General features: G+C 53.1%; 196 protein-coding genes, 4 tRNA genes and 1 pseudogene (1 of these 201 cut by a window edge). 76 read left to right on the plus strand and 125 right to left on the minus strand.

What is annotated here, in order from left to right; all coding sequences use genetic code 11:
- The 5 genes from HCX89_RS03030 to HCX89_RS03050 all read left to right on the plus strand — a co-directional run.
- Nucleotides 1-84 carry the end of an L-lactate permease gene (locus tag HCX89_RS03030; protein ID WP_044734016.1) on the plus strand. The gene continues 1,563 nt to the left of window position 1, outside the view, so the window shows 84 of its 1,647 coding nt (coding positions 1,564-1,647); its start codon lies beyond the left edge, outside the window; the stop codon is at nucleotides 82-84.
- Between the two features lie 80 nt (nucleotides 85-164).
- Entirely contained in the window at nucleotides 165-2,969 is a 2,805-nt protein-coding gene (locus tag HCX89_RS03035; protein ID WP_167715023.1) for an FAD-binding and (Fe-S)-binding domain-containing protein, read from the plus strand.
- A gap of 312 nt (nucleotides 2,970-3,281) precedes the next feature.
- Complete coding sequence (locus tag HCX89_RS03040; RefSeq protein WP_045282525.1) at nucleotides 3,282-4,025, plus strand: (Fe-S)-binding protein; 744 nt, start codon at nucleotides 3,282-3,284, stop codon at nucleotides 4,023-4,025.
- A gap of 10 nt (nucleotides 4,026-4,035) precedes the next feature.
- Entirely contained in the window at nucleotides 4,036-5,412 is a 1,377-nt protein-coding gene (locus HCX89_RS03045; protein ID WP_167715025.1) for a lactate utilization protein B, read from the plus strand.
- Between the two features lie 4 nt (nucleotides 5,413-5,416).
- A complete protein-coding gene (locus HCX89_RS03050) occupies nucleotides 5,417-5,986 on the plus strand; it encodes an LUD domain-containing protein (RefSeq protein WP_167715027.1) in 570 nt (189 codons plus the stop codon).
- Nucleotides 5,987-6,057: 71 nt separating this feature from the next.
- Here HCX89_RS03050 and HCX89_RS03055 read toward each other — a convergent pair whose 3' ends face one another.
- The 12 genes from HCX89_RS03055 to glyA form a co-directional block, all read right to left on the minus strand.
- Nucleotides 6,058-7,170 carry an energy transducer TonB gene (locus HCX89_RS03055; protein ID WP_167715029.1) on the minus strand — a complete coding sequence of 371 codons (1,113 nt, stop codon included), beginning with the start codon at nucleotides 7,168-7,170 and terminating at the stop codon, nucleotides 6,058-6,060.
- Between the two features lie 176 nt (nucleotides 7,171-7,346).
- Nucleotides 7,347-8,141 (minus strand): slipin family protein, encoded by a 795-nt coding sequence (locus HCX89_RS03060; protein WP_028779058.1) that lies wholly within the window; start codon nucleotides 8,139-8,141, stop codon nucleotides 7,347-7,349.
- Nucleotide 8,142: 1 nt separating this feature from the next.
- Nucleotides 8,143-9,588, minus strand: a complete 1,446-nt coding sequence (locus HCX89_RS03065; RefSeq protein ID WP_107352701.1) for a nodulation protein NfeD — start codon at nucleotides 9,586-9,588, stop codon at nucleotides 8,143-8,145.
- A gap of 286 nt (nucleotides 9,589-9,874) precedes the next feature.
- Nucleotides 9,875-10,369 carry a phosphatidylglycerophosphatase A gene (locus tag HCX89_RS03070; RefSeq protein WP_025887610.1) on the minus strand — a complete coding sequence of 165 codons (495 nt, stop codon included), beginning with the start codon at nucleotides 10,367-10,369 and terminating at the stop codon, nucleotides 9,875-9,877.
- Entirely contained in the window at nucleotides 10,370-11,326 is a 957-nt protein-coding gene (gene thiL, locus HCX89_RS03075) for a thiamine-phosphate kinase (RefSeq protein WP_044735717.1), read from the minus strand. It lies immediately after the preceding gene.
- Between the two features lie 88 nt (nucleotides 11,327-11,414).
- On the minus strand, nucleotides 11,415-11,822 hold the full coding sequence (nusB, locus tag HCX89_RS03080) for a transcription antitermination factor NusB (RefSeq protein WP_025009430.1): 408 nt from the start codon (nucleotides 11,820-11,822) through the stop codon (nucleotides 11,415-11,417).
- Nucleotides 11,823-11,835: 13 nt separating this feature from the next.
- Nucleotides 11,836-12,312 carry a 6,7-dimethyl-8-ribityllumazine synthase gene (gene ribE, locus HCX89_RS03085; protein ID WP_025009431.1) on the minus strand — a complete coding sequence of 159 codons (477 nt, stop codon included), beginning with the start codon at nucleotides 12,310-12,312 and terminating at the stop codon, nucleotides 11,836-11,838.
- Between the two features lie 119 nt (nucleotides 12,313-12,431).
- Nucleotides 12,432-13,538, minus strand: a complete 1,107-nt coding sequence (ribBA, locus tag HCX89_RS03090) for a bifunctional 3,4-dihydroxy-2-butanone-4-phosphate synthase/GTP cyclohydrolase II (protein WP_028779054.1) — start codon at nucleotides 13,536-13,538, stop codon at nucleotides 12,432-12,434.
- Nucleotides 13,539-13,619: 81 nt separating this feature from the next.
- A complete protein-coding gene (locus HCX89_RS03095; RefSeq protein WP_045282527.1) occupies nucleotides 13,620-14,276 on the minus strand; it encodes a riboflavin synthase in 657 nt (218 codons plus the stop codon).
- Nucleotides 14,277-15,401 carry a bifunctional diaminohydroxyphosphoribosylaminopyrimidine deaminase/5-amino-6-(5-phosphoribosylamino)uracil reductase RibD gene (gene ribD / locus HCX89_RS03100; protein ID WP_167715031.1) on the minus strand — a complete coding sequence of 375 codons (1,125 nt, stop codon included), beginning with the start codon at nucleotides 15,399-15,401 and terminating at the stop codon, nucleotides 14,277-14,279. It abuts the gene before it with no gap.
- Nucleotides 15,402-15,441: 40 nt separating this feature from the next.
- Nucleotides 15,442-15,894 (minus strand): transcriptional regulator NrdR, encoded by a 453-nt coding sequence (gene nrdR / locus HCX89_RS03105; protein WP_025009434.1) that lies wholly within the window; start codon nucleotides 15,892-15,894, stop codon nucleotides 15,442-15,444.
- Between the two features lie 109 nt (nucleotides 15,895-16,003).
- Nucleotides 16,004-17,257, minus strand: coding sequence for a serine hydroxymethyltransferase (glyA, locus tag HCX89_RS03110; RefSeq protein ID WP_025009435.1), 1,254 nt, complete (start codon nucleotides 17,255-17,257; stop codon nucleotides 16,004-16,006).
- 228 nt (nucleotides 17,258-17,485) lie between these two features.
- Here glyA and ettA point away from each other — a divergent pair, with 228 nt between their 5' ends.
- On the plus strand, nucleotides 17,486-19,153 hold the full coding sequence (gene ettA / locus HCX89_RS03115; protein WP_025887609.1) for an energy-dependent translational throttle protein EttA: 1,668 nt from the start codon (nucleotides 17,486-17,488) through the stop codon (nucleotides 19,151-19,153).
- Between the two features lie 50 nt (nucleotides 19,154-19,203).
- Here ettA and HCX89_RS03120 read toward each other — a convergent pair whose 3' ends face one another.
- From HCX89_RS03120 to HCX89_RS03135, 4 genes are all read right to left on the minus strand, one after another.
- On the minus strand, nucleotides 19,204-19,518 hold the full coding sequence (locus HCX89_RS03120; RefSeq protein ID WP_109248317.1) for a TapY2 family type IVa secretion system protein: 315 nt from the start codon (nucleotides 19,516-19,518) through the stop codon (nucleotides 19,204-19,206).
- Nucleotides 19,519-19,528: 10 nt separating this feature from the next.
- Entirely contained in the window at nucleotides 19,529-23,047 is a 3,519-nt protein-coding gene (locus HCX89_RS03125) for a PilC/PilY family type IV pilus protein (RefSeq protein ID WP_337587086.1), read from the minus strand.
- A gap of 592 nt (nucleotides 23,048-23,639) precedes the next feature.
- Complete coding sequence (locus HCX89_RS03130) at nucleotides 23,640-23,996, minus strand: TapY2 family type IVa secretion system protein (protein WP_167715035.1); 357 nt, start codon at nucleotides 23,994-23,996, stop codon at nucleotides 23,640-23,642.
- A 16-nt stretch (nucleotides 23,997-24,012) separates the two neighbouring features.
- Entirely contained in the window at nucleotides 24,013-27,585 is a 3,573-nt protein-coding gene (locus tag HCX89_RS03135) for a pilus assembly protein (RefSeq protein ID WP_174839994.1), read from the minus strand.
- A gap of 435 nt (nucleotides 27,586-28,020) precedes the next feature.
- Here HCX89_RS03135 and HCX89_RS03140 point away from each other — a divergent pair, with 435 nt between their 5' ends.
- Nucleotides 28,021-29,112, plus strand: a complete 1,092-nt coding sequence (locus HCX89_RS03140) for an efflux RND transporter periplasmic adaptor subunit (protein ID WP_107352704.1) — start codon at nucleotides 28,021-28,023, stop codon at nucleotides 29,110-29,112.
- On the plus strand, nucleotides 29,112-32,231 hold the full coding sequence (locus tag HCX89_RS03145) for a multidrug efflux RND transporter permease subunit (protein WP_044734006.1): 3,120 nt from the start codon (nucleotides 29,112-29,114) through the stop codon (nucleotides 32,229-32,231). Before HCX89_RS03140 ends, HCX89_RS03145 begins: the two co-directional genes overlap by 1 nt.
- Before the next feature lie 70 nt (nucleotides 32,232-32,301).
- Here the strand turns inward: HCX89_RS03145 and HCX89_RS03150 are convergent, their stop codons facing one another.
- Nucleotides 32,302-32,655 (minus strand): DUF1428 domain-containing protein, encoded by a 354-nt coding sequence (locus tag HCX89_RS03150; RefSeq protein WP_025887599.1) that lies wholly within the window; start codon nucleotides 32,653-32,655, stop codon nucleotides 32,302-32,304.
- Between the two features lie 217 nt (nucleotides 32,656-32,872).
- The gene (locus tag HCX89_RS03155) at nucleotides 32,873-33,298 is read right to left on the minus strand and encodes an OsmC family protein (RefSeq protein ID WP_045282530.1); all 426 of its coding nucleotides are present in this window, start codon (nucleotides 33,296-33,298) and stop codon (nucleotides 32,873-32,875) included.
- Nucleotides 33,299-33,647: 349 nt separating this feature from the next.
- Between HCX89_RS03155 and HCX89_RS03160 the strand changes: the two genes are divergently transcribed.
- Together HCX89_RS03160 and HCX89_RS03165 are read left to right on the plus strand one after the other, a co-directional pair.
- On the plus strand, nucleotides 33,648-34,352 hold the full coding sequence (locus tag HCX89_RS03160; protein WP_025009440.1) for an ABC transporter substrate-binding protein: 705 nt from the start codon (nucleotides 33,648-33,650) through the stop codon (nucleotides 34,350-34,352).
- Between the two features lie 60 nt (nucleotides 34,353-34,412).
- A complete protein-coding gene (locus HCX89_RS03165; RefSeq protein WP_093983558.1) occupies nucleotides 34,413-34,835 on the plus strand; it encodes a thioesterase family protein in 423 nt (140 codons plus the stop codon).
- A gap of 31 nt (nucleotides 34,836-34,866) precedes the next feature.
- Here the strand turns inward: HCX89_RS03165 and HCX89_RS03170 are convergent, their stop codons facing one another.
- Both HCX89_RS03170 and HCX89_RS03175 read right to left on the minus strand, forming a co-directional pair.
- Nucleotides 34,867-36,360: a bifunctional diguanylate cyclase/phosphodiesterase gene (locus tag HCX89_RS03170; RefSeq protein WP_025887593.1), complete on the minus strand. Its 1,494-nt coding sequence runs from the start codon at nucleotides 36,358-36,360 to the stop codon at nucleotides 34,867-34,869.
- Nucleotides 36,361-36,407: 47 nt separating this feature from the next.
- Complete coding sequence (locus tag HCX89_RS03175; protein ID WP_025887591.1) at nucleotides 36,408-37,250, minus strand: HDOD domain-containing protein; 843 nt, start codon at nucleotides 37,248-37,250, stop codon at nucleotides 36,408-36,410.
- Between the two features lie 332 nt (nucleotides 37,251-37,582).
- Here HCX89_RS03175 and yegQ point away from each other — a divergent pair, with 332 nt between their 5' ends.
- A complete protein-coding gene (yegQ, locus tag HCX89_RS03180) occupies nucleotides 37,583-38,971 on the plus strand; it encodes a tRNA 5-hydroxyuridine modification protein YegQ (protein ID WP_025009443.1) in 1,389 nt (462 codons plus the stop codon).
- Between the two features lie 129 nt (nucleotides 38,972-39,100).
- Here yegQ and HCX89_RS03185 read toward each other — a convergent pair whose 3' ends face one another.
- Both HCX89_RS03185 and HCX89_RS03190 read right to left on the minus strand, forming a co-directional pair.
- Nucleotides 39,101-40,282 (minus strand): MFS transporter, encoded by a 1,182-nt coding sequence (locus HCX89_RS03185; RefSeq protein ID WP_167715037.1) that lies wholly within the window; start codon nucleotides 40,280-40,282, stop codon nucleotides 39,101-39,103.
- Nucleotides 40,283-40,367: 85 nt separating this feature from the next.
- The gene (locus HCX89_RS03190; protein ID WP_093983560.1) at nucleotides 40,368-41,036 is read right to left on the minus strand and encodes an SDR family oxidoreductase; all 669 of its coding nucleotides are present in this window, start codon (nucleotides 41,034-41,036) and stop codon (nucleotides 40,368-40,370) included.
- 112 nt (nucleotides 41,037-41,148) lie between these two features.
- Between HCX89_RS03190 and HCX89_RS03195 the strand changes: the two genes are divergently transcribed.
- The 3 genes from HCX89_RS03195 (at nucleotide 41,149) to HCX89_RS03205 (ending at nucleotide 42,746) form a co-directional block, all read left to right on the plus strand.
- Nucleotides 41,149-42,087, plus strand: coding sequence for a LysR family transcriptional regulator (locus HCX89_RS03195; RefSeq protein WP_167715039.1), 939 nt, complete (start codon nucleotides 41,149-41,151; stop codon nucleotides 42,085-42,087).
- A gap of 199 nt (nucleotides 42,088-42,286) precedes the next feature.
- A complete protein-coding gene (locus HCX89_RS03200) occupies nucleotides 42,287-42,538 on the plus strand; it encodes a YfhL family 4Fe-4S dicluster ferredoxin (RefSeq protein WP_025009446.1) in 252 nt (83 codons plus the stop codon).
- Between the two features lie 7 nt (nucleotides 42,539-42,545).
- Entirely contained in the window at nucleotides 42,546-42,746 is a 201-nt protein-coding gene (locus tag HCX89_RS03205) for a hypothetical protein (RefSeq protein WP_025009447.1), read from the plus strand.
- 62 nt (nucleotides 42,747-42,808) lie between these two features.
- Here the strand turns inward: HCX89_RS03205 and HCX89_RS03210 are convergent, their stop codons facing one another.
- Together HCX89_RS03210 and ltaE are read right to left on the minus strand one after the other, a co-directional pair.
- The gene (locus tag HCX89_RS03210) at nucleotides 42,809-43,177 is read right to left on the minus strand and encodes an acyl-CoA thioesterase (RefSeq protein WP_025009448.1); all 369 of its coding nucleotides are present in this window, start codon (nucleotides 43,175-43,177) and stop codon (nucleotides 42,809-42,811) included.
- 166 nt (nucleotides 43,178-43,343) lie between these two features.
- Nucleotides 43,344-44,360 carry a low-specificity L-threonine aldolase gene (gene ltaE, locus HCX89_RS03215; protein WP_167715041.1) on the minus strand — a complete coding sequence of 339 codons (1,017 nt, stop codon included), beginning with the start codon at nucleotides 44,358-44,360 and terminating at the stop codon, nucleotides 43,344-43,346.
- 362 nt (nucleotides 44,361-44,722) lie between these two features.
- Here ltaE and HCX89_RS03220 point away from each other — a divergent pair, with 362 nt between their 5' ends.
- Complete coding sequence (locus HCX89_RS03220; RefSeq protein ID WP_025887582.1) at nucleotides 44,723-45,364, plus strand: trimeric intracellular cation channel family protein; 642 nt, start codon at nucleotides 44,723-44,725, stop codon at nucleotides 45,362-45,364.
- Nucleotides 45,365-45,422: 58 nt separating this feature from the next.
- Here the strand turns inward: HCX89_RS03220 and tpx are convergent, their stop codons facing one another.
- The 4 genes from tpx to HCX89_RS03240 form a co-directional block, all read right to left on the minus strand.
- The gene (gene tpx, locus HCX89_RS03225) at nucleotides 45,423-46,013 is read right to left on the minus strand and encodes a thiol peroxidase (RefSeq protein WP_096141497.1); all 591 of its coding nucleotides are present in this window, start codon (nucleotides 46,011-46,013) and stop codon (nucleotides 45,423-45,425) included.
- 108 nt (nucleotides 46,014-46,121) lie between these two features.
- On the minus strand, nucleotides 46,122-46,946 hold the full coding sequence (locus tag HCX89_RS03230) for a mechanosensitive ion channel family protein (RefSeq protein WP_025009451.1): 825 nt from the start codon (nucleotides 46,944-46,946) through the stop codon (nucleotides 46,122-46,124).
- Nucleotides 46,947-46,976: 30 nt separating this feature from the next.
- Nucleotides 46,977-47,552: an OmpA family protein gene (locus HCX89_RS23065; RefSeq protein WP_083390265.1), complete on the minus strand. Its 576-nt coding sequence runs from the start codon at nucleotides 47,550-47,552 to the stop codon at nucleotides 46,977-46,979.
- 213 nt (nucleotides 47,553-47,765) lie between these two features.
- Nucleotides 47,766-48,191 carry a PACE efflux transporter gene (locus HCX89_RS03240; RefSeq protein ID WP_025009453.1) on the minus strand — a complete coding sequence of 142 codons (426 nt, stop codon included), beginning with the start codon at nucleotides 48,189-48,191 and terminating at the stop codon, nucleotides 47,766-47,768.
- 85 nt (nucleotides 48,192-48,276) lie between these two features.
- Between HCX89_RS03240 and HCX89_RS03245 the strand changes: the two genes are divergently transcribed.
- The gene (locus HCX89_RS03245; protein WP_107005683.1) at nucleotides 48,277-49,161 is read left to right on the plus strand and encodes a LysR family transcriptional regulator; all 885 of its coding nucleotides are present in this window, start codon (nucleotides 48,277-48,279) and stop codon (nucleotides 49,159-49,161) included.
- 63 nt (nucleotides 49,162-49,224) lie between these two features.
- Here HCX89_RS03245 and HCX89_RS03250 read toward each other — a convergent pair whose 3' ends face one another.
- Nucleotides 49,225-49,782: a DUF4136 domain-containing protein gene (locus HCX89_RS03250; RefSeq protein WP_025009455.1), complete on the minus strand. Its 558-nt coding sequence runs from the start codon at nucleotides 49,780-49,782 to the stop codon at nucleotides 49,225-49,227.
- 178 nt (nucleotides 49,783-49,960) lie between these two features.
- On the opposite strand from HCX89_RS03250, the gene HCX89_RS03255 reads away from it, so the two are divergent.
- From HCX89_RS03255 to ruvX, 4 genes are all read left to right on the plus strand, one after another.
- Nucleotides 49,961-50,275: a hypothetical protein gene (locus tag HCX89_RS03255; RefSeq protein WP_025009456.1), complete on the plus strand. Its 315-nt coding sequence runs from the start codon at nucleotides 49,961-49,963 to the stop codon at nucleotides 50,273-50,275.
- 181 nt (nucleotides 50,276-50,456) lie between these two features.
- Complete coding sequence (gene yciH, locus HCX89_RS03260) at nucleotides 50,457-50,786, plus strand: stress response translation initiation inhibitor YciH (RefSeq protein WP_107005682.1); 330 nt, start codon at nucleotides 50,457-50,459, stop codon at nucleotides 50,784-50,786.
- A 27-nt stretch (nucleotides 50,787-50,813) separates the two neighbouring features.
- Nucleotides 50,814-51,374 (plus strand): YqgE/AlgH family protein, encoded by a 561-nt coding sequence (locus HCX89_RS03265; RefSeq protein ID WP_062793315.1) that lies wholly within the window; start codon nucleotides 50,814-50,816, stop codon nucleotides 51,372-51,374.
- Nucleotides 51,375-51,387: 13 nt separating this feature from the next.
- The gene (gene ruvX / locus HCX89_RS03270; protein WP_025009458.1) at nucleotides 51,388-51,807 is read left to right on the plus strand and encodes a Holliday junction resolvase RuvX; all 420 of its coding nucleotides are present in this window, start codon (nucleotides 51,388-51,390) and stop codon (nucleotides 51,805-51,807) included.
- A gap of 118 nt (nucleotides 51,808-51,925) precedes the next feature.
- On the opposite strand, the gene HCX89_RS03275 is transcribed toward ruvX, so the two are convergent.
- From HCX89_RS03275 to HCX89_RS03305, 7 genes are all read right to left on the minus strand, one after another.
- A complete protein-coding gene (locus HCX89_RS03275) occupies nucleotides 51,926-53,056 on the minus strand; it encodes an aminotransferase class V-fold PLP-dependent enzyme (protein WP_107005681.1) in 1,131 nt (376 codons plus the stop codon).
- A 10-nt stretch (nucleotides 53,057-53,066) separates the two neighbouring features.
- Nucleotides 53,067-53,801 carry a tryptophan 2,3-dioxygenase family protein gene (locus tag HCX89_RS03280; RefSeq protein WP_071237900.1) on the minus strand — a complete coding sequence of 245 codons (735 nt, stop codon included), beginning with the start codon at nucleotides 53,799-53,801 and terminating at the stop codon, nucleotides 53,067-53,069.
- A gap of 175 nt (nucleotides 53,802-53,976) precedes the next feature.
- Nucleotides 53,977-54,990: a ferrochelatase gene (hemH, locus tag HCX89_RS03285; protein WP_025009459.1), complete on the minus strand. Its 1,014-nt coding sequence runs from the start codon at nucleotides 54,988-54,990 to the stop codon at nucleotides 53,977-53,979.
- A gap of 34 nt (nucleotides 54,991-55,024) precedes the next feature.
- On the minus strand, nucleotides 55,025-55,606 hold the full coding sequence (locus HCX89_RS03290) for a glutathione peroxidase (RefSeq protein ID WP_096141504.1): 582 nt from the start codon (nucleotides 55,604-55,606) through the stop codon (nucleotides 55,025-55,027).
- Nucleotides 55,607-55,645: 39 nt separating this feature from the next.
- Complete coding sequence (locus HCX89_RS03295) at nucleotides 55,646-56,755, minus strand: hypothetical protein (protein WP_167715043.1); 1,110 nt, start codon at nucleotides 56,753-56,755, stop codon at nucleotides 55,646-55,648.
- A 124-nt stretch (nucleotides 56,756-56,879) separates the two neighbouring features.
- Entirely contained in the window at nucleotides 56,880-57,992 is a 1,113-nt protein-coding gene (locus HCX89_RS03300) for a PilT/PilU family type 4a pilus ATPase (RefSeq protein WP_025887558.1), read from the minus strand.
- Between the two features lie 9 nt (nucleotides 57,993-58,001).
- Nucleotides 58,002-59,039 (minus strand): type IV pilus twitching motility protein PilT, encoded by a 1,038-nt coding sequence (locus tag HCX89_RS03305; RefSeq protein ID WP_025009461.1) that lies wholly within the window; start codon nucleotides 59,037-59,039, stop codon nucleotides 58,002-58,004.
- A 36-nt stretch (nucleotides 59,040-59,075) separates the two neighbouring features.
- Here HCX89_RS03305 and HCX89_RS03310 point away from each other — a divergent pair, with 36 nt between their 5' ends.
- From HCX89_RS03310 to HCX89_RS03345, 8 genes are all read left to right on the plus strand, one after another.
- On the plus strand, nucleotides 59,076-59,771 hold the full coding sequence (locus HCX89_RS03310) for a YggS family pyridoxal phosphate-dependent enzyme (protein WP_144220311.1): 696 nt from the start codon (nucleotides 59,076-59,078) through the stop codon (nucleotides 59,769-59,771).
- Nucleotides 59,772-59,903: 132 nt separating this feature from the next.
- On the plus strand, nucleotides 59,904-60,722 hold the full coding sequence (gene proC, locus HCX89_RS03315; protein WP_144159109.1) for a pyrroline-5-carboxylate reductase: 819 nt from the start codon (nucleotides 59,904-59,906) through the stop codon (nucleotides 60,720-60,722).
- A 23-nt stretch (nucleotides 60,723-60,745) separates the two neighbouring features.
- Entirely contained in the window at nucleotides 60,746-61,297 is a 552-nt protein-coding gene (locus HCX89_RS03320; RefSeq protein ID WP_044733985.1) for a YggT family protein, read from the plus strand.
- A complete protein-coding gene (gene yggU / locus HCX89_RS03325) occupies nucleotides 61,297-61,584 on the plus strand; it encodes a DUF167 family protein YggU (protein WP_037467122.1) in 288 nt (95 codons plus the stop codon). Before HCX89_RS03320 ends, yggU begins: the two co-directional genes overlap by 1 nt.
- Nucleotides 61,585-61,646: 62 nt before the next feature.
- On the plus strand, nucleotides 61,647-62,081 hold the full coding sequence (locus HCX89_RS03330) for a DUF4426 domain-containing protein (RefSeq protein WP_167715045.1): 435 nt from the start codon (nucleotides 61,647-61,649) through the stop codon (nucleotides 62,079-62,081).
- 219 nt (nucleotides 62,082-62,300) lie between these two features.
- Nucleotides 62,301-62,903 carry an RdgB/HAM1 family non-canonical purine NTP pyrophosphatase gene (gene rdgB, locus HCX89_RS03335; RefSeq protein ID WP_025009467.1) on the plus strand — a complete coding sequence of 201 codons (603 nt, stop codon included), beginning with the start codon at nucleotides 62,301-62,303 and terminating at the stop codon, nucleotides 62,901-62,903.
- Nucleotides 62,903-64,039 carry a radical SAM family heme chaperone HemW gene (gene hemW, locus HCX89_RS03340; protein ID WP_096141507.1) on the plus strand — a complete coding sequence of 379 codons (1,137 nt, stop codon included), beginning with the start codon at nucleotides 62,903-62,905 and terminating at the stop codon, nucleotides 64,037-64,039. The genes rdgB and hemW overlap by 1 nt, the downstream gene beginning before the upstream one ends.
- A 477-nt stretch (nucleotides 64,040-64,516) precedes the next feature.
- A complete protein-coding gene (locus HCX89_RS03345; protein ID WP_167715047.1) occupies nucleotides 64,517-66,376 on the plus strand; it encodes a DUF885 family protein in 1,860 nt (619 codons plus the stop codon).
- 441 nt (nucleotides 66,377-66,817) lie between these two features.
- On the opposite strand, the gene HCX89_RS03350 is transcribed toward HCX89_RS03345, so the two are convergent.
- The 5 genes from HCX89_RS03350 to trmB form a co-directional block, all read right to left on the minus strand.
- Entirely contained in the window at nucleotides 66,818-67,765 is a 948-nt protein-coding gene (locus tag HCX89_RS03350) for a LysR family transcriptional regulator (RefSeq protein ID WP_025009469.1), read from the minus strand.
- A gap of 315 nt (nucleotides 67,766-68,080) precedes the next feature.
- Nucleotides 68,081-68,884: a YggN family protein gene (locus HCX89_RS03355; RefSeq protein ID WP_054745445.1), complete on the minus strand. Its 804-nt coding sequence runs from the start codon at nucleotides 68,882-68,884 to the stop codon at nucleotides 68,081-68,083.
- 1,393 nt (nucleotides 68,885-70,277) lie between these two features.
- Nucleotides 70,278-71,192: a glutaminase B gene (gene glsB / locus HCX89_RS03360; RefSeq protein ID WP_025009471.1), complete on the minus strand. Its 915-nt coding sequence runs from the start codon at nucleotides 71,190-71,192 to the stop codon at nucleotides 70,278-70,280.
- On the minus strand, nucleotides 71,192-71,515 hold the full coding sequence (locus HCX89_RS03365) for a YggL family protein (protein ID WP_025009472.1): 324 nt from the start codon (nucleotides 71,513-71,515) through the stop codon (nucleotides 71,192-71,194). The genes glsB and HCX89_RS03365 overlap by 1 nt, the downstream gene beginning before the upstream one ends.
- Nucleotides 71,516-71,537: 22 nt before the next feature.
- The gene (trmB, locus tag HCX89_RS03370; protein ID WP_025009473.1) at nucleotides 71,538-72,254 is read right to left on the minus strand and encodes a tRNA (guanosine(46)-N7)-methyltransferase TrmB; all 717 of its coding nucleotides are present in this window, start codon (nucleotides 72,252-72,254) and stop codon (nucleotides 71,538-71,540) included.
- Nucleotides 72,255-72,425: 171 nt separating this feature from the next.
- On the opposite strand from trmB, the gene mutY reads away from it, so the two are divergent.
- From mutY to HCX89_RS03390, 4 genes are all read left to right on the plus strand, one after another.
- Nucleotides 72,426-73,532, plus strand: coding sequence for an A/G-specific adenine glycosylase (gene mutY, locus HCX89_RS03375; RefSeq protein WP_167715049.1), 1,107 nt, complete (start codon nucleotides 72,426-72,428; stop codon nucleotides 73,530-73,532).
- 2 nt (nucleotides 73,533-73,534) lie between these two features.
- Nucleotides 73,535-73,813: an oxidative damage protection protein gene (locus HCX89_RS03380; RefSeq protein WP_044733978.1), complete on the plus strand. Its 279-nt coding sequence runs from the start codon at nucleotides 73,535-73,537 to the stop codon at nucleotides 73,811-73,813.
- Nucleotides 73,814-74,352: 539 nt separating this feature from the next.
- Nucleotides 74,353-75,417, plus strand: a complete 1,065-nt coding sequence (locus HCX89_RS03385; protein WP_167715051.1) for an HlyD family secretion protein — start codon at nucleotides 74,353-74,355, stop codon at nucleotides 75,415-75,417.
- A complete protein-coding gene (locus HCX89_RS03390) occupies nucleotides 75,407-76,402 on the plus strand; it encodes a DUF2955 domain-containing protein (RefSeq protein ID WP_167715052.1) in 996 nt (331 codons plus the stop codon). Before HCX89_RS03385 ends, HCX89_RS03390 begins: the two co-directional genes overlap by 11 nt.
- 88 nt (nucleotides 76,403-76,490) lie before the next feature.
- On the opposite strand, the gene HCX89_RS03395 is transcribed toward HCX89_RS03390, so the two are convergent.
- From HCX89_RS03395 to HCX89_RS03420, 6 genes are all read right to left on the minus strand, one after another.
- Nucleotides 76,491-77,681, minus strand: a complete 1,191-nt coding sequence (locus HCX89_RS03395; protein ID WP_167715055.1) for a multidrug effflux MFS transporter — start codon at nucleotides 77,679-77,681, stop codon at nucleotides 76,491-76,493.
- A 219-nt stretch (nucleotides 77,682-77,900) separates the two neighbouring features.
- Nucleotides 77,901-78,392 (minus strand): ATP-binding protein, encoded by a 492-nt coding sequence (locus HCX89_RS03400; protein WP_167715057.1) that lies wholly within the window; start codon nucleotides 78,390-78,392, stop codon nucleotides 77,901-77,903.
- Nucleotides 78,389-78,931 carry a dihydrofolate reductase family protein gene (locus HCX89_RS03405; RefSeq protein ID WP_167715060.1) on the minus strand — a complete coding sequence of 181 codons (543 nt, stop codon included), beginning with the start codon at nucleotides 78,929-78,931 and terminating at the stop codon, nucleotides 78,389-78,391. The genes HCX89_RS03400 and HCX89_RS03405 overlap by 4 nt, the downstream gene beginning before the upstream one ends.
- A 56-nt stretch (nucleotides 78,932-78,987) precedes the next feature.
- Nucleotides 78,988-79,323: a co-chaperone YbbN gene (locus tag HCX89_RS03410; protein WP_054745432.1), complete on the minus strand. Its 336-nt coding sequence runs from the start codon at nucleotides 79,321-79,323 to the stop codon at nucleotides 78,988-78,990.
- Between the two features lie 172 nt (nucleotides 79,324-79,495).
- Nucleotides 79,496-80,071 carry a YceI family protein gene (locus HCX89_RS03415; RefSeq protein WP_025009480.1) on the minus strand — a complete coding sequence of 192 codons (576 nt, stop codon included), beginning with the start codon at nucleotides 80,069-80,071 and terminating at the stop codon, nucleotides 79,496-79,498.
- Nucleotides 80,072-80,075: 4 nt separating this feature from the next.
- Nucleotides 80,076-80,624 carry a cytochrome b gene (locus HCX89_RS03420; RefSeq protein WP_071237992.1) on the minus strand — a complete coding sequence of 183 codons (549 nt, stop codon included), beginning with the start codon at nucleotides 80,622-80,624 and terminating at the stop codon, nucleotides 80,076-80,078.
- 373 nt (nucleotides 80,625-80,997) lie between these two features.
- Here HCX89_RS03420 and HCX89_RS03425 point away from each other — a divergent pair.
- From HCX89_RS03425 to HCX89_RS03440, 4 genes are all read left to right on the plus strand, one after another.
- Nucleotides 80,998-81,073 (plus strand) — tRNA-Phe (locus HCX89_RS03425).
- Between the two features lie 7 nt (nucleotides 81,074-81,080).
- Nucleotides 81,081-81,156 (plus strand) — tRNA-Thr (locus HCX89_RS03430).
- Between the two features lie 204 nt (nucleotides 81,157-81,360).
- Entirely contained in the window at nucleotides 81,361-82,128 is a 768-nt protein-coding gene (locus HCX89_RS03435) for an EAL domain-containing protein (RefSeq protein WP_167715062.1), read from the plus strand.
- A gap of 203 nt (nucleotides 82,129-82,331) precedes the next feature.
- Nucleotides 82,332-82,520, plus strand: coding sequence for a hypothetical protein (locus tag HCX89_RS03440; RefSeq protein ID WP_167715064.1), 189 nt, complete (start codon nucleotides 82,332-82,334; stop codon nucleotides 82,518-82,520).
- 181 nt (nucleotides 82,521-82,701) lie between these two features.
- Here the strand turns inward: HCX89_RS03440 and HCX89_RS03445 are convergent, their stop codons facing one another.
- The 6 genes from HCX89_RS03445 to HCX89_RS03470 form a co-directional block, all read right to left on the minus strand.
- A complete protein-coding gene (locus HCX89_RS03445; RefSeq protein ID WP_096141634.1) occupies nucleotides 82,702-84,018 on the minus strand; it encodes a sugar MFS transporter in 1,317 nt (438 codons plus the stop codon).
- Between the two features lie 417 nt (nucleotides 84,019-84,435).
- Nucleotides 84,436-85,581 (minus strand): transmembrane glucosamine N-acetyltransferase NagX, encoded by a 1,146-nt coding sequence (gene nagX, locus HCX89_RS03450; protein WP_167715066.1) that lies wholly within the window; start codon nucleotides 85,579-85,581, stop codon nucleotides 84,436-84,438.
- Nucleotides 85,582-85,673: 92 nt separating this feature from the next.
- A complete protein-coding gene (gene nagA / locus HCX89_RS03455) occupies nucleotides 85,674-86,819 on the minus strand; it encodes an N-acetylglucosamine-6-phosphate deacetylase (protein ID WP_167715068.1) in 1,146 nt (381 codons plus the stop codon).
- 49 nt (nucleotides 86,820-86,868) lie between these two features.
- Complete coding sequence (gene nagB-II, locus HCX89_RS03460) at nucleotides 86,869-87,867, minus strand: glucosamine-6-phosphate deaminase NagB-II (protein ID WP_167715070.1); 999 nt, start codon at nucleotides 87,865-87,867, stop codon at nucleotides 86,869-86,871.
- The gene (gene nagK / locus HCX89_RS03465; RefSeq protein ID WP_167715072.1) at nucleotides 87,864-88,817 is read right to left on the minus strand and encodes an N-acetylglucosamine kinase; all 954 of its coding nucleotides are present in this window, start codon (nucleotides 88,815-88,817) and stop codon (nucleotides 87,864-87,866) included. The genes nagB-II and nagK overlap by 4 nt, the downstream gene beginning before the upstream one ends.
- Nucleotides 88,818-89,232: 415 nt before the next feature.
- Nucleotides 89,233-91,929, minus strand: a complete 2,697-nt coding sequence (locus tag HCX89_RS03470; protein WP_167715074.1) for a family 20 glycosylhydrolase — start codon at nucleotides 91,927-91,929, stop codon at nucleotides 89,233-89,235.
- A 624-nt stretch (nucleotides 91,930-92,553) separates the two neighbouring features.
- On the opposite strand from HCX89_RS03470, the gene HCX89_RS03475 reads away from it, so the two are divergent.
- Entirely contained in the window at nucleotides 92,554-93,240 is a 687-nt protein-coding gene (locus HCX89_RS03475; RefSeq protein ID WP_025009486.1) for a SapC family protein, read from the plus strand.
- A gap of 1,010 nt (nucleotides 93,241-94,250) precedes the next feature.
- On the opposite strand, the gene HCX89_RS03480 is transcribed toward HCX89_RS03475, so the two are convergent.
- Nucleotides 94,251-96,884: a TonB-dependent receptor gene (locus tag HCX89_RS03480; RefSeq protein WP_144167529.1), complete on the minus strand. Its 2,634-nt coding sequence runs from the start codon at nucleotides 96,882-96,884 to the stop codon at nucleotides 94,251-94,253.
- 483 nt (nucleotides 96,885-97,367) lie between these two features.
- On the opposite strand from HCX89_RS03480, the gene HCX89_RS03485 reads away from it, so the two are divergent.
- Nucleotides 97,368-98,384 carry a LacI family DNA-binding transcriptional regulator gene (locus HCX89_RS03485; protein WP_144135681.1) on the plus strand — a complete coding sequence of 339 codons (1,017 nt, stop codon included), beginning with the start codon at nucleotides 97,368-97,370 and terminating at the stop codon, nucleotides 98,382-98,384.
- 63 nt (nucleotides 98,385-98,447) lie between these two features.
- Here the strand turns inward: HCX89_RS03485 and HCX89_RS03490 are convergent, their stop codons facing one another.
- From HCX89_RS03490 to HCX89_RS03550, 13 genes are all read right to left on the minus strand, one after another.
- Nucleotides 98,448-99,737 (minus strand): NAD(P)/FAD-dependent oxidoreductase, encoded by a 1,290-nt coding sequence (locus tag HCX89_RS03490; RefSeq protein ID WP_101059094.1) that lies wholly within the window; start codon nucleotides 99,735-99,737, stop codon nucleotides 98,448-98,450.
- Nucleotides 99,738-99,874: 137 nt separating this feature from the next.
- Entirely contained in the window at nucleotides 99,875-101,236 is a 1,362-nt protein-coding gene (locus HCX89_RS03495; RefSeq protein WP_096141524.1) for an MATE family efflux transporter, read from the minus strand.
- Between the two features lie 176 nt (nucleotides 101,237-101,412).
- A complete protein-coding gene (locus HCX89_RS03500; protein ID WP_144377546.1) occupies nucleotides 101,413-102,546 on the minus strand; it encodes a GTP-binding protein in 1,134 nt (377 codons plus the stop codon).
- Nucleotides 102,547-102,669: 123 nt separating this feature from the next.
- Nucleotides 102,670-103,017 carry a hypothetical protein gene (locus HCX89_RS03505; protein WP_083390278.1) on the minus strand — a complete coding sequence of 116 codons (348 nt, stop codon included), beginning with the start codon at nucleotides 103,015-103,017 and terminating at the stop codon, nucleotides 102,670-102,672.
- 98 nt (nucleotides 103,018-103,115) lie between these two features.
- Nucleotides 103,116-104,384 carry a DEAD/DEAH box helicase gene (locus HCX89_RS03510; protein ID WP_144377548.1) on the minus strand — a complete coding sequence of 423 codons (1,269 nt, stop codon included), beginning with the start codon at nucleotides 104,382-104,384 and terminating at the stop codon, nucleotides 103,116-103,118.
- A 53-nt stretch (nucleotides 104,385-104,437) separates the two neighbouring features.
- Nucleotides 104,438-107,491: an EAL domain-containing protein gene (locus tag HCX89_RS03515; protein WP_167715076.1), complete on the minus strand. Its 3,054-nt coding sequence runs from the start codon at nucleotides 107,489-107,491 to the stop codon at nucleotides 104,438-104,440.
- A 73-nt stretch (nucleotides 107,492-107,564) separates the two neighbouring features.
- On the minus strand, nucleotides 107,565-109,217 hold the full coding sequence (locus HCX89_RS03520) for a glycogen synthase (RefSeq protein WP_243892112.1): 1,653 nt from the start codon (nucleotides 109,215-109,217) through the stop codon (nucleotides 107,565-107,567).
- The gene (gene glgC, locus HCX89_RS03525; protein WP_025011424.1) at nucleotides 109,217-110,485 is read right to left on the minus strand and encodes a glucose-1-phosphate adenylyltransferase; all 1,269 of its coding nucleotides are present in this window, start codon (nucleotides 110,483-110,485) and stop codon (nucleotides 109,217-109,219) included. Before glgC ends, HCX89_RS03520 begins: the two co-directional genes overlap by 1 nt.
- Nucleotides 110,486-110,518: 33 nt before the next feature.
- Nucleotides 110,519-113,059 (minus strand): glycogen/starch/alpha-glucan phosphorylase, encoded by a 2,541-nt coding sequence (locus HCX89_RS03530; protein WP_167715078.1) that lies wholly within the window; start codon nucleotides 113,057-113,059, stop codon nucleotides 110,519-110,521.
- The gene (gene glgX, locus HCX89_RS03535) at nucleotides 113,052-115,397 is read right to left on the minus strand and encodes a glycogen debranching protein GlgX (protein ID WP_167715080.1); all 2,346 of its coding nucleotides are present in this window, start codon (nucleotides 115,395-115,397) and stop codon (nucleotides 113,052-113,054) included. The genes HCX89_RS03530 and glgX overlap by 8 nt, the downstream gene beginning before the upstream one ends.
- Nucleotides 115,397-117,616 carry a 1,4-alpha-glucan branching protein GlgB gene (gene glgB, locus HCX89_RS03540; RefSeq protein ID WP_167715166.1) on the minus strand — a complete coding sequence of 740 codons (2,220 nt, stop codon included), beginning with the start codon at nucleotides 117,614-117,616 and terminating at the stop codon, nucleotides 115,397-115,399. Before glgB ends, glgX begins: the two co-directional genes overlap by 1 nt.
- Before the next feature lie 25 nt (nucleotides 117,617-117,641).
- Nucleotides 117,642-119,906, minus strand: a complete 2,265-nt coding sequence (gene malQ, locus HCX89_RS03545) for a 4-alpha-glucanotransferase (RefSeq protein ID WP_144380103.1) — start codon at nucleotides 119,904-119,906, stop codon at nucleotides 117,642-117,644.
- Between the two features lie 341 nt (nucleotides 119,907-120,247).
- The gene (locus HCX89_RS03550; RefSeq protein WP_025011422.1) at nucleotides 120,248-120,760 is read right to left on the minus strand and encodes a MarR family winged helix-turn-helix transcriptional regulator; all 513 of its coding nucleotides are present in this window, start codon (nucleotides 120,758-120,760) and stop codon (nucleotides 120,248-120,250) included.
- Nucleotides 120,761-121,031: 271 nt separating this feature from the next.
- Between HCX89_RS03550 and HCX89_RS03555 the strand changes: the two genes are divergently transcribed.
- The 8 genes from HCX89_RS03555 (at nucleotide 121,032) to HCX89_RS03590 (ending at nucleotide 129,026) form a co-directional block, all read left to right on the plus strand.
- Entirely contained in the window at nucleotides 121,032-122,219 is a 1,188-nt protein-coding gene (locus HCX89_RS03555) for a KamA family radical SAM protein (RefSeq protein ID WP_025011421.1), read from the plus strand.
- A 3-nt stretch (nucleotides 122,220-122,222) separates the two neighbouring features.
- Nucleotides 122,223-123,677, plus strand: coding sequence for a sodium:solute symporter (locus HCX89_RS03560; protein ID WP_144217299.1), 1,455 nt, complete (start codon nucleotides 122,223-122,225; stop codon nucleotides 123,675-123,677).
- On the plus strand, nucleotides 123,674-124,504 hold the full coding sequence (gene ablB / locus HCX89_RS03565) for a putative beta-lysine N-acetyltransferase (protein ID WP_144217296.1): 831 nt from the start codon (nucleotides 123,674-123,676) through the stop codon (nucleotides 124,502-124,504). The genes HCX89_RS03560 and ablB overlap by 4 nt, the downstream gene beginning before the upstream one ends.
- A 359-nt stretch (nucleotides 124,505-124,863) precedes the next feature.
- Nucleotides 124,864-126,012, plus strand: coding sequence for an L-threonine dehydrogenase (gene yiaY / locus HCX89_RS03570; RefSeq protein ID WP_025011418.1), 1,149 nt, complete (start codon nucleotides 124,864-124,866; stop codon nucleotides 126,010-126,012).
- A gap of 326 nt (nucleotides 126,013-126,338) precedes the next feature.
- Nucleotides 126,339-126,704, plus strand: a complete 366-nt coding sequence (locus HCX89_RS03575) for a hypothetical protein (RefSeq protein WP_025011417.1) — start codon at nucleotides 126,339-126,341, stop codon at nucleotides 126,702-126,704.
- 435 nt (nucleotides 126,705-127,139) lie between these two features.
- Nucleotides 127,140-128,441 carry an NAD(P)/FAD-dependent oxidoreductase gene (locus HCX89_RS03580; protein WP_045282927.1) on the plus strand — a complete coding sequence of 434 codons (1,302 nt, stop codon included), beginning with the start codon at nucleotides 127,140-127,142 and terminating at the stop codon, nucleotides 128,439-128,441.
- Nucleotides 128,442-128,541: 100 nt separating this feature from the next.
- Nucleotides 128,542-128,778, plus strand: a complete 237-nt coding sequence (locus HCX89_RS03585; protein WP_025011415.1) for a hypothetical protein — start codon at nucleotides 128,542-128,544, stop codon at nucleotides 128,776-128,778.
- Entirely contained in the window at nucleotides 128,775-129,026 is a 252-nt protein-coding gene (locus HCX89_RS03590; protein ID WP_028778989.1) for a hypothetical protein, read from the plus strand. Before HCX89_RS03585 ends, HCX89_RS03590 begins: the two co-directional genes overlap by 4 nt.
- Here the strand turns inward: HCX89_RS03590 and HCX89_RS03595 are convergent.
- From HCX89_RS03595 to HCX89_RS03605, 3 genes are read right to left on the minus strand one after another with little or no spacing between them, the layout of a single operon-like run.
- Nucleotides 129,023-129,541 (minus strand): YgjV family protein, encoded by a 519-nt coding sequence (locus tag HCX89_RS03595; protein WP_107005648.1) that lies wholly within the window; start codon nucleotides 129,539-129,541, stop codon nucleotides 129,023-129,025. The genes HCX89_RS03590 and HCX89_RS03595 overlap by 4 nt on opposite strands.
- A gap of 60 nt (nucleotides 129,542-129,601) precedes the next feature.
- On the minus strand, nucleotides 129,602-130,192 hold the full coding sequence (locus tag HCX89_RS03600; RefSeq protein ID WP_107005647.1) for a Crp/Fnr family transcriptional regulator: 591 nt from the start codon (nucleotides 130,190-130,192) through the stop codon (nucleotides 129,602-129,604).
- Between the two features lie 12 nt (nucleotides 130,193-130,204).
- Nucleotides 130,205-130,867 carry a hypothetical protein gene (locus HCX89_RS03605; RefSeq protein WP_044733953.1) on the minus strand — a complete coding sequence of 221 codons (663 nt, stop codon included), beginning with the start codon at nucleotides 130,865-130,867 and terminating at the stop codon, nucleotides 130,205-130,207.
- Between the two features lie 236 nt (nucleotides 130,868-131,103).
- Here HCX89_RS03605 and HCX89_RS03610 point away from each other — a divergent pair, with 236 nt between their 5' ends.
- The 5 genes from HCX89_RS03610 to HCX89_RS03630 are packed head-to-tail and all read left to right on the plus strand — an operon-like array spanning nucleotide 131,104 to nucleotide 134,669.
- Nucleotides 131,104-131,664, plus strand: coding sequence for a YbhB/YbcL family Raf kinase inhibitor-like protein (locus tag HCX89_RS03610; RefSeq protein ID WP_025890065.1), 561 nt, complete (start codon nucleotides 131,104-131,106; stop codon nucleotides 131,662-131,664).
- Nucleotides 131,661-132,809 carry an L-dopachrome tautomerase-related protein gene (locus HCX89_RS03615; RefSeq protein ID WP_167715082.1) on the plus strand — a complete coding sequence of 383 codons (1,149 nt, stop codon included), beginning with the start codon at nucleotides 131,661-131,663 and terminating at the stop codon, nucleotides 132,807-132,809. The genes HCX89_RS03610 and HCX89_RS03615 overlap by 4 nt, the downstream gene beginning before the upstream one ends.
- Before the next feature lie 16 nt (nucleotides 132,810-132,825).
- Nucleotides 132,826-133,275 carry a VOC family protein gene (locus HCX89_RS03620; RefSeq protein WP_071238036.1) on the plus strand — a complete coding sequence of 150 codons (450 nt, stop codon included), beginning with the start codon at nucleotides 132,826-132,828 and terminating at the stop codon, nucleotides 133,273-133,275.
- 34 nt (nucleotides 133,276-133,309) lie between these two features.
- Nucleotides 133,310-134,200 carry a glycine betaine ABC transporter substrate-binding protein gene (locus HCX89_RS03625; RefSeq protein WP_144437937.1) on the plus strand — a complete coding sequence of 297 codons (891 nt, stop codon included), beginning with the start codon at nucleotides 133,310-133,312 and terminating at the stop codon, nucleotides 134,198-134,200.
- Nucleotides 134,190-134,669 carry an Atu1372/SO_1960 family protein gene (locus HCX89_RS03630; RefSeq protein ID WP_252347977.1) on the plus strand — a complete coding sequence of 160 codons (480 nt, stop codon included), beginning with the start codon at nucleotides 134,190-134,192 and terminating at the stop codon, nucleotides 134,667-134,669. The genes HCX89_RS03625 and HCX89_RS03630 overlap by 11 nt, the downstream gene beginning before the upstream one ends.
- 84 nt (nucleotides 134,670-134,753) lie before the next feature.
- Here HCX89_RS03630 and HCX89_RS03635 read toward each other — a convergent pair whose 3' ends face one another.
- The 3 genes from HCX89_RS03635 to HCX89_RS03645 form a co-directional block, all read right to left on the minus strand.
- A complete protein-coding gene (locus tag HCX89_RS03635; RefSeq protein ID WP_044733949.1) occupies nucleotides 134,754-135,293 on the minus strand; it encodes a MarR family winged helix-turn-helix transcriptional regulator in 540 nt (179 codons plus the stop codon).
- A 145-nt stretch (nucleotides 135,294-135,438) separates the two neighbouring features.
- Nucleotides 135,439-136,011 carry an alkylphosphonate utilization protein gene (locus HCX89_RS03640; RefSeq protein ID WP_025011406.1) on the minus strand — a complete coding sequence of 191 codons (573 nt, stop codon included), beginning with the start codon at nucleotides 136,009-136,011 and terminating at the stop codon, nucleotides 135,439-135,441.
- 99 nt (nucleotides 136,012-136,110) lie between these two features.
- Nucleotides 136,111-138,354 (minus strand): TonB-dependent receptor, encoded by a 2,244-nt coding sequence (locus HCX89_RS03645; RefSeq protein ID WP_243891313.1) that lies wholly within the window; start codon nucleotides 138,352-138,354, stop codon nucleotides 136,111-136,113.
- A gap of 180 nt (nucleotides 138,355-138,534) precedes the next feature.
- On the opposite strand from HCX89_RS03645, the gene HCX89_RS03650 reads away from it, so the two are divergent.
- Nucleotides 138,535-139,209, plus strand: coding sequence for a DUF2461 domain-containing protein (locus tag HCX89_RS03650; protein ID WP_144135653.1), 675 nt, complete (start codon nucleotides 138,535-138,537; stop codon nucleotides 139,207-139,209).
- A 61-nt stretch (nucleotides 139,210-139,270) separates the two neighbouring features.
- Here the strand turns inward: HCX89_RS03650 and HCX89_RS03655 are convergent, their stop codons facing one another.
- A complete protein-coding gene (locus HCX89_RS03655) occupies nucleotides 139,271-139,843 on the minus strand; it encodes a TetR/AcrR family transcriptional regulator (protein ID WP_037468223.1) in 573 nt (190 codons plus the stop codon).
- Nucleotides 139,844-140,309: 466 nt separating this feature from the next.
- Here HCX89_RS03655 and HCX89_RS03660 point away from each other — a divergent pair, with 466 nt between their 5' ends.
- The 4 genes from HCX89_RS03660 (at nucleotide 140,310) to HCX89_RS03675 (ending at nucleotide 143,377) form a co-directional block, all read left to right on the plus strand.
- Nucleotides 140,310-140,930: a glutathione S-transferase family protein gene (locus HCX89_RS03660; protein WP_146508571.1), complete on the plus strand. Its 621-nt coding sequence runs from the start codon at nucleotides 140,310-140,312 to the stop codon at nucleotides 140,928-140,930.
- A gap of 28 nt (nucleotides 140,931-140,958) precedes the next feature.
- Nucleotides 140,959-141,630, plus strand: a complete 672-nt coding sequence (locus HCX89_RS03665) for a glutathione S-transferase family protein (RefSeq protein ID WP_167715084.1) — start codon at nucleotides 140,959-140,961, stop codon at nucleotides 141,628-141,630.
- A 118-nt stretch (nucleotides 141,631-141,748) separates the two neighbouring features.
- Nucleotides 141,749-143,065 carry an RsmB/NOP family class I SAM-dependent RNA methyltransferase gene (locus HCX89_RS03670; RefSeq protein ID WP_243888464.1) on the plus strand — a complete coding sequence of 439 codons (1,317 nt, stop codon included), beginning with the start codon at nucleotides 141,749-141,751 and terminating at the stop codon, nucleotides 143,063-143,065.
- Nucleotides 143,066-143,215: 150 nt separating this feature from the next.
- Complete coding sequence (locus tag HCX89_RS03675) at nucleotides 143,216-143,377, plus strand: hypothetical protein (protein ID WP_037437387.1); 162 nt, start codon at nucleotides 143,216-143,218, stop codon at nucleotides 143,375-143,377.
- A gap of 814 nt (nucleotides 143,378-144,191) precedes the next feature.
- On the opposite strand, the gene HCX89_RS03680 is transcribed toward HCX89_RS03675, so the two are convergent.
- Nucleotides 144,192-145,166 (minus strand): transposase, encoded by a 975-nt coding sequence (locus tag HCX89_RS03680; RefSeq protein ID WP_167715085.1) that lies wholly within the window; start codon nucleotides 145,164-145,166, stop codon nucleotides 144,192-144,194.
- A 141-nt stretch (nucleotides 145,167-145,307) separates the two neighbouring features.
- Between HCX89_RS03680 and HCX89_RS22805 the strand changes: the two are divergent.
- Both HCX89_RS22805 and HCX89_RS03685 read left to right on the plus strand, forming a co-directional pair.
- A pseudogene (locus HCX89_RS22805) lies at nucleotides 145,308-145,439 on the plus strand (transposase); the annotation flags it as partial.
- Nucleotides 145,440-145,707: 268 nt separating this feature from the next.
- A complete protein-coding gene (locus tag HCX89_RS03685) occupies nucleotides 145,708-146,205 on the plus strand; it encodes a hypothetical protein (RefSeq protein ID WP_025887940.1) in 498 nt (165 codons plus the stop codon).
- 264 nt (nucleotides 146,206-146,469) lie between these two features.
- Here the strand turns inward: HCX89_RS03685 and glnB are convergent, their stop codons facing one another.
- On the minus strand, nucleotides 146,470-146,808 hold the full coding sequence (gene glnB, locus HCX89_RS03690; protein ID WP_025009956.1) for a nitrogen regulatory protein P-II: 339 nt from the start codon (nucleotides 146,806-146,808) through the stop codon (nucleotides 146,470-146,472).
- A gap of 343 nt (nucleotides 146,809-147,151) precedes the next feature.
- Here glnB and HCX89_RS03695 point away from each other — a divergent pair, with 343 nt between their 5' ends.
- Together HCX89_RS03695 and HCX89_RS03700 are read left to right on the plus strand one after the other, a co-directional pair.
- Nucleotides 147,152-147,682 carry a GspH/FimT family pseudopilin gene (locus tag HCX89_RS03695; protein ID WP_167715087.1) on the plus strand — a complete coding sequence of 177 codons (531 nt, stop codon included), beginning with the start codon at nucleotides 147,152-147,154 and terminating at the stop codon, nucleotides 147,680-147,682.
- A 94-nt stretch (nucleotides 147,683-147,776) separates the two neighbouring features.
- A complete protein-coding gene (locus tag HCX89_RS03700) occupies nucleotides 147,777-148,283 on the plus strand; it encodes a GspH/FimT family pseudopilin (RefSeq protein ID WP_025009954.1) in 507 nt (168 codons plus the stop codon).
- Nucleotides 148,284-148,470: 187 nt separating this feature from the next.
- Here HCX89_RS03700 and HCX89_RS03705 read toward each other — a convergent pair whose 3' ends face one another.
- Nucleotides 148,471-149,826: an NCS2 family permease gene (locus HCX89_RS03705; protein WP_045283637.1), complete on the minus strand. Its 1,356-nt coding sequence runs from the start codon at nucleotides 149,824-149,826 to the stop codon at nucleotides 148,471-148,473.
- Between the two features lie 351 nt (nucleotides 149,827-150,177).
- Between HCX89_RS03705 and HCX89_RS03710 the strand changes: the two genes are divergently transcribed.
- The 4 genes from HCX89_RS03710 (at nucleotide 150,178) to torD (ending at nucleotide 154,732) form a co-directional block, all read left to right on the plus strand.
- The gene (locus tag HCX89_RS03710; protein ID WP_025009952.1) at nucleotides 150,178-150,330 is read left to right on the plus strand and encodes a nitrate reductase; all 153 of its coding nucleotides are present in this window, start codon (nucleotides 150,178-150,180) and stop codon (nucleotides 150,328-150,330) included.
- A 20-nt stretch (nucleotides 150,331-150,350) separates the two neighbouring features.
- Nucleotides 150,351-151,529 (plus strand): pentaheme c-type cytochrome TorC, encoded by a 1,179-nt coding sequence (torC, locus tag HCX89_RS03715; RefSeq protein WP_167715089.1) that lies wholly within the window; start codon nucleotides 150,351-150,353, stop codon nucleotides 151,527-151,529.
- A 12-nt stretch (nucleotides 151,530-151,541) separates the two neighbouring features.
- On the plus strand, nucleotides 151,542-154,031 hold the full coding sequence (gene torA, locus HCX89_RS03720) for a trimethylamine-N-oxide reductase TorA (protein ID WP_123115874.1): 2,490 nt from the start codon (nucleotides 151,542-151,544) through the stop codon (nucleotides 154,029-154,031).
- A gap of 71 nt (nucleotides 154,032-154,102) precedes the next feature.
- On the plus strand, nucleotides 154,103-154,732 hold the full coding sequence (gene torD, locus HCX89_RS03725) for a molecular chaperone TorD (RefSeq protein WP_146508501.1): 630 nt from the start codon (nucleotides 154,103-154,105) through the stop codon (nucleotides 154,730-154,732).
- A gap of 182 nt (nucleotides 154,733-154,914) precedes the next feature.
- Here torD and torS read toward each other — a convergent pair whose 3' ends face one another.
- Nucleotides 154,915-157,791 (minus strand): TMAO reductase system sensor histidine kinase/response regulator TorS, encoded by a 2,877-nt coding sequence (torS, locus tag HCX89_RS03730; RefSeq protein ID WP_159352359.1) that lies wholly within the window; start codon nucleotides 157,789-157,791, stop codon nucleotides 154,915-154,917.
- Nucleotides 157,792-157,975: 184 nt separating this feature from the next.
- Between torS and torT the strand changes: the two genes are divergently transcribed.
- A complete protein-coding gene (gene torT, locus HCX89_RS03735) occupies nucleotides 157,976-159,001 on the plus strand; it encodes a TMAO reductase system periplasmic protein TorT (protein ID WP_117200979.1) in 1,026 nt (341 codons plus the stop codon).
- On the opposite strand, the gene torR is transcribed toward torT, so the two are convergent.
- Nucleotides 158,991-159,701, minus strand: a complete 711-nt coding sequence (gene torR / locus HCX89_RS03740; RefSeq protein ID WP_045283639.1) for a two-component system response regulator TorR — start codon at nucleotides 159,699-159,701, stop codon at nucleotides 158,991-158,993. The genes torT and torR overlap by 11 nt on opposite strands.
- A 147-nt stretch (nucleotides 159,702-159,848) precedes the next feature.
- On the opposite strand from torR, the gene HCX89_RS03745 reads away from it, so the two are divergent.
- Nucleotides 159,849-160,217 (plus strand): PilZ domain-containing protein, encoded by a 369-nt coding sequence (locus tag HCX89_RS03745; RefSeq protein WP_045283640.1) that lies wholly within the window; start codon nucleotides 159,849-159,851, stop codon nucleotides 160,215-160,217.
- A 91-nt stretch (nucleotides 160,218-160,308) separates the two neighbouring features.
- Here the strand turns inward: HCX89_RS03745 and radA are convergent, their stop codons facing one another.
- Complete coding sequence (gene radA / locus HCX89_RS03750) at nucleotides 160,309-161,673, minus strand: DNA repair protein RadA (protein WP_039033655.1); 1,365 nt, start codon at nucleotides 161,671-161,673, stop codon at nucleotides 160,309-160,311.
- Nucleotides 161,674-161,840: 167 nt separating this feature from the next.
- Between radA and HCX89_RS03755 the strand changes: the two genes are divergently transcribed.
- Entirely contained in the window at nucleotides 161,841-164,255 is a 2,415-nt protein-coding gene (locus tag HCX89_RS03755; RefSeq protein ID WP_167715091.1) for a PilZ domain-containing protein, read from the plus strand.
- Here the strand turns inward: HCX89_RS03755 and HCX89_RS03760 are convergent.
- Both HCX89_RS03760 and serB read right to left on the minus strand, forming a co-directional pair.
- Entirely contained in the window at nucleotides 164,222-165,142 is a 921-nt protein-coding gene (locus HCX89_RS03760) for an alpha/beta hydrolase (RefSeq protein ID WP_167715094.1), read from the minus strand. The two genes, HCX89_RS03755 and HCX89_RS03760, sit on opposite strands and share 34 nt — an antisense overlap.
- Before the next feature lie 91 nt (nucleotides 165,143-165,233).
- The gene (serB, locus tag HCX89_RS03765) at nucleotides 165,234-166,211 is read right to left on the minus strand and encodes a phosphoserine phosphatase SerB (protein ID WP_167715096.1); all 978 of its coding nucleotides are present in this window, start codon (nucleotides 166,209-166,211) and stop codon (nucleotides 165,234-165,236) included.
- An 81-nt stretch (nucleotides 166,212-166,292) separates the two neighbouring features.
- Between serB and HCX89_RS03770 the strand changes: the two genes are divergently transcribed.
- Entirely contained in the window at nucleotides 166,293-167,360 is a 1,068-nt protein-coding gene (locus HCX89_RS03770) for a YtjB family periplasmic protein (RefSeq protein WP_167715098.1), read from the plus strand.
- A 108-nt stretch (nucleotides 167,361-167,468) separates the two neighbouring features.
- Here the strand turns inward: HCX89_RS03770 and deoD are convergent, their stop codons facing one another.
- The 10 genes from deoD to pnp all read right to left on the minus strand — a co-directional run bounded on the left by deoD (nucleotide 167,469) and on the right by pnp (nucleotide 180,593).
- The gene (gene deoD, locus HCX89_RS03775) at nucleotides 167,469-168,179 is read right to left on the minus strand and encodes a purine-nucleoside phosphorylase (RefSeq protein WP_025009945.1); all 711 of its coding nucleotides are present in this window, start codon (nucleotides 168,177-168,179) and stop codon (nucleotides 167,469-167,471) included.
- Nucleotides 168,180-168,255: 76 nt separating this feature from the next.
- Nucleotides 168,256-169,473 (minus strand): phosphopentomutase, encoded by a 1,218-nt coding sequence (locus tag HCX89_RS03780; RefSeq protein ID WP_025009944.1) that lies wholly within the window; start codon nucleotides 169,471-169,473, stop codon nucleotides 168,256-168,258.
- A 1-nt stretch (nucleotide 169,474) separates the two neighbouring features.
- Nucleotides 169,475-170,815 carry a thymidine phosphorylase gene (gene deoA / locus HCX89_RS03785; RefSeq protein WP_167715101.1) on the minus strand — a complete coding sequence of 447 codons (1,341 nt, stop codon included), beginning with the start codon at nucleotides 170,813-170,815 and terminating at the stop codon, nucleotides 169,475-169,477.
- 144 nt (nucleotides 170,816-170,959) lie between these two features.
- Nucleotides 170,960-171,733, minus strand: a complete 774-nt coding sequence (gene deoC / locus HCX89_RS03790; RefSeq protein ID WP_025887927.1) for a deoxyribose-phosphate aldolase — start codon at nucleotides 171,731-171,733, stop codon at nucleotides 170,960-170,962.
- 390 nt (nucleotides 171,734-172,123) lie between these two features.
- Nucleotides 172,124-172,963 (minus strand): outer membrane protein OmpK, encoded by an 840-nt coding sequence (locus HCX89_RS03795; protein WP_025887926.1) that lies wholly within the window; start codon nucleotides 172,961-172,963, stop codon nucleotides 172,124-172,126.
- 293 nt (nucleotides 172,964-173,256) lie between these two features.
- On the minus strand, nucleotides 173,257-174,552 hold the full coding sequence (locus HCX89_RS03800; RefSeq protein WP_025009940.1) for a NupC/NupG family nucleoside CNT transporter: 1,296 nt from the start codon (nucleotides 174,550-174,552) through the stop codon (nucleotides 173,257-173,259).
- 176 nt (nucleotides 174,553-174,728) lie between these two features.
- Nucleotides 174,729-175,526, minus strand: a complete 798-nt coding sequence (locus HCX89_RS03805) for a TatD family hydrolase (protein ID WP_044735698.1) — start codon at nucleotides 175,524-175,526, stop codon at nucleotides 174,729-174,731.
- A 228-nt stretch (nucleotides 175,527-175,754) separates the two neighbouring features.
- Nucleotides 175,755-177,338, minus strand: coding sequence for a peptide chain release factor 3 (gene prfC, locus HCX89_RS03810; RefSeq protein WP_025009938.1), 1,584 nt, complete (start codon nucleotides 177,336-177,338; stop codon nucleotides 175,755-175,757).
- A 99-nt stretch (nucleotides 177,339-177,437) separates the two neighbouring features.
- Nucleotides 177,438-178,337, minus strand: coding sequence for a lipoprotein NlpI (nlpI, locus tag HCX89_RS03815; protein ID WP_028780654.1), 900 nt, complete (start codon nucleotides 178,335-178,337; stop codon nucleotides 177,438-177,440).
- Between the two features lie 153 nt (nucleotides 178,338-178,490).
- Nucleotides 178,491-180,593 (minus strand): polyribonucleotide nucleotidyltransferase, encoded by a 2,103-nt coding sequence (gene pnp / locus HCX89_RS03820; RefSeq protein ID WP_025009937.1) that lies wholly within the window; start codon nucleotides 180,591-180,593, stop codon nucleotides 178,491-178,493.
- Between the two features lie 200 nt (nucleotides 180,594-180,793).
- On the opposite strand from pnp, the gene HCX89_RS03825 reads away from it, so the two are divergent.
- Entirely contained in the window at nucleotides 180,794-182,848 is a 2,055-nt protein-coding gene (locus HCX89_RS03825; protein ID WP_044733930.1) for an EAL domain-containing protein, read from the plus strand.
- Nucleotides 182,849-183,043: 195 nt separating this feature from the next.
- Here HCX89_RS03825 and rpsO read toward each other — a convergent pair whose 3' ends face one another.
- The 14 genes from rpsO to rlmE all read right to left on the minus strand — a co-directional run bounded on the left by rpsO (nucleotide 183,044) and on the right by rlmE (nucleotide 196,222).
- Complete coding sequence (gene rpsO / locus HCX89_RS03830) at nucleotides 183,044-183,313, minus strand: 30S ribosomal protein S15 (protein ID WP_025009936.1); 270 nt, start codon at nucleotides 183,311-183,313, stop codon at nucleotides 183,044-183,046.
- A 100-nt stretch (nucleotides 183,314-183,413) separates the two neighbouring features.
- On the minus strand, nucleotides 183,414-184,361 hold the full coding sequence (gene truB / locus HCX89_RS03835) for a tRNA pseudouridine(55) synthase TruB (RefSeq protein WP_144218558.1): 948 nt from the start codon (nucleotides 184,359-184,361) through the stop codon (nucleotides 183,414-183,416).
- A complete protein-coding gene (gene rbfA / locus HCX89_RS03840) occupies nucleotides 184,361-184,774 on the minus strand; it encodes a 30S ribosome-binding factor RbfA (RefSeq protein WP_025009934.1) in 414 nt (137 codons plus the stop codon). Before rbfA ends, truB begins: the two co-directional genes overlap by 1 nt.
- Before the next feature lie 57 nt (nucleotides 184,775-184,831).
- On the minus strand, nucleotides 184,832-187,489 hold the full coding sequence (infB, locus tag HCX89_RS03845; RefSeq protein WP_025887923.1) for a translation initiation factor IF-2: 2,658 nt from the start codon (nucleotides 187,487-187,489) through the stop codon (nucleotides 184,832-184,834).
- 24 nt (nucleotides 187,490-187,513) lie between these two features.
- Nucleotides 187,514-189,013 (minus strand): transcription termination factor NusA, encoded by a 1,500-nt coding sequence (nusA, locus tag HCX89_RS03850; RefSeq protein ID WP_028780659.1) that lies wholly within the window; start codon nucleotides 189,011-189,013, stop codon nucleotides 187,514-187,516.
- A gap of 27 nt (nucleotides 189,014-189,040) precedes the next feature.
- On the minus strand, nucleotides 189,041-189,496 hold the full coding sequence (gene rimP / locus HCX89_RS03855; protein WP_025887922.1) for a ribosome maturation factor RimP: 456 nt from the start codon (nucleotides 189,494-189,496) through the stop codon (nucleotides 189,041-189,043).
- A 174-nt stretch (nucleotides 189,497-189,670) separates the two neighbouring features.
- A tRNA-Met gene (locus tag HCX89_RS03860) sits at nucleotides 189,671-189,747 on the minus strand.
- Nucleotides 189,748-189,828: 81 nt separating this feature from the next.
- Nucleotides 189,829-189,915 (minus strand) — tRNA-Leu (locus HCX89_RS03865).
- A 10-nt stretch (nucleotides 189,916-189,925) separates the two neighbouring features.
- Nucleotides 189,926-190,231, minus strand: a complete 306-nt coding sequence (gene secG / locus HCX89_RS03870) for a preprotein translocase subunit SecG (RefSeq protein WP_025009932.1) — start codon at nucleotides 190,229-190,231, stop codon at nucleotides 189,926-189,928.
- A gap of 1 nt (nucleotide 190,232) precedes the next feature.
- On the minus strand, nucleotides 190,233-191,015 hold the full coding sequence (tpiA, locus tag HCX89_RS03875; protein WP_025009931.1) for a triose-phosphate isomerase: 783 nt from the start codon (nucleotides 191,013-191,015) through the stop codon (nucleotides 190,233-190,235).
- A 182-nt stretch (nucleotides 191,016-191,197) separates the two neighbouring features.
- Complete coding sequence (gene glmM / locus HCX89_RS03880) at nucleotides 191,198-192,535, minus strand: phosphoglucosamine mutase (RefSeq protein WP_167715103.1); 1,338 nt, start codon at nucleotides 192,533-192,535, stop codon at nucleotides 191,198-191,200.
- Between the two features lie 98 nt (nucleotides 192,536-192,633).
- Complete coding sequence (folP, locus tag HCX89_RS03885) at nucleotides 192,634-193,470, minus strand: dihydropteroate synthase (RefSeq protein ID WP_167715105.1); 837 nt, start codon at nucleotides 193,468-193,470, stop codon at nucleotides 192,634-192,636.
- A 113-nt stretch (nucleotides 193,471-193,583) separates the two neighbouring features.
- Complete coding sequence (gene ftsH / locus HCX89_RS03890; protein ID WP_025009928.1) at nucleotides 193,584-195,548, minus strand: ATP-dependent zinc metalloprotease FtsH; 1,965 nt, start codon at nucleotides 195,546-195,548, stop codon at nucleotides 193,584-193,586.
- 44 nt (nucleotides 195,549-195,592) lie between these two features.
- Complete coding sequence (rlmE, locus tag HCX89_RS03895; RefSeq protein WP_025009927.1) at nucleotides 195,593-196,222, minus strand: 23S rRNA (uridine(2552)-2'-O)-methyltransferase RlmE; 630 nt, start codon at nucleotides 196,220-196,222, stop codon at nucleotides 195,593-195,595.
- Nucleotides 196,223-196,312: 90 nt separating this feature from the next.
- On the opposite strand from rlmE, the gene yhbY reads away from it, so the two are divergent.
- Complete coding sequence (gene yhbY / locus HCX89_RS03900; RefSeq protein ID WP_025009926.1) at nucleotides 196,313-196,612, plus strand: ribosome assembly RNA-binding protein YhbY; 300 nt, start codon at nucleotides 196,313-196,315, stop codon at nucleotides 196,610-196,612.
- 115 nt (nucleotides 196,613-196,727) lie between these two features.
- On the opposite strand, the gene secF is transcribed toward yhbY, so the two are convergent.
- The 10 genes from secF to HCX89_RS03950 all read right to left on the minus strand — a co-directional run bounded on the left by secF (nucleotide 196,728) and on the right by HCX89_RS03950 (nucleotide 211,120).
- Nucleotides 196,728-197,615 carry a protein translocase subunit SecF gene (gene secF, locus HCX89_RS03905; protein WP_025887911.1) on the minus strand — a complete coding sequence of 296 codons (888 nt, stop codon included), beginning with the start codon at nucleotides 197,613-197,615 and terminating at the stop codon, nucleotides 196,728-196,730.
- A 13-nt stretch (nucleotides 197,616-197,628) separates the two neighbouring features.
- Nucleotides 197,629-199,464, minus strand: a complete 1,836-nt coding sequence (gene secD / locus HCX89_RS03910; RefSeq protein WP_167715107.1) for a protein translocase subunit SecD — start codon at nucleotides 199,462-199,464, stop codon at nucleotides 197,629-197,631.
- Between the two features lie 119 nt (nucleotides 199,465-199,583).
- Complete coding sequence (locus HCX89_RS03915; protein WP_148823150.1) at nucleotides 199,584-200,153, minus strand: hypothetical protein; 570 nt, start codon at nucleotides 200,151-200,153, stop codon at nucleotides 199,584-199,586.
- A gap of 106 nt (nucleotides 200,154-200,259) precedes the next feature.
- Nucleotides 200,260-200,736: a transcription elongation factor GreA gene (greA, locus tag HCX89_RS03920; RefSeq protein ID WP_025887902.1), complete on the minus strand. Its 477-nt coding sequence runs from the start codon at nucleotides 200,734-200,736 to the stop codon at nucleotides 200,260-200,262.
- A 244-nt stretch (nucleotides 200,737-200,980) separates the two neighbouring features.
- Nucleotides 200,981-203,926 (minus strand): alkaline phosphatase family protein, encoded by a 2,946-nt coding sequence (locus tag HCX89_RS03925; protein ID WP_254428341.1) that lies wholly within the window; start codon nucleotides 203,924-203,926, stop codon nucleotides 200,981-200,983.
- A 163-nt stretch (nucleotides 203,927-204,089) separates the two neighbouring features.
- Nucleotides 204,090-207,311, minus strand: coding sequence for a carbamoyl-phosphate synthase large subunit (gene carB, locus HCX89_RS03930; protein WP_167715109.1), 3,222 nt, complete (start codon nucleotides 207,309-207,311; stop codon nucleotides 204,090-204,092).
- Nucleotides 207,312-207,334: 23 nt separating this feature from the next.
- On the minus strand, nucleotides 207,335-208,483 hold the full coding sequence (carA, locus tag HCX89_RS03935; protein WP_028780665.1) for a glutamine-hydrolyzing carbamoyl-phosphate synthase small subunit: 1,149 nt from the start codon (nucleotides 208,481-208,483) through the stop codon (nucleotides 207,335-207,337).
- A 188-nt stretch (nucleotides 208,484-208,671) separates the two neighbouring features.
- Nucleotides 208,672-209,490: a 4-hydroxy-tetrahydrodipicolinate reductase gene (gene dapB / locus HCX89_RS03940; protein ID WP_025009921.1), complete on the minus strand. Its 819-nt coding sequence runs from the start codon at nucleotides 209,488-209,490 to the stop codon at nucleotides 208,672-208,674.
- 59 nt (nucleotides 209,491-209,549) lie between these two features.
- Complete coding sequence (locus tag HCX89_RS03945) at nucleotides 209,550-210,167, minus strand: FKBP-type peptidyl-prolyl cis-trans isomerase (protein WP_044733924.1); 618 nt, start codon at nucleotides 210,165-210,167, stop codon at nucleotides 209,550-209,552.
- A gap of 158 nt (nucleotides 210,168-210,325) precedes the next feature.
- Nucleotides 210,326-211,120, minus strand: coding sequence for a M48 family metallopeptidase (locus HCX89_RS03950; RefSeq protein ID WP_096141565.1), 795 nt, complete (start codon nucleotides 211,118-211,120; stop codon nucleotides 210,326-210,328).
- Between the two features lie 248 nt (nucleotides 211,121-211,368).
- On the opposite strand from HCX89_RS03950, the gene HCX89_RS03955 reads away from it, so the two are divergent.
- The 4 genes from HCX89_RS03955 to HCX89_RS03970 all read left to right on the plus strand — a co-directional run bounded on the left by HCX89_RS03955 (nucleotide 211,369) and on the right by HCX89_RS03970 (nucleotide 215,141).
- On the plus strand, nucleotides 211,369-211,569 hold the full coding sequence (locus HCX89_RS03955; RefSeq protein WP_025009920.1) for a DUF1656 domain-containing protein: 201 nt from the start codon (nucleotides 211,369-211,371) through the stop codon (nucleotides 211,567-211,569).
- Nucleotides 211,570-211,577: 8 nt separating this feature from the next.
- Nucleotides 211,578-212,441, plus strand: a complete 864-nt coding sequence (locus tag HCX89_RS03960; protein WP_025009919.1) for an HlyD family secretion protein — start codon at nucleotides 211,578-211,580, stop codon at nucleotides 212,439-212,441.
- A gap of 1 nt (nucleotide 212,442) precedes the next feature.
- Nucleotides 212,443-214,566, plus strand: a complete 2,124-nt coding sequence (locus HCX89_RS03965; protein ID WP_167715110.1) for an FUSC family protein — start codon at nucleotides 212,443-212,445, stop codon at nucleotides 214,564-214,566.
- Between the two features lie 152 nt (nucleotides 214,567-214,718).
- Complete coding sequence (locus HCX89_RS03970) at nucleotides 214,719-215,141, plus strand: MarR family winged helix-turn-helix transcriptional regulator (RefSeq protein ID WP_028780668.1); 423 nt, start codon at nucleotides 214,719-214,721, stop codon at nucleotides 215,139-215,141.
- Nucleotides 215,142-215,338: 197 nt separating this feature from the next.
- On the opposite strand, the gene dnaJ is transcribed toward HCX89_RS03970, so the two are convergent.
- On the minus strand, nucleotides 215,339-216,469 hold the full coding sequence (gene dnaJ, locus HCX89_RS03975) for a molecular chaperone DnaJ (protein WP_025009916.1): 1,131 nt from the start codon (nucleotides 216,467-216,469) through the stop codon (nucleotides 215,339-215,341).
- A gap of 90 nt (nucleotides 216,470-216,559) precedes the next feature.
- Nucleotides 216,560-218,473 (minus strand): molecular chaperone DnaK, encoded by a 1,914-nt coding sequence (gene dnaK, locus HCX89_RS03980; RefSeq protein WP_101058999.1) that lies wholly within the window; start codon nucleotides 218,471-218,473, stop codon nucleotides 216,560-216,562.
- A 300-nt stretch (nucleotides 218,474-218,773) separates the two neighbouring features.
- Between dnaK and HCX89_RS03985 the strand changes: the two genes are divergently transcribed.
- A complete protein-coding gene (locus HCX89_RS03985) occupies nucleotides 218,774-219,676 on the plus strand; it encodes a DMT family transporter (protein ID WP_071238066.1) in 903 nt (300 codons plus the stop codon).
- Between the two features lie 255 nt (nucleotides 219,677-219,931).
- Here the strand turns inward: HCX89_RS03985 and HCX89_RS03990 are convergent, their stop codons facing one another.
- The 7 genes from HCX89_RS03990 to HCX89_RS04020 all read right to left on the minus strand — a co-directional run bounded on the left by HCX89_RS03990 (nucleotide 219,932) and on the right by HCX89_RS04020 (nucleotide 226,120).
- Nucleotides 219,932-220,444: a lipocalin family protein gene (locus HCX89_RS03990; protein WP_167715112.1), complete on the minus strand. Its 513-nt coding sequence runs from the start codon at nucleotides 220,442-220,444 to the stop codon at nucleotides 219,932-219,934.
- A 33-nt stretch (nucleotides 220,445-220,477) separates the two neighbouring features.
- Nucleotides 220,478-221,386, minus strand: a complete 909-nt coding sequence (locus tag HCX89_RS03995; RefSeq protein WP_167715113.1) for a hypothetical protein — start codon at nucleotides 221,384-221,386, stop codon at nucleotides 220,478-220,480.
- Between the two features lie 166 nt (nucleotides 221,387-221,552).
- Nucleotides 221,553-222,584, minus strand: a complete 1,032-nt coding sequence (locus HCX89_RS04000; protein WP_167715115.1) for a DUF4272 domain-containing protein — start codon at nucleotides 222,582-222,584, stop codon at nucleotides 221,553-221,555.
- Between the two features lie 467 nt (nucleotides 222,585-223,051).
- On the minus strand, nucleotides 223,052-223,426 hold the full coding sequence (locus HCX89_RS04005) for a hypothetical protein (RefSeq protein ID WP_044733916.1): 375 nt from the start codon (nucleotides 223,424-223,426) through the stop codon (nucleotides 223,052-223,054).
- A 138-nt stretch (nucleotides 223,427-223,564) separates the two neighbouring features.
- A complete protein-coding gene (locus tag HCX89_RS04010; protein WP_145839274.1) occupies nucleotides 223,565-223,963 on the minus strand; it encodes an SMI1/KNR4 family protein in 399 nt (132 codons plus the stop codon).
- Nucleotides 223,964-224,041: 78 nt separating this feature from the next.
- Nucleotides 224,042-224,284 (minus strand): hypothetical protein, encoded by a 243-nt coding sequence (locus HCX89_RS04015; RefSeq protein ID WP_167715117.1) that lies wholly within the window; start codon nucleotides 224,282-224,284, stop codon nucleotides 224,042-224,044.
- A 1,041-nt stretch (nucleotides 224,285-225,325) separates the two neighbouring features.
- Nucleotides 225,326-226,120, minus strand: a complete 795-nt coding sequence (locus tag HCX89_RS04020) for a hypothetical protein (protein ID WP_025009907.1) — start codon at nucleotides 226,118-226,120, stop codon at nucleotides 225,326-225,328.
- 871 nt (nucleotides 226,121-226,991) lie between these two features.
- Between HCX89_RS04020 and HCX89_RS04025 the strand changes: the two genes are divergently transcribed.
- Nucleotides 226,992-227,285, plus strand: a complete 294-nt coding sequence (locus tag HCX89_RS04025) for a DUF3144 domain-containing protein (protein ID WP_096141568.1) — start codon at nucleotides 226,992-226,994, stop codon at nucleotides 227,283-227,285.
- Nucleotides 227,286-227,322: the final 37 nt, after the last annotated feature.

A 227,322-nucleotide genomic window follows, 5' to 3' on the forward strand; every position in this document is an offset into this window, starting at 1 on the left:
GAAATCATCCGCAAGACTATGCCCGTGGCGCTTGGCTATGCTTTACTGGCCGGTACCCTGGCGGTGATCTGGGGCGGATTCTAAAAACGATAATAATCCTTCGATAAGGCAGCCGCCTTTAGCGCTGCCTTTATTATCAAATTTAATGTGTAGAGAAATGTCTTATGTCTATCAACTATGAAGCCGTGATCCGCGACCTGCGTAAACAGTTGGGAGAAGCCGCCGTCAGTGATGATCCTGTGCGCCGCTTTGCCTGGTCAACCGATGCCAGCTATTTCCGAATAGTGCCCGAGGTGGTGGTACATGCCGAAGAGCTGGAGCAGGTAAAACGTACTCTGGCGGTGGCCAGAAGCTACGGCGCTCCGGTAACTTTCCGCGCCGCAGGTACCAGTTTGTCGGGTCAGGCCATAGGTGAAGGCATCTTGCTTATCCTGGGATTCGATGGTTTCCGCACTCTGGATATCAGTAAAGACAGCAACAAGGTCACCCTGGGTGCGGCTGTTATTGGCGCCGACGCCAACGCCGCCCTCAAACCTTTGAATAAGAAAATCGGCCCGGATCCGGCAACTCTGGCTTCGGCCATGGTAGGTGGTATCGTCTCCAACAACGCTTCCGGTATGTGCTGCGGCACGGCCCAAAACAGCTACCAAACCATCTCCTCAGTAAAACTGCTGCTGGCCGATGGCACAGAGCTGGATACCGGCAGCGAAGAGTCCAAAGAAGCCTTCCGTCAGTCACACCCCGAACTGCTCAAGGCACTGGCAGATTTGGGTGCCATGGCTCGCGGTAATGAGACACTGGCAGCGCGAATTCGTAAAAAGTTCGCCATTAAAAACACTACAGGCTACAGCCTCAACGCCCTGGTGGATTTTGAAGATCCCTTCGATATCATCAACCACATCATAGTTGGCGCCGAAGGCACCCTGGCGTTTGTTAACGAAGTCACCTATCACACAGTGGATGAAGCTAAATTCAAGGCCTCGGCCATGGCGGTATTCTTCAATATGGAAGATGCAGCCCGGGCAATCCCCCCTATTCAGGGCGAAAGCGTGGCTGCGGCCGAGCTGCTGGACTGGGCCTCCATCAAGGCGGTAACAGGCAAAAAGGGTATGCCGGATTGGCTGGCCGAACTGCCGGAAGGCGCTGCGATTTTGCTGATAGAATCCCGCGCCAATGATGATGAGACTCTGGAACGTTATACCCAGGACGTTATCGCCAAGCTGGCGCATATTGAAACCGAGCGCCCCATCAGCTTCAGCCGTGACCCGGCCGTTTACGGTAAATATTGGGCCATGCGCTCCGGCCTATTCCCCATTATCGGTGGTGAGCGTCCCAAGGGCACTTCGGTAATCATCGAAGACGTGGCCTTCCGAGTTGAAAACCTGGCCAGTGCCGCTCACGATCTGACCGAGCTGTTCCATAAGCACGGCTATCCTGAAGGGGTGATCTACGGCCACGCCCTGGCCGGTAACTTCCACTTTATCATTACCCCTAAATTCGGCTCCCAGGCCGATATCGAACAGTTCCATCAATTTATGGAAGCGGTCGCCGATATGGTGATCAACAAGTACGACGGTTCGATGAAAGCCGAGCACGGCACAGGCCGCGCCGTGGCACCTTTTGTGGAAATGGAATGGGGTAGTGACGCCTACACCCTGATGAAAAACATCAAGCAGATCTTCGATCCCGAAGGACTGCTGAACCCTGGGGTGATCCTCAACGACGACAAGCAGGTACACATCAAGAATATCAAGCCCTGTCCCGAAGTGGACGACCTGGTAGATAAGTGTATCGAGTGCGGTTTCTGTGAAAAGACCTGCCCCACCTCGGCGCTGAACCTGTCACCCAGACAGCGGATAGCCACCTTGCGTGAAATCGAGCGTCTGGAACAGAGCGGCGACAAGGAAGCGGCCGAGAAGATGCGTGCCGCCGCCAAGTATGATGTGGTGGATACCTGCGCCGCCTGTCAGCTCTGTACCATTGCCTGCCCGGTAGACAACAGCATGGGCCAACTGGTCCGCAAGCTGCGTGCTCCCTACATAACCACCACAGAGCAGAAGGTTCTTGACTTCCAGGCCAAGCACTGGGGCGCCGTCAACCAGGTGCTGAGCACAGGCTTTGATGCCCTGGGCACAATACACAAACTCACGGGCACGGGTATCACCTCAGGGCTGATGAACATGGGCCGGGCGATTTCCAAAGAAGTGCCTTACTGGAACCCTGACTTCCCCAAAGGCGGTAAGCTGCCCAAGCCTTCGGCGCCCAAAGCCAACCAGGAAACCGTGGTCTACTTCGCTGCTTGCGGCGGCCGCACCTTCGGCCCAACACCGCTGGATCCCGATGACCGCACCCTACCTGAAGTGGTAGTGACCTTACTGGAGCGTGCCGGCTATAACGTGATTACGCCGGCCAAGACCCGCAATCTGTGCTGCGGCCAGATGTGGGAATCCAAAGGGGATTTCAAAAATGCCGACATGAAGCGTGATGAGCTTATCGATACACTTAGTGCCATGACAGAAGGCGGCAAGCTGCCCGTAGTTGTCGATGCCCTCTCCTGTACCTACCGTGCCCTTTCCGGTAATCCCAAGGTTGAACTACTGGATCTGGTCGAATTCCTGCACGACAAGGTATTGCCGAAACTCACCCTCACCAAGAAGGTCAATGTGGCACTGCACCTGGGGTGCTCTGCTCGCAAAATGAAGCTGGAACCCAAAATGCAAGCCATTGCCGATGCCTGCTCCGACAAGGTACTGCGCCCTGCCGGCGTCGATTGTTGTGGTTATGCCGGTGAGAAAGGTCTCTACAAACCTGAGATCAACGCCTCGGCACTGCGGAACATCAAGAAACTCATCCCCACTGACTTCAAGGAAGGCTACTATGCCAACCGTATGTGTGAGGTGGGCCTGAGCCACCACAGTGGCATCTCATACCGCCACCTGGCCTATCTGCTGGAGGAATGCAGCCGCTGATAACCGAGAGAGGGAGCACTAAGCTCCCTCTTTTTTCATCTGTGTCAAATAATGGATTTCCGTTCGGATTACAAAACAAAAACCAAGATATTTAATCAATAATAATCAGCTATTTACAATATTCTCATTTTTGCAAAAAAGATTTTGCTCATTTACTGAATTAGCACTATTTATTGTGTGGTTATAGGCTTATATTCAAGCATATTTACCCTATGTCAGGTGATGTTCAAATACAGAGTCAGAAAGCATCTGGCCACACCGGACATAGATGATGTCGGTTAACGCAAGCAACATCCAATTAGGAAACACCAAATGAAGATAGCCTTGTTTATTCCCTGTCTGGTCAACCAGATGCTGCCGGATGTGGCCATCGCCACCTTGGAACTGCTGGAGAAACTGGGGCACCAGGTGATCCTGCCTGAAGGCCAAACCTGTTGTGGTCAGCCCATGACCAACTCGGGTTGTTTTAACGAAGCCCGCAACACCACTTTGAAGCTGCTCAACGCCTTCAAGGGAGTCGAATGCGACGCTATCGTCTGTCCTGCCGCCTCTTGCCTGGTGGCAGCCAAGGAAAACTTCCATGAGTTTGACGACAGCCCGGAAGCCGCAGCCGTTATCGCCAAGCTGTACGAACTGACCGAGTTCCTGCACGATGTCGCCCCGGTAGAGAGCTTCCCCAAGGCCTTCCCTCACAAGGTAAGCCTGCAGTTGAGCTGTCACGGTATCCGTATGCTGGATCTCGCCAGCCCCAGCGAATATATGGGCCCACGTTACAACAAGATGGAAGCCCTGCTGGAACGCATTCCCGGCATAGAGATCACCTATCCGGATCGCCGCGACGAATGCTGTGGCTTCGGCGGTACCTTTGCGGTGGATGAAGGTGCGGTGTCGGCCAAGATGGGTAAAGACAAGGCTCAGGCCCATGCGGCTACGGGAGCAGACTTTGCCGTCGGTTTCGACCCATCCTGTCTGATGCATCTGGATGGCATGATCCGCCGCCAGAAGCTGCCGATTGAAACCCGCCATCTGGCGCAGATCCTCAACGCTGCCATTTAGGGAGATAGCCATGTCACAGACACAAGGGGCCAACGCCCACGCCAGCCAGGCAGAGATCTTCTGCCGTGATGAGTCCAGAGTCGATTGGCATTCCAAAGCCCTGTGGGTGTTGCGGGAAAAACGCGACCGCGCCGCCGGCAGCCTGCCCGAGTGGGAACAGCTGAGGGATCTGGGTTCGGCTATCAAGCTGCATACCCTAACCAATCTGGCCAAGTATCTGGAAGAGTTCGAAGCCAACTGTATCCAGAACGGCATTCAAGTGCATTGGGCCAAAGACGGCGCCGAGCATAACCGTATAGTGCATGAGATTCTGGCCCGCCATCAGGTGAAGAAACTGGTGAAGTCCAAGTCCATGCTCACCGAAGAGTGCCACCTCAATCCCTTCCTCGAGAGCAAGGGCATAGAGGTTATAGACACTGACCTGGGTGAACGTATCATTCAGCTGAAAAAGCAGCCACCTTCACATATTGTGGTTCCCGCCATTCACCTCAAGAAAGAGGAAGTGGGCGAGTTGTTCCATGAAAAACTGGGCACAGAAGCCGGCGCCAGCGACCCAACTTACCTGACCCGTGCCGCCCGAGCCCATCTGCGTGAGCAATTCCTCAGTGCCGATGCCGCCATGACAGGGGTGAACATGGCTATCGCCGACAAAGGTGCGGTAGTGGTCTGCACCAACGAAGGCAACGCCGACATGGGCTGTAACCTGCCCAAGCTGCAACTCCACTCCATGGGGATAGACAAGCTGGTACCTTCAGTGGAAAGTGCCTCGGTTTATCTGCGCACCCTGGCCCGTAACGCAACGGGGCAACCGGTAACCACCTACTCCAGCTTCTACCGCGGTCCACAGGCCGGTGGCGAGATGCATGTCATCATAGTGGACAACGGCCGCTCCGAGATGCTCAAGGACAAGATCCTGGCCGAGTCGCTCAAGTGTATTCGCTGCGGTGGCTGTCTGAACACCTGCCCTGTATATCGTCGCAGTGGTGGCTACAGCTACAACTACACCATCCCGGGCCCGATTGGCATCGCCGTAGGCGCCCAGCACGATGACACCAACTCCATCGCCTGGGCTTGTACCCTATGCGGCTCTTGCTCCTATGTGTGCCCCACCAAGGTGCCATTGGACAAGATCATCTTCCGTCAGCGTCGCCTCAAGGCCGAGTCGGGTCAACTGCCATATGGCAAAGGCAGTTATATGCCTTTGGTCGGTAAGTTTATGGCCAGCACCACTATGCTGAACTGCTCCATGAGTATGGCAAGACTGGGTTTGAGAATACTGCCCGGCAGCCTGCTCAAGCCGTTCTCCGGCGCCTGGGGTAAATATCGTGAACTGCCCAAGGCACCCGCCTCCAGTTTCGAGGCCTGGTTCAAGAAAAACAGGAGCTAATCAGATGTCCAGCAAATCTCTTATTTTGGATGCCCTCAAGTCCTGTGCACTTGAAGGACACAATATGCCGACCATAGATGTGGCCCCCCGACTGGATGACCTGATTAGTCAGTTTGAAACCAATCTGGGAACCGTTGCCGGCAAGCTGCATAAGCGTGGTGGTTTTACTGAGCTGCAGCAGCAGGTCGATGCCTTGATTGCCGAAGGCAAGCAAGTGATTTCTCAGGTGGAAGGGGTAACAGGTAACCGTGAAGTGCCCGCTGACAGTCATGATCTGCGTGATATCGATTATGCCGTGATCAAGGGTCAAGTGGGTGTTGCCGAAAATGGTGCCATCTGGGTCAGTCAGAAATCTCTGTCCCACAGGATCACGCCCTTTATCTGTGAGAACCTGTTTCTGGTACTGGAAGCCGATGCCATTGTCGCCAACATGCATGAAGCGGCCGACAAGATAATCTTGGGCTCGGGTGAATTTGGGGTGTTTATTGCCGGCCCATCCAAGACGGCTGACATTGAGCAGGCCCTGGTGGTTGGTGCCCACGGCGCCTGTAGCCTGAATGTCTTCCTTATCTAACTCAGGATGAGGATGACAAAAACGCCGGCAACTGCCGGCGTTTTTATTGGGCTACAATCCGCTCTGCAGCCTTAAAGCGTGAAGGAAATCTTTGACCATGTCTTGGCACTAACGGGCTTACCATCGACAAACTTGGGTGCATAGCGCCACTTTGACACGGCTTTGACGGTTTCAGTTTCAAACTGCTTGCCACCCTTGGAATCCAGCACTTCCACATGGCTGACAAAGCCCTGTTCGTTTACAGTCACTTCCACGTTGACCCAACCTTCTCGGCTCATCCTGGCATACTGAATTGGATAACCGGGCACGGCACGAAACAAGGGCCGCTGCTCCTGATCCACACTCCAGGGGCGCATATTGCCTATCGCCTGACAGTGTTGAGTCGCTTTGTCTTCTTCTCCATTGCGGGAATAGAGTTCGACCAGATAGGCATGAGCCGACAGCGCGACAGGCGCATCAAAGGGTAATACATTGAGCTGCTCTATCACTTCCAGCAACAGAGGTTCGGCCTTGGCGTACTTTTGCTCCGCCAGATAGATGGCGGCCACAGCTGTATCGGCATTGACCCTCTGCAATGAATCCTTTGGTGCAAGTTCGTGGTAAATCTTCTGGGCATCGAGGGCATAGGCCCGAGCCTCGCGGTCATAAACCTCAGTCACAACGAGATCGTTAAAAGCTTCGAGACGCACTGCGGCGGACAGCAGCCGGTCATTTTTGCCATCAGCCAAGGCTATGGCCTGCTGGTAAAGCTTAGCCGCCTCTTTGGGATTGCTGCTGTGCGCAAGCCCCATCAGAGGGTCGAGCACTTCCAAGGCCTGTTCGCCATACAGCGCTTGATAGCTTTGCAACGCTTGCTGATATAAGACTTTGCTCCTTTGCTGATTGGCAATTCCCTGCTCATCCAACATCAGATTACGCGGCTGTTGCAGCGCCTTGGCCAGATTCATCGACAACGCCAAAGTCGTCCTATCGGTTGCACCCAATTTGGCTTTTCCGTCGGCATAGGCCTGCTCGGCAGCACTAATTATCTGAGCCTTGTCACCCTTTTCCAACGCTTGTTGATAGGCCTGATAACTTTCATCCAACCCGGCTTGGGCAGTACCGAATATAAGAGGCAGGAGCAACAGCGACAGTTTGGATACTGAAACAGGGATAGATTTAGTAGATTGCGAGAAGTTGAACATGGCGCGTCTTCCTTAACACTGAGTATCTAGCACTTTTATGGATAATCGGCGCTTGGTAACTTCAAGTCACTGACTCGGCGGGCCTGCTGCCGAGCAAATCACAAACGCCAATAACTGCTCAAAGTAACAATATATAAACCTATTGTAAATAGCTGGTATTTTAAACAGCTCTCGGGCTAGTTTTTTGATTTTTCGGTTAAATCTTTAAATGCACCATTTAATTTGCTCAGTAACTCAAGCGGCAGCGGAAACAGGATAGTCGAGTTGTTTTCCGCCGCCACTTCCGTCAGGGTATGCAGATAGCGCAGCATGATGGCATTGGGTTCTTTCCCCAGCGTCTGCGCCGCTTCCACCAGTTTTTCCGAGGCTTCCATCTCCCCCAGAGCATGGATCACCTTGGCCCGACGCTCACGCTCGGCCTCGGCCTGACGGGCAATAGCGCGGATCATACTTTCATTGAGATCCACGTGCTTGATTTCCACATTGGCCACCTTGATGCCCCAGGCATCTGTGTGGGAGTCGAGGATCCTTTGAATGTCGGCATTGAGCATCTCTCTGTTGGCCAACATCTCGTCCAGCTCATGCTGACCGAGCACGGATCTCAGGGTGGTCTGTGCCAGTTGACTGGTGGCAGCGAGGAAGTTCTCCACATTGATAATCGCCTTTTGCGGGTCGACTACCCGAAAATAGAGCACTGCATTGACCCGCACCGAGACATTATCACGGCTGATCACATCCTGAGAGGGCACATCCATCACTATGGTTCGAAGATCCACCCGCACCATCTGCTGCACCACAGGGATCAGTATGATAAGCCCAGGCCCCTTGACCCGGTAAAAACGCCCAAGAAAGAAAATCACCCCACGTTCATACTCCCTGAGGATGCGGAACATACTGATAAGCAAGGCCGCAAACAGCACCAATAACACCCCAAAGGAAATATTCAAACTACTGCTGATAGCTTCGCCCATGTCAGTCTCCTCTGCGTTGATTTTCAGTCGGCTCGATATCACCGCTTTTCACCTCAGCCAGCTTGAGTACCAGCCCCTTAAGCCCCAAAACCCGCACCCGTTGCCCGGGGTTCAAGGCCTGTTCGCAATCACCTTGCCAATCTTCCCCCATAAAGTGCACCCGGCCGCGCCCGGGAAAGCCGTCTATCACCCTGGCATATTTCCCTACCATCCCCTCGGCGCCGGCCACTCCGGACAATTTGCGAGTTTTGAACACAAAGCTGATCAGTAGCAGGAAAAACAGCAGGCTCACGACGCTGACCAGGGCTATCACAGGCCAGGCGATACGAAAGGCTTCAACTTCACTGTCCACCAAAAATACCGACCCCAGCACAAAGGCTACCAGGCCGCCGAAACCTAAAATCCCAAAGCTCGGCAACATGGCCTCGGCGAGCAGCAAAGTAATTCCCAAGAGCAATAAACCACCACCGGCATAGCTGATGGGGAGCAGCTGGAAGGCATACAAGGCCAACAGCAGACAGATCCCCCCTACTACGCCAGGCAACATGGCGCCAGGACTGTAAAACTCCAGCAGCAAACCGTAGATCCCCAATAACATCAGTATGTAAGCGATATTGGGGTTGGTGAGCAGATTGATGAAACGGGCACGCCAATCCGGGCTGCGATCCAGCACTATGGCGTTTTCGGTTTTGAGTATCCGAGCACCACCTTGCATGGCTACCGACTTGCCATCAAGTATGGCCAGGAGTTGCTGCGGCGTATCGGCGATATAGTCGATAACATTGGCCTCCAGCGCTTCCGAGGCCGTCAGGGTTGCCGCATCACGTACCGCCTTCTCGGCCCACTCGACATTACGCTGACGCAGCTCCGCCAGTGCCCGAATATAAGCAATGGCATCATTGAGCTGCTTGCGCTCAAGTTTTTGACTGTTGCTGTCACCCACAGGTTTTTCGGCTTCATTATCGGACGGCTTGGGCTCCGGTGGTTCATTTCCCATGGGACTCAGTTGCACAGGGGTGGCCGCCCCAAGACTGGTGGCACTCGCCATGGCGGCGATATGACAGGCATATAAGATGTAAGTCCCGGCGCTGGCTGCGCGGGCACCGGATGGATAGACCAGGCAGGCAACCGGCACCCTGGAGCCGAGAATCGCTTGATTGATATCCCGCAGGCTGGATACCAGGCCTCCGGGGGTATCCAGAGTGATCAACACCAACTGACTGCCTGGGGTTGCAGCTGCACTCTCTATCCCCCGGATCAGATAGTCGCTGACACCGGGCCCTATGGCTCCTTTGACACTGAGCAGGGTAATGGTCGGCGCTGCGGCCGGGGAGTAAGGCTTTGGCCGGACGTGGTCTGCACCTAAGCCAGGCAAGATCCACAACAGAGCCAAGAGTCCTACACAGCCGCAGCGCCGGAACAAAGTATTGGCCGGCCAGCCTTTCATAACGCCCCCGGGTGGGTTTCCCCATACCTTAAGGATAGTCGGCTTTGGGGATTAGGCATAAAGCACTCATGTGACGGCCTTAAACCGAGCCGGTAGATATGAGCAGAAGGAGAGACCAATGAAAAAGGCGCCGAATCAACGGCGCCAGGTATTCAATGAGGGTTAGCGGACTATGCTGAGTCAACGGCAGGAATCAAGAGATTGAAACCCGCCACAAGGCTTATATATTTCAGCTCAAGGCTATACATTTCGGCTCAAGGCTTATACGTTTCAGCTTAAGGCTGTTTCAGCCTACCGCCCAAACAATCGCCTGCAGTGATAGCATTGAGAAGATACCGGCCAGAATATCATCGGCCATAATGCCAAGACCGCCATGTACCTTGGCATCCAGCACCCGAATGGGCCAGGGCTTGAAGATATCGAAAATGCGGAACAACACAAAGCCCAGCAGCAACCAGAGTACACCGGCGGGCGCTGCAATCATGGTGATCAGTAACCCTGCTACTTCATCCCAAACTATGGCGCCGTGATCGTGCACCCCCATATCTTTGGAAGTCTTGCCGCACAGATAGATGCCACCAATACAGGCCAGCAGTGTCACGGCAATATACACCCCCAAACTGAACTGGGACAGCAACAGATATACAGGCAGGGCTGCCAAGGTTCCAAAGGTCCCTGGCGCCTTGGCCGCGAGGCCGGAGCCAAAACCGAGTGCCAGAAAATGCACCGGGTTCTTGAGGCTGACCCTTGCGAGCGCCTCGTCATGAGCAAACCACTTCATCTAAAAATGCTCAAATCCTGTCTGTTGCGGCTCGAATACCTCGCCGTGATATTGTAGCCTGAGTTGATTACCGGCAAGTATCTGGCCGACTTGATAGAACTTGACTCCGGCATGGCCCAAGGCGGTTTCCAGCGCGCCGCGCTGCGCTTCCGGCACAGTGAACAGCAGCTCATAGTCTTCGCCGCCACAAAGGGCATAGTCGAGTGCCGCATCCGCTGTGACAGTATCTTTCATCGCCTGGGACAGCGGCAGCTTATCCACTTCGATAACCGCACCGACGGCCGATGCCTTGAGGATATGCTTGATATCCGACAGTAAGCCATCTGAGAGATCTATGGCGCTCGATGCCAAGCCTCTGAGGGATTGACCGGCCAGAACTCTGGGGGAAGGATGATAATGGCGGTTAACCAGGTATTCCTTGTGCTCTGCCCTCGCCTTCAATTCACCGCGGATAATATCCAGCCCCAGGGCTGAATCCCCCAGGGAACCTGTGACATAAATCCAATCACCGGCGCGGGCACCGCTACGGGTGAGCGCCTTGCCCTCCGGCACTTGGCCATGAACCGTGATATTGATGGCTCTCGGGCCGCGGGTGGTATCGCCTCCGACCAGAGAAATACCATAGTAATCAGCCGCTTCAAATAAACCTGCACTGAATTGCTCCAGCCAGGTTTCATCGACACTGGGCATGGTCAGTGCCAGCGTCATCCATGCGGGCTCGGCCCCCATGGCAGCAAGATCGGACAGGTTGACCGCCAACGCCTTGTAGCCCAATGCCTGGGCCGGCATGTCCGGCAAGAAGTGGACATTTTCCACCAAGGTATCGCAGGAGATGGCAATGGATTTGTGTTCGGCGGGGTGCACCAGGGCACAATCGTCACCTATGCCGAGGCGGACATCTTTGCGCGCTTGGCCACGACCATGAAAATAGCGCTCGATAAGTTGAAATTCTTTCACTGTTGACTTGGCCACTGGTTCGCAGCCTCCCGGTTTTCCAATGAAAAAACGGTATCTTACGATACCGTTTGTCTAATTTCTTTCTGGTTCAGCGACGAGCTACCAGCTTGTCCAATATGCCATTGACAAACTTGTGGCTGTCCTCGGCGCCGAACGCCTTGGCCAACTCGATAGCCTCGTTGATTACCACTTTGTAAGGCGTATCCTTGCGGAAAGTCAGCTCGTAAGCCGCCAAACGCAAAATGGCCTTCTCCACAGGATCGACCTCCTCCATGGGACGCTGATCCAGATGGGGGGCAATTAACTCGTCCAGTTGAGCCTTTTTGGTTGCCGCTCCGGTGAACAGTTCACGGAAGTAGGCGACATCCACGCCGTCTATGTTTTGCTCGGTCAGAAACTCGTGCTCCACATCGGCAATATTGTTCCCGCTCAGTTGCCATGAATAGATGGCTTGAACCGCTAAACGGCGGGCTCTGCGGCGCTCTGAAGGCTTCATGCTTTTTCCTGTATTACAGCTGTTGCTCAAGTTGTTGCAGCACGTTCACCATTTCCAGCAGACCCAGGGCAGCTTCGCCGCCTTTGTTGCCAGCCTTGGTGCCGGAACGCTCAATGGCCTGTTCGATAGTGTCTGTGGTCAGTACCCCGAAAGAGACCGGGATGTCGAATTCCAGACCCACTTGAGCCAGACCCTTGTTGCATTCACCTGCAACGAAATCAAAGTGTGGTGTACCACCACGGATCACAGCCCCCAGGGCGATGATACCGTCGAACTTGCCACTGGCGGCAACACGACGGGCGGCCAAAGGCAGCTCGAAAGCACCAGGTACGCGTACCACAGTGATGTTGTCTTCACTTACCTGACCGAAACGCTTAAGAGTGTCTACGGCACCCTCCAGCAGACTTTCAACCACAAAGCTGTTGAAACGGGATACAACGATCGCGACTTTGGCGTTTTTTGCTTCGATATTACCTTGAACTATGTTCATTATCTTACCTAACTTAGCTAAAGCACCCGGCCGGGGGCAAAAAGTGGCGCTATGATAGCACGCAATTTACCCCTCCGCCCTATGCAATTATTCGGAAATGGTTAATTAATTCTGTCGGCTCATTCGCCGGGAATATACTCAGTGACTTCCAGGCCAAAGCCCCCCAGAGAGTGATAACGCTTGGGCGAGCTGAGCAGGCGCATTTTGTTGACGCCAAGCGTCGCCAGAATCTGTGAGCCTACGCCAACCCTTTGGGAGGTTCCCTGCCATTTGGCGGTCACCGGCACTTCGCCCTTGTCTTCTGCTTCGAAAGCCTTGACCTTGGCGATAATGCTCTCGTTAGGCTCCTGGTTACCCAGCAGCAACAGCACACCACCATCGGCGGCAATCCTCGCCATGGCTTGCTCAAGCGGCCAGCTGCGCACTTCATCGCGCTCAGAGAACAGCAGGTCATTAATGGTGTTTTGCAGGTGTACCCGCACCAGAATATTGTCGACAATCTCGCCCTTGACCATGGCAAAGTGCAGTTGATTGTCTATGGTGTCGCGGAAGGTGTGCAGTTCAAACTCGCCGAAACGGGTAGGCAGCTTGCACTTGGCCTCACGCACCACTGTGGTTTCAGTGTTATTACGGTAGTTGATCAGATCGGCAATGGTGCCCATCTTAACGCCGTGCTCCTTGGCGAACACTTCCAGATCCGGACGGCGTGCCATGGTGCCATCCTCATTGAGGATCTCCACGATCACTGCCGAAGGTTCCAAACCAGCCAAACGCGCCAGATCGCAACCGGCTTCGGTATGACCGGCGCGCACCAGCACCCCGCCATCCTGTGCCATCAAAGGGAAAATATGCCCCGGCTGAACTATGTCGGACGGCTTGGCATTTTTAGCCACAGCCGCCTGCACTGTCACGGCGCGGTCATGGGCGCTAATACCTGTGGTCACCCCTTCAGCGGCCTCGATGGAGACGGTGAAGTTGGTCGAAAACTGGGCGTTGTTATTGCTGACCATCAGCGGCAGATTCAGCTGCTGGCAGCGAGCCTTGGTCATGGTTTGGCAGATAAGACCACGGCCGAAGCGAGCCATGAAGTTGATCGCTTCCGGGGTGACTTTCTCCGCCGCCATGATGAGGTCGCCCTCATTTTCTCTGTCCTCATCGTCCATCAGGATAACCATTTTGCCCTGACGAATATCCTCGATGATCTCTTCGATACTGTGTAGCGCCATTGTAAGACCTTTATCTCTTGTTCTGTGTAATCAATGAATTCTAACCTGTTAGCGCGCGATAACCAGTGGGCTGGCGCACATCTAGCGCATGAAGCCAGCCTTGGCGAGCATAGCCAGGGTGACACCTTCGCTCGGCTGCGCTTCCTCTTGGTGCTGCATCAGACGCTCAAGATAGCGGGCTATCTGATCCACCTCCAGGTTGACCTTATCGCCGGGGCGCAGCTCAAGCAGAGTGGTTTCACTGGCGGTATGCGGCACTATGGTGAGGCGGAAATTGCGGCCATCCACTTCGTTAACCGTGAGGCTGACGCCATCGACGGTAATGGAGCCTTTATGGGCAATGTAACGGGCCAGCTCAGCGGGTGCCTCGAGCCAAAACTCCAGCGCCTTGCCCCTTGGAGTCACACTGATGACCCGCGCCATACCATCCACATGACCACTGACCAAGTGCCCGCCCAAGCGGGTGTTTGGCGTGACCGCCTTTTCCAGGTTGACTTTGGTGCCGACGCTGTAGCGGTCAAAGCCGGTGAGGCTGACAGTTTCGGCCGAAACATCGGCCACATAACCCTCCGCCAGGCGTTCAACCACGGTCAGACACACGCCGTTGGTGGCAATGCTATCGCCCAGACGCACATCACTGAGATCCAACTTGCCGCTGGCCACAGTCAGACGAATATCATCACCACGGCGCTCCAGTGCCCGTATTGTACCGACAGCTTCAATTATTCCGGTAAACATTCAATCACCTATCTTGAGAGTAAGCCGGGTATCATTGCCAAGCTTACGTTGATCTGTTACCCGTATCGCCGGGGTATCGGCTATCTGCTGATAGTTTGGCAAGGCCAGCAGGTTTCGGCCAGCGGCGCCAAGCAGTTTCGGGGCTTGATAAAGCAGCAGTTCATCGGCCAACCCGGCACTAATAAAGGCGCCGCAAAGCGTTGCCCCGGCCTCGACCAACACCGCATTACAGCTCTGGCTCAGGTGTTGCAGCAACGCCGCGATATCTACTCTGTTGTCTTCACCGGCCAGCACCAAAGTAGTGACATAAGGCGGCAAAGCGGCTAGGAATTCATCCTCATAGGGACGGCAGCTGACCAAGAGCACCGGGCTGGCAATTTGCAACAGCCTGGCATCGAGCGGCATACGGCAGTTACTGTCGAGTATCACCCGCAGCGGTTGAATAAGCTCCTGCTCGCTGAGGGTTTCACCCAGGCTGCCAAGCTCAGCGTGCCGGACATTCAGGGAAGGGTCATCGGCCAATACGGTTTCAATGCCGGTGAGCAGAGCGCAGCTGCGGGCTCTGAGCCTTTGCACGTCGCGGCGCGCCTCGGGGCCGGTTATCCATTTGGACTCACCGTTGGCCAGTGCCGTCTTGCCATCGAGACTCGCCGCCAGCTTGAGGGTGACCCAGGGGCGATTTCGCTCCATCCGCGATAAAAAGCCCGGATTCAACTCTCTGGCCTGTTCGGCCAAGAGACCGCTCTGCACCTGAACCCCGGCCTCCTCCAGCATGCCGATACCTCGGCCGGCCACCTGAGGGTTGGGATCTGTCATTGCCACCACCACCCGCTTGAGGCCATGTTTAATTAAGGCTTCGGCACAGGGCGGCGTGCGACCATAGTGACTGCAAGGTTCGAGGGTGACATAGGCAGTAGCACCGCGGGCCTTGTCAGCGGCCATTTTCAGGGCATGTACTTCGGCATGGGGCTCGCCGGCACGCTGATGCCAGCCTTCGCCGACAATCTTGCCATCGGCATCTATGATGACGCAGCCGACATTGGGGTTGGGGCGGGTTGTATAACGGCCACGGCGAGCCAGCATTATGGCGCGGCTCATCATGGCGATATCAGTATTGGACCACATGGGGGTTTCCGTGACTTAACAGTTGGCTGTGACTGACAGCCTATTTTTTCTCCAGCTTGGCAATCGCTTCACCAAACTCTGACACATCTTCAAAGGCACGATACACAGAGGCAAAGCGAATATAGGCCACCTTATCCAGCTCGATAAGATGATCCATCATCAGATTGCCGATCATTTCCGAGGTCACTTCCCGCTCGCCTGTGGCTCTGAGGGTGGACTTGATCTTGCTGATCGCCTCTTCAATCTTATCCATGGAAACCGGACGTTTCTCGGCGGCACGCAGCATACCGCCGCGCAGCTTGTCCTCATCGAACGGTTGCCTGCTGCCATCGCGCTTGATCACTCTGGGCATGACAAGCTCGGCACCTTCAAAGGTGGTAAAGCGTTCATGACACAGAGTACATTCCCGGCGACGGCGCACCTGATGACCGTCTGCCACCAGCCTGGAATCTATCACCTTGGTATCCGTCGCACTGCAAAATGGACAATGCATTATGCCTCCTGGTGCTCAGTTGCCGGCAGCGGATGCTGCTAAATGGCAGAAACAAAAATGGCCGCTGAATTCAGCGGCCATCGAAGTTTATCCTATTCCCTTGAAAAGGTTAACCGTAAACAGGGAAGCGAGCGCACAGTTCCAGCACCTGGCCCTTAACACGCTCGATAACGGCGTCATCGTGAGCATTGTCGAGCACATCACAGATCCAGCCGGTCAGTTCACGGGCTTCGGCTTCCTTGAAACCGCGGCGAGTGATGGCCGGTGTACCGATACGCACCCCGGAGGTCACAAAGGGTGAGCGGGGGTCGTTGGGCACTGAGTTCTTGTTGACTGTGATGTTGGCGCGGCCCAGAGCGGCGTCGGCTTCTTTACCGGTCAGCTCACGGCCAATCAGGTCCACCAGCATCAGATGGTTGCTGGTACCGCCGGAAACTATCTTGTAACCGCGCTCGAGGAACACCTCAACCATGGCCTTGGCGTTATTAACCACCTGCTGCTGATAGGTTTTGAATTCCGGCTCCAGTGCTTCTTTGAAGGCCACGGCTTTACCGGCGATAACGTGCATCAGAGGACCACCCTGACCGCCCGGGAATACCGCGGAGTTCAGCTTCTTGTACAGATCTTCATCGTCGGCAGCCGACAGAATCACACCGCCGCGGGGACCGGCCAGTGTCTTGTGAGTGGTCGAAGTCACCACGTGGGCGTGCGGCACAGGGTTAGGATAAACACCGGCAGCGATAAGACCGGCAACGTGTGCCATATCGACAAACAGGTAAGCGCCAATTTTGTCGGCGATTTCGCGCAGCTTGGCCCAGTCAACTATGCCTGAGTAGGCCGAGAAGCCGCCGATGATCATCTTGGGCTTGTGTTCCAGCGCCAGCGTTTCGAGTTCGCTGTAGTCAATCTTGCCGGACTCATCGATACCGTAAGGAATGATGTTGTACAGCTTGCCGGAAAAGTTAACCGGAGAGCCGTGGGTCAAGTGACCACCGTGAGCCAGGTTCATCCCCAGTACGGTATCGCCGGGTTGCAGCAACGCCATATAAACCGCGCTGTTGGCCTGTGAACCTGAGTGTGGCTGAACGTTGGCGTAAGTAGCGCCAAACAGCTGCTTGGCACGCTCAATTGCCAGAGTCTCCACCACATCGACATACTCACAACCACCGTAGTAACGCTTGCCTGGATAACCTTCGGCATACTTGTTGGTCAGTTGTGAGCCCTGGGCTTCCATGACTCTGGGGCTGGTGTAGTTTTCGGAGGCGATCAGCTCAATGTGCTCTTCCTGACGACGGGTTTCATCCTCAATCGCCTTGAACAGCTCAGGATCATAGTCGGCAATGTTCATACTTTTCTTCAGCATCTGTCACTCCAGCTGGCAAATCTTATTGGTAGGGTTGCGCGGTATTCTACTCTGAGTGTGACAAATATCCCAGTCGCAGGATGATGAAAATCCTTGTGTCAGCAGATGACTATGTTTCATTTGCTGAACAATGGTGTCGCTATCTGGCCGCATCTGGCAGGAGCCCTGTCAAATTGGTAAACTGCCGCCAGTTTAGGAAAACTCAGTTCAGGACAACAGAGAAACAATATGGCTCAGTTTGTATACAGCATGCTGAGGGTCGGCAAAATAGTGCCGCCCAAAAAGCAGATCCTCAAAGATATTTCATTGAGTTTCTTCCCCGGCGCCAAAATTGGTGTCCTGGGTCTCAACGGCTCGGGTAAATCCACCCTGTTGAAAATCATGGCAGGTCTGGACACAGAAATTGAAGGTGAAGCCCGTCCCATGCCGGGACTCAAGATAGGTTACCTGCCCCAGGAGCCCCAGCTTGATCCCAACAAGACAGTACGGGAAACCATAGAAGAAGCCGTCAGCGAAGCCAAAAACGCCCTCAAGCGTCTGGATGAAGTCTATGCGGCCTATGCTGAGCCGGATGCCGACTTCGACGCCCTGGCCAAGGAGCAAGGCGAACTGGAAGCCATCATTCAGGCCCAGGATGCCCACAATCTGGACAATATTCTCGAGCGCGCCGCCAACGCCCTGCGTCTGCCGGAATGGGACGCCAAGGTGGAGGTGCTCTCCGGGGGTGAACGTCGCCGGGTGGCCATCTGTCGTCTGCTGCTGGAAAAGCCGGAGATGCTGCTGCTGGACGAACCGACCAACCACCTGGATGCCGAATCCGTTGCCTGGCTGGAGCACTTCCTGCAGGAATACTCAGGTACTGTGGTTGCCATTACCCACGACCGTTACTTCCTCGACAATGCCGCCGGCTGGATCCTGGAACTCGACCGGGGTGAAGGTATCCCATGGCAGGGCAACTACTCCTCCTGGCTGGAGCAGAAAGATGCCCGTCTGAAGCAGGAAGCCGCCAGCGAAAGCGCCCGCCAGAAGACGATTGCCAAGGAATTGGAGTGGGTGCGTCAGGGTGCCAAGGGACGTCAGTCCAAGGGCAAGGCCCGTATGGCCCGCTTCGAAGAGTTGAACAGCTCAGATTATCAGCGCCGCAACGAGACCAATGAGCTGTTTATTCCGCCCGGTCCTCGCCTGGGTGACAAGGTGATTGAGGTGCGCAATCTCACCAAGAGCTATGGTGACCGCATTCTGATAGACAACTTAAGCTTCAGCGTTCCCAAGGGCGCCATCGTCGGTATTATCGGTGCCAACGGTGCCGGTAAGTCGACCCTGTTCAGAATGCTCAGCGGCGCCGAGCAGCCGGACAGCGGTGAAATCGAGATAGGTGATACAGTCCAAATCGCCTCTGTGGAACAGTTCCGTGACTCGATGAACGACAAGAACACGGTTTGGGAAGAGATTTCCGGCGGTCAGGACATCATGCGGATCAACAATCTGGAGATCCCGAGCCGCGCCTATGTCGGTCGCTTCAACTTCCGTGGTGGCGATCAGCAGAAGATCATCGGCTCACTTTCCGGCGGTGAACGTAACCGGGTGCATCTGGCCAAGCTGCTGCAGGCCGGCGGCAACGTGTTGCTGCTCGACGAACCGACCAACGATCTGGACGTGGAAACTCTGCGGGCACTGGAAGAAGCGCTGTTGGAATTCCCCGGCTGCGCCATGGTGATCTCGCACGACCGTTGGTTCCTCGACCGTATCTGTACTCACATCCTCGACTACCGAGACGAGGGTCAGGTTAATTTCTACGAAGGTAACTACACAGAATACTCGGCCTGGCTGAAAAACCAATTCGGTGCCGATGTGATTGAGCCACACAGACTCAAGTACAAGCGGATGACCAAGTAATAGAAAAACCGTACAAAAACGGAGGCAAACGCCTCCGTTTTTTATTTCCTTTAACCCAGGCCCGCTTCAGAATCGTCCAACTGCCTGCCACTGTCCGAGCGAAACGCCTGCTCTCTGGGCACACACTCAAACACTTCACGCACATAATGGCGTTTGCCGCGGTTACCTATCCGCTCCAGCTTCATTCCCGGCATCTGCCGCTGGTAGAGCTCGGCCTTGGCAGGATCCCAAGAGACCCGAATAATCTCCTGCGCCGCTCTTGTTGTTTCCACCAGGCACTTATAGTCCTGACGTTGCCCCTTGGGCTGTGCGGCAGCCAGGGGCAGACTCAAGAGTATGGCCAAAGACAATATCAGCTTGTGCATCATCCGCTCCTCAGTTGGCCTGATAGTAATAAATCTTGTTGGTAGACGGGCCGCCGCCGACACACTTGTGATCGCCGGATGGGCAGCCTGGATCCGGCTTCACCTTCTCCATATCTTCGCCGGCATTGCCAATGCCTATCAAATACATATAGCTATCGGCCACAGTGCCATCACTCCTGATATTGGGCGGCACAACCAACTGCGGTGTATCCGGGACACTCTCTCCCATCTCCAGATAGGTTTTTGTGTAACTGCGGGTGCCCTTGTGCAGATCAAAGCCATAGAGGTAGCCCTGCCCGGCAACCAAACACTGGTTGGTGGAGGTCTGCGAGCCGGGCACATAGGAGGTAAAGAAAACCCGCCCTTTGATGATACTGGCATCGGAAAGGCTTTTTTCACCATTGCGGGTAAAGTCGTAATACCAACCGCGCTTACGGCCAAAAGCAATATGTTCTTTCTCTGAAGTCGGCGACTTGGCAGTCACATCGTAAAGATCCGCCAACGTCAGTGCCTGAGGCACTGCCTTGCCCTTGAAACTCTGACTGAGGGTATTTCTGTCCTGCAGAACAAAGAACATGTCCGAGCGACTGGTGTTCGATGGAGATGGCCTGAGTCCGGAGCCGACCACCACGGCATCGTAAGGGATCTGCTGCGCCGAAATCACCGTCTTTGACTGGCCGTTGACCGTGACACGGTTCTCGCTCAGATTGCCAAACATGGTTTGCGCCACCACAGGGGCGGCAAAGAAGCGCCTGTCGGTATTCTCTGTGCTGCCGCCAAGAGACGCAAACTTGAAGGCACTCCATTGTTTGGTGTCGGCTCCAGCCATATCCAGCCGCCAAACATTGGCCCCGGTATCCGTGGCATAGATACGGTCAGTAACGCCATCACCATTGCTGTCAAGAATCGCGACCGAATTGGGAATGCTGTCCCTCAGCCCCGGCATTGGAGTATCACCGCCGGGGCCAAATCTGTGCAGTAACTTGCCGGTTTCGGCATCCAGAATGAACACCCCGCGGCCCTGGCTATCGGCGCCACCGACCTCCAGAGTATCCTTGGCCGGAGAGTACCCTGCCCCAAAGATGAGTACCGGCTTATCACCCTGACCTGGAATGGTGGTCACCACAGGCTTGGCCCAGCTTTGCCCCAACTCACTCATGCCGGCCGAGTCTGCGCTGATATGCCACATCAGGCTAGGCTTATCCGGATTGGTCACATTCATGGCGTAGTAACCACGGCCACCACGCCGCAGCCCCATAAATACCCAGGCCTTCTCCATCTTGTTGCCGCTGCGCTTGATATAAGCCACGGGTGAGCCATCAAAACCATAAACCGAATGCACGCCGGAAGGTACGTTGGCTCTGAGCGTTGCCAGATTGGGCAAAAATTCCCAAGGCATAAAGGCCCAGCTCTCATTGACCGAGTCCCCTTTGTCCTGAAACATATGCAGCATGCCGTGGTTACTGCCCACCAGAATACGGATATCCGGGTTCTTTGCGGACGAACCGAAATCTATGGCCAAAGGTTTGGAATGCAAGGGGTCGCCTAGAAGGTCATGGCGCTTATCGCTGCGGCTGTTGTTTTGGTTGTCATCGTCAATATCCTTGCCGATAACCCAGTCGAACAGATCCTGCAGTTGGCTTTGGTCTACTCCCATATGCTGCGCCAGCTTGGCCTCGCCACCGGCGTAACTGCTGGCCGCGGCCTTGGTCAGGGGTGACAAACCGCCTTTGGAAGCAAAATTGCCGTAGAAAGTGCGCTGCTTTTGGTTATAGAGGGCCTCGGCCACCCCACCTTTGGTGACATCGTCGCCATCACCACCGGCGTTGCAAGCCGCCTGAGAGCTCCAGAAGGAGCAGGCAGAGGTATTGATATTGCCATTGTCGGCAATGGCCGGATTGCCGTTTTTGTCTACCACATCCCCTGTGCCTGTCACCCTGAATTTCTTGATATTGCCACGCCAACGGGGGCCCTTGTTGGGCAGAAACATGGAGTAGTACACAGAGTCAAAGGTCTGCACCTTGTTAAAGTTGTTGCTGGCCACTGAGGGCGAGGTGAAACTGGCATTCTTCTCCAGAATTTGATTGACCACCAACTGGATTGCCGACTGCAGCTTGCTGGCATTCTGGGCATCAAAGTAACGGCCGCCGCCTTTTTCGGCAGTCTTTCTCAGCAAGGCTTCCGCCCTGGCCGCTCCCTCACTGAAACCTATGGTAAAAGTATTGACCGTCTGTTTGCCGGCCATATTGGGATTGACATCATTGCTGGCCATCCAACTGCTCAGGGCACTGAGATAACTGTTGCCATTACGGCTCACATAGGCATCCTTGCCCCCGGTCATCCCCTGCACCAAGCCGTCAGCGGCGCTATCCAGCGTCGGCTCACCGTCTGTGATATAGATTATATAGGCTTGGTTCTGACATTTTTTAAACGGTGAATCATAGATGCCATTCTTGATAATGCTCGGATCCGCTTGCGGCGTGTTTTCCGTAAGGTAGGTGCGGGTGACTATGGGGCGGCCCCATCGATCAGTGACAACCCGCCCCCAATAGTCCCTCTTGTAGAAAGTGTAATCGCTGTCATCGTCTCCAAAATACACCCCTTGACCACTAAAGTAACGATAGGCCTCGTAGAGGGTTTCACACAAGGGTGTATTCTGGGCGTAAGCGATTTCCTTGACACTCTCGATAAGCGCTATCTTACTGGCAGCACTCTGCTGTTTTATCCCGGAGATGATCCGCCCGCCGTCACGCACTCCTTCCCTGTCATGGTTGAGGTTGAATATGGCCAGTCCCAAATCCACCCCGGGAGTCGTCACAATCACGTTCTGAATCGCTTCCTGGGCGAGTTGCAGGCGAGTCTTGGTGACCTTTTTCTTGTCGCTGTGGTACCAGCGTAGATAATCTTCTGTGTAGAGGGTCACCACACGACCTGTGCCAAAACCTGTGCGCTCGGCCGCGTCCTTAGCCGCCTTCTTCTGCGCCTCGGTCGAGCCATTGCTGACCTGGGTGTAGCTGATCACCTGATTGCGGTTACCGGCACTATCCAGCGGCAAACCATCGGGTATCCCTTCGGCATTGCCATAACGCTCATCCTGAATATCCTCGAAACAATCTATCAGGGTAACATTGGCACCATTGTTTTCGGGCAACTCTTTCCAGGTGCCATTTTGTCCGGAGAAACTGTATTCACGGACAAAGCCGGTATAAATCCCATACTTGTTCAGATACTCCCAGGACGTTTGGCAGCCGTTATTGCTGCGCAAAAAACGCCAGGTCTTATCCTGCTTGCCCGGAACCGGCATATTGTCTGAATCAGGAGCACCTTTGGTGAAGTAAATAAATTCTTTCTTGGGCTCAAGAGCGCCACCACCTGCGCCGGGAGAATAACTCTCATCCACATCGTATACATAATTACCCATACTGGCTGAGTTATCGAAAATGATCAGCATTTGCGGCCGGGCACCGCTGCGCGATGAGGACTCATAAACATAGAGTTCAGTGTCATCGGCCAATAATGGGCTGGCCAATATAAAACTGCCAATACAGGAGAGCAACAAGGCTAGGAATCGCCTGCTGATTTGCCGCCAACAAGGGCCGATACATCCGTGATTTGTCATGGTAGTTACGTCGTGTTTTACCGGTGTTTATTCCACTGTTTTGATAGAGATAAACAAAACACCGGACTGTAAAATAAGGCTTTTATCTCTTCGAGCCTCTATTTACCACGACAGGAACACCCAAACAACAAATTAATCAAATTATTTACATTAATATCAAAATGTGTCGATTTGGCCTCAGGTTAATCAAACAGATTTGACCTTAGCCAAATATCTGACTCGACTTCAACATTTAACCGAACACCCGCACAATATCAGCCAGTTCATTTTAGAAGATCCGGTATTCACTACTATTATGGTGTTTTTAAAATGATCTTTATTCAAAACAGGAGTGGCACACCTCTTGGCTGCGCCGAATCAAATGTAAAATATATGTATAAAACACCTCAATTATAATTAACATGGCATTTGCTGATATCCTAAAAATTCGGAATAAGGCACCGGAGTGGAAAGTTATCAATAGGAGAGACTTGGCCACGAAAGAAACCTCTTGTTCGGGCATTTACCTATTTGATGCAAACAGAGCGATGAAGCCAATCCTGGGTTTCTCAGTCCAGATTTTGCCGGCCTGATCGATTTTTCTTCCTGTGGCAGAGTAAAATTCCTCATTCCTTGATACGCACTCAAACACTTCGCGTATGTAATGGCGCTGCCCACGATTGCCAATCCGCTCCAGCACCATTCCCGGCATCTGTCGCTGATAGAGTTCCGCCTTGGACGGATCCCAGGAGACCCGGATGATCTCCTGCAACGCTCTTGTTGTTTCCACCAGGCACTTATAATCCTGTCGCGTTTGCCCCTCACTCGCCATCAGGGGGAGATATACGCTCAAAGACAAGCTAAGGATCACCTTGTTCACTGTACACCTCTGCGCTTCAATCGGCCTGGAAGTAATAGAGTTTGTGAGTCGCCGGGCCTTCACCGACACACTGTTCGTCCCCAGCAGGGCAGCCTTTATCATCAACCAGCTTGTCCATGAGTGCCGCAGCATTCCCAATACCAATCAGATAGAGATAGCTGTCCCCGGCAGTTCCGTCGGCATTGGTGCCTGGCTGCACCACCAACTGCGGGGTGTCGGGGAGACTTTCCCCCGTCTCCAGATAAGTCTGGGTATAGCTGCGCGCCCCCTTATGCAGATCAAAGCCGTAGAGATACCCCTTGCCCGAGACCAGACATTGCTCCGCCGAGGCTTTACTGCCCGGGACATAGGAAGTGAAAAACACCCGCCCTTTGATAATACTGGCATCGGACAGACTCTTTTCACCACTGCGGGTAAAGTCATAATACCAGCCGAGTTTGCGGCCAAAATCGATATGTTCCTGGGCGGAATTCGGCGCCTTGGCCGTCACATCGTAGAGTTCGGCCAGGGTCAGTGGTTGTGGGGGATCTATTTCATTGAAATTTTGGCTGGCAGTGTTTCTGTCCTGCAACACAAAGAACATGTCCGAACGACTGGTATCCGAAGGCGATGGCCTGAGTCCAGAGCCAACCACTACGGCATCATAGGGGATCTCCATGGATGAATTGACTGTCTTTGACTCGCCGTTGGTCGTGACCCGGTTCTCGGACTTATTACTTAACATGGTTTGCGCCACTACAGGCGCGGCAAAGAAGCGCCTGTCCGTACTCTCAGTGCTGCCGCCAAGAGAAGCAAACTTGAAGGCGCTCCAATTATTGCGGTCGGCATCGGGCAGGTCCAGACGCCAGATATTGGCCCCTGTGTCTGTAGCATAGATGCGGTCGCTGACACCATCACTATTGTCATCAAGCACGGCCACCGTATTGGGGATACTGTCTCTGAGTTCAGGCATTTCGGTATCACCGCCGGGGCCGAACCTGTGCAGCAACTTACCGGTTTCAGCATCCAGGATAAATACCCCGCGCCCCTGGCTGTCGGCGCTGCCCACCCTCAGAGTATCCTTGGCCGGAGAGTACCCTGCCCCAAAGATGAGTACCGGCTTATCCCCATAACCAGGAATACTGGTCACCACAGGTTTGGCCCAGCTTTGCCCCAACTCGCTCATCCCGGCCGTATCGGCATTAACATGCCACATCAGCTTGGGATTATCCGGGTTGGTAACATCCAGAGCATAGTAACCACGGCCGCCGCGCCGCAGCCCCATAAACACCCAGGCTTTCTCAAGCCTGTTGCCCACACGTTTGGTAAAGGCCACAGGTGAACCATCGAAACCATAAACCGAATGCACGCCCGACGGTGCATTGGCTTTAAGTTCAGCCAGATTGGGGAGAAATTCCCAGGGCATAAAGGCCCAACTCTCACTGACCGAAGCCCCCTTGTCCTGAAACATATGCAGCATGCCATGATTGCTGCCCACCAGGATACGGATATCCGGGTCGGTTGCGGACGAACCAAAATCTATCGCCAGAGGCTTGGAATGCAGGGGGTCACCCAAAAGATCGCGACGCTTATCGCTGCGATTGCCGTTGCGGTTGTCGTCATCGACATCCTCGCCGCGTGCCCAATCAAACAGCCCCTGCAACTGGCTGTTGTCTACCCCCATATGCTGCGCCAGCTTGGCTTCACCTCCGGCATAACCGCTGGCGGCATCTAAGGTCAGCGGTGACAAGTCGCCCCCGGCGGCAAAATTGCCATACAAAGTGCGCTGCTTTTGGTTATAGAGGGCTTCGGCCACCCCACCCTTGGTCACATCATCGCCGTCGCCTCCTTGACTGCAAGCCCCGCTGGAACTCCAGAAAGAACAGCTCTTGGCACTGATATTGCCATTCTCGGCAATGGCCTGCTCACCTTTGCTGTCGACCACTTTGCCTTTATCTGTCACTTGGAATTTCTTGATATTGCCACGCCAGCGAGGCCCCTTGTTGGGCAAAAACATCGAGTAATACACTGAATCCAAGGTTTGTAGCTTGTTGAAATTATTGCTGGCCACCGAAGGCGAGGTGAAGCTGGCGTTCTTCTCCAGAATTTGATTAACCACAGATTGAATTGCCGACTGCAACTTGCTGGCATCCTGGGCATCGAAGTAGCGGCCGCCCCCCTTTTCGGCGGTTTTTCTCAATAAGGCTTCGGCCTTGGCCGCCCCCTCGCTGAAGCCTATGGTAAAAGTGGTCACTGTCTGTTTGCCTGCCAGATTGGAGTTAAGGTCATTCCGACTCATCCAACTGCTCAGGGCACTGAGATAACTCCGGCTTCTTTGGGTGATATAGGCATCCTCATCCCCCGTCATCTCTTGGATCAGATCATCGGCAGAGGCATCCTGAGTGGGTTCACCGTCGGTAATATAAACAACATAAACCTGGCTCTGGCATGGCTTGAACGGCGAAACATAGCTGCCACCCTTGATAATGCTCATATCCCTTTGCGGGGTATCTTTAACCAGATACTGATCGACAACCTTGCCATCGCTGTTTGTAAAAAAATAATCACTGTCTTTATCGGCGAAGTGCACTCCCTTGCCGCTAAAATAGCGAAAAGTCTCATAAAAGGTCTCACACAGTGGCGTGGCCTGGGCGTAGGAAATATCATTAATCCTGTTAATGAGCTCTATCTTGCTGGCAGCGGTCTTGGACTTGATCCCCGAGATGATCCGTCCACCATCACGCTCCCCTTCCAGCTTGAAGTTCAAGTTGAAGATTGCCAGCCCCAAATCAACCCCAGGAGTGGTCACTATCACATTTTGAATCGCGTCCTTGGCGACCTGCAACCGGGTCTTGGTTACTTTCTTTTTGTCGCTGTGATACCAGCGCAGATAATCTTCCGTGTAGAAAGTAACCGGCCGACCCGTGCCGAAACCGGTTCGCTCTGCGGCTTCCTTGGCGGCTTTTTTCTGCTCAGCGCTGGAGCCGTCATTCACCTCTGTGTAACCAACCACTTCTTTGCGATTGCCGGCGCCATCGAGCGGCAAGCCATCTACAATTCCTGAGGCGTTACCATAGCGTTCATCCTGAATATCTTCGAAACAATCAATCAAAGTAAGATTGGCACCGGCATTCTCAGGTAATTCTTTCCAGGTACCATTCTGCCCCGATAAGCTATATTCCCGAATAAACCCGGTATAAGTTCCATACTTATTTAAATACTCCCAGGAAGTTTGACAACCGTTATTCTCCCTCTTGAACCTCCTGCTTCCTTTCTGTTCATCCAACACAGGAATATTAACTGAATCTGGAGTGCCCTTGGTAAAATACAGGAACCCGCTTTCGGTATTTTGACTGCCGGAGCCCTCTACTCCCGAGTAACTTTCATCGACATCATAGACGTACTCTTCCATGCTGCGGGAATTATCAAAAATGATCAGGATTTGCGGCCTATCGCCGGTTCGCGAGGAGGATTCGTAAACATAAAGCTCAGTATCATCGGCTGGTACCGGCCGCGCCATCATAAAGAAAATAGCCAGCAGAATTAAATTACGAGCTTGCTTTCCGCCATAACAATAACTTGAAAGCTTTATACCCCTGTAAATATTCATTGTGTTTCACCATATTTATACAGGCACCAATACAGTATTCCATGAATAAACAGAACACCAAACCAAATAACAACACCAATATAAACAACTCAGTTAGCACATATAAAAACAGGCGCACAAGCGCCAAAGGAAATAATTTAATATGACTTATGAATATGATGACCAAGTCTCATTAAAACCAAAGTAAAATGACTCCTGACAAATATCTGACTCGGCAAAAATTTACAACTACACATCTTACAACTCATTTTATTAAAAACTGTTGCAGGCAAGGAACAGTTTGAGAGAACAGATTCAGACATTCGCCATCGGTCACATTTTCACACTGGAATTTGCGCTTTTTTACACTCATTTACCAGCTTTATGCTTGAGGCTCCCGTAAAATAGGTAACCTTCAGATCCTAGCGGATCTCTACCGGCATCAGATGGGACACAATGAAAAAACCTTATATCGGACTCCTGGTCCTTGGCCTTTGTGTGGCCGCCTATCTCCTCTTGACTCCGACGGCAGATAAAGCCGGCAACAAACCTGGCTCAGGCATGGGGATGGGCAAAGCCGCCGTTCCCGTAATTACCGCCACAGTCACAGAGCAATCCCTGGCGCAATCCCTGACTCTGATAGGCAAGCTGGAAGCAGAACGCTCGGTCACTATAGCGCCTCAAGTCGCCGGCAAGATAGACGCTATCGCAGTGCGCTCCAACCAGGAGGTGAAGGCGGGGGAACTCTTGCTGGTTTTGGAAGAGTCCAAGGCCAAAGCGGCGGTGATGGAAGCTGAATCTTATCTGGCCGATGAGCGGCGTAAGTTGGGCGAGTATGAAAAACTGATCGGCCGCAACGCCATTACCCAGACAGAAATTGATGCCCAACGCGCCAGCGTCAGTATCGCCGAAGCCAGGCTGGCCTCGGCCAGGGCCGAACTTTCCTACCATCATCTGCGGGCTCCCTTTTCCGGTACAGTGGGCCTGGTGGATTTCAGCAAGGGTAAGCTGGTGAGCCAGGGAACCGAACTCTTGAGTCTCGATGATCTGAGCTTGTTGCGGCTCGATCTGCAGGTGCCCGAATCTTATCTGTCGCAACTGAGTGTCGGCATGCAGGTACAAGGCAGCAGCAGTGCCTGGAACGGCCAACTGTTTCAGGGCAAGGTGGTTGCCATAGATCCCAGAGTCAACCCGGATACTCTCAATGTCAGGGTGCGGGTAGAATTCAAAAATAAAAACAAATACTTGAGACCTGGCATGATGTTATCGGCCACCCTGACCTTCCCACCAATTCATCAGGCGGTAGTACCTGTACAGGCGTTGGAGTATTCCGGCACCAAGCGTTATGTCTATCGCATAGATGAAAACAGCATAGCCCACCGCACCGAAGTGCATCTGGGCGCCCGGGTCGACAATCTGGTGCTTATCACAGATGGCGTCAGCCTGGGGGATCGCATTGTGGTGCAGGGGCTGGTGAATATTCGTGATGGCGCCAGCGTCAAGCCCTTGACCGCCGAAGCAGTACAGCAGACCGGGGAGCTTCACTGATGTTGTTATCCGATGTCTCGGTCAAACGGCCGATCAGCGCCATAGTGCTGAGCCTGCTTTTGTGTGTCTTTGGTCTGGTGTCTTTCAGCAAGCTGTCGGTGCGGGAAATGCCGGATGTGGAGAGCCCGGTCGTCACTGTGATGACCACCTATGAAGGGGCCAGCGCCTCTATCATGGAGAGTCAGGTCACCAAAAACCTTGAGGATGAGCTGACAGGCATCAGCGGTATCGATGAAATCACCTCGGTGAGCCGCAACGGCATGTCGCGGATCACTGTGACCTTCAAATTGGGCTGGAACCTCACCGAAGGGGTGAGTGATGTCCGTGATGCCGTGGCCAGGGCGCAGCGCAGGCTGCCGGAAGAAGCCAACGACCCGATAGTCTCCAAAGACAACGGCTCGGGCGAGCCCTCCATCTATGTCAACTTGAGCTCCAGCGAGATGGATCGTACCCAGCTCACTGACTATTCCCGCCGGGTACTGGAAGATAAGTTCAACCTGATCACAGGGGTCAGCTCGGTGGATATCTCAGGTGGCCTCTACAAGGTGATGTATGTGCGCCTCAAGCCTGAGCAGATGGCCGGCCGCAATGTCACTGTGCAGGATATCCTTGCAGCTCTCAAGGCGGAGAATATGGAATCCCCCGGTGGTGAGCTGCGTAACGACACCACTGTGATGACAGTGCGCACCGCCCGCCTCTATCTGAGCCCTGAGCAATTCGACTATCTGCAGGTCAGCAGCGCAAACGGCTCGCCGGTTTATCTCAAGGATGTGGCCGAGGTGTTTGTCGGCGCCGAGAATGAGAACTCCACCTTCAAGAGCAACGGCATAGTCAACCTCAGCCTGGGGATAGTGCCGCAATCGGATGCCAACCCGCTGGATGTCGCCAAAGATGTCTACAAGCAGGTGGACGCGCTGCAAAAGTTTCTGCCGGCCGGTACCCAGCTATATGTGGACTACGACTCGACCGTGTTTATCGATCAGGCCATAGACGAGGTGTATTACACCCTCTATATCACGGCGGCGCTGGTACTGCTGGTGCTGTATATTTTCATCGGCCAGCTGCGGGCAACGCTTATTCCTGCTGTGACTGTGCCGGTATCGCTGATCTCGGCCTTTATGGCCGCCTACTTCTTGGGCTTTTCCATCAACCTGCTGACCCTGATGGCACTGATCCTGGCCATAGGCCTGGTGGTGGATGACGCCATTGTGGTGGTAGAGAATATCTTTCACCACATAGAGCGCGGGGAAGACCCGCTGCTGGCCGCCTACAAGGGCACCCGCGAAGTGGGCTTTGCCGTTATTGCCACCACGGCGGTATTGGTGATGGTATTTCTGCCCATCTCCTTTATGGAAGGCATGGTCGGCTTGCTGTTCACCGAGTTTTCCGTGCTGCTGGCGGTGTCTGTACTGTTCTCATCCCTGGTCGCGCTGACACTGACACCTGTGCTCAGCAGCCAGTTGCTCAAGGCCAATGTCAAACCCAACGCCTTCAACCGCGCCTTGAATCGCTTCTTTGCGGCGCTCGAGCTTAAGTATCGCGCCATGGTGGCCATTGCCATACGTCACAAGGTTGCGGCACCCTTGGTTATCCTCGCCTGTATCGGCGGCAGCGCCTTGCTGGTAAACCATATTCCCGCACAGCTGGCACCGCAGGAAGACCGCGGGGTGATCTTCGCCTTTATCAAGGGCGCCGAAGGAACCAGCTACAACCGCATGACAGCCAACATGGACATAGTACAGGACAGACTGATGCCGCTGCTGGGCCAGGGCGTGCTCAAGTCCTTCAGTGTGCAGGCGCCGGCCTTTGGTGGCCGCGCCGGTGATCAGACAGGTTTTGTGATCATGCAGCTCGAGGATTGGGAGGACAGGGATATCAACGCCGATCAGGCGCTGGTGATGATAGCCCAGGTATTGAAAGATATTCCCGATGTGATGGTGCGGCCCATGTTACCCGGCTTCCGTGGCCGCTCCAGTGAGCCGGTGCAGTTTGTTATCGGCGGATCCGACTATAAAGAGCTGTTCAAATGGGCACAGCTGCTGCAACAGGAGGCCAACAGCAGTGGCCTGATGCGCGGCGCCGATCTGGATTATGCCGAAACCACCCCTGAGCTTCTGGTCACGGTTGACAGACAAAGGGCGGCAGAGCTTGGTGTCAGTGTTGCCGATGTTTCGGAAACCCTGGAAGTGATGCTCGGCGGCCGCAAACAAACCACCTATGTGGACAGGGGTGAAGAGTATGATGTCTATGTGCGCGGGGATGAAAAACAGTTCAGCAGCATGAGCGACCTCAGCCAGATCTATATGCGGACCACCAAGGGCGAGCTGGTTACCCTCGACAGCCTGGCGCATATCGAAGAAGTGGCCTCGCCGCAGCGACTGAGCCATACCAATAAGCAAAAATCCATCACCATCAAGGCTAACCTCATGGATGGCGCCACTCTGGGGGAAGCACTGGATTTCCTCGACGCCAAAGCGATTGAATCCCTGCCCGGTGATATCAGTATCAGCTACACTGGTGAGTCGAAAGACTTCAAGGAAAACCAGAGCAGCATGCTGCTGGTATTCGGTTTGGCCCTCTTGGTGGTTTATCTGGTGCTGGCGGCTCAGTTCGAAAGCTTTATCAACCCACTGGTGGTGATGTTGACCGTCCCCATGGGGGTATTCGGCGGCTTCCTTGGCCTGTGGCTGACACAACAAGGGCTCAACCTCTACAGCCAGATAGGGATGATCATGTTGATAGGCATGGTGACCAAGAACGGTATTCTGATAGTCGAATTTGCCAACCAACTGCGAGACAAGGGGCTGGCCTTCGAACAGGCGGTTATCGATGCCTCGGCGCGGCGTTTGCGGCCTATCCTGATGACCTCCTTCACCGCGATTGTCGGCGCGATTCCGCTGATCTTCTCCACCGGTGCCGGCTCTGAGAGCCGTATTGCCGTGGGAACCGTAGTGTTCTTCGGTATGGCGTTTGCGACCTTTGTCACCCTGTTGGTGATCCCGGCCATGTATCGACTCTTGTCCTATAACACCAAGTCGCCCGGCCATGTCAAAGACAGGCTCAATGCCGCTATCGCCCGGCAGCAGGCGCAGATAAACATAGGCTCAGGTTCAGATTGATTCTGCCGGGCTCAATAAAACACGGGATGCCAAGCGGCATCCCGTGTTTTATTGAGGAGTCAAAGAAAGGCTACTCCTTGAGCAGCATCTCAAAGCCACCCCAGATCATCCTCTTGCCATCGAACGGCATATCGCCGAGAGTCTCGGGAACGGAAGGATCTGTCATGATAAACTGCATACCTTTATCACGCGTGGCCTTGTCCGGCCAAACGATCCAGGAAACCACCACAGTCTCATCGTCCTGGCGCTTTATCGCCATAGGCATGGAAGTAAGCTTACCTTCCGGGACATCATCCCCCCAGCATTCTACCAGCTCCAAAGCCCCCTGAGACTTGAACAGACCCGCCGCCCGGCGTGCATGCTCAAGATACTGCTGTTTCTTGGCGCTGGGAACCGGAGCGACCATCACATCGATATAACTCATTCTCGCCTCCTTTGCTATGTTATCCCTGAACTTGCATCTTCCCTTGCAAGTGTAGGAGGCGAAACGGCATTTTGCCGTCTGATCCAATGGTTATCTGTCAGCCTGTCAGTATTCACAACGGCAGGCCTGGTTCAACGCTTTACTTTATTTAGCCAAGGTTTGGCAAGGACTGACAGCGCTCAAGCCAAGAGCATTTGAAGCTTCAGGCATCAGATACTCAGATACTTTGATGCTCTACTCTGGAGGCGCTCAACAGGTTGTCATGCACGGGACAACGATGGCAGACAGTATCGAGAAACTGCTGCTTTTGTTCTGCAGTCATGTCGGCGTCAATATCGGCATCCAGGGTAATACGGCGAAACCCGACAGGATCCTCGCTGGCTTTCCCCAGCAAACCGTCGGAATTCATCTCGCCACGCACCTTGATGTTCATCCCCCTGAGATCGATTTTCTGCTCTCTGGCCACCATTCTGGCAATGGCAGAAATACAGCCCCCCAGAGAAAACAGGAAGGTCTCAAGCGGATTGGCTCCTTCGTTACCGGCCGTCGGTTGGTCAATGACCAAGGTATGCTCACGCACCTGCGCTGTCACTTTCCAGCCTTTACCCATTTTGGTTTCAAGTTCAATAATCTTTTCTGGCATGGTACACCTCTATCCATTAGAAAAATTTCATTGAGAATAATCTAATGATATATAGAATGCAAACCACCACAATAATAAACGCCAACTGGTTCACAATCGAAAACCCGGGCTTAGCGGCACTCGCTATGAGGGGATGCAATTTAAGCAAAAACACACACCCTTTGCGGAAGGTGTGGCCCGGGTATTTGCTGATTTCAGAGGCCTGTGATTCGACTCAGGGCACAGATGGGACTTGCTCGCATCTTCCCTAAGACTCAGGTACTATTTTTAACCTTTCCAAACCAGGCGACTCAATCAAAGGATGAGAATGAGATCTGGAATAATAGCTGTATTAACTTGTTTTATTTACATGTTTTCTTCAACACTGGCTTGGGCCGAAGCAGAGACAAAAGTCTTACTCGCCGCCGAAGACAGCTGGCCACCTTTTGCCGACAGAACCGGGCAAGGCTTATCCCACCAACTGATAACCGCCGCTTTCTCTATTGAGCATATTCAAGTGGAAAGCTTGGTAGTGCCCTATTCCAGAGCCTTGATGATGGCCCGTAAGGGACAGGTGCAAGGGGTGTTCAATGTGACCCGTGAGCGCAGTACCGAGCCGGATTTTCTGTTTGGTGAAGAGCCGCTGTTTGTTGCCAATGCCTCCTTCTACTACAACAGAAATCGGCCACTGAATGCCCAAAACAAATGGCAGCTACCCAAGGGCAGCGTCGTTGGGATAATCAAGGGTTACGAATACGGCGATGAATTTGCCAAACTGAGCCAACAGTTACAGTTGGTACCGGTAGCCAGCCAGGAGCAATTACTCAACCTCTTGCTGCTTAACCGCATAGATGCAGCCATTATGTTCGACAAGGTGGCCGAAGGCTTTATCAAACGTATGGGGGTTGAAGAGGAGATCCTACCGGCATTTTCCAATCACCAGAGCCGAATATTTCTGGCTTTTTCGCTGCAAAATGCCTCTTCTCCAAAGCTGGCCAAGGCACTGGATGAAGGACTGAGACAGATGAAACAAAGCGGTCAATACCAGCAGATCATCAGTAGCAGCCGCCTCTGAGCTGACCTTTGCCGGCGCGAGTGCTAAACTGCCGGGCGCGACTCAATTACAGGTATTTGCATGCAACTCAGCTTCAGCCCTTGGTTTCATTTTCAATTGCAGATCTACTACGAAGATACGGACTTTTCCGGCGTGGTGTATCACCCCAATTTTCTGAAGTACTTCGAGCGCGCCCGTGAACAGGTTATAGGTGCCAACGAACTGAAACGCCTGTGGCATTCGGATGGAATAGGTTTTGCTGTCTATCGCTCCGAGCTCACCTGTCAGGAAGGGGTCGAGTTTGCCGATATCCTGGATGTCCGTACCCGCTTTGCCTTCGAAAGCAAATACCGCACAGTTTGGGAACAAGAGATCTGGCGTGAAAACGCCGCCAGGGCGGCAGTCAGTGGCCGGGTTGAAATGGTGTGCATGAATAGTCAGCGCCAGCTTTGCCCTATGCCGGCGACACTACTCGAACAGTTGGGGACACAGTTAAGGGCATAGCAGCAGCAAGATTAGACCTATAGCCAATAGTTCAGCTCACCGTCTTGGTTTGCATGCTGTGCTTGGCGTACCAGTATTCAAGCTCAGGCGCCGTCTTGGGTTTGGCAACAATATCACCCTGCAGCTGATCGGCCCCCAGGGAGATCAGCATCTGTTTCAGCGCCATAGATTCGACCCCCTCGACAGTGACCTCAAAACCCAGTGACTTGGCCATCTGGATGCTGGCACGCATAATATGCTTGGCATTGCTGTTGCTGAGCAACTCTTCATTGAACGCCTTATCTATTTTGACTTCATCTACCGGCAGATTTTTCAAATAGGCCAGCGACGAGTGCCCGGTACCAAAATCATCTATCGCCAGACGAATGTCCAGTTGCCGCAGCCGCTCCAGGATTTTTATCGCCTGCTCAAGATCGGCCATCAGGCTGCTCTCGGTGATCTCTATCGCCAGTACCTCACCCGGCAACTGATACTCCTGCAGTTGGCGTTCAATCTCCTGCAGCATGCAGCCGTTGTTGAGATCCTGCGCCGAAAGGTTAAGCGCTATCCGCACCTTGAAGCCACCGCTGCGCCACTTGCGCTGCTGCATCATCACCTGCTCCAGCGCCCACTGACTCACCAGGCCTATCATGCCGGAATACTCGGCCAGTGGAATAAACTCGGCCGGAGAAATGGTGCCGAATTTGGGATGTTCCCAACGGATGAGCGCTTCAACCTGGCGACAAAGGCCACTGCTCACCTCTTCTTTGGCCTGATAAACCAGATACAACTGCCCTGTCTTCAACGCCTTGGGCAGGCTGTTGATGATCTCCAGCTCGCGCATTTGGATACTGTCTTCACCCGTCTGATAACCGGCCAGCAGATCACGGCTATTGCGGGCTTTTTTCAGCGCCAGATCCAGGCGGCGCAACATCAGGCTGAGATCGGTATGATGGGCATGCAAATCCAGATAGCCCATCTGAATGCGGATACTCACAGGCGTACCTTCAATATCAAAAGGCACCTGTAACCTGCCCCGCAGCCGATGCAGATCCTCTTCTGTCTGTTGCTGCTCAAAGTACAGCAGAAACTCATCTTCATTCATCCGCGCCAGTAATCTGGGCGCCTGCTGCAATCCCAGCAGGCGGTCTGCCATCTGCTTGAGCAGCTGATCGCCAAAGGCAAAGCCAAACAGGTCATTGACGTAACGGAAACGGTAGATGTCCAGCAGCACCATGGTGCCCTGTTGCAGCGGCATCAAGGCGGTAACGCTGCGCTTGAGCCCTACCCTATTGGCAAGACCTGTGAGTTTATCTTTCCCCACAGGTGGCGGAAGGGCCTGCAGCAACTTCTCCAGGCTATTGACCAGCTCATAGAAGGCGACCGGCACCCAAGGCAGTTCAAGTGGTGCGCGCGCTTTTATCTGATTGTCGAGTTGTTTTCCGAGCAGCTTGATAAAACGCCGCTCTTTTTGACGCTGGCGGCGCCACAAAAGGAGAATAAACACTGTGATTAACGCGATAGAAAGCAACCATGGGCCTATCATCAAAGCGGTATTCTCCCGTGAACGACAAAGATGGGTTAATTCAATACTTACTCATAGCTTTGCTTGATTGAATGGTACTTGTCCAGAAACTCATCACTGCCTAGCAGTTCGGCACTGACGGGCAAGCCCCTATCGACAAACACTTCCAGACGCTGTTCAAGCTCGGCGCCGGCTCGCAACTCCCCGGCATAGAAGGCCGCCGAGCGAATGAAGTCCAGGTAAGTCACATGATCCGGCAGATAGGGCAAATCAGCCCAGCGCTCGACCACTTCCATCACATCCGGGGCAAAGTCCCAGCTCTTGAGTACCGCCCGCCCTATGGGCCCTTGCATCTTGCGCACCAAGGCTCTTAGCTGATCTATGCTGCCAAAGAGCTCCGGATGAGCCTCGGCCTCGGTCAGTACCGGCAAGGCACCGATATTATGCACCAGCCCCGCCAGGGTTAAAGTATCATAATTCAGGCCGCTGCCCGGGTGGGTCTTGTTATAGATAAGCAGCATGGCGCCGGCCGCGGCGGTTACATCTATGGAAGTGCGCCACACCTCATCCATGACTTCCCACACCATCTCGTTGGTGGAGATGAACAACTGCTCCATGGCAATAGAGGTGGCGATGGATTTGATCTGCGCCAAGCCTATACGGGTTACGGCACTGTTGATGTTTTCCGCAGGAATACCCCGGCTGTAGAAAGCACTGTTGGCTACCTTGATCAAACGCGCCGATATGGCGGCATCCTGACCTATGATATCGGCAACTTCCCTCAGGCTTGAGTCGGGACGACTGACCACCTCCTGCACCCGCATGGCCACTTCCGGCAAGGTTGGCAGCACCAGGGTATCGTTCTTGAGTTTCCGCAACAAACCAACCAAGAGTTGATGTTCGGTAGACATGCACTCTCCAATGTAAAAAAACTGTTCAGATACTGTGACTCAGTATATCAGCAACCCCGGCAGCCGTGAGCGTAAAAAAACGCCAAGTGATATCAAGTTGCCGTAGTTGGCTACTGAAATCGACTGCCGGTCACTGTTTAATCGCCACCTTGTCCCAAATGGTACCAGAAGTCGCACCTTCCTTTGATAAGGCAAGGTTTCTTGTTGTTATGCCCATTGTGATTGACAGCCTATGTTTGGGATATTTGCATACCCCTACTTTAATTAAGTAAAATGCCGCCCCTGCTGCCAAGTCGTGCAACCGCCGGACTGCCGTTAATTGAGAGTAAATTATGTTTAAACCAGAGCTTCTGTCTCCCGCCGGGACCCTGAAAAATATGCGTTATGCCTTTGCCTATGGTGCAGATGCCGTATATGCGGGCCAACCCAGATACAGCTTAAGGGTACGTAACAACGACTTTAAGATGGAAAACCTGGCTACGGGTATTCAGGAAGCCCATGCTCTGGGCAAGAAACTCTATGTGGTCAGCAATATCGCTCCCCACAATGCCAAGCTCAAGACCTATATCAAAGACATGGAGCCTGTGGTCGCCATGCAGCCGGATGCCCTTATCATGTCAGATCCCGGTCTTATCATGATGGTTCGTGAAGCCTTTCCCGAGCAGGTTGTGCACCTGTCGGTACAGGCCAACGCCATCAACTGGGCCTCGGTCAAATTCTGGCAGTCCCAGGGGATCAAGCGCGTAATCCTCTCCCGCGAGCTGTCACTGGATGAAATCGAAGAGATCCGCCAGCGTTGTCCGGACATAGAGCTGGAGGTGTTTGTTCACGGCGCACTGTGCATGGCCTATTCCGGCCGTTGCCTGTTGTCCGGCTATATCAATAAACGCGATCCCAACCAAGGCACCTGCACCAACGCCTGCCGCTGGAAGTATGATGCTCACGAGGCCAAGGAAAATGAAACCGGCGACATAGTCGCAGTCAATCCGGTGCAGATAGAGCAGCCGACTTTGGGCCAGGGCCCAAGCAGCGATCAGATTTTCCTGCTGCAAGAAGCCAACCGTCCCGGCGAATATATGCCGGCCTTTGAAGACGAGCACGGCACCTACATAATGAATTCCAAAGATCTGCGCGCCATTCAGCACGTAGAACGCCTGAGCCGTATCGGCGTGGATTCATTGAAGATTGAAGGCCGCACCAAGTCATTCTACTACGTGGCCCGCACGGCGCAGCTTTACCGTCAGGCCATAGATGATGCCGCAGCCGGAAAGGACTTCGACCGTAGCCTGATGAACCGCCTGGAAGGCTTGGCCCACAGAGGCTACACCGAAGGCTTCCTGCGGCGTCATGTTCACGATGAGTACCAGAACTATGAATACGGCCACTCTATCAGTGACAACCAGCAGTTTGTCGGTGAGTTTACCGGTCAGCGTAACGCCGAAGGCCTGGCCGAAATCGAAGTGAAGAACAAGTTTTTGCTGGGCGACAGCCTGGAGATGATGACACCGCAGGGCAACATCAACCTGACATTGGAAAGCCTGCAAAACCGTAAGGGTGAAGCCATTGAGGCCGGTTTAGGTTCGGGCCATACCGTCTATATGCCGGTACCGGCCGATTTGGAACTGGACTCAGCCATCTTGCTGCGTAACTTGCCGGAGGGGACGGACACCCGCAATCCCCATGCCGAAACAAAAGCCGAAACCAAAGCCGCAACAAAATAAACCAGGCTTGATTGAAAACAGAGAAAGGCTGCCTTGGCAGCCTTTTTTATATGCTTTTTGCACACATTCACATTACCGAATACCACTGTGTTCTATATCGAATAGTCTCCTGCTACGGGGCGAGACTTATCAGGAGATCTCGGCAGCCGGTATACGGGCATTTTCACGGCGATTGGTCGCTGTGATAAACAGCAGGCCAATCACGGGAACCAGAATGGCAGCGAATGGGATCATATCGGCACCCACTTGGCTATCGAGCACCATGCCGCCGAGAAATCCGCCAAAGGCATTGGCCAAATTAAATGCCGAGATATTGGCGGTCGCCGCAAGCTCCTGACCATCGCCACCGTGATTCATGACCCTTAGCTGCATGGCGGGCACGTTGGCAAAAGAGGCGATACCGAAGATGAAAGTCGTCACGATAAACATCAGTTTGCTCTCAACCGTCAGGCCAACCAGCAGCAGAGAAACTATCATCGCCAAGGTCCAGAACACAGATGCCTTCTGCAGATCCTTGTCAGAGGAGCGCCCCCCCAAGGTATTGCCCACAATCAAGCCGACACCCACCACAACCAGGATCCAGGTCACCGCGCTTTCACCAAAACCGGTAACATGCATGGCAATGGGAGCCAGATAGCCGTAGAGGGTCATGAATCCGGACCAGGCAAAGACGGTTATCGCCAGGCTGAGCAGCAGCATGGGATTTTCAAAAGCCGCCAGTTGCGCCCTGACATCTTTGGCCTGACTGCTGCCTGTGGACTGGATCACTGTCAGGATGAAAAACAAGGCAACCAGACCCAATGCGGCAACGGTCAGGAAAGTGGTATGCCAACCAAATTGTAAACCAATCCAGGTTCCTCCTGGGACGCCAAGCACATTGGCCAGGGTCAGGCCGGCGAACATCTGCCCCACGGCTCGGCCGGCCATTTTTTCGGACACCAGATTAGTGGCCACCACGGCCCCTATGCCGTAAAAAGGACCTTGCACCAGGCCGCTGACAATGCGGCTTATCATCAAGACTTGATAGTCAGGGGCAAATGCCGACAACAGGTTGCCGGCAATGAACAACACCATCAAACCGGCCAGAACTTTCTTTTTGTTGAAACGTGCCAGGTAGATGGTGAGTATCGGCCCACCAAATACTATGGCCAGGGCATAAGCACTGATGAGATAGCCTGCCTGCCCTTCGGTAATTGACAATGAGGCGGCCACTTGGGGAAGTATACCGGCGATAACAAACTCGGCTGTGCCTATGGCAAATGCTGCAAGTGTCAAGATCCAGACCTGCAGCGGCATTTTTTGCTTGTTCATAATGAAATTTCCTGAGCTTTGAACGATGTCGGCTTGGCGCAGACACCGCACTATTGTTGTTGGGAATCGCTTTGGTAAAAGACGCTTAGTTGAGCAGCGCCCCGCCGTCGACATCGATAACCACGCCCGTCATATAGGGGTTTTGCAGCAATAACAGGTAGGCCATGGCGATATCAGCAGTCTGGCCAATCCTCTTTACCGGCAAGGCCGCTTCGGCGCGCTGATACATGGTGTTTCTGGCTTCGTCTGACATGCCATGGTGCGCTTGTGTGTCAGTCAACCCGGGACTGACGGCATTGACACGAATCGGAGCCAACTCCTTGGCAAGCACTCGGGTTACGGCTTCTAAAGCGGCATTGATTGCCGTTTTCACATAAGTCGCGGCAACCACTTTGCGCGCCAACATTCCGGAAGTCAGAGTGATGGAACCACCGTGTTTGATGTAACGTGCAGCCTGTTTGGCAGCATTTATTGCGCCCCAAAACTTGGTATCGAAGGCGGCTTTGGCCTGAGCCAGCTCAACATCAACCACCCTGCCTGCCGGAGCGAAGGAACCTGCGGTAATGATCAGGTGATCGAAGGCACCTACTGATTCAAAGAAGTGATAAACAGATTGCTCATCGCTGATATCCAGCCCGGTTCTACGACTCGCAACATGAACCTGTGCCCCTTCGGCCCTCAATTGCCCTGCGAGTTCTGCGCCTATGCCGGATGTTCCGCCTATAACCACATAAATTTGGTTGTCTGTTTGCATTGTGTCTGTCTCCAATTACTAAGATGGAGCCAGTATATTTGTTGGATAAATTTTGATAATTGGTTAGCATTTGAATTAATTATTCAGCTCAACCAAATAATAAGCGGGACAAGTGGACAAATTTGCAGACATGACCTTGTTTGTCAGTATCGTCAAGAATCAGGGCCTGGCCGCCGCCGGTCGGGAATTGGGCTTGTCGCCGGCGACAGTCACCGCCAGATTGCAATCCCTTGAGGAGCGCTATGGTGTCAAGCTGCTGAATCGCAGCACTCGTCATATCTCCCTCACAGATGCCGGCGCCCTCTATCACCAGGCCAGCCTTGAAATAATCAACAGTGTCAAAGAGACGGAAAACCTGTTGCAAACCGGTACCAAAGAAGTACGGGGGCCATTGAAAATCTCGGCGCCGCGGGACATAGGCAAACAATATGTGTCGCCGATACTGACGGCCTTTACTGAGCTTTACCCGGATGTCATCCCCTACCTCTATCTGAACGACAATCTCACCAACCTGGCCGAATCCGGATTGGATATAGTGATACGTTATGGTGAACTGGCCGACAGCAATCTGATTTCCCGCAAGCTGGCTTCCAGCAGAAGGGTTTTGTGCGCCTCGCCCGACTATCTGGCCAAAAAAGGCACACCCATTACGCCGCAGGATTTGGTCGGCCATGATTGCCTGGCCATGATCCGCAGTAATGAAGAGCTGAAAACCTGGCATTTTCAGGATGATGAAGGCTACAAGGCCATCACAGTTGTGCCCAAACGCTTCTCGGACGATGGTGAAGTGATCCGCCAGTGGGCGCTGCAAGGTGCCGGCATTGCCCTGAAATCAATTCTCGATGTACAGAAAGACATCAAGCAGCAACGTCTGGTTACTGTGCTGAATGGCTATATGAAAAACTTCAGCGCTTCCTCCTCGGCAACTGGGGCTGATTTGAATGTTATTTACTTGAGTCGACAATACCAACCCAAGCGCATTCGCCTGTTTGTGGATTTTTTGATTGAAAGATTTCGCACCCAAACCCAAGAAAGTTCGCTGTCGAATTGAGACTTCAGGCAGGCAAAGCCTCAAACCTATCTTTGCGGTGCCGCCCGGCTCACACTAATAGTGTTGCTCACAGGCACAGGCCCTGTGATAAAATCTGTGCTATGACTTAGTTTGGGCTGCACTTGCTACTGTTTTGTGCGCCAAGCGTTGACCGAAAACCTGCAAGACAGGATAAGTAATTCCGAGGTAATACAAGGCAATGGCCTTAATCATTGATGACAGCTGCATTAACTGTGACATGTGTGAGCCCGAGTGTCCCAACCAAGCCATCACTATGGGTGAAGAGATCTATGAAATAGATCCGACGCGCTGCACCGAATGTGTTGGCCACTATGACAATCCAACCTGTGTTTCTGTCTGCCCTATAGACTGTATCGACAAGGATCCCGAACATCAGGAAACCCAAGACGAATTGCTGGTAAAATACGCTCAACTGACCGGCAAGCTATAAGGATAAAATGATGAAAACATTACTGCTTCTTGCTGCATTACTCAGTCTTGGCGCCTGTGCCGAGCTCAAGGAAACCGGCCGTACCATAGGCCATACCACCAGAGACGTGACCAAGGAGATAGGCCACACCACCCGGGATGTGACCCGTGAAATCGGCCACGCCTCCCGTGATGCCGCCAAATCGGTCAAGGAAGAATTGAAAGACTGAGCACGCCAGCCAACCGGGCAAAGCTCAGCCTGGTTGGCAAGCGCATTCAAACATCAGAGTTATCAGGCGGCATTGGCCCGCATACCGTGAGGCACGGGCAAGCCGGCTTCATTCACATTGACGAAGACCATCTTGTCAATGCTGACAATAGGCGCCAAATTCAGTTTATTGCGCACTTCGCAGCGAATGGTGATGGAAGTATGCCCCAGGCTGATAAGCTCAAGGCCAAATTCAATCACATCCCCAAGCTTGGCCGGGGTCATAAAGTTGATTTCCGAGATAAGCTTGGTCACATGGCTGACACTCTTCATCTGGCATGCGGCGAAGATGGCCGCTTCCTCATCGATCCAGCTCATCAACTGTCCACCGAACAAGGCTCCCGCCGGGTTGAGATGTTCGTGTTTAACCAAACGCCGACTGTAGTATTTCATGTTTGCGTCCTCGCATTCGCCTGTGATTGGAATTCTCACTTGAACTAAAGCAAATTGGACGCCAAACATTCAATCAATATAATTCAATAAGTTACACCACACTTGTGTTCATAAATGCCATTGCGATGCACCAGGATCACTCCTGCTGCACCGTAATGGACCGTGCTCAAACCTGGCTGAGCACCCGCTTGAAGGCCTGTAGAGTCTTATCGATATCGGCAGCGCTGATATCTTTGTGAGTCACCAGGCGTAGTTGCCGAGCGCCGCTGATACGTACTCCTTCCTGCAACAAGCCTTTGACCAGAGCTTCAATATCCACTGCATCGGCCAAAGTGGCAAACACCATATTGGTTTGTACCTGGCTCATATCCAGTGCCAGCTCATCCAACTGACTCAAACCTTCGGCCAAAACCTTGGCATTGGCGTGATCTTCCGCCAAACGCGCCACCTGCTCAGTCAAGGCCAACTCAGCTGCAGCAGCCAGGATCCCGGCCTGGCGCATCCCGCCACCCAGCATCTTCCGCCAGCGACGCGCCTTATGAATAAGCCGCTCATCCCCGAGTAATAAAGAGCCAACCGGCGCCACCAACCCCTTGGAGAGACAGATGGATACCGAGTCGAAATATTGGGTTATATCGGCTATCTCCAGTCCTTGCGCCACGGCGGCATTGGCCACCCGGGCACCATCGAGATGGATTTTCAAACCGTGATTGAAGGCCAGCTGCTGCGCCCTGGCCAGATATTCCTGCGGCAATATCTTTCCACCTATGGTGTTTTCCAGGCTTAATAGACGAGTGCGGGCAAAGTGAAAATCATCGGGTTTGATGGCAGCACGAATATCTTCGAGCGCTATGCTACCGTCGGCCTGATTATTCAGTGGTTGAGGCTGAATACTGCCTAACACGGCCGCGCCACCGCCTTCAAACTTGTAATTGTGGGCTTGTTGGCCACACAGGTATTCATCGCCCCGCTCGCAGTGGGACATGAGTGCCAACAGGTTGGCCTGAGTGCCCGAGCTGGTAAACAAGGCACTGTCAAAGCCGAACATCTCGGCGGCCATGGCTTCCAGGCGGTTAACCGTCGGGTCATCTCCGTAGACGTCATCGCCTACCTGCGCGGCCGCCATGGCCTGGCGCATTGCGGCAGTAGGTTGGGTCACGGTATCGCTTCTGAAATCTATCATCTCTCCCCCATATCACATCCAGTTGCCCCGCATTAAGATACATGGGGCCAAAACACTCTAGCGCCGCTCGGCTTGACTGTACAGCACCAGGAGAGCAAAGCTAAATAACTGGACTTTTTACCAAATTGACACCCCCAAACAGCCCAAACAAAACGAGAGAAAGACAAGTGTACACATTAATCAGTAATCCTCATACCAGATAAAAAATAAAACCATTTAAAATCATAAAAATACACAAACAATAAACAACAAAAAATAATCAACCATAAATAAAACTAATCCAAAAATTTAAATAAAATCACTGTTAAACTGCGGTATTTTCCGGCAGAATTCTGATCCTTTGTTATTTTGATGCGAATATTATGCAAGAAGCTCAGTTTATCGCCATACTTTGGCTGATTGGTGTACTGGCCGAAGCAATGACCGGCGCATTGGCGGCGGGTAAAAAACAGATGGATCTCTTTGGCGTGGTAATTGTGGGGTGCGCTACCGCCATAGGCGGCGGCACGCTCAGAGACATGCTATTGGGTAACTACCCGCTGATCTGGGTAGAAAACTGGCATTATCTGGTGGCTATCGGCTTTGCTTCACTGTTGACTGTGATAATTGCCCCTGTAATGCGTTACCTGTCAAAGCTGTTTCTGGCAATCGATGCCCTTGGCCTGGCTGTGTTTTCCATTGTCGGAGCCCAAAAGACCCTGCTGCTGGGTTTCAGTCCCGTAGTGGCTGTGGTAATGGGGGTGGTTACCGGGGTTTTCGGCGGTATTATTCGCGACATTCTCTGTAATCAGATGCCGCTGATCTTTCGCAAGGAGCTGTACGCAGTGATCTCCATCATCACTGCCGGGCTCTATGTATTTTTGTCGCAGTGGCAACTGGCCGAATGGATCAATCTCAGCCTGTGTCTCACTCTGGGTTTCAGTTTGCGGATGCTGGCCATCAAGTATCACTGGGCCATGCCAACCTTCGACTACCAAACCGGCTCAGATCCACATCTGGACTAAGTGAGCAGGTAGCCCTCTAAAACTGAAAACGCCTGCACACAAGCCGGCGTTTTTACATTCAGCCCTTGCTGATTTCGCTCAAGGCCTTGAGCGCCGCGTCATAATCAGGATGGTGAGACACATCTGCCACCAGCTCACGGTACTTGAGCTGGCCATTGGCATCTATAATAAATATCGCTCTGGCCAGCAAGCCTCGGTTAGGGATCAATAGACCATATTTATTACCAAAATCACGCCAGACTGAGTCTGATAATACCTTGATTTTATCGACATTCTCCACCTTGCAGAAACGTTTCTGGGCAAAGGGTAAGTCCTCACTGACAGTCAACATGACCACAGAATCATCAAACTTGCTGAACTCCTTATTGAATCTCTTGGTCTGCAGGGCACAGACGCCGGTATCCAGACTGGGAACCGCACTGATAAGTACTGTCTTACCCTTGAAGTCACTTAAAGTCACTGGGGCAAACTTGTCATCCACCACCTTAAACCCTGGTGCAAGCTGGTTAAGCTCGGGCAACTTACCCATCAAGGTGACACTCTGGCCGCCCATTTTGACTTCGGCTGCCACTTTCCCTTCTGCCGCCATAGCCGAGGCGCTCGCCAAGGCCAATACACACACGGCGCTCCACTTTGTCAGTTTCAACATAGTTTTCTCCCTCAATCCCGGTTCAAATTCATCCTGGCTAATATAACGCATTGTCAGAATACAGGTAAAAAAAGACCGGCATCTGCCGGTCTTTGTCCAAAGCTGAACTTACTTGGAAGGCAGCTCTTTGACATGCAGATCCATCTGAGGATATGGAATGCCAATGCCGTTTTCGTCCAGAGACTGTTTAATCTGCTCCATCAGTTCGAAGTAGACCCCCCAGTAATCAGCGGACTTCACCCAAGGGCGAACCACATAGTTAACCGAAGAGTCAGCCAGTGTGTGCAGACCCACAGTATAGCCAGGCTCTTTCAGTACTTTCTCGTGGTTATCGAGAATGCTTGTCAGTATTTGCTTGGTATGACGGATATCGGCATCGTAAGAAACCCCAATCACCAGATCGATACGGCGCTTGTCCATAGCAGAGTAGTTGGTGATGCTACCATTCATGATAGTGGAGTTGGGCACTATGATGACCTTGTTGTCCGGCGTTTTCAGGCGGGTAGAGAAGATGGTGATTTCATCTACAGTACCGGCAACACCTGCGGCTTCAACATAGTCACCCACACGACAAGGGCGGAACAGTACCATCAAGACACCGGCGGCAAAGTTGGACAGTGAGCCCTGCAGCGCCAAGCCCACGGCCAAACCGGCGGCACCGAGAACTGCAACCAGAGAAGCAGTCTGAATGCCTAGCTGCCCCAAGGTAGCGATAACGGTAAATACAAACACCACGGCCCAAGCCATGTTGGCGACGAAGGAAACCACTGTCTGATCTATCTTGCGCTTGCCCAACATTTTAGCCGTGACTTTCTTGGCCACATTGGACAGATACTTACCGACAAAGAAAATGACAATGGCAAGCAGTATCTTGATGCCATAGGCCGCGATTAACTCGGGCGCTTGTTTGAACAGCCCTTCGAGATTTTCCATTGAAATACTCCCTTAAAAACCTTATTTAACTTACTTTTTTAAATCGACCACAAACTCAACCCTACGGTTAAGGCTGCGACCCGAGACACTGGTATTATCGGCGGCAGGCTGCTTACTGCCATATCCGCGGGTTCTGAATTGCGCCCCCGGAAAACCATAATCTTCAATCAGTACCATTTTGGCACTTTCGGCCCTGGCTTCAGACAAAGGTTGATTTATGGCATCTGAACCGCTGATGTCGGCATGTCCTTCAATGCACAAGTTTACCTTATATTGATGAAGAAAAGCTTTCATTCTGGCAAGTTGCGGCCACTGAGCCAAGGGGATCTGCGCCGAACCCAAGTCAAAATACAGCCTTACTGGATTGGCTGTACCGCATTTGGGGGGATAGACACCACCTGACGTTGTCGGTAAACAGATATCCGTCAGGGAGACGGCCTTGTCCAAGACACAACCATTGGCGCTCACAGCTACCTGTGCCGGGGTATCGGGACAGGCATCTTTAGCGTCAGGGACACCATCACTGTCAGAATCTTCCCAGGCAAGTACAGCGCTGCTCAGCAACAGCAGAGGAATAAACCCCGCCAAGCCCAAATAACGGTTCACTCAGGCCTCCCTAACTATCAATCCTTCATCTGTATAGATGAGTTCCAGGCAGAACACAATCCGCCGCCGGTTCACTTGGCTTTAGTGCGCCAAGTCACAGGTCACTTGCTAACGCATTGTATAATCGTCTGTAATTTTAGCCAAGATAAACCAGTATCTGCGGCAAAGAGTCGCTACTACAGCAGAAATCTCCTACATATAGTTGCCTTTTTATTAAACACCTTGCTGATATGGGCCGACATACTTGAGCCGCAAACTGTCATAGAACCAGTTAAACAAGGGGTTGTAGCAAAAGAAGAACACCAGAATACCGGCCTCGATAAAGAAAGCGTTGAGCAAGCTGGTTTCCAGCGCCCAAGCAATAGCGGGAACCGTCACCAGAATGAGTCCGCCTTCAAACCCCAGGGTATGCAATAACCTGAGCCCAATACCACGGGCATCACGGTTATTGCCATAAAGCCGGTCAAACCCCAGGTTGTACAAGTAGTTCCACACAATGGCACACAAACTTAAGAAAACACTCACGCCTGCCATGGTGCCCACTGCGCTGCCTGTGGCCCAGGAGGCAACCGGGATTAATAGAATAAGGGCTATGGCTTCGAATAGCAGCGCCTGAAAAATACGTTCTTGAGTAGTCATGCTTATTTCCATTCTGATTAACAGGCCGCGGATTATCATCTATCATCAAGATACCTAAAAGTTAGATACCATCACCAATAGTGATATGTTAACCACAGAACAATTGGAAGCTTTTGTCGCCAGTGTCGAGACGGGCTCCTTTTCAGCCGCCGCCAGACAACTGGGTAAAGTGCAATCCGGTATTAGCCAGCAGATAATGAATCTGGAGCTGGATACCGGGCTACAACTCTTTGACCGCAGCGGTCGTTATCCCCAATTGACCGCGGCTGGGTATCACCTGTTGCCCTACGCCAAAGCCGTGTTGGCTCAGCACCGCAGATTGGCTCAACAGGTATCCGGTTTGGGCAGTGACACATCAATGGAAGTGATTCTGGCGGTTGATGAAGGGATCCCCTACAACCGCCTCGGCGATCTGCTCAGGCAACTGGAGCTAGAGTTTCCGCAAATTTGCCTGAGTTTGCTGTGCGCCTCGAGCAAAGATGTGATTGCTCTGGTCAAGGAAGGCAAAGCCACTTTGGGCCTGCTGTTTAGTGAACCGGTTTACCCCGAAACTCTGGACTTTGAAACCATAGGCACTGTGACTTTTGAGTTACTGGTCAGCCCCAAACACCCCTTGGCCGAGATACGTGCCATGCATACGGATATTCTCAAACTGCACAGACAACTGGTCATAGGCAGCAAATACTCGAGTAATTTCTGGTTCGATCAGGTGCACTCGCCGGATGTTTGGTTTGCCGACAACTATTACGTCCTGTTGGAGCTGGCCAAACAAGGGTTTGGTTGGGCACTGCTGCCAAGGCCTTTGGCTCAGGAAGCAATGAGTAAGGGGGAATTACAGGCCGTAAAGCTGGATTTTGAAGTAGGCGGCTGGCAGGCCAATGTGGATGTACTCCAGTCATCGGCCAGTCAGGTGTCCAGAGTCAATGTCAGAATGCGGCAACTACTGCGTGAACTTCTTAAAAAACAATAAAGCGGCTTTATGCCGCTTTATTCCAATATTGAATTCCTACAATGTGCCCGCGTGGATCAGAGGTTATTTTTCCACCTTGGGCGGGAAGTTGCTCATTACACTGGCTACCGCCTCGTTAACCTTGGCAATTCGCTTTTGCGGAGTATCGCTATCACGAATGGTGTCAGCCACTGAGCCACGCCAGATGAGCTTGCCGGACTTGGCGTCGACCAGATCCACAATCAAGGTACCGACTTCATATTCGCGTACTGTGGTTTGGGTCTGCATATTGCCGCCCCAGCCCCAACCCGGCCCCCAATATGGGTTGTAACCATAGTTGGTGTTGAAAGTGTCGACATTGATTTTCTTGTCTACCTTGGTCAGATAGTTAACCAGGATATCGGCGTTTTCCTTGGTAGCAATCTGCAGGCCCTTTTGTGCCAACTGCCGATCCAAGGCATCACGTACTCGCTGATCCATCAAACCATCCAGATGATAGCTGGTGTCTTCGGATTGCTTTTCCACCCAGGCATAACTCTTGTACTGGCTAAAGTTCACACCCGGGTCATAATCCCAGCCAGTATTCAGTGTACTACAAGCACTTAGCATCAGTGCCATTGCGGCTGTTATCAGATACTTCATCGAAATTTCCTCGTTTACCCAGGCCAGGAAACGGCCATAAAAACCCATGAAATCAGCTTACATTTCAATCTTCTGCTCTACAACCGAATTTAACAAAATTTAGTTTACCGATTCAGCTTGACTTCAGCATGGCACCAAATGATAATGATTATCATGTAGATTAGATAGTGAATGACTCATGCTTTGGTATCTCGCATTCTTTATTATTGCCAGTGGCGTTTTGCTGACTCGAAATTCTCTGCTGCAACAGGCGCAGGAACTGGCCGGAATAGGCAGCATCAATCAAGCCAGGCGTTTGCTTATCCTGCCGCTGCTCATTCTCGGTTGGCTCGGTGCCAGATTGGTCGAGCAACAGATTTCACCTTTTGATCTGGCCGCTTTCGGCTTCGTCCTGACGACACTGACACTATTGGTGCCCAAGCTAAGAATACTGATGCTGCCCTGCGCCTTTTTATCTGTGGTGGCAGTGCTTGGCGGAATACTGCTTTCCTGACATCTTCTTGTGATTGCCGGCGTCCAAGCCGGTGGCTGATATTGTTCCCTGCACAATTTCAGTTTTTTACCAGCCACCTCAATGGTGGCTTTTTTTTGATTTCAGCGGCTTGGAGCAAGCCATTGGGCGCTTAGGCTAAATCTGCTAGACTGCGCCCATAAGCCATAGATCAGCATCAACAATGAAAACAGATCCCAATGTCAGTTTGGTATACAGTACCGACAAAGGCCGTATTAGCCAGCCCAAGGAACAAGCCACCATCCCGACATCCGATGGTATCGTCCGGATCCACAAGGACAGCAAGGGCCGCAAAGGCAAAGGTGTTTCAGTAATCAAGGGGCTGGAACTGGATGCCAAGGCGCTGAAAGATCTGGCGCAAAAACTCAAGAAGCAATGCGGTTGCGGCGGCACAGTAAAAGCGTTCGACATCGAGATCCAGACCGACAATCGTGAGCAACTCCAGGGCCTGCTGGAGAAGCTGGGCTACAAGGTGAAGCTGGCCGGCGGCTGACAGGCAACAAGTACCAGGAGCAGTATGATGGACAGTTTGCAAAATCATTTTCTTATCGCCATGCCTTCGCTCGATGATACTTTCTTCGAGCGTTCGCTCATCTATGTGTGCGAGCACGACAGCAAGGGCGCCATGGGACTCATGGTCAATCGTCCCATAGGCATTGAGGTTGATGAGTTACTGCTGCAGATGGAGCTGGCAGAAGAGGTATCTCTCAAGCCTTCAATAGACAACAGCGTACTGGTAGGCGGTCCGGTGAACCCGGAGCGGGGCTTTGTACTGCACAGCAGTCAACCCTATTGGGCCAACAGCACTGCCATCAATGACGAGATAATGTTGACCAGCTCACGGGATATTCTCACCTCTCTTGGCACCTCAAAGGCGCCGGAGCATTTTCTGGTGGCGCTGGGATACGCGGGTTGGAGCCGCCACCAGCTGGAACAGGAACTGGCGGAAAACAGCTGGCTGACCATTCCCGCCACACCCGAGATACTGTTCAATACTCCCCATGAGCATCGCTGGCTCAAGGCCACCCAATCACTGGGATTCGATATCTGGCAAATGTCCAGCCAGATGGGACACGCTTGATTACAGAGGCAAAATGACTGCAAAAACCGTACTGGGCTTCGATTTCGGCACCAAAAGCATAGGCATAGCCATAGGTCAGCAGTTGACCGGCAGTGCCAGCCCACTGACATCCATCAAGGCAGTGGATGGTATTCCCGATTGGCAGCAGATAGCGGCTTTAATCGAAGAATGGCAACCGGATCTCGTGGTGGTGGGGCTGCCACTCAATATGGATGGCACAGAGCAGGAGATGACCCAGAGAGCCCGTAAGTTTGCCAACCGTATTGCCGGGCGCTTCGGTGTCAAGGTGGCCACCCAGGATGAACGTCTGACCACGGCCGATGCCAAGGCCAGATTATTTGAACTCGGTGGCTTCAAGGCGCTGACCAAGGGCCAGATCGATGCCGTCTCTGCTGTGCTGATCATCGAAAGCTATTTCGAGAACCAGTACTGAAACCTCTGCGGCTTAAAGCCCCCCGGGGAGTTCAAGCCGCAGCTGGCCCAATCTTATTTCGGCTTCCTCAGGAATGAGTCTCATCTGGATCGGCCCTAGATCCTGCCCCCACAAGTTATCAGGGCCTTTTGCCGGCCAACTGTCTGAGCCCCTGCAGCAAAACCTCCATATCCTCACCATCGGTATAGATATGCGGCGAAAAGCGAAAGCCAAATCTTGGGCGCAAGTCTGTCTTGATCCCCAATCTGTTGAACACTTGCTGCGCCGCCTGCCTATCGGCGAAATCGACTACCACAGTGCCACTGCGCTCGCCGCTGATATTGGGCGTCACCACCTTGAGTTCATGACTCAGGGCACAATCCAGGATCCCCTGCCCCAGGCGCTGATTGTGTTGATAAATTTGACTATCGCCGAAAGCGCGCAGCTGCTGCAGTGACGCCGCTGCCAGCATGTAAGGCAATACGGAAGGCGTGCCCCCCCAAAACCTTTTTGCTCCCTTGGCATAGCGAAAATCATGGATATCGAACTCAAACGGCGCCTCATGGGAGAACCATCCCAGATCCACAGGCTCCAGCGTCTGGGCCAACTTATCGCTGAGCCATAAAAAGGCCGCTCCCGGGCCAGCACAACACCATTTAACGCAGGACCCCAAGACAGCATCAGCCTGCCACTGCCCCAAATCTATCGGTATGACTCCGAGAGACTGGGCAATGTCCACCACAGTCATTACTCCTAAGCTTCGGGCCAGAGCGCAAATTTCACTCACAGACTGCAACTGACCGGTTTCGGAAATGGCATGGGTGATAAAGGCCAGCGCCACATCCTCTCCCAAAGCCTGTTGCCACTGACTCAAAGACACCAGCCCGGCTTGCGGCTCAAGCAGCTGCAGGCGGTAGCCCTTCTTCTCGGCCTGTTGCAGTACAAACCCCATGGAGGGGAAATCCAGTTCAGTGGCCAAGATCCGCTGACCGGGCTTGGCATTCGGCAGGGCGCCGACCAGCTTGGATAAAGCCGAAGAGAGATTCAGCTGCGGGCAAAAGCCACTGGTGGGAACTCGGGTCAAAGCCGCAAGTTGCTGCAAAAACTGCTCAACCCCCTCGAGCCACACAGGCCAGGCGTCACCGCCTTGATGCTTCCAGGCGCCGAGAAACTCGCTGGCCGCAGCTTCGCAGCCCTTTGGCATGGCGCCCACAGAGTGGGACAAAAAATAGTGCCCTTCGGGCAGATGAAAACGCGATTTCAACGACATTCCAGGCTCCTCAGTCGGCAATCGAGTCGCGTTTGACACCGTAAACACCGCCCCAGATATCTGTCATCTGACCGCGAATTTGCCACAGTTTAGGGAAAAACTGCATCTTCATACCTGAGTTAAGGATTTCAGTGCTGCGCCCCTTCAGCGACATGCTGTCTATGCCTATGCTTCTGTGGATGAGTTTGATGTGATGGTAACGGAAGTGCTGAAACAGCTGGTCGTACTCTATCATGGCCTCGGCCACCATATAGCTTTCATCATGACGGTATTCACTGTTGTATATCTGCTCGACCGTCAGCCCCTTTTGCTCAAGGTAGACTCGCTCAAAGGTGAGCCACAGCGGCTTATAAAGCTGCAACAGGGTTCTGAATCCCGGTGATTCCTGACCGCTGCCGTTGCCCAGTTGCAGTCGAATGGCCTGATAATCCTTGATAGACATAGTGTCGAGAATACTCAGTTGCTCGATAAGAAACCCCATCGCCTTATGTACCCTGGCAAACAGGGTCAACACCTTGAAGGTCTCCCCTGCGGCCATACGCTCATCAATCTCCAGCAGGGTGTAGCAGATGAGCTTCATCCACAGCTCCTCCGACTGATGCACTATTTGAAACTGCAGCTCATCGGCGTTACACAGCTGCTCATAGGGCTTCTGACAGCTGAGCAATTTGGGAGTATTGAGGTACTTTTCATAATCCAGTCGACCCTCTCCGGCCATGCTGGCATATATCTGCTCGCGATCCATGATGCCTTATCCTTATTCTTGTGTTGTTAACCATAAATTAACATTCAACTTGCCAAGCTAAGGCATAGCGTGGCAGGCAACAAGGGCAGCGAAGCGATCCGCAAAGAACAGCAGTGTCAAATATTGTTGGCAGGGCTGCCGGACTGCAGCCCTGATTAGGGGGGAGGAAGAATGCTTACAGATAGGGACGAACCAACTCCGCCATCATCTCTATATGGCGCGGTCTGTCGTTGAGCGCCGCTATATAGCGGAATGACTTACCACCGGCCTGTTCGAAAAACTCACGGTTCTGCCCGGCAATCTCCTCCAGAGTTTCCAGGCAGTCGGCGCTGAATGCAGGACAGGCAACGGCTACATCTGTGATCCCCTGCTTTGGCAGAGCCATCATGGTTTCATCCGTGTAAGGGCCCAGCCATTTGGCCTTGCCGAAACGGGACTGGAAGCTACTGATCACATCATCCTCTGCCAGCCCAAGACGCTCGACCAACAATCTTGAGGTCTTGATACAGAAGCAGTAGTAAGGGTCGCCCAGCTTGAGATTCCGCTCCGGCATACCATGGTACGACAGCACCAATTTCTGCGGTTTACCGTGTTGGGCAAAGTCTACTTCGATGGACTCGGCCAGCGCCTCGATAAACAGCGGATTATCGTGGTAGGTATGGATAAAGTGCAGCGACGGCAGGTAACGCCATTGAGTCAACTCTTTGGCTATGGCATCAAATGCAGAGCCCGTGGTAGGGCCGGCATATTGAGGATAGAGCGGCAGCACAACCAGTTTATCGACCCCTTGATTGTGCAGGCGTTTGAGCACATCGCCCACCGCCGGGTTGCCGTAACGCATCGCCAAGGCAACTTCGGCTTCAACGCCTTCGGCCTTGAGTTTTTCTGCCAAGGCCTGGGTCTGGCGCTCACTGATATCCATCAGTGGCGAGCCCTTATCAGTCCACACCTCACGGTAAAGGGCCGCCGATTTGGCCGGCCTGACCCTGAGAATAATGCCATGGAGAATAAGCTTCCACAGCGCCTTGGGGATCTCCACCACCCTGGGATCGGAGAGAAATTCGGCCAGATAACGCCGCACCGCCGCGGGTGTCGGTGCGTCCGGCGTCCCCAGATTCAACAGCAATATCCCGGTTTTACCACGCCCGGCGTGGCCCTTGTCTTTATCAAGACCGATAAACTTAGCCAAAATCACCTCAGATAGAAAACGAATAAGTCAGATATTAAAGCACAGATTCAATCGCTTTGATCAATTCATCACTATCGGGTTTGACTCTGGAGTTAAAGCTCTGCACCTGTTTACCGTCGCCACTGACCAGGTACTTATAGAAGTTCCACTTGGGCGCGCCGGCCTGCTGCCCCAGATAGGCAAATACCGGGTTCACATCACTGCCGCGAACCGCAGAGGTGGCCACCATAGTAAAGGTCACTCCATAGTTGATGTAGCACACCTTGGCGGTATCTTTCTCTTGGTTTTCTTCCTGGAAGAAGTCATCGGATGGGAAACCTATCACCACCAGCCCGCGCTCGCGGTAGTCCTTATGCAGGGCTTCAAGCGCTTTGAATTGAGGCGTAAAACCACAATTGCTGGCGGTATTGACCAGAAGCACAGGTTTACCTTGGGTGAGTTCACATAGGTCGACAGACTCCTGGGAATGGAGCTTTCTCAACTTGATATTGAGGTAATCGGGGCACTGACCGGCAAAAGCCGCCGTGGGCGCTAAAGCCAATGCTGTAAAAGCCAGCCTCTTCAATGCAGGCCCGGTTAAATTCAATCTTGCCAAGGGCTTGAACACCTTCACCATAACACCTCCATTTGTTTTTATTCTTACCAGCTTCAGCCGTTAAAAGTAGAAGCCAACATTGATATTCAGCCTTGAATGCCAGCTGCTGTCGCCTTCGGCAATACCTATGCCGGGGCCGTTGACAAACCACATGTTTTTACCGGCGATCCAGTCCACGTAGGAGTAAAACTTACCGGCGCTGATGGCGCATCCTGTGACATTCTGCACCGAATCATCCAACCCGGTACCCGAGGCAAATACCTGGCTGTAGTCGTTATAACAGTTGAGCTGAGTGATAGGGCCCCAATCAACATCTATGGTGCGCGAAAGGTTAAATGTGAGCACATCGGCCTCGGCCGCTATCTCAAACGGGTAGGCAAAGGCCGACAGTGCCAAACGCTCGCCTGGCATGTCATAGTCATAATGCAGATACTGCACCTGAGTCTGCCAGGCGTGCCAATCCATTTGCCAATGGACTGCTACCGCCAAGCCATCTGTGTCTTCACCGGCAACGGCGCCGGCCATTGGCTTGTAGTCCAAACGGCTATATTGCACAGAAGCGCCCAGTTTATGGGCAAACTCGCCATACTTCAGGCTGCGCTCGACTCTGACGTTAAACTGCCCTGCCTCTTCATAGGGGGCGTTTTCTGTGGTGGCGACATCGAAGGAATAGCGCTTGAAGCGGCTACCGTCGCCATATTCATCATTGGCAAACCAGGCGAGATCGTAGCGCCAGCCGTCCTTGTTGTACTGCCAGTGAATACCGGCATCATAGTCGTCTTCAAAGCCGAGATAATAAGTCGCGCCGAACCAGAAGGAATGAGCCGCATAGGGCAGCAAACCGAAAGGCACCTGGGTGACCCCGAGGCGAATGTCCGAGTTTTCTGAAAAGCGATAGCCAAAGAAGGCATGCTGGATCACATCCTGATCCTGATACCAGCGGTACTGAGCCGACGCGAACAGTTCTCCGTTATCGTATTTGACATCGGCGCGAAACAGCTCGAACTCCAACTTGGCATCGTCATCATAGTCTTTCCAGCCATAGTTGACTCGTACCGCCCCGCCGATATCCAGCTCGTCGGAAACCGGCACGGCTGCGGCCGGCAGAGTGAAACAACCGGCCAGAGCCAGACCCAAAGCTGAAAATAAAGTGGTTTGCTGCAATTGCATTCCCCTTCCATCCTTTTCACAAAACAGGCGCAACACAATAACAAAAAGATAGCTCTTTTTCGAACAATCCACTCAATACAAACAAAAAAGGCGTCATTCCGACGCCTTTTGCAGTGCTTTCCCACTAATCCATATCCAGGGTGACTCCCTCCATGAAACCTGAATTGCCGGTGTCATTGCTGTGGAGTTTAATCATGAGTCGCAGGTCGTTAGGCGAGTCGGCATGATGCAGTGCATCGGCGTAACTGATCTCCCCTTCACAATAGAGCTTGAACAGCGCCTGGTCGAAGGTTTGCATCCCCTGCTCGTTGGACTTGGCCATGGTGTCCTTGAGCACGTGCAGCTCGTTCTTTTGAATAAGACTGGCCACCCTGGGGGTGTTGATCAGCACTTCGATGGCTGCGCGACGACCACTGCCGTCCACCTTGGGCACCAACTGCTGGGCCACAATACCGCGCAAGTTAAGCGACAGGTCAAATAGCAGTTGTTGGTGCTTACTCTCTGGCACCAGGTGCATGATGCGATCCAGCGCCTGGTTGGCGTTGTTGGCGTGCAGGGTTGCCATACACAAGTGGCCGGTTTCTGCGAACGACAGGGCAAACTCCATGGTTTCCTGGGTACGGATCTCACCGATAAGGATAACGTCCGGCGCCTGGCGCAATGAGCTCTTGAGCGCCGCATCAAACGACTCAGTATCTATGCCCACTTCCCGCTGGGTGATAATGCTCTTGCCGTGTTGGTGAACAAATTCCACCGGATCTTCGATGGTGAGTATGTGTCCCCTGGCATTGGCATTACGGTAACCGATAAGTGCCGCCAGCGAGGTGGACTTACCCGTACCGGTTCCCCCTACCATGATCACCAATCCGCGCTTGCTCATTACCAAGTCTTTGAGAATGGGCGGCAGGTACAGCTGCTCCACAGTAGGGATCTTGGTTTCGATGCGCCGCATCACGCAGCCCGCCGACTCCCGTTGCCAGAAGGCACTGACCCGGAAACGCCCCAGCTCTTTGGCGCCCACGGCAAAGTTACATTCGCGGGTCTCGTGAAACTCCTTTTTCTGCTCCGGCGTCATCAAAGACTCAACAAACTCCAGCGACTGCGCCGGGGTAAAGGCGTTTTCCGCCAGCGGTCTGAGTTCACCGTCCACCTTGGCACTGGGAGGAAAGGCCGCGGTAATAAAGAGATCCGAGGCCTTGCGATCCACCATAGCCTTGAGAAAAGGTCTGACTTCCATGGGAACTCCTTAGAAATTCGCTTGTTTGTTGGAGCTCTTGGCCATGGCATCTTCCCGACTGATCAAGCCGCGATTCACCAGGTTCTGCAGGCTCTGCTCCAAAGTTTGCATGCCATGGGCCATACCGGTTTGGATAGCAGAATACATCTGTGCCACCTTGTCCTCACGGATAAGGTTTCGGATAGCCGGGGTTCCCATCATGATCTCATGGGCCGCCACCCGGCCGCCGCCAACTTTCTTGATCAGGGTCTGGGAGATAACCGCCTGCAACGACTCAGACAACATGGTACGCACCATGTCCTTCTCGCCTGCGGGGAATACGTCAACCACACGGTCAATGGTCTTGGCCGCCGAGGTGGTGTGCAAGGTACCGAACACCAAGTGGCCGGTTTCTGCCGCGGTCATCGCCAGGCGTATGGTTTCCAAATCCCGCATCTCACCGACCAGGATGACATCCGGGTCTTCACGCAGGGCGCTTCTGAGGGCGGCGTTAAAGCTGTGGGTATGGCGATGCACTTCCCGCTGGTTGATAAGGCATTGCTTGTTTTGGTGCACGAATTCGATAGGGTCTTCAATGGTGAGAATATGATCGTGACGGTTCTCATTGACGTAATCTATCATCGCCGCCAGGGTGGTACTCTTACCCGAACCTGTGGGGCCGGTTACCAGCACCAGGCCGCGAGGATATGAAGCGATTTTCTTGAAGATTTCCGGCGCGCCCAGTTGTTCCAAAGTCAAAATGTCGCTGGGAATAGTACGAAAAACCGCGGCGGCGCCGCGGGACTGATTGAAGGCATTGACACGAAAACGCGCCAGATTGGGAACTTCAAAGGAAAAGTCGATTTCCAGAAACTCTTCATAATCCTTACGCTGCTTGTCATTCATTATGTCGTAGACAAGTCTGTGAACCCCTTGGTGATCAAGCGCAGGGACATTAATCTTTCTGACCTCGCCGTCGACGCGTATCATGGGAGGCACACCGGCCGACAGGTGCAGATCCGAAGCGTTATGCTTTACACTAAAGGCCAATAATTCAGTGATTTCCATAGTTTGGGATATCCGTTCAACCAAAAAGTTTACATCATGACAACAATAGCAGACAGACTGGCGCTAGCCCAGCGCAGGATAGCTCAAGCGGCGCAAATTTCGTCCCGAAATGCAAGCGAGATCAAGCTGCTGGCTGTCAGCAAGACCAAGCCGGTCGCCGACATTGAACAAGCTTATGCCGCCGGGCAACGTTGCTTTGGCGAAAACTATGTCCAGGAGGGGCAACAGAAAGCCATGGAACTGGCGCAGCGCTGTCCCGATATAGAATGGCACTTTATCGGCCCGCTGCAATCCAATAAATCAAGAATTGTCGCCGAGCACTTCCATTGGATGCACACCCTGGAGCGGGAAAAAATTGCCCGCCGCCTGTCGGAGCAGCGCCCAGAAGGCATGCCACCACTGGAAATCTGCATCCAAATCAATGTTTCGGGTGAAGATTCCAAAGCAGGAATAGCAACACAGAGCGAGATGTTTCAGTTGGCAAGCCTGGTGGACTCATTGCCCAACCTCAAACTCAGGGGACTGATGACAATTCCCAGTGCCGGTGAAGGCCCAAGGCTTGAGGCGGAGCTGTCGCACATGCAGCAACTGTTTGCCGAGCTGAAGCTCAAGTTTCCACAGGTGGATACCCTGTCCATGGGTATGAGTCAGGATCTTGAGCTCGCCATAGCCAAGGGCTCTACCATGGTCAGAGTCGGTAGCGCTATTTTCGGCGAGCGGAACTACGGCTGATAAACCAGTCAATAAGATCTGAGATTGGCCGCTGAGACCTTGTTTTTGATAGTATTGGCCCAAATACTAATATCTCCCGCACGGTCAAACCCGATGCGGGATACACTCCAATCACAAGTGACAGGGGACAGCATGGCTCAAAAGAAAATCTGTTTTATCGGCGCCGGCAATATGAGCCGCAGTATCATCAGCGGGCTGGTGGGCAGCGGTTATCCGGCTGAATTGATCCAGGCCAGCAACCCAAGCACAGGTAAACTCGATGCCCTCAAGCGCGATTTCGGCATCCTCACCACCACAGACAACCAAGCCGCCTGTGACTGGGCCGATATCATAGTGCTGTCGGTCAAACCGCAACTGATGCAGCAGGTGTGTGAGCAACTGGCAACACTGCCGCTGGCCGACAAACTGTTTATTACCATAGCGGCAGGGATCCCGGCCGCCAGATACAATGACTACTTCGGCCAGCAGATTAAGCTTATCCGCACCATGCCCAACACCCCAACCCAACTTGGCTATGGCATGACAGGCCTTTATGCCGCAAGTGGGGTTGAGCAGGCGGATAAAGATCTTTGCCAGCAGATTATGGCCAGTGGCGGCGAGACCCTGTGGGTAGACAAAGAAGCGGATCTCAATTTGGTGATCGCCTTGGCGGGCAGCTCTCCGGCCTATTTTTTCCTGTTTATGGAAGGCATGATGGATGCGGCCAAAGAGCTGGGGCTGGATGAATCCAAGGCTCGGTTACTGGTGCAGCAGGCGGCTCTGGGGGCCTCACAGATGGTGATTCAAAATCCTCAGCTGAGCGCCGGCCAACTGCGGCAGAATGTCACCTCCAAGGGCGGTACCACCCATGAGGCGGTGGAAACCTTCCAGCGAAGTGATCTCAAGGGACTGATCAAGCAAGCAATGAATAACTGTATTGCCAGGGCTGAAGCCATGGCCAAAGAATTCTAAACGACCCAAGGGCGAAACTTTTCATGAATGAAGCATTGATTTACCTGATTACAGTCGTATTCGACCTCTATTTTATGGTAGTCATACTGAGGATCTGGCTGCAGCTGGTGCGGGCAGATTTTTATAACCCCTTCAGCCAGTTTATCGTCAAGGCCACCCATCCTATTGTGGCGCCCATGCGGCGGATACTGCCCTCCATAGGCAGTCTGGATACGGCCTCTGTGGTGCTGGCACTGCTGGTGGTAGTCGCCAAAATACTCTTGCTGACTCTGATGGCGGGCGAGGACTTCAACCTGGTTGCAACCTTGATTTTTGCCCTGGTGTCCTTGTTCAAAAAGGCCGGGGTATTGCTGTTCTGGATCCTGATCATTCGCGCTATCCTCAGTTGGGTCAGCCAGGGACGCAACCCGATTGAATATGTGATGATGCAGTTGACCGAGCCACTGCTGGCGCCCATTCGCCGCTTCCTGCCGCCCATGGGTGGGCTGGACTTGTCGCTGCTGGTGCTGATGGTATTGATGAATTTCGTCAACATACTGTTGGCCAAGACGATTCCTTTCTGGGCCATCGCTTGATGAAAGCCGTTAGCTGGGAGCAGCAGGATCTGCTGCTCAATCTCTATATCCAGCCCAAGGCCAGCCGGGATCAACTGGTTGGCCTGCATGGTGAAGAGTTCAAGGTGGCCATTACCGCGCCACCTGTGGACGGCAAGGCCAACGCCCACCTGACCAAGTATCTGTCCAAGGCCTTCAAGGTGCCCAAGGGGCAGATAGCCATAGTCAAGGGAGAACTGGGCCGCCACAAGCAGGTGCGTATTGAAGCGCCCAAGATACTGCCCGCTGAAATCGAGGCCTTGCTCTGATGCCATGGCAGCAGACAAGGGACTATAATCAATTCAACACACTTAACCTCAGGTAAAGCATTATGTTGCGCAAATTTTTGACTCTGCTTTTGTGTCTCGGCTCTCTGGCCGGTGTCGCCCAAGCCGAACAGAAGCAGACCGTCGGCCAGTTCGATATTCACTATATGGCGCTGGGCAGCACCTTTTTGACGCCATCCATCGCCAAGAGCTACGGCATAGAACGCAGCCGTTACACGGGTATCATCAATATCGCCGTATTGGATACCAGTGAAGAGAGCAATCCGGCAGTACCGGTCGAGATATCCGGCCTGGCCAACAATCTTATCGATGCCAGAATGCAATTGAAATTCCGCGAAATTCGCGAGGGTGATGCCATCTACTATATTGCCGAGGTGCCCTATCGCGACGATCAAGAGATTAACTTTCAAATCCTGATAAAACACGGCAACAAGCTCAACACCACTCTGGCGTTCAAACAGAAATTCTACGTCGATTGAGCAGCACATTCCGTCAATAGAGCGCCGCCGAATGAGCGGCGTTTTTTATGGCCGCCCCGAGTGGGTATTGACCGCCGACTTAGAGAAACGACAACAGCCATTAGGGCTCAAACCTTCCACGGCTCTACTTGTTTTCGCACCTTTTCATTGTCGCTGAGTGAGTAAACTCTTTTGCAAAATGGTACTATTGCCGGCATTGCGAAATAAGGAAAATCCAAGATGAAACAGATAGTGCTTGCCAGTGGCAACAAGGGAAAACTCAAAGAATTCGCCGAGATGTTCAACGCCTTCAATATTGAGGTGTTGCCACAAAACCAATTCGATGTGCCTGAAGTGGCGGAAACCGGCACCACTTTTGTTGAAAATGCCATTATCAAGGCGCGTCATGCCGCCGAAATCACCGGCCTGCCCGCTATTGCCGATGACTCAGGCCTCGAAGTTGATGCTCTGGACGGCGCTCCCGGCATCTACTCCGCCCGTTACAGTGGCGCCAACGCCACGGCCGAAGGCAACTACAACAAGCTGCTTGGCGCCATAGAGGCAACGCCTGCCCCCCGAACTGCCCGTTTCCAGTGTGTACTTGTGTATATGCGTCATGCCAAGGATCCGACTCCCATCATCTGCCAGGCCGCCTGGGAAGGGGAAATAGGTTTTGAACCCAAGGGCGACAATGGCCATGGTTATGATCCCGTATTCATTCCCTGTGGTTACCAGCAAACTGCCGCCGAGCTCAGCAGTGATGAAAAGAACCATCTCAGCCACAGAGGCAAGGCACTGAAATTGCTGCTTGAAGCCTTCAAACAACAGGGGATCCTCGGCTGATGCTGACGCTGCCACCGCTGAGTCTCTATATTCATATTCCCTGGTGTGTGCAGAAATGCCCTTACTGTGATTTCAACTCTCACGGAAAACAGGGTGAGCTACCGCAGCAGGAATATGTCGATGCCCTGCTTGGCGATCTCGACGCTGACCTGCACTATGTTCAAGGCCGGCAACTGCACAGCATCTTTATCGGTGGCGGCACCCCCTCCCTGTTCGATGCTGCCCAGATAGGCAGGCTGCTGCAAGGCGTGAACCGGCGCATTGCTTTTGCCGATGACATAGAGATCACCATGGAGGCCAACCCAGGCACCTTGGAACATGATGACTTCAGCGCTTACCGCGCCGCAGGTGTCACTCGCCTCTCCATAGGTGTGCAGAGCTTTGCCAAAGACAAGCTCAACCTGCTGGGGCGAATTCACGGCAAGGATGAAGCCGTCAACGCCGCCAAAGGCGTTGCTGCAGCCGGATACCAGAGCTTTAACCTGGATCTGATGCACGGTCTGCCGAACCAGAGCTTTGAAGAAGCCATGGCCGATATCGACACGGCGGCGGCGCTCAATCCTCCGCACCTGTCCTGGTATCAGCTCACCATAGAGCCCAATACCCTGTTTCATTCACGCCCGCCGCAACTGCCGGACGATGAAGCGCTTTGGCACATCTATGAACAGGGCCAGCAAAGACTTGCAGCCCTTGGCTACCAGCAGTATGAAATATCCGCCTACGCCAAACCCGGTTTTCAGTGCCGCCATAACCTCAACTATTGGGAGTTCGGTGATTATCTGGGAATTGGTTGCGGCGCCCACGGCAAGCTGACGCTACCGGAGCAGGACCGCATAGTACGCACGGTAAAGATAAAACATCCAAAGGGTTATTTGGCCACAGAGGATTATCTATTTGAGGTAAGTGACGTGCTGCCGGAAGACAGGGCGCTGGAGTACCTGATGAACAGGCTGCGACTGATGAGCCCCATCCCCTGGAGCGAATTTGAAGCGCGCACCGGCGTTGCGGCCAACACCCTGGATAAAGGCATGCAGCAGGCCGCCGAGCGCGGGCTGGTGGAGATCACTCCCGGTTACTGGAAGCTCACCAACAAGGGGCATATGTTCGTCAACGATCTGCTGTCGCAGTTCTGTTAACTCCATCTCTTATTAGCCTCCTCTTGCTACTGCCAAAGCGAAAGCAGCAAGAGGAAATATTTTCTAACATTTACGCCAAAGGAAGGTGTATATAAGCCCTCGTGGCACTCTGGCTTCCACAGCAATTGGCATTCAAGGCATCTGACTGAAGGCATGCCGGGGCCTGCCAAAGTCGGATAACGCCGAAAGCCTGTTGCTGTGGAAGCCCCAAAGGGCGTGTCTTACAGACCTGTCTGCTGTGTTGTGACTCTTGCAAAGGGCTTGCCATTCGCTGCGAATCACGCCTTGCATCCAAGCCTGTAAGCCAACGCAGAGCACACATGGGGCTTGTACACACCTTCCTTACGTTACCGTATTCCATTAGGATAAACTTCTTTAGACGCAAATGAGCCATAGCAGTCGCGGTTTCTGTGCGTCTTTCCTAACTCGGGCCATCGTCATCCGGCCTGCCATTGCCAAGCAAAAAGGAAGTTGTCCATGCCTATAACCATAAGAAAAAGTCTGTTGACGCTGGCCCTTGGCGCCGTTTTAAGCAGCAGTTATCCCCTTCTCGCCCAAGCCTCTGTCTCCGGGCAGAGTAACCAAGCATCAAACCTGGCTCCAGAGGTCATCAAGGCCGAATCCGCCAAAGCCAACGCCCTGTTTGAAGCCATCTTCAACGAAGATGTTGCCGCCAGCCCGGTGCGGCAGACCTTTCTTGGTATCAAGACAGATTACGGCAAATGGGACTCACTGGGAGATGCGGCCGATGATGCCGCGCTTGCTCGCGCCAAGCAGCAGCTTGAGCGCTTGTCGCTACTGGATCCGACAAAGTTGGACTCACAGAGCAAGTTGAGCCTGGAGCTGTTGACCGCCAAGCTGCAACGCCAGATCCGCGATGATAAGTTTCGCCACTACAACTACCCGGTCAACCAGATGTACGGCATTCACTCGCTGGTACCTTCATTGTTGATAAACCAACACTCGATAGCCGACGAAGCCGATGCCCGCGCCTATATCAGCCGTATAGCCGGGGTTCCTGAGCTGTTTGAGCAGCTGATCACCGCCCTCGAGGTTCGCGCCGAGGAAGGCATAATCGCCCCCAAGTTCGTATTCCCCCACGTGCTTTCAGACAGTCGCAATATTATTCATGGCGCGCCGTTTGATGGTGAGCCGGACAGCGCCATCTGGGCCGACTTCAAGGGCAAGTTGGCAAAACTCAAGCTGGATGAAGACACCCGAGACAAACTGCTGGATCAAGCCACCATCGCCCTCAAAGAACAATTGAGGCCAGCTTACCAAAAGCTGATTGCCTATCTCGAAACCCTGGAAAAACGGGCCGACAGCAGAGATGGTGTCTGGAAATTCCCGAGCGGCAGCGCCTTCTACAACAATGCCCTGGCCAATACCACCACCACAGAGATGAGCGCCGATACCATTCATCAATTAGGGCTGGACGAAGTCGCCAGGATCCACGGCGAAATGCGCGCCATCATGGACAAAGTTGGCTTCAAGGGCGATCTCAAAGCCTTCTTCGAGTTTATGCGCCAGAATGAGGGCTTCTACTTCCCGGACAATGACGCCGGCCGCCGGGCCTACCTGAGAGAGGCCACCGCCCTTATCGATAACATGAACTCGCGCCTGGATGAAGTGTTCAAGGTAAAGCCCAAAGCGCCTTTGATAGTCAAACAGGTGGAAGCCTTCAGGGAGAAGTCTGCCGGCAAGGCTTTCTACAACCAGCCCTCGGCCGATGGCAGTCGCCCGGGAACTTACTATGCCAACCTCTATGACATAATGGCTATGCCCAAATACCAGATGGAGGCACTGGCCTACCATGAAGGGATCCCCGGGCATCACATGCAGATAGCCATAGCCCAGGAACTGGAAGGACTTCCCAGCTTCCGTCGCTTCGGCTCTTACACGGCTTATATCGAGGGCTGGGGCCTTTACAGTGAGTACTTCCCCAAGGAGATGGGGCTTTACAGCGATCCTTACTCAGATTTTGGCAGATTGGCGATGGAGCTATGGCGCTCCTGCCGTTTGGTGGTGGATACCGGGATCCATGCCAAGAAATGGACTCGAGAGCAAGCCATAGCCTATTACATGGATAACACTCCCAATGCCGAATCTGACGCAGTAAAAATGGTTGAGCGGCACATAGTTATGCCCTCGCAGGCAACCGCTTACAAGGTGGGGATGAACAAGATACTTGCGCTTAGAGCCTACGCCAAGGAGGCGCTGGGTGAGCGTTTCGACATTCGCGCCTTCCACACCCTGGTATTGCAAAACGGCCCGTTGCCGCTGGATGTACTTGAGCAGGAAGTAAAAGACTGGGTAGCCGCGCAAAGCCAGGCTTGAAACTGAATCAACTGCCGCTCTCTTAAGCGGCTTTTTTATACGCTTGATTCCGTTCTGAAAACAGGCATAAAAATACCCCGGCCACCTGGGCCGGGGTAAACCAAAATCAGGATGATGGTTTTAAGGCCGACATTGTTTTAGTTCGAAAACCTGGGTCGGCATTGATAAGGGCTTAACACTCTGTGTTGAACCAAGCAGTCTACAGCAGGAGGGGTCAGTCCCACGGCACACCCGTATGTTGGTTCCACCCGAATCAACTGCAACCATTGTATTGATTTCAGAACAGACTGCAACAAGATTATTAAAAACCTTTAGGATTCACTAAACAATAAAGCGATAAAAAAACCAACAAAATCTCAATATCTATATGATATAAAAACAAAAAACACCCAAGCGGAACTTGAGTGTTTTTCATTGTTCTATTATAAGAACGATATTTCTTTATTTTTCCTGGCGCAGGGCAAACAGATCTGCGTATTTTTTGTCCCAATAGGGTGGTGTACCTATGTGATCCTTAATGAACTCGATAAAGGCACTCACCTTGGGAGCCAAGTGTTTACGTCTTGGATAAACCGCCTGCAGCGGCAGATGGTGGGTCAGTTGCCAATCGGGAAGTAGAGGAACCAGAGTGCCTTTTTCTATTTCATCTTCCAGCAGATAACTGGCGAGATAAACCACCCCAAGCCCACTGACAGCGGCAGACTTGAGCGCCGGCGCATTGTCGACTCTGAAATTACCCGAAACCCCTATCTCACAGTAGTCATCGCCCTTCTTGAATTGCCAGACGCTGTGCTCATGCCATTCACCGTGGTAAACCAAACAGTTGTGCTCCACCAGCTGCTCCGGCCGGGCCGGCATACCGTGGGCCGCAACATACCCGGGGGAAGCCACCAGCAGGAACTGACACTTCATCAACGGGCGGGCCACCATACCCAGAGGCAGTTGCTCTGACATGGTCAGCAGCAGATCCAGGCCTTCACTGACCACATCAACCTTATGGTCTAACAGGCTCACCTGCAGCTCGAGATCCGGGTGACGGGTCATAAACTCGGGCAGTGCCGGAATAATATGCATGGTGCCGAATGACTGGGAGATCCCTACCTTGAGCACGCCTCGGGTGGCATCATTGAGGTTGTGCACACTGGCCACCGCCTGATCCGCATCCCGGAGCAGTTCTTCCCCCTGCACATACAGCAGATTACCGGCTTCGGTGAGGCTTAAGCTACGGGTTGTTCGCTGGATCAACTGGATCCCGAGTTTATGTTCAAGATCGGCAACCTGGGTACTGACCTTGGATTTGGATATTCCAAGCCTGCGCGCCGCGGCACTGAAGCTGCCGGCACGGGCGACATGAGTGAAAATAGCGATAGGTTCTAACAGTTCTAACATGAAAGTCGCCTTAAGCCGTTTACAACACTGGTAAAAGCTTTCCTGGAAAAGCGACGGGCCTCACCGTCAAGACCCCAAAATGGGGTGTGGGCTGCCGGGTTTTGGAAAGCGCACTGGGTAGAGTCACTGAGTCCTGACTTGGGTGTCAGTTTTATTATTTTTGCGAAGTATACCAATTCTTTCTTATTGACTCTAACCCAAGGATAGCCTTGAGCCAAAAAAACCGCCGCAGTGATGGCATAATCAACAGACAACCAATAAAAAACCCCTGTATCAAGGGAGGGGAAGATACAGGGGGAATCACCAGCTTAAATCTTATTGCTGCAGTTCAACCTTGCCGGACAGTACCTGGAATTCGCCCAGCTCAGGGATCTGTTTGCGTAACTTGTCTTCCAGCACCACCAAACGTTGGAAGTTGTCGCAAAGCGCGTCGGCTCTCTGCTCCATCTCCTGGGCGCGGGACTCCATTTGTACTTCAATATCCTTGCCCATCTTTTCCATTTTCTGGCTGAAGGCATTGATCTTCTCATCAAAGGTTTCGCCCTCACCTGACATCATGGCGCTGCCCATGGCCATCATCAAACTGCCTAGCGACTGCTGTACCAGTTGCTCTATTTCTTTGGAAAACTCATCACCAAAGGCGTTTTCCAGCGACTCTTCAGTGGCCCCCAGGAAGTACTGGTCACCATTGCGATGAGCCACTTCATAGACTCGCTGTTGCAGACTGTCCATGGTTTCATCCAACTTGGCACCGGCGGCATCACCCAAGAGTGGTGTTAGAGCCATACTCACGGCCTCACTCGCCATGGTGACGGCATCTTCCACCAAAGAGATAACTTCGGGTAACTGCTGAGCCATGGCATCCGAGTACTCGTTGACAAGCTTGCTCTGCTCGGCATTCAAGGCCACTTCTTCACCTTCCACGTAGAGGCGGCCCGGCTCAATTCGATAGTGTTCTTTCCCTTGATTACTGACACTCAGCTTCTTGGGTTCCAGTGAGATGTCGTAGTTGAGTGACATCTCGCATTGCTCATCTCTTGGCTCAAAGTTGATCGCCATAGCAGGCGCCGCCGCAAACAATGCACACAACAAAGATATTCCACCAATCGCTTGTTTCATTCTGTCTTCCCTCTCGTTTTAATCTGCCGAGTAAACTTGGTTACCGCTTATGGCTCAGAATAAAGCAGACTTTGTGCCAAAGTTATAATCAACTGATACTAAAAGAATTAATATCAAGTAAGGCAGCAGAATATGAAAATCCACCATCTGCGAGTGGCAAATTTTGCCAACTTGTAGCCGTTATGATGAATAAGACACAAGAAACCAAAGAAAGGTTTAACAGGGAATACTCTGGATGGCCTAGACTATTCCTTTTCTTCACTGCATTCGGGATTAAAAGCCATAATAGCCGCTGTGCCAGCAGCCTAAAGTCGTGGTGTTCCACACCACACCGAGCAAGAGGCTTTGCTTGTCCAAAGCCCCTTGCATCCCCAAGGACACCCCGACGTAGCCGAAATCCCCGCTGGCTTATGAAACAAATTGGCTACACTCAGGACTCGCATCCTTGCTCGACCTTCGAGCCTCGACATCCCTGTCTCGGCTACGCCAATTTGCAACAACGCCAGCGGCGGCTCCGAAGGGGGAATTGGTGCAACTCTTCCCACACAGAGTTGTTTTGAGCTGCAGATATACGCCTAATTCCAGGCACAGGCGGGACAGTGACCGTCGAAAACAGGGCCGAATTTTGTTCCAGACAAATTCGGCATTTCCTACGTCCCTGTAGGTCAGATGTTTTCGTCGAGGCTGCAAGGACGTATTAACGCCGAGTCACAGGATCGCCTGTGCATAAGCCTGCGGCAGGCAATGAGAAACATCCGTCGCCGGAGGTCCTGCCAATACTAATTAGTAACTTTTAGCTGGCAGCCATGATAGCCGCTGTACCAGCGGCCTAAAGTCGTGGAGCTTCGCCCCACACCCGACCAAGAAGGGATCAACAGCAATCCCCTCTTGGATCTCCCTTGCCGCCCCACACGGTGTCGAAAGCCCCTCGGCCTAATGGCGCAAATAACTACCGCTTCAGACGCTCATCCCTGATTCGACTGGCGCTGCTTCGGCATCCATGCCTCAGCCACGTTATTTGCGCCAACGGCTTTCGGCGACACCGAGGGGAATTTGGTGCAATTCTGCAATCATAGCGTTGCTTGAAATTGCTTATATACCCACTAACATACGCCTATTTCCCTGGCACAGGCGGAACTGTGACCGTCGAAAACAAGGCCGAATTCTGTTCCCGACAAATTCGGCATTTCCTACGTCCATGTAGGTCAGATGTTTTCGTCGAGGCTACAAGGACGTATTAACGCCGAGTCACAGGATCGCCTGTGCATAAGCCTGCGGCAGGCAATGAGAAACATCCGTCGCCGGAAACCCGGCAAGCGCTTAATATGCAACTTTAGGCTGAAAGCTATGGTATGGCGTAAAAAACAAAGGCAGCGGAATGCTGCCTTTGGGATCAGAAGATTGAGCGGCCAACGGCCAGCCTGAGTTGCTCCAGCGCTGCCGTTCCGGCGAGTGAGTTGCCGCTGCGGTCAAGCTCCGGCGACCAGACACAGATGGACATGTCACCGGGGATCACGGCGATTATACCACCACCGACACCACTCTTGCCCGGCATGCCGACCCGGTAGGCAAACTCACCGGCGCCGTCATAAAGCCCGGATGTAGCCAGGAGCGCATTGAGTCTGCGGCTCTGCAGCGGTGATATCAGCTCTTTGCCATCCAATGCCTTACCACCTTGGACCAGATACATCATGGCCCGGGAAAGATCGGCGCAGCTCATTTTCAAGGCGCAGTAATGGAAATAGCTTCGCAGCACAGTATCCACATCATTGTTGAAGTTACCGAAGGACTTCATCAGATAGGCAATCGCGGCATTGCGGGCACTATGCTGATACTCGGAATCGGCCACCACCTTGTCGTAGCAGATATGCGGATTACCCGCCAAACGGCGAACCACTTCCAGCATTCTGTGCTTGGGCGCTCCGAGGCGGCTCTGCAGCAAGTCGGCTATGACCAGCGCACCGGCATTGATAAAGGGATTACGGGGAATACCGCGCTCCAACTCCACCTGCACCAGAGAATTAAATGAGTGGCCCGACGGCTCTTTGCCTACCCGGCTCCAGATTTCGCTTTCTTCATAGAGTGTCAGCGCCAGTGTCAGGCTGAACACTTTGGAAATACTTTGAATGGAAAAAGGCTCTAAATAATCCCCTGCCCCCACTGTGGTGCCGTCGGCCATGGTGACGGCAATCCCCAGCTTGTTGGCATTGACCCGGGCAAGGGCCGGAATATAATCCGCCACCTTACCCTGGCCAATCAGAGGGCGAACCCTGTCGAGCACCTGCTCAAGCAAGGCCTCGTCCGGGATTAACTCCACCAAATGTCGTACAGCTCAGTAACTTCCAACTCGCTGATTGGCTGAGCTTCCCAGAATGCCTTGACTGCACTTCTGTCATCTTCGGTGCACTTGCCAATTCTTTGGGTGGCAATAATGCCTTCCCACTCTCTGTGGCCGCCACCGTGGAAGCCCAAGCCTCTAGGTTCTATGACTTCATCAATAAAACGGTCGACCAGGGGATCTATCTGTTCCTCCGATACAGAGTCGGCAAAACGCCAACTAACGTCAAATCCCAACTCCTGGAATTCATCAACACGCAACTTCTTGCGCAAACGACGACTGCGAATAGCCATACTGCTTCTCCCTCAGGTGTAATTACTCTGTACGTTCGAACATCAGATCCCAAACACCGTGACCCAGGCGCTGGCCGCGGGCCTCGAACTTGGTCAACGGACGGTAATCCGGGCGTGGCACTACAGTGCCATCGCTGGAAAGGTTGCGATAGCCGGGGGCGGCATTCATCACTTCCAGCATATGCTCGCTGTAGTTTTCCCAATCGGTAGCCATGTGGAACACACCACCGATTTTCAGTTTACGGCGCACCAACTCGGCAAAGGCCGGCTGCACTATGCGGCGCTTGTGGTGGCGTTTCTTATGCCATGGGTCGGGGAAAAACAGCTGCAGCCGCGCCAGAGAATTATCGGCAATGGCATGCTCCAGCACTTCCATGGCATCGTGATGGAATACTCTCAGGTTGGTGACTCCGGCTTCGCCGGCATCGGCAAGACAGGCGCCCACACCAGGCTTGTGCACTTCGATACCGATAAAGTTAAGCTCGGGGGCTTCCTTGGCCATGGTCACCAGTGAGGCACCCATACCAAAACCTATCTCCAGCACTGTGTCTGCCTCACGGGCAAAAACGGCGTTCAAATCCAGTGGCTCGGGGGAATAATCCAGCCCCATGCTGCCCCAATGCGCTTCTATGGCCTGGGCCTGGCCCTTGGTGAGGCGCCCCTCACGCAGCACAAAGCTTCTTACTTTGCGCAGATACTTGCCTTCTTCGTTAAACTCGGCCGTTGTGACTTCGCTCATTTTTGCCCCTAGAGAGGTGTGAAAAAAGAAGGGCATTATCCAAAGTTCACCATACAGTGCAAGCCCTGATGCTGAAAAAGTATACCAACAATCCACAAGAACGAAATAAGTCAATCATTTGGGGGGATCAATCTCCTTGTTTCGCCCCTTGGCTGCGGCTACACTGCGCCGATGAACAAAACAGCCTCTTTCGCAGAACGTATCGTAAAATGGTACGACTTGAATGGTCGCAAGACTCTGCCATGGCAACAGCAAAAGACCCCATACAAAGTATGGATTTCTGAAATCATGTTGCAGCAGACCCAGGTCGCGACTGTTATCCCCTACTTCCAAAAATTCATTGCCCGTTTCCCCGATGTCGTCAGCCTGGCCAATGCCGACACGGACGAAGTGCTGCATCTGTGGACAGGTTTGGGCTATTACGCCCGCGCCCGTAACCTGCACAAGGCCGCCATCAAGGTGCGTGATGAGTTCCAAGGCGAGTTTCCAACCGACTTTGACTCGGTACTGGCACTGCCGGGCATTGGCCGCTCAACCGCAGGTGCGGTACTGTCGCTGTCTTTGGGGCAACATCACCCCATATTGGATGGCAACGTCAAACGGGTACTCGCCCGCCACGGCGCCATAGAAGGTTGGCCCGGGCAAAAGGATGTGGAAAACCAACTCTGGCAGCTGACCGAAGCGCTCACGCCCAAGGCCGAGATCCAAAAATACAACCAGGCGATGATGGATATAGGTGCCACCATTTGCACCCGCTCCCGCCCCGCTTGTGACCAGTGCCCGGTCGCCCGCGATTGCAAGGCGCAGCTAATGGGGCGCCAGGGCGAATTCCCCGGTAAGAAGCCGAAGAAGGCGATTCCGGCCAAAGAAGCCTGGCTACTGGTGCTGGAACACAATGGCGAGATCTTGCTGCAGCAAAGGCCACCCGCCGGGATCTGGGGCGGCCTCTGGTGTTTCCCCGAGTTCAGCAACAGACAAAACCTGCTGCAAGCCGCCAAAGCGTTGGGGCTTGCAGAACACAGCATCACTGAGCTACCCGGTTTTCGTCACACCTTCAGCCACTTTCACCTGGACGCCCAGCCTATGCTGCTGCGGCTAAAGAGCAAAGTAGCCACAGACATGCTGCTGGACCAAGGTCACAGCGCCCAGAGTAAAGACAGGGTAATGGAACCCAAACCCTGTCTCTGGTATAACTTAAACCAACCTTCCCGGGTGGGACTGGCCGCTGCAACAGAGCGGGTATTGGCCAGCCTGGAACCGAGTCTGACCAAGGAGTAAACATGGCACGCACAGTTAACTGCGTCTATCTCAAGAAAGAAGCCGATGGCCTGGATTTCCAACTGTATCCCGGCGAACTCGGCAAGCGCATTTTCGACAGCATCAGCAAAGAGGCCTGGAGCCTGTGGCAGAAAAAACAGACCATGCTGATCAACGAAAAGAAACTGAACATGATGAATGTCGATGATCGCAAACTGCTGGAAGAGCAGATGGTCGCCTTCCTGTTCGAAGGTCAGGAAGTACAGATTGAAGGCTATGTGCCACCGGCAGAAGATGAATAAGCCGCTATAGCTGTAGCTAGCGAAATGAGAAAAGGCCCTTATGGGCCTTTATCTTTACTGTTAACCAGTTTTAAGAATCAATTCTCGTTGTTCACTAATCCAGCCAACCAAAATGCAGAGTTAGGTTTTATTGACCACTAATATTTCTCAGAGCTAAAAGAACAGACTCAAGACGAGCCGATAAGTTACTCCTGCCAACAAAATTATCAACGTACTTACGCTAAGTACTTACACTAATAGTCTTACCAGCATAGCCGCACAATATGCAGCCAATAGAATGGTACTTTGCTACGTTATAGTCTTTTCCCCCAACAGACCTTATATATCGTCCGTAAAGTCCCATTGCTGTACCAGTGTGTTCAACAAGCTATCTGAGACTTCCTCAAGTCAATCCAACACACTGTAATCAGAAAAACTTATCCAAATGAGTACCCAATCAAACTATCATCCCCCAAAAAACTATCAAACATTTATTAACAAACATATAATTTCAGACACAAATGCCACATGCTATAGCAGATCGTCAAGAGAGTTATCCTATGTCCCAAGCAGAGTCCTCTTCCAGAAAGCTGAGTTTTTTCATCATTGGCATCGTCTTTTTCATTTGGCTCTATAGCTTGTGGGCTGATCGTGTAACCCCAATGACAGGGATGGCCAGAATCCACTCTTATCTGGTTAGAGTCGCTCCCGAAGTTTCAGGCAATATTACCGAGGTCAAGGTCAGAAATAACCAAGTGGTGGAATCCGGCCAGACTTTATTTGAAATTGATTCCAGAGATTATCAAATCAACTTGCGCACGGCTCAAGCCAACCTGGCTATTGCAGGGCAAAATATCGGCGCCAGTACTGCAGCCGTTGAAGTCGCGCAAGCCAAAGTGATTGAGTCATTGGCGGCGCGCGATAATACCAGAGAGCAAGCGGCCCGAATCACTGAATTGGCAGCAAAAGGCGTATTGAGTAAAGCTGAGCTGGATAATGCGATTGAAGCCAGGGATCGAGCCCAAGCCGCCTTAAATGCAGCAGAAGCCTCTCTGGTACAAGCAAAACAAAACCTTGGTCCTGAAGGGCAAGACAACCCGCAGATCCTCGCCGCAATAGCCAGCCTGGAAAAAGCAGAGTTAGACTTACAACGCACTAAAGTTATTGCCCCTTCCAAAGGTATTGTGACCAACCTACAACTCACTGTTGGGCAAAAAGCCAGTGTAGGCTCTCCGCTACTTACTTTTATCGACCCAAGAGGTGTCTGGGTATCGGCGCTGGTAAGAGAAAATTCTCTGGAGCATATCCGTGTCAATCAAAAAGTAAAAATTGTCATGGACGCTTTACCGGGTCGAGTGCTCGAAGGAAGAGTCGAAAGCATAGGCTGGGGCACGGGAGGGAGTAATGAAACGGATCAGGCTACCGGCTTTTTAGTCGCAAACAATAACTCCCTAAACGCGCAACGGTATCCGGTTAACATTATCTTTGAGAACGGTAATGTGCCCGGTAATGTTCGTTATGGTTCTAAAGCAACGGTTGCATTCTTAACCGAGCAAAGTAGCTTTGGTGATTGGTTGGCGTCCATCTGGATGAACATTCTGAGCGTTTTGACTTATGTTTCATAGTGCAGCAAATTCAGTCATCAGGCTGGTTTTCACGCCAGTGCTGCTCCTGTTCTATCTCATATATTCAGGCGCCGCCATACCTGTTATCGCCCCTGTATTTGTAGTGATATTTTTTACCCTGATGCCATCCAGGCCACAGCTTAAGGTGCTATTAAAGCTACTGGTAGTACTCCTGTTTATCTGTTTTGGCATAGTAACACTGGGAAATCTGTTGATAGGTACGCCCACTGGATTTTTACTGTTTACTTGGTCACTGATGTTTCTGAGCTATTACCGTGGTCATCAAGATCCCAAAGATATTATTGCCAATTTAACTTTAGTTATCGTCATTTTCATGGTGGTAATGAAGCAACAGATGTCCATACCATTAAGCGCCTTACCATTGACATTGTTCGAAAGCTTTATCATTGCGGTGTTGGCAACCTACCTTGGTTTTTGGCTATTTCCTAGTGACGAGACAAATATCCCGCCCGATGAAGCCAGAATTGAAGGTGCTGATAAAAACATGGGGAAAATCGTCTTTAAAGCAACCGCTACAAGCATTGTGCTTTATGCATTAATCTGGGCTGGCAGCTCACAAGCCTTGTTGATAGCCATAACTTTTGGCAGCATGATAAAATCGCCTATTACCAAAGACAGCCACACGTTTGGCTACCATAGACTTATCACAACTTCTGTCGGCATACTATTTACCATACCATGCATGCTGTTAACCTCTGTAAATGCACCAACTTTCGTGATCATAGGGGTAACTATTTTTTCTGGATTACAATTAGCCTGTTTCGCAATACGCCGTAAAACCCACCTGACTATCTACCAGTTACTGTTTACCAACTTTATCGTATTGACTTATCAAATAGTCAATAATCCAAGTGTATTATCGCTCTCTTCTCAAATGGTTAGACTGGCATCCATTGTTGCCGCAATCTCAATTGGGGTTCTGACCATAAACTTACTCAAGAGTGAGCCGAAAAACACCCATTAACCACAATAGCCTCCTCAAATAAGTGCCCTATCAGCAGCGAAGGCCACACCTGAACAAGCTCAAGTGTGGCCTGCAAGCTTATAAGAAGCTATTTACTCTGCTGCCGACCCAGCAGGATAAAGCCCGCAGCCAACAGGGAAGAGATAAAGATATACACGGCTATGGTGGCCGAGGTTCCGGGCGGGATCAGCTTTATCAGCACACTGACCATAAGGCTTAAGTACAGGCTTTCCAGCGCATAATAAAGCGCCGTTGCCAAACCCGCCGAAGCGGAGAAGGCGTGCAGAGCGCCGTTGGCCGAGACTGCACAAGTCAAGGCAATATTGACTCCAATCAGGTACATGGGAAGCATAAAGCCCAGCAGGGTAACGCCAAAGAGCCACTCGCACAGATAGAGGATAAGCCCACTGACAAATAGCCCCGCCAGCCCCCGAAACACTGTGCCGCTTATTCCCCAACGCCCAACCAAAGGCTTGACGAACCTGGTAGTCAGTATCATCACAATCGCCACCGAGCCGAACCAGAGGCTGAACTCGACTTTACTCAGGCTCAAGGTATCCATCAGCACCGAGGGCGAGGTGGAAAAGTAGGCGAAGAAGGTCCCCATAGCCGTTGCATAAGCCAAGGTATAACCGATAAAAGTCTTGGACCCCAGGATGGTGAACAAGCTATTGAAACGAAACGGTTGGGTTTGGGCCGGTCGGGTTTCTGGCCATTTAAACACTGTGTGCACGGCAACCACGGCAGCAAATATTCCCAGGAAGTAAAATATGCCCTGCCAATGCCACTGCTTTTCTATCAAGGCACCCAGAAACGGTGCCACTGCCGGTACACAAGCCAACACTGAACCCATGATGGCGTAAACGACTACGCCTTCTTCCCTTTCTGCAAATACATCTCTGACCGTGGCAAACGCCGCAACCAATAGTGCAGACGCGCTCAGCGACTGTAACAATCTCAGTCCCAGAAAGTAATCGAAGTTCGGACTTAAGGGAATAGCCAGGCTGGACAATGAGTACAAGACAGCGCCAATAACGACTATCGGCCTTCTGCCAAACTTGTCCGAGAGGGGGCCAAACAGCAATTGCCCAAGGCCTAGGAGTGCCATATACATGGTCAGCGTCAGCTGAACCTGCTCCCTTCCTACCTTGAAACTTGTGCCGATGTCATTCACTGCCGGAAGGTATAAGTCCATCCCCAGTGAAGCAAGCAGATCGAAAGGTACCAGAAGTACCAAAGAGTATAAGAATGAGTAATTCCAGATATTGTTTCTATTCATTTTCGCGTCCAATTATTGCTAAGAATCTATTCAAGCGATAATTGGACTGCCTTCACTGCTCTCTTCATAATCTAACCTCTATTTTGCGGCGCCTTCGCGCCCGCATGACTATAGCGCCATGTTTGAACTCTGCCAAAGAGCAGTAAACCGGCCGGCGCATATTGGCACAAATAATCTTGGTCTGCCACAGCCAAATAGCGAACGCCATGTCGGCTGTTTTCAGGCCGGGCGCACCTCTATCGATAGCGCTTCCTCGGCCGTTGGCGCCTCAAAATAGGCACTCACCTGCCGAAAGACGGTTTCATTGTCGAACGCTGCCCGCTCCGGGCATTGAACTCTTCTGAGTGCCAGACGCTCGAGACACAACTCATCATCTGCCTCTAAATAGACCAGCAGATGCTGCGCTCCAGCCGCCTCGGCCAGGGCCTTGAATCCATGACGCTGCACTGCGGTATTGGCCGGGAAGTCCAGCACCACATCGACACCGCAACCGAGTAAGGCCTGAATATGTGCGCTCATAACAGGTTTGAGCCGGGCCGAAAACTTGAGATAGTCGCCAAAGTTTTGGATCTCTTTCGGGAAAAGAGCGGCAAGCCACTGATCTTCACTGATACAGACGGCGCGCCGCTCTGAAGCCAACTCTTGCGACAGAGTCGACTTGCCCGCTCCCATCTTGCCGCAGAAAAAGATTAAGGTACCCACTTGATTCATGCCTGTGTCTCCCTTTGAAACTGATAACGATTCTTTACCAATTGCCCCAGCAGCAGCTGTGATGACACCAGCTTCAAGTTCACAGAACCAGGCAAGGTATCAAATAGCCGGATCCCGCCTCCCAGCAACACAGGCACTGTGGTAATGATCAGCTCATCGACCAGAGCGGCGGCAATAAAGGAGCGAATAAGAGCGCCGCCATCGAGATAGATGTTGTGGTACCCCTTTACATGCAAGGCGCTGAGCATTTCAGTTGCCGAGCCGCAAATTAACTCGGCTTTGCCGGCAAACCCCTCCGGTAATTGCTTGAGACTATTGCTGGCAACAAATACAGGTTTATCGTAGGGCCAGGCATCGAAGGCGGCCACCACTTCAAAAGTGTTGCGCCCCATGAGCAGAGCATCGACCGAAGCCATAAACTCGGCAAATCCCAGATCGCTGCCCTCCGGGTTATCTATTGCCGCCAACCAATCAAGCTCACCATTAGATCCGGCAATAAAACCATCCAGACTCTGGGCCATATACACCCTATTTTTCATCTAACTACTCCTTTAGCTCCGAACTCAATAACAGAAAGCCCTGTCGATTATTTTCCCTAAGACTCAAAACTGAGCCGATAGGGCCTGTCGATTGCCTCTCGCAGATCCGCCAGAGAAAACACCCGCTGCAACTCGGCAAACTTTTCGCCGTCAAAATAGACCTGCACCACGGGTAGACTGAAGATACTCATCTGGGCGGATAGCTGCTGGCCAGGGCCCTGACAATCGATATAGGCCGCCTGCAATAGTGGATACTCGTCGGCCAACATGGCGCTTATTCTGGGCTTCAACGCCTGGCACACGCCGCAATGCTCGCCGCCGAACAGCAGTAATACCGCGGGTTGGCTTTCGAGCAGTTGTTTAAGCTGCTCAAGGGTTTCGATATTCAACATGGTTTCAGCTCACAACGATGCGGCGGCCCAAGTACCCGGGCTCTATTGTTTGTATTGGCGCTCATTGTGCCATATCGGCGCTAACTTTCGGTGACTTTCGGTAACTTTCGCTGCCCGTTTGTGGGCCAAAGAAAAAGGCGCCGACGGCGCCTTCTGTAAAAACTATTGTGGGTTACTGCTTGACCCCTTCAACCACCAGGTCGAGTTTGACGTGAGTGGAAGCCGGGCCCAGATCGGTAGTAATCTTGTAATCCTTGAGGGCAAACTCGGTAGAGCCGATAAACCCGGCGCGGTAACCACCCCAAGGGTCCTGCCCTTCACCGATAGCCTTGGCATCTATGGTCAGCGGCTTGGTGACCCCATTGAGGGTAAAGTCACCGGTGATCGCCAATTCGCCATTCCCTTTGTCCTCCACCTTGGTGGACTTGAAGCTGGCCTTGGGATACTTGCCGGCATTGATGAAGTCGGCCGAACGTAGGTGCTTGTCCCGCTCGGCATGGTTTGAATCCAGGCTTTGGGTGTTGATGGTCACATTCACCTTGGCATCTGCCGGGTTGGCCTTGTCAAAACTGAAGCTGCCTTCAAATTCGTTAAAACGCCCGACCACAAAGCTGTAACCAAGATGGTTGACTCTAAAGTTGATAGAGGCATGGGCGCCCTGGGTATCAATCACATAGTCGGCGGCATTCACGGCGCAAGGCAATAACAGGGCGCTGCCAAGCAAACCGGCAAACAGGGTCTTTTTCATTTTGCTATCCTCTCTTGAGTTTAATCATCCTGACGAGTGTCTGATCTTTATCGATAAAATGGTGTTTCAGCGCCGCCAAGGCATGCAGCACCACCAGGGCTATCAAGCTATAGGCGGCGTATTTATGTATCGCCCCGGCGATATCGGCCTGATTGTTAAACAGCTCACCGACACCCGGCAGCTCAAACCAGTCAAATACCGCGATACCCCGGCCATCGGCGGTGGAGATCAATATGCCGCTCAACATAATCAGCAGCAGCAACAGGTAGAGTCCCCAATGCGTCAAACGGGCCGCCTTCTGCAGTAAAGGCTTGTCCGGTATTGCCTGTGGCGACGGGCTCAGCAGTTTCCACAACAATCTGACCAGGGTAAGCGCCAACAACAAAATGCCGATACTCTTGTGCAGATGCGGCCCCTTCTGATACCAGGCACTGTAATAGGTCAAATCAACCATCCAGTAGCCGAGCCCAAACAGGCCTATCACGGCAATGGCCGATAACCAGTGGCTCAAAATGCTGACAAGGCCGTAGCCCTGACGAGTGTTGGCAAGCATTTTCTATCCTTAAGCTATGTCTTAAGCACATCATATGGAGGCTAAATGAAAACTAAAATCATTAAATATTGGCCATTTCTTTCGAAATTTTAGAAAGTAGGACAAAAGGTGGGCTTAAAGAGCCACTGTGATGCGGGTACGGCAGATTACGGCGAAGATAGTTTGATGCAATAGGCGGCCTGCTGGCTTTTCAAGCGATATCAGTTTGATTTCAGCTCAAAAAGCCCAATTCTGAGCATTAACTGAGCGAACACAGGATTTATGCCGAAAAAGCACTTGCAGGAAAAATTTCAGAACTATATTATACGCGCACTCCGAACGACACGGGCCTTAACTCCCGGTTCGAAGTAGATGACTGACGCTCAGTTCAGTTGCCCGAATAGCTCAGTTGGTAGAGCAGCGGATTGAAAATCCGCGTGTCCCTGGTTCGATTCCGGGTTCGGGCACCACAATTTAGCCGGCATAGCTCAGTTGGTAGAGCAACTGACTTGTAATCAGTAGGTCCCGAGTTCGACTCTTGGTGCCGGCACCATGAAACAACAAAAACGCCACTCAGTGAGTGGCGTTTTTGTTTATATCATTCCCGCAGACTTCAGCCATGGTTTGACCCGATTTCTGCGGCAGACCGTCCTTTCCCTCTCCCTTTGCGCTAACTCATGGCTTAACCCAAAGCCGCTTTGCTTAAGCATAAAAAGCCAGCTAACCTTAAGGATAAACACTCGAAAAGGTCATTTTAATGCTTGAAGGAACAGCAAGTTATGAAATTCACTCCTGCAGTAATTGCCTAAACAAAAAGGAGTTGGGGTTTGATTTCTCAATGGCTTTTCAACCCATAATAAACATCAAAAATAACAGCGTGTTTGGCTATGAAGCACTGGTTAGGGGATTAAACAATGAGGCGGCAGGCCAGATATTTTCCAAGGTCAATGACCACAACCGCTATATCTTTGATCAGATGTGCCGGATAAAAGCCATCTCGCTGGCCTCGCGGCTTGGCATAGACTCCATGTTGAGTATCAACTTTCTCCCCAATGCCGTATATAAACCCGAGCGCTGCATTCGAACCACTCTGGAAGCGGCCAAAAAGTACAACTTCCCTACCGAGAGGATCATGTTTGAATTCACTGAAGTGGAGAAGATTGAAGACAGCAATCACGTTAAACGTATTGTGGAATGCTATCGAGCCCAGGGCTTCATAACCGCCATAGATGACTTTGGTTCCGGGTATTCAGGGCTGGATCTACTGGCAAATTTTCAGACCAATATCATAAAGCTTGATATGGCGTTAATCCGGAATATAGATACAGACAAAGTTCGCCAATCGATAGTGACACATTGCCTGAGCATGTTTCAGGATTTGGGCATCATCCCTTTGGCCGAGGGAATAGAAACCCAAGGAGAATGTTTTTGGCTCAAAACAGCAGGAATCGAACTGATGCAGGGCTACCTTTTTGCCCACCCGGGTTTTGAGAGCTTGCCCCAGGTCGATTTCTCCAATCTCTAAGCCACAGGTTTGTAGTGCCCTTTGTTCATACCCTCTGTTAGTCACCTACGAGCCCCCTATTCATGGGGACTTGTGCCTCTATCAAAAACCAAACACAAACTACATCTATACGCGCCTTTCAGCCTGAGTAATTTTTGCTACCGTAAATTTCAATAGAAAGATCATTGCCTTATGATTCTTGCCAATTTTTCAGGGCGAAGACAATGGGTCGCGTAATAACACTTGATGGTTATGCTCAAAGATTTAAGTGGGTAAATGCCATAGCTCACTTCCTGGATGATGGGTTTAAAAACCAGCTTATCACCAGTACCTCAAGCTGTAACCGGGTTAACCCCAATCCCTATTTCGCGACCTCGATATTGATAGTGGTCAACGCCTTTCGACTGCGGTGAAAACGCCATTCGGGCTTGAGGCAGCCGTCATTGACTTCTTTATGACACAAGAGCTGTTTGGGTTCGTGGCTGAGACATCAGCTATAACGAGATCCCCGAGCCAAAAGGCTCGGGGAATTGAAGCAAACGGCTATTGCCGACCAGATTAGTTAAGTCACCAAGGAGGGCTAAACTCTCGCAGTTACCAACTGCGCATCTTATGGCCTTTCAGCGCATAGAAGAGGATAAACAGATAACAGGGCAAGCCTATCCAGTAACCCAACTGCACATTGTCACTGAAGTGGGCAATCTTGCCGAATATCAGCGGCAGTATGGCGCCACCTGAAATACCCATGATCAGCAGCGCCGAGCCCTGAGCCGTGTACTTGCCCAGCCCTTCCAGCGCCAGCGGCCACACAGAGGGCCAAACCAGAGCGTGAGCCAGGCCCATCATGGCGACGAAGGTGACTGTATCCGGAATAGTTGGAATACCGCTCCACCCCCACAGCAGCGACGAGATAGCATGGCTCTCGGCCGATGAGAAGATGATGCCAAAGATGCAAGCAATACCCGCCAAGGCCGAGGCGAGCAAAGCCTTTTCCTGGCTGATAAAACGTGGAATACAGCTAACCCCCAAAAGGTAGCCGATAACCATAAACACCATGGTGTAGGAGGTCAGGGATGCGAAATTATTGACGTCGAGGCTGGCACCATAAAGACCTATGGTATCGCCGGCAATCACTTCAACCCCCACATAGGCAAAGATGGCTATGGCGCCCAGGATCACCTGAGGGAAATGCACTATACCGCTCTTGTCGGCGTGCTCTTCCTCTTCCCCCTCGAAGGCTATTTCCGGCAAAGCAGAAAACTTCACCAGTGCGATCAGTACCACAAGCGCCAGCGTCATATAGATATAGGGCATCACCAGACGTGAAGACAGTTCGCTTATTTGGGCTTCTCGCTCGGCCGGGGCCATGGCAGCCAGATGCCCGGCGGTGAACCCTTCCAGATCAGCCAGTACCAAAGCGGTAAAAAGAATAGGCACTATCACACCGGCGCCCTTGTTAATCAGCCCCATGATGGAGATCCGCATGGCGGCGCTCTCCTTCGGACCAATATGCACCACATAGGGGTTGGATGCCGTCTGCAAAATGGTCAGGCCGGTTCCCAGTACAAAAAGCGCCAGCAGAAACATTAAAAAGTTGGCGCTGAAGGCGGCTGGAATAAACAGCACAGAGCCGACTGCCATGATCCCCAGCCCCACCGCCATGCCATTGCGATAGCCGGTGCGACGCAGGATCGACGACATGGGCAGCGCCATCACGGTATAGGCGATGTAGAAGGCAAAGGTGACAAACAGTGCCTGAAACTCATTGAGCTCACAGATGATTTGCAGAAAAGGGATCAATGAACCATTCAACCAGGTCACAAATCCAAAGATGAAAAACAGCGCACCTACGATAGTCATAGGCAGAAAACTGCTTCTTGAGGCTGCGTCAGCCGGGGTAGCAACTGTCATGTTCATAAACCTGCTTCTTATAGTAATTTATTGTTTGGCAACCAAATTTATCGGCGCCCCATCCATCTTGAGTGGTGTTTAACGCTTGAAACCTTGATGCCGCGGCAGCTTTATACACGGCTTTGTTTCAATAAAGTTACGTCATAATAACAAAAAAGACAACGCTGTCATTAATTTTAAACCAGGCATATGGCCGCTTGTTCGCCTCACTTAGGCAAGCTAAGGAAGGTGCGAATAAGTCCTCGTGGCACTCTGGCTTGCACAGCAATTGGCGTTCAAGGCATCTGACTGAAGGCATGCCGGGGCATGTCGAAGTCGGATAACGCAGAGAGCCGGTTGCTGCGAACCACGCCTTGCATCCAAGCCCGTAAGCCGACGCAGAGCACACATGGGGCTTGTTCGAACCTTCCCTAAGCCTCAAACCCGAATAAACAACTGCCTGCGATACATCCACCAGAGCAGCAACCATTGCACCCCGAGCATGGCCAATACCCCAAGCAGTGGCTGCCAGTTCTCAGGGGCGCTATTGATAAAACCGCCAAACAGACTTTCGCTGCTATAGCGCCACTGAACCAGACTGGAAGCGAGATAGATGATGATGGCGTTGCAACCAATCACCACAAAGGGGAAACCCAACCAACGCAGCCCAAGCACATCGATAACGGCGTAGAACAGTGCCAGCAGCAACAGGCTCCAGCCGCTGCTCACCAGCACAAAACTGCTGGTCCAGAGATCTTTATTAACCGGGATCAGAGGATTAAGCAGCCAGCCAAGCCCCAAACAAACAAGCCCGGCCAGACACAGCAAACCCACCCTGCCCCAGGCTGAAAAACTTTGCTGCTGCAAAAAGCGGCCCACAAACACACCGGCCAAAGCATTGACCACTGCGGGAAGGGTCGATAACAGGCCTTCCGGATCATAAGGCTTATGTTGGTAGCTGATCCCGGGCAGGAAATGACTGTCTACCCAGGCATTGATGGAACCGGCGGCGCTAAAGTCCCCGGCACTGCCGCCCGGGACCGGCAGCCACAGCTGCACCATGGCGTATCCCAGCAAGATAGCGACTGCAACATAGATCTGGGTTCTGAGCCCTGTGTGCCACACCAGCATGGCGGCAAAAAACCAGGCGAAGGCGATACGCCCCAAGACGCTGGCATAGCGTATCTCATCCAGGGCCGCCGGCATGCCCGTCCCCCAGCCGTGATTGTAGAGCACGCCAAAAAACAGCAGTAAAGCCAAACGCTTAACTGCGTGCTTATATTTTGGGAGTCGCTCGGCCAACGCCAACTTGTCCAGACGCTTGGGAGACAAACCCAGGGCAACGCCGGAGAGGAAGATAAACAGCGGGAAGATAAGATCGTAGAAGGTAAAACCATGCCAACTGCTGTGGTGCATCTGGCCATCGAACCAACGCCAGCCACTCCAAGTAGTCAGCAGCAAGAGGGCGGCAAACAGCGCTTCACCGCCAAGGATCCAGAACATGTCAAAGCCCCGCAGCGCATCGAGCGACATCAGCCTGGGCTTGTTGGCGGTCTCAGTTACCGCCGCTATCTTTTCAGTCATAGGGCTTCCCTGTTGTTATTATCTTTATCCGGGTAAAAGCTGCACTGCTTATGTGAAGAGGGTTAATCGCGTTCTTGGCGCAACGGCTTATTTCAGCACACTCTTTCCTCGGCGGCGTAAACCAATTGACCGCCGATATAGGTGTTTTGCACCTTGAGTTCATTATCGAGCACCAGAAAATCGGCACGTTTGCCCGCAACCAAGTGGCCTTGCTGCTCGAGTCCAAGAAATGCCGCCGGATACTCGCTCGCCATCCGCATGGATTCTTCAACGCTGAGCCCCAGCAGAGAGACAGCGTTTCGCACCGCGGTATTCATATCCAGCACACATCCGGCCAGCTCTCCTGTGATGGCGTTGAGTCTATCGCCCTGGCGTAGCACCTGCTGGCCAAAGAGCTCAAAACTGGCATCTTGATCCAACCCCACAGGTGGCATGGCGTCCGTCACCAAGAGCATCTTGCCTTTGGCCTTGGCGCGGATGGCCACCTTGGCTGCAGCCGGATGCACATGGTGACCATCGACGATAAGGCCACACCAACTGGCCTCGTCCTCTATGGCGGCGCCCACCATACCCGGTGCTCTGGAGCCCAAGGGCGACATGGCGTTGTAGAGGTGAGTAAAACCGCTGGCACCGGCCGCCAGGGCCGAACGCACGGTATCATAGTCGGCATTGGAGTGACCTAGACAAACACGGACACCAGCCTCGACCAAGGCTCTGATAACCTCTGGCGCCACATTTTCCGGCGCCAGGGTCACCAAGCGAACCCCCAAGTCCTGACGGCTGAACAATGCCAGCTCGGCATCGGAAATTCGGCGGATATACTGCTGTAGATGCACACCTTTCTTCGGCACAGACAAGTGCGGCCCCTCAAAATGTATCCCCAACACCCCTGTGCTTTGCCTGGCTATCGCCTCGGCCACCGCATCGGCCGCGCGGTTCATCACTTCGATTCTGTCGCTGATCAGGGTCGGCAAAAAGCCTGTGGTGCCGAACCTGGCGTGGGCCCGGCCTATGGTTGCGATACACTCGAGTGTAGGCTCGCCGTTAAACAGCGCGCCGCCACCGCCATTGACCTGCACATCGATAAACCCGGGTACGACCAGGCCTTGCAGGCGGATAGCATCTGAACCTGCCGCAGAGCCCAAGGCCTGCAGATTGCCGTTCTCCACGGCAAAGCTCAGATTGTGATGATATTGCCTGCCATCGAACAAGCGCTCGGCGATAAAGGTTTGCGTCATTCTCTGCTCTCCACTGCGTTGTCCCGTTTAGGCACGTCGGCCACTTTAATCAAAGGGTTTGGGTGACTTTCTTAAGCCCGGCCGGTTGATCCGGATCTATGCCTCTGGCTATGGCCACAGCGGCCACATCGATATAAAAACGCTGCAGCAATGCCAGAGGCGCGACTCTGGGATGAACCTCATTGGCGGTTTGCTTGAGGTGAACCAACTCAGCGCCGCGGCGCCCGACTTCGGCTATCTGCTCAAGATGGCTGGCATAGGATTCATCGGCCACACAGACATCGACTATTTTGAGGTGGTTCTCCACCAGGGTCACAGGGCCGTGAAGAAATTCGGCGCTGGAGAAGGCCTCGGCATGGATAGCACAAACCTCCTTGAGTTTGAGCGCTATCTCTTTACTGATGGCATAACCCAGTCCTCGTCCCAGCACTACCAGATTGTTGCTGCCCTGCAAAGATTCGGCAGTCAGTTGAGGTTCTGAATCCACAGCCGCCTGCAGCGCCTGGGGCAATTCATCTATGGAGCGGGCCAACTCAGGGCTCTGGGTCCAGGCAGCGGCCAGTTGCAGCAGCGCCGACAGGGTAGCCAAATAGCTCTTGGTGGCGGCCACCGCCTGCTCCTCTCCGGCGCGAAGCGGCAATACAAGATCGACTATGTCCTTAATGGGGGCGGTTTCATCATTGACCAGCGCCACGCAAAAGGCACCGGCTTCGCGGGCCATCTTGGCCTGGGCCAGAATATCCGGGCTGCGTCCCGACTGAGAGATAACTATCACCAGGCCACCGGCCAACTGCAAGCGCTTGCCATAGACACTGGCCACCGAAGGCGCGGCGGCAAAGGTAGGCACACCGGCCTCTATTTCAAACAGATACTTGGCAAATACCCCGGCGTGATCAGAAGAACCGCGCCCCACAATCATCACAAACTTGGGAGCAAACTCGCGCAGCCGCTGCCCCAGTTCTCGGGCTAACCGGTCATTGGCCTGCAACTGGTTGGCAATCTTCTCGGGAGCACTGCGAGCCTCGCGCTCCATTATGGTATGGGTCATGGTTTCACCTTTGCTAAGTCGTATGCGCCGGCATCGGCCGGACGGGCTGAAAATTGCGAGTCTTGATGTTGGTGCATGGCAAAGTGCACGGCACCGATTTCCGGTGGCGCCAACACGGGGGCGATTCGTTCGACCACATCGTCGGCCAGCCAAGGCCTGAGCGGCTCGGCCAGGCCGCCTATCATGGCAAATCGCGGCGGATTGAGTTCAAACAGGCGCCGCGCCAACCGGCTGATATAGTCGGCACCTTCGCTGACAATAGCGGTAGCGGTATCATCGCCCTCGGCCGCACAGGACAGCACTATTCTCGCCAGGGCGGCATAACAACTGGAGGAGCGTCCGGCGAGGTTTTCCACTATCCCCAGGGCACCTGTCACCCCGAAATGGGCCAGCAGTTTGGCGCCAAGGGCTGTTTGCGGCGCAAAACCATCGAGCGACAACAACACCTGCTCCGCGGCTTTCAAGCCCATCCAGGCACCGCTGCCCTTATCGCCCAGAGCAAAGCCATGACCACCGAGAGACAATTGCTGTTCGCCCACATGGGCATAGCCACAGGAGCCTGTACCTGTGATGATGACGGCACCATCTTCCCCCTGGTGGGCGCCAATGCAGGCGGTATGCAGATCTGTGGTCAGGTACATGGCGGCAAAGGGATGCCTCCAATCGAGGATCTCCTGATAAAGCCTGGGAATATTGACACCGGCAAGCCCGAGACCGGCCACCATATTGGCGCAATCGGCTTGCCGCAGACCGGCATCGGCCAGGGCCAAACCTGTAGCACTGATGATGGAGTCGAAAGTTTGGCTCAGACCGTGCAAAGGATTGGCCCGACCGGCAACTCCGGTTCCCAGCACACCCTTTTGCCGGCAGTAGACGGTTGCCCGGCACTTACTGCCGCCGCCGTCTATCCCTATATACACTTGTGCATCCGGTGTCGGGTTTTCCCCCATGGCAGACCTCTTTCTGTTTCTTTTATGGTCACGGCGCAATCTGGCGCGGCGGAACACTGACAAATCGCTGCAGTAAGGCGCCTTTCAGGATTAACCCGGTGACATTCCACTGAGCGGACTCAAGTTAAAGCAATCGTTAACCATGTGGTTAAACTAATGTTACACCAAAAATGACAGCGTTGTCATTTATTTTTAATCAGCAGAAATCAATAGACTCATGGCTAGGACTTTGACTTGATTAATATATTGAAAATTAAACAATAAATACTCAGTAAGCCGCTATATTTGAGCGACTCAGACTTCCTTAACCACTTTTAAACGCCACTCAAGTATTAAAACCAGGCATTAAAATAAGTCAGGCAGCGTGGCTGGCGTTATCTGTTAACGCCAGCCCACATCAGTACCTGCTTAAAGACTAATTCAGTGGCTGAACCCGGCTATAGCGGCGGCCATCGGGTGAGACAGTGCGAAGCTCAAGCGGCGCTGCAATTGCCACAGGGCCGCGATACTCCTGCCACTCAGCTCCTGGTAGGCGATATTGGATCTTGAGCCCGGGAAAGATGATATTGGCCTCAAGCTTGCCATCCTTGATTCTGCCGCCCGGCAGCGGCAAACGGTAATGCACCCCGGCCTTATCCAGCTTGGCCAGCTCCTTATGCCCCAGGATGTTGGCCAGTCGATGCCAATCCTCTGCCTGCGCCTGTCGCTGCTCGGCAACGAAGTAACCGGAATCCTGGCTGTAACTTGCCCCCTGATGCCGGTAAGCCAGTTCCCAGTCCGGCTTATGCCAGGCCTTTTCCGCCAAAACCAAGAGGCGAGGGAAAATCATATAGGCTGCGGTCGTGTCGCTGCGAATCGTCTCGCTCCAGAGTTGCCCCTGCAGGCCAATAAAGCCCCTGCCCGGCGCCATTGGGCCGCTGAGACGCTTTCCTTGTGGGCTGAGTTGCTCTGTGTCATCGGCAATAAAAGGCCTGGCCTCAATATCGCCCCACTGCTCGGCATTGGCCGGCAGGTTATCCGGCATAAAGCTGTGCAACTTGCGACTGTTGCTGCTGCGGCTGGCCCAGTAATAGCCGGGCTCTTTCGGATCGGCCGCCGGCGGCATATCGAAATAGAGTACTTCCGGGTTGGACAGCACAGTATCCCAGCCGAGATTGGCCTGGGCATGCGCCCGTTTGAAGCCGCCGTGGGCGACTATGTCCCAGATATTGCTTTGCACCGGGCTCGGCATATTGGCCGGGTTGACGTGACTCATGCCATCGCTCCAACCGGCCGCCTCTATGCCGCGCTCGGCCAGCATCTGCGATACCCGCTCAATAAAGTAGGCGCCGAGGGCCGATTTGTCGGCCACCCGCTGCGAATTGGCCGCAATAAAGCGTTCACAGGCCGGCGAGTCGAGCCAGGCACCGGCGGTCTCATCGGCACCTATGTGGTAGCGCTTAAGCGGTACTCCGGCGGCCTGATGCAGCTTGGCAATTTCATCTATCACCTTGGCGACAAAGGTGTAACTGGACTCCATACAGACATTGAGCGTGTTGTCGTTGTAATACTGAATGGAGCTGTAGACAGTGGCATCCTCGGGATCCGCCAGCAGATATTGGTTGGCGGCCTGACTGTCGCCCTGAGCCAATAGCTTGCGGCTACGGGCCTGCATCGATTTGATAGCGGCGCGGGAGTGCCCCGGCATATCCATCGACGGGATCACCTGGATCTGTCTTGCGGCGGCAAACTTGAGAATGTCTATATAGTCCTGGGTCGTGTAGTACCCGTTGACCTGAGTCTCAGGATTGGGGCCACTGCCCAGTTGCGGCAGCAAACAGCGGTTTTCGTCGAGATCATGGCAGCGCTTGCTGCCAATCTCGGTCAGCTCCGGCAGACCGGGGATCTGCAGGCGCCAGCCTTCATCGTCGGCCATGTGCAAATGCAATACGTTGAGTTTATAGGCCGCCATCTGCTCCAGCAGGCTCAACACAAACGCCTTGGAATGGAAGTTGCGGCCAACATCCAGATGCATGCCGCGAAACGAGTATCTGGGGCTATCTTGAATGCGCAGCTGTGGCAGTGCTATTGATTGAGTATCATCGGCAGGCAACTGCAGCAAGGCGGCAAGACTCGCCAAGCCATAGGAGTAACCCGCGGCGTCTGCGGCGGCCAGGTTAATTCCGCCGACCTCAATCTCGAGTCGATAGTGCTCGCTTTGCCCGCCCTCAAGTGGCAGCAAGTTAAGCGCCAATCCTTGCTCGCTCTGGCTGACACCCAACCTTTGTAGGCGCAAGAGCGCCGCCTCGAGTGATTGCAGATCGACTCCGTTAGCTATGTGGCTCGGGTTAAGCTTAATCCCGGCATTGAGGGTGACAGGTGTTTGTTCAAGCCAAGTCACTGAATCCGGCTTAGGAATAAGACTTGCCGCCGCAAGGCCGGCATCATCTGGAGTATCGGCATTTTGGCCGAAGACGACATTGGCGGTATCCCAGGGCAGCCTATCCTGTGAGCTGCGGCGATATTGTTTCTCGGCATCCGTGTAAGGCTGCACATAGGGAAGCAACTCAAGCCCGGTATCCGGGTCTTGCTTAACTTCAGTGCTGGCGATGATCTCCGGCTTGAGCCCCTCAACCACCATGTAATAGTTGGGCATGGCATCAATTTCCGACAGCTGCCACAGCTCACCGCGAAAATTGATGATTTCGCTGACACCCTTTTTGAAACCGCCGAAGGCGGCGGTTGGCGTCAGACGATGCAGATCGCCCTGAATATGCTCTATATGAAACTCAGGCGAGGCAACCGAGAGTACTGGACGCATCTGGCTAAAATAGATGGCCCAATCAGAAGCGCTGAGATCTTCGCTCGGAGTCAGGCGAATTTGCGCCTGGAAACAGCGGCCTTCGGCACGGCTCGGGTCGCAGTTGTCATCCGGCACATTGGACAGCACGGCATATTTCAATTGCAAACTCTGGGCAAAGCTATGCAGCTTATTCTGAGTCAGGTCTTCGTTCGAGGCTTTTGACGAAGAACCGGCTTGCCCTGGTTCAGTCCCGGTTGCCGGCGGCTTGTCAGAACAAGCCGTCAGCCCCAAGCTCAAGGCAATGGCTAACGCCGCGATAGTTAACTTCATTCCGTTACTCTCCTGTCCTTATTATTGTTTTCACCATGATGCCATATTCCCTGTCGACTCAAGCAGTGGCTGTCACCTCAACAAGCTATGTTGAGTGACAACCGGGATAAAAAAATGGCCAGGTACTGAAATCAGCACCCAGCCCACTCTAGTTTCCGGGGAGAGACTACAGTATTGAAAACACAGTTGCGCAGCCGCCCGACAGATACTCAACTGTGGAAGGCATGTAAAGGAGACCTCATCCTCGACATGCAGACCTTACAAGACAACATGGCCATAGACACAATAGTCACACAAGCAATGACAACGCTGTCATCGATAAACATACACAAGTACAAACCTTATTTCTACATTTTTTTGACAATTTTTATTTTCCCAAGCCCCCTTGAAAACAGCGCTTGAGAACATATTTTTAACAATGACATCCAGTTTGACCACTGTTAACATCCGCAGCATGCTTGGGGTCACAAGCCAATAAGTCTCAAGCTGAACTTTTTACTGGTTTGCGGTACTAATACAACCGAAGAAGCGGTTCTGGCGCCGATATTTCAGTGACGATTTATTTTCCGGTGCGTCAGTTGATTGGCTGACGGAACCTCAAATAACAACAAGGATAAAAAGACAATGACAGCACAATACGTCCCGCTCAACAACGGCGCACACAAGGCTCTGAAAGTCACTCCAGGCATAGATTTCAGCGAATTTGAGAAGCACCATATGTTGCCCTTGCTGGTGCAGGAATTTTTGCCTGCCGCCACCAGCTTCCCGATCATTTTCGCCAAGAACAGCCAAAGTGGAGAATTCCAGCCGGTTGCCATCACCTCTCTGAAACCTGAGAGCAACTGCTTTATCAAGGACAACACCTGGACCCGACGTTACCTGCCAATGCAGTGCCGGATGCAACCTTTTGCCGCCGGAGACTCCAGCCAGGAAAATGTACTTATCGGTATCGATGTCAACAGCAAGCATGTCAGCGAAGACAAGGGCGAAGCCCTATTTACCGAAACCGGTGAGCAGACCGAATTCCTGAAAAACCGCATCGAATTTATCGGCAACCTGATTGAGTACCGTGAAATCACCAAGCAGTTCGTCAAGACCCTGACCAGCCATGAATTACTGCAACCCAAGACTCTGACAGTAACCAACAAACAAGGTGAAAAGAGCAATATAGATGGCCTCTATATCGTCGATGAGCAAAAGCTCAACGCCCTGAGCGATGAGGTTAAACTGGAATTTGCCAAGCGCGGCGTCTACTCACCGGTTTATGCTCACCTGTGCTCGCTGAACCAAATCGACTTGCTGCTGGATTAATCCCAGCACAGAGATAAAAAGGCTGCCTTGGCAGCCTTTTTATTGGTTCACTATTATCTGTGCAAGGGACCGCACTAGAAAGGGGAGTAGGTACAATTCTTCCCAAACAGAGTCATTTGAAGCTACAGATATACACATATATTTCTGGCACAGGCGGAACTGTGACAGTCGAAAACAGGGACGTATTCACGCCGTGTCACAGGATCGCCTGTGCGAGAGCAAACCGCAGGTGATGGGCTACATCATGGTCGGAAGCCCGGCAAGCGCTAATGGGCGATTTTAAGTTGAAAGCCAAGCCGCTGTGCCAGCGGCCTAACGTCGTGGAGTTTCACCCCACACCCGAGGAAAGGGGGCTGTATCGACTCGCCCCCTTTCCAAACCCCCAGCGACCCGCGACGCAGCGGAAAACCCCTTGTGCTTATGATGCCAATTCGCTATCGCGCCAGACGCTCATCCCTGATTCGACTGGCGCTGCTTCGGCATCCATGCCTCGCTACGCGATTGTCATCAACGCCCTGCGGCCGCTTCGAGCGGGAATCGGTGCATTCTGTGAGAATGGAGTAGCTTGAAATATCTGGAGAGTTTACAGACATACGCCTATTTTCCAGGCACAGGCGGAACTGTGACCGTCGAAAACAGGGATGTTTTCGTCGAGGCTACAGGGACGTATTCACGCCGTGTCACAGTATCGCCTGTGCATAAGCCTGCGGCAGGCAATGAGAAACATCCATCGCCGGAGACCCAACCAATGCTATTTGGCTATTTTGAGCTGAAAGCTATGCTAGCCGCTGTACCAGCGGCCTAACATCGTGGAGCTGGTGCAATTCTGCAAGAATCACGTTACTTGAAGTTTCTGAAATGTCAGCAAACATACACTTAATTCCCTGGCACAGGCGAAACTGTGACTTGCCGAGGAAGATTTTTATAAAGATACAGGGAAAGCGCTCAGGGAGCTTATGCAAAAAGCCGACCCTGGGGTCGGCTTTGGTATTGAAGATAAAGACCTGTACTTAGAAGCGCAGGGCTACACCAACTTTATATCTGGCTTCGCCTTCAAAGCTCCACACTGGGTAATCGGCCTTGAACTCGCTGATCACATCCTCTGCACTAATTGGGGAAACACCCGTCTGTATGCTGTCTTCTTCAGTGATGTTGACCGCTTCAAAGGTGATATCCAAATAGTCGGTTACCGAGTAGCTGGCACTGAGGTCCAAGGTCCCGTAAGACTCGTGCTGACGGTTACCGTAGAAGCCAGGCAGCTCGCGCATCATATACTCGGAGCGCCAGTTATAGGCCAGACGAGCGCTAAAGTCGTCCATCTCATAGTAACCTACCAGGTTGACGGTATGCTTGGATGAGTCAGAGAACACGCCCACACGATCAGGATAGTTTTCTGCCGGAGAGGATGCATCGGCAAAGGTGTAGTTCACCGAGTAACCCAAACCATTGTCGAAGGAGTCCTGCAGCTGCAGCTCGATACCATCTATGCTGCCGCCGTCGGCATTGTACTTCTCGCTCACAGTCCAGCAGTCATAGATACCTACGCCACAAGAACTTTCACCTTCGGTTACCAGGTTGGGATCTTCAATACCTATCTGCTGATTCAGCTTCTGTTTGGTGGTGATAAAAGAGCTGACATCCTTGATAAAGTAAGTGGCGGCAAACAGGCCCGAATCACTGAAGTACCACTCCAGACTCAAGTCGGCCTGGGTCGCCTTGAATGGTTCCAGCGCCACGCTGCCACGCACCAGCTTTTCATTAAAAGGTGTACCGTCGTTGTAACCCGGCAGGGTCGAGGTAGCAAACAGCTCGGCGTAGTTGGGGCGGGAGATCACCTGAGCGGCTGAGGCGCGCAGTATCACATCCTCACTCAAGTCGAAGGCGATGTTAACGCTCGGCAGTACATCGTTATAGCTGGACTTGTCTGTGCTCAGATCATCGGCAAACTGGCCCTGAGCGTTCAGCGCGTAATAGTCAGACTCAATGTCGGTAGAGATGTAACGGAAACCGAAGTTACCGCGGAATCCTTCCCCGGCAAAAGTAGCCATGGCGTACAGAGCCAGGTTCTCTTCCTGGATAGTGCCGTAACCAGACTTGTCGACGGTAAAGCCATCGATGGCGGCATAAGCATCGGCAATCATGGCATCAAATATCGGCTCAGGCAGAGTGAAACCGGCGCCGGATGACATGGTGCCATTGTAGTAGGCAGAAGCGTCCTTGGTCAGTACCTTGGCGTCATTGACTATCGCCGCATCTGTCATCTGGGTGACTTCATGATCGGCATAGCTCACACCTGTCTTGATGGCACTGATAGCGCCCCAGGCTACCGGGAAGTTGAAGTCCAACTGAGCGAAAGTTTCTTCATCCGTGTTGGGCTGCTTCTTCAGCGCCCAGCCGGCAGTGGCCAATGGGTCGTTAAAGTCACCGGCCTCAAAATACTTGTTGGCGATGTCGATGTTGATCTTGTCGCCGGTGGCGTCATAGATACCGGCAAAGTCAGCCGGGACACCGATTGAGTTGCCATAGTTGGCAGTCAAGTCGGTACCGCCCTCGGCTTCGGTGCGGCCTATACGGCCTTCAACAGTGAAGTTATCCGCTTCATAGTTAAAGTTGAAATCCACTGTATCCGAGCTCATGCTCGCCTTACGGGCCCAGGTTTGTGCCCAGGCAAAACCGCCCTGATCGCTGTGATTTATCTTGGTACAAACGCCGGCGGCATTGACCTGCTCACAGGTGTAGTCGCCTTGTTGTGTGGGAAACAGGAAGATGGAGGTGTTGGCGTTGTTGGCGTCCAGCTCCAGATTCATGTAGTTGAGCCCCAATTCCAGTCTGTCGGTGGGACGATACTGCAACACCAGGTTGATTGCGGTGCGCTCACGATCCTGTTGGAAGGTGGTTGGCACTATCTCACCCCAGCCAAGCAGGGTTTCAATGCCATTGCGCTGATAGTCCGTCTGGCTCCAGGAACCTGCCAGCAATACACCGAAGTTTTCATCTTCGTTTTTCCAGCTGTAGAGACCGGAGGCTTCAGGATCTATCTCTTCCGAGACGCTACCATAGTCCCCTTTGGCGCTCAGGAAAACTGAGTTGGCATCCAAATCCAGCGGTTTGCGGGTGTTGATGATGACAGTACCGCCTATGCCCCCTTCGGCAATATCGGCCTGGGAAGATTTGTAGACTTCAATCGAGCCCACCATCTCTGGCGGCAGCAAGGTGTAGTTGAAACTGCGGTCGATGGCCTGCTGATCGAACCAACCGGTAGAAGCTACCGAGTGGCCATTAAGCTGGGTACTGGTCAGCTGCGCCGAGGCGCCGCGGATAGAAACCTGTTGCCCCTGACCGAACTGGCGGTTAACGGCAACCCCAGGAATACGTCCCAGAGATTCCCCCACATCACTGTCGGGGAATTTACCTATATCTTCTGAAGTTACCGCATCGACTACGGCATCTGAAAAACGCTTGGTATTGACCGAAGCCTTCATCGAGGCACGCATACCACGGACTTCAATTTTTTCAATATTGGCAGTTTCGTTGCTGTTGTTATCTGCTGCCTCGGCAGCCAGCGCGCCAACAGATACCGCTCCCCCAAGGAGGATAGCGATATTTGCAGCGAGGGCAGTTTTCTTAAAGGTAGATGTTCGCATCTCGTTTCCCTTCCATCACTTTATTATCTTTTTTGTTGCCATAACCATTCCCTTCAAGAGAATGACAACGCTGTCATGTCTGGAGATAAACATTACACAATAATTAACAGTCTTGCCACAACAAAATAACGCCAGAGTGAATAAAAACTGTCATATTGCTGTGTTAATGGGAGAAAACAGATTTTTATTCTGGTCAAAAACTGTCCAGGCAGAAGTTTGTGTAACCAAGCGCGTTAACAATAGCGGGAAACGAATTTATATAATGACCTAATCACTAAGGAAGTCGGATAACGCCGAAAGCTAATTGCTGTGCAAGCCACTCTCTACAAAAGAGAAGGCCACGAGGACTTATTCGCACCTTCCCTAAATTCTGCGTTGCCAAACTGGCTAAAAGTCAGCAGTATAAGATGCTCGACAAGCGGCCATGCCGCTTCCGGCCCCCGCTGGCTGTGAGTATTCGCCTGACATCTCGGACTAAGTTGAATGAAAGTAACCATCAATGACGTGGCTAAATATGCCGGCGTTTCCATCAAGACAGTATCCCGGGTCACCAATAATGAGCCTTCGGTTAAGCAGGCCACTATCGACAAGGTCAATGCTGCAATCAAGGCATTGAATTACCAGCCGAATTTAGCTGCCCGCAACCTGGCTGCCACCAGTTCTTATGTCATAGGCTTCGTCTATGACAACCCCAATGCCTACTACATTATCGATATGCAGAACGGTATTCTTTCCGCCTGTCGGGACAAGGGCTATGAGCTGCTGATCCACCCCTGTGATGCCAAGACCGATGGTATTTGTGAACAACTGACCACTATGGTGAAACATGCCCGCCTGGCCGGACTGGTACTGACGCCGCCGCTGTCGGAAGATCCCAAGGTACTCTCCGCCCTGGATGCCATAGGCGCCAACTATGTTCGCATCATGGCAGGTGACAGAGTAAAGGCCGATACCGGGCTGGCGGTATTGGTTAACGACAGATCCGGCGCCGTGGCCATTACCCAACATCTTATCGATCTCGGGCATCGGAAAATCGCTTTTCTCAGCGGCGACTATCATCACCAATCCACCAAGGAGCGTCTCGAAGGTTATCGTCAGGCCTTGAGGGATAACGGCCTGGACCAGTCTCCCGAGCTGATTGTCGAAGGTGAATACTCGTTTGAATCCGGAGTTGAAGGTGCCAAGAAGCTGCTCAAAGGGGCTAACCGGCCCAGCGCCATAGTGGCCTGTAACGACGAAATCGCCGCCGGAGCCCTGTTTGCCGCCAGGCTGGAAGGGGTGGATATTCCCACCGAGCTCTCGATTGTCGGCTTTGAGGACAGTCCCTTCTCACGCCAAACCTGGCCCAAGTTGACCACAGTGCATCAGCCCAACGGCAAGATTGCCCAGATAGCTACCGAGCTGTTGATCGCCAATCGCCGTGAGCAGAGCGCTCGCAGCGAGATCTTCACCCCAGAGCCGGTTATCAGAGACTCGAGCGCCAGGGTGCAAGCAAGCTGAAATTCCAGCCACTAAAAAGGCGCTCTACTGAGCGCCTTTGCGATAAGATTCAAAATCACTTTATCAATGCAGCTTGAGTTTGGGCCTGTGCCACTTCAGCAGCCGCTGCGCCAGACGATACACCAACGCCGAAAACCAACCGTACAAACTCGCCAGATGGCGTTGATACAAGGACATGTACATCATCCGCGCCACGTAACCCTCAATAAACAGGGAGCCGGATCTCAGGTTGCCCATCAGATTGCCCACCGCCGAGAAACGGCTCAGTGACACCAATGAACCATAGTCGCGGTAGACAAAAGGATTTTCTGCCTTGCCCTTCAAGCGGTTGAGAATATTCTTATACAGGGTTTCCGCCATCTGCGATGCAGCTTGTGCCCGGGGAGGCACAGGCTTGCCGTTGTCCTGCACCAAAAAGGCGCAGTCGCCCAAGGCGTAGATATCCTTATGGCCCTTGACCCGCATACAGGCATCGACCTCGATAAGGTTACGGTTATTGACCGGCAACTTATCAAACTGCTGCAGTACATCCGGCCCCTTGACGCCGGCAGCCCAAACCTTAAGCCCGGCAGGGATCAGCACATCTTCTTGGGTAATAAAGCCTTGCTTGGTCACTTCTTTGACCTGCACTCCTATGTGCAAGCGTACTCCGATATGATCCAGTACAGACTGGGCTCTGGAGCTCACCTTGTCCGGCAGAGCCGGCAATATCTTGGGCGCCGCCTCAATCAGGTGAATTTCCAGATGATGCTTGTCGACATTGAGGTAACCGTATTCTTTGACCGAGTCCAGCACATGATGCAACTCGGCGGCCAGCTCAACCCCGGTCGCGCCGGCGCCCACTATGCCGATACTGAGCTTTTCGCTGGTTTCATCCAGCAGCAACAGGTTGTCCAGCAACTTGTGGTGAAATTGATTGGCGCTGTCGAGGCTGTCGAGGAAGATACAGTGCTCTTTGGCACCCGGGGTGTTGAAGCTGTTGGCCACCCCGCCGATGGCAATCACCAGATAGTCATAGGGCAACTCACGCTCGGCGATAATCTGCTCGCCGTCATCATTACTGACTCCGGCCAGGGTAATGGTCTTGGCCTCGGGATCGCATTGCAGCATTTCACCGCGCAGGAAGCGATAGCCATTTTTCAGGCCATGGTCGCGATACAGCAAGCCTTCTACCGATTGATCTATCACCCCAACGGCCACTTCGTGCAGTTTGGGCTTCCAGATATGTACCGGACTCTTGTCTATCAGGGTTATTTCAGCCTCTTCCTTCAGGCCCAATTTGCGTCCCAGCTTGGAAGCCAGCGCCAATCCTCCAGCGCCGCCGCCCACAATTAAAATCCGCTTACCGGTCACAAATTCCCCCAAGAGTATGAACTAATGCAAGATAGTCTTTTATAACATGATCCTGCTCAAAAATAACCTGAGTTCTAAATTAATATTTCTTTATATATCACTGATGCAGGTGAATATTTGCCATCATTTCCTGTCGCTCAAGGCTGGTGTAATGCCACCTTGGTGCGCTTCAAACTGTAGAACATCCACAGACACAATAGGCTGCTGCAGGATGCCAAGGAGATCCACACGCCCGGCACGCCAAAGGCCCAGGCAAACACCCAGAGGAACAGGCCTATCAGCAACAACTTGCTGCCCGTGAGTATCGAGGCCTCGGCCGGACGATTGATGGCCTGGAAGAAACTGGCTCCCACCAAAATCAAGCCTTCCATCGGCAAGCCCCAGAAATAGAGATACATGCCCTCAATGGCAACCGGGGCCAGGGTCGGGTTGTCACCGGCAAACAGATACACCATCCATTCCGGGCGGCTGTAGATAAGCACCAAGCCCAGCAAGGCGCAGATTAAGGTGACGGAAAATGCCATTTTGGCGGTCTGCTTGACCCTGTCATATCGGCCGGCACCGGCATTGAAGCTGAGAATGGGTTGTGTGCCGAGGGCTATGCCTTCAAACACAAAATAAAACAGGGCTTCGGTATAACTCACCACGCCATAGGCGGCCACATGCAGCGATGTGCCTGTCCAGAGCAGCGCCATGTTATGCATGGTCAATACAATCGACAGGTAGAGATTCATCAGGAAACTGGGCATCCCCAGCTTGACGATTTCCCAAACCAGCTCCAGGCTCAGTTTCATCTGTTGCCAGTCGATATTGAGCCGAGTGCGCTTGCCAAAGAAATGTTGCAGACACAGGCCGCCGGTAACCGCCTGGGACAACATGGTAGCAATGGCGGCACCGGCAAGGCCGAATGGAAAGACCACAATAAACAGCCAATCCAGCAGGGTGTTAAGCACGCCTCCAAACACCAGGATCCAGGTGACGAAACTGGGGCGACCGTCGTTACGCAAAAGCGCCGAGAAGGCCATGGAGATGATGGGGAAAATGCCCAAGGCAAAGTACCAGAACAGGTATTGGTAGGCGCCTTCATAGACCTCACCTTCGGCTTTCAGCCAGCGCAGAATGTCGTCGGTTAGCATGGTTCCGGCAAGCGACACCACCAATGCACTCAACAGACAAAGACTGAAGGTATTGCCGAGAATTTTTCTGGCCCTGGCAACATCACCGCGGCCAAGATTGATGGAGATAAGCGCGGCGCCGCCCATGCCCAAAAGCGCACCGAGCGCATAGAGAATGGCGCCCACAGGGTAAGCCAGCATAATACCCGCCAGACCCGTTTCCCCCAGGTAGTGGCCGATGAACATCCCGTCTATGGTGACGTAAATTCCGGTCACCAACATGGACATCACAGTGGGGACTGTGTAACGCCAAAAGAGTTTACTGACAGGTTGCTGCAGTAAGGCGAGATCCTGCTCAGTCTGGGGGACGCTGTTTGGGGTCATGACGCTTTCTCAACATCAAAGGTGTTAAACCATAAGTTCGATATCAGAGGCCATATTAGGAGGCGCCAGCTCGGCCTCCATTCAAATTGGCACTCCGAAATCAATCACCTCGGAAAAAGTGGATGGCGGATTGTACCCGAGTTATCAGCCTGGATGCCACAGCCTTGAATAGGGCGTTATTCGGCGACTTTCATGGCGAGCAGTTGCTGCTCCAAAGATTCAGGCTGCAAAGGGGCGCGACTGATGATCTCCAGCCTGGAGTCCATGGCATCATCGAGCTCTTCAACGCTCAATTCACCGTCGAGCATATTGAGCGCCGCTATGCCGTCTTTGGTGATCATCACAGCTTTTAGTCGCACCACATCGAGTGCCTTGGCCCAGCGATAGAGGCGCTCGAGATCGAACAGCCAATCCGGAGTAAAGATCCAGCCATAGCTGTAACAGCCCTCGCCTTTATTACTCTTGAACACTATGCCGCGAGCGTCCCACTCGGGTGCTTCCGGGCTCTGCGGCTCGGCGCCGAGTGGCTTGATGGCAAACACACCGGCATTTTGCCGCAGCAGCCCGGTGCCTAAGGGAGTGGCTTTAGTGTTCAAATTGGCCTTTGCCGGCCGAGCCAGCGCCCGCAACAATTCATCATTGAGCTTCTGCTCTTTGGACCAGTAAAACAGCTCCCCTTCCAGTTGCTGAGCGGCAATAAAGGCGGCTATTTGTTCCCTCAAGTGTGCAGCTAGCCGCTTACTCTCCTGATCACTTTCCAGCTCATTACCTTTTGCACTTTGCGGCTCCCCCCCAGGCAGAACCATTGGCTCTTGCTGTTGCCAAAGGTCCTGCTTGCCGGCCAGTAAGATATCGGCTATCTGCAGCTGGGAGAGAAAATTCTCATGTTCGGTATAGCGCTTGTCACTGAGTTTGCGCGGGTCAAACAGACAGATGCTGGCCTTGATGCTGAGCACTTCGGCAAACTGTTTCGAGCTTAGGGTTTTCAAAATCTCTTTGGGATGACCAAGGCCGGTGGGCTCTATCAGCAATCTGTCGGGTTTGGCCCGGGCCAGCAGCTGAGTCACCGCCACTTGAGTCGGCACCCCGGCGGCGCAGCACAAACAGCCGCCGGGCACTTCTCGTATGACAACGCCGGAGTCACTCTGGCCCATCAGGCCGGCATCTATTCCAATTTCACCGAACTCATTGACCAATACCGCCCAGGTCTCGCCAGCTGGCTTATTGGCCAGCAGCGCCTTAATAAAGGTGGTTTTGCCTGAGCCGAGAAAGCCGGTGATCAGATTGGTGGCGACGGGTTTGAGGATCATCTGTGACTCCATTCTTTACAGCATTGAGGCAGCAGAGTGTAACCCAAGCAGGGAAAGAGTTAGCTCGAAATTGTAAACAGATGCAAAATGGGCGCTATTCGCGCCCATTTCTGTATACCTTGCCTAAGGCTTGAGTTCGTGATCCACTATCGGTGTCAGCCCCTTGGCACGATTTTTCATGGCATCGTCCAAGTCAAAGCCGCCGGCACGCCAGCCTTTGGCCTCAACCGGGGTGAAGTTTTGCTTGCTCCATGCCTTGGCATCTTGGAGTTTAAAGCCTGCATCCTGCCAGGCGCCTGCGCTTGAGGCATCAAATCCGGCAACATGCCACTGCTGGGCGCTTCGGGAGTCAAAGCCGGCCTCTTTCCAGGAGGCTATCTCGGTTGAACTCATACCGGACCAGTCTTTGGGAATGGAACTGCAAGCCACAAGCATACTCAACCACAGCAAGATCACTAATTTTCGCAACATACTCATCTCCTGATACCTTTACTATTCCTTAAGCTAAGGGGGCTGCGCTGCCGACGGCTTATTGAGGCAACGCATTGAGTATAGCAGGGCAGATTGCATTATCTGCGTCTTGGGCCTTTGGGAGCCTGGCCCTTGCGACCGGGTTTATAGCCCCTGTGAGTCTTGGCATGTCGGGGTTTCTCTATTGGCTGCGAGTAACGCTCCGGCAACGGCGCGCCCTTCTCGTAACCCGGCAGTACTTCTCTTGGCAGCTTGTAACCGAGCAGGGCTTCTATTTCAGCCAGTTTTTGCTCTTCGGCCGGGCTCACCAAAGAGATGGCTTCGCCGCTGCGCCCTGCTCTGCCGGTACGGCCAATGCGATGAATATAGTCATCAGCCTGCGATGGCAGCTCGAGATTGATAACCCTTGGCAAGGCAGGAATATCCAGGCCTCGGGCCGCGACATCGGTTGCCACCAATACCCTAACTTCTCCATCAATGAACTGCGCCAGAGCGCGGCTGCGGGCGCCCTGAGTCTTGTCACCGTGAAAACAGGCGCTCTTGATGCCGTCGAGTTTCAGCTCTTGCTGCAACTGCTCGGCACTCTCCTTGGTACTGACAAAGGCCAACACCTGTTGCCAGTTGTTGCGACCAATAAGCTCAGCAAGCAACTCGGCTTTACGGCGATAGTCCACCGGATACACCTTTTGCTGGATCTGCGCCTGAGTGCGGCTCTCTTTATCTACTTCAAACCATTCTGGCTTATCGAGCAGCTTGTGCCCGAGGCGCTTGACCGTCTCGGGGAAGGTCGCCGAAAACAGCATGGTCTGATGCCCATCTGGCAGATAGCGCCCCAGACGCTCAATATCCGGCAAGAATCCCAGGTCCAACATGCGGTCGGCCTCATCCAGCACCAGGGCCTTAACCTTATCCAGCCTGAGATGATCTTGGCTCAGGTGATCGAACAGCCGCCCCGGCGTCGCCACCAGCACCTCAATACCGGCCGCTATCGCCTTGCGTTGAGGGTTGAAGTTGGCGCCGCCGAAAATGGCCAAAATGCGAAATGGAGTATGGGCGGCGTATTTACCCAACTGAGTCGCCACTTGCTGCGCCAGCTCGCGGGTTGGTGTCAGGATAAGCACTCTGGGAGCGGCGCCATACTCAGGCTCAGCGAGCCCCTGTTGCTGCCACTCGTCAATCAATGTGGCCAAAAGCGGCAAGCCAAAGGCCGCGGTTTTACCTGTGCCTGTCTGAGCCGAAGCCATAATATCCCGTCCGGCCAGCGCCGCCGGCAATACCTGCTGCTGCACCGCCGTCAACTCACGATAGCCGCACTGGGCAACGGCTTCGAGCAGCGCTCCCGGCAGCTGGGTTTCAGAAAACTGCATCTTCAACACCTGAAACATAAAAAGGTCGGCGAGTATACCGCAAACACAAGTTATCAGCTGGCATTTCCACCACCTATGACCTGATGCTTGCCAAGATATTTTTGCTCAAAGCCTTCGATATCCAACGCCTGGGAGTAGAGGTAACCCTGGGCATAGTCGCAGCCTATGCGGGTCAAGATCTCGGCCTGACCGGCTGTCTCCACCCCTTCGGCTATCACCTTCATCCCCAACTTGTGTGCCATGACTATGATGGCTTCACATAGGGTCAGGTCACTCTCATCCGTTTCCAAATTACGGGTAAAGGATTGATCTATCTTGAGATAGTCGATATCAAACCGTTTCAGATAAGCCAGGGAGGAATAGCCGGTGCCAAAGTCATCCAGAGACACCTGAATACCGGCATCCCTATAGGCCAACAGCTTTTCGGTCACTCCCATATTGGCATCCAGCAACAGGCCTTCGGTTATCTCTATACAGATCCCCGAGCCAGAGACACCCAGACTTGTCAGCAGCTCCAGCCACTCGGCAAAGCGGTTGCCTTCGTCGCGAAACTGGATTGGCGACTTGTTGATACTGATCTGCACCTCGCTCCCATAAGCCTCGCGCCAGGCGGCACTCTGACGCGCCGCCTGCTCAAACACCCAGTTACCGATTTCAAAGATAAGCCCTGTGTCTTCTGCCACCGGAATAAACTCAGCCGGCGAGACACTGCCGCGCTCACTGTGATTCCAGCGCAGCAAGGCTTCGGCCTTGAACACCTTACCGCTGCCCAGCTCGACTATGGGTTGGAACCTGAGTTCGAATTCGTGCCGCTCCAATGCCTGACGCAAATCCTGAATAAGCCGCATCCTGTATTTTGCGTATTCCTGCATAGAGGCGGTGAAATAGTTGAAACGGTTGCGGCCCTGATCTTTGGCGGCATACATGGCCTGATCCGCATGTTTAAGCAACAACTCCACCGTCTGGCCATCATCGGGATACAGGGTAATGCCGATACTGGCGCTGATAAAGGCAGTTTCATCGCCCAACTTGAAGGGCTCGGCCAGACTGCTGAGAATATGGTTGGCAACCCGCTCGACCCCGTTATGATCCTGCACATCCGAGAGCAGCAAGGTGAACTCATCGCCGCCGAGTCTGGCCACCACGTCGGACTCACGCACACAGGCCTGCAGCCGCTCCGAGGTTTCCACCAGCAGTAAGTCACCCATGTCATGGCCGAGGGTATCATTGACCTCTTTGAAGAAATCCAGATCCAGAAACAGCAGCGCAAAACCATGGCCATGGCGCTTGGCCTTACGGATTTCATTGCCAAGATGCTCGGTGAACATGCGCCGGTTCGGCAAACCTGTCAGGGCATCATAGTTGGCCTGACGCCAGATAAGACGTTCATTCTGCTTCTTGTCGGTGATATCGGAAAACAACGCCACCCTTCTCAGTGGGGTATCATCCGTGCTGTGAATGGTATTGATGCTGAGCCAAATCATTATCTTGCGGCCATCACTGCAGCGCAGCCACATCTCTCCCTGCCAGCGCCCCTTGTGGCTGAGATCATGATTCAGCTCACGGTAAAACCTCTCATCGTGGTCGTCGCACTTGAGCATATCTATGTTACTGCCCAGCACATCTTGTGGCTGATACCCTGTGATGGCGCTGAACGCCGAATTGACCGTCATTATGGTGCCGACATCATCCAGCACGCTCATCGCCTCGCTGGAGTTTTCATAGACGGAAGCCGCCAGCTTGAGTGAGGCTTCCAGCTGTTTTTGCTCGGTAATATCCACATGCACACCGCAAACTCTAAGCGGCCTGCCCTTCTCGTCACGACTGACCACCTTGCCGGTATCCTGCACCCAGCGCAGTTCGCCGTCCGGACGGATCAGCCGGTACTGCACCTTGTGTTGCTCGGTTTTGCCCGCCAGATGCTCATCCAAAGAGCGCAGTACCCAGGCCCTATCCTTGGGATGAATACCATCGAGCCACAGGCGTTTGTTGTCGTTGAGATTGTTAAGGGAACAGCCAAGAATTTCGGCGCTGCGTTTGTTGCGCACTACGGTATCCTTGACGGGGTCCCAGTCCCAGAAGCCGAGTTGACCGCTTTGCAGCACCAGCTCCAACTGATCGCGACTGGCGGCAATCGCCTGCTCGGCCAACTTGGCCGAGGTAATATCGATATAGCCGGCTATCACCAACTGTACCTGCTGATGATGGCGCTGACAGGCCACTGTCATATGGGTATAGACATACTGCCCCTGCTTGGAGACGAAGCGTTTTTCCATCTCATATTCGTCGATTTCACCATCCAGCATCCGCCTGAATTGCGCCATATCGGCGGGCAGATCATCCGGGTGGGTCAGCTCAGACCAGGTCAGTTGCGACAACTCCTGCTCTGTGTAACCCAACATCCGGCACATGTGGGGGTTTATCTTGAGCCAGCGTTGATCCGGCGAGGTGATGGAAATCCCTATGTTGCCAACATGGAACTGGGAGCGAAACAGAAAGTCATCCTGCAGCCGAATGCGGTTGTCGCGCTCAAATTCAAGCCGCCGCGACAGCAAGCGCCCCAGCAACACATTGGTGAGTGGGAACAAGGTCAGCACTGGCAAACTGATACTGGCAAGCACCCCTTTGGCGGTTTCCCAGGGCAGCAGTAACATCCAGGCCAGCATCACCAGATGTACCAACAGGGAAAAGCCGGCCAGCTCCGGGTAGCCTATATCGGCGAGGGATTGCTTGCGCCGTTTGCGCCACAACAGGCCTATCAAGCCGCTGGAGAAGATCACTCCAACACCAACCCAAACAGCACCGCCACCGAGGTAGATGCGAAAAGCGGCGGTAATCACGCAGGCGATTATGGTCGGCAGGCCGCCGAAAAACAGGCCTGAGATACTTAAAAGTACGGAGCGACTATCGAAGAAGATCCCCGGCTCATAGCTCCAGGGGGTAAGCATCACCGCAATACAGATGCCACCGATAATGACGCCAATCAACAAACGCCACAGCAGGAAGTATTCCCGCTGCTGCTGTCTGGGAATAGCATCATAAATAAACACCAATGCCAGCAAAAATGCGGCATTTTGTGCCAAAGGAAGGAAAATGCTCTGCTCCATCTGCCCCCAAGCCTGTGAATAACAAAGAAGAAATCTACAGGTCTAGTGTAGCAGAGCACCTTCAGAAACCTGACTAATTTATGGCGCTTTCCACTGGGCGCCGCTCATCCTTGCTGGAATTTTCCACCTGGTAGAGTTGCATCAGATAAAGCCTTGCGCTGTCTTGCCATGAAAAGCGGCTGGCGGAAGCCCTTTTTCTAAGGGCGTTCCAGTTGGCAGTGGAATAGAGCTCAAAGGCCCGGGACAGGGCGTCGAGCAGCGCCTTGGCCTGTTCATCCAGCCCCGTCCCCGAGAATACCAAGCCATTGTCACCGTCGCTGATGGTATCGGCCAGTCCGCCTGTGGCATGCACCAAGCAGGGTTGGCCTGCTCTCAAAGCCAGCATCTGGCTAATACCGCAAGGCTCGAAGGAGCTTGGCATCACAAACAGATCGCCGCATTGATAGAGGGCATCGGCCAGCTCCTGATGATAACCATTGATAAAGCGAAAATTGCTGTTGCTCGCGGCGATGCGGCCAAAGAGTGCCGCTATCTGCTCATCGCCGCTGCCGAGCAGCCAAAAACAGGCGCTGTCGCTAAACTGCGCCAGCCTTAGCAGCAGCTCTTCCAGCACTGTCTTGCCCTGCCAGGGATGACACAGCAAGAGTAACTTCTGTTCAGTGAGCCTGCCAACCGAGGTCAGCAGCATTCCCGGTGAGTCCGATATCTGGCCCAAGCGGATTTGAGCAATCATATCTGCCGGCGTCACTGCATCGCTGCGCCCGAGTTTACTCAACAATGCCTCAGTGGCTATCTTGGGCAGTTGCAACTTGAGTTGCCGCCGCTTGCCGGCAGCGAGCGGTAATCCTTTTTGATAGTCACAGCCGTTGAGAATACCGAACACCTGGCCAAGCTTGGCTTTGGCCTGCAGGTCAGCCTCCAATCCCTCGCCGCCAAAGAAGCCCAGTTCAGGCTGTGACGGACGCAGAACTTCCTTGGCGTAAGTCGCCGAGACCAGATGGATAACATCACTGAATTGAATCGCCGCCCGCAGCGGATTGATGCACCCGGGGTAGCGGGTATCCAGCGCCAGTTGCAGTTTGGAGTTTACCCCTTCGGCCAACAGCCAGGGATACCAGGCCGCCAGGGAAGATGCCTCGCCGGCAAGCGGCCGCACACCCTGCATCGCCAGGTTGTGAATACTGAGGACACAGGGCACTTTTGATAGGCCACGATAGGCAGGATCCAGTGCTCTTAACATGGCAAAACCGCCGCAGTGCCAGTCGTGCAGGTGAAACCTGTCCGGCAGCGGCAATAATCCCTGTTTCAGCGCCGCCGCCACTGCAGCGCCGAAGAGGGCAAACTTGCCTGCATCTGTGGCAAAGGGGCGCTCAGGGCCATCTAGGCTGTAGACTTCACGCTTAACGCCGCAAAAGCCTTCATGGGCCAGAAGATAGATCCACAACCCCTGGGAGCCTGGCTGAACCGCCGGATTGGCGATACGATACAGCCGCGCCCGGGTGGTGCCTGCGCCGAAAGCAAATTCAAACTCGCACAGAAAATCGGCCCCCTGCTCCTTGGCCAAAAAGCCATAGTCCGGCATTATGATATGCGCCGCCACGCCTTGGCTTTGCAGCGCCGGAGGCAACTCGGCCAACACATCTGCCATACCGCCGACTTTGGCACCGGCCAGGGCAGCGTTTTCCGCTGCCAACATCAACACCTGCAGTTTTGCTTTCGCCGCCATTATTCGTACCCCACAGGCAGTCCCAACATGTCACGGGTTACCAGCACTACGCCGTTTTCCGAGACCCGAAAGCCCTTGGCCCTGTCGTGGTCATGGTTAAAGCCTATCTCCATCCCCTCGGGGATAATGCAGCCCCGATCTATGATAGCCTTGCGAATCCGGCAATGACGCAACACCACCACATCGGGCAGGATCACTGAGTCTTCCACCTCTGAGTAAGAACAAACCCTGACCTCATTGAAGAGGACGCAGTGGCGCACAGTGGCACCTGAGATAATGCAGCCGCTGGAAACCACAGAGTCCAGCGCCATACCGCGCCTGTCATCATCGTCAAATACAAACTTGGCCGGCGGCAGTTGTTCCTGATAGGTCCAGATGGGCCATTTGGCATCATAGAGATTGAGTGCCGGCGTCGGCGACAGCAGTTCCATATTGGCTTGCCAGAAAGAATCCAGAGTTCCCACATCGCGCCAGTAGGCCTGCTCGTTGGGAAAGGCGCTGCGAAACGGATAGGCATAGACCCGGTGCTTTTCTATGATGGCCGGGATAATGTCCTTACCGAAATCCCGGTTGGAATCGGCGTTCTGGGCATCTTTTTTCAGCTGTTCAAACAGAAACTCTGTGTTGAACACATAGTTGCCCATGGATGCCAGGCAGGATTCGGGGTTATCCGGCAAGGGCTTGGGTTCGACAGGTTTCTCTTCAAACCCCAGAATACGGTTGCTGCTGTCCACCTCCATCACCCCAAAGGCGTTGGCCGCTTCGGCCACCGGCACCTCCATACAGGAAACCGTCATATCGGCGCCGGACTCGGCATGAGCGGCCAGCAGACCGGCGTAATCCATGCGGTAGATATGATCGCCCGAAAGCACCATCACATAGCGCGGCAGCTCGTGACGTATGATGTCTATGTTCTGAAACACAGCATCGGCCGTGCCCTGATACCAGTTGTCCGAATAACGTTGGGACGCCGGCAATATCTCCACCGACTCCCCCAACTCCTTTTTGAAATGCCCCCAGCCGCGGGTCACGTGGCGGATAAGCGAATGGGACTTGTACTGGGTCACCACCCCTACCCGGCGGATCCCCGAGTTGATGCAGTTGGACAGCGGAAAGTCGATGATCCTGAACTTGCCGCCAAAATAGAGCGCCGGCTTGGCCCGCCAATCGGTCAGCTCATGGAGGCGGGAACCCCGGCCTCCGGCCAGGATCAGGGCATAGGTTTCACGGGTAAGGTTACTGATATAACGCGGACTCGGATTCGGCATAAAAGCGTGCTCCCAATTAACAGAAAAAGGCGCTCACTGCGCGCCCCAGATATGGTCGCGATAACCGGCTATGGTGACATCGCTGGAGAAGCGGCCACTGACCGCGGTGTTGCGAATACTCATGGCGGTCCAGCGCTGAGGATCCTGATAAGCCTTGGCGGCTTGCAGCTGAGCCAGACGGTAGGTTTCAAAGTCGGCCGCCAGCATCCAGGGATCCTTTGGCGACTCAATGGCGGCTATGATGGGGTCGAAGATCCCGGGCTCCTGCAGATTAAAGTGACCACTTTTGAGCAGCGCCATTACGCCGCCGAGCGCCGCCGAAGACGCTATATATTGCGCCGGGCAGTAGTGCGCCTTGAGTTCCTCCACCGCCAGGGCATTGAGGCCAAACAGAAAGAAGTTGTCTTCACCTACCTCTTCGAGCATCTCGATATTGGCACCATCCAGAGTGCCTATGGTCAGGGCGCCATTCATCATGAACTTCATATTGCCTGTGCCCGAGGCTTCCTTGCCGGCGGTGGATATCTGCTCTGACAAATCCGTACCCGGGCAGATCACCTCCATGGCGCTGACGTTATAGTCGGGCAAAAAGGCAAACCTTAACCAGGGACTGACTCTGGGATCCTCATTGACCATATGAGCCACGTTGTTGGCCAGTTTGATCACCAGTTTCGCCATGGCATAACCGGGCGCCGCCTTGCCGCCAATCAAGACGCAGCGTGGCTGCATCCCCTGGGTATCGCCACTGACAATCCGCTGATAGAGATGGATCACATGCATGATATTCAGCAGTTGCCGCTTATATTCGTGGATCCTCTTAACCTGCACATCAAACATCATGGAGGGGTCGAAGTTCACCTGGCAGCGCTGCGCCACCAGCTCGGCCAATGCCTGTTTATTGGCCTGCTTCACCTCGCGCCAGGCGGCAATAAATGGCTTGTCCGAGGTAAAGGCGTTGAGGGCAGTCAGGCATCTTAGGTCGCTCAGCCAATCCTGCCCCAGGCGGCTGCTGATGAGCGCAGCCAAACGGGGGTTACAGTGAGCCAGCCAGCGCCTGGGAGTCACGCCATTGGTACGGTTGTTGAACTTATGCGGCCAGAGCTCGTAAAAGTCCCGAAACAGCCCTGTGGTCAACAGCCTTGAGTGCAGCGCCGCCACGCCATTGACCGAAAAGCTGGCCACTATTGCCAGATAAGCCATACGGATATGGGGCTCATCCCCCTCTTCTATGATAGACATCTGCCGCAGACGTGACACATCGCCGGGCCAGTGATGCGCCACCAACTCCAGGTATCTGGCGTTGATTTCATAGATGATCTCCAGAATACGTGGCAGCATCTGGGCGAACATGCGCACCGGCCAGCGCTCCAGCGCCTCCGGCAACAAGGTATGGTTGGTGTAGGCCATGCAGTGGCTGACTATGTCCCAGGCGGCTTGCCACTCCAGCTGATATTCATCGATAAGCAGGCGCATCAACTCGGGAACCGCAATCGCCGGATGGGTATCATTGAGCTGCAGCACATGAAACTTGGCAAACTCACTGAAGTCCCGGCCTTTGTTGGCAACCCAGGTCGTCAACAGATCCTGCAAACTGGCAGAGGACAGGAAATACTGCTGCCGCAGCCGCAACTCTTTGCCGTTTTCACTGCTGTCATTGGGGTACAACACCATGGTTATCTGCTCGGCCAGATTCTTCGCCGCCACGGCTTCGGTGTAATCACCCTGGTTGAACTCGGCAAGGTCAAACTCATCCGTGGCCTCGGCCTTCCAAAGCCTCAGGGTGTTGACCCGGCCGTTGCGATAACCCGGCACCGGCATATCATAGGCAACCGCCAGTACATCCTGGGTATCCATCCAGGCCCTGTGCCGGCGGCCATCGCGGTCGACATGGCTCTGCACATGACCGAAGAAAGGCACGGTCACATTGTGCTGTGAGGCCCGCACTTCCCAGGGATTGCCATCCCTGAGCCAGCGGTCCGGCTGCTCCTGCTGGTAACCATCGACTATCTGCTGGGCAAACATGCCGTACTCATAACGAATGCCATAGCCAGTGACCGCCAGTCCGAGACTGGCGCAGCTGTCCATAAAGCAAGCCGCCAGCCGCCCGAGACCGCCATTTCCCAGACCGGCGTCATGCTCTTGCTGTTGCAGGGTTTCAAGCGCTACCGCATAGCCTTGCAGCATCTCCCGGCATTCGTCGGTCAGGTCCAGATTGAGCAAGGCGTTGCCCAGGCTTCGGCCCATCAAAAACTCCAGCGACAGATAAGCCACCTGTTTGCGCTGGTACAAAGCGTCCTGGCTGCGACTGGCGCACCAATCGTCCAACAGCTGCTCTTTGACGCTCAGGGCCAACGCCTGATAGAGCTCCTGTGGCCTGCGCTCATTGCGGTTAAGATCGTATCTCAGCTGTCTGGCAAAGGCCGCCGGCAGTGAATCACAGGGCTCGCAGTCTTGGTGCGCCAGATGGCCTGGGGCTTGTTGAGTAGCGGGCGCTATTGGCGATGCGGCTTTTGATGCTGTTGTCGATTGGCTCTTACTGCGGCTCTTGACTCTATTCCTTGAAGTATCAGTCATGGCTGGCTCCTTTGGCTGAGGACGACAGATAACGGCCACCTGAAGCCAGCAGCTGAAAGCTGAAGGCGGCAACGGCGAAAGATGAAGCTGTGGGATAGCAGGATTGCAGTTCATCCCGTCCGGCTTCGCTGGAAAGCAGCAGCTGCCACTGCTCACCGGCTCCGGGCGGCGGAGCTGGCAGACAAAAATGGCTGTTGCTGTCACCGGCATGCAGCAGGATCAGCAGGGCTTCGGTCTGAAGTTTGTTTTCTCCTTGAGGGCTCATATCTAACTGACGGCTCTTATTGAGCTGATGGCTCTCGCTCAGCTGATGGCTCTTGTTCAGCTGAAGGCTCTCTGCCCGCTGAAGGCTCCTATTGAGCTGACGGCTCTGCATCAACTGCAAGCTGCGGCACTGGACTTCGCCCCAATGGCCGGGGGTCATGGCCTCGCCGGAGGCGGCAAACCAAGCCAGGGCTCTGGGAGCCTGGAGGACATCGGTGTGAACATAGTCATCGCTGTCATAAAAACCGCAATCCCGGCGGATATGGATAAGCCGGCGAACAAAGGCGCCAAGCGCAGTATCGTCCCTGTGCCAATCGAGCCAGCCCAATGGGTTGTCCTGACAATAGGCGTTGTTGTTGCCGCTCTGGGAGTTGCCGAACTCATCGCCGGCCAGCAACATAGGCGTGCCCTGGGAGAGCAGTAAACTCGCCAGCAGATTGCGGCTCTGGCGCGCCCTCAAGGCCTTTATGGCGGCATCTTTGCTCTCGCCTTCCACGCCATGGTTGGCACTGAAGTTTTCATGGTGACCGTCGCGGTTATTTTCGCCGTTGGCCTGATTGTGCCGCTCGCGATAACTCACCAGGTCCCTCAGGGTGAAACCATCATGGCTGCAGATAAAGTTGATTGAACTTTGTGGGCCGCGCCCCGAGTGTTCAAACAGATCGCCGGAGCCGGAAAGGCGCCTGGCAAGCTCGGGCAAGAGCCCGGCATCACCGCGCCAGAAACGCCGCAGGGTATCGCGATATCTGTCGTTCCATTCGGCAAAGCGATTGGGGAACTGCCCCAACTGATAACCGCCCGGGCCTATGTCCCAGGGCTCGGCTATCAGCACACATTGCTGCAGTTCAGGGTCCTGCAGCAAGGCATCGAACAATCCGGCGCGATTGCTGAACCCCTGCGTCTCACGGCCAAGGCTGGTGGCCAGATCGAAACGAAAGCCATCCACCCCCATGATATCGACCCAGTAACGCAGCGAGTCCATCAGCAGCTGTACGACTCTTGGATGACTGATATCCAGGCAGTTGCCACAGCCAGAGTCATTGATATAAAAACGCTTATCTGCCGGATGCAAACGGTAGTAGCTGAGATTGTCCAAGCCGCGAAAACTGACGGTCGGCCCCTGACGATTACCCTCGGCGCTGTGATTGAAGACCACATCCAGCACGAGTTTGATACCGGCATCATGCAGGGCAGAGACCATCTGCTTGAATTCGCCAATGGCATCGTCAGAGGCCGAATATGCCCCATGGGGAGCGAAGAAACCTATGCTGTTATAACCCCAGTAGTTACTGCGACCGCTATCCAGCAGAAAAGGCTCGGACAGAAAGGCGTGCACCGGCAGCAGTTCGACACAGGTGATCCCGAGCGACTTGAGATAAGCTATCGCCACCGGGTGCGCCAAACCGGCAAAGGTGCCGCGAAGCTCAGGGGGGATCCCGGCCATGGCGGCGGTGAAGCCCTTGAGGTGCATCTCGTAGATCACTTCATTACGCCATTGGCCGCCCGGTAAGCGCTTGCCGGTAAAGCGGGTATCGGCTACCACTTGGCATTTGGGCATGGCCCAGGCGTTGTCACAGGGATCGGCCCATAAGTCATCACCTATTCCGGCACTGCCGGACTCCCGCTCCGGGGACCCTGGTACTGGGGATTCAGCCCCCCCCGGATGGCAAACAGCGGCCAATGGCCGGCCCTGCTCATCGACTCTGGCATAGCCAAGTTGCCAGGGCCCATACTGCCAGCGACCACAAAAGGCTCTGGCGTAAGGGTCCAGCAGCAGCTTGGCCGAATTGAATCTGTGCCCGTCCTGAGGCTGATAAGGGCCATGCACCCGATAGCCATAGCAGAGTCCTTCACCGGCCCCCAGCAGCAAACCATGGAACACCTGTTGCGAGGACGGCATAAGCTCGAAACGGCCCGACTCCTGCCATTGGCCATTTTTGAATTCAAACAGGCACAGCTCTACCCGGGTTGCATGAGCCGAAAACAGCGCAAAATTCACCCCTTCCGGCTCGCCATTGGCTGCATGCACCAGAGTCGAGCCCAGAGGCCAGGGTTTGCCTGCAAGCATCTGCATCAGCCACGCTCCAAGGCGAAATAGACGCTCGCCAGTGGTGGCACCCGGATCAGCGCGCTATATGGCATGCCCTGCCAGGGGATCTCCTCGGCTTCCATGCCTCCGGCGTTGCCTTGATTACTGCCGCCGTAGAATGCGCTGTCGCTGTTGAGCAGCTCGCGGTAACGTCCGGGCTCTGGCAATCCCAGTCGATAGCCTTCCCTGACACAAGAGGTAAAGTTACAGATAACCAGCACCATGTTGCCGTCAGAATCGATACGCGTAAACGCCAGCAGGCTGTGCTGACTGTCGTTGCAGTCGAGCCAGCGAAACCCTTGCGGCTCGCCGTCACACTGCCACAATGACGACTGCCGGCGGTAACAGAGGTTAAGATCCCGCACCCAATCGCTGAGCCCTTGGTGAGATGGATACTGCAGCAGATGCCAGTCGAGGCTGAAGTCATGTTGCCATTCGCGCCGCTGGCCAAACTCGCCGCCCATAAACAGCAGCTTTTTCCCCGGGTGAGCCCACATAAAACCGTAAAATGCCCGCAGCGTGGCAAACTTCTGCCAGTCATCGCCGGGGATCTTCTCCAACAAGGCGCGCTTGCCATGCACCACTTCGTCGTGACTCAGCGACAAAATAAACTGCTCGGTATAGGCATAGATGAGGGAAAAAGTCAGTTGCCCGTGGTGATAGCTGCGATGTACCGGCTCCTTGGTGAGATAATCCAAGGTGTCGTGCATCCAGCCCATATTCCATTTGAAGCCGAACCCCAGGCCGCCGGCAGCGACATCCCGGCTGACGCCATCCCAGGCGGTGGACTCTTCGGCTATCATGATGATCCCCGGGTACTCATGGTAGAGACGCGTATTGAGCTGCTGCAAAAAGGCTATCGCTTCCAAATTCTCACGGCCGCCATATTCGTTGGCCTGCCACTGGCCCTCTTCGCGGCTGTAATCCAGATAGAGCATGGAAGACACTGCATCGAGACGCAGGCCATCGAAGTGAAACTCCTCCAGCCAATAACAGGCATTGCTGAGCAGAAAACTCTGCACCTCTTTGCGGCCATAGTTGTAGATCAAGGTGTCCCAGTCGGGATGACGGCCACGGCGGGGATCTTCATGTTCGTACAAGCAAGTGCCATCAAAATGCGCCAGGCCGTGGGGGTCGGAAGGAAAGTGCGCCGCCACCCAGTCGAGCAGCACACCAATACCCGCCCTGTGGCAGGCATCCACCAGCAGTTTAAGCCCCTCGGGATCACCAAACCTGTGACTGGGAGCATACAGCCCCACGGGTTGATAGCCCCAGGAACCGTCGAAGGGGTATTCACTCAGCGGCATAAATTCCACATGGGTAAAGCCGTGAGATTGCAGGTAAGGCACCAAGAGTTCGGCCACCTCTGCGTAGCTGAGAAAACCGCCTTCGCCGTTACGCCGCCAGGACCCCAGATGCAGCTCATAGATACTGACCGCCTGTCGGTGCCAGGCGCTTTGCGCCCTGGCGGCCATCCAATCACTGTCCTGCCATTGCCAATCACTGTCCGCCATCGGCACTATCGAGGCGTTGTGGGGCGCACCTTGCATCTGTCTGGCGCAGGGATCGGCCTTTTCCAGCCAGCTGCCATCCTGGGTTTGCAGCAAAAATTTATAGTGCTCACCGCCCTGGACTTGCGGCAAAAACAGCTCCCAAAGGCCTGAGGCCGGGTGGCGGCGCATGCTGTGGCGGCGCCTGTCCCAATGATTAAAATCCCCCAGCAAAGACACGCTTTTGGCATTGGGAGCCCAAACACAAAAACGTACACCTTTTACGCCCTGGCACTCGAGCCAATTGGCACCAAGCAACTGCCAGCCTTTCAGCAGACTGCCTTCATTGAAGAGAAAGCATGCCTGTTCATCGAGCGAAGCATCAAAGCGGTAAGGGTCGTCCAGCACCAGCTCCGCCTGGGGATAGCTGATGCGGAGCCTATATTCGAAGGGTTTGACCCTGCGCCCCATAAAGCCACTGAACAGGGGCTCGGCGCCAACGACAGGGGTAAGCTCAGCCACCTTACGGCCGGTTTTCGCGTCCAGCACCTCGACGGCGGCGGCGCCGGGCAGCACGGCGCGCAGTAGCAAGCGGCTGCGGCCATTTTGCTCGACCAGATGCATTCCGAGCCAGGCGAAGGGATCGCCATGGCGCCCTTCGGCCAAAGCGCAGGCAGCGGCAAAGTCCAGTTCAGGGACCAGGCTTTCCTGCATTGGCTCACTAAAGTGCGGCGCGGGTTCATTGGCGACGATTTGCTGTTTCATCTGCATCTCCTGTTGATTGAGCTCGCAGCCGCTCCGGCTCAGCGCTGCAACTTTGCTCGCGCACCCGGCGGATATCCCTGAGCAGGTTTTGCAGCAGCTCGGAATCATTGAGCCTTTCCACGGCCAATGAATAACGTCGGCGCCAGTTGGGATACTCAGCGCTGGTGCCCGGGATATTGACCGCCACCTTATCGCCGAGCAGATCTGTCAGCGGCAGGCTGAAAAGCGCACTGCGCCCCGAGGCGACTGTGACGGCGAAGTTATGGATCAAGTTGTGGGTATAGGTGACAGATTCCGGCGCAAGTGCAGCTTTTATCTTGTTATCAAAGGGATAAAAGCGCGATAGCCAAACTTCAAGAGCCTGAATATCCCTGCGGCGGTCATCGCTTTCCCTTGCGTATTGTTCAGCGCCCAGCAGGCCAAGTTCCCGCCTGAGCCTGAGATCTTCTTCTTCCAGCCAGGCTTTGAGCGGCGCTACATCATGGTTGCTCAGCATCATGATGGCGTTTGGCTTGTAGTCATTTGGCGGCCGAAATCCACCAAACTCAGGGAAATCCTGCTGCTCACGGCAAAAATAGAACAGCTCATTGGAGTACAGCCCGCCAAGCTTAAGTGGCGCTACGATTTGGGGTGGCACCAGCCCAAGGTCTTCGCCAATCACCAGGCAACGGGCACGCTGGCTCTCCAGCAATAGAATCGCCAGCAGGGTATCGAAGGGGTAATAGACATAGGCGCCTTCAGGCTCGCCAGACTCAGTTTCGACTGCAGTTTCAATCTGGTTTTCGGCCTCGGCCGGCCACCACCAGAGACGAAACAGCGACATCACGTGATCTATCCGAATGGCACCGCTGTGGCGCATGTTGGTGCGCAGCAACTCAATAAAATGGCTAAAATCCGCTTGCTTGAGACCGACGGGATCCAGAGGCGTCAGCCCCCAGTTCTGCCCCTGGGGCGCAAAGGCATCCGGCGGCGCCCCTATGCTGGCACCTTGGCAAAACTGACTCTGATGCTGACTCACCTCAGTGCCGCTGCCAACTGTGCCGACAGCCAGATCCCGGATAAGGCCGATACTCATGCCGGCTTCTATGGCGCGGGATTGACACAAAGCCAACTGCTCTTCGGCAACAAACTGCAGATAGAGATAAAAGCCGGCATCTGCGGGCCAGTCTCCGGTGGCGAAACTTGCCTGCTCCCGGGCATAGTGCTGCAGCGCCAGTCCTTCCAGGCGCACAAAGCCTTCGTAGCCCTGGCGCCTGGGAGCATCTTTGGGCAAAGCGTTGAAACGCAGCCACATTGCTTTGAGGCGGGCACACTTATCACGGCTGACAGCGGCATAGTCCAGCCAGGGGCTGAAGGCCGTTTGCTCGGCAAAAGATTCAGCATCACAGATTGGTGCAGTCCCTTCGGCGCAGAGCGGCGGCGAGATATACAAGGGGTGCAGGCGGCGTCTGTCTATTGGGCTGTAGGGACTTGGGGAGGCATCCTCAGTGAGCGCCAGCGCATGCAGGGGGTTGAGCAAGATAAAGTCCAGCCCCTTGGGGGCCAGTTGGGTTATCAGCTTCAACAGGGCTCCAAAATCGCCCATTGCCTCAGGGCCGGGAGTATCCTCCTGCCAGAGCGAAAACAGCTGCACGCTGACGCCCCAGGGCCTGCGATGAGGCTCGTTTTGCCGCGCCGTATTTTTTTGCAGTACGCCTTGGAAGGCCTGCCTTGGCGCCACCATCAAGGTGCCCGCAGCAAGCAGCCTCTCATCGCCCTCACGCTCGATGATGGACAAAGACACCCTGTGGTAGCCAAGTCCGGGGGCGATGCCACCGTTGCCGGAAACCTCGTCCAGTTTAAGCTCGTGCTCAAGATAGCAGCGCTCACCGATACGATAATCGCCGCGCACCGGGCAATCTGCCGCCGAAAAGCTGACAACAAACTCCTCACCCAGTTCACTCGTCAGCGTCAGCAGCAGCGCCTTGGATGGCAAAGACTGCGACTCGAGTCTGAACCTCAGACCGAGACTGTCGAGATAGCACCACTGAAATGAAGGCAACAGCTGTTGCCAGGGTTCGGCATCGAGCTGATAGACCCGCCGCTCAATCCAGAGCTCGCTCGCCTCTTCGGGTATAGGGCCACACATGGCGCTGAGGATCTGTTTGCGTGTGCCGGCCGATGTAGAGCAAAAACGCCCATAGCTGTCGCTGAAGCCGTCCCCTATCCCTTGCAGATACAGCAACTTCTCCAGTCCCATCTCAGCACTCCACGCCAATCACCTTAAGTTCCCTGTGAGCAGATAGCATGCCAGGGCAAAATAACAGCAATAAGACAGAGGTGTGTCAGCCAAGTGACAAGTATTTAATATTTTAATTCAGTAGCTTGTGAAAATTCGCCCTGATGTTGAGCGAGCGTCTCGCAAAAGGCACCAAAGGTAAATGAGTTGCACCAATGACTCAAGACTGTGCAATCTTTCACCAATTGAGTGCAAGACATCGCCGACAAAAGCCGGGATTGGCAACCAGGGGTTGAAAACGGGGGTCAGACAGAAATCAATCTTGGGGTCGCTGACGGCGACCCGCTTGTAAAGAGGAAAACTCAGCTCTTGGTTTGCTTTGGAGTCACAGCTTCCGGCTCATCGCTCGGCTGAATTTGTCCCACCAACAGCATGGGGGCGGCATCCAGCTCTTCGGCATCCATCATGGTGGCAATCCGCTCCACGGCCGACAAGAGCTGGCTCTGCTCCCAGGCCTCCAGCGCTTGATAGCGCTTGATAAAGTGCTCCTGCAGCGGTTTGGGCGCCTGTGCCAGCAAGGCAGCACCGGACTCGCTCAGCAGCAGGTGTACCTTGCGCTTATCGGTTTGGCTGCGCTGACGTATAACCAAGCCCTTGGCTTCAAGACGGTCGATGATAGTGGTGACTGTGGCAGGACTCAGATTGATCTCGGTCGCCACCTGTTTGGCGAGCGGCGATCCCATGGAAGCGATTTTCTGCATCACCATAAGCTGCGGTCCGGTGAGGCCCGAATGCTTACTGAGCTGCCTGGAATGCAGGTCGATGGCGCGGATCACTTTGCGCAGCGAGATTAATAACTGCTCATACTTTTCCATGAATACTTCCCACTCACACTGGTTCGAAAAGGGCTACTGAAATCACCAATAGCCGAAAGGCGCCAGCTTATCAGAAAAGCTCTGCAAACTCATAGCCCATCGACTCAATAGCTGAGTTTTCAAAAATATCACCGCCGACAAATGCAACTTCAGATCAACAAATTGCTCATCTTTTGTTGATACAAAAACCTCATAGTGCAATCATTAGATAACTAACGATTAGAGCTCAAATTAATTGTTGAGTGTTAATTATCAGAAAAGGACTATCCCCATGTCGGCCACCAGCCTGAAGTACAAGAGCGAAGAAAATCCTATTCCACTGAAAGTCATCACAGAGAAGCGGCCATTTTCCAGCCATCAGGCACTGATGCAGTTTGATGTTGCCAATCACTCCTGGCGGGAAACCTTGTCACTGAGCTTTAAGAATGACAAACAACTATCCCAGGTATTCAACAATATTCGCACGGTCGATGACCAAGTTTATGAAGTGATTGCCGCCAGGATCACCCCCTATATAGCCCAGCTGATGGACAAAGATGATCCCAACTGCCCGATTCGGTTGCAGTATGTTCCTGAGCAGGATGAGTTGGAGGTCGCCCCCCATGAAATGGGCGATCAATTGGCGGAAGATGACATGATGCCAGAAGGCACCTCGATAGTGCACAGGTATCCCAATCGGGTGTTGTTCCTGGTGCATAACATCTGTGGCTCCTATTGCCGTCACTGCACCCGCAAACGCATGGTGTCCGATCCGCTCAACGTGATCTCCATGGACAGGATCCGTCGCTCGGTGGAGTATCTGCGCCAACATACAGAGGTGCAGGACGTGCTTCTGTCGGGCGGCGATCCTTTGCTGCTCACAGATGACAAGCTGGATGAAATTCTGTCGATGATCCGAGAGGCCAGACCGGATCTGAAAATACTGCGTATCGGCAGCCGTTTATTGGCGCAGCTTCCTACCCGGGTCACGCCCGAGTTGTGCCGGGTACTGAAGCGTAACCGAGTCACACTGATCAACACCCAAGTGAACCACCCCAGAGAAATCACCCCCTTATTCAGCAAACATATCGCCATGCTCAGGGAAACCGGCATCATGCTCGGCAACCAGAGCGTGCTGATCAAAGGCGTCAACGACAGCATAGACACTATGCAGGAACTGGTGATGGAGTTGGTATCCATAGGCATACGTCCCTATTACGTCTATGCCATGGATCCGGCGCCGGGCAACAGCAAGTTTCAGGTCAGTTATCAGCGAATGCTGCAAATCTATCATGGCATCCGCGGCTGGGTATCCGGCCCGGCAATTCCCACCTTTATCGTCGATGGCGTCGGCGGCCTGGGCAAAATGCCGGTGCAGCCGGAATATGTCAGCAGGCAAACAGGCCCGGAAGGCGAGCGTCTGATAGCCACCAACTTTGAGGGGCGCAGCGCCGACGTATCATTCCTGCTACAGGAGTGATCCATGCACCCTTTGGATTATGGGATTTTCCTGGCGTACCTCGTAGGTTTACTGGGGTTTGGGTACTTCCATTTCAAACGCCACAGTGACGGCGATGACTACTATCTCGGTGGCCGCAATATCAAAGCCAGACACGTAGGCTTTTCCATTGCCGCCACGGATGTGGGCGGCGGATTTTCCATAGGTCTTGCCGGTCTCGGCTTCAGTATGGGGCTGGCGGGCAGTTGGCTGCTGTTTACCGGTTTGCTGGGGGCCTGGTTATCTGCTGTGTTTGTTATTCCCAGGGTCAAACGTCTGGAGCAGGGCGAGCGCTTTTATACCTATCCGGATCTGCTCAAACACAGATTCGGGGCCAGAGTCGCCATGTTGGCCGCCTTGATCTCCTGTATCGGGTATCTGGGGTTTACCGGCGCACAGATCCTCGCCGGTGCCAAACTGGCGGCCGCGACCCTGCTGCCCAAGGGCTTCGATGCCTTGCCGCCGCTGCAGTTGGCGCTCTGGGCCATAGGCGGAACCACCATACTTTACACTGTATTTGGGGGGCTCAAGGCGGTTATCTATACCGACAGCGTCCAGTGGCTCATTTTATTGCTGGGCTTGATTGGCTTTACCCTGCCCTACGCCCTGGTCGAGGTCGGTGGCTGGCAGGGGCTGAGCCGCAACTTGCCGCCATCCCATATGTCACTGACCGCCATAGATCCCATCACGGCCATCAATTGGCTACTCACCATCACACCTGTGTGGCTAATTGCCATGACTCTCTATCAGCGAATGTTTGCCTGTAAAGATAGCGCCACCGCTAAGCGCGCCTGGTATCTGGCCGGGGTGCTTGAATATCCCCTGATGGCGATATCCGGCGTTTTACTGGGGATGTGCGCCAGAGTCATGTTGCCACATATGGACAGTGAAATGGCGGTGCCGGCGATGATCCGCGATCTCTTGCCAATGGGCTTTACCGGGCTGATTATCGCGGCATATTTTTCCGCGATCATGTCCACCGCAGACAGTTGCCTGATGGCAGCATCCGGCAACCTGACCCAAGATCTGCTCGGGCTGGATCCCAGAGGGAACAACACCCTGAGACTGTCGATGATTGCCACTCTATTGCTGGGGCTGGTAGCCATCTATCTCGCCAGTCAGGCCAGGCAGGTATTGGATGCCATTCTCTATGCTTATGCCTTTATGGTTTCCGGACTGTTTGTCCCGACTCTGGCGGCGCTGTTTTGGCCCAGAGTCAGCTCCACGGCGGCACTTTGCGCCATGCTGGGAGGTGGCCTCACGGCGCTGGCGCTACTGACAGAGCTGCTCAAGCTGCCGGATGGCTTGGCTAAACTCGGTCTGGATCCCAGTATCTATGGCATTTTGGTCTCCGCCGGTCTATTGGTGCTGGTCAACATCATTCACCAACTAGCTCCCAAGCCCCGGCTCACCTCGCATCAGGACAGTTCACACTCATGACCCAAGCTCAATTTGATCAGCAACTCAACTTACTCGGCGCCCACATTCAGCATGGCCCGGCCAATGATCGCATCTATCTGATCTCCCTTGGTAATGCCGAACCCGGGCCTTTACTGGATGCACTGAGAGCCCTGGCGCTGCAACATGGCTACGGCAAAATCATCGCCAAGCTACCTGAGCACAAGGCCGGTCTGTTTTTGGCATATGGTTTCAGCGAAGAAGCCAGAATCCCCAATTTTTATCAAAGCCAGGACGCCGTATTTCTCGCCCATTACCAGGACAAAACCAGGCAGTTTCGCACCATGCCGGAGTTGGATACCCTGCTGGAGCGCGCCAGGGCGGATATCAAGCCTGAATTCCATTCAGCGGCCGAGGTCAGTCGCTGCCGCGAAGAGGATCTGCCGCAGATGGCCAGGCTCTATAGCGAGGTGTTTCCCAGCTACCCCTTCCCCATTGAGGATCCGGAATTTTTACGGCAGAACATGGCCAGTGACGTCGACTACTTTGGGATCCGCCGGCAAGGGCAACTAATAGCCCTGGCTTCGGCCGAAAAAGATCCCAAGAGTCTCAGTGCAGAGATGACTGACTTCGCCACTCTGCCACAGGCCCGCGGACAAGGCTGCGCCAGAGCCTTGCTCGCACATATGGAACAAGCAATATTCCACCAGGGCTACCGAACCGCCTATACCATAGCCAGAGCCGTTTCCGTTGGTATGAACCGCACCTTTGCCGCGGCAGATTACCGCTATGGCGGCCGTCTGCATCTCAATACCCAAATAGGCGGTCAGATAGAGAGCATGAACCTATGGCACAAATTAATCGCTTAAATTTTGTTCAACCCAAAATGTAAACCTGACTTCCCAATATCCCGATATTACTGGCAAGCATAAGGTGCAATTCCCCGCCCCATCCGCGAGAATTCCATGCTTTCGGCTAATGGCCCTACAAGTATTAAGGGGTAATATGGTGGCCGTGGGAGCCGCTGCCATCATGGAAAGAAAGGCGTTATCTGCATCTGTGTCATAAAAACAGCTTTTATGTCACTTAGTTTCAACTTTCTCTTAATTTTCCTTCTTTTCGGCGCAGTTCTTGGCGCTGCCTCACACTTTTTGGTCGGATGAGTTGGTAATTTGACACCAAGAGAGAGATACAGATTTCATTTTCAACAGCATATATAGGTGAACTTATGGCTGCTAAATTCTTTATCCCTTCAGTAAACGTCCTGGGTCAGGGCGCTGTAGACGATGCTATCGGTGATATCCAGACTCTGGGATTCAAACGGGCATTGATAGTGACAGACAAACCGCTGGTCAGCATAGGTCTGGTGGGACAGATCGCCGAAAAGCTGGGTCAGGCAGGCATTACCGCCACTGTATTCGATGGCGTTCAACCCAACCCAACCGTTGGTAACGTGGAAGCGGGCCTTGAGTTACTGCGCGCCAACGACTGTGACTTCGTGATCTCCCTGGGCGGCGGTTCACCACACGATTGCGCCAAGGGTATTGCCCTGGTTGCAGCCAATGGTGGCTCCATCAAAGATTACGAAGGCCTGGATCAGTCCACCAAGCCCCAATTGCCGCTGGTGGCTATCAACACAACCGCCGGTACCGCCAGTGAAATGACCCGCTTCTGCATCATCACAGATGAAAGCCGTCATATAAAGATGGCCATTGTCGACAAGCACACAACCCCCATCATCTCGGTCAACGACCCTGAGCTGATGCTGAAAAAACCTGCCAGCCTGACAGCGGCAACCGGTATGGATGCCCTGACTCACGCGGTAGAAGCCTATGTTTCCATCGCCGCCAATCCAATCACTGATGCCTGCGCCATCAAGGCTATTGAGCTTATTCATGCCAACCTGATCAATGCGGTAGAGCATGGTGACAATATCCAGGCCCGTGAACAGATGGCATACGCCCAGTTCCTCGCCGGTATGGCATTCAACAACGCCAGCCTGGGTTACGTACATGCCATGGCGCACCAGTTGGGTGGTTTCTACGATCTGCCCCATGGCGTTTGTAACGCACTCTTGCTGCCTTATGTGCAGGAATACAATGCTCAGGTCGCGGCTCCAAGACTGAAAGATGTTGCCAAAGCCATGGGTGTTGATGTCAGTGCCATGAGCGATGAACAGGGTGCTGCGGCAGCTATCAAGGCGATTAAAGAATTGGCTGCGGCAGTAAAAATCCCTGAAAACCTGACAAAAATTGGAGTAAAAGCCGAAGATATTCCTGTGCTTGCAGAGAATGCTCTGAAAGACGCCTGCGGCTTTACCAACCCCAAACAGGCGACTCACGAGGAAATTTGCCAAATTTTCACTAACGCACTTTGATACATGTGTAATATAATTTCACAGTCTGCTTTTTCCCTGCAATGAGAAAGCTGTACAAGAGGCCCGCTCACCGAGCGGGCCTCTTCTCTTTCAGTTACCACTCTCTTCAAGCTTCCAAGCCCATCAGCTCAGCATTTCAACGGTTATTCGGCAACAGCTAAATTTTGAGATCTGTCCCCGGTTTATTTCTGTCGAATACAGGCTAAATGAGATTAAGAGCAACAAGCAATAAGGAGTACACCCCGCGTTTGTAACCCTTGTCACAGTGGCCGATTGTTAGTTCAGCCCCTATGATAAATTCAGGAATCAACCAGGCAGGATACCTTATGACAGCCATTACCCAGATAATCAATTACACAGTTCGTTGCCCCCATTATCAGGATCAGAGCGCCGAAGCGACATGGCGCAATCACATCGAAATCAATCACTCGGCAGAAATCGCCCTCGACCGACTCAGCAAGTGGCATGCTCACTCTGGTAACAGGGTATTTTGTTTTCAGAACATAGTAGTGCGTAAGGCTGAAAAGGAGGAGGCTTACTTCGCTATGATCAGCGAGAGATTAAAACCCAGCGGCCATGCCCTGGTCACGCTCAAAGTTTTTATGGACAAGTGCACCAAAGACACCTCTGTCGAAGAGATAGTGGAGCACATATATCAAGACTGTCAGGCTCGCCTGGAAAGCCTTGGTTGAACCGCCCTGGAGCCGATTACCCCTGAGTCAATCAAGCTTCCATAGGCAATGCTCTCAATTGGCCGTATCCTTGTCATCTACTGGTAAAGATACGGCCAAACAAGCGCCAGTTCACAGATTTACTACGGACAACGGCGATAGATCACAGTTATTCAATTCATTCCGGCACAAATCCGATAGATAATATCATTTCTGAGAAAATCATTTCCTTATTTTTCAAAAGCTAATAAAAGAAAACTCAAACTTACCCCAAATATAATCCATTTTTAGGCCAATTGTTGGCAAACCCTGCCACTGCTAGACTTTCCACCGCGGGCCAAAGTCTAAAGATCTCAATCATTCAGGCCTTGCGGGGTTGATGCAAATCAGGGCGAACGAGTTCGCCCGCCGGAATAACAGAATTTGTTTTTAAATCTGCAACAGGAAAGCCATTAAATGCACGAGTTAGCCAATATCGTCATCGTCGGCGGCGGCGCCGGTGGTATGGAGATCGCCACCAAACTGGGCCATAAACTGGGCCGCAAAGCCAAGGCCAGAGTCACGCTTATCGATGTCGCCGACAGCCATGTCTGGAAACCCCTGCTCCATGAGGTCGCCACAGGCGCATTGGATGTCGGGGTTGATGCCATCAGTTACCGCAGTCACGCAGCCGCTCACGGCTATCACTTTCAGCAAGGCGCCATGACGGACATAGACCGCAAAGCCAAGCAAGTGATACTGGCGCCCATTTGTGATGACAAAGGTGAAGAACTGTTGCCATCACGGCGCATCGACTATGACTATCTGGTGGTTGCCATCGGCAGTATCGCCAACGACTTCAATATTCCCGGGGTGCGGGAACACTGCGTCTTCCTCGACAACACAGAACAGGCCATGGCCATCCGCCAGCGCTTGTTGAACAAGTTTATGCGTTATGCCAGCCATCAACAGTTGGATGAGAAGATCAAAATCGCCGTCGTCGGCGCCGGTGCCACCGGGGTGGAGATGTCGGCCGAAATGCATCACGCAGTGGATCAGCTCAAGGGCTTTGGCTACAAGATAGATACCAGCCTGTTGGAAGTCACCCTGATTGAGGCCGACAAACGAATACTGCCCAAGGTGGAAAAGGAAGAGATCTCGGCGGCAGTCGCCAGAGAACTGAGCACTCTGGGAGTCCGGGTGATGACCAATACCCGTATCACCCAGGTGACGGCCAAGGCGTTGACTACCAGTGAAGGCGAAGAGATCCCGAGCGATATGGTGATCTGGTCCACCGGGGTCAAGGCGCCTGAGTTTCTCCACGGCATTGGCGGCCTGGAAAGCAATCATATCCATCAACTGCTGGTCAAACCCAATGCCCAAACCACGCTGGATGAGCATATCTTTGCCATTGGGGACTGTGCCGCTTGTCCGCAGCCGGACGGCAGCTGGGTGCCGCCAAGGGGCCAGGCCGCCAGGCAGATGGCCTTGATGACAGCGGATAACATCATAGCCATGCTCGGCGGCAAAACTCCCTCGAAAGAGTACCTTTACAAGGATCTCGGTTCACTGGTGAACCTGTCACGCTTCCACACGGTCGGCAACCTGATGTCTTTCATTGGCGGAGGCGTCATGGTCGAAGGCAAGATAGCCAGATTTGTTTATACCTCTCTCTATCGCCGCCATTTGATAGAGCTGCACGGCGTGGTCAAGGGCACCCTGCTGATGTTTGCCAAGGGGATAACCCGGATAATCCATCCCCACCTCAAGCTGCATTGATAAAGGGGGCGCCAGGCGCCCCTCTTTTATTTGCCACGCCGGCAAGGCTATAATCGCTGCAGACTTATTTACCCGTAACAGACGAATTCAGATACTGCCTATGACAGCTCAATCCGCCGACTTTTCCAATATCAACCAAAGCAGCGCCCAGTCCTTCAAGGCGCAGAAAAATCTGATCAAACAACTGCTGGCCGGTAAAAAAGTGCCCTGCCCTAAATGCCAACAAGCCTTGAGTGCCACCCTGCCACCGGCAAAATCCACCTCAGAGCTTGCCAGCATCCGCTGCCCCAAGGGCTGCACTGATATTGAGCTGGAAACCGAACTGCCGGGCAAGTGAGTAAGCCCAATAAAAAAGGACCGCAACAGACGGTGGAAATCATCTGCTGCGGCTGCAAGGCAAAACTGTTCAAATATCGAAAGGGCGGCAAAGGCGCCTTGGTTAAATGTTTTGTCGAACGGATCCTGACAGATCATACGCAAACGCCCTGTACCTGCCCCGGCTGCGGCCAGGTCTTCGCCCGTCAGGCACTGATCCGCGGCGTGCCTGCATTCAAGATTATCGGTGGCAAGGCGCGCATGAATTAGCCCCCTTGTACGGGCGCAGAGCCTTTGCGGCGCAGATAGAAACGGTAGTATCCCAACAGATTGCTGCCGATAAACACAGACTCCATTAATACCGCCATCGGCGAACCCAACAGGATGTTATTCAGCAGCCAACAACCGCTGCCGATGAACATCAGCTCCCTTAATCGTTTGTCATCACGGCAAAAGGCCGCCCTGGTCTGCAACAAACTGCCGGCCAGACTCAAAAGATCGAGCCATTGATTGAAACTCAGAGCCACGGCCGTGACCGAAGCGGCCATAAACAGCCACATCAGACGTCTGTCGACGGTGAAGATACTGACAAAGAATCTGACACTGGCAACCAACATTAAAATGGCCGGGCTCCAGTGGTTGAGCAAGATAAAATGCGCCGAGATCAGCAGGCCCGACACCACCAGACAAGCGAGCACGGCGCGCCTGTGCCTGAACTGGAATGACAAAAGATCGCTGAACAGCGCCAGAGTGACCAACAGCTGTGAAATAACAAAAATGGACAACACAGTATCCCGGAAGATTGAAACCGGCCGCTATTGTGCTGTGCCATTGAGGCGATGGCATTAACTTAGGTTAAGACGCCGGCGAATACGGCTGAGGCTCTCTGGGGTGATGCCGATATAGTTGGCCAACTGCACCTGGCTCAGGGCGCTTATCCAGTGTGGCCAATGATTTTTTAACCACAGGTAGCGCTGCTCTGGCGACTTGAGTAATAGAAAAGCTTCTTTCTGCTCCTTGTAGCGCAACTGGGCACGCAGCAATGAAAGCTCGGCGCGCTGAAACCCGCCAAGCTCAAACAGGCTCAGGGGCACAACCACCAGAGTGCTGTTTTCCAGTGCCTCAAGTTGATAACGGGCAGGCTCAGCACTGAGAAAACTGCTGTAAAGCAGACAAAATTCGCCAGGGAAATAGAACTCTTTGCAGCGCTGCTGACCATCACTCAGATAGTGGCAGGCCCGCAGCAGCCCATTGAGCAATAAAAAGCCCGACTGCTGTTTGCCACCTTGTGCCAGCAGCACCTCACCTGCCTGACAACTTTTCAGCTGAGCCTTATCCAAGAGTGGCGCCAAAGCACTGGGTTCAAGCCCCAACTCAAGGAAAAAGTCTGTCAGCGCCTGAAAAGCGGCCTGATGAGACATAGATTCATGGCTCATTCAGTCGGGCGCCTATTGGGAAGAAGACGGCAGAATCGAGGTAAGCGTCACAAAGAAAGTGCGTTCCATATACTCGCCCGGCGCTTCGGCCATGGATTGCTCCTGGGTGCGGGTCTTCAGCGCCAGAGTCACGCTGTAAGGCGGGTCGAACGGCTCTTTGGGGGTAATGGCTTCAATCTCAATCCGGTCGCCGAGAAACTGGCTGGCCAGATGCGCAATGGCGCCGGTTTGATAGTCAAATCTGAACATGCCCAAATACCAGAACACACCTGAGCCCTGGGTTGTCACCGCGAACGGAACAACAAACTGCATGGATTCGGCATTGCCGGGCAAGTTTAAAGGGGTCAGCTTACGGTAATCGAGCAACACCTCCCCACGAACCACTTCATCCTGATATTCGCCAAACGCCAGATGCTGCTCTTCCTTAAAGCCGGTAAGAGTGACTGACTTATTGCTGTCCGGCAAACGGATCCTGAACTGTTCTCGGGTATCCAGACTGAACAGCCGCTTCATCACCCCCTTGGCCCCGCCATCGAATTCAGCCAGTGGACGCACCATATCGTTTTCCCTGACATAGAGGTCATCCTCGGTGAAGTTGAACCTGTAGATCCCAAGAGCGATCACCGCCAGAAACACCAGCCCCAACACTACAGCCACACGAATAAACAGCTTCATAATCCATCCCGTTAACACACACACCCGGCCATATCGGCACACAGACTTACCTTAACCCCAAAGCCTAATGGCCGCAGCCGGGATCTGAATTCCTGTCAGCCCGGGTTCAGTCAAAACCGCCTTTTTCAAAAAATTTTTGAAACTAAAGCCAACGGCTGCCCGCTTATCCCAGGAAAGCTTTTCTCTATGATAACGCCAATCAACCAAATTCACTTTAATTTAAAGGATATTACACCATGAAATACGGTATCGGATACCTTTTGGGGCTTGGTGCTCTGGCATTACAACCCTTGGCCCATGGCGCAGATTTACAACTGAAAAGCTCATTAACGGCCAATCGAGTCATACCGGCAGACTACTACTGGAACCAATTCGGTTGCAGCGGTGCCAACCTGGCGCCCAGGCTGGACTGGCAAAATGCGCCGGCAGGAACCAAGAGTTTTGCCATCACCTTTTACGATCAGGATGCTCCCACAGGTTCAGGCTTCTGGCACAGGGTGGTATATGACATTCCCGCCAATGTCCACAGCCTGCCGGGCGGCAAAGATGGCGGCCCCTTACCGGAAGGCGCCATTGAGTCAAACACAGATCTGGGAAAACCCGGTTTCTTCGGCCCTTGCCCACCCGAGGGGCGTCAGCACAGATACAAGTGGACAGTCCATGCGCTGGATGTGGCCAAACTGCCGGTAAAACCCGACTATTCAGCGGCGCTGACCGGCTTCTTCCTCTGGCAACACACTCTGGCCAAGAGCGAACTCGTGCTGCTGGCCGGCCCAAGAAAGGAGTCAACCCAATGAAACTCCTGACTCTGTCTACCCTGCTGGCCGGCGCACTGGTCTCCTTTGGTATCTCAGCCGCCGCGGCACCCGCTTCACAATTCTCTGAGAGCCAAGTTCAGGTTTACCGCACTACAGAGCAGGCTGTCGGTGGTATCAGCTTCACGCCTAGCGGGCGTATGTTGGTGAGTTTTCACCCCTTTTACGAGCCTGAAACCAAGGTGGCGGAAATCCTCGCCGATGGCAGCAGCAAACCATTTCCAAACCGCGACTGGCAAGGCTGTGTCCGCGCCGACGGCAGCCAGAAAGATCCCGATACCTGCCTCAACTGGGTTCTTGGTCTGCGTACCGATGCCAACGGCATTGTCTGGTTGCTGGACTCGGGCCAGGCCAGCCCCAGAGTCACCCCGAAACTGGTGGCCTGGAACAGCAATACCGACAAGCTGGAGCGGATTATCCACTTGCCATCACCTGTATCCCTGCCGGAGTCGCAGCACAATGACTTACTGATATCCCCCAAGCATCAGTTGATTGTTATCGCCGATGAAGGTATTGCCACCGGGCCTGTGGGCGACAAGGCTGCTCTGGTAGTGGTAGATCTCAAAACAGGCCAGAGCCGCCGGGTACTGCAGGGCCATCCGAGCGTGATGCCTGACACCAAGCGCCCGATAGTGATAGATGCCGGCACAGCCGGGCAGAAATCGATTCCCGTTTATGTGGGCGTCGATGGTATTGCCATGGATAAAGATGAAGAGTGGCTCTACTTTGCCCCGCTCAACAAGGGGGAACTGTACCGGATCCCCATGTTGGCGTTGGCCAATCCTTCCCTGCCGGCAAGCGTGCTGGCCAATCAGGTGCAGTTTTGGGCCCACAAACCCAATAACGGCGGCCTGAGCATAGATGTCGACGGCAATCTCTACCTCACCGAAGTCGGCGAGCGCCGTATCGGCATTATTCCGGCAAGCAGTCGTGAGTATCGCCCCTTTGCCACAGATCCGAGAATGATCTGGCCAGACGGTGTCAGCCTGGGTGCCGATGGCTTCCTCTACAGCGCCGCCGCACAGCTGCCGCTGTCTGCGCCACTGAACGATGGCAAGGCCGAAAACCAACCCCCTTACTACATCTTCCGCTTCAAACCTTTGAGCGCCGGTGTAGCAGGAAACTGAAACCAAGGAGTCCATCATGAATATTCAGGGATTGGATCACTACACACTGCGCAGCAGTAAGCTGCAGCAGACCCGAGATTTCTACTGCCGGGTTGTCGGCTTGAGCGAGGGCTACCGCCCTGCGTTCGCCTTTCCGGGCCATTGGTTGTATGCCGCAGACAAACCTGTGCTGCATCTGGTGGCCGCCGAGCAAAACCCGGCACTCGAGGCCTACCTGGGACAAAGGCGCAGCACCAATGGCTCCGGCGTCGTGGATCATCTGGCCTTTCGCGGCGCAGACCTAAGTGCCATGCAGCACAAACTGCTTGCACTTGAGCTGCATTTTCGCGAGCGGCAGGTTCCTGAAATTCTTGAACATCAACTGTTTCTGGAAGACCCCAACGGCATTACCGTCGAGATGATTTTTCCCTTCTCACCGGACAATAAGGTCCTGGGAGAAGCCATGCCCAAGCTGAGATTTCGCTGATCCTAACGGCAATACCTTTGACAGGAGAAACCCCATGCCAAACCCGATACCAAACCAAGCAGTCACTTCAGCATCACAGGAAACGCCGCTGCGGCTGGGAGTCACCAATCTCAGCTTTCACCGGGCCACTGCCGCCATTGTTGTCCATGTGCTGGATATCATGGGTAAATCGGTGCAATTGAGTTTTGCCGATCATCAGGCCAACTTCGACGCCCTGGGCCGGGGCGAGCTTGATCTGCTCTGCTCCGCCTGGTTACCCCACAGCCACGGCATCTATCTGGATAAGGTCAGGCAAAATCTAGAGGTGCGGGAACTGGGGCTGCATTATGAACCCTATGCCCTCTGGGGCGTGCCAGAGTATGTGCCGCAAGAGCAAGTGGATTCGGTGACGGATCTACTGCGCCCAGACGTGTTGAAGAAAATGCGCCGCCACATTCAAGGCATTGGCCCGGGTGCCGGCATCAGCCGTTTCTCAAAACAGATGATGCAGGATTATGGTCTGCAACGGGCCGGCTATGAGTTCCATACCGGCACTGAGCAGCAATGTTTCGACGCCTTTGAGGATGCACTGCAACACAAGACCTGGGCCGTGGTGCCCCTGTGGCAACCCCAGTTTTTGCATCATAAATACAAGATACGGGAACTCAAGGATCCAAAAGGTCTGCTGGGTGGAAAAGATCGCGCCGTACTCTTGCTGGCAGAAAATGCCGCCGGTCACTTTACTCAGGCTCAGCTGCGGGTGCTGGATAATATTCGGATGCTCAATAGGGACATTGCCGAGCTGGACTATGCCATCAACCGCGAAGGCCTTAGCGCAGAAGAAGCTGCCGGACGTTGGCTGAGTGCTCATCCGGTTATCCTGTCCCAATGGCTGTCTCCCCTTTGGCGTCGTCAAACCTGTGAGGAATCGAATCATGATGCATGACACACCTGAGCAGCGGCTCAACGCCATGGGAATGAGTCTGCCCCGGGTCGCTTCGGCGCTCGGCAACTACGAGCCTGTAGTGATCAGCGGCCATCAACTACTGACCTCAGGCCAGTTTCCCTTTGAAGAGGGCAAGATAAAGTATCAGGGTCGGCTAGGGGTAGATCTGGAATTGTCGGATGGCTATGCCGCCTGTCAGTTGGCGGCGCTCAACGCCATAGCCCAATTGCAACAGGCGTTGGGAAACCTCTCACGGATAAAACAGATTATCCGCCTCGAGGGAGTGCTCAATGTCGCCGACGGCTTTTTCGACCACCCCAGAGCCTTGGATGGCGCCTCGGATCTGCTGCTGGCGGTATTCGGTGAAGCCGGACGCCACACCCGGATGATCTGGAGTAACCCTGTAATGCCACTGAACAGCTTGTGTTTGGTCTATCTGGTGGCGGATCTGCGCCCTCTGGAGGATTGAAGTCACTTAAAGGCCAGCTCTTTTTTAATCCCCGGCTTGCCGGGGCGGATCATCGCGGTCGTCTGCACCGGAAGCTCATCAGGCTCAGGACTCAAGTTCACCCAACCAGCCCTTGAGCAGCGCAGCCAGTTTTTGCCTGTCTTTGACCGAGATCCCTTTAAGCAACTGCTGCTGAGCCGCCATATGGGCCGGCAGTGCGGCCTCCACCTTGGCCTTGCCTTCGGCAGTAAGCTGTACATTCACCGCCCGACGGTCTTCGGTACAGTGACTGCGGCAGATGAGCCCTTTCTGCTCCAGCTTATCCAAACGGCTGGTCATGGCGCCTGAGGTCAGCATCATGCTCTGGTGCAATTGCCCCGGGGTCAGAGTGTAAGGCTCACCGCTGCGACGCAAGGTTGCCAGTACATCAAACTCCCCCTGACGCAGACCGAACTCGCCATGGCAGCGAAGGATTTCGGTTTCTATATGCTTATGTATTCTGGCCAGGCGACCAAAGACTTCCATCGGTTGCAGATCATCAGTAACACCGGCGGCCAGCCACTGACTGACTATGGTGTCTACGCCATCCTTGATATCTTTGGCTTGTGGCTTGTGGGTTTGTGTTTTCAGCTCTTCCTGCGACATAATTATCTCGATAACAAGATTCTTAACAAGGAATCATATTCCAGCGTGCGACAAATCCCAAGCCCTGAAATGAAAAACGCCGCAGAAATCGATTTCTGCGGCGTTTTTTAACTGCATTAATCAGCGAAGAGGCGAACAGCTCCGCTTAAGATTTCTTCACATAGCAGCTCAGGATAACGATGCGGGTACCATTGACCCGGCCTTCGATATGCTCAGGGTTGTTGGTCAGAGCTATGTTACGCACGGCGGTGCCACGCTTGGCCACAAAGCTGGTGCCCTTCACGTTGAGATCTTTAATAATCACTACGGTATCACCGGCGGCCAACTGAGTGCCATTGCTGTCCAGTGTCGGCGCCGAATCATCGCTGTCGGCCGCCAGAGACTCGGCATCGCCCCAGGCTTTAAGATCGTCTTCCAGATAAAGCATATCCAGCAGATCCTGAGCCCAACCTTCGCCACTGAGGCGCTTGAGCATGCGGTAAGCCATTACCTGTACGGCAGGAACCTGACTCCACATACTGTCGTTCAGGCAACGCCAGTGGTTAACATCCATGGTGTCCGGAGCGGCAATCTGACCTTCACAGGTAGCGCAGATCATGATGTCACCGTCGGTGCGATCACCCGAGTGAGGCAGATCGTAGACAGACAGAGCGCCTTCGGCTCCACAGAGTTCACATTTCCCGCCACAGCGGCTTTGCAGTTCAGTTTCTGAAGTCATTACTAATATTCTTCGGTCAGGCAAAACGCACATTATGCCGCAAAATCAGAGCTTGATCAGGTTTGCAGCTCACAAAAGCACAAAATAACTGGGGTTTTATCAGAACTGGTACGCCAGACTGAGGCGAATATCCCGTCCCTGAGCCGCAATGCCATCGGCCAGATGCGGACTGTAATACTGATTTGTCAAGTTACGCAGCGCCAGCCTCAGCTCAAGCCCCTGCAACATATCTTCCGGCTGGAAGGCAAGATACAAGTCTTGCAGAAAATAGGCCTGGCTCGGTCTATCGCTGACAAACAGGCCCTCTTCCGGCACCTTCTGCTGCGCATCATACCAACTGCCACGCCAGGAGAGCGACAGCTCGGGAGTCAGGTAATACCCCAGGTGCAGACGCATATTGAGCGGAGGAATGTCTGCCAGGTTTTCATCCCTGCCACTGCTGTCACGCAGGCTGCCGCTGTGCTTGCCGCGGGTATAGGAAGCCGTATAGTCGGCAAACCAATCGTGCCAACGGTATTGAGCCTCGAAGTCGCCACCGTAGATATGGTAGCCGTCGAGATTCACATAACCGCTCTCAAATGGCTGACTCTTGTCGACCCAGAGCCCTTTGCGCTGGGCGATATCCTGTTTTCCCTGATTCCAATACAGAGTCAGTTGGGTCGAGAGCCTGTCATCGCCGGCGAAGACCCCATCAAAGGCGCTGCTCAGCCCAAGCTTATAGGCGTGCAGCCGCTCGACATCTACCCCGCGACTGGTCGCCTGAGCACTACTGGCCTTGGCATATTGCACCGCATAAATCTCATCCACCACAGGTGCCTGCAGGCTATAGGCATAGTCCAGGGTCAGGAAACTGACATCACCGAGACGGTATTCCAGCCCAAGCCTTGGCGACCAACCGCTGTGGCGGGTAGAGGAAAAGTCATGGCCGACACTGGGGTCGTTGTAATCCGGCGCCAGATTGCCATGGCCTATGCTGTAAATACTGTCGAACCGCAGCGATGGTTTTAGGATGAGGTTGTCCGTCAGGGCAATGCTGTCGCTGATATAAAAAGCGTAGGTATCCTGGCGACCTCCAGGCTGATAGTAAGGCGTGTACAGGCCGAAGTTTTTCTCCGCCTTGTTCTGATAACTCTTGTTGAATACCAGTGAGCGGCGATCGAGCGAGCGGTACTGCAGCCCCACAGTCAGCAAGTGGTCACCCAACTGGCTGGTGTTGTTGATATCGATAAAGTCCCTGTCGTATTCGAGCCAGGACTCGTGGCCAAAGTTACCTACAGAAACAAACATCTTATCGAAGGCTATCTGGGGCCTTACCCAGTGCCTGTCGTTACTGCTGCTGGACAGCGCCAATTGCAGATCCCACAGCGGACTGGCCGGTGTATAACGGTAGTTGAGTGAAACTGTGCGGTCTTTGTAACTGTTGAGGGCGGTATTGGCGTATTCTGCCGCCTCAAAAGAGCCGTACTTTTTGATATTGAACTCAGATACAGTGGGCATTTCGCCGCGACGGTTGGCCCAGGGTTTACGGCCTTCATCATCGTAGGAGGTATAGCTCAAAGACAACTTGTGCGCCCCCAGCTCATAATCCAGCTTGGCCAGGAGGTTGTTTTGCCGATAACCTGAGAAACGAAACACCTGGCCGTTGCCCAGCTCAAGATCGCCAGCATCTTTATAGCTGTAGTTAACAAGTGCCGACAGCCCTGAGTTCAAGCGGCCATAAAGCGTACCTGTGTAAGTCTCCAAGCCGTTGTTATCGGCATAGCTGGCCTTGACTCTGGCGCCCAATTTTTTGCCGTAATCCAGAAAATCATCGGCACTCTTGGTCACCACATACATGGAGCCACCGAAACCACCATTGCCGGAGCGGGGATCGTGGGCGCCCTTGATCACCTCAATTCGCTTGACCATATCCGGGTCGATAAAGAAAGAGCCGTAGCGATACTGTTCAAACCCGACCGGGGCGTTGTCGACATAGACATTGAGATCTTCTGTCTCACCAAAGCCCCAAACATTGACTTTCTCACCGCCGCTACGGGGGCCGCCATCAAGAGTGATGCCGGGCACAGTGTCCAGCACTTCGGCAAAGTTTCCCGCCTGTTGCTCCTCTATGTCCTCCAATGTCACCAAGGCTTCGCCCGGACGGGTCAGCGTCAGTTCCCGACGAAAAGGCTGGCCACGTACCTCTATGATCTCTATCGCTTCCACCTTAGGCTCACCCAGCACACTGGTACCACTCTTGAGCGGCTGAGAAGTGGCGGCCAGCAAGGGCCAGGGCGCCAAGGCACACAGCAGTAATGGCAGCTTGCCGCTCGGCGCCATTCGCCGGGATTGTTCGCTTGTCATCTATCATCTCCCCTTAAAAATAAGGCGGCATTATAAGAATCAAGCTGGCAAATGAGAATTATTCTCACCGATATTTACACAGGATCCAATTTGGTTATCTTTGTTTTAAAAATGTAAAACCACTTGACTCACAACAGGCTTTCACCTGAGATATCGCCGTGAAGAAAATGGAGAATAAAGATGAGCTTCAGCGAACAAGGTTTTGCCTTTCTGACCCGGCTGGAAAACAACAACGACAGAGCCTGGTTCAAGCAACATCAGGACGAATATGAAACCCTGCTCAGGGGGCCGGCACTGACATTTATTGAACAGATGCAGCAGCCTATTCAGGCCTTGTCTCCCAGATTGACGGCGGTCGCCAAGAAGGTCGGAGGCAGTTTGATGCGACCACAGCGGGACACTCGCTTTGGTCACGACAAGTCGCCCTACAAGCTCAATGTCGGGATCCAGTTTCGCCATTTTCAGGGTAAGGATGTTCACGCTCCCGGGTTGTATCTGCATCTGGCCAACGATGGCTGCTTTATCGCTGCCGGGATCTGGCGCCCCGAATCCAAGGTGCTCGGCGCCATCAGGCAATGTATCGACGACAACCCACGCGCCTACAGCAAGGCGTTGGAGGAATTACAGCGCCAGGGGTTTACGATGGACGGTGACAGCCTGGTGCGGCCCCCCAAGGGGTTCGATAAAAGCCACCCATTGATAAACGAGTTGAAACGCAAAGACTATGTGGCGCTTAAGATGCTGACAAAAGAGCAGGTTTGTCGCAGCGATTTTGTCGACTTCTGTGCCAGTGAGTTCCAACACACCCAGGCGTTGATGCGTTATCTGTGTTTCGCCCTGGACTTGGATTATTGATGTCTGTTCCTGGATTATTGATTGCCGTACCCGGGCTTAAACCGCCCAGGTACAATCTGGCTCAACGTCCAAGCTGAGCGCGCATCACACTCAGTGCCTGCTGCAACTCCTGATGCAAACCGGCCTTGCCGAGCACCCGAATTCCCTGCAGTTGCAGCAGTAACCAGGCTGCGAGCGCCTCGGTATTGTCGCTGTTAAGCTCGCCGCGCTCTCTGGCGTGGGTCAACGCCTTGGCAAACGCCTCCTTGATGGAGTCAAACAAGTGCCGACTCTCTTGCTGTACGACAGCATCCTCCAGGCTCATCTCCAGCAGCGCATTTTGCAGGAAACAGCCGTATTTTTGCTCTCGCTGCAGGGCCACAAACTGTTCAAGGTAATCAATTACCTGCTGTAACCCTGCGCCTTCGGCACGCAGGCTGTCGAGCGCTGGCAAAGAGTTTTGCTGCAGATACAGACGCAGCGCCTCCCGGTACAGATTCAGCTTGTCGCCATAGGTGTTATAGAGACTGAATCTGTTGATCCCCAGATGCTCGACCAGATCCGCTACTGAGGTGGCGGCATAACCCTTTTGCCAAAAGAGCTCCATTGCCAATTTCAGCTTATCTTCCCGGTCAAAATTGCAACTTCTTGCCATACTGCTCCCAAGCGTTTCCAGCGAATGACGTGCTGTATATTTAGCCAAATTAATTCTTGACTGATCGTTCTGATATCCCCTAAAGTCTAACCTAAACGATCGTTCCGAAAAAGATTTGAGTACATTTTCCTGACAGCCAAGCCAGGGAAAATAACTAAGGAAGGTGCGAACAAGTCCCATGCGTGCTCTGCGTCGGCTTACAAGCCTGGATGCAAGGCGTGGCTCGCAGCAAATGGCCCTAGTCCTTTGCAAGAAGCACAACACAGCAGGCAGGCTTGTAAGCCACGCCCTTCGGGGCTTGCACAACAATCGGCTCTCTGCGTTATCCGACTTCGACAGGCCCCGGCATGCCTTCAGTCAGATGCCTTGAATGCCAATTGCTGTGTAAGCCAGAGTGCCGCGAGGACTTATTCGCACCTTCCCTCATACAGGGGCAAAACGGCCCAAGACAGATGGAGAAAGATAGATGAAGCTGTATGAACTCGGACCTACCCCAAGTGCCCGCAGAGTCAGTATTTTCATGGCGGAGAAAGGCATAGATATCGAGCGGGTAAACGTCGATCTTCGCGGCGGAGAAAATCTCTCGGCCGAATTCAAGGCCAAGAGTCTCAATGGCCGCATTCCGCTGCTGGAGCTGGATGATGGCAGTTATCTGTGCGAGTCTGTGGCCATCTGTCGTTATCTCGACGAGCTGTTCCCTACCGAGCTCAAGCTCTTTGGTAGCACGCCGCTGGAGCGAGCAAAGGTGGAGATGTGGCAGCGCATCGTTGAACTGCAGGGGTTGTTACCTGCCTTTCAGGCATTTCGCAATATCAGCGGCATCTACAGCGACCGGGAAACCTGCATTCAAGCCTGGGGCGAAGAATCCCGCAAGCGTCTGGAATCTTTCCTGCCTCTGCTGGAGCAGCGCCTGAGTGAATCCCCTTATCTGGCCGGTGAAAACTACTCCATTGCCGATATTACCGCCTATATCTTATTGGGATTCATCAAAAATCTGCAGATTTCACTGCAGCCTTTCCCTGTACTGCAGAGCTGGTATGAGCAAACCGGACAACGCCAGGCAATAAGCCAGCCAAAACAAGGATAAAAGCAAGGATAAAATCTAGGAGACACACATGATTGAACTCTATACCGCCGCCACACCCAACGGCTTTAAAATCAGTATAGCCCTGGAAGAGATGGGCTTGCCCTACCGGGTACACCATCTGGACCTCAGTGCCCATGAACAGAAACAGCCCGAGTTTTTAGCCATCAATCCCAACGGCCGGATCCCGGCCATCATAGACAGGGATAACGATGATTTCGTGGTGTTTGAATCCGGTGCCATCTTGCTTTACTTGGCTGAAAAAACGGGGAAATTCTTATCTGTTGATGCCAAGAATCGCTCCAAGGTCATCCAATGGCTGATGTTCCAGATGGGCGGCGTAGGCCCCATGATGGGACAAGCCAATGTGTTCTACCGCTATTTTCCGGAGAAGATCCCGGCCGCGATAGAGCGTTATCAAAAAGAGGGCCGGCGCCTGTTTGAGGTGATGGATAATCAGTTGGCCAAACATGCCTATCTGGCCGGTGATGAGTACAGCATAGCCGATATGGCCACCTGGCCCTGGGTGCGGATCTACGACTGGAGCGGCATAGATATTCAAGGCCTGCCTCATCTGCAACGTTGGCTGGATACGCTGGCCCAGCGCCCGGCCTGTCAAAAAGGCATAGTCACCCCAGAGTCCAGGGACCAGTTGAGTGATGAAGACCGGGCCAAACAGATAGCGCAAATGGTTACCCGCTAAGTCTGAGCAGTGTGGTAAACATTAGTTAAACATTAGCAAAACAAGGTGCCGGGGACAGGCCACGGCACTTCTGTTAATATTGGCGCCATTGCTATCCCTACTTGATGCAGAGAAACCTTTGACCGCGCCAAGCCCTTCACTGACTCCGGCCCAAAAACGTGCCGCCAGTTATGCCAACACCATCAACACACTGTTCACCGAAATCCTCGACAGTCGTCAGAGTGCCGATCGGGTGCTGGCGAACTATTTCCGCAGCAACAAGAAACACGGCTCCAAAGACAGAAGAGTCATTCGGGAGACCCTATTTGCCCTATTTCGTTGGTGGGGTTGGTTGCAACAGCTTGAGAATGGCGATGAGCAAAGCCTGTGGTTCCAACGCCTGGCATTGGCGGCGGCGATAGAAGCCCACCCTTGGACGGACATTATCAGTGCCTGGCAGCAACAAGCAGGCAAGTCATTCGCCCTGCCTGAGCAGGCTCTGGCCCCCAAAGCCGCCGCCGCATTGGTCTCCAAGGTTTCTGGCCGACATGTCTTGGCAAGAGACCTGGCGCCGGACTGGTTCTGGCAGGCCGTAGCGCCGATGCCAGAGGCCCGGGAAAAGGAGCTGATAGACGCGCTTTGCAGCCGCCCGCCCATCTGGGCCAGGGTACAGAATATACCGCTGTCCAAGGCCCTGGCCGAACTCAGAAGCGCCGGAGTCGACGCAAGCGCCGCGCCCGTCTTCAATGACGCCATCAGCCTTGGCAGCAAGAGTATCAATCTCAATGAAATCAGACTCTATAAAGAAGGTTTTATTGAAGTGCAGGATCTGGCCTCCCAGGTCATAGGCCAGGTTTGCGCCCCAAGAGCTGGCGAAAACTGGTGGGACGCCTGCTCCGGCGCAGGTGGCAAGAGCCTGCAACTCAGCTCGCTGATGCAGCAAGATAGCGCCGCCAAAGGCGTTTTTGGCACTATTACCGCCTCGGATATCCGCCCGGCTGCGCTCAATGAACTGGAAAAGCGTGCCAAACGCGCCGGTTTCAACATCAAGGTTGCGCCTTGGCGCAGCGATGCCCTGCCGGTTGCCAGAGAAGCCTTCGACGGCGTGTTGGTCGATGCCCCCTGCAGCTGCACCGGCACCTGGCGCCGAAATCCGGACATGCGCTGGCTGGATGACAGCCAGGCCATCAGCGATAAACCCGCGCTGCAGTTCGACATACTCAGCCGCGCCTGCGATGCAATCAAGCCAGGTGGCACCTTGGTTTACGCCACCTGCTCCCTGGCGGACAGCGAAAACCGCCAGGTGGTCGATGCCTTCCTGACCAAGCGGACCGAGTTTACTCTGGAAACGCTCAGCCACCCATTCAGCGGTGAACAGACGCAGTATTTGACGATTTGGCCCTTTGAAGCCAATGCAGATGGGATGTTTGTTGTTCGTTTTCGTAAACAAGGCTAGCAAGAGTCAGGTTTATGCCTGAAGATAACCGTGGACAGACATGCAATAATTTTTACCTTGAGACGCTAAATTTCTCACTTTAGCTTGACCGGCGCTTTAGGTAAAAAGGAGCGGTGCAACCTATATGCACTGTGTTATTGGAAATGGATCATGTCAAACCACTATGATTTCGACGACAACGATGCTCCATGGGGAGATCATGTCAGAGGTAAGCAAAAGAACAAACGGGTCAAACAACGCCGCCGGGACAGCAAGAGACGTTATCCCGACGAATATATGGAGCCTGAGTTCCTCAGAGATAAATGGAAATAATCTTGGCTTAATCTCAAGAAAACCAATCAAAAAACAAAGGGGCTGAAGGTGCGAATAAGCCCCATTTGTGCACTGCGTCGACTCACCTGTCTAGGCTACGCCAATTTGCAACAACGCCAGCGGCGGCTCCGAAGGGGGTATTGGTGCAATTCTGTTAGCACTGGGTAACTTGAAACATCTGAAGTGTCCGCAGACATACACCTCATTTCCAGGCACAGGCGAAACTGTGACCATCGAAAACAGGGACGTTTTCGTCGAGGCTACATGGACGTATTCACGCCGTGTCACAGGATCGCCTGTGCGAAAGGCGCACCGCAGGTGATTGACTACACCGTGGCCGGAAGCTCGGCCAGTACTAACTTAGGAACTTTTAGTTGGAAGCTATGATAGCCGCTGTGCCAGCGGCCTAAAGTCGTGGAGCTTCGCCTCACTCCCGACCAAGAAGGGATCAACAGAGTAAAATAACAAAGATAAAATAACAAAGACACCCATTATTAGCTGAGTGAAGGCTCTAGTTGCCTGGATTACAGAAACACTGATGTTTTCACTGGGAGAAAATCATCTTTCAAGCCTTTTGAGGGCCATTCAGTTATTGAAATGAGCGGGAGAGACAACAAAGACACCCATTATTAGCTGAGTGAAGACTCTAGTTGCCTGGATCACAGAAACACTGATGTTTTCACTGGGAGAAAATCATCTTTCAAGCCTTTTGAGGGCCATTCAGTTATTGAAATGAGCGCAAAAGTCGAATTTCAGACACGGTGGAGGTCGGACAAAGTTCGATTGGAGAGAAATATCTTGGAGCCTCGGGAATTCAGCTAAACAACTTCTGACAATTAGCGGCCCCTTGCCTTCGTCGTCGTTGTAGGTGAGTACAGTAGTCTGTAAGAGATTCCAGTGTCCCAACCGGCCCCTTGAATAGACGGCTAAAATCAGTCGTTAACTTGAGCCAGTTGTCGATGGGGATGTTTAAACGATTCAAAATGGTCGTAGTGCCGGCAGTAATCTGGCCGCGCTTGTCGTGGCGGATAATGCGCCCGGTATCATCGACCAGTTGCAGATAATCTTTGGCTTCAAAGTGCAATCCTTGTGGCATGTTCAGCCGTTCATTGCCGACAAAGGGGAACAGCTCAGGTGTGTTTTCGCCCTGCATCGCGGCCCGTATCCGCCGTTGAATGCTGGTATAGTCTGAGTTCTCCGGGGTTTTGGCTATTCCCGCGCGGATTGGGTTCAAGTCAACATAAGCCATGCAGGCCAATACGGCTGCATCATCCAATAGCGCCTGGGATTTGAAGCGGCCTTCCCAGAAGCGACCGCTGCATCCGTCTTCCCGATTGGCTTGTCTGGCAATAGGTTCATTGAGCGCACGCATAAACCAACTGATATCCATCAAACGTTGGCGATAGACTTCAGTGGTTTGTTGCAGGGTCAGATATTCAATATCAGAAAGTGTTTCACCGCGCAGAAAACGCTGGGATAACAGGGTTCCACTGTAAAGCAGGTGCCAACGCTGTAAAACCTGCTCCAATGTCCATTCAGTGGCGGTTTTCAAGTCAACTCTGAGCACCAAGTGCAGATGATTGGACATGACTGCATAGGCACACAAGTCAATGGAAAAGACGGCCACCAGTTCCAATAGACGCGACTCAACCCAATCACGACGATGTTCATAACTCTTGCCGGAATAATCATCAACGCCACATAGAAAGGCGCGACGTACACAGCGGGAGATGCAGTGATAGAAGGGGGTGTCCTCAAGACTGACTTGAGCATATCTTGGCCTCGGCATGGCATCCTTTCCTTTTCAAAGGCTCCATTCAAGCCTAGACAAGGAGCCAACAATCTGCCAAGAATTATGGGTGTCTCTATTTTGCTCCTTAAGCCTAGACAAGGTGAGAGAAACCTGCCAAGAATTATGGGTGTCTTCATTTTGTCACCTGAATTTGGAAGACTATTTCATGGGCCGGTAGGCACCTTGCAAGAGCTCAGCTGCTACTGCGAACACTTGGAGAAGCGACGACGGCATTTTGCAACCAGCTGTCAGTACTTTCAAACGGCCTGAACCCCACTCTATCTCAACCACAGTTGTTGAAATCCCCTGAAGCATGGGTTGGGCTAGCACGGCTCAAATCTCGCATTTTTGCGTGAAATAGGTTCGATTTCATCAAACCTCTGCAACTCATGGATATCTTTCTACCTCCGGGTGCTCAAATCCCCTACTGGTGCTTGAACGCAGACAGAAAGAAGATTAAGTTATTGTTTTACAGTGGGTAGCTTGATTTTTATGTGTGGATTTGAATCTGCCAACAAGTTAAGGAGATGTAGTGTAAATGAGTGATGATTTATATGAGGTTATATATTTCGACCAACATTTGATTCTTAAAAAAAGCTTATATGAACAAGTGCCTCATAGTGGATTAAATGTGGCTTTTAGTTCTAAGGAAGGTGTTATTCTTAGACCTCATATATATTTTCGCCCTATCAATATGACTGATACTTTTAATGAATATAAGTTCTCTGAACTAATATTTGAATGTTACGAAGGAATGGCTAATGTTGTTTCTCAATTAGTTGAAGAGAACGATGAGGAAGTCCACGTAATTACGCGTTATTTTATGAGGCACGACGATGAGAATGGTCGTTTATTGGGGGATAAATTCATATATAAAACGGAATATTACACTTTTGAATATCAAATTGAAAACTCTCTAGTACCTATCAAAAGTGCCTGTACTCCTTTGAACCCATTAGGTTTATCCTGTGAAGGTACGCTGGAGTGTTGGGTAGCAGAGATCACCTTGGATAAATATTTTTCTTTACTCCGATAATCGTGATTTTACACATAACAAACTGCTTAAATGGACGCAGGAACATTCGGTGGTTTTGGTTCTGAGTGTGATTGGCTTGTAGTGCCCAATTAACTTGACCACTACACTGTCAGTACAAGTCTGAGCTAGTGCAGGTAATATTCGACATCGACAACGGTTGGAGTGGGTCATTGTTTTTATTTGGCAACTAAACAATAACTCTCCAACCGTTTTCATTTCCAGTCCACGCTAACCTGCAATGAACCTCACTTTTTACGTTCGTTTTTATACCGCTTCTTCGTTTTCTTCACCGGTACGGATACGAATAATGCGTTCGATATCGGTCACAAAGATCTTGCCGTCGCCGATTTTACCGGTACGGGCGGTTTCAACAATCACATCCAGTGCCTGTTCCAGCAGATCATCCTGAATAACCAGCTCTATCTTCACCTTGGGCAGAAAGTCGACCATATACTCTGCACCACGGTACAACTCTGTATGTCCCTTCTGACGGCCAAAACCTTTGACTTCCAGAACCGTCATACCGGTTATTCCTATCTCAGCCAACGCCTCACGGACATCGTCCAGTTTAAACGGCTTGATTATGGCTTCCACTTTCTTCATCAGGCACTCCTTTAGGGCTTGGAATTCTTCTGCAACTCATGACCATTCCCACGGCAATTTGACCGGAGAAATAGCTCGCGATTTTGCTTGTTCGCATACAATCGCAATAGCTTATCACGACATACTGCGGGCAAGAAGTGATTGTCCGCTCAGATGAAAAAACCAGGCCTATTCCTTCGCAGTAGCCATGATCAACTCGGTGTACTTATTCATCCCTTAGGTAAGCAAGTGCAATATTTAGTGCAAACTCATCTAAAAGGAAACCAGAACCAAGCCACTGCCTGGACTAAACTAACACTCAGGTTCGCCGGATGCGGGCCGCCCACCACTCAAGGATGAGATTATGCGTCATTTACAGCTTGGTTTTTCGCTGCTGGAGGTCATGGTCGCCATGGCTCTGCTGGCGGTACTTGCCTCGGTCGGGGGCCCCTCACTCAAGTCACTCTACGAAGGTTATCGCGCTCAAACCGGCATCAAGCAAGTACAACAACTACTGCAATTTGCCCGCAATCAGGCCATTAGTTATGGTGTCAGAGTCAGTGTCTGCGCTCTCAAGGATGGCCGCTGTGAAGCCGATGCCTGGCAACAAGGAGTAACGGTTTTCAGCGATCGCAACGGTAATCTGGCCCTGGATGATGACGACAAGCTGCTTTTTCAAAGCGGCGCTTTTGATAGCCAAGACATACTCAGGTACAACCGGGATGCAATACGCTTTCTGCCGGACGGATTGGCAACAGGAACCAATGGTACCTTCAAATATTGCCCGGGTCAGGCCAACAGTCCCCATTCCGAGGCCTTGGTCATCAATCAGGCGGGGCGAATCCGTCACTCTCAGGATGAAAATATCAATTGCCAGGATGGTGATGGCGGCTGAATTGACGACCACTGCACAGGATTTGCAAAGACAGCTGTAATTAACAACTCATTCACTTATACTTAAGCCTATCTATTCGTGTGAAGAGTTGACTATGGCTGTACCACATTTTTCCAGTTCCAGAATCCGCGGCTTTACTCTGGTCGAACTCATGGTCACCATTGCTGTAGCCGCCATACTGCTGTCTGTGGGGGTTCCTTCTCTCACCTCCTTGTATGAAGGCTACCGTAGTCAGTCGGAAATAAGCCGGATTGAGCAAGCCCTGTCCTTCGCCCGCAACCAAGCCATCAGCTACGGCATGACAGTAGAAGTTTGTGGCTATCAGAGTGCTGTCGGCTGCGCCGCCAATTTCAACAATGGCCTCAAGGTCTATACCACTGCCAGCGGCAGTGAAAAAGTGCTGCGGGTAGTGGAAGGCATCGACAGCAAAGATGCCATTAAAGGCAGCAATGTGGGCTTTCGTCCCGATGGCCTCAGCAACACCACAGGTGAAGTGACCTTTATCTATTGCCCCGCCAAACAGGCCAGCGGCTCAAGAAGTGTGACGGTTTCCAGCTCAGGGATGATCAAATACGGCGCCGATGGGCTTGCCTGCAGCTAGCAAGCGGTATCGGACAAGTCATCGAATGACTTAGCCATTATTCTCAGCCCCGGGAGTGCAAGACTCTGCGCTCACAACAAAGACCCCAGCCTGGCTGGGGTCTTTGTTTAAGTCGATTAAGCTTACTCTAGCGGGGGATAGTTTCCGCCACCAGCCATAAGAGTCTAAGGGTCTAAGGGTCTAAGGGTTAAATGGCCCAGCCGCCCATATAGAACACCACCAGGCCTATGGTGATAACCAACACACCTGGCTTGAGCTTACGCCACTCACCGCTGCAGATACGGCCGATAACCAGAGTTGCAAACCCCAGCATAATGCCTGTGACTATGTTGCAGGAGAGTATGATGAATACCGCACAGGTCAGTCCCGCCATGGCATCCACCTTATCATCGAAGTCCAGCTTGGTGACATTGGACAACATCAGCAGTCCCACATACATGAGCGCCGGCGCCGTGGCGTAGGCAGGTACCAAATAAGACAGGGGTGCCAGGAAGATCATCAGCAGGAACAACACACCCACCACAGTGGCGGTCAGGCCTGTCTTTCCGCCTGCGGCAGTACCGGCGGCCGATTCAATGTAAACGGCGGCAGGTGCGCCGCCCACCAGACCGGCGAAGATAGAGCTGACAGAATCCGAGGTCAGCGCCTTGCCGCCCCCTATGATGTTGTCATTCTTGTCCAGCAAATTAGCTTGTCCGGCCACGGCTCGTATGGTGCCTGTGGCATCGAAGATGGCGGTCATCACCAGCGCCAGCACTATCGGCAGCACCACAGGGTTAAGGGCACCCATGATATCCAGTTGGCCAATCAAAGAGCCTTCTGCGCCCAAGTCGGGTACCGCAAACACGCCTTTGAACTCCACATTGGGGTCAAACAGCAAACCAAACACTGACAGAGCGATGATCACCAACAAAATGCCGCCAGGTACCCGGCGACGCTCGAGTCCGATAGTGGCAGCCAGCCCCACGACAGTGGCGATCACCGGCAGGCTGTGGATATCGCCCAGCTTGACCGGCAAACCGGCATCATTGGCCACAATCAGTTGCACACTGTTAGTGGCAATCAGCAGCAGAAACAAGCCGATACCTATCCCTGTGCCATGGGCAATCCCCTTGGGCAGGTTAGCAAGCACCCACTGGCGAATGCCGGTAACGCTCACCAGGGTAAAGACGATACCCATAAGGAAAATCGCCCCCAGGGTGACAGGCAGGCTCATGCCCTGCCCCAGCACCAAGCTGAAAGCGGTAAACGCAGTCAGTGAGATAGCACAGCCTATGGCCATCGGCAGATTGGCCCACAGGCCCATCAGCAGTGAACCGAAGGCGGCAATCAGACAGGTGGCAATAAACACAGAGCCGGGATCAAACCCGGCCTTTCCCAGCATGGAGGGGACAACGATAACTGAGTAAACCATGGCAAGAAACGTGGTCAAACCGGCGATCACTTCCTGGCGGACAGTGCTGCCACGAGCGCTGATATTGAAGAAGCGTTCCAGCCATGATGATGTAGTAGGTACAGCGGTACTTGTCTTTGAAGACATCATAATTATTCTACCTTTTTGATCTCTTTATTCGGGTCAGATGACGCCGGCTACGGCAGGTGAGAGCCCCGCTGGGCGGGTGAGAGATCCACAACAAACGTGACCTGCAGGTGGTGGGCACCAAGGATTATCGTCAAACGATGTCCAACGCAGCCTTTGTTGGTCGCGGATAATACTGCAAATTGGCGCGCCCGGCTAAAAAGATTTCGGGATCTGTGGCTCATCCTGAATATGCAGTTGTTCATAACTTTTCATATTTACTCAAATCCCATTCATTGGCAGCGCAATCGCCATTCACATCCTTTCCCTATAGTGGCCCCATCAAGCAAACCCTGCTGCGTTGGAGCAATCACTATGTCTGAGTCCACATCAAGCAAAAAACAGGAACTTATGGCCCACGGCCTGATTATTTTCATGCTGTTTCCGGCCCTGACCATCACAGGTATCAGCCTCTATGGCCTGATCATCTGGATCATGCTGGCCCTCGGCGGCGTCGCCAGTCACTGATACAAGAGAGGATTGAATAGATGAAACGGTTAATAGCAATCTGGCATACTCTCAACCGCCCAACCAAGTACCTGAGCCTGGGCGCCATCAGCCTGTCGGCCTTTATCATGGGCATTATTTTCTGGGGCGGCTTCAATACGGCGCTGGAAGCCACCAACACTGAGGCCTTCTGTATCAGCTGTCATTCGATGGAGAGCAATCCCTATCAAGAGCTGCAGCAAACTGTGCATTGGTCAAATCACTCCGGCGTGCGGGCAACCTGCCCTGATTGCCACGTGCCCCACGACTGGAGCCGCAAGATAGCCCGTAAGATGGAAGCATCTCACGATGTCTGGGGCTGGCTGTTCCAAACGGTCAACACTCCGGAAAAATTTGAAGCCAAGCGTCTGGAAATGGCCAGCCGTGAATGGAAACGCTTTGCCCGTGACAACTCCCAGGCCTGTAAAAACTGCCATGACTACAAGTCAATGAAATGGGACGAGATGTCAGCCCTGGCGCAAAAACAGATGAAACAAGCGGCCGAGAAAGATCAGTCCTGCATCGATTGCCACAAGGGCATAGCTCACAAGCTGCCTGATATGGGCACAGCCAGAGCCCCTGAACTGATTGCCGAAGTGGGTTCGGGTGAGACCTCACTGCAACAGGGCGGCAAATATTTCAGCGCCTTGACCAAACCTCTGTACCTGGATGACAAGAGCGCGGAAGAAGCCGGTACTCTGAACGTGGTCACCGAAATCAAGGTGCTGGAGCTCAAGGGCAAGCGGGTCAAAATCGCCATCGATGGCTGGCGTAAGAAGATAGGTGCCGGCCGGGTGATCTACATGGACTTCGGTATCAATATCCTCTCGGCTCAGTTGACCAAGGCTGCCGCCGAAACCGACGGGGTGATCAAGACCTTTGAAGAGAAAGAAGATCCAATGACTGGCCTCAAGTGGCAGCGTGTGGAAGCCGAGATCTGGACCGACAGCGATTATCTGCTGACCGAACTTGCACCACTCTGGGGCTATGCCCGCAGCACTTATGCCTCTAGCTGCAGTGTCTGCCACACCCAGCCCGATGAGCATCACTTCGATGCCAACACCTGGCCGGGCATGTTCCAGGGGATGTTGGCCTTCGTCAACATGGATCAGGACACCCAGGCACTGGTGCAGAAATACCTGCAACAACATTCTTCCACCTTCAGCAAAGAAGAGCACTAAGAGGTTGGCGTTATGAACAGAAGAGACTTTTTAAAAGGCCTGGCCTCCACTTCCGTTGTGGTTGCCGGAAGCAGTTCGGTACTCGCTCCCCTGTCGGCGCTGGCCAAGGGGATGGATGACGGTGACGCCTGGCTGACCACAGGCTCCCACTTCGGCGCATTTCGTATCAAGCGCCGCAACGGGGTTATCGCCGACGTCAAACCACTGGAATACGACAAGTATCCCACCGACATGATCCGCGGCATCCGTGGCCTGGTCTATAACCCATCGCGGATCCGTTATCCCATGGTGCGGCTCGACTTCCTGCTCAAGGGACACAAGAGCAATACCCATGAACGCGGCGACTTCCGTTTCGTTCGTGTCACCTGGGACAAGGCGTTGACTCTGTTCAAAGAGTCGCTGGATATCATTCAAACCCAGTACGGGCCATCTGGCCTGCACGCCGGACAAACCGGTTGGCGTGCCACCGGACAGCTGCACTCAAGCACCAGCCATATGCAGCGCGCCATCGCCATGCACGGCAACTTCGTCAAGAAAGTGGGCGACTACTCCACTGGCGCCGGGCAAACGATTATGCCTTATGTGCTGGGCTCTACCGAAGTGTACGCTCAGGGCACCTCCTGGCCGCTGATCCTCGAGCACAGCGATACCATAGTGCTCTGGTCCAACGATCCTTACAAAAACCTGCAGGTGGGCTGGAACGCCGAAACCCACGAGTCCTTCGCCTATCTGGCGCAGCTCAAGGAAAAGGTCAAAGCCGGTAAGATCCGGGTGATCAGCATAGATCCGGTCGAAACCAAGACCCAAGCCTATCTGGGTTGTGAGCAGCTGTATGTCAACCCACAAACAGACGTGGCCTTGATGTTGGGTATCGCCCATGAGATGTACACAGCCAAGCTGCACGATGCCAAGTTTATCGAAGGCTATAGCCTGGGCTTTGAAGAGTTCCTGCCCTACCTCCTGGGTGACAAAGACGGCATCGCCAAGACTCCGGAATGGGCCGAAGCCATCTGTGGCGTCAAGGCTGAAGTCATCCGCGATCTGGCCCGCACCCTGACCAAGGGCCGTACCCAGATCATGATGGGCTGGTGTATTCAGCGTCAGCAACACGGAGAGCAGCCTTACTGGATGGCGGCGGTACTGGCCACCATGATAGGCCAGATAGGCCTGCCTGGCGGTGGTATCAGCTATGGCCACCACTATTCAGGTATTGGGGTACCCGCCACAGGTGCCGCAGCACCGGGCGCCTTCCCGCGCAATCTGGACGAAGGCCAAAAACCACTGTTCGACAACAACGACTTCAAGGGCGCCAGCAGCACTATTCCGGTCGCCCGCTGGATAGATGCCATTTTGGAACCCGGCAAGACTATTGATGCCAACGGCAGCAAGGTTACCTATCCGGATATCCGCATGATGGTGTTCTCGGGCAACAACCCCTGGAACCACCATCAGGACAGAAACCGTATGAAGCAGGCATTCCGCAAGCTGGAATGCGTGGTCTCCATAGATGTGAACTGGACCGCCACCTGCCGCTTCTCAGATATAGTCCTGCCCGCCTGTACCACCATGGAGCGTAACGATATCGATGTCTACGGTGCCTACGCCGGCCGCGGTATTCTGGCGATGCACAAGATGGTTGAGCCACTGTTTGAAAGTCTGTCAGACTTTGAGATATTCACCCGCTTTGCCAAAATACTCGGCAAGGAGAAGGAATACACCCGCGGGCTAACAGAAATGGAATGGCTGGAAAAACTCTACAACGAGTGTAAGGCAGCCAACCAAGGCAAGTTTGCCATGCCGGACTTCAACAAGTTCTGGAAGCAGGGTTATGTGCACTTCGGTGAAGGGCAAAACTGGGTCAGACATGCCGACTTCCGCGAGGATCCTGAGATCAACCCCTTGGGTACTCCTTCCGGCCTGATTGAAATCTTCAGCCGTAAGATTGCCCAGTTCGGTTATGATGACTGCCCTGGCCACCCAGTGTGGATGGAAAAATCCGAGCGCAGCCATGGCGGTCCAGGCAGCGATAAGTACCCGGTTTGGCTGCAGTCCTGCCACCCGGACAAGCGCCTGCACTCACAGATGTGTGAGTCCAAGGAATATCGCGAAACCTATACGGTGCAAGGGCGTGAGCCGGTTTACATTAACCCTGAAGATGCCAGGGCTCGCGGTATCAAAGACGGCGATCTGGTGCGGGTGTTCAACGGCCGCGGCCAACTGCTGGCCGGAGCCGTCGTCTCGGGCCGTTTCCCCAAAGGGGTTATCCGGATCCATGAAGGCGCCTGGTATGGCCCGGTAGGTAAGGATGGCAGCGTCGAAGGCGGCGCCGAAATCGGTGCCCTGTGCAGCTATGGTGACCCCAATACCCTGACTCAGGATATAGGTACCTCCAAGCTGGCGCAGGCCTGCTCGGCCTACACTTGCCAGGTGGAATTTGAAAAGTTCACCGGCAAGGCGCCCAAGGTATCCTCCTTCGATGGGCCGATTGAGATAAAAATCTAAGGGAAGGTGCGAACAAGTCCCACGAGGACTTATTCGCACCATCACTAATCGCAGATAACTGAGGTAAGCCAATGGAACAGTTAAATCAAGGCAGAGCCATGCTGTACAACTTCCTCTCGGGCCTGTTCGCCCGCGAGTTGAATGCCGAGCGCCTGAGTCAACTGACGGCGCCGGAAAGCAAGGCCTTTTGGCAACAGCTGAGCAGCGATCCCTCCCTCAAGCAAGAAGCCAAGCTGATGGAGCAAAAACTGCAATCCATTGCCTGGATGCAGGACAGAGACAAGGCGTTGCTGGAGCTGGCGGCAGACTTCTGTGGGCTGTTTTTGGTGGGTAGTAAACAGAGCGCTTCGCCCTATGCCGGCCTCTATCTGCAAGCGGATGAGGATGTCACCCTGTTCGGTGAGCAGCATCAACAGATGCTGGCCTTTTTGCAGCGAAGTCAGCTGCAGCTGAGCGGTGACTTCCCCGAGCCCGCAGACCACCTGGCGGTGATTCTTGCCTATCAGGCTCATCTGTGTCTGAACGCCTCGGCATCAACGCAGCAGGAGTATCTGCAAGAGTGCCTGCTCAGTTGGCTGGAGCCATTTTGTCAGCGGGTGGCCGAATGCGATCGCGGCGGTTTTTATGCCGCACTCGCGCGCCTGACCCTGGCCTTTGTTCAAAGTGATGCCGAATGGCTGAAAAGCGCCGCAGCGCATTGAGTGAGGCGATTTAGACAAGAGCAAACAAGTACTTGCCTGAATCAAACGTAACACAGCCCCCTAAATCAAAGGGTCAAAGGGCGCCAACTCAAGTAACGAGTGGCGCCCTTTCTATATCTTCAGCAGCCGGTAAATGCTGCGCTTCCTGTCTTCAGTGCTTAAACCCCAGGTAAAAAAGCGCCTTAGTCTGATTGCTGCTCAAGCCAGTTATCGAGCGCCTGCAATGATGCCGCTACGCAATCTGTCAGCTCGGTGAGTCCCTCGTCGCGCAAAGGTTTGCCAGCCTTGATGGCCTGCTCCAGTGCGGCGCAGCGCAAGTGCAGCGCTTCAAGCCCCATGTTGCCACTGCTGCCCTTGAGTGCATGCAGCTTGGCAGCCTGGATATCCCGTTGCCCATCTGCCGCCTGTAAAGCTTGCAGCTGCGCATCACTGCTGTCCACAAACTGCTGCCGCATCTCCAGCAAAGTAGCCTTGCCGAGCACCTGCAAGTCCTGCTCAAGTTGCTCCTGCGCCAGCCATTGGGTGTTGGCCGTATTCCGGAGTGATACCTTATTGCCAGGCGCTTGAATATCCTCTTCCTTATGGCGCTCATCACTCTGATTCGAGCCGGAGACAACCCCTAGCCAGTTGGCCAGTGCCTGCAATCCCAAGGGCTTACCCAGCACTATATCAAAGCCCATGGCCTGGTAATCTGCCATATCCTGAGTCTGCAACTGGGCAGTAAAGGCGGCAATCGGCACCTTGGTGCCCAGCTGTTGCCTGAGCTCAGGTAACAGCTCGCTGCCGGAGCCGTCACTCAGCTGTAAATCCAGCATCACGGCATCGAATGGGCCTGACGTGTTATCAAGCAACACATTCCGTGCCTCTGCCAAACTGACACACAAGAGTGACTCATGCCCAAGATGCGCCAAAAAGCCCTGAGCCACCAAGGCATTAACCCTGTTATCTTCCACCAGCAGCACCCGCTTGGCGATTTCACTCTGTGGCAGGCTACTCGATTGTTGCTCCCCCTGCTCACAGGGCTGAAGCGGCACACTGAAACTGAAACGGCTGCCCTGCCCCGGCGTACTGATAACGTCTATGGCGGGAGCATCCCCGCTCTCACTGCCATTCATCAGTTGCACCAGGTCACGGCTGATACTCAGCCCAAGTCCGGTTCCCCTGGCACTGGCATGGGTTGCCTCTGTGGCATAGGGAGTAAACAGATGCGCCATGGCCTCGGGGCGGATGCCGATACCTGTGTCAGTCACGCTGAAGCACAGGCGCGCATCTTCAATACTGACCTCCAGGGTCACACTGCCCTTGGCGGTAAACTTGATGGCATTGCCCAGAAGGTTAAACAGCACCTGCCTGAGCTTGGGCCCATCGAGCCAGACCCATTCGGGCAATTCCGGCTTTAACAGCCTGAGCTCAAGCCCGGCAAGATTGGCACCGGCCAACATGATGGCGGTCACTTCGTTGAGCAGCGCCGGCAACTCCACAGCCCTTGGCTCATTGAGCAGCCTGCCCTGCTCCAGACGTGAAAAATCGAGAATGTCATTGAGCACGGTTTGCAGTTGAGTACCACTGTACTGGGACAGCGCCAACATCTGCCGCGCCTTGGCGGGTAACTCCGCCTGCCCCAGCAGACTCAGAGTGCCGAGCAAGCCGTTAAGGGGCGTGCGTATTTCGTGGCTCATGGTAGCCAAAAACAGCGACTTGGCCTGACTGGCCTCTTCTAGTTGGGCGTTGGTCTGGGCGAGCTCTCGGGTTCGCTCGGCCACCTTCAGCTCCAGCGCCAGCTTATGCTCGGTCAACTCGGCCGCGGTGCGCTGCAGATCCTGCTGCAACTTTTGATTGTGGGCCGTTTTCTGTTTGAAGGCTTCCAGCGCCGAGGCCATGGCGGTGAGTTCATCATCGCCGTAAGAGCGTATGCTGACATCGGTATCGCCAAGACTCAGGCGACTCAGCGCCTGGGTGGCATCACTCAAGCGCCGGGCGATACCCTTATAGATAACCTGCCAACTGACAAACAGGATCAGCAGCAACATCAAGGCGCCCGTCCCCCAGAGCCCGGCGCTGGCCCAATTGAGCTGCACAAGATAGTCGCGTCGGGCCAAATTCAGCTGTTGCTGCTGGCCCTCAAGCGCGGCATTCACGGTTTGCTCCATCGACTTGAGGTTGTCCGAAATCACCAGTTGCCTTTGCTCCAGTTGCTGCTGCAACTGCCATATTGCTTCGGCCAATTGTTGGCCGGCAGTCACCTGATCAAGACGAGCAAATTCGGCCTCGAGCGCCTCGGCTCTACCGGGATCCCGAACCAAATCGGCCACGGGAATGCGCTTGAGCAATCCCGGGGACAGGGCATCATCGGTCAACGGCGCCTGATTGATGGCACCGACCAAGTCTTGCGGCGCATCGGCCGCTGCAAATATCTGCCCGAGCAAGACTATCTTATGAGTCAGTTTCAGGGCGCGGTTGAGCTGCTCGGCGCTGCTGAGATCCAGCTCTATAATGTCATCCACTGCCGCCGCCCCCGGGATCTGGCTCAGCTTGGCAATAATGACTGAGTCCAGCACCGCCAGCTCGGAGCGCAGCAGATTATCGGCCTGCTTGGAGGCCTGTACCAGTAAAAGCCCTTTCTGTTTCAGCGCTTGGGTACGCTCAAGTCGCTCCCCCGTCTGTTCGCCGAGTAAGGTCAGCTCGGCGATAATGGTGGCCGCCGCCTGTTTCAGATTGGCCGAATCCGGCACCGCCAACTGCTCCAGGGTCGCAATCGCCGCCAACATGCGATTGCTTTCAAGAGACAGGCGACGCCCCAAATATTGACGCTGCTTTTCATCGGCAACTGTGCCCAGGCGCTGGGCATTCTCCGCCAGCGAGGTGGCCGATTGCGATAGCTGCCGCGCGGCTTCTGATGCGGGCAAGGCCTTCTCGTAAAGAAAACTGTCGGCGCCCTTGACCCAGTAAAGGCTCAAGTTTCCCAGAGTCACCAGTAATAACAGCAGCAGCGCCAGCAAACAGAACGCCAGCATCAGACGGCCGGTCAGGCTGCTCAGCCATGAAGATAAAGGTCTCACTTGTTATCCTTGTTGATACCGGTCCGCATAGGCATTGACCCACTCAAACATTCAGCAGGAATGCTATGGTAGAATAGTGGCATCATATATCAGGACCTTCCCCATGAGCCAATTTGCCGCCAAGTTCGAGTCTTTGTTGCCGACAACCAAAAGACCTCTGCTGCTGTGGTTATTGGCTCTGCTGATGTTTACCCCTGCCGCGCTGGCCAATGAAACTTGGGAGCTTGAGCAGCGCAGTCCTTACAACGAAGCAATCCAGCAGGCCAGCCCTCTGACCCACACTCCGCTCACCAAGGCCAACAAGCCCTGGAAGCTGTGCGCTTTGGTGCCACATCTTAAAGACGCCTATTGGATAGGGATTGATTATGGCTTGGCCAAACAGAGCCAAGCCTTGGGCCTTGGGCTGGAACTCCATGAAGCCGGCGGCTATGGCAACAACCAGACCCAGTTGGCGCAACTCAAATCCTGCCTCGATGGCGATGCCGATGCGATTTTGCTTGGCGCCGTCAGCCCACACCTGCTCGAGGGCCAGACGCTGGAGCTGACCAAGCCGGTGTTGGCGCTGGTGAACCAACTGGCAGACAACCGGGTACGAACCCATATAGGAGTCAATTGGTATCAGATGGGTTATCTGACCGGTGAGTTTCTCTCATCTACCCCGCACAAACGCCTGGCGATGCTGGCGGGCCCCGAAGGCCGTGGCGGAACCGACCTGGTGGAAAAAGGCGTCAAACAAGCACTGCAAGACAGCCAGGTGGAGATAGTGGCCGTGATGCATGCAGACAACAACCGTAATCTCTACCGGGATCAGCTCAATCTGTTGCTCAATCAAAGTGAGCAGCCACTGCCGCAAGCCTTGCTCGGCAGTGCCGTCGCCATTGAAGCCGCCATGGGCACTCTCAGGCAGAGAAACCTGACCAACAAAATGGCGCTGGTGAGCAGCTATCTATCACCGGATGTACTGCGCGCCCTCAAGCGCAACAAGGTTGCTTATGCCAATGATGACAGAGTGGTACTGCAGGGGCGGCTGGCGGTCGATCTCGCCGTCAGGCTGTTGCAGGGGGAAAAGGCGTTTGGTGATATAGGTCCGGCAATTTTGCAGTTGCGCCCGGATAACCTCAAAAGCATGCAACTGGATGACAGTTTGGCACCGGCAGACTTCTACCCCATATACAGGGTGGAAGCCAAGGGTTCAAAACTCAGTCGCTGACATCAGCGGCAAACAGATAGCCCTCGCCATGCACAGTGACAAACAACTCAGGGCTCAGTTTGCTGCGCAAGCGCCGAATAATCACATCTATGGTGCGGTCGTTGACATCCTGATCCCTGTGGCTGGTTTGCTGCATCAAGCGCTCTCTCGAGAGTACCTGCTGCGGATGCAGGGCAAAGGCCACCAAGAGTTCAAACTCCGCCTTGGTCAACTTGATAGCCTGCCCATCCAGGCTCAAACGGCGACTATTGAGCTGCAGATGATAGCCCTCGAAATAGAGATTATCTTCCGAGCGCGACAATTGTTCGGCCGTTTGCTGCTGGGCCTTTTTCACCAGAGAGATGCGCCAGAGCAGGTTTTTGACCCTGACCCTGAGCTCGCGAAACTCAAACGGCTTGGTGACATAATCATCGGCGCCCATCTCCAGGCCCACTATCTTATCTATCGCCTCATCCCGGCCGGTTACCAGAATAATGCCCACATCTGAGCGGCTGCGCAGCTCACGGGTCAGCATCAGGCCATCGTCCCCCGGCATATTGATATCCAGCATCACCAGATCCACATGCTGTTGCTGCAGTTGCTGCCACATCTGCTCACCGTCGGCGGCTTCCATTACCTGGTAACCATCTTTTTCAAAATAGCCTTTCAAACGAGTCCGAATGATAGCCTCATCGTCCACTATCAATATGCGGTATGCCATGCTTGTATTCCAACCGGCTGGGGTAGACGCCATTATTCACAATTTTTCATATTTTGTCTGTAGCGGATAGATATTTGACCTGAGTTCGGTGCCAAGCGCTTCTTATGTGGCTACAATAAGGACAGACCAAGAATTAAAGGACTGAATATGGACGAAAAGCGCAAGTTTTCACGGATCCTGTTTACCATAGATGCCCAGTTGAGCTGCGGTGACAAGATATGGGGCACCCACTTGCTGGATCTCTGTCTCAACGGCGCCATGGTAGAAGAACCTGCCGATTTCGCTCCCGAAGGCGTGCTGGAGCTGAGTTTTCGCCTGCCTCAGTCCGAGGTGCAACTCTGTATGGAGGCCGAAGTTGTGCATCGCCGCAACGGCCTTCTGGGTCTCAAGTGTGCCCTCATCGATGTCGAGAGCATCAGTCACTTAAGAAGGCTGTTGGAGTTGAATCTTGGCGATGCCTCACTGCTGCACCGGGAGTTGGAGCAGTTTATCGCCGAACATGAACAGAGCAGCTGAGGCGGCTCCTGCTTCGCAGTTTACAGGGCCGCAATAGCCCTGTTTGCCGGGCTATGACTCACATAGCACTCACATAGCGCTCATATAGCAATCATAAAGCCCCGAGCGCCTCGCTGAGTTTGCTCACCCCTATCACCTGCATCCCCTGAGGCGGCTTTTTCGGCATATTGGCCTTGGGCACTATCGCCCGGGTAAAGCCGTGCTTGGCAGCTTCGACCAAACGCTCCTGGCCATTGGGCACGGGACGTATCTCGCCGGAAAGGCCCACTTCGCCGAACACCACCAGATCCCTGGGCAGAATATCACCGCGGAAACTGGAAACCATGGCCAGCAGCAGAGTCAAATCGGCGCTGGTTTCTGTCACCTTGACACCGCCGACCACGTTGACAAACACGTCCTGATCCGACATCTGTAATCCGCCATGACGATGCATTACCGCCAGCAACATAGCCAAACGGTTGGCATCCATCCCCACTGCGACCCGCCGCGGATGCGACAGTGCCGAGCTGTCTACCAACACCTGCAGTTCCACCAACAGAGGCCGGGTGCCCTCCCAAACCACCATCACCAACGAGCCGGAGGCAGCTTCATCGGCGCGAGACAGAAATATCGCCGACGGATTGGCCACTTCCTTAAGCCCCCGCTCCGTCATGGCGAATACCCCCAGTTCATTGATCGCGCCGAAGCGGTTCTTGTGCGAGCGCAGGGTACGGTAGCGGCTATCGCTGTCCCCTTCAAACATCACAGAGCAATCTATGCAGTGCTCCAACACCTTGGGGCCGGCCAGAGAGCCGTCTTTGGTAACATGGCCGACCATGATGATGGCGATACCGTTTTGCTTGGCAAAACGGGTCAGAAAGGCGGCCGACTCACGAACCTGGGCCACACTGCCGGGGGAGGACTGCACATCGCTGATATGCATCACCTGAATCGAGTCTATTACTATGACCTTGGGCTTCTCCCGCAGTGCCACAGTGCAGATGGTCTCGACACTGGTTTCGGACAACATCTTCAAACGCCCGGTGGGCAGGCCCAAACGATGGGCTCGCATCGCCACTTGCTGCAAAGATTCCTCGCCGGTCACATAGAGAGCCGGCATGGTCTCGGCCAACTGACACAAAGTCTGCAGCAGCAAGGTACTCTTGCCTGCGCCCGGATGCCCGCCAATCAGGATGGCACTGCCGGCGACTATGCCGCCACCGAGCACTCGGTCAAATTCGATAAAGCTGCTGGGGATCCTTGGCACTTCGTTGAGATCTATCTGATCCAGCGTCTGGATCTCACTGGCACCGGCGCCGGCATAACCGCTGAACTGACCGCCCCGGGATGGCGTGGCCGCCCCCAGCCGGACTTCGGTAATGGTATTCCATTCATGACAGGCACTGCACTGCCCCTGCCAGCGGGGAAAGTCCTGGCCACATTCGTTGCACACGTATGCTGTTTTATTCTTCGCCATCTGGGTTCAAACTTGTGTAAAATCTGTAATAGTTAATTAAAATAATTGCACTTTCAAAGTGATACTTTCAGCATGATAGTCCCGAATTGGGTTCAAGCTTCCCAAAGCCGGGCCGACATAAGACTAACAGTCAGCACAAGAATAAGCACCCTTTAAAGAGCGAGTCCATGAGCCCAGATCACCACAGCGCCCTGATTGAACAACTCAAGCCCCTGATGATGGAGCCGGACTTCAGTGAGATCTTCTTGCAGCTCACCGCCGAAGAGTCCAACTCGACCCGCTTTCTGTTAAAGATGGAAATCCAGCGCCTGGCTTCCCCCTGCCTGAGGATCATTGACCTCAGAGACAAGTCGGAACTGCCCTGCCAGGAGTATCGCTTCGCCGACCAACGCCACTTCCTCGATGATCCGGCCAAAGAGGCCTTTGATGCCGCACTGGCACTGTACCGCAACCAGTACACCATGGGAGTGTACGAGCAGGTGATGGAGGCGCATCGCCAGCGTCGCCAAAAGCTGCAGCAAACGCCCCGCAATCAGGAAGGACTGGGGAATCCCTATCTGGTACCCGGGATTGTGCTGGGGCGCTACTTCAACCGCAGTGAAGAGCGGATGAACTACAGCATCAAGATAGCTGTCTCCCAACCCGGCAGAGAGGAGGTGCGCGGCAATACCGCGGATCTCTCCGTCGGTGGCGCCAGAGTGCGCCTGCCTGCCAGACACAACTTCGATCTCAACCGGCCGCTGCGGGTCAAGCTGCTGGATCTCAGCGATGAATACTATTACCGGGATCTGCAACTCGGGGTCGACTACCAGATAGTCGATGCCCAGACAGAGCAGGACACCTGCTGGATGCGGCTCAAGCGCATCGGCGGCAGCGAACAGTTGGCCGAAATGCTCGCCAGCCTCATTCGCGGCTATAAGTTCCGCTATAAGGTGGATGTCAACGATGTGCTGGTAACCGCCACGGGGATGGGGTTCGAGCGCCATTACCTGGCCCATCTGCCGCACCTGCCGCTGTTTATCGAACAGGACAGCCAAGGCAAGCCTGCTATTGGTGCTCTGCTGCTTAGCCGGGACAATCAGGCACTGCTGCACGATTTCCTCGATGAAGCCGATATCAACCAATTGCCGGGACTGCTGAGCAAGCAGAGACTGGCGGCCATGCTCGCCGAGCCGGACAACGCCGACCACAGATTACTGCTCAGCTTTACCTATAACGCCCGTGGTCAACTCTACTTCTACTCTGCCAGCCTCAGCGAGCTGAAAAAAAGCCGCCTGCAACCTCTGTTTCTCGGCTTTGGTGCCACCAAGGGCAGTTGGAAGGTTATCCAGGTTAGCCTGGATGCCATAGACCACCGGGGTTCCTACAAGGCCTCCATGCTCCCGGGCGATGACAGCAACTACTCGGCACTGACTGAGCAGCAGTTGAGCAAATACAGCCACATATTACAGTTGATGGATGTGACCGACGAACAGGCCGCCGAAGAGTATCGTCGCTGGCCATTCAAGATGGACGCCAATGAGCTCAAGCGTTTCGGCCAAACCAAAATCACCACCAACAGTATCCGATTGGTGTCCATGTATTTCAGCGAACGGCGCCAGGAAGCCAGGTTCTCCTTCAAGACCCTGGTCAACATCAGTCAGGGCAAACAGCAATACACAGGGATCACCCATGATATTTCCAGTCGTGGCCTGCAGCTGAATCTGGATGAAAACGCGACTCTCAATCCCAAGGAGCCGCTGCTGCTGAGCTTTCCCAAACTGCAGGAGCTGGCGCCCAAGGCAAAACTTCAGGCGCTGCCCTATCGATTGGTGCGCAGCCGTAAAAACGGTGTCACCCTGCATCTGGCGGCGGTGATGGGCCACACGCCTCATCCGGGCGTGGAGTTTTTGCATCGCCTGATAGAGCAAAACCGCGAGAAATTGCAGCAACTGACAGAGGATAACTCTGAGGTCAAAGAACTGGCCGAAGCGATGAAAAACCTCTTGATGCGCAAACTGCATTCAGTGCCTTTCCTTGTGGAAAAAACTGTCAAGTCTTTCCGTTTATCGGCGCTGGGGGTCGGCGTAGAGCCGGATGCCGTCAGCGACTTGTTCGCCAACAGTAGCGCTGAGCAGTTGCAGTTCAATCTCGAACCTTTACTGCAAGACGGCCGGCTGAAGCGCGACTTTATCGGCCCGATACGGGCGATGAAGCCGCAGATGACCATGGACAGCTTCGAAGTCTTTGTGCAGTTGGTGCGCCAATCCAGCGGCCAGTTGCGGCTGCGCTGCACTGCCCGCCATGAACTGGCGGAGCGTCAGGCCCAAGTGGATTTTATCCGTCAGGCGCAATCGCTCGGCAGCTTTATGGCCTTGAAAGTCTATCGCGGCGCCGCCGGTAAACCGGATCTGGGCTATATCCGCCGCGAGCTGGAATATATAGGTGTCCATGCCAAGCACAAGGCCAAGAAGCTCGAAGAGATGCTGTGGCGGGTAGTGGGCGTTGGCGAGTTTTTGGAAATCACCAGCGAGGTCTTGCTGCGCTACCCGGAATTAAATCCAGAAGCTCAGTCACTGACGCTGGAAAGCTCAAAACCCTGATACCAGGCGAGCACCTTGTTGAAATGATCGTTTGGTGCATCCACATGGGTCAGCATATCCGCATGACCATAGTCGTGGCGATTGCCGTTTTCTCGTGACAGTAAGGTAAAGCGGCTATTCTGCAAGCCGCATTCGGCCATCATATCCAGCACATCTTCCAGGTTGCCGAGCACAGTGTCATTCTGTCCGGCGATAAACCAACTCTTGGGCCAAGTGGCTTTGGCGGCAGCCCGGCCATAGTCAAAGCCATCGTCATGATCTATCCAATCACCGCGTACCCAATCTATGCTCTGCTGTAGCGAAGCCCGACTCTCGTTATCCATGCCCATGCGCCACTTGTCGGCCGCGAGATAGCCGTGACTGGCGGCAATGCCGGGAGCCAGGCGGTTCCAAACCAGATCCACCATCAGCCACTTTTTCAATGACCTGACTCTTATGGTGCGCTTGCTGCCAAAGGTAAGCAGTGATGCCACCGAGGCTTGCAGTTCAGGAAATCGGGCCAAGGCGCTGGCCATCAGCACCCCGCCCCAGGAATGGGCACACCAATGCAGTTTGTCCAGGGATTCGGCCTCAAGCAGATACTGCTGTACCAGGGGCAGTTGTTCACGGATGACCTCGCCTTGTCCAAGCTCAAACCCTCGCGCCAACTTAGGCGTGCTGAGGCCGCGACCTGCACTGTCCATTACATAGACGGTAAAGCCCGCCTGGGCCAGAAACGGTGCCAGACCTCGACCTCTGCTGCTGTAAAACACCCGGCCGTTGGACATGGCGCCATGCAACATCAAAATCGGGATCTGATGCCGAAAACCGGCTGCGGGAGAAATTTTGCGAAGATGCAGTTCGCCATCTCGATAAGGCAGAAAGATTGATTGCTGTACAGTTTCCATGGAGTGTGTCGTCACCGGGTTATATAGCAAAAGCTAATGAATCCCGGTCACAAAAACAAGAGCAATCACTCTAATTCTAATTGTTAACGCTTCAGCGCCCTTGCAGCAAGAAAGGTAATACCTGCAGGCCCAGCTTATTGATCCTGGCCGCAGCCGCCGCAGCCAGCTTAGGTTTGGCATGATAGGCAATACCAAAATCGGCCGCCTGCACCATGGGGATATCGTTGGCACCATCGCCTATGGCCAGCCTTTGCCCGGCAGCTATCTGCCACTGCTCGGCGCATGTTTTCACCACATCAGCCTTGAAGGCGGCATCCACTACCTGGCCGCTAACCTCGCCGAGCAACTTGCCATCGCTTATTACCAGTTCATTGGCAAAAGCGGCATCCAACCCAAGCAACTGCTGCAGATGGCCAACAAAGGGGGTAAAACCACCTGAGGCCACCACAGTGCGCCAACCATGGGACTTGAGCTCGGCTATCATGCTCTCAAGCCCGGGGCTCAAGGGCAAGCGGGCACAGAGGTCATCAATAATACTTTGATTCGCGCCCTTGAGCTTGGCCACCCTCTGGCGCAGGCTCTGTTCGAAGTCCAGCTCCCCCTGCATCGCCCGCTCGGTCACTTGTGCCACCTCGGCGCCCACGCCGGCAGCGGCCGCCAATTCATCGATACACTCAATGGTAATGGCGGTCGAGTCCATATCCATCACCAACAGGCCTGGAGTCGAAAGCTGCGGTAAACTCGTTGTCGCCGCAATGGACAGGTAGTCCAGCTCGCAAATTGACTCAAGACGATTCTGCATGGATTGACAGATACCCGCCTCGAGCAGCAACTCGAGCCCATACAAGGATTGCTCGCGCTGCAAAATCGCCACCGCCCTAGGTGCCAACTCGGGAAGCAAGTCGGCAACAGCAGCCGCGGCTTTTTCACTGAAGATCAGCCGTAATCGCTCACCTTGAGCATGTTGCCCTTCCTTGAATGCCGGCCAAGTATGCTGCTGCAGACTCAAGACATAGACACCATCCTGACGTTGACTGGCCAACAGGGGAAAAGGTAAGACTGACTCCATGGTCACTGCTCTCCGGCTATCGGGCATACCCATAATCCATTATGATTAGGGAAACACCGAATTTGATTAAGGGACAAAGTATTGTTGTTCAAGGGCCTTAAAAAAAGCCAGAAGATCAGCAGACTGCTGCAGATCGCCATAGCCGTCACTCTGCTGGTCGGCCTGGTCCAGCTGTGGCAGACAAGCCTACTACAAGGGCAGCGGCTTCTGAAGACCCAAACCCAAAAGATGGCCAGATTATTGGTGCAACAAACAGCCTATGGTGCCGCACCGGCGTTGCAACTGCAAAATGATGAGCAGTTGCAATGGCTGGCCAGCGCCCTGGTGGAAGATCCCAAGGTGATGGCGGCGACTATCTACAGTGAGGATGGCCAGCGGCTATCCTTTGCCCAGGATGTCAGCCCAGAGTTGCTGGAGCCGGATTCCCCGGAGCTGGATGATCTGCTGGCGCCCTATCCCCCTTATGTCGAGCCGGTGATCCAGCAAGGTAAAAACCTGGGCTTCGTCGAAGTCAGGCTGGATCCCAAGCTGTTTTTCAATGAGATCAAAGAAGCCCACGAGCTAAATATGGAGCAGCAGCAACTGATGCTGATAGTCGCGGGCTTTATCGGCCTGTTGCTGTCGCGGGCCTTGTCGTTCAAACGCGCCGACTTTGACCGCCGCCGCACCCGAGTCAAGCGCAGGCGTAAAAAGCTTAAACAGCAGGAAAAAGCAACCGCCAAGGAAGCCGCGGATACTGAACCTACTGCCGCCGAAAGCCAAGATTCAGCCACGGATACCGGCGAATCCCAGACAGAGCTTGAAGCTGAATCCAACACCAATATGTCTCCCAAACAGGTTGAACAGCCCGCCAAAGCCTCGGCCAGAAAGGTTGCCAGGCCAGAGCACTCGGAGGTAAACACTGAGCCTGGGATTGACAATAAAACAGGGGAAAAGGTCCAAACAGAAACAGGCGCTGAAACTTCAGCGCCCCAAATTGACCCAAGTAACCAAAGAGACCAAAGTAACCAAAGCGAAGCCAAGCAAGCCAACGATAGCCTGATCCCGGATCCTGTCGATGCGGACGATCCCCGCGGTAAACGTCCCTGGCCGGGAGTTGTCCCCAAACGGGAGCCACAAACTGCAGAAGCAAACAAAAAGAACGAGTAGCCCAAGAGCCAGCTTCAGCTGCAGAGCCGCGCTCCAGGAATAAGTGAAAAGGCTTAAAAACAATAAGGGCTCCCGAGGGAGCCCTTATGATGTCAGTTGGTTACCGGATTACAGGGTAATCGCTGCATCCAGCGTCATGACGATCATATCGTTGAAAGTGGTTTGACGCTCATCAGAGCTGGTCTTCTCACCGGTACGGATATGGTCGGAAACAGTTACCACGCAAAGAGCGCGGGCACCGAATTCATGGGCAACACCGTAGAGACCGGCAGCTTCCATTTCCACACCCAGTACTCCCATCTTTTCCATCACGTCGAACATTTCAGGATCCGGAGTGTAGAAGAGATCGGCAGAGAACACGTTACCTACACGAATTTTGGTACCGTGAGTCTTGGCTGAGTCGACTACAGCGCTCATCAGCTCATAGTTGGCGATGGCAGCAAAGTCCTGACCTTTGAAACGCAGGCGGTTCACCTGAGAATCGGTGCAGGCGCCCATGCCGATGATCACATCGCGCACTTTAACGTCAGTACTGATTGCACCACAGGTGCCTACACGGATCAGGTTCTTGACACCATAGTCCTTGATAAGCTCTGTAGCATAAATGGAGCAGGAAGGGATACCCATGCCTGAACCCATCACAGAGATACGCTTGCCTTTGTAGGTACCTGTGAAACCGAGCATGTTACGTACGTCGGTAACCTGCTCTACGTTTTCCAGGAAGGTTTCGGCAATGTACTTGGCCCGCAGTGGATCGCCAGGGAAAAGTACGGTTTCAGCGAATGCGCCGTCAACTGCATTGATATGTGGTGTTGCCATCGAAATAACCCCGTTAGTTTTATAAAGACTCAAGTCTGTTTATTAAAGACGGCTCCGGCGAGGGAGCCATATCTTGTCAGCGAATAAATGATTCGCCGTATTCCATTGGTTCCAGCTTGAAGTAGCTGGCAATGGATTGGCCGATATCGGCAAAGCTCTTGCGACGCCCCAATGAGCCGGCACTCAAACCTGCGCCATAGGCCAGAACCGGCACATGTTCGCGGGTATGATCTGTGCCTTCCCAAGTAGGGTCGCAACCATGGTCTGCGGTCAGGATAAGCAAGTCATCCTTATTCAGCAGTGCCAGGATTTCAGGCAATCTTGCATCGAAGTATTCCAGTCCCCGAGCGTAACCAGCCACATCACGACGGTGGCCATAGTGGGAGTCGAAATCCACGAAGTTGGTGAAGACTATGGTGTTGTCACCGGCAGCCTTAACCTGCTCCAGTGTAGCATCGAACAAGGCTTCCAGGCCCGAGGCCTTAACCTTGCTGGTGATACCGCAGTGGGCATAAATATCGGAAATTTTACCGACACTGACCACTTGGCCGCCGGCGGCTTTCAGCTTATCCAGCACAGTTTTCGCCGGCGGCTCTACCGCGTAGTCACGGCGATTGCCGGTGCGGGCAAAGTCGGCGGCGCCGCTGCCAACAAAAGGTCGCGCTATGACTCGGCCGATATTATATGGCTCAAGCTCTTCACGGGCGATTTCACACAAACGGTAGAGGTTCTCCAGGCCGAAGCTTTCTTCATGGCAGGCAATCTGGAACACAGAGTCGGCCGAGGTATAGAAGATAGGCAGGCCGGAACGCATATGTTCTTCACCCAATTCTTCCAGAATCGCAGTACCGGATGCGTGACAATTGCCGAGGAAACCGCTGAGGCCGGCGCGCGCCAGGATCTTATCGGTCAATTCTTTGGGGAAAGAGTTTTGTTTGTCACTGAAATAGCCCCAATCAAACAGCACGGGAACACCGGCCATTTCCCAGTGACCACTGGGGGTATCCTTGCCTGAGCTCAGCTCTTCAGCATGGCCATAAGCGCCTATCAGCTCGACATCGGCGTCAAACCCGGGGGCAAACTGACCTGTGCTTTCCATGGCGGCATGTGCCAGCCCCAGACGGCTCAGATTGGGTAACTTCAGCGGCCCTTCACGGCCATCATTGGCACGCCCTTCGGCACACTCCTTGGCGATATGACCAAAGGTATCTGAACCCAGGTCACCAAACTTGGCAGCATCACCGGCTGCGCCGACGCCGAAGGAATCCAGCATTAAAATAATGGTACGTTTCATACTACTTCTCCTGGAGATCGGCGGCGCGGATGGCGCGATAGATCTCCGGTGTTTTCTCAGGGGCGCTGTCGCCAATGACTATGGCTCTGCGCACCGCGGCAGCGGCTTCTTCGAAGGCGCTTTCTGACTGGGCATGCACCATTGCCAGCGGCTTGTCGGCATTGATTTCATGTCCCAGGGCACAAACCTGTGTCAGGCCGACGCTGTAATCCAGGGCATCACCAGGCTTACGACGACCACCACCCAGAGTGACCACAGCCAAGCCGAGTTCACGGGTATCCATGCTGTAAGCAAAACCAGAACGCTCGGCATATACAGGACGAACAATCTTGGCCTGGGGCAAGTATTTTTCAGGATGTTCGACAAAATCGGCCGGGCCACCCAGTCCGGAAACCATACGGGCGAAGATCTCGGCGGCCTTGCCATTATCCAGCACGGCGTTGAGCTTACTGCGGGCCTCGGCCTCATTGGCGGCAAGGCCACCGAGCAGCAACATCTCACTGCAAAGTCCCATGGTGACTTCGTAGAGGCGCGGATTACGATATTTGCCGGTAAGGAAGTTCACCGCCTCGAGCACTTCGACCGCGTTCCCGGCGCAGGAGGCCAACACCTGGTTCATATCTGTCAGCAGAGCCGTGGTCTTGGTACCTGCACCATTGGCAACAGCAACAATAGAACGAGCCAGTTCCTCGGATGCCTGATAAGTAGGCATAAAGGCACCACTGCCCACTTTGACGTCCATCGCCAGCGCATCCAGGCTACAAGCCAGCTTCTTCGACAGAATAGAGGCGGTGATAAGCGGGATGGATTCGACAGTGGCCGTGTTGTCACGAATGGAATAGAAACGCTTGTCGGCAGGGACCAGATCGCCGGTTTGACCGATAATGGCCACACCGACCTCTTTAACCACCTTACGGAATAGTTCGCTGTCGGGCTCAGTCTGATAGCCGGGGATGGCGTCAAACTTATCCAGAGTGCCACCTGTGTGGCCCAGACCACGACCTGAAATCATGGGAACATAACCGCCGCAGGCTGCCGCCATGGGGCCAAGCATCAGGCTGATAACATCGCCCACGCCGCCTGTGCTGTGTTTGTCTATGACAGGGCCGTCGAGCTTCAGGCTATCCCAATTGAGCACAGTGCCGGAATCACGCATAGCCGTAGTCAGTGCGATGCGCTCATTCATGCTCATGTCGTTAAAATACACCGCCATCCCGAATGCAGCTATCTGACCTTCAGACACGCTGTTATCGGTAATGCCTTTGACAAAGAACTGGATCTCCTCCTTGGAAAGCGCCATTTTTTCGCGTTTTTTACGAATTATCTCTTGTGCCAGAAACATAATACTGCCTCCTTTCTACTGCAACCTTGTCTATAAAAGCCGTTACAGTATTGGGGTTGGACGTCAAAATATGTAGTAACTTTATTACAGATACTAGCCAAGTTTTGACGTCACCAAATAGACTTGGATCACAATCAGCGGGGATTAGTAACCTTGAGTCGGTGCTGGAGCGTCAGCCAATTCCAGCGTGTGCAGCAGACTGGCCAGCAGGCTGGATGCACCGAAACGGAAAGTACGGGGTGATACCCAGTCATTGCCCAGAATACGCTCGGCTGTACCGAGGAATTCAGCGGCTTGGGCGGCATCACGTACACCACCGGCAGGCTTGAAGCCTACTGCGGGGTTCTTTTCACTGATAACGGTCAGCATGATTTCAGCCGCTTCAAGAGTGGCATTGACAGGTACCTTACCGGTAGAGGTCTTGATAAAGTCAGCGCCGGCATCGATAGACAACTCGGAAGCCTTGCGAATAAGCGCCGGGTCTTTCAGTTCACCGGATTCGATGATCACTTTCAAAAGCACATTGTCACCACAGGCTTCTTTACAGGCTTTGACCAACTCAAAACCAACTGTTTCGTTGCCTTCCATCAGCGCACGATAAGGGAATACCACATCCACTTCGTCGGCACCGTAAGCTACTGCCGCACGGGTTTCCAGCACGGCGATAGCGATGTCATCATTGCCGTGAGGGAAGTTGGTGACTGTGGCAATACGGATATCATCGGCGCCCATGGCATCCAGAGTCTTGCGCGCGATAGGAATAAAGCGTGGATAGATACAGATAGCAGCAGTATGACCGGCCGGAGTGTTGGCCTTATGACACAATTCGATCACCTTCTGATCGGTATCATCATCATTCAGGGTGGTCAGATCCATCAGTTGGATGGCGCGCTGTGCTGCTTGTTTTAAATCGCTCATAATTGCTCTCCGAGACATAAAATCAAAGGATTAAAAATCTGTCTTGGCAGCGCCAGAGGGGCTTTTTGTGGTTATTGTTATGGCCGGGCCTTCGGGCGACGCCTGCATTTGACTGCAAATCATCTTTGTAGGGTATTCAACCTTGATAACGAGTATCACGACTTGAATCCTTGAAGACCGGGAAGGGGGAACTCGAGTTCCTTGCCTTGCCGCGAAAAATCCCTTTTAACGCGAGAAATCTGTCAACCTTTACATAAACAAGCTGAACCAGCTTCCGGCTAATATTGCGGGTTCATTGAACCCAACTCACTATAGCTCAGGCTTAGGTAAAGATTAAGTCAGAGCAAAATAAAAACGGGGGTCACCCTAGAGGATAACCCCCATCTACCATTAGAACTTGTAGGTAGCGCTCAGGTAGTGAGACCAACCTGTAGATTCCAGAGCCAGGGCACCGGCACCGTCTTCAAGCAGGTATACGTCTTTAAAGCCTTTCAGGCCATAGCCCAGAGCGTAACGATCTGAGTGCCAGTACAGGCCGAAGAAGATGTTACCACCGTTAGAAGTCTTAGGAACAAAAGCTGTCTTGTCTTCGTCAGCACCGAACTGGTAGTCGATGTAACCCTGGAACGACAGGAAGCTCTTGTTGTCGAAGAAGTAGAAAGGCTTGAACCAGTTCATGGAGAACTGATAACCGTTCCACTCTTTCTCATTCAGGTCGTAGAAAGCGTACAGGTTCATGCCGGTTTTACCCAGCCATGGCACCATCACGTCAGCACCCACACCCCAGAATGAGCTGTTAACGCCGTCACCATTCAGGCCGTCCCAGTTGAACAGAGTAGAGAAGTAAACTTCTTGAACTGGGCCGAAAGACAGGTCTTTATTGAATACTGCATCCATGGAGATACGTGGTGCAAACTTCATGAATATCTTGCTGGTGCCTGAACCTGGGTTCTTGTCACCGTCAGTGGTGTACTGGTTACCCAGGTTGAACACATCAACATAACCGTACAGATCGAAGATACCTGAACGACCACCGAATTCCATTTCCAGGTAGTTGTGCTGATCACCTGAAGCTGGGTTATCTGGCTTCTCACCGATAGAGTACATCAGGTTGAACTGCATCCATTTGTAATCACTGGCGTGCAGGTCAGAACGATCAGCGGCGTAGGCATTGCCTGACATGGCTGCGACCGCTGTAGCGGCTAAAGCTAAAGTTTTAACGTTTTTCATCATCAACCCCATTCATCTTTGGTTCTCGCTACCCTCTTGGAGCAGCATTCTTTTAATTGGCGCCCGCATTCTACCTTCTCCATCCAAAACTACAAGAAAGACAAAATAAAATACGAACACTAAATTTTATATTTGAACAAAAGTACCCATTTCACTCACTAGTCAGAAATATCTGCACTCTTGTTCTGCTCATGTTGCCTACCTAAGTGGGCACAGGAGCCAAGCAAAGCTAATTTGGAAATCGATTGGGTTAACAAGAGGCCTGCGAATTCAGGCCTCTGTTCACTACCGTCTTACAGTGCCAGGAACAAACCGGCCAGAGTCGCACTCATCAGGTTAGCCAGAGAACCGGCAACCACAGCGCGCAGACCCAGTTTAGCCAGATCGTGACGACGATTTGGTGCCATGGCACCCAAGCCGCCCAGCAGAATTGCGATGGAAGACAGGTTAGCGAAGCCACACAGAGCGAAAGAGATAATCGCCTGAGTACGGACTGTCATTGGCGCCTGAGTTTCGGCCACACACATAGGCAACTCTTTAGTGACCTCAGCGGCAACGGCAGTACAACTCATGGCAGCATCATGGATGTAGGGTGCGAAGTTCATGTAAGCCACAAACTCGTTGACCACTATCTTCTGACCGATGAAAGAACCGGCAACCATGGCTTCATTCCAAGGCACACCGATGAGGTAAGCCAGAGGCATAAAGATATAGCCAAGGATCAGTTCCAGGGTCAGGTTTTCCATACCGAACCAACCGCCGATACCACCTATGATGCCGTTGATCATGGCAATCAAACCGATGAAGGCCAGCAGCATAGCACCAACGTTCAGTGCCAGGTGCATACCGGAAGAAGCACCGGCAGCGGCAGCATCGAGTACGTTGGCAGGCTTGTCTGGATCTTCAGGCAGCTCATCCATGTCGTTCTTGGCAGTTTCAGTTTCAGGATGCATCAGCTTGGCCATCAACAGACCCGCAGGTGCCGCCATGAAAGAAGCCGCAACCAGATACTGGATAGGTACACCCATCTGTGCATAACCGGCCAGAACAGAACCTGCGATAGATGCAAGACCACCCACCATAATGGCGAACAGCTCAGATTGAGTCATGGTTGGAATAAAGGGACGAACCACCAGAGGCGCTTCGGTCTGACCCACGAAGATGTTGGCTGTGGCAGACATGGACTCGGTACGGCTGGTGCCCAGGGCCTTCTGCAGCGCCCCACCCAAAATACGAATGATCCACTGCATGATGCCCAGATAGTAGAGCACAGCGATCAGAGAGGAGAAGAACACGATAACCGGCAGCACGTTCACTGCGAAGATAAAGCCGACTTTGAAGTTAGCCAAATCACCAAACAGGAAGCTGATACCATTTTGTGCATAACCGATAACACTGGAAACAGCATCGGATACGTTCTTGAGAACGTCCTTACCGAACGGCACGTACAAGACAAAACCGCCCAATGCAGCCTGAATTGCCAGTGCACCACCGACAGTTCTAAGATTGATTGCCTTCTTGTTGTTGGACAACAAGAAACCAATCGCGAGTAGGGTGACCACCCCTACCAAGCTCATAAGTATATTCATTAACCATCACCCTATTGTTAACGCTTTTTAATTATGTTGTTAACCAACCTTTTTCCGAGCAAGATTATACCCGACCTCCGGGGCAAAATCGTCGTTTTGATCAAATTTTTGAAGTTAATTTTCAAAAGTTTAGTCACATCACAGAATGCGAGTTACACCTGTTTAATTAAAAGAAACTAAAGCTCAAACAGTTGCATCAAGTTCTGTTGGAGGTGTTCTGATATTAGAACATTGGTTTTTTTCTGCAAATCCGCCAATTCGGCTATTATTTGTACCAATGTCAGGGGGGTATTGCGTTTTTCCGGTAGGAAACCCGGCGTCATTGAGGGCGAATCAGTCTCAACCAACAAGGCATCGAGCGGTAATTTGCCAACCGCATCACGCAGCTTTTTTGCATTTTTATTCAGCAATAAGCCGCCAATCCCCAACTTGAAGCCAAGCTCCAAATAAGCGATCGCCGTCTCATAAGAGCCATTAAAGGCATGAACCACCCCGCCCCGCGGCAGTGAATGCTGTTTCAACATGCCCAAGAGTTCATTATGGGTCTTCACCGAATGCAGTATCAGCGGCAGCTTCAACTCCGCCGCCAAGGCCAACTGCCCTTCCAGCACCCTGTATTGCAGGTTCCAGGGGACATGCGCCGGGTTATCTTGCGCCAGCTCAGCCTTGGGTTTGTCCAAACCACACTCGCCGATTCCTACCATCAGAGGGTCATTTACAGAAGTGAGCTCACTTTTGAGCGCTGTCAGCGCCAGGTCACTCTCGACAATTGATTTAGGGCAATACCAAGGATGTATCCCTAAGGTGAAAGGCAGTTGCAGCTGGTGAGCAATCGCTTTCAGCTTTGACCAATGCCGAGGACTGACACCGGGAATGATAGCACCGCCAATACCGGCGGCTTTCATCGCGGCCATGAGGGCTAGTCTGTCATGATCAAAGTCGCTGAAATCCAGATGAGCGTGAGAATCAAAGATCATGCTGTTCTCCTTCTTTTTGCCTGTCTTTAGCGTCGGCCTCTTGCCCAACTTTTTGCAAAGGAGGATCGCTGAGTCTTGGCATACAGCAGCGCCGGTTTTCTTCGGTTAACCCCATGCGATCACAAAAACGGATGTAACTTTGCCAGCACTTTTGAATAAAAAACATCAGAAGATCTCTCAACAACATCCCAATAAAAAAGGTGGAGCAAGCTCCACCTTTATGATTTAGTGTTCCCGGGTCTTGGCAAACTCAATGTCCGGATAGCGCTCCATGGACAAATTGAGGTTAACCATGGTCGGGGCAATGTAAGTCAGGTTGTCGCCGCCATCCAGCGCCAGGTTGGTGGAGCACTTGCGCCTGAACTCCTCCAACTTGCGGGCATCGTCACAGTAAACCCAACGCGCGGTTGCCACATTGATGGCCTCATAGATGGCTTCCACGTTATATTCCGACTTGAGTCTGGCTACTACCACCTCAAACTGCAGCACCCCAACAGCGCCAACGATAAGGTCATTGGTGTCCAGAGGGCGGAAAACCTGCACGGCCCCCTCTTCCGAGAGCTGCACCAAGCCTTTAAGCAGCTGTTTCTGCTTCAATGGATCTTTAAGACGAATACGACGGAACATTTCCGGCGCAAAGTTGGGGATCCCGGAGAACTTCAACTCTTCCCCTTGGGTAAAGGTATCACCTATCTGAATGGTGCCATGGTTGTGCAGGCCTATAATATCACCGGCATAGGCTTCGGCGGCGCGCTCACGGTCACCGGCCATAAAGGTTACCGCATCGGAAATACTGACGGTTTTCCCTATACGGACATGCTTCATCTTCATGCCTTGGGTGTATTTACCGGAAACGATACGCATAAAGGCGATACGGTCTCTGTGCTTGGGATCCATGTTCGCCTGGATCTTGAAAACGAAACCGGAAAACTTGTCTTCACCGGCTTCGACCAAACGCTCAGTGGTCTGTCTTGGCATTGGCTTGGGGGCCCAGGCGGTCAGGCCATCCAGCATATGGTCGACCCCGAAGTTACCCAGGGCGGTACCGAAGAACACAGGTGTCAGCTCACCACTTAAGAACAGCTCGAGATCAAATTCATTGGAGGCGCCGGTTACCAACTCCATCTCTTCACGCAGCTGCGCTGCCAGATCGCTGCCAACAGCTTGGTCCAACTCAGGGTTATCCAATCCTTTGAGTATCTTCACTTCCTGAATGGTGTGACCGTGACCGGTTTGATACAGGATGGTTTCATCGCGGTGGATATGATAAACGCCTTTGAAAGACTTACCACAGCCTATGGGCCAGCTGACCGGAGCACAGAGAATATCGAGCTCGTTTTCCACTTCATCGAGCAATTCCATCGGATCGCGGATATCCCGGTCGAGCTTGTTCATAAAGGTGACGATAGGGGTATCACGCAGCCGCGTCACTTCCATCAGCTTACGGGTTCTATCCTCAACCCCTTTGGCAGCATCGATAACCATAAGGCAGGAGTCCACCGCTGTCAGGGTACGGTAGGTATCCTCAGAGAAGTCTTCATGGCCTGGGGTATCCAGCAGGTTAACCAGGCAGTCGTTGTAGGGGAACTGCATCACAGAAGTCGTGACCGAGATCCCCCGCTCCTTTTCCATCTCCATCCAGTCAGATTTTGCATGCTGAGACGAGCCACGGCCTTTCACTGTACCGGCAGATTGAATGGCGCGGCCATGGAGCAAGACTTTCTCTGTAATGGTGGTTTTACCCGCATCCGGGTGAGAAATGATGGCGAAGGTGCGGCGCTTGTCCACTTCGACTTTAATACCTGACATGTTCTTCCGTACACTTATGACGCTTGAAAAAGGCGCAAATTATAGCGCCTCACTCAGGCCTTGGCTAGGCAAGGCCTTTGATTGTCAGATAAAGGCAGATCAGTTAGCTGTCTGTTGTACAGGTTGCGGCGTTTGCTCCAGCAATGCCAGTTCCATTCTGGCATATCTGTGCTCGACAAAATCATAGATATTGGTAGCCAGCGCCAGGCGCAGATAATCGGCCGCCTTATCCTTATGGCCTTGCTCGGTCGCCACCTTGGCCAAATAGAAATAGGCTTCACACAAGCGCTCGGCATATTCTTTGGGGTGAGTCAGGCCACTCTTGGCCATGGCAAACACCTGGGACTCATCAACCGCGCCCAGATAATAGTCGACCAGCACAGTCGCCCAGGCATTGTCATCCAGACGGGTGCGGTTGAACTGCAGCCTTGCCAGCGCTTCCTGGGGTGAGAGTTCATACTCGGTCAGATATAGCCACAGCGCCCGGTAACCATCGCTTTCATCCTTGAGGTAAAAGCTTTCCATGTCTTTGGCAGCAAGCTCTTTGCGATCGCCATAGTAGAGGGCAATTCCGCGATTGAGAAAGGCATAATCATATTCAGGCGATAACTCAAGAACCGCATCAAACGCCTCGTAGGCACTTTCAAACTCACCTTCCTGGGTGTAATAGATACCGAGGAAGTTATAGGCATCGGCCAAATCCGGTTGCAATTTCAGCGCCTGATGGAAATCGATACGTCCGAGGATCCTCAAGCCTACGCTGTCGTATATAACGCCGCGATCATAATGAAAACGGGCGCGTTGCTCTGTGGTCAGCTCTGCTCTGGCCAGGATTTCGTTGAGTTTTGCCAGAGTGACTTCCAACTTATAGTCCGGCAAGACAGGGGCGACCAACAATTCACTGTTGGCTTCAGACGCCGGCAGGGAAGCGCATCCCGAAGTCAGCAAACTGGCTCCGGCCAGTACAGAAAACACAGCGGCGCGCAGATTAAAACTCATCCAATCCTTCCTTTGTCATATCCCAATGCAGGCTCAATCATAGCAATACAGCAGTGCCTACGCTATCAAGCCGCAGTGGCAAATCCAAGATAATTTAAGTGGTGGCAATAAAAAAGGAGACCCCAAGGTCTCCTTTTCTCATGCTATGAAAGCTTACTCGGCTGCTTCTGGAGCGGCTTGTTGTGCTTCCTTGATAGACAGACGCACACGGCCCTGACGATCCACTTCCATTACCTTAACGGTAACTTCCTGGTTCAGTTGCAGGTAGTCGGATACATTGGCCACACGCTCTTCAGCGATTTGAGAGATGTGTACCAGGCCATCTTTACCGGGCAGTATGTTAACGAAGGCACCGAAGTCAACGATGCGGATAACTTTACCCTTGTAGATGCGACCCACTTCCACTTCAGAGGTGATCTCTTCGATGCGGCGGATAGCTTCCTTGGTGGCATCGGCATTGTTTGAAGCAATCTTCACAGTGCCGTCGTCTTCCAACTCGATAGTGGTACCTGTCTCTTCGGTCAGTGCACGGATAGTTGCACCGCCCTTACCTATCACTTCACGGATCTTCTCAGGGTTGATCTTGATGGTAGTGATACGTGGAGCATGGTCGGAGATATCGTCACGGGCAGAGCCAATGGCCTGATCCATTACATTAAGGATATGCACACGGGCACCATAGGCTTGCTGCAGCGCAATTTCCATGATCTCCTTGGTGATACCTTCAATCTTGATATCCATCTGCAGTGCGGTTACACCATCACGGGTACCGGCCACTTTAAAGTCCATATCACCCAGGTGATCTTCATCGCCCAGAATGTCAGACAGTACGACGAAGTCATCACCTTCTTTCACCAGCCCCATGGCGATACCGGCAACAGAAGTCTTGATAGGTACACCGGCATCCATCAGCGCCAGAGAAGTACCACACACAGACGCCATAGAGCTGGAGCCGTTGGATTCAGTGATTTCAGATACTACGCGCACGCTATATGGGAATTCTTCGGCAGAAGGCATTACTGCGTTGATACCACGCCATGCCAGCTTACCGTGACCGATTTCACGACGCTTTGGTGAACCCACCATGCCGGTTTCACCGACAGAGTATGGAGGGAAGTTATAGTGCAGCATGAAGCGGTTGGTACGCTCGCCCATGATAGAGTCAATCTTCTGCGCATCACGTTCGGTACCCAGAGTACAGGTCACCAGAGCCTGAGTTTCACCACGGGTAAACAGGGCGCTACCGTGAGTACGTGGCAGCACGCCGGCCATCACAGACAGGGCACGCACCATATCAGGCTCACGACCATCGATACGAGGCATACCTTTGATGATGCGGCTACGAACCACTTTCTTCTCCAGGCTACCCAGCAGGCCGTCCAGCTCACGCTGATCCAGCTCAGGGTTTTCCTCGAGCAGCTTTTCGATAGCGGCTTTCTTGACTTCAACTACCGCATCGCGACGCTCATGCTTGGCGATGATCTGGTAAGCGGCGGTAAGACCTTCTTCGGCCAGCGCCTTAACCTTGGCAACCAGCTCTTCGTTGGCAACAGGAGCTGTCCAGTCCCAAGCAGGCTTACCGGCTTCGGCCTTGAGTTCATTGATGGCATTAACCACCACCTGCTGCTGCTCGTGACCGTATACCACGGCGCCCAGCATCACTTCTTCAGGCAGGGCCTTGGCTTCAGACTCCACCATGAGCACGGCGCTCTGAGTACCGGCAACAACCAGATCCAGCTGGCTGTTTTCACGCAGCTCTGCACCAGGATTCAGCACGTACTCGCCATTGATGTAACCGACACGTGCCGCACCCAGAGGACCATTGAATGGAATACCGGAAATAGCCAAAGCAGCAGAGGTACCTATCATGGCCACAATGTCTGGCTCGATCTGTGGATCAACAGAAACCACAGTGATGATCACTTGGACTTCGTTGGTGAAGCCGTCAGGGAACAGTGGACGGATAGGACGGTCAATCAGGCGGGCGATCAGTGTTTCATCTTCAGATGGTCGACCTTCACGCTTGAAGAAACCACCAGGGATCTTACCGGCTGCGTAAGTCTTTTCCTGATAGTTAACAGTCAGCGGGAAGAAGTCACGGCTTGGGTCTGCTTCTTTCTTGCCAACCACAGTCACCAGAACTGTAGTATCGCCCATGCTGGCCAGAACGGCTGCATCGGCTTGGCGTGCAATAACCCCTGTTTCCAGAGTGACTGTGTGTTGACCATACTCAAAACTTTTTACAATAGGATTCACTTGACCCATTCCTTAATTTAATAACCTTGAATTTCGCGCGTAAGTATACTGCAAACATCTTGAATAGATAAAGAGTGCCAGATGATGACAAAGGCGCTTCTTTTTTCTAAAGTGGACTATATCAACCACAAGTTGCTGCATTGCTACCAATTTGGACTAGCCTTGAATATAGAATTCGACTACAAAGCAGGAAGAGGCAGATGAATACTGCCAGGTTCAAATCACTCACCTGGAAGCAAACCAATCTGGTGGTTTTCACTGCGCTATTCTTTGCCGTTGCCATTTTTATCATCGAAATTTTGATTGTGGTGACTACAGAAAGGCAGTCCTTGATCAGCAGCCAGCAGGAGTTGCTCGATTCTGTGGAGCAGCCTGCCGCCAATGCGGTCTGGGCGCTGGATGATAATCTGGCCCGGCAAACCCTTGAAGGGGTGATGAAGGTAGACCATGTCGGTTCGGCCAAGATCACTCTGGACGACAACTCTCTATTCGTGAATCTCGGCAGCAGCCGCCCGGAGCCCTCAGATACTTTCGGGGATATCAGTCTCAAACTGTTTGGCGATCTCAAGCAGATATCAAGGCCACTGCAACGGCCCTTTTATTTTGAAGGTGCGCAAAAAGAGCAACTGATAGGCACGCTCACTATCAATTATGATACCCGAGAGCTGACCCAAAGCCTTATAAGCCAGTTGCAGTTCAGTTTTGCCGCCACCCTGGCCAGGGCGTTGTTTCTGACTCTGGTGCTGTCCATAGTGTTTCACCGTTTTCTGACTCAGCCTATCGCCCGTATCAGCGAGGCGATAGACAAAATTGACCCGGAATCACCGGATGAAAACATGCTGCCGGTATCGGCCAACCACAAAGATGACGAATTGGGGCTGGTTACCTCCAAGTTCAACCAGATCCTCAAACAGTTCAGCCAGACCCAAAGCAAGCTGCGTAAAATGGCGACCCGGGATCCACTCACCGGCCTGCCCAACCGTACCTTGCTACTTGAAACCATAGCCGTCACCATTCAACGCGCCAGGGTGCACAGACGTAACTTCAGCCTACTGTTTATCGACCTCGATAGGTTCAAAAACGTCAACGATTCCCTGGGTCATGCGGTAGGCGATCAGTTTCTGGCAAGAATCGCCCGCATTTTGGAACGGGTGGTCGGTGACAAGGGCACAGTGGCCCGTCTCGGCGGCGATGAGTTTGTGATCCTGGCCGATGAAATCCAATCACCGACCCAGGCCGCCGACTTTGTCGACAAGTTGCTGGTCCAGCTCAATACTCCGGTGCAGCTCAACGAACATGCCATTCACCCGGCCGCTTCCATAGGTATCTCCATCTACCCCGAAGATGGTCTGAGCGCCGAAGACCTTATTCGTCATGCCGATATCGCCATGTACAGTGCCAAGGCCGCCGGTTCCAACCAATGGGCTTTCTTCAAGCAACAGATGACAGAGCGAGCGGCGGTGAGACTGCGCACCGAAGCCTCCCTGCACGATGCCATTCGTAACAACGAATTCCTGTTGCACTTTCAGCCTAAGGTCAATATAGAGACCGGCGAGTTGATGGGATGTGAGGCGCTGATCCGCTGGCAAAAAGACGGCCGCCTGATAAGCCCCATGTCGTTTATTCCCGTGGCGGAAGAAACCGGGATCATCATCCCTATCGGCCGCTGGGTCATAGAACAAAGCTGCCGGGTGCTGCGCCGCTGGCAAAAACGCTATAACTTCAGCACTCCTATCGCCGTCAACGTTGCCTCACAGCAGTTTGCTGACGCCAGCCTGGTACCGGATATCAAACAGATGGCGCTGCGCTATCAGATAAAGCCTGAATTGCTGGAAGTGGAGATCACCGAGACCTCGCTGATGAATGATATTGAGTTGGCAATCAGCAAGCTGGAGCAACTTAAATCCGCAGGGTTCGGTATTGCAGTCGATGACTTCGGTACAGGTTACTCATCCCTTTCCTATCTGAGACACTTGCCAATCACCACCATGAAGATTGACCGCTGTTTCGTGACCGATCTGCCCCATGAGAGCGCAATAGCTTCCACTATTTTGATGTTGGGACGGCAACTGGATCTGAAAATTGTCGCCGAAGGCATAGAGAACGAGCAGCAACTTGAGTGGCTGAAGCAAAATCACTGCGCCATAGGTCAAGGCTTCTATTTCAGTCAGCCGCTGTCACTGGAAGAGTTTGAGGCCAAGTACATCATCCCGAATAACGCCAGGATCCTGGAGTTGGATGGCCAACTAAGCTGAGCTTGAGCCGATAAGCTTCGCTGCATTCACTCACTCTGAAAAGCCCGTGCTCAAAGAGAATGCCTAGGTAGAATTTTTAAAGACAGGTTAGGACGAAAGCGCACAGAAAAGGGCTTGATTTCAATAAGTTTGCCCCAAATTGCAGATACAAAAAAAGGAGGCCTGGGCCTCCTCTTCTTTTGGTACAGTTCGCGATTAGCGACGCAGACCCAGCTTCTGGATCAGAGCGGTATAACGAGCAACGTCGGTACGCTTCAGGTAAGCCAGCAGCTTACGACGAGAGCTAACCATACGCAGCAGACCACGACGTGAGTGGTGATCGTGAGTGTGCTCTTTGAAGTGGTCTTGCAGGTGGTTGATCTGAGCAGTCAACAGTGCAACCTGAACTTCAGTAGAACCAGTGTCGTTTTCGCCACGGCCGAATTCAGCCAGGATTTTCGCTTTCGCTTCAGTACTTAGTGACATGTGTCTCTCCAAAATAGTCTTGATTGTTTCCCCAGCCGATCACTAACTCAGCCAAGGGCGCGACATAATAACCTCAAGGGCCGTAGATCGCAAGTCAAGCTCAGCTTTTTGCCTCAGGCAACACTACCAAACGCTTGGGAGCCAACAAACCATCGTCATTCATCATACCAACACCGATAAAGCGCTTGCTGTCACCCAAGGTGATCCGCACCAGGGTATCGGCTTCCAGCTTGGCGACCCGCACCGGGTTACCATTAAGCAGATATCCGGCCATGGCATCGGGTACATTGCACTCGGGAAGGTCGGCAACCGCAGTGTCCATGGGAAGCAGCAAAGGGTCCAACAGCTCGGAAGGCACCCGCTCTTCGGTCATGGCCTGTTCCAGCAAGGCTTCAAGCTGTGCCAGACTAACCATACGCTCATAGGGATAACCCGCCACCTGAGTACGGCGCAGCATGATCACATGGGCACCGCAGCCAAGCATTTCGCCCAAGTCGTCTACGATAGTGCGAATATACGTACCCTTGGAGCAGTGAATATCCAGCGTCAGCTCGTCATTCTCCAAAGAAATGAACTTGAGCTCATAGACATGAATAGGCCTGGCTTCGCGGGGCACTTCCTTGCCTTCCCGGGCGTACTTGTACAAGGGTTGACCCTGATACTTGAGCGCCGAGTACATGGAAGGCACCTGCATGCTATCGCCGCGAAAATGCTCCAGCGCCACTTCCAGTTGAGTCATGGAAAACTCAACCGGCCGGGTTTGTACCACTTCACCGTCAGAATCGCTGGTATCAGTGCGCTCTCCAAGCTTGGCTGTCACCAGATAGCGTTTATCGGCATCCAACAGGTGCTGGGAAAACTTGGTGGCTTCGCCAAGACAGATGGGCAGCATACCTGTCGCCAGAGGATCCAACGCGCCGGTATGGCCGGCCTTGGCGGCGTTGTAGATCCGCTTTACCCTTTGCAGGGCAAAGTTGGAACTCATGCCAGTGTCTTTATCCAACAGGACGATACCATCGACCAAACGGCCTTTGGGACGACGCGCCATCAGTTGTTTTCCTCATCCTTGTCTTGAGACTCGGTGCCAAAGGTCTGCTGCTTGGCCTTGTCCTGGTTGATGACCTCGGTCACCAGGTTGGACATTCTCATCCCCTCGACCAGAGACTTGTCATAGACAAATCTCAGCTCAGGCATCACCCTAAGTTTCATTCTGCCGGCAACCAGGGTGCGGGCATAAGGCGCTGCCTTGTTGAGTGCAGCGAGCTTTTCGTCGACCTTGACAGGGTCTTCTTCAAAGAAGGTGACAAACACCTTTGCATAACTCAGATCCCGTGAGACTTCCACGTCATTGACAGTGACCATGCCTACACGAGGATCTTTCATATCACGCTGCAGTACCTGCGCCAGCTCCTGTTGCAGTTGCTGGGCGATACGCCGGGTACGACTAAATTCTTTTGCCATAGTATTCTTCCCCAAAATCAACAAGGGCGGCCTCAGCCGCCCTTTTCGATGTTGTCGTTACAGGGTACGGGCAACCTCGACGGTTTCGAACACCTCAATCTGGTCGCCTACGCGAACATCATTGTAGTTCTTCACGCCGATACCACATTCCATGCCATTGCGAACTTCACTAACGTCATCTTTAAAGCGACGCAGAGACTCAAGCTCACCTTCATAGATAACCACGTTCTCACGCAGAACCCGGATAGGTGCACTGCGCTTAACGATACCTTCGGTCACCATACAACCGGCGATTGCACCCAGTTTAGGTGACTTGAACACATCACGCACTTCAGCCAGACCAATGATCTCCTGCTTGAATTCAGGAGAAAGCATACCGCTCATGGCCGACTTGACTTCGTCGATGAGGTCATAGATTACGCTGTAGTAACGCAAATCCACACTCTCACTTTCGATGGTCTTACGGGCCTGAGCGTCAGCACGGACGTTGAAGCCCACCATGATGGCGTTGGACGCCGCTGCCAGAGTCGCATCTGTCTCGGTCAGTGCACCTACGCCACTGGCTATGATGTTCACTTTCACTTCTTCGGTAGACAGACGGGTCAGCGAGTCGACGATGGCTTCCAAAGAACCCTGTACGTCGGACTTGAGCACAATATTCAGCTCTTTCACTTCGCCTTCGGTCATGTTGGCAAACATGTTTTCCAGCTTGGACTTCTGCTGACGCGCCAGCTTGATGTCGCGGAACTTACCCTGACGATACAGGGCGACTTCACGGGCCTTACGCTCGTCACGAACAACAGTCGCTTCGTCACCGGCAGAAGGCACCCCGGACAGACCCAGGATCTCAACCGGAATCGACGGACCGGCTTCAGTGATGCTCTTACCGTTTTCATCCTTCATGGCACGGATCTTACCGTACTCCAGACCACACAAAACGATATCGCCCTGACGCAGAGTACCTTCCTGAACCAGGACGGTAGCAACAGGACCACGGCCCTTATCCAGCTGAGACTCAACAACCACACCGGCAGCCATGCCGTCACGTACGGCTTTGAGCTCGAGGATCTCGGCTTGCAGCAAGATACCTTCCAGCAGCTCGTCCACGCCCATACCTGTCTTGGCAGATACGAACACAAACATGTTGTCACCGCCCCACTCTTCCGACATCACGCCGTGCTGAGACAGTTCGCTCTTGACGCGGTCGATATCGGCTTCGGGCTTATCCATCTTGTTCACTGCCACGATCAGCGGTACACCACCGGCCTTGGCATGCTGGATAGCTTCAATGGTCTGAGGCATTACGCCGTCATCGGCAGCCACAACCAGAACCACGATATCAGTGGCCTTGGCACCACGGGCACGCATAGCGGTAAACGCGGCGTGGCCTGGAGTATCCAGGAAGGTGATCATGCCGTTGTCGGTTTCTACATGGTAGGCACCGATATGCTGGGTAATACCACCGGCCTCACCGGCCGCAACCTTGGTGCGACGGATATAGTCAAGCAGCGAGGTCTTACCGTGGTCAACGTGACCCATGATGGTCACAACCGGCGCACGTGGCTCCAGTTTGACATCTTCACCGTCACGGTCGGCCAGAACTTGATGCTCCAGCTCGTTTTCACGGATAAGCACAACCTTATGGCCCATCTCCTCGGCAACCAGTTGGGCAGTTTCCTGATCCAGTACCTGGTTGATGGTCACCATAGAGCCCATCTTCATCATGGTCTTGATGATTTCAGTGGCTTTGATGGCCATCTTCTGGGCCAGCTCGGCCACAGTAATGGTTTCACCTATGCGTACATCGCGGTTTACCGCGGCAACCGGCTTGTTGAAGCCATGGTTCATGGATTGAGGCGCACGGTTACGGATGTTGCGCTCGCGACCGTCACGGGAGTCCTTGGTACGTTTCTTACCGGCACTCTTGTGACGTGAACGACGACCACGCTTCTCCTCATCCATATCGCTGGTATCTTCGGCGGCGCGGGCCACTTTAGAGGTGGTGATATGGTGATCGCTGCGCTTCTCGGCTTCAAGACGCTGACGCTCTTCTTCGGCCCAGCGCTTTTCATTCTCTTCAGCCAGGCGACGGGCTTCAGCTGCCGCACGGGCGGCTTCTTCATCGGCCTTGCGCTTAACAGCTTCAGCCTGAGCCGCTTTCAAACGCTCGGCTTCAACACGGGCAGCTTCCTGCTCGGCGCTGGTCTTGGGATCGGCCTTAACCTCTTCCTTGGCTTTGCCAGCATCCTGAGCCGCTTTAGCCTTTGCTTTGGCTTCGGCTTCCGCCTTGGCTTTCGCTTCGGCTTCTACCTTGGCCTTGGCTTCAGCTTCGGCCTTGGCTTTCGCTTCGGCTTCCGCCTGAGCTTTGGCTTCGGCTTCTGCGCGGGCCTGCTCTTCCGCCTGACGGGCCAATTCGGCCGGGTCACGCTTCACAAAGGTGCGCTTCTTGCGAACTTCGACTTTGACGTCTTTGGACTGGCCGCCGCTGCCGGCGACACTCAGAGTCGATACGGTTTTACGCTGTAATGTCATCTTGGTGGGCGCACTGTCCGCACCATGTTGCTTTTTCAGGTAGTCCAGCAGTTGCTGTTTCTCGGCCTCGGTGACACTGTCATTCTTGCCTTTCTTGATACCGGCCTTGGAAAACTGCTCGATCAATCGCTCTACGCTTTTTCCCACTTCAGTGGACAGTTTCTCTACTGTTGTCTCTGCCATCAGTTAAATCCCCCTGTTGATCGACTATGCTTCTTCGCCAAACCAACAGATGTTGCGGGCTGCCATGATGAGCTCACCTGCTTTTTCTTCTGTCAATTCTTCAATTTCGATCAAATCGTCAATGCCTTGCTCGGCTAAATCTTCCAGAGTTATCACACCCATGCTTGCCAGAACGTAGGCCAGGTGGCGCTCCATTCCAGGCATGGACAACAACTCTTCACTCGGTTCGGCACCATCCAGTGCTTCTTCGGATGCCAGTGCACGGGTAGACAAGGCAGCCTTGGCGCGCTCACGCAATGCGGCAACTATGTCTTCATCAAATCCTTCGATGGCCAACAGCTCGGAAACAGGAACATAAGCCACCTCTTCCAGAGAGGTGAATCCTTCGTCGGCCAGCACCTGGGCGAAATCTTCGTCCACATCCAACGCACCCATGAACAGCTCCATCACTTTGGCGCTTTCGGCCTGATGTTTCTTGTTCATGTCTTCCACTGTCATCACGTTCAGTACCCAGCCGGTCAGCTGTGTCGCCAAACGAACGTTTTGACCATTGCGGCCGATAGCTTGTGCCAGACTATCGGCTTCGACGGCGATATCCATTGAGTGGTTATCTTCGTCAACAATAATTGAGGCCACATCGGCCGGTGCCATGGCGTTGATAACAAATTGTGCCGGGTTATCGTCCCAAAGCACTATGTCAACACGCTCACCACCGAGCTCATTGGATACGGCCTGTACCCGGGCTCCGCGCATACCGACGCAGGCACCGATAGGGTCGATACGACGATCGTTTGATTTCACGGCGATCTTGGCCCGTGAACCTGGGTCACGGGCGGCGCCCATCACTTCGATCATCTCATCGGCAATTTCCGGTACTTCAACACGGAACAATTCGATCAGCATCTCTGGCTTGGTGCGAGTCAGGAACAACTGAGCACCACGGGCCTCGGGACGCACTGCATACAGCAGAGAACGTACCCGGTCACCCGGACGGAAAGTCTCACGGGAGATCAGATCTTCTTTGAACAGCACACCATCTGCGTTGTTGCCGAGATCAACCACTACGCTGTCGCGGTTGCTCTTTTTGACCACACCGGTAACCAAATCACCTTCTTTGTCGATAAACTGCTCGACGATTTGGGCACGCTCGGCTTCACGGACTTTCTGTACTATCACCTGCTTGGCGGTTTGAGTGGTGATACGGTCAAATTGTACCGAATCAATTTCATCCTCAATGAACTCACCAGGCTGGATCTCAGGGTTCTCATAACGAGCCGCTTCCAGAGTGATTTCACGGTAAGGGTTTTCCAACGCTTCACCGTTATCATCAACCACCAACCAGCGGCGAAAAGTCTCGTAGTCGCCGGTTTTGCGATCTATGGCAACACGAACATCGATATCGCCTTCATACTTTTTCTTGGTTGCGGTAGCCAGCGCAATTTCGAGCGCCTCGAAAATCTTTTCGCGCGGTACAGCCTTTTCGTTGGAAACCGCTTCAGCGACCAGCAAAATATCTTTATTCATCGTCTTGCCTCGTTCACCTTGAAACCATCAAAACTTAGCGATCAGGTTGCCTTTACGGATGTTATCCAAGGCAATAATCAAGTCTTTTCCATCCACTGTCAGGGTGAGCATCTGCCCTTCCACCTTAGTGATGGTACCTTTTAAGTTACGACTACCCGCTACCGGCATAGTCAGTTGAATCTTTGCTTCCTCTCCAAGGTACATACCATATTGCTCAGAGGTGAACAGCGGCCTGTCGAGACCGGGAGAGGAAACTTCCAGAGTGTATTCGGAAGTGATAGGGTCCTCGACATCCAGAATGGCGCTCGCCTGACGACTGGCATTGGCACAGTCTTCAATATTAATGCCGTTCTCACTGTCAATAAATAGCCGCAAGGTTGAATGCTTGCCGGCCTTAACAAATTCAATACCCCAGAGCTGGTAGCCTAAGCCTTCCACTGCTGGAGTAAGCATTTCTGTGAGTCTGGATTCTAATGTTGCCAAGGTAACCCCCGAAAAACAAAAAAGGGCTATTAATAGCCCCAGTATTGAGCTGCCGTAAAAGGCAGCAAATTTAAAAGTCCCAGATAACAAAAAACCCCGTAATCACGAGGTCATTATGTTCAAGAACCTGTAAACAGGATGAATTGTAGAATAGCGCAATTCATCACTGGGAGCTGGTTGCGGGGGCCGGATTTGAACCGACGACCTTCGGGTTATGAGCCCGACGAGCTACCAAGCTGCTCCACCCCGCGTCAACTGCTGCAAGTTTACTGACTTCAGCTTTTACTTGCAATAACTGAGGAAAATTTCACTTCCATTTCTCAGTTAAAGATTGGTGCCGAGAGCGGGACTTGAACCCGCACGACCGTTAGGTCACAGCCACCTCAAGGCTGCGCGTCTACCAATTTCACCACCTCGGCATATTCGGTATTAGTCTGGAATTTTGGTCTCAGACTGTTGGGTCTGTTCTACGTCAGGCCCCATAATGTTGGTTTCCTGCTTCACGTGATGTGCACTCATGTTGCCGATAACCAGGCTGAGAGTGAAAAACGCGATAGCGAGAATCGCCGTTGTACGGGTCAGAAAGTTACCTGAACCTGCTGAACCGAACAGGGTTCCTGAAGCACCGGCACCAAAAGATGCGCCCATGTCAGCCCCTTTGCCTTGCTGGATAAGGATGAGTCCAACCAGACCCAAAGCTACCAACAAGTAAATAACCATCAGTACTTCTTTCATATTAAGCGCTCATTGCTATCGTACATAAACTCAAGAATTCGGTAGAGTTTAAGCTAGCACCGCCTATCAGTCCACCATCCACATCAGGTTGGGCGAATAAATCTGCAGCATTACTCGGTGTGACACTGCCGCCGTACAAGATCCTGATGTTTTCCCCGATATAAGGGGACACTTCAGAGAGGCGATTGCGTATAAACGCGTGAACTTCTTGTGCCTGCTCCGGTGTTGCGCTCTTTCCTGTCCCTACAGCCCAAAGGGGTTCATAGGCGATGATCGCATTATCAAAAGCCATGGTACCGTTCTTTTCGATTACCACATCCAACTCCTCGGCAAGCACCTCGAAGGTACGTCTTGCTTCACGAGCCGGGCCCGATTCACCGACACAAAGTATCGGGGTCAAACCATGCTTTTGAGCTGCGGCAAATTTCTCTGCCACTATATTACTCGTTTCACCGTACATACGGCGGCGTTCCGAGTGACCGATTATCACATAACGACAGCCGGCATCTTTCAGCATCCGCCCTGAGGTTTCACCTGTGTAGGCACCAAAATCGTGCTGACTCAGGTTTTGAGCCCCCATTCTAACCAGAGAACCGTTCAGGGTTTCTCTGTTAGTTTCGAGCAGTTGCCTTACGCTTTCCAGGTAAATTGCTGGTGGGCATAAAACCACTTCAACAGAATCATTATGTAGCTTGGTGGCAAACTTCTTGAACAACTCTTGCGCCAACTGCGCGCTGCCATTCATTTTCCAGTTGCCTGCTACCATTGGACGTCTGAGTGCCATCACCATCTCCTCTGAAAGCGGCGTGAATAATAGCGAACCACTTATTAACTTACAATACCTGATTACGGAATTTTTGCGATTTACTGTGTGTTCGGCTACTTTTTGCGCTCGCACTCAGTAAATCGCTCACAATTCCAGCTTAAGTCATTAATTTTACTTTGATTAAGCTAAAAAAGGCCAGTTTAAACCGCTTGTTTGACTGCGGTGGCAATGCTTTCGGCATGGGCGCGCACCTGAGCTTCATCGTCCCCTTCCACCATCACCCGGATCAAAGGCTCAGTACCGGATTTACGCAGCAGTACCCGGCCGCGCTCACCAAGTTGCGACTCAACCTGAGCCTGGGCGTCTTTCACCAGTTGTGATGCCAGCGGATCTGAGTTGCCTTCAAAGCGAACATTAATAAGGACCTGAGGCAACATCTTCATAGATTCAGTCAACTCGTCCAGCGAGGCGTTGTGACGACGCATGGCCGCCAGCACCAGAATACCTGCCACTATGCCATCACCCGTAGTACCATGATCCAGATTAAGGATATGGCCTGAGTTCTCCCCCCCTATACGCCAATCTTTCTCTTTCAGCAGTTCCATTACATAGCGGTCGCCGACTTTGGAACGGGCAAAGGGGATATTGAGCTGTTTGAGTGCCAATTCGAGTCCAAGATTGGACATCAGGGTACCGACAACCCCGCCTTTAAGAATGCCGCGCTTTTGGGCGTCGCAGGCAAGAATATAGAGGATCTGATCGCCGTCTATCACTTCACCCTGTCGATTGACCATCATGATACGGTCACCGTCGCCATCGAGCGCGATACCCAGATCGGCGCCTTCGCTGACCACGGTCTCACAAATCTTGGCCATGGAGGTCGCGCCAACCTGATCATTGATGTTGATGCCATTGGGTTTATCCCCTATGGTCACTACCTCGGCGCCCAGTTCGCGGAACACATTGGGAGCAATGTGATAGGTAGCGCCGTGAGCACAATCCACCACTATCTTGAGCCCGGCGAGGGTTTGATCCGCCGGGAAGTTACCTTTGCAATATTCGATATAACGACCGGCGGCATCATCGATACGGGAGACTTTCCCCAGCAGGTGCGACTCAACACAAACTAGAGGTTTTTCCAGCTCGGCTTCAATCTCCAGTTCCAGTTCGTCATCCAGCTTGCTGCCATCTGTGGAGAAAAACTTGATGCCGTTGTCATAGTAGGGATTGTGAGATGCACTGATAACGACCCCCGCCTCGGCGCGGAATGTTCGGGTCAGGTAGGCGACTGCCGGCGTCGGCATGGGCCCCATTAACATCACATTGAGTCCGGCGGCAGACAGGCCGGCTTCCAACGCCGACTCGAACAGATAACCTGAGATCCGGGTATCCTTGCCTATAATCACTTTACGGGTACCACTGCGGGACAAGACCCTACCGGCAGCCCAGCCAAGCTTAAGTGCCAGCTCCGGAGTCATCTTGCCCGCTCCAACCTTGCCGCGGATCCCGTCCGTACCAAAAAACTTTCTCACGCTCACTCCTACTGAGAACCATCTCTGAATGGTTATTCTATATACTGTAAACCTAATGCCGGCTGACCCGCCGGCCTGAAACCTATGAAGTCACGGCGCAGTCTTTATCCAAACTGCTTGGTTGCTGCCATGACCTTGAGTACATCGCTGGTCTCTGCAACATCATGTACCCGAATAATATGTGCGCCCCGCTGAGCAGCCAACATGGCGCCCGCCAGGCTACCTGCCAATCTGTTGTCGACACTGCGCTCAAGCAGATTTCCTATCATACTCTTTCGCGACAGTCCGATAAGTAAAGGCAGATCAAATTTTGCCAGCTCTTGCAAATGAGCCAGCAGATGATAATTGTGTTCCAGCGTCTTGCCAAATCCAAAACCCGGATCCAGCAATATTGCCTCTCTGGCGATCCCCGCATCAATGCAGGCCTCAATGCGCTTGGCAAAGAAGTCATTCACCTCGGCAAGCAGATCCTCATAGTGGGGCGCATTCTGCATGGTTCTGGGTTGTCCTTGCATATGCATCAGGCATACAGGTACCTGCAGCTCAGCAGCGGCTTGTAGGGCGCCGGGCTCCTGCAAGGCCCGCACATCATTGATAAGGTGAGCGCCGGCATTGATACCGGCGCGCATCACTTCGGCTTTACTGGTATCCAAAGAGATCCAGATCTGGGGATACTTGGCGACAATATACTCCACCAAGGGAACAACCCGGGAAAGCTCCTCATCGACGCTGACATCGGCAGCTCCGGGCCGGGTGGACTCGCCGCCGATATCGATAAACACGGCGCCATCGGCCACCATTTGGTCGGCGTGGCGGCAGGCCAGTTCAAAGGAAGAAAAGCGGCCGCCATCGGAAAATGAATCCGGGGTTACATTGAGGATCCCCATTACCTTGGGCTCATCGAGTAGTAGTTTGTGAGCACCGGACTTTAGTTCAAACACTCTTTACTCCCTTACGCGTCAAGCGCGAGAACATCTTTATTGGATTTATTATTGTGCCTTCAGGCAGAAACAAGAAAACCCCTTGCGGGGTTTTCTTTTACCTCAGAGTAGGCTTATTTCAGTGGGCTCTCGCCGGGTTTGCCCAAATCTGCAGCAGTATCACTCGGCTCATGCTCTTCAACTTCAGTCTCTTCAGGCTTGGCACCTTTACTGCCATTATTGCCGTTGGAAGAGCCATTGTCGTCCAGCTGCCAATCGACCGGAGGACGCACTTCGCGGCGCTCCATCAGGTCCTCTATCTGGCGCGAGTCTATGGTCTCATACTTCATCAACGCATCTTTCATCGCGTGCAGTACGTCCATATTCTCATCCAGCAGTTGTTTGGCACGCTGGTAGTTGCGGTCAATGATGGCCTTGATTTCAGAGTCTATGATGGCCGCAGTCTCATCAGACATATGCTTGGACTTGGCCATGGAGCGGCCCAGGAATACTTCACCCTCTTCCTCTGCATACAGCAGCGGACCGAGTTTCTCGGAGAAGCCCCACTGGGTCACCATGTTACGGGCAATGGCCGTAGCATATTTAATGTCCTGAGATGCACCGGTAGAGACTTTTTCAGTGCCAAAGATAATCTCTTCGGCCAGTCGACCACCGTAGGCCACAGAGATCTTACTCTCCAGCTTCTGGCGGCTCTCACTGATGGCATCGGCTTCCGGCAGGAAGAAGGTCACACCCAAGGCCCGGCCTCGAGGGATAATGGTTACCTTATGCACAGGGTCGTGCTCAGGCACCAGATAGCCCACAATCGCGTGGCCGGCTTCGTGGTAAGCCGTCATCTCTTTCTCGGACTCAGACATCACCATGGAGCGGCGTTCGGCGCCCATCATGATCTTGTCTTTGGCACTCTCAAACTCTTCCATGGTCACCACACGGCGATTACCGCGAGCGGCAAACAGTGCAGCCTCGTTAACCAGGTTGGCAAGATCCGCACCTGAGAACCCTGGTGTACCACGGGCAATTACACTGGCTTTAACATCGTCACCCAAAGGCACTTTACGCATGTGCACTTTAAGAATTTGCTCACGGCCACGAACATCCGGCAGCCCCACTACAACCTGGCGGTCGAAACGGCCTGGACGCAGCAGAGCGGCATCCAATACGTCTGGACGGTTGGTTGCGGCGATAACGATAATACCTTCATTACCTTCAAAGCCATCCATTTCCACCAACATCTGGTTCAATGTTTGCTCACGCTCGTCGTGACCACCACCGAGCCCGGCACCACGCTGACGGCCAACGGCATCGATTTCATCGATAAAGATGATGCATGGAGCCGACTTTTTGGCTTGCTCGAACATGTCACGTACCCGGGAGGCACCGACACCGACAAACATTTCCACAAAGTCAGAACCTGAGATGGTAAAGAAAGGCACCTTTGCTTCACCGGCAATCGCCTTGGCAAGCAAGGTTTTACCTGTACCTGGGGGACCAACCATCAAGACACCGGTAGGAATACGGCCACCGAGTTTCTGGAATTTGGTGGGATCACGCAGATAATCCACCATCTCCTTCACCTCTTCCTTGGCCTCGTCACAACCGGCCACATCGGCAAAGGTAGTCTTAATCTGATCTTCGCTCATCAGCTTGGCTTTACTCTTGCCAAAGGACATGGCGCCTTTACCGCCACCGCCCTGCATCTGTCGCATAAAGAAGATCCACACCCCGATAAGCAGCAACATGGGGAACCAGGAGATGAAGATCTGTGTCAGGAAACCTGACTCTTCGGCTTCCTGCCCTTTCATGCGGATACCTTTACGATCCAGGTCATTGATCAGATCCTGGTCATACAAGGGCATAATGGTGGTGAACTTTTCACCGGACTTTTTGACGCCTTCAATCGTACGTTGGTCGCTTTTCACTTCAACGTTACTGACTTGGCCGCTACGAACATCGTCCAGGAAAGTCGAATAATCCATCTTCTGCGCTGACGAAGAAGAGGGGGAGTAACCCTGGAACACGGACATCAGCACCACGGCGATGACCACCCAGAGAATCAAATTTTTTGCCATGTCACTCAATTACTGAACCTCACAAAGTCTTGAGATTTACTTCAATCAGGGTACTACAACTTGTACCCTGTCGCTACCAGATAGACCTCGCGAGAACGTGGCCTGGAGGAATCCGGCTTACGGGTTTTTACAGTCTTGAACGCTTGTCTGACTGCTTTCATATACTCGTCAAAGCCCTCCCCCTGAAAGACTTTAACAGCAAAACTACCATTGGCTGCCAACACCTGATGACACATATCCAGCGCCAACTCCACTAAATACATGGCTCTGGGCTGATCCACACCATCTGAACCACTCATATTGGGCGCCATATCCGAGAGCACCAAGTCAACCTTATCTTCCCCTACCCGGGTCAGCAAGGCCTCAAGGACTTTTTCCTCACGGAAGTCTCCTTGAAGGAAATCGACGCCAACGATTGGGTCCATCGGTAAAATATCACAGGCAACCACTTTACCTTTTTCACCGACCAACTTGGCCGCCACCTGAGACCAACCTCCAGGAGCGGCCCCCAGGTCGACCACTGTCATCCCGGGTTTAATCAGCTGATCTTTTTGTTGCAGCTCCTCTAACTTGAACGCGGCCCGCGAACGCAGCCCCCGTTTTTGTGCCAATTTGACATAGTGATCATCAAAGTGTTCCTGCATCCAACGGGTGGAACTGGCCGTACGTTTCTTACCTGACATTCAAAATCCGCAACAAATGAGAGTTACACAAGGGCTATATGAGGGTAGAATAGCGGCTTTTCAACAGTAACTCAGCAAAAGTTGGTAGAAATGAACTTAACAACCAAACAGAAACAGCATCTCAAGGGCCTGGCACATAGCCTCAAGCCGGTAGTGCTGCTTGGTGCCAATGGCCTGACTGAAGGGGTACTGGCTGAAATTGATAATGCGCTCTCTCACCATGAGCTGATTAAAGTTAAAGTCGCCTCTGAAGACAGAGAACTGAAAGCCGCTATCGTTGATGCCATTGTCCGTGAAACCCAGGCAACCAAGGTGCAGCTGATCGGCCATGTTTTGGTGCTCTTCCGTCAATCCGAAGAGATGAAAATCGCTCTGCCCAAGGCCAGATAAGCCCTTTCCCCACAAAAAAGCCACCTTAACAGGTGGCTTTTTTGTTGCCATAATCCCATCGGCGCACACATTGTGGCGCCGGCGGATTAAATCAGTATTAATTGACGAGTTTCAATCAGGGTGTCTGGGTCACAGGCGTCACCCGATAATGCTCACTGGACAGCCCCAGCCATTCCGGCAATGAAGTACCAACCGATATCGATGAGAAGGTACCGGTCAACACCCCGATAAACATGGCGATGGAAAATCCTTCCAAGGGGCCTCCGCCCATGATCCACAGTGCTGAAATGGTCATCAGGGTAGTACCGGATGTCACCATGGTTCGGGCAAAAGTGGCCGCAATCGCCTGGTTATTGATGTCTTTTACCGCCAGCTTGGGTTTGGCAGCCAGCAATTCGCGGATCCTGTCAGCAATAATGATGGAATCGTTGAGCGAATATCCCAAAATGGCCAACACAGCCGCCAGCACAGTCAGGTTGAACTCCATCTGAGTGGCGGCGAAAAAAGCCAGCACAAAGATAACATCATGCACCAGAGCAAATACTGCGCCGGATGCCAGACGCCACTCAAAGCGGTAAGAGAGATACCCCAGAATACACAGCATTGCCACCAGCAAAGCCAAGCCGCCCTGCTCGGCCAACTCCTGGCCGACCTGAGGCCCGACTATGCTGGTATTGAGCACTTCAACATGAGTGTTCATCCCCGCCAGTACCTCCGGCAGTTCGGGCATACTCTGCCCGGCACTTGGCGCTGCATAACGCAGCACCCAGCGTCCCGGCTCACCGGCAGCAATCAGGCTGACTTCCTGGCCATAGGCCTGCTGCAACACAGGTTGCAGCGATTTGGCGCTGATTGAGCTGTCGATACGGATTTCACTGACCACGCCGCCGGTAAAATCCAGCCCCCAGTTGAGCCCCTTGACGGCAATCACACTGATGGACACTATCATCAAAATCACGGAAACCGCGCTGCTGAAATAACGCCACTTGGTTGCATTTTTCATATTAATCATAATATTAAACCCTCACGTCGCGGCTGAAGTTCTTGCCATAAACCAGATTGATAATCGCCCTTGAGGCAAAAATCCCGGTGAACATACTGGTCAACAACCCCAGCCCCAGCGTCAGCGCAAACCCCTGAATAGGACCATTACCTATGGCGTATAGCACTACAGCAGTGATCATAGTGGTGAAGTTGGCATCGAAAATGGTGGAGAAGGCGCTGTCAAAGCCCTTGTCAATGGCGTGCGCCAATGCCCTCCCCTCACGAAGCTTGTCGCGGATCCGCTCGAAAATCAGCACATTGGTATCCACCGCCATTCCCACTGTCAGCACCAAACCGGCAATCCCGGGGAGAGTCAGTACCGCACCTGGGATCAAAGCCAGCAAGCCAAACAGCAACACCATGTTAGCCAGCAACGCCAGGTTGGCGACCCAGCCAAGCCTGCGATACCAAAGCGCCATAAACACCAGGGTGATCCCCATGCCGAGCGCCAGGGCGGCAAAGCCATTGTGAATATTCTCTGCCCCCAGCGTCGGGCCTATGGTGCGCTCTTCAACTATGGTGACAGGCGCAGTCATAGAACCGGCCCGCAGCAAAAGAGCTAGTTGCTGCGCATCCTGATAACTACCGGCGCCGGTTATCCGAAAACGCTCCGGCAGCACAGACTGAATGGTGGCGACACTGATAATTTCATTGCTTTGCACTGCCTTGCCGTTGGCATCGCGACTGTACTCACTGTATGCCGTGGCCATAGGTTTACCGATATGGCCTCGGGAGAAGTCGGTCATACGGCGGCCGCCTTCACTGTCCAGGGTAATATTCACCTCTGCAGCGCCCATTTCTCCTATTCCGGCACGGGCATCGACAATATGCTCGCCGGTCAGCACAGGTTTACGTGCCACGGGCACAGGATTGCCGGACTTGTCTTTAATCAAGATGGCGCCGGTGGCACTATCCTTAACCTCATAGAAGGCCAGAGTCGCGGTCGCCCCTATCACGCTCTTGGCGGCCGCCGGGTCTTGAACACCGGGCAGCTCGATACGGATGCGGCTCTCGCCCTGACGCTGCACCAAGGCTTCGGTGATCCCCAGTTCCTCAATTCGGGTACGCATGATCTGCAGATTTTGCTGCACCGTCAGATTACGCAGGTTGATTTTCTCGGCCTCCGTCAGCACCAGCTTGAGTTGACTGTTATTGCTGCTCACCTGCCAGAGTGGGTATTGCCTGGCCATAAACTGCCGCACCTCGGCGCGAGCCGCCTCTGGCATAACCACTGTCAGTTGCTCTTCAGCGCCCTGACGCACACTCAAGCCTCGGATCCCTTGCTCTCTGGCAAAGGCACGCAGGGCATCGGCCAGTGAACTTCCCTGGGTTTGATACACAGGGGTGATATCCACATCCAACAAGAACTGCACCCCGCCACGAAGATCCAGCCCCAACTTAATGGGTTCAAACCCCATGCCGAGCAACCACTCGGGCGCCGCTGGGCTCAAAGCCAGAGTGAGTTCAGCGGGATCTTTGGCACGACCGGCCAGCAAGGATTTGGCCAAAGTCTGTTGGCCTTCATCATTGAGAATAATCAGGGTTTGCTGATCTTTGCTGTCCAGGCGCTTGACTTGAATATCGGCCTTGGCCAGTTCAGAAACTATCTGGGTCGGAGATAAGTCCAGTCCAGCCTTGGGGGAAATTTGCACCGCGGCATCTTCACCATACCAAGTCGGCAAGGCGCTCAGTGCCATCACCACCAGGGTGACTACCAGTACCAGATATTTCCAGGCGCTGTAGTGATTAAGCAGTTTTTTAGGCTGGCGCCCGCGGCCATTACTCTTTAATAATGAGTCAGTTATCATATTTATGCTCTCTTTTCGACTCGTGGCTTAAGCCACATATCACAGTCGCAGCCATCCAATGAAGGAGTGACTGACAACAGATGAAGTGAAACCCGGACAGAAAAGCCCGGTAGAGAGCGTCAGGCGGCTTGCTGACTGAAGCGATAGCGGAGGTTGGCGTCTTTCCAGCCCCCAAGGCGCAAACCGGCTCCTGGGTGCTTTAAGGTCCAATACTGCTCAATAGGCAATTGCTCGGCAAAACCTATGCTGAGCACAGGCGCCGGTGGCATAGCGATTTCAAACGCCAATTCATAGGGTGGCTCGGCCACATCATGCGGAGCGGCCGTGCTGAGGCAGCGCTGGCAGGCTCCGGGCGCCGAATAGAGTTGGTCGCCCTGCTCGGAGCGCAGCAACTTGGATAAGTGAGACAGGGAAACCTTGCCATCCACCTTTTCTCTGTCGGCAGCATCATGCTTACCAAGCTTATGATGCAGGGACTCCTGGGATTGGGGCTCTTGACCAAGAGACGCTGACAACACTGCAGAAGACGGCTCTTTGTCAGCATCTTGTTGCTGACTGAGCTCGGGTAAGGCTTGCTCAAACGCCTTCCAGGTTGCATCAGAGGCAATCCCGGAATACACATTGCCCAGCAGACCTATGGCGATCAGCAGGGTAAAGAGGCGCATGATTCTCAGCAAGGTGTTATCCATAAACAGGGTTATTTGGGCGGATGCTAGTCTTTCAAGCCCTGACGGGCAAATTAAACTTTGTCCATCTTGCACAAAAAAGCCGCCCGGAGGCGGCTTGATAACGCAATCAGATATATTCGACGGCGACCACTTCATACTCTGCCAGGCCACCGGGAGTTTGGATGTTGACTTCATCCCCCAGATTTTTGCCGATAAGGCCACGGGCAATGGGTGAGTTCACCGAGATCAGGTTCTCTTTGATATTAGCCTCATCGTCACCGACAATGCGGTAAGTCACTTCAGCATCTGTGTCCAGATTCAGTATGGTCACAGTGGCGCCAAAGATGATCCGGCCATTGTTGGGCATCTTGGTCACATCAATGATCTGGGCATTGGACAGTTTGCCTTCGATATCGCGGATACGGGCTTCGCAAATGCCCTGCTCTTCACGGGCTGCATGGTATTCCGCGTTTTCTTTCAAATCCCCCAGTTCACGCGCCGCGGCAATTGCCTCGGTGATCTTGGGACGGCGATCAAACTTGAGTATATCCAGTTCTTTGCGCAACTGTTCTGCCCCAACCAGGGTCATGGGAACCTTGTTCATAATCTCTTTCGTCTCCTGTCAAACAAAAGCAGCCTCCGTCGGCCTAAGGCCAACAGAGACTCATTTTCCGGGTGAATGGGCGCCATTTTGTCAGCGGCGCCAGGGATGCATAGCGGAATACCGGGGAATACACCGGCTAAAACTCAATTCATCTTGGCTACAAGCTTACCTAAGCCATGGCTGGCTTGCCAGCCATGGCGACAAAAATCTCTGTTTCTGTGGCACCGACGATGGGAAATTCATCTCAGTTAAGACTCGAAAGCACAGAGGGATAACCCCAACCATTGTTTCCTACCTCGACCTGCTCACCGGTAAGGTACTGATACAAGGTCGGTGCCAGTGAGCCGTTATCCAGCGGCCCCAATCTCTGGCCGGGTTTGATCGTCTCGCCCCAGAAACCTATGAAGGCATCTTTTTCCAGATAATGCTCGCCCGCATGACGCCCCGGTACCAGGGTGTTGTAGCCAAACCCCTCTTTGGGGAAGAGATTGATGGTGCCGGCCCTGTCTTCATCATAGAGATGTGCCAGTTGCACCACGGCATCGGGTCTGGGACTCATGGCCGCCAGGCTGCGCCACTGCTCGGCGCTGCAGCCTTTGGCACTCCCCAGGCACAGTTCGAGCAGTTGTTGCTTGACCGATAACTGAACATCAGACAGCGGCGTCAGATAAGGGTTGCTCTGAGCCAGTGCCAGCAGCTCAGGCGCGCCTTTAGCATCCAGCGCCTGATAACGGATAACGCCCGACTCGCGACTGATCATTTCATCGCGGCGCTGCCCGTTTCTGTATCCCACCAAACGCACAGAGCAGCTATCAAGCGTACAATCGCTTTGGCGCACCACAAGATAATCCAGCGATTCCTGCAACTCATCGGCAAGCAGGCTGACCATATCCAGCGCCTTGCCTTCTCTGACCTTAAAACGGGTCAACTCTTGATACAGGGGTTGCACCTGCCAACCTCGGTCCGAGTTAAAGAAGTCCAGCATATAGTTGCCACCGGCAGTGGAGGCTATCACCAAATCTACCCCATGCAGTGAAGGCGGATTGAGGTTGTTGGTTATCTTGGGGCCTTCCCCTTCATCAGAGGAGATTTTGCTTATCTTGAGCTCGACCCCGCGTTGCTTGAGCGCATCTTGCAGCACCAGTTCGGGGTTAAGGGTGTGATACACAGGTGCCAAACCATGATCGCCGGCCATGCCCCACAGCGTCTGCGGATAGATACCCGCGTCCCGATACACCTTGTCCAGACGGCCGAGCCAGTAATCGAGCCGGTTAAGCTCACCGGTCGGCGCTATGATTTCATCGCTGAACGGCCCCTTGAAATGGGCGAAGTGATCCGGCCAGGGGTTATAAATAAGCAGATAGTCCGGCATTGCCTGCTCACTCAGCAAGGCCAGCTCATTGAGCTGTTCATTGAGCTTGGCCCGCAAGCTCATGCGGGAAAACAGCCGCCAGGCGCCCATCTTGTCGTAGGCCTCGAGTTGCTCTCGAACCGCCGCAACTCTATGTTGCAAGCCCTTTTCGGCTTCGGCGCGCAGCGACAACTCATTGAGACAGCGCTGCTCGCCAAAATCACGGATCGCTTCCCCCAGTCCCAGATTGACCAGGGCATCGAAACTGGTCTGGGCGTTCCAGTCATATTGGGCGTTGCAGTTTAAGGTCTTGAGATAGTTCAGTCGGTCGAACATGGTGCGCATGCCGCGGCTCTCCGCCAGATTTTCGAGCTGCAGGGCATCATTGCCGAAGAAGTAATAGGCCCGATCACGGGTGCGATCGACAAAGTGAAAATTGGGGATCCCTGTGCCGCCCTGGCCGGACACTGCGGCGCCTGTCTTGATAATCGGCAGATTGCGCACACTGATGGTAGGCGTGGAAGAGATACCACCTGTGGCTATGCCATTTTCACTCCGGCGATAGAGTGCCTTGAAAAACGGCAGATAGTACTGGTCGGTGGCGCCATGTTTCACCAACTGACGCAAAAAGTCCTGCTTGGGAGTGTGCTGCGGCCGCCCCATGGCTGACGCGGGCGAGAGTTGCGACAAAGCCACATCCCTGACTAGTACTTCTTTGAGATAAGGGCCGGAATTGGGCGCGACCAACGCCTGCATCAGTCCCTGGCTCAAGCCATCTACCGTTATCTGCACCGCTCTTGGGCGTTGATTCCAACTTGCCAAAAAGTCACTCAGCCCCTTGGGATCTTCCTTGAGACTGGCCTGCATCCAGGCAGAAAAGGCCTTGGCCCGCTGCGCCGGTAATGCATATTGGCGATAGGCCTTGAGCACATTGAGACGGACAAAGTCGATAAGGGTGACGGTTATCGCCTGCGCCTTGTTGTTTACCTTGGCGGCATTTTCCGCCTTGCCATCTTCAATAATCAGCTCGAGGGCGCTGCGCATATCCCCCTCTGGCAGACTGCCGACATACTTGCCAATCTCATTGATGATCAGCGGCTGAATGTCGGCAATCAGCGCCAGATCTTCAGGGCTATCGCCAAGATAGCGGTAATGCTCCGGCAGTTTCTTGCCAAGGGCCCAGTTATCATTGTTGAACAGGCGATCATAGACAGTCACCAACATGGCAACCAACTGGCGATTGAGCGTCATGCCCTCGCGTCTGTCATTGGCTTCGGCGGTCGGTTCGGTGTTGTCTTTGACCTGCTCCTCCAGGCTGAACAGCGAATGCTGCCAGGGGGCGATTTGCTCCTTGCCGTATTGGCTCAGCAGATAATCCCGGAACTGATCCCGGTTTTCGGCGCGGCTGTATCTGTCGTAAAAAAGGTAGAGAAAATGCCCAAGGGGGATGCTGTAGAAAGGATCCGACAGCCGGGCTATGACCCTGGTCTTGGTCGGCGCATCGAGCGGCAGCGTTAAAATGTAGGCATCCAGGCTCATACCGGCAACGGAAAATATCGCCAGATCGCGCCCAGTGGTGACACTGAGCTCCAACCCTTTAAACAACTGCTTTTGCAACAGATCGCCGCCGTGATACAAGGGCGCCACCAAAGGCACAGTGTTGATATCGGCCAGCACGCCGTTACTGCCGAGGCTCAAAGCCAAGCCAAAACTCAAGGCAAGAGCCTGTGCTTTGCTCCGCCGGTTGAACAGCCCTTTGACGCGCCCCGCAACGTTTTCCCGGCCCTTGGGCTCCTTTGAGACAGACTCGAGTATCATCACTTCCTTTCCCTGAAACATCTTGATTGCAGCGTCTTAAATGAAACGCCTTGATAGTGGGCGAGTTTAGCAAGAGCCGCCAAGATCCCAAAGCCAAGGAATTTGACCCAAATCATCCGGTCTACAAAAAAACAGGCCACCCTAATGGGTGGCCTGGTCACTTTCAGTTACTGACTGACAGCGTTTACTTGTTGACCCTGGCGTGCAGTTCCTGCACAGAGGCAACATTGCTTCTGTCGTCGGCATCATGGGCCATACAGGTTGCAAAAGCCGCATTCATGGTGGTGGTGTAATTCACCTTGTGCTGCAGCGCGCCGCGGCGCAGCTGTCTGGAATCCTCGATGGCCTGACGACCCTCTGTGGTATTCACTATATAGGTGTATTCACCGTTCTTGATCCGGTCAAGAATGTGTGGACGACCTTCATGCACCTTGTTCACCAGGCGGGGATTGATACCCGCTTCACCCAGCACCACAGCCGTGCCGTGGGTGGCATCCAGCTCATAGCCGAGTTCAATCAGCTTGGCCGCCAGATCCGAAACCCGCTTCTTGTCGCTGTGACGAACAGACAACAGGGCGCGGCCTGACTTGGGCACATCCTTCACTGAGCCCAGTTGCGCCTTGGCGTAGGCTTCGGCGAAGGTATCACCCACACCCATCACCTCACCGGTAGAGCGCATTTCAGGGCCGAGCAGAGGGTCAACACCCGGGAACTTGTTGAACGGCAGAACCACTTCTTTCACTGAGTAGTAAGGCGGGATCACTTCCCGAGTATGTTGCTGTTCGGCCAGTGAAGTACCGGCCATTACCCGGGCGGCAATCTTGGCCAGGGGCACACCTGTGGCCTTGGAAACGAAAGGCACTGTGCGGGCGGCGCGCGGATTTACCTCAATCAGGTAAATCACGTCGCTCTTGACCGCAAACTGCACGTTCATCAGACCGACAACGCCCAGCTCCAGCGCCAGCTTGCGTACCTGCTCGCGCATCTCGTCCTGAATAGCCTTGGAGAGAGTGTAAGGAGGCAGTGAACAACCTGAGTCACCTGAGTGAACACCGGCCTGCTCGATATGCTCCATGATGCCGCCGATAACCACGTCCTTGCCATCGCAAACAGCATCCACATCCACTTCGGTGGCGTCATCCAAGAAGCGATCCAGCAGTACCGGCGACTCGTTGGATACACTGACGGCTTCGTTGAAGTAACGGCGCAGATCCTGCTCGTCGTAAACGATTTCCATCGCCCGGCCACCCAGAACATAGGAGGGACGAACCACCAGAGGATAACCTATACGCTCGGCATCCAGTACCGCCTGCTCCAGGTTGGTCACTGTGCTGTTTTCAGGCTGTTTCAGCCCCAAACGCTCAACCGCTTGTTGGAAGCGCTCACGGTCTTCGGCGCGGTCGATGGCATCCGGGCTGGTCCCTATGATGGGCACACCTGCGGCTTCCAGGGCGCGGGCCAGTTTCAGTGGCGTTTGGCCACCATACTGCACGATAACCCCTTTGGGCTGCTCAACCCGCACGATTTCCAGTACGTCTTCCAGGGTAACAGGTTCAAAGTAGAGTCTGTCAGAGGTGTCATAGTCGGTGGAAACGGTTTCAGGGTTACAGTTAACCATGATGGTTTCATAGCCGTCTTCACGCATCGCCAGCGCTGCGTGCACACAGCAGTAGTCGAACTCGATACCCTGACCGATACGGTTGGGGCCGCCACCTATCACCATGATCTTGTCTTTATCGGACGGATTGGCCTCACACTCTTCCTCGTAGGTGGAGTACATGTAGGCGGTATCCGTGGCGAACTCGGCGGCGCAGGTATCTACCCGCTTGTAGACAGGGAAGAGCTCATACTTGTGACGCAGTTTGCGCACTTCACTTTCAGAAACCCCCAGCAGTGACGCCAGGCGCGCATCGGAGAAACCTTTGCGCTTCAGTTTGCGCAGGAATTCCTGGGAAAGACCGCTCCAGCCACCTTCCTTGACCTTCTCTTCCTGCAGCACCAGATCTTCAATCTGCACCAGGAACCAAGGGTCTATGTTGGTGATGCGGCGAATACCTTCCATGGACATACCGGCGCGGAAAGCATCGGCGATATACCAAGGACGCTCAGGGCCCACATCCTGCAACTCGTAACGTATCTTGGCCAGGGCTTCCGGCTCGTTGATATCCACGATAGGGTCAAAACCTGTCATCCCGGTTTCCAGGCCGCGCAGAGCTTTTTGCATCGACTCCTGGAAGGTACGGCCGATGGCCATCACTTCACCGACAGACTTCATCTGAGTGGTCAGGCGGTCGTTGGAGCCGGCAAACTTCTCGAAGTTGAAACGAGGGATTTTGGTAACCACATAGTCGATAGAGGGCTCGAACGAAGCCGGGGTCAGACCGCCGGTAATGTCGTTCATCAGCTCATCCAGGGTAAAGCCCACCGCCAGCTTGGCCGCAACCTTGGCAATCGGGAAACCGGTCGCCTTGGAGGCCAGCGCAGATGAGCGCGATACCCTTGGGTTCATCTCGATGATCACCATGCGACCATCTTTGGGGTTAATACCAAACTGCACGTTGGAGCCACCGGTTTCAACGCCGATTTCCCGAAGCACCGCCATGGAGGCGTTACGCATCAGTTGATATTCTTTGTCGGTCAAGGTCTGGGCCGGTGCCACTGTAATGGAGTCACCTGTGTGCACGCCCATGGGGTCAAAGTTTTCGATGGCGCAGACTATGATGCAGTTGTCGTTGCGATCGCGCACCACTTCCATCTCATACTCTTTCCAGCCAATCAGCGACTCGTCAATCAGCAGCTCATTGGTCGGCGACAAATCCAGACCCCGGGTACAGATCTCTTCAAACTCTTCGACGTTGTATGCGATACCGCCGCCGCTGCCGCCCATGGTGAAAGAGGGCCGAATGATGCAGGGGAAGCCCACTTCATTCAGCACCTTGTGCGCATCTTCCATGCTGTGGGCAATACCGGCACGGGGACACTCGAGGCCGATACTCTTCATCGCCTTGTCGAAACGGGCACGATCTTCGGCCTTGTCGATGGCATCGGCAGTGGCACCGATCATCTCGACGTCAAACTCTTTCAACACGCCTTTGGCTTCCAGTTCCAGGGCACAGTTCAGTGCCGTCTGGCCGCCCATGGTTGGCAGAATCGCATCGGGGCGTTCTTTGGCGATAATGTTGCGCACCACTTCCCAGTGGATAGGCTCGATGTAAGTGGCATCGGCCATTTCCGGGTCTGTCATGATGGTTGCAGGGTTGGAGTTCACCAGAATAACCCGGTAACCCTCTTCTCTCAGCGCCTTACAGGCCTGGGCTCCCGAATAGTCAAACTCACAGGCCTGACCGATAACGATTGGGCCGGCACCCAGGATAAGAATACTTTGGATATCAGTACGTTTTGGCATTTTCTTCTATCTTCTCCCGGCGATTACAGCTTGACTTGGTGACGGTATTGCTCAATCAGTTCGATAAAGTGATCGAACAGAGGCGCACAATCGTGCGGCCCCGGACTCGCTTCAGGGTGGCCCTGGAAGCTGAAGGCCGGCTTGTCTGTCAGGTGGATCCCTTGCAGTGAGCCATCAAACAGCGACTTGTGAGTCACCCTGATGTTGGCAGGCAATGTGGCTTCATCGGCAGCAAAACCATGGTTCTGGCTGGTAATCATCACAGTGCCTTTGTCAATATCGCTTACCGGGTGGTTAGCACCGTGGTGACCAAACTTCATCTTCAGCGTCTTGGCACCATTGGCCAGTGCCAGCAGTTGGTGGCCAAGGCAGATGCCGAATACCGGGATATCGGTTTCGAGAATTTGCTGAATCGCCTTGATGGCGTAGTCACATGGCTCCGGGTCACCGGGGCCGTTGGAGAGGAATACCCCATCCGGTGCCATCGCCAGCACTTCACTGGCAGGCGTTTGTGCAGGAACCACAGTCACATCACAGCCTCTGTCTACCAGCATTCGCAGTATGTTCTGCTTCACGCCATAGTCATAAGCCACTACCTTGTACTTGAGTTCTGACTCGGGAGTATCGACCGGCAGGCCGCTCTCCAAACGCCAGGTTCCCTTGCGCCAGGTGTAAGACTTGTCGGTCGTCACTTCCTTGGCCAAGTCCATGCCTTTCAGCCCAGGGAAGGCCTTGGCGGCGGCCAGCGCCTTGTCTACGTCCTGTTCACCCACCAGAATGCAACCGGCCTGAGCGCCCTTCTCCCGTAGAATACGGGTCAGCTTACGGGTGTCGATATCGGCGATACCGACTACCTTGTTGGCTTTGAGGTAATCACTGAGGGATTGTTGGTTACGGAAGTTACTGGCGAGGAGGGGAAGATCACGAATAATAAGACCACAGGCATGAACTGCATCGGATTCTGTGTCTTCATCGTTGGTACCGGTATTACCGATATGTGGGTAGGTTAGAGTTACTATCTGGCGAGAATAAGATGGATCGGTGAGGATTTCTTGATATCCGGTCATCGAAGTGTTAAAAACAACTTCTCCAACTGCAATACCATCGGCACCTATTGCTGTGCCGGAAAATACGCTTCCATCTTCGAGTACGAGTAAGGCAGACTTTGTCAACGCGACCTCCGAGAAAAGAGCCAAGCCACTGAAATATAATATTTTTATCTTTGTTTAAAGTACCAATTTCCGCTAAAATACGAAATTTTGACAAATTCCGAGCATCCTACACGAGAAATGACAATCCGTCTATAGCTTGGCGGACGAATTCGAAAAAAAACCGCCGATTGGCGGTTTTTTAAATAATGTCACAGGGGTTTCAACCCCAATACCTGTTGCATGTCGTAGAGCCCGGCATCCTGTTCCTGTAGCCAAAGTGCCGCACGCATGGCACCGTTGGCAAAGGTCATTCGGCTGGAAGCCTTGTGAGTGATCTCCAAACGCTCGCCCATATCGGCAAACATGGCGGTATGCTCACCCACCAAGTCGCCCGCCCTGATAGTGGCAAAACCTATGGTGTCGCGCTCACGCTCGCCGGTGATCCCTTCGCGGCCATAAACGGCCACTTTTTCCAGATCCCGCCCCAGCGTGTTGGCAATCACTTCCCCCATCTTCAAGGCGGTACCTGAAGGAGCATCCTTCTTGTGTCTGTGATGACCTTCGATGATCTCTATGTCGGTATAATCACCCATGACTTCCGCAGCCAGTTCCAGCAGCTTCCACATTAGGTTAACCCCAACCGACATATTGGGTGCCAAGACCACAGGCATCTGCTCGGCAAAGGCCTCAATCTGCGCCTTTTGCGCCGAGTTGAAACCTGTAGTGCCTATCACTATCGCCTTATGATGGCGGGCACACCAATCCAGATTGCTGAGGGTGCCTTCCGGGCTGGTGAAATCCACCAACACATCGAAGTCATCGGCAACCTGATCCAGGCTATCGCTGACCCGGACATGGAGACAACCGACTCCGGCCAACTCTCCGGCATCGACTCCCACCAGAGTCGAGCCTGCGCGCTCGATGGCCGCGCCCAGAATGATCCGGCTGGAATGCGCGGCCGCTTCTATCAGGGTACGCCCCATACGGCCGCTGCTTCCGGCAACCGCAACTCTGACATGTCCACTCATAACTTTCTCCACATACAGGCTAAAAAAATCGCCTGAGTCAGACTCAAGCGATTTTGGTATTACAGAATGTCCAGCAATTCCACTTCAAAAACCAGAGTGGAATAAGGCGGGATAGCCGCCCCGGCACCGCGCTCGCCGTAGGCCAGGTGATGCGGTACATACAGCTTGTACTTGGCGCCAACCGGCATCAATTGCAGCGCTTCGGTCCAACCGGCAATCACGCCGGAAACCGGAAATTCGGCAGGCTGACCACGGGTCACTGAACTGTCGAATACTTTACCGTCGATAAAGGTACCGTGATAGTGAGTACGAACATTGGAATCATAGCTTGGCTTCGCGCCTGAGCCTTCGTTGATGATTTCGTACTGCAGACCTGATTCGGTAGTCACCACACCTTCACGCTTGGCGTTTTCAGCCAGGAAAGCATTGCCTTCGGCAGAAGCGGCTTCGGCAGCCTCTTCCTGAGCCTTTTGCAGACGCTGGCTGATTTCAGAGAAAGCAACCTGCAGATCTTCCAGGGAAACAACACTCTCTTTGCCGTCAAATGCATCGGCCAGACCGGCTTGAACGGCTGGAATATCCAGACCTTCAAAAGAGTTGGCGGCCAGTTGCTCACCCAACTGGCGACCTACGCCGTAGCTGGCTTGTTGTTCAACACTGGTGAACTTATCAGACATAATCAGTTTACTCTCAGTTTATCTGTGAATTTTTCGCGGCACAGTGTAACACTTATCCGGGTCCAAGTGTTGCGCTTATTCGTATCCTTGGGGTTTGTTCATTCGCCTGGCCTCAGCCGAAATGGGCTGAGGGCCAAACAAGCCGACTTTCATACACCTCATCTTTGGCAAGAGCGAAACTTGCCCTTGCTCGCCTGATAGAGCGGCATCATCTGCGCTTGTAAATCACGCAACTGGGCAATGCGGTTCTCATTGGATGGATGAGTCGATAAGAGCTCCGGCCCCTGACTGCCACCCGCCTTGGCCATGTTTTGCCACAAGGTCACCCCGGCTCTGGGATCGAAGCCGGCCCTGGCCATCAGCTCCAGCCCCATCACATCGGCCTCGGATTCCTGCGCCCGGCCATAGGGTAAGATATAACCCACCTGCACCCCGAGCCCCAAGGCCGCCATGTAGAGATCGGCGTTGGCTATCTGGCCCATCCCCAATGCTGCTCCGGCCAACTGCATACCGGTATTGCTGAGTTGGGCCCGCGAGGCCTGCTCATTGCCGTGCTGCGCCAGCACATGGGCTATCTCATGACCAATAACAGTCGCCAGTTGATCTTCATTGTTGGCCACCTTGAGAAGCCCGGTATAGACACCTATATGGCCACCGGGCAGGGCAAAAGCGTTGACCTGATCCGAGTCAAACAGCACCCATTGCCAATGTTGCTGCGGCAACAAAGAGGTAATACGCTGCGCCACGCAGGCAACATAGGCACTGGCCGCTTTGTCCTGGCTCTGCTTCTCCTTTGCTTTTATCTGCTCGAAAGAGGCGGTGCCCATCTGGTTTATCTGCTCGGGCGAAAACAGTAGCATCTGCGAGCGCCCGGTGGGCGACTGGGTAGTGGAGCAACCCGAGAGCGAGCCCATAAAGAGTATGGCCAGCAGGCCGAGAATTCGGTTATTCATCTTTTATCTTCCGGTGATAAAGTTTCCCGGGATTTTACCTCAGTGTTACAAGCAAGCACAGCTTGCCGTATCGCCAAAGGATTGGCCGACTCAAAAGTCATTTCCGCTCACAGCCAAGGCGTGAAAAAAGTTGACCTCAAGCCTATCTGGCACGAAACTGGATAGCAGACTGGGATACGGAAAAACGCCGTTACCCGCTTATAAGTCACTCATTATCATTGGCCTTTTTATAGGATCCAACTCATACAATGCTTGAAGAATTAGCCTTGGGAGGATTGCTGTTCAGTCCTTTGGTTCTCTTCGCACCTCTTGCGCTCGTACTCTGGTTTCTGACCAGACTGGTCCTTCACTGGACCGGGCTGTATGCAAAAATCTGGCGAGTGGCCTGGTTCGAAGTCGCCCTGTTCGTGTGCTATCTGGCACTGATTATCTACCTGTTTGAGAATTGACACTTACCATGGCAAAAGTACTGCGCATCTCCATTACCCTGCTTCTCGTGCTGGCCGCCATAGTGGCCGGATACTGGATTTGGAATCACTACCTCTATTCACCCTGGACCCGTGACGGCCGGGTGCGGGCCGAAGTGATTACGCTCTCGGCCGATGTCTCCGGCTGGGTAACCCAACTGAATGTTAGGGATAACCAGCAAGTCAAAGCCGGCGATCTGCTGTTTCAGGTAGATGATACCCGTTATCAGGCCACCAGTACCGAATTGGCCGCCGAGCTGGAAAACAAACTCTATGCCTGGGAACTGGCCAAACACAAATATGAGCGGCGCAAGAATCTCACCGGCCGCGAGGTGATCAGCGAAGAAGATTTGGAAACGGCACGGATCAACACTGAGTTGGCCAAAGCCAGCTACAACCTGGCAAAGGCCAGACTCGACAGCAGCAAAATAGATCTGCAGCGCACCCAGGTCCACTCCCCCGCCGATGGCACCATAATCAACCTCAGCCTGCGTCAGGGCAACTATGTCAACCAGGGCAAGGCGGTATTGTCTCTGGTTAAACAAGGCTCTTTCTATGTCACAGGTTACTTTGAAGAAACCAAGCTGCCGCTGATAAAGATAGGCCAAAAGGCCAAAATCAGCCTGATGAGTGGTGGCGAGCCGCTCAGGGGCGAAGTAGTTAGCATAGGCAAGGCGATTGCCGACACCAATACCAATGCCAATGGCCAACTGCTGCCGCAAATTCAACAGAGCTTCAACTGGGTCAGGCTGGCACAGAGGATCCCTGTAGATATCAAGCTGGACCCGGCTTCAGAAGAACGTGAACTCAGCGCCGGAATGACGGTTTCCATCCAACTGCAAGCCGAAGAATAACATGGCCCTGTCTCCCACGCTGGCCGTATTCCTAACCCCGGACAAGCGCACGCTGATCTTCGCCACCAAAGGGGTGATTGCCATGGCGCTGGCGCTGACGGCGGCGCTCTACCTGGACTTGGAGCGCCCCTACTGGGCGCTGGTGTCGGCGGTATTCCTGCAGATGCGCCCCGAAAGTGGCCTGGTGCTTGAAAAAGGCCTTTGTCAGATAATAGGCACATTGGTAGGCGGGGTTGTCGGCATAGCGATTCTCAGCGGCTTTTACAACGCTCCCGAACTGGCCATCCTCACCCTGACGCTGTGGCTGGGTCTGAACTCGGCGCTGTCGGCCATGGTGCGCCATATCAACTTTGTCTACGCCTTCGCTATGGCGGGGATCACCCCCTGTCTTATTGTGCTCTTGGTAATGGTCAACCCTGCCACCGCCAACAGTGAAACCATCTTCGCCGTCGCCCATTCCAGGGTCAGTGAAATCATAGTCGGCGCCATCTGTGCCACTCTGGTGAGCCAGTTGCTGTGGCCTGTCAGAGTCACCGAAGGGCTGCAGAAACAAACCCGAAAAATAGTCAACCAGACGTTGGAATACCTCACGCTGGAGCTGGATCTCAACGGCTCCCATGAAAACCGCCATCAACAGATAGATGCGATTCTCGAATCACTGGCAGAAGCCAGTGACGATGCCAACGCCCTCAGCTACGAGGGGCCGGAAGGCCCTGGACGCAGTCGTGCGGCCAATTTGTTATTCAACAAGGTGTTGTCATTGCTCGCCGTGATCCAGATATTCGGCCGTTTGCAGCGTAACCATGAAGAGTTGATGACAGGCACCCTCTCAGGGCTAATCCGTACCCTGAAAAGCAACTTCAAGGCGATGTCCGAATCGGACGATTTCCATTTCTGTTATGAACTGGCACACAGGCAGAGGCGCGAAATCATTCACTATCGCAACACTCATGCCTGTATCAGCCCACTGGAGTCGCGGCTGCTGAAAACCGCCTCAGAGCTGGCCAGCGATTTGGTGCTGGTGCTGCGGGCTTTCAAGGCGTTGGAGTCACCGGACAAAACGCTGCTCAATGCTCCCGCGATGCAGACCCACAGAGATCCCCTGCTCGGGCTGATCACGGGTGTCAGAACCATGCTGATTTTCCTGATCGGCGCCGGTATCTGGATTGGCACCGCATCCAGCGCAGCACTGATGATAATGACCATGCCGGTGATATTCTCTATCATGATGGCCAGGCTACCCTTACCCCTTTTGAGTATGATCCTGCGGCGGCTGCTGATAGGGGTGATGATTGCCATTCCGGTCGCGATATTTTACGCCCTCGAACTACTGGCCCAGAGCAGCGGCGATATTGAGATCATGTTGTTGGTATTGGCCGGTCCCTTCTTTATTGGCCTGATGGCACTGGCCAATCGTGCCACCCTGCCCTACGGCCTGGGATTTTGCATCCCATTTGCCATTTTGGTCAGCCCCAGCAAAGACATGACCCAGGCCTTTGCCATAGACAGCACCCTGAGCAAAGCGATGGCCATCTTTGTCGGCGTCAGCATCCTCTATTGGCTGTTTAAGCTGGTGACAGAGCCAGGAGTCAAAATGATGCAGCAACGCCTGCTCAACGCCACTCGCAAAGATCTGATTGATATGGTCAAACAGGACAAGCCAGAGGACTGGTTCAATGCCCGCATGGCAGATCGCCTGCTGCGCTTGGCCAATTATGAACGCAGCAGCCAGAGCAGCAACAGAACCCTGACCGACTTAGGCCTTACCGGCCTAAACCTGGGCCATGTTTCGGTGCGCCTGCGCCGCCTGCTGGCAAGCATCAGCGACAGCCAACTCGACGAACTGCTGCAAGACTGGCAGTTGGCACTCGCCAACGCCTTTATCCTCTGTTCTCGCGGCGAAAACCCACCCGAGTTCCGTGCCAGCTGCGAACGCCTCTTGACCCGGCTGCAAACCGATGGTTTGGCACAGGAGCAATTGGAGATGGTTCAGGGGATGTTTGAGCGCCTGATAATGACCTTTGAACGCAGTGCCGCCATGATAAGCAATGCCAATGCACCCGCGACCCAAGCTGAGTCTGCGCCACCGCAAGAGCAAGAGTCTACCTCCGAACAAAAGCCTTAGGTAAAGACCAGAAGCTCAGCGCCAGGAGTCATCAAACCAAGTAAAAAAAAACTTGCAAACTACTTGACCGCTCAAGCAAACAAACCAATACTTGCGCAATCAAGTATCAATAAAGCATTGGTCAAGTTAGTTTCATTCTAAAGAGGTTTCAGATGACACAACCCATTACGGCAAGTATTGCGCTTGCCATAACCGAGATACACAGCCAACTGCAACGCAGTCTGGCAGGCAGGCTGTCGCTGCACGGCATCAGCTTCAGCGAGTTTTTGGTACTGAGGCAATTGGCAAAGGCCGAGGGCAATAAGCTCAGAAGGATTGACCTGGCCCAGGGCGCGGGACTCAGCGCTTCGGGGATCACCCGCCTGCTTAACCCAATGGAAAAAATTGGTCTGGTAGAAAAGGAAGCCGCCAGCCGGGATGCCAGAGTCAGCCTGGTGGCCCTGACACCGGCGGGTACTAAGATTTTTGCAGAGGCCGAGGTATCGTTTCAGCAAGTCGCCGATGAGTTTATGTCACGCTTGAGTGAGCAAGAGCAACAACTGTGGCTAAGCCTACTCCATAAGCTGGGTGCCTGAATACCAGGGCTCTGATTACAGGACAGGAGCCCCGAGCACTGCAATTCTAAAAGTGCAAAATAAGCCGCCGGAAAGCCCAAACAGAAGAAACTGAAGAAGCCGCATAAGTATCGAACCTACCGTTAACGCTTCTCCGGGAATAGCCTAAAAAAAACCGATGCCTTGAGCATCGGTTTTTTGTTTCGGCCGAGAGCAAGTTAGCTATTCAGATCCTGAAAGAACTTTTTCACCCCGTCGAAGAAACCTTCTGCCTTGGGGCTATGCTTCTTGGATTCGCCGGTGACTGAGGCTTCGAATTCCCGCAGCAACTCTTTCTGGCGCTCGGACAGATTCACCGGCGTTTCCATCACCACTTTGCAAAGCAGATCGCCAACCGCGTGACTGCGTACCGACTTAACCCCTTTGCCGCGCATGCGGAACATACGTCCGGTCTGGGTTTCCGCCGGGATCTTCAGGCTTACCTTGCCATCCAGTGTCGGTACTTCCACTTCACCGCCGAGGGCGGCCTTGGCAAAGGAGATGGGCACTTCGCAATAGAGGTTATTGCCGTCACGGACAAATATCGGATGCTCACGCACTGTGACCTGAACATAAAGATCACCCGCCGGAGCGCCAAATTCACCGGCTTCACCTTCACCGGCCAGACGGATACGGTCACCGGTATCGACACCGGCCGGAATTTTCACCGACAGTGTCTTGCTCTTCTCTATGCGGCCATCGCCATGACACTTGCTGCAAGGCTCTTTGATGATCTTGCCGCGGCCATGACAGGTAGGACAAGGCTGCTGCACGGCGAAAAAGCCCTGACGCATCTGTACCTGACCGGCACCATGACAGGTACCACAAGTCGTAGCCGAGGTACCCTTCTTGGCCCCTGAGCCATCACACACATCACAGCTCGCCAGGGTTGGGATACGCAGCTCTTTGGTCAAGCCACGAACCGCTTCTTCCAGCGACAGTTCCAGGTTGTAACGTAGATCTGAACCACGGGCTGCTTGACGATGCCCGCCACGACGACCACCACCGAAGATATCCCCGAACACATCGCCAAAGATATCACCGAAATCGGCGCCGCCGCCAAAGCCACCGCCGCCACGGTTGGGGTCAACCCCGGCATGACCAAACTGGTCATAGGCAGCTTTTTTGTCTTCGTCGGTCAGGATCTCATAGGCTTCTTTGACTTCTTTAAAGCTGGCCTCGGCCGCCTTATCGCCCGGGTTGCGGTCAGGGTGATACTTCATCGCCAGGCGCTTATAGGCCTTCTTGATCTCCCGCTCGCTGGCGTCGCGACCGACGCCCAATACTTCGTAATAATCTCGCTTTGACATAATCTCACGCTTTCCAAGCTGGATTCACACAAGCGGGCGTTAGGGTTGCCCCGTAACGCCCGCCGGAATTAATCGAGTGTTACCACCCAATTACTTCTTGTCGTCTTTAACCTCTTCGAACTCGGCATCGACAACGTCATCGGCCTGGGCATTGCTGCTCTGGGCTTCGCCTTGACCTTGGGCTTGTTGTGCCTTGGCCTGAGCGATTTCCATCAGCTTGGCAGAAGCTTCGATCAGCTCTTGAGTCGTCTTATCGATGGCTTCTTTGTCATTACCCTTGGCAGCGGTTTCTACAGCGGCCATAGCGGCTTCGATCTTGGCCTTGTCATCGGCGGCCAGAGCGTCACCGGCTTCTTCCACCTGTTTCTTGGTGGCGTGTACCAGACCATCAGCCTGGTTGCGAGCGCTGACCAGCTCTTCAAACTTCTTGTCTTCCTCGGCATGAGCCTCGGCGTCGCGGACCATTTTCTCGACTTCATCATCAGACAGACCGGAAGAGGCCTTGATGGTGATGTTCTGCTCTTTGCCTGTTTTCTTGTCTTTGGCAGACACGTGCAGAATACCGTCGGCGTCGATGTCGAAAGTCACTTCAATCTGTGGCATGCCGCGTGGAGCAGGCTCAATACCTTCCAGGTTGAACTGACCCAGTGACTTGTTGGCGCTGGCTTGCTTACGCTCACCCTGCAGCACGTGAATGGTCACTGCGCTCTGGTTGTCGTCTGCTGTAGAGAAGGTCTGCTGTGCCTTGGTAGGAATAGTGGTGTTCTTCTCAATCAGCTTGGTCATTACGCTGCCCATGGTTTCAATACCCAGAGACAGAGGCGTTACGTCCAGCAGCAGTACGTCTTTCACGTCACCGGCCAGTACACCACCTTGAATCGCAGCACCTACGGCTACCGCTTCATCAGGGTTCACGTCTTTACGTGGTTCCTTGCCGAAGAAGTTGGTTACCGCTTCCTGAACCTTAGGCATACGGGTTTGACCGCCCACCAGGATCACTTCATTGATGTCAGACACTGACAGGTCGGCATCGGCCAGAGCCACTTTCAGAGGCTCCAGTGAGCGCTGGATCAGGTCTTCAACCAGAGATTCCAGTTTGGCACGGGTGATCTTAACCACCAAGTGCTTGGGACCTGTCGCATCAGCAGTGATGTAAGGCAGGTTCACCTCGGTCTGAGTGGTGCTGGACAGCTCAATCTTGGCCTTCTCGGCAGCTTCTTTCAGACGCTGCATAGCCAGAGGGTCGTTACGCAGATCCAGACCTTGCTCTTTCTTGAATTCGTCAGCTAGGTAGTTGATCAGACGGTTGTCGAAGTCTTCACCACCCAGGTGAGTATCACCGTTGGTTGCCAGTACTTCGAAAGTCTGGTCGCCGTCGTTGCTGTCGATTTCGATGATGGAGATATCGAAGGTACCACCACCCAGGTCATATACAGCAACAATGTTGTCGCCCTGCTTCTTGTCGATACCATAGGCCAGTGCCGCGGCAGTTGGCTCGTTGATGATACGTTTTACTTCCAGACCCGCGATACGGCCGGCATCTTTGGTGGCCTGACGCTGAGAGTCGTTGAAGTAAGCAGGTACTGTGATTACCGCTTCAGTCACTGGCTCACCCAGGAAGTCTTCAGCAGTTTTCTTCATCTTTTTCAATACTTCGGCAGACACCTGAGGTGGTGCCATCTTCTTGCCATGGCTTTCAACCCAAGCGTCACCGTTGTCGGCCTTGATGATCTTGAAAGGCATAATGCTGACGTCGCGCTGAACTTCATCGTCAGTGAAGCGACGGCCAATCAAACGCTTGATGGCAAAGAAAGTGTTGGCTGGGTTGGTCACGGCCTGACGTTTTGCAGGTGAACCAACCAGTGTCTCGTCTTCAGTGAAGGCGATAATAGAAGGTGTAGTACGATCGCCTTCGGCATTCTCCAATACGCGAGCCTTGTCACCATCGAGGACAGCTACACAAGAGTTTGTTGTGCCTAAGTCGATACCAATAATTTTACCCATGAGGTCCTCCGAAAAATCTTTTCTTTCGAACTGAATATGTTTATCTGATTTCAGATATGGGGGTAAACTCGCTGTTTTCAAGCCCGTTGTAGATGGCCCCCAATCTTGCCTTACCCCCTATATAGGGGCGTAAAATTGCTTTACAAGGGCCAGGAAGAAAAAAATGGATCTTTTGCTCAATCTTTTTACACATCGCCGCACCGGGATCTTTTTTTATTCACCGACGCTGAATAAAATGATGTCTATTCCGGAGGTGGCCAGCCTGGCCGCCAAATAGCTGTACTGGCAGAGAAGTCTAGAGTGAAAAAATCCCAGCTGGCCCTGATCTACGGGATGGCCGCCGTATTCCTATGGTCCACAGTGGCGACCGCCTTTAAAATCGCCCTTGGCTTCTTCTCGCCGTTGCAACTGGTGTTTGTTGCCGTCATCACTTCGTCCGTCTGCCTGGGGCTTATTCTTGCCTGGCAGGGAAAACTCAAATTATTAAAGCAACAGTTTTGCGCCCGCCCCTGGTTTTACCTGCAAACAGGGTTACTGAACCCCTTTCTTTATTATCTGGTGCTGTTCAAGGCCTATGATCTGCTGCCAGCGCAGCAGGCGCTGTCGCTGAACTACACCTGGGCGGTGCTGCTGCCGCTGTTGGCAGCCCCCATGTTGCAGCAAAAACTACAGGGCAGTGACATGCTGGCGGCCGTCACAGGTTATTGCGGAGTATTGGTGATAGCCACCGGTGGCAATCTGTTGTCAATGGACTTTGCAAACCCCTTTGGCATACTGCTGGCACTCTCCAGCACCCTGCTATGGTGCCTATATTGGATCATTAATACCAAAGACAAGGGCGATGCCATTGTCAGCCTGATGCTGAGTTTTTTGGTGAGCCTGCCGCTGATAACCATCACCTTGCTGACAACCGAAAGCCTACCCTCTTTGCATTGGCAAGCCCTCGGTGCCGGTGTCTATGTCGGCCTGTTTGAAATGGGAGTCACCTTTGTGCTCTGGTTGATGGCACTGAGAACCACAGAGCGAGCCGCCAGCATCACCAATCTGGTGTTTCTGACGCCACTCCTGTCCATGGTGTTTATTGCGCTGATATTGAAAGAAACCATCACACTGGCGACTCTGGTAGGCATGGGGCTTATCCTGTCAGCCCTCTTGATACAAAAAGTACTGAAACCCAAGGCGCCGAAAGTGAACATTGTTTGATGGGGAACTGACTCTGAGAACAAACCGCATTTGATTGAAACTGTTGTTGAAGCAGCGTTTAACAAAAAGGCCAAGGTATCAAAACCTTGGCCTTTTTGCTGGCAGGCGATACGGGAAATTGTGTCGCTTGAATCTATCTCCAGCTCATCCTGACCTTTCCCCCTACAAAAAGCCACGGGCAAAAGAGGAAAAGATAGTTCAGTCATCAGGGCTATCTGCCTGAAACTATTTCTATGCAGCCCTAAGCCATGTCTATCACTGCGCGACAAAGATCAATTTACTGGTATCAAAACCGCGTTCGGCCGACATCTGAATAAATTTGTCCATTACCTCAGGTTCAACAACCGCCGTTCGCGACAGCAACCACAGGTAATCGGTATCTGGCCCGGAAACGAAGGCATAACTGTAGTTTTCTCTATCCAATTCAAAGACCACATAAGAGCCGTAAAAGGGACCGAAAAATGAAACTTTCAGATAAGCGTCGGTATCGCTGTTAACAAAGTACGCCTTACCTTCCGCCTCTTTCCACTCGCCCTCAGCCTCTGAGTAGCCCCGGTTGAGCACAGAAACGCCACCATCACTTCTCATCTTGTACTCGGCCGTAACCTGCGTGAGGCCTCGCTCAAATGAATGGTCGAGGCGAGCCACCTCATACCACTTGCCCAAATAGTTGTTCAGTTCAAACCCTGATACAGGTTTGACCGAATCTGGCATACCCAAGCAACCACTGAGCAAAGCCGCAAACACAACCAATAAAACTCTTCTCATAATGCCTTCCATTTACTCATAGTTCTGTCAGCTTTAATCATTCAACTCCTGCGTACTCAGAAAGAAATCAACTTCACAGGGTGCCATAGAATGATCATAGTAAGGTTGAATGATGACTCCATCTGCGGTGAGTCGCCATTTCACCATCGCCCAGTTGTCCCGGGATTCGAAGTACTCACATTCAGCTTGTAGCTCATTGTTATTCGCATATTTCTCTTTCAACAAGGAGTAATAGTCCAACTTGGGGAAGCGTTCCGTTAGGTCATGCAACTGCGCCAGTTTGCTGAGATCAAAATTCAACATCTGCTCACCATACTCAGGATGCGGCCCACCACAAGAAATCTGGTACTGAATAACGACACTAAAATACTCATCAGAGACCAGGCTTATTTGAGGTTCGTATGATGCCTCTTCACATTGCAGAAAATTCGAGACGTAATCCCGGTGCAATTTTGCCAGCAGCGGATTTAAAAATGCTTGCTGGGCTTGAGTAAACCCTTTGCCGAGCCGGTAAAAAGCAAAGTTGCTGTGATCTTCTTTGATTAGCTCAATGGTTTGCTTAGCAAACTGTTTTTCCCCGACCAGGGTAAACTTCATATGCTCAGCCCGATAATCGGCAAGGCTTTGCTCAACCGGCGTCAGATGCACAGGCAAAACCCTTTGTTTATTCTGCCAGGTGCCTTGCAGGTTTCCCCCTACCAAGCGAAGCTCGAACAGTTCCAGCTTCTGCTCTTTCGAACTGTAACGCTGATAAAAGGTATACCCCTCCCGCTCCAGAGGGATCTCCTTCAAGTAACGGGTATACATATAAGTGCTCACGGCATCATCCTGGATGCTAAGCATAATGGGATACTTGCCCAAGGTGCCTTTGTAGGTTTGCGCCTGTATCGGCATGACCAAGCCAAAGCAAACGACAATCCCGATGATGACTCTTTTAAGCATTAATAATTTACCTAATCCAAAGCTGTTAAATTAAATTCAGGAGAGCCGTTTCCCTCTGTAGTGCAAACGAGGAAACCGGTTGCAAGCTCATGGTAAGCGCATACTAACAGGCACCAAAAACCAATAAGCATCCATGCCGCAGCTTATTAGGCTGTTTGAATATAGATCAAGTTGGAGTGTCCACATCATCCCAATCACTATTCTCAAAGCCGATTAGCCAATTGAGGGCATAATGGCGCTCAAGCACAACTCCTCGGTCGATATCTGGGGAAATATCTGCCCCGTCAATGCCGGCCTGACGGCATAACCAATGAAGCCGATAATGCAGGTCTAAACAGTCCAGCACTTCATCGACCGCCCGTAACTCAACCTTGTCTTCCCAGGAGCGGGAATCGAGCATCAGCCTGGCAATTTCAGGCACGTCACAAATGGAATCTGGAAATGGCAGTTCAGGCAAAATACCCAATACCCACAGCAATAGCGCCGCAGCCTCATATCGCCAAACAAACTGCACTACCAGGCTTTCATCAGGACTATCATCAAGGTGTTCAGCCTTTAAAAACGCCTCTTCTGCGGGACTTAGATTAACAAAGCCACTTGGAATACGTTCCTTCAGCGTCTCTATATCGAGCGGGTCTCCCGTTGCGATAGACTCAGCTCGGACGGCGACAACAAATAGTGACATTGCACGAAGGACAATCTCGCTAGCAGGCCTAAGGCTTATTTCATGCTCACAAGGTATAGGAGGAGTTGGAGGAACATTTAAATGCCTTGCTTTAAGCAGAGTTTCTGTTTGATGCTTGCGGCTATAGCTTGCGTCCAGGAATGGAATGAATGCCGCCTCATCGGCCTGACGTCCATCAGGGTAAAATAGGACATGGCCGTTTGGATCTCGGACAGTTCCATCAGGGAGGAATAAGATCGAATTGGACTCCAATGCCCACCTAGACAAATCGTCCAAATGAGCCTCTTCCAGATCGAAGCTAAACTGATGATTTACCCTCTGTATATGACGCAGAAGATGATATTTTATTTGAGTCATCTCACTACCTCCTCTTTCGAGGATATAGCTGTGAAACCCGTTCAGGTGGTTTGTCAATTCTGGGTCACTTAAACCACGCCTGTTATTCAACACATGTGGAAAAGAGATATCTATAGGATTAAGGTGCGTGGAATACGCGTTTACTAAAATACTCATTTAAACTCCATTTCAATCAAAGACATTGCCGGGTGCAACCAGTCACCATATAAAAATATCGCCTAAATTTTCGGGGGGATTATCACTCCCGGCTTGTTTAATATAAATCTATAAATTTAAAATAATTGTTCAAGTGACAATTATTCCTGAGTCAATCTTGATTCTTGATTCTTGATTCTTGATTCTTGATTCTTGTTAATCCACATAATATCAGAGCTTACTGTATGGCTGGGTTAAACTCGGTTACTACCCCGAGCAGGAATATGCTAACTTCTAATTAATAATCAAGAATCAGACCACTAAAGCATGCCACTCCATCAACATAACCAACATAATAAACATGATCAGTATATTGCGATATTAATCGTGAACCTTGACTAGCCAAAAAATGAACATCAGCGTGCCTTTAGTAGTAATCTCTGAGTCTCCAGTTATTTGGCAAAGAAGAGCTCCATCTTGATCGATTTCTATATGTTTTTTGCCTCGATAGTCAGACTTAGCAAGTTACCACCTTTGGCTTCAACATAACCACCATCCAGGTAGTAGCAGAACAATTCTGATTCGCGCATTAGATTAATAAAAACTGGATTACCATTATCAGTTCCGATAGTAATGCAAGAGCTGCACTGCTCAATGGTTAAAGGAGAGCTGCCGGAAACTTCTAATTGAGTTTTGATGAAGGCATAAAGCTGGTTAAAGGTGTTGACAGTATTTTTATCTATCGTGACTTCATCAGCAAGCTCGCTCTCCGGGAACAAATAGAACTCACTCCCTCTGTAACAGACCACTTCAGCTGTATCAATACTACTGAGCCATTCCGTATAATAACTTGGCAATATCACAAGCACTCCTTATAAAAATAACAGTTACACAATGCGAGCAAACGGTTGTACCGAACAAAAACCTTAAAGCAATTAGCGCACAGGGGTATTAGGCAAAGTTAAAACAGTGTTTTTCAAAAATAATACCACAGTCACTTTTCATGTATTTAACCTGCTTTCTGGCGAAACTTGATCATTTATCAGTTCAACCAGAGACTTGGCAACAAATTTGGCCTCATCCCAACCTAAGTCGCCACAATTAGCTATGTAATAGCCAGAAATTCTTTCCTGCACAATTTTTGCCACGCAAATATTACCATTCCCATCCATGCAAACAGGTATTGAGTTAGGCATATACTTCTTTAACTCGTATATATCCTCACCTAGTATTTCTATGATTGAGAAAAATTGCAGCTCTTTAAAACCAAAAAAGATGTCCGCCCCATTACTTTTCTGCCACCAATCATAAAATTCACTTGGTAAGCTAACACCAAAAGCCTCTTCAAGCTCTCTAATCGATTCTCTACTTACTCCAGGTGGTTTGTTTACGTATTCCATACCTTCCTCTATGCATAATACCGAAAACAGCCAATCGTAACGAGGTTCAGCCCAGAATGGACAATAATAATTAGCCTATTATTTTTTACATATTTCATCAATTTCTTCAAGAACCAAGCCTAGGGAAGATTTTTGTTCATTTTGTTTGAGTTTTACTGCCAATTCTTTCTGAAGCTTTAGCAGCTCATCTTTTTTACAACGCAAATTCCAGACATCAGCCTTTAATGGTGCCACCATTATTTTTGACTCTAGCAAGTTTGAAAGCTTAAAATTCCAGAGCAGAATCAGCGCGCCTATTTGTGAAATACTGAAATCTACCATTTGACCTCTTTAACAAAAATCAAGCGCCCTATTATAGAACGACAAGTTAATCTTCTTTCGGTCTGCATCCAAGCACCGCTAGGTAACTTAAGCACACTGAGATAAAAAGAGCCTGGCATTGCAGATGTTTGATTAGACTTAACCTATTTAAGCATAACCGAAGCCTAACTACCACGTTATTAATGCTGAGAACCAACGTTTTTTCTTTTTATTAGCCGGTTTACTTTGCCTATGTATACCTTGCTCGTAAAAGCTCCCCCCAACAAAACAGGATTCTTGTGACTCAATATAGCTTTTAACATTTTCAATTTTTAAATAACCAAAATCACTAGACTGAATCTCAGCTATCCACCATCTACCAGATTTTGTATAGTGTGGTTCTTCAATTAGATAATTGACCCAGACAGAACCACAAATTTTGCACGTCTGTAACCTAGCTTGTCATTGGTTGTTTCCACCCAATTCAATTATCTCATAATCTAAATAGCTAAATGGTGGAGTTTTGCACTTACATTGAAATATTAGACTTTCCTATAAGCATAGACATAATAATTCCTTATACAGGTGTCGACCTCCGTGTTTTTTCGTGGATTGGTAAAGCCAGACCCCCCTGTTTGTTGCACTTCCTTACAAAAACTGGAAAAGAATTAGAGAAAACCAACATATCTACAGCCAACACACTTTTATCGGCTTGGTCTTAATTACAAAAAACGACCACAGATTTTGGCTGAGTTTTTGAAAGCACTCCAGTATTGCGTTATCTATGAGACAGTTCCCGGTGAAGACTGCATTAATATCCGCGATCCTTACCATTCAAGATAATACTAATTAAATCGCTGACACTTACTCGCCAAAACTCAATTGCCAGAGTAACCATACCGGAGATCTTTGGTTTCAGGTATCGACTCTTTTATCTATTTAACACTGCAATCTGGAGCATTAGGAATAGAACGAAGAAGCGACAATGGCGTGGCATAAGAACCACCTTAAAAAGGTTAACCACGCGAAATTATTTTATATTTTTAAGGACTTTTATTCCAATTAGTCAAAATCAATACTGTTAAAATAAATCCAGGCGGTTTGTTCCTGCTGACTTAACCAATCTTCACGCTCATTCTCATCGGCAATAAAATCCGCATAAAAACGAATCGCTGCAAACCACAACTCACCACCCATGTACTGATCGTATACGGACTTAACCCCGGTTTCCAGAAATAACTTAAGATGTTGCGGATATTCAGCAAAATAATCCAGCAACACATCCTGGTGTGCTTCGACCTGCAGTGACCCCCACTGACCACCTGCGCCACCTGCCCGATGCGCCAGCAGCGTCAGCATAGGCTTACAAATGCCGTGTTTTTCGATCAAGGCTTCGATATGATCATTCTGGTACACCTCATGATCCAGATCGTTCAGCAGTAATAGCTCAACATATAACGGGATGTATTTCAGATCCTGCATACACAAAACATAAGCAGCGTTCTCGGCCAGCGGATTTTCATCATCCTGCCAGATTCTGTCGTCGTCACGGGTTCGACACCAGATATTAACGTTGCTGATAAAGGTAGCCGCTTTCGCTTCCAGGGTTGAGTTACCCACAAACTTAGCGAACACCTCCTCTTCCTCCACCTGGCCTTCCGGGGTCATAACATTAATGGAATAGAACAGCGTGTGGAATTCCACACTGACACCATGTTCCGAGAGCTTCTCATCAATCTGATAACTCAGATCAAGATACACATCGGCCAGCGCATTTAAACATTCAAAAGAGTCGAGGTCATCAACTTCAATATTAAAGATAATTTCAGAGTGCGATGTTTCAATAGTCGTCTTCAATGTTAACCCTTAGTTAAAATATAAAATTCTATGTATTAAAATAGATACGATTACTTATCGTAGCGAAGGATGGTTATTTAATTTCTGAAGCTAGCTACCGTTGCAGCGAAAAAAGTCCCCCCAACAGTAAGCTGGCAAGGAGCAGACGTTAAAATAACTTCAGAGATTCCTAGTGAAAAATAGACCACAACAGGCGTCTTAATTTTTCGACAGCATGCGCTTGTTAGCTTCTGTTGGTTCCAGTGAACTGAATTATATTGTTCGGAAACTTCATTGACTCAACCTCACCGAAAGGCTCTTTTGCCACTACAGTTTCCAAATCTGCCATCTACCAAAAAACACTATACACTTGGCTTTATTGACATTTTTAATTCCGCCAACAGATTAACGCGCAAACCATCTAAAACAGGCTGCTTTTGCGGAACATTTTGCTGCAGGCATAGCTACCGCACGGACACGAAACTGACTTCGTCCCTGAAGATCCCCCAAAACCGCCGAGAGCGGCCCGGGAACTATGTCAGGCCAATATTCCCTATCATGGCCTACTACACTGAGAGTCATATCCGCTGCAGTTAAGAAAAAGTCTAACATAAGTAGTTGAATTGTATCTACAATAACCAGGGTAGATAAGTGAAAAAATCGCCAATAGGGAGAAATTAGATAAAAGCGATAAAATACTGTTTTAACTGCCGGCGCCGAAATGATTGGCTATTTGGGAAGATAGTTGCTCTCTTTGCGATTCAGCTCATGCTTGTTGAGCTTTAGCAATCAGGAATGTGAGGCGGATTACAGCAGTTTGCAGCAAAACACTCTAGGGTAAGCTAACCCTAATACCGAGAGGCAAGCTCTCGACTTTAAACAGGAATCTCAGATGTCTGATACAGATAAGGCGTTTTTTCAGCGTACCAGTGAGCTCATCGAATTGGCCAACAAACAGAACCAGAATACTGAAGTCCAAACCGGTGAAGTCAGTGCCTCCTTCATGTATGCCCTGGCTCGCTACAATGCCTGGTTCGGCTCTACCGGTTTTGCCACCAAGGAGCAGATGCAGTCGAAGAAGCAAGAGATGATGGATTACTATATGGAGCGCTACAAGGAGATGCTTGAAGGCTCTATGGACGACTATATCGAGAATTTCGACCACTACCGCGCAACGCAGAAGTAAGGCCGCCATAGTCTTTCAAAATGCCCGGCCTGATGCC

It is taken from the genome of Shewanella sp. Iso12 (assembly GCF_012030025.1).
GTDB classification, from domain to species: domain Bacteria; phylum Pseudomonadota; class Gammaproteobacteria; order Enterobacterales; family Shewanellaceae; genus Shewanella; species Shewanella algae.

Coding starts and splice junctions, on each gene's coding strand:
- radA (WP_039033655.1), bottom strand. CDS start 161,673: ATGGCGAAGAATAAAACAGCATACGTGTGCAACGAATGTGGCCAGGAC.
- HCX89_RS03485 (WP_144135681.1), top strand. CDS start 97,368: ATGAAAGTAACCATCAATGACGTGGCTAAATATGCCGGCGTTTCCATC.
- HCX89_RS03955 (WP_025009920.1), top strand. CDS start 211,369: ATGCTTGAAGAATTAGCCTTGGGAGGATTGCTGTTCAGTCCTTTGGTT.
- HCX89_RS03605 (WP_044733953.1), bottom strand. CDS start 130,867: ATGAAGCTGTTTATTCGTGTGGCTGTAGTGTTGGGGCTGGTGTTTCTG.
- glnB (WP_025009956.1), bottom strand. CDS start 146,808: ATGAAGAAAGTGGAAGCCATAATCAAGCCGTTTAAACTGGACGATGTC.
- ribE (WP_025009431.1), bottom strand. CDS start 12,312: ATGAACATAGTTCAAGGTAATATCGAAGCAAAAAACGCCAAAGTCGCG.
- HCX89_RS03780 (WP_025009944.1), bottom strand. CDS start 169,473: ATGAAACGTACCATTATTTTAATGCTGGATTCCTTCGGCGTCGGCGCA.
- HCX89_RS03960 (WP_025009919.1), top strand. CDS start 211,578: ATGGCAAAAGTACTGCGCATCTCCATTACCCTGCTTCTCGTGCTGGCC.
- HCX89_RS03440 (WP_167715064.1), top strand. CDS start 82,332: ATGGGTCGCGTAATAACACTTGATGGTTATGCTCAAAGATTTAAGTGG.
- HCX89_RS03045 (WP_167715025.1), top strand. CDS start 4,036: ATGTCACAGACACAAGGGGCCAACGCCCACGCCAGCCAGGCAGAGATC.
- HCX89_RS03185 (WP_167715037.1), bottom strand. CDS start 40,282: ATGAACAAGCAAAAAATGCCGCTGCAGGTCTGGATCTTGACACTTGCA.
- HCX89_RS03210 (WP_025009448.1), bottom strand. CDS start 43,177: ATGAAATACTACAGTCGGCGTTTGGTTAAACACGAACATCTCAACCCG.
- HCX89_RS03445 (WP_096141634.1), bottom strand. CDS start 84,018: ATGACAGTTGCTACCCCGGCTGACGCAGCCTCAAGAAGCAGTTTTCTG.
- HCX89_RS03795 (WP_025887926.1), bottom strand. CDS start 172,963: ATGAAAAACGTTAAAACTTTAGCTTTAGCCGCTACAGCGGTCGCAGCC.
- HCX89_RS03400 (WP_167715057.1), bottom strand. CDS start 78,392: ATGAATCAAGTGGGTACCTTAATCTTTTTCTGCGGCAAGATGGGAGCG.
- HCX89_RS03500 (WP_144377546.1), bottom strand. CDS start 102,546: ATGATCCTCAAACCCGTCGCCACCAATCTGATCACCGGCTTTCTCGGC.
- nusB (WP_025009430.1), bottom strand. CDS start 11,822: ATGAAGCCTTCAGAGCGCCGCAGAGCCCGCCGTTTAGCGGTTCAAGCC.
- HCX89_RS03915 (WP_148823150.1), bottom strand. CDS start 200,153: ATGGATAACACCTTGCTGAGAATCATGCGCCTCTTTACCCTGCTGATC.
- HCX89_RS03240 (WP_025009453.1), bottom strand. CDS start 48,191: ATGACTACTCAAGAACGTATTTTTCAGGCGCTGCTATTCGAAGCCATA.
- HCX89_RS03990 (WP_167715112.1), bottom strand. CDS start 220,444: ATGAGAAGAGTTTTATTGGTTGTGTTTGCGGCTTTGCTCAGTGGTTGC.
- HCX89_RS03700 (WP_025009954.1), top strand. CDS start 147,777: ATGGCTGTACCACATTTTTCCAGTTCCAGAATCCGCGGCTTTACTCTG.
- tpx (WP_096141497.1), bottom strand. CDS start 46,013: ATGTTGAAACTGACAAAGTGGAGCGCCGTGTGTGTATTGGCCTTGGCG.
- HCX89_RS03365 (WP_025009472.1), bottom strand. CDS start 71,515: ATGGCTATTCGCAGTCGTCGTTTGCGCAAGAAGTTGCGTGTTGATGAA.
- HCX89_RS03505 (WP_083390278.1), bottom strand. CDS start 103,017: ATGTTGCGAAAATTAGTGATCTTGCTGTGGTTGAGTATGCTTGTGGCT.
- nagX (WP_167715066.1), bottom strand. CDS start 85,581: ATGACTGAAAAGATAGCGGCGGTAACTGAGACCGCCAACAAGCCCAGG.
- HCX89_RS03250 (WP_025009455.1), bottom strand. CDS start 49,782: ATGAAGTATCTGATAACAGCCGCAATGGCACTGATGCTAAGTGCTTGT.
- HCX89_RS03120 (WP_109248317.1), bottom strand. CDS start 19,518: ATGCACAAGCTGATATTGTCTTTGGCCATACTCTTGAGTCTGCCCCTG.
- HCX89_RS03220 (WP_025887582.1), top strand. CDS start 44,723: ATGCAAGAAGCTCAGTTTATCGCCATACTTTGGCTGATTGGTGTACTG.
- yegQ (WP_025009443.1), top strand. CDS start 37,583: ATGTTTAAACCAGAGCTTCTGTCTCCCGCCGGGACCCTGAAAAATATG.
- HCX89_RS03825 (WP_044733930.1), top strand. CDS start 180,794: ATGAATACTGCCAGGTTCAAATCACTCACCTGGAAGCAAACCAATCTG.
- HCX89_RS03495 (WP_096141524.1), bottom strand. CDS start 101,236: ATGACCCCAAACAGCGTCCCCCAGACTGAGCAGGATCTCGCCTTACTG.
- carB (WP_167715109.1), bottom strand. CDS start 207,311: ATGCCAAAACGTACTGATATCCAAAGTATTCTTATCCTGGGTGCCGGC.
- HCX89_RS03320 (WP_044733985.1), top strand. CDS start 60,746: ATGAATGAAGCATTGATTTACCTGATTACAGTCGTATTCGACCTCTAT.
- HCX89_RS03060 (WP_028779058.1), bottom strand. CDS start 8,141: ATGGGCGAAGCTATCAGCAGTAGTTTGAATATTTCCTTTGGGGTGTTA.
- HCX89_RS03065 (WP_107352701.1), bottom strand. CDS start 9,588: ATGAAAGGCTGGCCGGCCAATACTTTGTTCCGGCGCTGCGGCTGTGTA.
- torD (WP_146508501.1), top strand. CDS start 154,103: ATGGAACAGTTAAATCAAGGCAGAGCCATGCTGTACAACTTCCTCTCG.
- HCX89_RS03165 (WP_093983558.1), top strand. CDS start 34,413: ATGCAACTCAGCTTCAGCCCTTGGTTTCATTTTCAATTGCAGATCTAC.
- malQ (WP_144380103.1), bottom strand. CDS start 119,906: ATGGGACTGGAGAAGTTGCTGTATCTGCAAGGGATAGGGGACGGCTTC.
- HCX89_RS03950 (WP_096141565.1), bottom strand. CDS start 211,120: ATGAATAACCGAATTCTCGGCCTGCTGGCCATACTCTTTATGGGCTCG.
- HCX89_RS03965 (WP_167715110.1), top strand. CDS start 212,443: ATGGCCCTGTCTCCCACGCTGGCCGTATTCCTAACCCCGGACAAGCGC.
- HCX89_RS03680 (WP_167715085.1), bottom strand. CDS start 145,166: ATGCCGAGGCCAAGATATGCTCAAGTCAGTCTTGAGGACACCCCCTTC.
- HCX89_RS03035 (WP_167715023.1), top strand. CDS start 165: ATGTCTATCAACTATGAAGCCGTGATCCGCGACCTGCGTAAACAGTTG.
- nagB-II (WP_167715070.1), bottom strand. CDS start 87,867: ATGACCCATACCATAATGGAGCGCGAGGCTCGCAGTGCTCCCGAGAAG.
- ribD (WP_167715031.1), bottom strand. CDS start 15,401: ATGTGGTCCAATACTGATATCGCCATGATGAGCCGCGCCATAATGCTG.
- HCX89_RS03230 (WP_025009451.1), bottom strand. CDS start 46,946: ATGGAAAATCTCGAAGGGCTGTTCAAACAAGCGCCCGAGTTAATCGCG.
- HCX89_RS03925 (WP_254428341.1), bottom strand. CDS start 203,926: ATGTTTCAGGGAAAGGAAGTGATGATACTCGAGTCTGTCTCAAAGGAG.
- trmB (WP_025009473.1), bottom strand. CDS start 72,254: ATGAGCGAAGTCACAACGGCCGAGTTTAACGAAGAAGGCAAGTATCTG.
- HCX89_RS03760 (WP_167715094.1), bottom strand. CDS start 165,142: ATGGAAACTGTACAGCAATCAATCTTTCTGCCTTATCGAGATGGCGAA.
- HCX89_RS03675 (WP_037437387.1), top strand. CDS start 143,216: ATGTCAAACCACTATGATTTCGACGACAACGATGCTCCATGGGGAGAT.
- torR (WP_045283639.1), bottom strand. CDS start 159,701: ATGGCATACCGCATATTGATAGTGGACGATGAGGCTATCATTCGGACT.
- glgB (WP_167715166.1), bottom strand. CDS start 117,616: ATGCAGGAAAGCCTGGTCCCTGAACTGGACTTTGCCGCTGCCTGCGCT.
- HCX89_RS03510 (WP_144377548.1), bottom strand. CDS start 104,384: ATGCAGTTTTCTGAAACCCAGCTGCCGGGAGCGCTGCTCGAAGCCGTT.
- HCX89_RS03665 (WP_167715084.1), top strand. CDS start 140,959: ATGATTGAACTCTATACCGCCGCCACACCCAACGGCTTTAAAATCAGT.
- nagA (WP_167715068.1), bottom strand. CDS start 86,819: ATGACGCAAACCTTTATCGCCGAGCGCTTGTTCGATGGCAGGCAATAT.
- HCX89_RS04000 (WP_167715115.1), bottom strand. CDS start 222,584: ATGAGTATTTTAGTAAACGCGTATTCCACGCACCTTAATCCTATAGAT.
- HCX89_RS04010 (WP_145839274.1), bottom strand. CDS start 223,963: ATGGAATACGTAAACAAACCACCTGGAGTAAGTAGAGAATCGATTAGA.
- HCX89_RS03520 (WP_243892112.1), bottom strand. CDS start 109,217: ATGGCGGCGAAAGCAAAACTGCAGGTGTTGATGTTGGCAGCGGAAAAC.
- HCX89_RS03265 (WP_062793315.1), top strand. CDS start 50,814: ATGGACAGTTTGCAAAATCATTTTCTTATCGCCATGCCTTCGCTCGAT.
- glyA (WP_025009435.1), bottom strand. CDS start 17,257: ATGCTGAAGAAAAGTATGAACATTGCCGACTATGATCCTGAGCTGTTC.
- HCX89_RS03620 (WP_071238036.1), top strand. CDS start 132,826: ATGAATATTCAGGGATTGGATCACTACACACTGCGCAGCAGTAAGCTG.
- HCX89_RS03585 (WP_025011415.1), top strand. CDS start 128,542: ATGACAGCTCAATCCGCCGACTTTTCCAATATCAACCAAAGCAGCGCC.
- yhbY (WP_025009926.1), top strand. CDS start 196,313: ATGAACTTAACAACCAAACAGAAACAGCATCTCAAGGGCCTGGCACAT.
- HCX89_RS03095 (WP_045282527.1), bottom strand. CDS start 14,276: ATGTTTACCGGAATAATTGAAGCTGTCGGTACAATACGGGCACTGGAG.
- ribBA (WP_028779054.1), bottom strand. CDS start 13,538: ATGGCGCTACACAGTATCGAAGAGATCATCGAGGATATTCGTCAGGGC.
- yggU (WP_037467122.1), top strand. CDS start 61,297: ATGAAAGCCGTTAGCTGGGAGCAGCAGGATCTGCTGCTCAATCTCTAT.
- HCX89_RS03645 (WP_243891313.1), bottom strand. CDS start 138,354: ATGACAAGCGAACAATCCCGGCGAATGGCGCCGAGCGGCAAGCTGCCA.
- rdgB (WP_025009467.1), top strand. CDS start 62,301: ATGAAACAGATAGTGCTTGCCAGTGGCAACAAGGGAAAACTCAAAGAA.
- HCX89_RS03355 (WP_054745445.1), bottom strand. CDS start 68,884: ATGAAACAAGCGATTGGTGGAATATCTTTGTTGTGTGCATTGTTTGCG.
- glgX (WP_167715080.1), bottom strand. CDS start 115,397: ATGCAGATGCTTGCAGGCAAACCCTGGCCTCTGGGCTCGACTCTGGTG.
- HCX89_RS03745 (WP_045283640.1), top strand. CDS start 159,849: ATGGACGAAAAGCGCAAGTTTTCACGGATCCTGTTTACCATAGATGCC.
- HCX89_RS03295 (WP_167715043.1), bottom strand. CDS start 56,755: ATGCAATTGCAGCAAACCACTTTATTTTCAGCTTTGGGTCTGGCTCTG.
- nagK (WP_167715072.1), bottom strand. CDS start 88,817: ATGGGGGAAAACCCGACACCGGATGCACAAGTGTATATAGGGATAGAC.
- HCX89_RS03415 (WP_025009480.1), bottom strand. CDS start 80,071: ATGAAAAAGACCCTGTTTGCCGGTTTGCTTGGCAGCGCCCTGTTATTG.
- HCX89_RS03480 (WP_144167529.1), bottom strand. CDS start 96,884: ATGCGAACATCTACCTTTAAGAAAACTGCCCTCGCTGCAAATATCGCT.
- torA (WP_123115874.1), top strand. CDS start 151,542: ATGAACAGAAGAGACTTTTTAAAAGGCCTGGCCTCCACTTCCGTTGTG.
- rbfA (WP_025009934.1), bottom strand. CDS start 184,774: ATGGCAAAAGAATTTAGTCGTACCCGGCGTATCGCCCAGCAACTGCAA.
- HCX89_RS03615 (WP_167715082.1), top strand. CDS start 131,661: ATGAAACTCCTGACTCTGTCTACCCTGCTGGCCGGCGCACTGGTCTCC.
- HCX89_RS03040 (WP_045282525.1), top strand. CDS start 3,282: ATGAAGATAGCCTTGTTTATTCCCTGTCTGGTCAACCAGATGCTGCCG.
- yciH (WP_107005682.1), top strand. CDS start 50,457: ATGAAAACAGATCCCAATGTCAGTTTGGTATACAGTACCGACAAAGGC.
- torC (WP_167715089.1), top strand. CDS start 150,351: ATGAAACGGTTAATAGCAATCTGGCATACTCTCAACCGCCCAACCAAG.
- HCX89_RS03625 (WP_144437937.1), top strand. CDS start 133,310: ATGCCAAACCCGATACCAAACCAAGCAGTCACTTCAGCATCACAGGAA.
- HCX89_RS03755 (WP_167715091.1), top strand. CDS start 161,841: ATGAGCCCAGATCACCACAGCGCCCTGATTGAACAACTCAAGCCCCTG.
- HCX89_RS03655 (WP_037468223.1), bottom strand. CDS start 139,843: ATGGCAAGAAGTTGCAATTTTGACCGGGAAGATAAGCTGAAATTGGCA.
- HCX89_RS03305 (WP_025009461.1), bottom strand. CDS start 59,039: ATGGAAATCACTGAATTATTGGCCTTTAGTGTAAAGCATAACGCTTCG.
- HCX89_RS03155 (WP_045282530.1), bottom strand. CDS start 33,298: ATGCCAGAAAAGATTATTGAACTTGAAACCAAAATGGGTAAAGGCTGG.
- HCX89_RS03660 (WP_146508571.1), top strand. CDS start 140,310: ATGAAGCTGTATGAACTCGGACCTACCCCAAGTGCCCGCAGAGTCAGT.
- HCX89_RS03175 (WP_025887591.1), bottom strand. CDS start 37,250: ATGTCTACCGAACATCAACTCTTGGTTGGTTTGTTGCGGAAACTCAAG.
- tpiA (WP_025009931.1), bottom strand. CDS start 191,015: ATGGCACTCAGACGTCCAATGGTAGCAGGCAACTGGAAAATGAATGGC.
- secG (WP_025009932.1), bottom strand. CDS start 190,231: ATGAAAGAAGTACTGATGGTTATTTACTTGTTGGTAGCTTTGGGTCTG.
- HCX89_RS03945 (WP_044733924.1), bottom strand. CDS start 210,167: ATGTCTGATAAGTTCACCAGTGTTGAACAACAAGCCAGCTACGGCGTA.
- dapB (WP_025009921.1), bottom strand. CDS start 209,490: ATGAGTGGACATGTCAGAGTTGCGGTTGCCGGAAGCAGCGGCCGTATG.
- HCX89_RS03280 (WP_071237900.1), bottom strand. CDS start 53,801: ATGGATCGCGAGCAGATATATGCCAGCATGGCCGGAGAGGGTCGACTG.
- nusA (WP_028780659.1), bottom strand. CDS start 189,013: ATGAATAAAGATATTTTGCTGGTCGCTGAAGCGGTTTCCAACGAAAAG.
- nrdR (WP_025009434.1), bottom strand. CDS start 15,894: ATGCATTGTCCATTTTGCAGTGCGACGGATACCAAGGTGATAGATTCC.
- HCX89_RS03245 (WP_107005683.1), top strand. CDS start 48,277: ATGTTAACCACAGAACAATTGGAAGCTTTTGTCGCCAGTGTCGAGACG.
- HCX89_RS03710 (WP_025009952.1), top strand. CDS start 150,178: ATGTCTGAGTCCACATCAAGCAAAAAACAGGAACTTATGGCCCACGGC.
- mutY (WP_167715049.1), top strand. CDS start 72,426: ATGAACAAAACAGCCTCTTTCGCAGAACGTATCGTAAAATGGTACGAC.
- HCX89_RS03055 (WP_167715029.1), bottom strand. CDS start 7,170: ATGTTCAACTTCTCGCAATCTACTAAATCTATCCCTGTTTCAGTATCC.
- HCX89_RS03515 (WP_167715076.1), bottom strand. CDS start 107,491: ATGGAGCAGAGCATTTTCCTTCCTTTGGCACAAAATGCCGCATTTTTG.
- dnaK (WP_101058999.1), bottom strand. CDS start 218,473: ATGGGTAAAATTATTGGTATCGACTTAGGCACAACAAACTCTTGTGTA.
- HCX89_RS03170 (WP_025887593.1), bottom strand. CDS start 36,360: ATGATAGGCCCATGGTTGCTTTCTATCGCGTTAATCACAGTGTTTATT.
- proC (WP_144159109.1), top strand. CDS start 59,904: ATGGCTCAAAAGAAAATCTGTTTTATCGGCGCCGGCAATATGAGCCGC.
- HCX89_RS03405 (WP_167715060.1), bottom strand. CDS start 78,931: ATGAAAAATAGGGTGTATATGGCCCAGAGTCTGGATGGTTTTATTGCC.
- rpsO (WP_025009936.1), bottom strand. CDS start 183,313: ATGTCACTAAGTACTGAAGCGAAAGCGAAAATCCTGGCTGAATTCGGC.
- secD (WP_167715107.1), bottom strand. CDS start 199,464: ATGATAACTGACTCATTATTAAAGAGTAATGGCCGCGGGCGCCAGCCT.
- HCX89_RS03070 (WP_025887610.1), bottom strand. CDS start 10,369: ATGAAGTGGTTTGCTCATGACGAGGCGCTCGCAAGGGTCAGCCTCAAG.
- HCX89_RS03395 (WP_167715055.1), bottom strand. CDS start 77,681: ATGAATAGAAACAATATCTGGAATTACTCATTCTTATACTCTTTGGTA.
- HCX89_RS03555 (WP_025011421.1), top strand. CDS start 121,032: ATGTCGGCCACCAGCCTGAAGTACAAGAGCGAAGAAAATCCTATTCCA.
- HCX89_RS03600 (WP_107005647.1), bottom strand. CDS start 130,192: ATGAGCCATGAATCTATGTCTCATCAGGCCGCTTTTCAGGCGCTGACA.
- HCX89_RS03200 (WP_025009446.1), top strand. CDS start 42,287: ATGGCCTTAATCATTGATGACAGCTGCATTAACTGTGACATGTGTGAG.
- HCX89_RS03380 (WP_044733978.1), top strand. CDS start 73,535: ATGGCACGCACAGTTAACTGCGTCTATCTCAAGAAAGAAGCCGATGGC.
- HCX89_RS03345 (WP_167715047.1), top strand. CDS start 64,517: ATGCCTATAACCATAAGAAAAAGTCTGTTGACGCTGGCCCTTGGCGCC.
- HCX89_RS03160 (WP_025009440.1), top strand. CDS start 33,648: ATGTTTTCTTCAACACTGGCTTGGGCCGAAGCAGAGACAAAAGTCTTA.
- HCX89_RS03800 (WP_025009940.1), bottom strand. CDS start 174,552: ATGAATATACTTATGAGCTTGGTAGGGGTGGTCACCCTACTCGCGATT.
- serB (WP_167715096.1), bottom strand. CDS start 166,211: ATGGAGTCAGTCTTACCTTTTCCCCTGTTGGCCAGTCAACGTCAGGAT.
- HCX89_RS03150 (WP_025887599.1), bottom strand. CDS start 32,655: ATGAGTTATATCGATGTGATGGTCGCTCCGGTTCCCAGCGCCAAGAAA.
- glgC (WP_025011424.1), bottom strand. CDS start 110,485: ATGCCGAATCCGAGTCCGCGTTATATCAGTAACCTTACCCGTGAAACC.
- HCX89_RS03705 (WP_045283637.1), bottom strand. CDS start 149,826: ATGATGTCTTCAAAGACAAGTACCGCTGTACCTACTACATCATCATGG.
- rlmE (WP_025009927.1), bottom strand. CDS start 196,222: ATGTCAGGTAAGAAACGTACGGCCAGTTCCACCCGTTGGATGCAGGAA.
- deoA (WP_167715101.1), bottom strand. CDS start 170,815: ATGTTTCTGGCACAAGAGATAATTCGTAAAAAACGCGAAAAAATGGCG.
- HCX89_RS03135 (WP_174839994.1), bottom strand. CDS start 27,585: ATGAATATTTACAGGGGTATAAAGCTTTCAAGTTATTGTTATGGCGGA.
- HCX89_RS03050 (WP_167715027.1), top strand. CDS start 5,417: ATGTCCAGCAAATCTCTTATTTTGGATGCCCTCAAGTCCTGTGCACTT.
- HCX89_RS04015 (WP_167715117.1), bottom strand. CDS start 224,284: ATGGTAGATTTCAGTATTTCACAAATAGGCGCGCTGATTCTGCTCTGG.
- HCX89_RS03275 (WP_107005681.1), bottom strand. CDS start 53,056: ATGTCGTTGAAATCGCGTTTTCATCTGCCCGAAGGGCACTATTTTTTG.
- HCX89_RS03685 (WP_025887940.1), top strand. CDS start 145,708: ATGAGTGATGATTTATATGAGGTTATATATTTCGACCAACATTTGATT.
- ablB (WP_144217296.1), top strand. CDS start 123,674: ATGACCCAAGCTCAATTTGATCAGCAACTCAACTTACTCGGCGCCCAC.
- HCX89_RS03420 (WP_071237992.1), bottom strand. CDS start 80,624: ATGCTTGCCAACACTCGTCAGGGCTACGGCCTTGTCAGCATTTTGAGC.
- hemW (WP_096141507.1), top strand. CDS start 62,903: ATGCTGACGCTGCCACCGCTGAGTCTCTATATTCATATTCCCTGGTGT.
- HCX89_RS03530 (WP_167715078.1), bottom strand. CDS start 113,059: ATGACTGATACTTCAAGGAATAGAGTCAAGAGCCGCAGTAAGAGCCAA.
- HCX89_RS03145 (WP_044734006.1), top strand. CDS start 29,112: ATGTTGTTATCCGATGTCTCGGTCAAACGGCCGATCAGCGCCATAGTG.
- greA (WP_025887902.1), bottom strand. CDS start 200,736: ATGAACAAGGTTCCCATGACCCTGGTTGGGGCAGAACAGTTGCGCAAA.
- deoD (WP_025009945.1), bottom strand. CDS start 168,179: ATGGCAACACCACATATCAATGCAGTTGACGGCGCATTCGCTGAAACC.
- HCX89_RS03290 (WP_096141504.1), bottom strand. CDS start 55,606: ATGGTGAAGGTGTTCAAGCCCTTGGCAAGATTGAATTTAACCGGGCCT.
- prfC (WP_025009938.1), bottom strand. CDS start 177,338: ATGTCAGGTATTAAAGTCGAAGTGGACAAGCGCCGCACCTTCGCCATC.
- HCX89_RS03190 (WP_093983560.1), bottom strand. CDS start 41,036: ATGCAAACAGACAACCAAATTTATGTGGTTATAGGCGGAACATCCGGC.
- HCX89_RS03560 (WP_144217299.1), top strand. CDS start 122,223: ATGCACCCTTTGGATTATGGGATTTTCCTGGCGTACCTCGTAGGTTTA.
- HCX89_RS03650 (WP_144135653.1), top strand. CDS start 138,535: ATGAGCTTCAGCGAACAAGGTTTTGCCTTTCTGACCCGGCTGGAAAAC.
- HCX89_RS03385 (WP_167715051.1), top strand. CDS start 74,353: ATGTCCCAAGCAGAGTCCTCTTCCAGAAAGCTGAGTTTTTTCATCATT.
- HCX89_RS03205 (WP_025009447.1), top strand. CDS start 42,546: ATGATGAAAACATTACTGCTTCTTGCTGCATTACTCAGTCTTGGCGCC.
- HCX89_RS03630 (WP_252347977.1), top strand. CDS start 134,190: ATGATGCATGACACACCTGAGCAGCGGCTCAACGCCATGGGAATGAGT.
- HCX89_RS03610 (WP_025890065.1), top strand. CDS start 131,104: ATGAAATACGGTATCGGATACCTTTTGGGGCTTGGTGCTCTGGCATTA.
- HCX89_RS03435 (WP_167715062.1), top strand. CDS start 81,361: ATGCTTGAAGGAACAGCAAGTTATGAAATTCACTCCTGCAGTAATTGC.
- nlpI (WP_028780654.1), bottom strand. CDS start 178,337: ATGAGTTTTAATCTGCGCGCCGCTGTGTTTTCTGTACTGGCCGGAGCC.
- HCX89_RS03635 (WP_044733949.1), bottom strand. CDS start 135,293: ATGTCGCAGGAAGAGCTGAAAACACAAACCCACAAGCCACAAGCCAAA.
- HCX89_RS03350 (WP_025009469.1), bottom strand. CDS start 67,765: ATGTTAGAACTGTTAGAACCTATCGCTATTTTCACTCATGTCGCCCGT.
- HCX89_RS03640 (WP_025011406.1), bottom strand. CDS start 136,011: ATGACTTCAGAAACTGAACTGCAAAGCCGCTGTGGCGGGAAATGTGAA.
- HCX89_RS03390 (WP_167715052.1), top strand. CDS start 75,407: ATGTTTCATAGTGCAGCAAATTCAGTCATCAGGCTGGTTTTCACGCCA.
- ruvX (WP_025009458.1), top strand. CDS start 51,388: ATGACTGCAAAAACCGTACTGGGCTTCGATTTCGGCACCAAAAGCATA.
- HCX89_RS03580 (WP_045282927.1), top strand. CDS start 127,140: ATGCACGAGTTAGCCAATATCGTCATCGTCGGCGGCGGCGCCGGTGGT.
- HCX89_RS04025 (WP_096141568.1), top strand. CDS start 226,992: ATGTCTGATACAGATAAGGCGTTTTTTCAGCGTACCAGTGAGCTCATC.
- HCX89_RS03995 (WP_167715113.1), bottom strand. CDS start 221,386: ATGCTTAAAAGAGTCATCATCGGGATTGTCGTTTGCTTTGGCTTGGTC.
- torT (WP_117200979.1), top strand. CDS start 157,976: ATGTTTACCCCTGCCGCGCTGGCCAATGAAACTTGGGAGCTTGAGCAG.
- HCX89_RS03140 (WP_107352704.1), top strand. CDS start 28,021: ATGAAAAAACCTTATATCGGACTCCTGGTCCTTGGCCTTTGTGTGGCC.
- ltaE (WP_167715041.1), bottom strand. CDS start 44,360: ATGATAGATTTCAGAAGCGATACCGTGACCCAACCTACTGCCGCAATG.
- truB (WP_144218558.1), bottom strand. CDS start 184,361: ATGGCGCGTCGTCCCAAAGGCCGTTTGGTCGATGGTATCGTCCTGTTG.
- HCX89_RS03575 (WP_025011417.1), top strand. CDS start 126,339: ATGACAGCCATTACCCAGATAATCAATTACACAGTTCGTTGCCCCCAT.
- HCX89_RS03475 (WP_025009486.1), top strand. CDS start 92,554: ATGACAGCACAATACGTCCCGCTCAACAACGGCGCACACAAGGCTCTG.
- HCX89_RS03330 (WP_167715045.1), top strand. CDS start 61,647: ATGTTGCGCAAATTTTTGACTCTGCTTTTGTGTCTCGGCTCTCTGGCC.
- ettA (WP_025887609.1), top strand. CDS start 17,486: ATGGCTCAGTTTGTATACAGCATGCTGAGGGTCGGCAAAATAGTGCCG.
- HCX89_RS03695 (WP_167715087.1), top strand. CDS start 147,152: ATGCGTCATTTACAGCTTGGTTTTTCGCTGCTGGAGGTCATGGTCGCC.
- HCX89_RS03310 (WP_144220311.1), top strand. CDS start 59,076: ATGACAACAATAGCAGACAGACTGGCGCTAGCCCAGCGCAGGATAGCT.
- dnaJ (WP_025009916.1), bottom strand. CDS start 216,469: ATGTCAAAGCGAGATTATTACGAAGTATTGGGCGTCGGTCGCGACGCC.
- HCX89_RS03410 (WP_054745432.1), bottom strand. CDS start 79,323: ATGTTGAATATCGAAACCCTTGAGCAGCTTAAACAACTGCTCGAAAGC.
- yiaY (WP_025011418.1), top strand. CDS start 124,864: ATGGCTGCTAAATTCTTTATCCCTTCAGTAAACGTCCTGGGTCAGGGC.
- HCX89_RS03970 (WP_028780668.1), top strand. CDS start 214,719: ATGACACAACCCATTACGGCAAGTATTGCGCTTGCCATAACCGAGATA.
- secF (WP_025887911.1), bottom strand. CDS start 197,615: ATGAAAAATGCAACCAAGTGGCGTTATTTCAGCAGCGCGGTTTCCGTG.
- HCX89_RS03550 (WP_025011422.1), bottom strand. CDS start 120,760: ATGGAAAAGTATGAGCAGTTATTAATCTCGCTGCGCAAAGTGATCCGC.
- HCX89_RS03300 (WP_025887558.1), bottom strand. CDS start 57,992: ATGGAAGTCAGACCTTTTCTCAAGGCTATGGTGGATCGCAAGGCCTCG.
- infB (WP_025887923.1), bottom strand. CDS start 187,489: ATGGCAGAGACAACAGTAGAGAAACTGTCCACTGAAGTGGGAAAAAGC.
- HCX89_RS03255 (WP_025009456.1), top strand. CDS start 49,961: ATGCTTTGGTATCTCGCATTCTTTATTATTGCCAGTGGCGTTTTGCTG.
- HCX89_RS03470 (WP_167715074.1), bottom strand. CDS start 91,929: ATGAAGTTAACTATCGCGGCGTTAGCCATTGCCTTGAGCTTGGGGCTG.
- deoC (WP_025887927.1), bottom strand. CDS start 171,733: ATGAGCGATTTAAAACAAGCAGCACAGCGCGCCATCCAACTGATGGAT.